Source organism: Burkholderia sp. BCC1208, from assembly GCF_902833095.1.
GTDB lineage: Bacteria > Pseudomonadota > Gammaproteobacteria > Burkholderiales > Burkholderiaceae > Burkholderia.
Genome location: NZ_CADFDY010000006.1, coordinates 1 through 230686, shown reverse-complemented (window position 1 = coordinate 230686; position 230686 = coordinate 1). Strand labels below are relative to the sequence as shown.

At 66.8% G+C, this 230686-nt stretch carries 193 protein-coding genes and 11 tRNA genes (1 of these 204 cut by a window edge); 60 read left to right on the top strand and 144 right to left on the bottom strand.

What is annotated here, in order from left to right; translation table 11 throughout:
• The 12 genes from fabZ to rpsB all read right to left on the bottom strand — a co-directional run.
• On the bottom strand, positions 1-131 hold the 5' end (the start) of the coding sequence (gene fabZ, locus HWX09_RS16085; protein WP_027784763.1) for a 3-hydroxyacyl-ACP dehydratase FabZ. 337 nt of this gene lie to the left of the window's left edge; the window shows 131 of its 468 coding nt (coding positions 1-131); the start codon lies at positions 129-131; the stop codon falls past the left edge of the window.
• 129 nt (positions 132-260) lie between these two features.
• Positions 261-1340 carry a UDP-3-O-(3-hydroxymyristoyl)glucosamine N-acyltransferase gene (lpxD, locus tag HWX09_RS16080; RefSeq protein WP_027784764.1) on the bottom strand — a complete coding sequence of 360 codons (1080 nt, stop codon included), beginning with the start codon at positions 1338-1340 and terminating at the stop codon, positions 261-263.
• 16 nt (positions 1341-1356) lie between these two features.
• Entirely contained in the window at positions 1357-1854 is a 498-nt protein-coding gene (locus HWX09_RS16075) for an OmpH family outer membrane protein (RefSeq protein WP_034185423.1), read from the bottom strand.
• A 64-nt stretch (positions 1855-1918) separates the two neighbouring features.
• On the bottom strand, positions 1919-4228 hold the full coding sequence (gene bamA / locus HWX09_RS16070; protein WP_034185424.1) for an outer membrane protein assembly factor BamA: 2310 nt from the start codon (positions 4226-4228) through the stop codon (positions 1919-1921).
• Positions 4229-4289: 61 nt separating this feature from the next.
• Positions 4290-5663: an RIP metalloprotease RseP gene (gene rseP / locus HWX09_RS16065; protein WP_027784767.1), complete on the bottom strand. Its 1374-nt coding sequence runs from the start codon at positions 5661-5663 to the stop codon at positions 4290-4292.
• 11 nt (positions 5664-5674) lie between these two features.
• The gene (locus HWX09_RS16060) at positions 5675-6871 is read right to left on the bottom strand and encodes a 1-deoxy-D-xylulose-5-phosphate reductoisomerase (RefSeq protein ID WP_027784768.1); all 1197 of its coding nucleotides are present in this window, start codon (positions 6869-6871) and stop codon (positions 5675-5677) included.
• Between the two features lie 14 nt (positions 6872-6885).
• Entirely contained in the window at positions 6886-7707 is an 822-nt protein-coding gene (locus HWX09_RS16055; protein ID WP_027784769.1) for a phosphatidate cytidylyltransferase, read from the bottom strand.
• Complete coding sequence (uppS, locus tag HWX09_RS16050) at positions 7701-8483, bottom strand: polyprenyl diphosphate synthase (protein WP_006478494.1); 783 nt, start codon at positions 8481-8483, stop codon at positions 7701-7703. The genes HWX09_RS16055 and uppS overlap by 7 nt, the downstream gene beginning before the upstream one ends.
• A 49-nt stretch (positions 8484-8532) precedes the next feature.
• Entirely contained in the window at positions 8533-9093 is a 561-nt protein-coding gene (gene frr / locus HWX09_RS16045) for a ribosome recycling factor (RefSeq protein ID WP_027784770.1), read from the bottom strand.
• Between the two features lie 112 nt (positions 9094-9205).
• On the bottom strand, positions 9206-9919 hold the full coding sequence (gene pyrH, locus HWX09_RS16040; protein ID WP_027784771.1) for a UMP kinase: 714 nt from the start codon (positions 9917-9919) through the stop codon (positions 9206-9208).
• A gap of 156 nt (positions 9920-10075) precedes the next feature.
• A complete protein-coding gene (gene tsf / locus HWX09_RS16035) occupies positions 10076-10957 on the bottom strand; it encodes a translation elongation factor Ts (protein ID WP_027784772.1) in 882 nt (293 codons plus the stop codon).
• A gap of 162 nt (positions 10958-11119) precedes the next feature.
• A complete protein-coding gene (rpsB, locus tag HWX09_RS16030; RefSeq protein ID WP_006758564.1) occupies positions 11120-11860 on the bottom strand; it encodes a 30S ribosomal protein S2 in 741 nt (246 codons plus the stop codon).
• A 377-nt stretch (positions 11861-12237) separates the two neighbouring features.
• On the opposite strand from rpsB, the gene map reads away from it, so the two are divergent.
• From map to HWX09_RS16015, 3 genes are read left to right on the top strand one after another with little or no spacing between them, the layout of a single operon-like run.
• Entirely contained in the window at positions 12238-13053 is an 816-nt protein-coding gene (gene map, locus HWX09_RS16025; RefSeq protein WP_012328760.1) for a type I methionyl aminopeptidase, read from the top strand.
• A gap of 46 nt (positions 13054-13099) precedes the next feature.
• Positions 13100-15676: a [protein-PII] uridylyltransferase gene (locus tag HWX09_RS16020; protein WP_027784773.1), complete on the top strand. Its 2577-nt coding sequence runs from the start codon at positions 13100-13102 to the stop codon at positions 15674-15676.
• A gap of 17 nt (positions 15677-15693) precedes the next feature.
• Positions 15694-17763 (top strand): pseudouridine synthase, encoded by a 2070-nt coding sequence (locus HWX09_RS16015; RefSeq protein WP_080681346.1) that lies wholly within the window; start codon positions 15694-15696, stop codon positions 17761-17763.
• Between the two features lie 78 nt (positions 17764-17841).
• Here HWX09_RS16015 and def read toward each other — a convergent pair whose 3' ends face one another.
• The 5 genes from def to HWX09_RS15990 form a co-directional block, all read right to left on the bottom strand.
• Positions 17842-18375: a peptide deformylase gene (def, locus tag HWX09_RS16010; RefSeq protein WP_027784775.1), complete on the bottom strand. Its 534-nt coding sequence runs from the start codon at positions 18373-18375 to the stop codon at positions 17842-17844.
• A complete protein-coding gene (ligA, locus tag HWX09_RS16005) occupies positions 18372-20447 on the bottom strand; it encodes an NAD-dependent DNA ligase LigA (RefSeq protein ID WP_027784776.1) in 2076 nt (691 codons plus the stop codon). The genes def and ligA overlap by 4 nt, the downstream gene beginning before the upstream one ends.
• Before the next feature lie 165 nt (positions 20448-20612).
• Complete coding sequence (locus tag HWX09_RS16000; RefSeq protein WP_027784777.1) at positions 20613-21902, bottom strand: cell division protein ZipA C-terminal FtsZ-binding domain-containing protein; 1290 nt, start codon at positions 21900-21902, stop codon at positions 20613-20615.
• An 85-nt stretch (positions 21903-21987) separates the two neighbouring features.
• The gene (gene smc / locus HWX09_RS15995) at positions 21988-25500 is read right to left on the bottom strand and encodes a chromosome segregation protein SMC (protein ID WP_027784778.1); all 3513 of its coding nucleotides are present in this window, start codon (positions 25498-25500) and stop codon (positions 21988-21990) included.
• A gap of 139 nt (positions 25501-25639) precedes the next feature.
• A complete protein-coding gene (locus HWX09_RS15990) occupies positions 25640-26581 on the bottom strand; it encodes a DMT family transporter (RefSeq protein ID WP_027784779.1) in 942 nt (313 codons plus the stop codon).
• 159 nt (positions 26582-26740) lie between these two features.
• Here HWX09_RS15990 and dapC point away from each other — a divergent pair, with 159 nt between their 5' ends.
• The 6 genes from dapC (at position 26741) to cls (ending at position 32920) form a co-directional block, all read left to right on the top strand.
• Positions 26741-27973, top strand: a complete 1233-nt coding sequence (dapC, locus tag HWX09_RS15985; RefSeq protein WP_027784780.1) for a succinyldiaminopimelate transaminase — start codon at positions 26741-26743, stop codon at positions 27971-27973.
• A 44-nt stretch (positions 27974-28017) separates the two neighbouring features.
• Positions 28018-28845, top strand: a complete 828-nt coding sequence (gene dapD / locus HWX09_RS15980; protein ID WP_006478479.1) for a 2,3,4,5-tetrahydropyridine-2,6-dicarboxylate N-succinyltransferase — start codon at positions 28018-28020, stop codon at positions 28843-28845.
• Complete coding sequence (locus HWX09_RS15975) at positions 28845-29213, top strand: ArsC family reductase (RefSeq protein ID WP_006478478.1); 369 nt, start codon at positions 28845-28847, stop codon at positions 29211-29213. The genes dapD and HWX09_RS15975 overlap by 1 nt, the downstream gene beginning before the upstream one ends.
• Before the next feature lie 87 nt (positions 29214-29300).
• On the top strand, positions 29301-30440 hold the full coding sequence (gene dapE / locus HWX09_RS15970) for a succinyl-diaminopimelate desuccinylase (RefSeq protein ID WP_027784781.1): 1140 nt from the start codon (positions 29301-29303) through the stop codon (positions 30438-30440).
• A gap of 11 nt (positions 30441-30451) precedes the next feature.
• On the top strand, positions 30452-31360 hold the full coding sequence (prmB, locus tag HWX09_RS15965) for a 50S ribosomal protein L3 N(5)-glutamine methyltransferase (protein WP_027784782.1): 909 nt from the start codon (positions 30452-30454) through the stop codon (positions 31358-31360).
• A 120-nt stretch (positions 31361-31480) separates the two neighbouring features.
• On the top strand, positions 31481-32920 hold the full coding sequence (cls, locus tag HWX09_RS15960; RefSeq protein ID WP_027784783.1) for a cardiolipin synthase: 1440 nt from the start codon (positions 31481-31483) through the stop codon (positions 32918-32920).
• A 63-nt stretch (positions 32921-32983) separates the two neighbouring features.
• On the opposite strand, the gene HWX09_RS15955 is transcribed toward cls, so the two are convergent.
• Complete coding sequence (locus HWX09_RS15955) at positions 32984-33463, bottom strand: glutathione peroxidase (RefSeq protein WP_027784784.1); 480 nt, start codon at positions 33461-33463, stop codon at positions 32984-32986.
• Between the two features lie 135 nt (positions 33464-33598).
• On the opposite strand from HWX09_RS15955, the gene HWX09_RS15950 reads away from it, so the two are divergent.
• On the top strand, positions 33599-35530 hold the full coding sequence (locus HWX09_RS15950; RefSeq protein ID WP_027784785.1) for an ATP-binding cassette domain-containing protein: 1932 nt from the start codon (positions 33599-33601) through the stop codon (positions 35528-35530).
• A 184-nt stretch (positions 35531-35714) separates the two neighbouring features.
• Here the strand turns inward: HWX09_RS15950 and HWX09_RS15945 are convergent, their stop codons facing one another.
• From HWX09_RS15945 to alr, 3 genes are all read right to left on the bottom strand, one after another.
• Complete coding sequence (locus tag HWX09_RS15945) at positions 35715-35981, bottom strand: DUF2866 domain-containing protein (protein ID WP_027784786.1); 267 nt, start codon at positions 35979-35981, stop codon at positions 35715-35717.
• Between the two features lie 148 nt (positions 35982-36129).
• Positions 36130-37506 (bottom strand): DNA repair protein RadA, encoded by a 1377-nt coding sequence (radA, locus tag HWX09_RS15940; RefSeq protein ID WP_027784787.1) that lies wholly within the window; start codon positions 37504-37506, stop codon positions 36130-36132.
• Positions 37507-37517: 11 nt separating this feature from the next.
• Positions 37518-38588 (bottom strand): alanine racemase, encoded by a 1071-nt coding sequence (alr, locus tag HWX09_RS15935; protein ID WP_027784788.1) that lies wholly within the window; start codon positions 38586-38588, stop codon positions 37518-37520.
• Positions 38589-38806: 218 nt separating this feature from the next.
• Between alr and lplT the strand changes: the two genes are divergently transcribed.
• Both lplT and thiD read left to right on the top strand, forming a co-directional pair.
• The gene (gene lplT / locus HWX09_RS15930; RefSeq protein ID WP_089500311.1) at positions 38807-40114 is read left to right on the top strand and encodes a lysophospholipid transporter LplT; all 1308 of its coding nucleotides are present in this window, start codon (positions 38807-38809) and stop codon (positions 40112-40114) included.
• Between the two features lie 58 nt (positions 40115-40172).
• Complete coding sequence (gene thiD, locus HWX09_RS15925; protein WP_027784790.1) at positions 40173-40982, top strand: bifunctional hydroxymethylpyrimidine kinase/phosphomethylpyrimidine kinase; 810 nt, start codon at positions 40173-40175, stop codon at positions 40980-40982.
• An 18-nt stretch (positions 40983-41000) separates the two neighbouring features.
• Here the strand turns inward: thiD and HWX09_RS15920 are convergent, their stop codons facing one another.
• The 4 genes from HWX09_RS15920 to tsaB are packed head-to-tail and all read right to left on the bottom strand — an operon-like array spanning position 41001 to position 44245.
• Positions 41001-41966, bottom strand: a complete 966-nt coding sequence (locus tag HWX09_RS15920) for a DUF1853 family protein (RefSeq protein ID WP_027784791.1) — start codon at positions 41964-41966, stop codon at positions 41001-41003.
• Entirely contained in the window at positions 41963-42994 is a 1032-nt protein-coding gene (locus tag HWX09_RS15915; RefSeq protein ID WP_027784792.1) for a uracil-DNA glycosylase, read from the bottom strand. Before HWX09_RS15915 ends, HWX09_RS15920 begins: the two co-directional genes overlap by 4 nt.
• A complete protein-coding gene (gene rimI / locus HWX09_RS15910; protein ID WP_027784793.1) occupies positions 42981-43481 on the bottom strand; it encodes a ribosomal protein S18-alanine N-acetyltransferase in 501 nt (166 codons plus the stop codon). Before rimI ends, HWX09_RS15915 begins: the two co-directional genes overlap by 14 nt.
• Positions 43478-44245, bottom strand: coding sequence for a tRNA (adenosine(37)-N6)-threonylcarbamoyltransferase complex dimerization subunit type 1 TsaB (gene tsaB / locus HWX09_RS15905; RefSeq protein ID WP_027784794.1), 768 nt, complete (start codon positions 44243-44245; stop codon positions 43478-43480). Before tsaB ends, rimI begins: the two co-directional genes overlap by 4 nt.
• A 147-nt stretch (positions 44246-44392) precedes the next feature.
• Between tsaB and HWX09_RS15900 the strand changes: the two genes are divergently transcribed.
• The 3 genes from HWX09_RS15900 to aceA all read left to right on the top strand — a co-directional run bounded on the left by HWX09_RS15900 (position 44393) and on the right by aceA (position 48273).
• Positions 44393-44662 carry an acyl-CoA-binding protein gene (locus HWX09_RS15900; protein WP_011352486.1) on the top strand — a complete coding sequence of 90 codons (270 nt, stop codon included), beginning with the start codon at positions 44393-44395 and terminating at the stop codon, positions 44660-44662.
• 357 nt (positions 44663-45019) lie between these two features.
• Positions 45020-46570: a DEAD/DEAH box helicase gene (locus HWX09_RS15895; protein WP_027784795.1), complete on the top strand. Its 1551-nt coding sequence runs from the start codon at positions 45020-45022 to the stop codon at positions 46568-46570.
• 395 nt (positions 46571-46965) lie between these two features.
• Complete coding sequence (aceA, locus tag HWX09_RS15890) at positions 46966-48273, top strand: isocitrate lyase (protein WP_027784796.1); 1308 nt, start codon at positions 46966-46968, stop codon at positions 48271-48273.
• 209 nt (positions 48274-48482) lie between these two features.
• On the opposite strand, the gene HWX09_RS15885 is transcribed toward aceA, so the two are convergent.
• Together HWX09_RS15885 and HWX09_RS15880 are read right to left on the bottom strand one after the other, a co-directional pair.
• Positions 48483-48917, bottom strand: coding sequence for a universal stress protein (locus HWX09_RS15885; protein WP_011549516.1), 435 nt, complete (start codon positions 48915-48917; stop codon positions 48483-48485).
• 159 nt (positions 48918-49076) lie between these two features.
• Positions 49077-49982, bottom strand: a complete 906-nt coding sequence (locus HWX09_RS15880) for a LysR family transcriptional regulator (protein ID WP_027784797.1) — start codon at positions 49980-49982, stop codon at positions 49077-49079.
• A 156-nt stretch (positions 49983-50138) separates the two neighbouring features.
• Here HWX09_RS15880 and HWX09_RS15875 point away from each other — a divergent pair, with 156 nt between their 5' ends.
• Positions 50139-50900 carry a haloacid dehalogenase type II gene (locus HWX09_RS15875; RefSeq protein ID WP_027784798.1) on the top strand — a complete coding sequence of 254 codons (762 nt, stop codon included), beginning with the start codon at positions 50139-50141 and terminating at the stop codon, positions 50898-50900.
• Between the two features lie 67 nt (positions 50901-50967).
• Positions 50968-52560, top strand: a complete 1593-nt coding sequence (gene aceB, locus HWX09_RS15870) for a malate synthase A (RefSeq protein WP_027784799.1) — start codon at positions 50968-50970, stop codon at positions 52558-52560.
• Between the two features lie 130 nt (positions 52561-52690).
• Here aceB and HWX09_RS15865 read toward each other — a convergent pair whose 3' ends face one another.
• Positions 52691-53104: a gamma-glutamylcyclotransferase family protein gene (locus HWX09_RS15865; RefSeq protein WP_027784800.1), complete on the bottom strand. Its 414-nt coding sequence runs from the start codon at positions 53102-53104 to the stop codon at positions 52691-52693.
• 278 nt (positions 53105-53382) lie between these two features.
• On the opposite strand from HWX09_RS15865, the gene HWX09_RS15860 reads away from it, so the two are divergent.
• Positions 53383-54264 carry a helix-turn-helix transcriptional regulator gene (locus HWX09_RS15860; RefSeq protein ID WP_027784801.1) on the top strand — a complete coding sequence of 294 codons (882 nt, stop codon included), beginning with the start codon at positions 53383-53385 and terminating at the stop codon, positions 54262-54264.
• A gap of 25 nt (positions 54265-54289) precedes the next feature.
• Here the strand turns inward: HWX09_RS15860 and HWX09_RS15855 are convergent, their stop codons facing one another.
• From HWX09_RS15855 to gltX, 9 genes are all read right to left on the bottom strand, one after another.
• On the bottom strand, positions 54290-54754 hold the full coding sequence (locus tag HWX09_RS15855; protein ID WP_027784802.1) for a GNAT family N-acetyltransferase: 465 nt from the start codon (positions 54752-54754) through the stop codon (positions 54290-54292).
• Positions 54755-54975: 221 nt separating this feature from the next.
• Positions 54976-55052 (bottom strand) — tRNA-Asp (locus HWX09_RS15850).
• 73 nt (positions 55053-55125) lie between these two features.
• Positions 55126-55201 (bottom strand) — tRNA-Glu (locus HWX09_RS15845).
• Positions 55202-55265: 64 nt separating this feature from the next.
• A tRNA-Asp gene (locus HWX09_RS15840) sits at positions 55266-55342 on the bottom strand.
• A gap of 80 nt (positions 55343-55422) precedes the next feature.
• A tRNA-Glu gene (locus tag HWX09_RS15835) sits at positions 55423-55498 on the bottom strand.
• A 63-nt stretch (positions 55499-55561) separates the two neighbouring features.
• Positions 55562-55638, bottom strand: a tRNA-Asp gene (locus tag HWX09_RS15830).
• 78 nt (positions 55639-55716) lie between these two features.
• Positions 55717-55792: transfer RNA gene (locus tag HWX09_RS15825), tRNA-Glu, on the bottom strand.
• Positions 55793-55929: 137 nt separating this feature from the next.
• Positions 55930-56005, bottom strand: a tRNA-Ala gene (locus HWX09_RS15820).
• A 129-nt stretch (positions 56006-56134) separates the two neighbouring features.
• Positions 56135-57544, bottom strand: a complete 1410-nt coding sequence (gltX, locus tag HWX09_RS15815; protein ID WP_027784803.1) for a glutamate--tRNA ligase — start codon at positions 57542-57544, stop codon at positions 56135-56137.
• A gap of 279 nt (positions 57545-57823) precedes the next feature.
• Here gltX and HWX09_RS15810 point away from each other — a divergent pair, with 279 nt between their 5' ends.
• Positions 57824-58741 (top strand): patatin-like phospholipase family protein, encoded by a 918-nt coding sequence (locus HWX09_RS15810; protein WP_027784804.1) that lies wholly within the window; start codon positions 57824-57826, stop codon positions 58739-58741.
• Positions 58742-58890: 149 nt separating this feature from the next.
• Here HWX09_RS15810 and HWX09_RS15805 read toward each other — a convergent pair whose 3' ends face one another.
• The 17 genes from HWX09_RS15805 to cysS form a co-directional block, all read right to left on the bottom strand.
• Positions 58891-59565, bottom strand: coding sequence for a C40 family peptidase (locus tag HWX09_RS15805; RefSeq protein WP_027784805.1), 675 nt, complete (start codon positions 59563-59565; stop codon positions 58891-58893).
• Positions 59566-59693: 128 nt separating this feature from the next.
• Positions 59694-61316, bottom strand: coding sequence for a dipeptide ABC transporter ATP-binding protein (locus HWX09_RS15800; RefSeq protein ID WP_027784806.1), 1623 nt, complete (start codon positions 61314-61316; stop codon positions 59694-59696).
• The gene (locus HWX09_RS15795; protein ID WP_027784807.1) at positions 61313-62410 is read right to left on the bottom strand and encodes an ABC transporter permease; all 1098 of its coding nucleotides are present in this window, start codon (positions 62408-62410) and stop codon (positions 61313-61315) included. Before HWX09_RS15795 ends, HWX09_RS15800 begins: the two co-directional genes overlap by 4 nt.
• 48 nt (positions 62411-62458) lie before the next feature.
• On the bottom strand, positions 62459-63502 hold the full coding sequence (locus HWX09_RS15790; protein WP_006481944.1) for an ABC transporter permease subunit: 1044 nt from the start codon (positions 63500-63502) through the stop codon (positions 62459-62461).
• A 52-nt stretch (positions 63503-63554) separates the two neighbouring features.
• Positions 63555-65429 (bottom strand): extracellular solute-binding protein, encoded by a 1875-nt coding sequence (locus HWX09_RS15785; protein WP_027784808.1) that lies wholly within the window; start codon positions 65427-65429, stop codon positions 63555-63557.
• 139 nt (positions 65430-65568) lie between these two features.
• On the bottom strand, positions 65569-65925 hold the full coding sequence (locus HWX09_RS15780) for a hypothetical protein (RefSeq protein WP_027784809.1): 357 nt from the start codon (positions 65923-65925) through the stop codon (positions 65569-65571).
• A gap of 336 nt (positions 65926-66261) precedes the next feature.
• Entirely contained in the window at positions 66262-66594 is a 333-nt protein-coding gene (gene cyoD, locus HWX09_RS15775; protein WP_027784810.1) for a cytochrome o ubiquinol oxidase subunit IV, read from the bottom strand.
• Positions 66595-67203 carry a cytochrome o ubiquinol oxidase subunit III gene (gene cyoC / locus HWX09_RS15770; protein WP_027784811.1) on the bottom strand — a complete coding sequence of 203 codons (609 nt, stop codon included), beginning with the start codon at positions 67201-67203 and terminating at the stop codon, positions 66595-66597.
• Positions 67203-69209 (bottom strand): cytochrome o ubiquinol oxidase subunit I, encoded by a 2007-nt coding sequence (cyoB, locus tag HWX09_RS15765; protein WP_027784812.1) that lies wholly within the window; start codon positions 69207-69209, stop codon positions 67203-67205. Before cyoB ends, cyoC begins: the two co-directional genes overlap by 1 nt.
• A 3-nt stretch (positions 69210-69212) precedes the next feature.
• On the bottom strand, positions 69213-70100 hold the full coding sequence (gene cyoA / locus HWX09_RS15760) for a ubiquinol oxidase subunit II (RefSeq protein WP_027784813.1): 888 nt from the start codon (positions 70098-70100) through the stop codon (positions 69213-69215).
• Between the two features lie 278 nt (positions 70101-70378).
• Positions 70379-71908, bottom strand: a complete 1530-nt coding sequence (locus HWX09_RS15755) for an NADH-quinone oxidoreductase subunit M (protein ID WP_027784814.1) — start codon at positions 71906-71908, stop codon at positions 70379-70381.
• An 843-nt stretch (positions 71909-72751) separates the two neighbouring features.
• A tRNA-Ser gene (locus tag HWX09_RS15750) sits at positions 72752-72845 on the bottom strand.
• 111 nt (positions 72846-72956) lie between these two features.
• Complete coding sequence (locus tag HWX09_RS15745; RefSeq protein WP_027784815.1) at positions 72957-74210, bottom strand: aspartate kinase; 1254 nt, start codon at positions 74208-74210, stop codon at positions 72957-72959.
• Positions 74211-74552: 342 nt separating this feature from the next.
• A complete protein-coding gene (tilS, locus tag HWX09_RS15740; RefSeq protein WP_027784816.1) occupies positions 74553-75974 on the bottom strand; it encodes a tRNA lysidine(34) synthetase TilS in 1422 nt (473 codons plus the stop codon).
• 46 nt (positions 75975-76020) lie between these two features.
• Positions 76021-76992 (bottom strand): acetyl-CoA carboxylase carboxyltransferase subunit alpha, encoded by a 972-nt coding sequence (locus tag HWX09_RS15735; RefSeq protein ID WP_027784817.1) that lies wholly within the window; start codon positions 76990-76992, stop codon positions 76021-76023.
• A gap of 103 nt (positions 76993-77095) precedes the next feature.
• Positions 77096-77923: a DNA-3-methyladenine glycosylase gene (locus HWX09_RS15730; RefSeq protein WP_027784818.1), complete on the bottom strand. Its 828-nt coding sequence runs from the start codon at positions 77921-77923 to the stop codon at positions 77096-77098.
• 43 nt (positions 77924-77966) lie between these two features.
• The gene (cysS, locus tag HWX09_RS15725) at positions 77967-79364 is read right to left on the bottom strand and encodes a cysteine--tRNA ligase (RefSeq protein WP_027784819.1); all 1398 of its coding nucleotides are present in this window, start codon (positions 79362-79364) and stop codon (positions 77967-77969) included.
• A 234-nt stretch (positions 79365-79598) separates the two neighbouring features.
• On the opposite strand from cysS, the gene HWX09_RS15720 reads away from it, so the two are divergent.
• The 4 genes from HWX09_RS15720 (at position 79599) to HWX09_RS15705 (ending at position 82347) form a co-directional block, all read left to right on the top strand.
• Positions 79599-80324: a tetratricopeptide repeat protein gene (locus HWX09_RS15720; RefSeq protein WP_027784820.1), complete on the top strand. Its 726-nt coding sequence runs from the start codon at positions 79599-79601 to the stop codon at positions 80322-80324.
• Positions 80325-80363: 39 nt separating this feature from the next.
• Positions 80364-80939, top strand: a complete 576-nt coding sequence (locus HWX09_RS15715; protein ID WP_027784821.1) for a peptidylprolyl isomerase — start codon at positions 80364-80366, stop codon at positions 80937-80939.
• An 88-nt stretch (positions 80940-81027) separates the two neighbouring features.
• Positions 81028-81519 carry a peptidylprolyl isomerase gene (locus HWX09_RS15710; RefSeq protein WP_027784822.1) on the top strand — a complete coding sequence of 164 codons (492 nt, stop codon included), beginning with the start codon at positions 81028-81030 and terminating at the stop codon, positions 81517-81519.
• A gap of 27 nt (positions 81520-81546) precedes the next feature.
• On the top strand, positions 81547-82347 hold the full coding sequence (locus HWX09_RS15705; RefSeq protein ID WP_027784823.1) for a UDP-2,3-diacylglucosamine diphosphatase: 801 nt from the start codon (positions 81547-81549) through the stop codon (positions 82345-82347).
• A 43-nt stretch (positions 82348-82390) separates the two neighbouring features.
• On the opposite strand, the gene cysE is transcribed toward HWX09_RS15705, so the two are convergent.
• Complete coding sequence (gene cysE / locus HWX09_RS15700; protein WP_027784824.1) at positions 82391-83164, bottom strand: serine O-acetyltransferase; 774 nt, start codon at positions 83162-83164, stop codon at positions 82391-82393.
• A gap of 278 nt (positions 83165-83442) precedes the next feature.
• Positions 83443-84267, bottom strand: coding sequence for an RNA methyltransferase (locus tag HWX09_RS15695; protein WP_027784825.1), 825 nt, complete (start codon positions 84265-84267; stop codon positions 83443-83445).
• Positions 84268-84548: 281 nt separating this feature from the next.
• On the opposite strand from HWX09_RS15695, the gene HWX09_RS15690 reads away from it, so the two are divergent.
• Positions 84549-85352, top strand: a complete 804-nt coding sequence (locus HWX09_RS15690; protein WP_027784826.1) for an inositol monophosphatase family protein — start codon at positions 84549-84551, stop codon at positions 85350-85352.
• Between the two features lie 303 nt (positions 85353-85655).
• Positions 85656-87278, top strand: a complete 1623-nt coding sequence (locus HWX09_RS15685) for an NAD(P)/FAD-dependent oxidoreductase (RefSeq protein ID WP_027784828.1) — start codon at positions 85656-85658, stop codon at positions 87276-87278.
• 117 nt (positions 87279-87395) lie between these two features.
• Here the strand turns inward: HWX09_RS15685 and HWX09_RS15680 are convergent, their stop codons facing one another.
• A complete protein-coding gene (locus HWX09_RS15680; protein ID WP_034185426.1) occupies positions 87396-88091 on the bottom strand; it encodes an isoprenylcysteine carboxylmethyltransferase family protein in 696 nt (231 codons plus the stop codon).
• A gap of 75 nt (positions 88092-88166) precedes the next feature.
• A complete protein-coding gene (locus HWX09_RS15675) occupies positions 88167-88463 on the bottom strand; it encodes a hypothetical protein (RefSeq protein WP_143751619.1) in 297 nt (98 codons plus the stop codon).
• A gap of 9 nt (positions 88464-88472) precedes the next feature.
• On the opposite strand from HWX09_RS15675, the gene mutS reads away from it, so the two are divergent.
• The gene (gene mutS, locus HWX09_RS15670; protein WP_027784830.1) at positions 88473-91130 is read left to right on the top strand and encodes a DNA mismatch repair protein MutS; all 2658 of its coding nucleotides are present in this window, start codon (positions 88473-88475) and stop codon (positions 91128-91130) included.
• Positions 91111-92382 (top strand): hypothetical protein, encoded by a 1272-nt coding sequence (locus HWX09_RS15665; RefSeq protein WP_152777306.1) that lies wholly within the window; start codon positions 91111-91113, stop codon positions 92380-92382. The genes mutS and HWX09_RS15665 overlap by 20 nt, the downstream gene beginning before the upstream one ends.
• On the opposite strand, the gene HWX09_RS15660 is transcribed toward HWX09_RS15665, so the two are convergent.
• Positions 92362-92904, bottom strand: a complete 543-nt coding sequence (locus tag HWX09_RS15660; RefSeq protein WP_027784832.1) for a peptidylprolyl isomerase — start codon at positions 92902-92904, stop codon at positions 92362-92364. The genes HWX09_RS15665 and HWX09_RS15660 overlap by 21 nt on opposite strands.
• Positions 92905-92936: 32 nt before the next feature.
• Between HWX09_RS15660 and HWX09_RS15655 the strand changes: the two genes are divergently transcribed.
• Positions 92937-94157: a cupin domain-containing protein gene (locus tag HWX09_RS15655; protein WP_027784833.1), complete on the top strand. Its 1221-nt coding sequence runs from the start codon at positions 92937-92939 to the stop codon at positions 94155-94157.
• Between the two features lie 302 nt (positions 94158-94459).
• Here the strand turns inward: HWX09_RS15655 and HWX09_RS15650 are convergent, their stop codons facing one another.
• The 11 genes from HWX09_RS15650 to HWX09_RS15600 form a co-directional block, all read right to left on the bottom strand.
• A complete protein-coding gene (locus HWX09_RS15650; RefSeq protein WP_175888588.1) occupies positions 94460-94663 on the bottom strand; it encodes a hypothetical protein in 204 nt (67 codons plus the stop codon).
• Positions 94664-94766: 103 nt separating this feature from the next.
• Positions 94767-95543: an MBL fold metallo-hydrolase gene (locus tag HWX09_RS15645; protein ID WP_027784834.1), complete on the bottom strand. Its 777-nt coding sequence runs from the start codon at positions 95541-95543 to the stop codon at positions 94767-94769.
• Positions 95544-95547: 4 nt separating this feature from the next.
• Entirely contained in the window at positions 95548-96693 is a 1146-nt protein-coding gene (gene bamC, locus HWX09_RS15640) for an outer membrane protein assembly factor BamC (protein WP_027784835.1), read from the bottom strand.
• 111 nt (positions 96694-96804) lie between these two features.
• A complete protein-coding gene (dapA, locus tag HWX09_RS15635) occupies positions 96805-97710 on the bottom strand; it encodes a 4-hydroxy-tetrahydrodipicolinate synthase (protein WP_027784836.1) in 906 nt (301 codons plus the stop codon).
• A 46-nt stretch (positions 97711-97756) separates the two neighbouring features.
• Positions 97757-98359: a class I SAM-dependent methyltransferase gene (locus HWX09_RS15630; protein ID WP_027784837.1), complete on the bottom strand. Its 603-nt coding sequence runs from the start codon at positions 98357-98359 to the stop codon at positions 97757-97759.
• An 8-nt stretch (positions 98360-98367) separates the two neighbouring features.
• Positions 98368-99570 carry a tryptophan--tRNA ligase gene (locus tag HWX09_RS15625; protein ID WP_027784838.1) on the bottom strand — a complete coding sequence of 401 codons (1203 nt, stop codon included), beginning with the start codon at positions 99568-99570 and terminating at the stop codon, positions 98368-98370.
• Between the two features lie 8 nt (positions 99571-99578).
• A complete protein-coding gene (locus HWX09_RS15620; protein ID WP_027784839.1) occupies positions 99579-100241 on the bottom strand; it encodes a site-2 protease family protein in 663 nt (220 codons plus the stop codon).
• Positions 100242-100288: 47 nt separating this feature from the next.
• The gene (locus HWX09_RS15615; RefSeq protein WP_027784840.1) at positions 100289-100921 is read right to left on the bottom strand and encodes an L-threonylcarbamoyladenylate synthase; all 633 of its coding nucleotides are present in this window, start codon (positions 100919-100921) and stop codon (positions 100289-100291) included.
• A 72-nt stretch (positions 100922-100993) separates the two neighbouring features.
• On the bottom strand, positions 100994-101824 hold the full coding sequence (locus tag HWX09_RS15610) for a 3',5'-nucleoside bisphosphate phosphatase (RefSeq protein ID WP_027784841.1): 831 nt from the start codon (positions 101822-101824) through the stop codon (positions 100994-100996).
• A gap of 82 nt (positions 101825-101906) precedes the next feature.
• A complete protein-coding gene (locus HWX09_RS15605) occupies positions 101907-102797 on the bottom strand; it encodes an alpha/beta hydrolase (RefSeq protein ID WP_027784842.1) in 891 nt (296 codons plus the stop codon).
• Between the two features lie 179 nt (positions 102798-102976).
• The gene (locus HWX09_RS15600) at positions 102977-103834 is read right to left on the bottom strand and encodes a ferritin-like domain-containing protein (protein WP_034185427.1); all 858 of its coding nucleotides are present in this window, start codon (positions 103832-103834) and stop codon (positions 102977-102979) included.
• Positions 103835-103977: 143 nt separating this feature from the next.
• Here HWX09_RS15600 and HWX09_RS15595 point away from each other — a divergent pair, with 143 nt between their 5' ends.
• The 3 genes from HWX09_RS15595 (at position 103978) to HWX09_RS15585 (ending at position 105981) form a co-directional block, all read left to right on the top strand.
• On the top strand, positions 103978-104502 hold the full coding sequence (locus HWX09_RS15595) for a gamma carbonic anhydrase family protein (RefSeq protein WP_027784844.1): 525 nt from the start codon (positions 103978-103980) through the stop codon (positions 104500-104502).
• A gap of 25 nt (positions 104503-104527) precedes the next feature.
• The gene (gene hslO / locus HWX09_RS15590; protein WP_027784845.1) at positions 104528-105478 is read left to right on the top strand and encodes an Hsp33 family molecular chaperone HslO; all 951 of its coding nucleotides are present in this window, start codon (positions 104528-104530) and stop codon (positions 105476-105478) included.
• Positions 105479-105615: 137 nt separating this feature from the next.
• Complete coding sequence (locus HWX09_RS15585; protein ID WP_027784846.1) at positions 105616-105981, top strand: hypothetical protein; 366 nt, start codon at positions 105616-105618, stop codon at positions 105979-105981.
• A gap of 89 nt (positions 105982-106070) precedes the next feature.
• Here the strand turns inward: HWX09_RS15585 and ftsB are convergent, their stop codons facing one another.
• The 9 genes from ftsB to HWX09_RS15540 all read right to left on the bottom strand — a co-directional run bounded on the left by ftsB (position 106071) and on the right by HWX09_RS15540 (position 117059).
• On the bottom strand, positions 106071-106496 hold the full coding sequence (gene ftsB / locus HWX09_RS15580; protein ID WP_027784847.1) for a cell division protein FtsB: 426 nt from the start codon (positions 106494-106496) through the stop codon (positions 106071-106073).
• An 81-nt stretch (positions 106497-106577) separates the two neighbouring features.
• On the bottom strand, positions 106578-107861 hold the full coding sequence (gene eno, locus HWX09_RS15575) for a phosphopyruvate hydratase (RefSeq protein ID WP_027784848.1): 1284 nt from the start codon (positions 107859-107861) through the stop codon (positions 106578-106580).
• A 107-nt stretch (positions 107862-107968) separates the two neighbouring features.
• The gene (gene kdsA, locus HWX09_RS15570) at positions 107969-108823 is read right to left on the bottom strand and encodes a 3-deoxy-8-phosphooctulonate synthase (RefSeq protein WP_027784849.1); all 855 of its coding nucleotides are present in this window, start codon (positions 108821-108823) and stop codon (positions 107969-107971) included.
• Entirely contained in the window at positions 108820-110478 is a 1659-nt protein-coding gene (locus HWX09_RS15565) for a CTP synthase (RefSeq protein ID WP_027784850.1), read from the bottom strand. Before HWX09_RS15565 ends, kdsA begins: the two co-directional genes overlap by 4 nt.
• Positions 110479-110668: 190 nt before the next feature.
• The gene (locus HWX09_RS15560; protein ID WP_027784851.1) at positions 110669-111514 is read right to left on the bottom strand and encodes an alpha/beta hydrolase; all 846 of its coding nucleotides are present in this window, start codon (positions 111512-111514) and stop codon (positions 110669-110671) included.
• A gap of 138 nt (positions 111515-111652) precedes the next feature.
• Positions 111653-114142, bottom strand: a complete 2490-nt coding sequence (locus tag HWX09_RS15555) for a DNA internalization-related competence protein ComEC/Rec2 (RefSeq protein WP_027784852.1) — start codon at positions 114140-114142, stop codon at positions 111653-111655.
• A gap of 57 nt (positions 114143-114199) precedes the next feature.
• Complete coding sequence (locus HWX09_RS15550; protein WP_027784853.1) at positions 114200-114988, bottom strand: TatD family hydrolase; 789 nt, start codon at positions 114986-114988, stop codon at positions 114200-114202.
• Between the two features lie 66 nt (positions 114989-115054).
• A complete protein-coding gene (gene lolD / locus HWX09_RS15545) occupies positions 115055-115750 on the bottom strand; it encodes a lipoprotein-releasing ABC transporter ATP-binding protein LolD (protein WP_034185428.1) in 696 nt (231 codons plus the stop codon).
• A 55-nt stretch (positions 115751-115805) separates the two neighbouring features.
• A complete protein-coding gene (locus tag HWX09_RS15540) occupies positions 115806-117059 on the bottom strand; it encodes a lipoprotein-releasing ABC transporter permease subunit (protein WP_027784855.1) in 1254 nt (417 codons plus the stop codon).
• A 147-nt stretch (positions 117060-117206) separates the two neighbouring features.
• Between HWX09_RS15540 and HWX09_RS15535 the strand changes: the two genes are divergently transcribed.
• The 5 genes from HWX09_RS15535 (at position 117207) to HWX09_RS15515 (ending at position 123928) form a co-directional block, all read left to right on the top strand.
• Positions 117207-118283, top strand: coding sequence for a hypothetical protein (locus tag HWX09_RS15535; protein WP_034185429.1), 1077 nt, complete (start codon positions 117207-117209; stop codon positions 118281-118283).
• Positions 118284-118297: 14 nt separating this feature from the next.
• Entirely contained in the window at positions 118298-119995 is a 1698-nt protein-coding gene (gene recJ / locus HWX09_RS15530) for a single-stranded-DNA-specific exonuclease RecJ (RefSeq protein WP_027784857.1), read from the top strand.
• A 152-nt stretch (positions 119996-120147) separates the two neighbouring features.
• Positions 120148-121252, top strand: a protein-coding gene (prfB, locus tag HWX09_RS15525; RefSeq protein ID WP_105132571.1) for a peptide chain release factor 2 whose coding sequence is annotated in 2 segments (ribosomal slippage) — positions 120148-120228 and positions 120230-121252 — 1104 coding nt in all. Because the reading frame shifts where the segments join, the coding sequence is not laid out codon by codon here.
• 73 nt (positions 121253-121325) lie between these two features.
• A complete protein-coding gene (gene lysS / locus HWX09_RS15520) occupies positions 121326-122852 on the top strand; it encodes a lysine--tRNA ligase (RefSeq protein ID WP_027784858.1) in 1527 nt (508 codons plus the stop codon).
• A 347-nt stretch (positions 122853-123199) separates the two neighbouring features.
• On the top strand, positions 123200-123928 hold the full coding sequence (locus tag HWX09_RS15515; protein WP_027784859.1) for a glycine zipper 2TM domain-containing protein: 729 nt from the start codon (positions 123200-123202) through the stop codon (positions 123926-123928).
• 150 nt (positions 123929-124078) lie between these two features.
• Here HWX09_RS15515 and iscX read toward each other — a convergent pair whose 3' ends face one another.
• The 12 genes from iscX to HWX09_RS15455 form a co-directional block, all read right to left on the bottom strand.
• On the bottom strand, positions 124079-124288 hold the full coding sequence (iscX, locus tag HWX09_RS15510; RefSeq protein WP_027784860.1) for a Fe-S cluster assembly protein IscX: 210 nt from the start codon (positions 124286-124288) through the stop codon (positions 124079-124081).
• Between the two features lie 19 nt (positions 124289-124307).
• On the bottom strand, positions 124308-124649 hold the full coding sequence (gene fdx, locus HWX09_RS15505; protein ID WP_006478392.1) for an ISC system 2Fe-2S type ferredoxin: 342 nt from the start codon (positions 124647-124649) through the stop codon (positions 124308-124310).
• 88 nt (positions 124650-124737) lie between these two features.
• Positions 124738-126606: a Fe-S protein assembly chaperone HscA gene (gene hscA / locus HWX09_RS15500; protein WP_027784861.1), complete on the bottom strand. Its 1869-nt coding sequence runs from the start codon at positions 126604-126606 to the stop codon at positions 124738-124740.
• Between the two features lie 54 nt (positions 126607-126660).
• A complete protein-coding gene (gene hscB, locus HWX09_RS15495; RefSeq protein ID WP_027784862.1) occupies positions 126661-127188 on the bottom strand; it encodes a Fe-S protein assembly co-chaperone HscB in 528 nt (175 codons plus the stop codon).
• Positions 127189-127284: 96 nt separating this feature from the next.
• Complete coding sequence (gene iscA, locus HWX09_RS15490) at positions 127285-127608, bottom strand: iron-sulfur cluster assembly protein IscA (protein WP_014896627.1); 324 nt, start codon at positions 127606-127608, stop codon at positions 127285-127287.
• Positions 127609-127674: 66 nt separating this feature from the next.
• Positions 127675-128082, bottom strand: coding sequence for a Fe-S cluster assembly scaffold IscU (iscU, locus tag HWX09_RS15485; RefSeq protein WP_006478389.1), 408 nt, complete (start codon positions 128080-128082; stop codon positions 127675-127677).
• Between the two features lie 66 nt (positions 128083-128148).
• Entirely contained in the window at positions 128149-129372 is a 1224-nt protein-coding gene (locus HWX09_RS15480) for an IscS subfamily cysteine desulfurase (RefSeq protein ID WP_027784863.1), read from the bottom strand.
• A gap of 65 nt (positions 129373-129437) precedes the next feature.
• Positions 129438-129977, bottom strand: coding sequence for a Fe-S cluster assembly transcriptional regulator IscR (iscR, locus tag HWX09_RS15475; RefSeq protein WP_006401955.1), 540 nt, complete (start codon positions 129975-129977; stop codon positions 129438-129440).
• A 114-nt stretch (positions 129978-130091) separates the two neighbouring features.
• Positions 130092-130574: a low molecular weight protein-tyrosine-phosphatase gene (locus HWX09_RS15470; protein ID WP_027784864.1), complete on the bottom strand. Its 483-nt coding sequence runs from the start codon at positions 130572-130574 to the stop codon at positions 130092-130094.
• Between the two features lie 101 nt (positions 130575-130675).
• Positions 130676-130903 (bottom strand): hypothetical protein, encoded by a 228-nt coding sequence (locus tag HWX09_RS15465; RefSeq protein ID WP_027784865.1) that lies wholly within the window; start codon positions 130901-130903, stop codon positions 130676-130678.
• A 128-nt stretch (positions 130904-131031) separates the two neighbouring features.
• Positions 131032-132444 carry a lactate utilization protein B gene (locus HWX09_RS15460; protein WP_027784866.1) on the bottom strand — a complete coding sequence of 471 codons (1413 nt, stop codon included), beginning with the start codon at positions 132442-132444 and terminating at the stop codon, positions 131032-131034.
• 34 nt (positions 132445-132478) lie between these two features.
• Complete coding sequence (locus HWX09_RS15455; RefSeq protein WP_027784867.1) at positions 132479-133201, bottom strand: (Fe-S)-binding protein; 723 nt, start codon at positions 133199-133201, stop codon at positions 132479-132481.
• Positions 133202-133384: 183 nt separating this feature from the next.
• Here HWX09_RS15455 and HWX09_RS15450 point away from each other — a divergent pair, with 183 nt between their 5' ends.
• Positions 133385-134194, top strand: a complete 810-nt coding sequence (locus HWX09_RS15450) for an IclR family transcriptional regulator (protein ID WP_027784868.1) — start codon at positions 133385-133387, stop codon at positions 134192-134194.
• Positions 134195-134305: 111 nt separating this feature from the next.
• Here HWX09_RS15450 and pbpG read toward each other — a convergent pair whose 3' ends face one another.
• A complete protein-coding gene (gene pbpG, locus HWX09_RS15445) occupies positions 134306-135472 on the bottom strand; it encodes a D-alanyl-D-alanine endopeptidase (RefSeq protein ID WP_027784869.1) in 1167 nt (388 codons plus the stop codon).
• Between the two features lie 655 nt (positions 135473-136127).
• Here pbpG and HWX09_RS15440 point away from each other — a divergent pair.
• Entirely contained in the window at positions 136128-136694 is a 567-nt protein-coding gene (locus HWX09_RS15440; RefSeq protein WP_006481973.1) for a phasin family protein, read from the top strand.
• Positions 136695-136888: 194 nt separating this feature from the next.
• On the opposite strand, the gene lpdA is transcribed toward HWX09_RS15440, so the two are convergent.
• The 3 genes from lpdA to aceE form a co-directional block, all read right to left on the bottom strand.
• Positions 136889-138652 carry a dihydrolipoyl dehydrogenase gene (gene lpdA, locus HWX09_RS15435; RefSeq protein WP_027784870.1) on the bottom strand — a complete coding sequence of 588 codons (1764 nt, stop codon included), beginning with the start codon at positions 138650-138652 and terminating at the stop codon, positions 136889-136891.
• A gap of 285 nt (positions 138653-138937) precedes the next feature.
• On the bottom strand, positions 138938-140587 hold the full coding sequence (aceF, locus tag HWX09_RS15430; RefSeq protein WP_027784871.1) for a dihydrolipoyllysine-residue acetyltransferase: 1650 nt from the start codon (positions 140585-140587) through the stop codon (positions 138938-138940).
• 68 nt (positions 140588-140655) lie between these two features.
• Positions 140656-143352: a pyruvate dehydrogenase (acetyl-transferring), homodimeric type gene (aceE, locus tag HWX09_RS15425; protein ID WP_027784872.1), complete on the bottom strand. Its 2697-nt coding sequence runs from the start codon at positions 143350-143352 to the stop codon at positions 140656-140658.
• A 273-nt stretch (positions 143353-143625) separates the two neighbouring features.
• Between aceE and fixL the strand changes: the two genes are divergently transcribed.
• From fixL to HWX09_RS15405, 4 genes are all read left to right on the top strand, one after another.
• On the top strand, positions 143626-146142 hold the full coding sequence (gene fixL, locus HWX09_RS15420) for an oxygen sensor histidine kinase FixL (protein WP_027784873.1): 2517 nt from the start codon (positions 143626-143628) through the stop codon (positions 146140-146142).
• Positions 146139-146777 (top strand): oxygen response regulator transcription factor FixJ, encoded by a 639-nt coding sequence (fixJ, locus tag HWX09_RS15415; RefSeq protein WP_027784874.1) that lies wholly within the window; start codon positions 146139-146141, stop codon positions 146775-146777. Before fixL ends, fixJ begins: the two co-directional genes overlap by 4 nt.
• Before the next feature lie 242 nt (positions 146778-147019).
• Entirely contained in the window at positions 147020-147880 is an 861-nt protein-coding gene (folD, locus tag HWX09_RS15410; protein ID WP_027784875.1) for a bifunctional methylenetetrahydrofolate dehydrogenase/methenyltetrahydrofolate cyclohydrolase FolD, read from the top strand.
• A 246-nt stretch (positions 147881-148126) separates the two neighbouring features.
• Positions 148127-150214, top strand: a complete 2088-nt coding sequence (locus HWX09_RS15405; protein ID WP_027784876.1) for a M3 family metallopeptidase — start codon at positions 148127-148129, stop codon at positions 150212-150214.
• 57 nt (positions 150215-150271) lie between these two features.
• On the opposite strand, the gene dinB is transcribed toward HWX09_RS15405, so the two are convergent.
• The gene (dinB, locus tag HWX09_RS15400) at positions 150272-151435 is read right to left on the bottom strand and encodes a DNA polymerase IV (protein ID WP_027784877.1); all 1164 of its coding nucleotides are present in this window, start codon (positions 151433-151435) and stop codon (positions 150272-150274) included.
• A gap of 183 nt (positions 151436-151618) precedes the next feature.
• Complete coding sequence (locus tag HWX09_RS15395) at positions 151619-152704, bottom strand: branched-chain amino acid ABC transporter substrate-binding protein (RefSeq protein ID WP_230469146.1); 1086 nt, start codon at positions 152702-152704, stop codon at positions 151619-151621.
• Positions 152705-153090: 386 nt separating this feature from the next.
• On the opposite strand from HWX09_RS15395, the gene HWX09_RS15390 reads away from it, so the two are divergent.
• From HWX09_RS15390 to HWX09_RS15380, 3 genes are all read left to right on the top strand, one after another.
• A complete protein-coding gene (locus HWX09_RS15390; protein ID WP_027784879.1) occupies positions 153091-154038 on the top strand; it encodes a LysR family transcriptional regulator in 948 nt (315 codons plus the stop codon).
• Between the two features lie 15 nt (positions 154039-154053).
• Positions 154054-154584: an ureidoglycolate lyase gene (locus HWX09_RS15385; RefSeq protein ID WP_027784880.1), complete on the top strand. Its 531-nt coding sequence runs from the start codon at positions 154054-154056 to the stop codon at positions 154582-154584.
• A gap of 117 nt (positions 154585-154701) precedes the next feature.
• Positions 154702-155394, top strand: coding sequence for an aspartate/glutamate racemase family protein (locus HWX09_RS15380; protein WP_027784881.1), 693 nt, complete (start codon positions 154702-154704; stop codon positions 155392-155394).
• A gap of 95 nt (positions 155395-155489) precedes the next feature.
• Here the strand turns inward: HWX09_RS15380 and HWX09_RS15375 are convergent.
• A tRNA-Met gene (locus tag HWX09_RS15375) sits at positions 155490-155566 on the bottom strand.
• 183 nt (positions 155567-155749) lie between these two features.
• Between HWX09_RS15375 and xth the strand changes: the two genes are divergently transcribed.
• Positions 155750-156526, top strand: a complete 777-nt coding sequence (gene xth, locus HWX09_RS15370) for an exodeoxyribonuclease III (RefSeq protein WP_027784882.1) — start codon at positions 155750-155752, stop codon at positions 156524-156526.
• 22 nt (positions 156527-156548) lie between these two features.
• On the opposite strand, the gene HWX09_RS15365 is transcribed toward xth, so the two are convergent.
• The 4 genes from HWX09_RS15365 to glnA form a co-directional block, all read right to left on the bottom strand.
• Positions 156549-158657: a prolyl oligopeptidase family serine peptidase gene (locus tag HWX09_RS15365; protein ID WP_027784883.1), complete on the bottom strand. Its 2109-nt coding sequence runs from the start codon at positions 158655-158657 to the stop codon at positions 156549-156551.
• 88 nt (positions 158658-158745) lie between these two features.
• The gene (gene ntrC / locus HWX09_RS15360) at positions 158746-160260 is read right to left on the bottom strand and encodes a nitrogen regulation protein NR(I) (RefSeq protein ID WP_027784884.1); all 1515 of its coding nucleotides are present in this window, start codon (positions 160258-160260) and stop codon (positions 158746-158748) included.
• 46 nt (positions 160261-160306) lie between these two features.
• Complete coding sequence (glnL, locus tag HWX09_RS15355) at positions 160307-161449, bottom strand: nitrogen regulation protein NR(II) (RefSeq protein WP_027784885.1); 1143 nt, start codon at positions 161447-161449, stop codon at positions 160307-160309.
• A gap of 160 nt (positions 161450-161609) precedes the next feature.
• The gene (gene glnA, locus HWX09_RS15350) at positions 161610-163025 is read right to left on the bottom strand and encodes a type I glutamate--ammonia ligase (protein WP_027784886.1); all 1416 of its coding nucleotides are present in this window, start codon (positions 163023-163025) and stop codon (positions 161610-161612) included.
• A 406-nt stretch (positions 163026-163431) separates the two neighbouring features.
• Between glnA and HWX09_RS15345 the strand changes: the two genes are divergently transcribed.
• Entirely contained in the window at positions 163432-163896 is a 465-nt protein-coding gene (locus tag HWX09_RS15345) for a rhodanese-like domain-containing protein (protein ID WP_027784887.1), read from the top strand.
• A gap of 116 nt (positions 163897-164012) precedes the next feature.
• Here the strand turns inward: HWX09_RS15345 and HWX09_RS15340 are convergent, their stop codons facing one another.
• The 5 genes from HWX09_RS15340 to hrpA all read right to left on the bottom strand — a co-directional run bounded on the left by HWX09_RS15340 (position 164013) and on the right by hrpA (position 172138).
• Entirely contained in the window at positions 164013-164828 is an 816-nt protein-coding gene (locus HWX09_RS15340) for a molybdopterin-binding protein (protein WP_027784888.1), read from the bottom strand.
• Positions 164825-165652 carry an EI24 domain-containing protein gene (locus tag HWX09_RS15335; protein ID WP_027784889.1) on the bottom strand — a complete coding sequence of 276 codons (828 nt, stop codon included), beginning with the start codon at positions 165650-165652 and terminating at the stop codon, positions 164825-164827. The genes HWX09_RS15340 and HWX09_RS15335 overlap by 4 nt, the downstream gene beginning before the upstream one ends.
• 126 nt (positions 165653-165778) lie before the next feature.
• Positions 165779-166753: a sterol desaturase family protein gene (locus HWX09_RS15330; RefSeq protein ID WP_027784890.1), complete on the bottom strand. Its 975-nt coding sequence runs from the start codon at positions 166751-166753 to the stop codon at positions 165779-165781.
• A 16-nt stretch (positions 166754-166769) separates the two neighbouring features.
• A complete protein-coding gene (locus HWX09_RS15325; RefSeq protein WP_027784891.1) occupies positions 166770-167759 on the bottom strand; it encodes a beta-propeller fold lactonase family protein in 990 nt (329 codons plus the stop codon).
• A 179-nt stretch (positions 167760-167938) separates the two neighbouring features.
• Entirely contained in the window at positions 167939-172138 is a 4200-nt protein-coding gene (gene hrpA / locus HWX09_RS15320) for an ATP-dependent RNA helicase HrpA (RefSeq protein WP_027784892.1), read from the bottom strand.
• A 23-nt stretch (positions 172139-172161) separates the two neighbouring features.
• Between hrpA and argA the strand changes: the two genes are divergently transcribed.
• Positions 172162-173541: an amino-acid N-acetyltransferase gene (argA, locus tag HWX09_RS15315; protein ID WP_027784893.1), complete on the top strand. Its 1380-nt coding sequence runs from the start codon at positions 172162-172164 to the stop codon at positions 173539-173541.
• A 53-nt stretch (positions 173542-173594) separates the two neighbouring features.
• Positions 173595-173870 (top strand): oxidative damage protection protein, encoded by a 276-nt coding sequence (locus HWX09_RS15310; RefSeq protein WP_027784894.1) that lies wholly within the window; start codon positions 173595-173597, stop codon positions 173868-173870.
• A 152-nt stretch (positions 173871-174022) separates the two neighbouring features.
• Here the strand turns inward: HWX09_RS15310 and HWX09_RS15305 are convergent, their stop codons facing one another.
• The 3 genes from HWX09_RS15305 to HWX09_RS15295 all read right to left on the bottom strand — a co-directional run bounded on the left by HWX09_RS15305 (position 174023) and on the right by HWX09_RS15295 (position 178468).
• Positions 174023-175435, bottom strand: coding sequence for an MFS transporter (locus HWX09_RS15305; protein ID WP_027784895.1), 1413 nt, complete (start codon positions 175433-175435; stop codon positions 174023-174025).
• Between the two features lie 88 nt (positions 175436-175523).
• The gene (locus tag HWX09_RS15300; protein WP_027784896.1) at positions 175524-176720 is read right to left on the bottom strand and encodes a CoA transferase; all 1197 of its coding nucleotides are present in this window, start codon (positions 176718-176720) and stop codon (positions 175524-175526) included.
• Complete coding sequence (locus tag HWX09_RS15295) at positions 176717-178468, bottom strand: acyl-CoA dehydrogenase family protein (RefSeq protein WP_027784897.1); 1752 nt, start codon at positions 178466-178468, stop codon at positions 176717-176719. The genes HWX09_RS15300 and HWX09_RS15295 overlap by 4 nt, the downstream gene beginning before the upstream one ends.
• A gap of 172 nt (positions 178469-178640) precedes the next feature.
• Between HWX09_RS15295 and HWX09_RS15290 the strand changes: the two genes are divergently transcribed.
• Positions 178641-179543 carry a LysR family transcriptional regulator gene (locus tag HWX09_RS15290; protein ID WP_027784898.1) on the top strand — a complete coding sequence of 301 codons (903 nt, stop codon included), beginning with the start codon at positions 178641-178643 and terminating at the stop codon, positions 179541-179543.
• Positions 179544-179555: 12 nt separating this feature from the next.
• On the opposite strand, the gene HWX09_RS15285 is transcribed toward HWX09_RS15290, so the two are convergent.
• From HWX09_RS15285 to HWX09_RS15270, 4 genes are all read right to left on the bottom strand, one after another.
• Positions 179556-180974: an amino acid permease gene (locus HWX09_RS15285; protein WP_027784899.1), complete on the bottom strand. Its 1419-nt coding sequence runs from the start codon at positions 180972-180974 to the stop codon at positions 179556-179558.
• A 91-nt stretch (positions 180975-181065) separates the two neighbouring features.
• Positions 181066-182103 carry a porin gene (locus HWX09_RS15280; protein ID WP_027784900.1) on the bottom strand — a complete coding sequence of 346 codons (1038 nt, stop codon included), beginning with the start codon at positions 182101-182103 and terminating at the stop codon, positions 181066-181068.
• A 104-nt stretch (positions 182104-182207) separates the two neighbouring features.
• On the bottom strand, positions 182208-182594 hold the full coding sequence (locus tag HWX09_RS15275) for a RidA family protein (protein WP_027784901.1): 387 nt from the start codon (positions 182592-182594) through the stop codon (positions 182208-182210).
• A gap of 33 nt (positions 182595-182627) precedes the next feature.
• Entirely contained in the window at positions 182628-183842 is a 1215-nt protein-coding gene (locus HWX09_RS15270) for an amino acid aminotransferase (protein WP_027784902.1), read from the bottom strand.
• Between the two features lie 191 nt (positions 183843-184033).
• On the opposite strand from HWX09_RS15270, the gene HWX09_RS15265 reads away from it, so the two are divergent.
• Entirely contained in the window at positions 184034-184516 is a 483-nt protein-coding gene (locus tag HWX09_RS15265; protein WP_027784903.1) for an Lrp/AsnC family transcriptional regulator, read from the top strand.
• Between the two features lie 82 nt (positions 184517-184598).
• A tRNA-Val gene (locus HWX09_RS15260) sits at positions 184599-184673 on the top strand.
• Between the two features lie 116 nt (positions 184674-184789).
• Here HWX09_RS15260 and HWX09_RS15255 read toward each other — a convergent pair.
• From HWX09_RS15255 to hutH, 10 genes are all read right to left on the bottom strand, one after another.
• Positions 184790-186184, bottom strand: coding sequence for an aspartate aminotransferase family protein (locus HWX09_RS15255; RefSeq protein ID WP_027784904.1), 1395 nt, complete (start codon positions 186182-186184; stop codon positions 184790-184792).
• A 28-nt stretch (positions 186185-186212) separates the two neighbouring features.
• Complete coding sequence (locus HWX09_RS15250) at positions 186213-187550, bottom strand: glutamine synthetase family protein (protein ID WP_027784905.1); 1338 nt, start codon at positions 187548-187550, stop codon at positions 186213-186215.
• 12 nt (positions 187551-187562) lie between these two features.
• On the bottom strand, positions 187563-188369 hold the full coding sequence (locus tag HWX09_RS15245) for a gamma-glutamyl-gamma-aminobutyrate hydrolase family protein (protein ID WP_027784906.1): 807 nt from the start codon (positions 188367-188369) through the stop codon (positions 187563-187565).
• A gap of 743 nt (positions 188370-189112) precedes the next feature.
• Positions 189113-189910: an N-formylglutamate deformylase gene (hutG, locus tag HWX09_RS15240; protein ID WP_027784907.1), complete on the bottom strand. Its 798-nt coding sequence runs from the start codon at positions 189908-189910 to the stop codon at positions 189113-189115.
• A 59-nt stretch (positions 189911-189969) separates the two neighbouring features.
• Positions 189970-191346, bottom strand: coding sequence for a formimidoylglutamate deiminase (locus HWX09_RS15235; protein ID WP_027784908.1), 1377 nt, complete (start codon positions 191344-191346; stop codon positions 189970-189972).
• A 197-nt stretch (positions 191347-191543) separates the two neighbouring features.
• The gene (gene hutI / locus HWX09_RS15230; RefSeq protein ID WP_027784909.1) at positions 191544-192767 is read right to left on the bottom strand and encodes an imidazolonepropionase; all 1224 of its coding nucleotides are present in this window, start codon (positions 192765-192767) and stop codon (positions 191544-191546) included.
• A gap of 4 nt (positions 192768-192771) precedes the next feature.
• On the bottom strand, positions 192772-193383 hold the full coding sequence (locus HWX09_RS15225) for a HutD family protein (protein WP_027784910.1): 612 nt from the start codon (positions 193381-193383) through the stop codon (positions 192772-192774).
• A gap of 2 nt (positions 193384-193385) precedes the next feature.
• Positions 193386-195074, bottom strand: a complete 1689-nt coding sequence (gene hutU, locus HWX09_RS15220) for a urocanate hydratase (protein ID WP_027784911.1) — start codon at positions 195072-195074, stop codon at positions 193386-193388.
• Positions 195075-195113: 39 nt separating this feature from the next.
• The gene (gene hutC, locus HWX09_RS15215; RefSeq protein WP_027784912.1) at positions 195114-195809 is read right to left on the bottom strand and encodes a histidine utilization repressor; all 696 of its coding nucleotides are present in this window, start codon (positions 195807-195809) and stop codon (positions 195114-195116) included.
• A gap of 4 nt (positions 195810-195813) precedes the next feature.
• Complete coding sequence (gene hutH / locus HWX09_RS15210; protein WP_027784913.1) at positions 195814-197337, bottom strand: histidine ammonia-lyase; 1524 nt, start codon at positions 197335-197337, stop codon at positions 195814-195816.
• A 212-nt stretch (positions 197338-197549) separates the two neighbouring features.
• On the opposite strand from hutH, the gene HWX09_RS15205 reads away from it, so the two are divergent.
• The gene (locus tag HWX09_RS15205; protein ID WP_027784914.1) at positions 197550-198470 is read left to right on the top strand and encodes a glutamate/aspartate ABC transporter substrate-binding protein; all 921 of its coding nucleotides are present in this window, start codon (positions 197550-197552) and stop codon (positions 198468-198470) included.
• A 21-nt stretch (positions 198471-198491) separates the two neighbouring features.
• On the opposite strand, the gene HWX09_RS15200 is transcribed toward HWX09_RS15205, so the two are convergent.
• The gene (locus HWX09_RS15200) at positions 198492-199247 is read right to left on the bottom strand and encodes a 4'-phosphopantetheinyl transferase superfamily protein (RefSeq protein ID WP_027784915.1); all 756 of its coding nucleotides are present in this window, start codon (positions 199245-199247) and stop codon (positions 198492-198494) included.
• 123 nt (positions 199248-199370) lie between these two features.
• Positions 199371-200411, bottom strand: a complete 1041-nt coding sequence (locus HWX09_RS15195; protein ID WP_027784916.1) for an alpha/beta fold hydrolase — start codon at positions 200409-200411, stop codon at positions 199371-199373.
• 380 nt (positions 200412-200791) lie between these two features.
• Between HWX09_RS15195 and HWX09_RS15190 the strand changes: the two genes are divergently transcribed.
• From HWX09_RS15190 to HWX09_RS33855, 3 genes are all read left to right on the top strand, one after another.
• The gene (locus HWX09_RS15190) at positions 200792-201739 is read left to right on the top strand and encodes a LysR substrate-binding domain-containing protein (RefSeq protein ID WP_027784917.1); all 948 of its coding nucleotides are present in this window, start codon (positions 200792-200794) and stop codon (positions 201737-201739) included.
• A gap of 163 nt (positions 201740-201902) precedes the next feature.
• Entirely contained in the window at positions 201903-203135 is a 1233-nt protein-coding gene (locus HWX09_RS15185) for an MFS transporter (RefSeq protein ID WP_027784918.1), read from the top strand.
• Entirely contained in the window at positions 203126-203248 is a 123-nt protein-coding gene (locus HWX09_RS33855) for a hypothetical protein (protein ID WP_027784919.1), read from the top strand. The genes HWX09_RS15185 and HWX09_RS33855 overlap by 10 nt, the downstream gene beginning before the upstream one ends.
• 22 nt (positions 203249-203270) lie before the next feature.
• Here the strand turns inward: HWX09_RS33855 and HWX09_RS15180 are convergent, their stop codons facing one another.
• Together HWX09_RS15180 and HWX09_RS15175 are read right to left on the bottom strand one after the other, a co-directional pair.
• Positions 203271-204749, bottom strand: a complete 1479-nt coding sequence (locus HWX09_RS15180; RefSeq protein ID WP_027784920.1) for a deoxyribodipyrimidine photo-lyase — start codon at positions 204747-204749, stop codon at positions 203271-203273.
• Positions 204750-205063: 314 nt separating this feature from the next.
• Positions 205064-206044: a hypothetical protein gene (locus tag HWX09_RS15175; protein WP_027784921.1), complete on the bottom strand. Its 981-nt coding sequence runs from the start codon at positions 206042-206044 to the stop codon at positions 205064-205066.
• Between the two features lie 726 nt (positions 206045-206770).
• Here HWX09_RS15175 and HWX09_RS15170 point away from each other — a divergent pair.
• Entirely contained in the window at positions 206771-208138 is a 1368-nt protein-coding gene (locus HWX09_RS15170; protein ID WP_027784922.1) for an MFS transporter, read from the top strand.
• Complete coding sequence (locus HWX09_RS15165; protein WP_027784923.1) at positions 208125-209171, top strand: beta-propeller fold lactonase family protein; 1047 nt, start codon at positions 208125-208127, stop codon at positions 209169-209171. The genes HWX09_RS15170 and HWX09_RS15165 overlap by 14 nt, the downstream gene beginning before the upstream one ends.
• Positions 209172-209249: 78 nt before the next feature.
• Here HWX09_RS15165 and HWX09_RS15160 read toward each other — a convergent pair whose 3' ends face one another.
• Positions 209250-210287: an AraC family transcriptional regulator gene (locus HWX09_RS15160; protein ID WP_027784924.1), complete on the bottom strand. Its 1038-nt coding sequence runs from the start codon at positions 210285-210287 to the stop codon at positions 209250-209252.
• Positions 210288-210514: 227 nt separating this feature from the next.
• Here HWX09_RS15160 and HWX09_RS15155 point away from each other — a divergent pair, with 227 nt between their 5' ends.
• Positions 210515-211624 (top strand): fatty acid desaturase, encoded by a 1110-nt coding sequence (locus tag HWX09_RS15155; protein ID WP_027784925.1) that lies wholly within the window; start codon positions 210515-210517, stop codon positions 211622-211624.
• A gap of 37 nt (positions 211625-211661) precedes the next feature.
• Here the strand turns inward: HWX09_RS15155 and HWX09_RS15150 are convergent, their stop codons facing one another.
• The 12 genes from HWX09_RS15150 to HWX09_RS15095 form a co-directional block, all read right to left on the bottom strand.
• On the bottom strand, positions 211662-212282 hold the full coding sequence (locus tag HWX09_RS15150) for an HAD family hydrolase (protein ID WP_027784926.1): 621 nt from the start codon (positions 212280-212282) through the stop codon (positions 211662-211664).
• 122 nt (positions 212283-212404) lie between these two features.
• Positions 212405-213277, bottom strand: coding sequence for a hypothetical protein (locus tag HWX09_RS15145; RefSeq protein WP_027784927.1), 873 nt, complete (start codon positions 213275-213277; stop codon positions 212405-212407).
• 51 nt (positions 213278-213328) lie between these two features.
• Positions 213329-213985 (bottom strand): TerD family protein, encoded by a 657-nt coding sequence (locus HWX09_RS15140; protein ID WP_027784928.1) that lies wholly within the window; start codon positions 213983-213985, stop codon positions 213329-213331.
• A 97-nt stretch (positions 213986-214082) separates the two neighbouring features.
• Positions 214083-215099, bottom strand: coding sequence for a DUF475 domain-containing protein (locus HWX09_RS15135; protein ID WP_027784929.1), 1017 nt, complete (start codon positions 215097-215099; stop codon positions 214083-214085).
• Positions 215100-215142: 43 nt separating this feature from the next.
• Complete coding sequence (locus tag HWX09_RS15130; protein ID WP_027784930.1) at positions 215143-215883, bottom strand: VWA domain-containing protein; 741 nt, start codon at positions 215881-215883, stop codon at positions 215143-215145.
• A 20-nt stretch (positions 215884-215903) separates the two neighbouring features.
• Entirely contained in the window at positions 215904-217010 is a 1107-nt protein-coding gene (locus HWX09_RS15125; RefSeq protein WP_027784931.1) for a toxic anion resistance protein, read from the bottom strand.
• Positions 217011-217360: 350 nt separating this feature from the next.
• A complete protein-coding gene (locus HWX09_RS15120; protein ID WP_027784932.1) occupies positions 217361-218698 on the bottom strand; it encodes a hypothetical protein in 1338 nt (445 codons plus the stop codon).
• 46 nt (positions 218699-218744) lie between these two features.
• Positions 218745-219008: a PAAR domain-containing protein gene (locus HWX09_RS15115; protein ID WP_027784933.1), complete on the bottom strand. Its 264-nt coding sequence runs from the start codon at positions 219006-219008 to the stop codon at positions 218745-218747.
• A 9-nt stretch (positions 219009-219017) separates the two neighbouring features.
• A complete protein-coding gene (locus HWX09_RS15110) occupies positions 219018-220499 on the bottom strand; it encodes a virulence factor (RefSeq protein WP_175888587.1) in 1482 nt (493 codons plus the stop codon).
• Complete coding sequence (locus HWX09_RS15105) at positions 220496-222757, bottom strand: DUF3274 domain-containing protein (protein ID WP_027784935.1); 2262 nt, start codon at positions 222755-222757, stop codon at positions 220496-220498. Before HWX09_RS15105 ends, HWX09_RS15110 begins: the two co-directional genes overlap by 4 nt.
• A 23-nt stretch (positions 222758-222780) precedes the next feature.
• On the bottom strand, positions 222781-225558 hold the full coding sequence (locus HWX09_RS15100) for a type VI secretion system tip protein VgrG (protein WP_027784936.1): 2778 nt from the start codon (positions 225556-225558) through the stop codon (positions 222781-222783).
• A gap of 420 nt (positions 225559-225978) precedes the next feature.
• Positions 225979-226608: a LysE family translocator gene (locus HWX09_RS15095; RefSeq protein ID WP_027784937.1), complete on the bottom strand. Its 630-nt coding sequence runs from the start codon at positions 226606-226608 to the stop codon at positions 225979-225981.
• Positions 226609-226939: 331 nt separating this feature from the next.
• Between HWX09_RS15095 and HWX09_RS15090 the strand changes: the two genes are divergently transcribed.
• Positions 226940-227029: transfer RNA gene (locus tag HWX09_RS15090), tRNA-Ser, on the top strand.
• Positions 227030-227261: 232 nt separating this feature from the next.
• On the opposite strand, the gene HWX09_RS15085 is transcribed toward HWX09_RS15090, so the two are convergent.
• The 3 genes from HWX09_RS15085 to HWX09_RS15075 all read right to left on the bottom strand — a co-directional run.
• Positions 227262-229277 (bottom strand): sodium:solute symporter family protein, encoded by a 2016-nt coding sequence (locus HWX09_RS15085; protein ID WP_027784938.1) that lies wholly within the window; start codon positions 229275-229277, stop codon positions 227262-227264.
• A complete protein-coding gene (locus HWX09_RS15080) occupies positions 229271-229624 on the bottom strand; it encodes a DUF4212 domain-containing protein (protein ID WP_027784939.1) in 354 nt (117 codons plus the stop codon). The genes HWX09_RS15085 and HWX09_RS15080 overlap by 7 nt, the downstream gene beginning before the upstream one ends.
• A gap of 82 nt (positions 229625-229706) precedes the next feature.
• On the bottom strand, positions 229707-230686 hold a 980-nt coding region (locus HWX09_RS15075; protein WP_175888586.1), incomplete at its 5' end, for an AMP-binding protein.

Here is a 230686-nt window from a genome sequence, read left to right as displayed (position 1 = left end):
ACGTTCTTCAGCGCTTTGATCCCTTTGTGCGGCTCGAGTTCGAGCACGCGATCGACGAGCAGAATCGGGTAGCGATGCGGCAGCAGCGTGAGGATCTTGTGGATGTCGAGATTGATTTTTTCAGTGCTCATGATGGTTCGTCTCACGCAGAGGCTGCGCGGTGGTGATGCAAAGGCTGAAGCGGGCCGCCGCGCGGCCCAGTCTGACAAACCGGGCCGGTTGCGCTGGCCGTGCCCGGTTCGTGGTCTCGCATGATGCGCTCAGGCGTGGGTGCCGCCCTGGGCGGCGAGCGCGGCTTCGAGCGCCTTGATGCGCTCGCGCAGCTTGTCGAGGTTGCGCACGAGCGCGGCGCTCTTGTTCCATTCGCCGTGGTCGACGGCCGGGAACGCGCTGGTATAGATGCCGGCCTTCGGCAGCGACTTCGATACGCCCGACTTCGCGGTGATGATCACATAATCGCCGAGCGTCACGTGGCCGGCGATCCCCGCCGCGCCGCCGATCATGCAATGGCGGCCGATCGTCGTGCTGCCCGCGATGCCGGCGCTGCCGGCGATCACCGTGTACGCGCCGATCCGGCAGTTGTGGCCGATCTGGACCTGGTTGTCGATCTTCACGCATTCCTCGATGACGGTATCCGCCATCGCGCCGCGGTCGATCGTCGTGTTCGCGCCGATTTCGACGTCCGGGCCGATCGTCACGCCGCCGACCTGCGGGATCTTGACCCAGCTGCCGGTGCGCGCGTCGCCGTCGCCGACGAAATCCGGTGCGAAGCCGAAGCCGTCCGAGCCGATCACGGCGCCCGAATGGACGATCGCGCGCGGGCCGATCTTGCAGCCGTGGTACACCGATGCGTTCGGATAGAAATGCGAGCCGGCGCCGATCGTCGTGCCGCGGCCAACGAATACGTTCGCGTCGAGCTGTACGCCGTCTTCGATCACCGCGCCGGCCTCGACCGTCACGTGCGGGCCGATCACCGCGGTCGCGGCGACCTTCGCCGCCGGATCGATCGTCGCGCTCGGATGCACGCCGGCCGCGCGCGGCGGCATGGCGAGATCGATGAACATCTGCGCGACGCGCGCGAAGTACGCGTACGGATTCGGCGTCACGATGAAATTGCGGGCTTTGGCGGCCGCACCCAGCTTTTCGAGATCCTTCGGCGCGATCAGCACCGCGCCGGCGCGGGTCGTCTCGACCTGCGACAGGTACTTCGGGTTCGCAAGAAACGCGAGTTGCTGAGGGCCTGCCTGGTCGAGCGGCGCGAGGCCGCCGACCGTGCACTGTGCATCGCCGGCGATCTCGCCGCCGAACCGCTTTACGAGTTCATCGAGCGTCAATGCCATTCGTCGTCTGCTCCGTTCAGTTCGTCGAGCCGGACGCGAGCGCCTTGAGCACCTTGTCGGTGATGTCGATGCGCGGGCTGACGTACACGGCTTCCTGCACGATCAGGTCGTAGTTCTGCTGCTCGGCGATCTGCTTGATGACCTTGTTCGCCCGCTCCAGCACGGCCGCCAGTTCCTCGTTGCGACGCTGGTTCAGGTCTTCGCGGAACTCGCGCTGCTTGCGCTGGAAGTCGGTGTCGAGCTGAGCGAGATCGCGCTGCTTCTGCGCGCGATCGGCCGCCGACAGCGACGTGCCGCCCTTGTCCAGCGAATCGGACATCGACTTCAGACGCGCCGCCAGATCCTGCAGATCCTTGTCGCGCTTCGCGAACTCGGCTTCGAGCTTCGTCTGCGCCGCTTTCGCGGGCGCCGACTCGCGCAGGATCCGATCCGAATTGACCGCCGCGATGCGGGCGACGTCCTGTGCGTGCACCGTTGCCGCGCCCAGGGCCAGCGCAACGGTCAGCGCGCACATCACTCGTTTCGAAAACTTACCGGTTAGCAAAATTACCCTCTCGTTGCTGTTGTCATGCGTTCGGTCAGAACGCCGTCCCGATCTGGAACTGGAATTTCTGGTACTGGTCGCCTTCGTGCTTCTGCAGCGGGAAGCCGAGACTCAGTTTCAGCGGGCCGATCGGCGAAATCCATGCGAGACCCACACCGTAGCCGTAGCGCAGGCCGTTGGAGCCCGTACTCGTGCCGCCCGGCGCATTGCCCCACACGTTACCGCCGTCGAGGAACGTGAACACGCGCAGCGTGCGGTCGTAACCCGTGCCCGGCAGCGGGAACGTCAGCTCGATGTTGCCGACCAGCATCTTCGAACCGCCGATCGGGTCGTTCGTCTTCGTGTCGCGCGGGCCCAGCGAGCTCGGCTCGTAGCCACGCACGGAGCCGATACCGCCCGCGTAGTAGTTCTTGAAGATCGGGTACGGGTTGCCGATACCGTTACCGTAGCCGCCCTGCAGGTTCAGGCCCAGGATGAAGCCGCGCGAGAACGAATAGTAGTATTGCGCCTGCAGGTCGGCCTTGTAGTACTGGATCTTGCCGACCGGCACGCCGTACTCCATGTTCGCCTGCGTGAAGTAGCCGCGGCTCGGAATCAGCGCGCTGTCGCGCGCATCGCGCGACCACGCCACCGTCAGCGGCACCGTGTTCGACACGCGGCCGAACTCGTTCACGTAATCCTGGTAGCTCTGCGGCGTGTTCGAATCGACGTCGAGGCGGTTCTGCTCGAAGCCCGCGCCGAAGTACACGGTGTCGACTTCCGAGAACGGAATGCCGAATTTCAGGTTGCCGCCCGCGCTGATGATCCGGAAGCTCGAGCTCGTCGAATAGTAGAGCGGCTGGTACGTACGGTAGAAGACGTCCGTGATCCGCTTGATGCCGTCGACCGTGAAGTACGGGTCGACCTGCGTGACGGTCAGCGTACGATAGCTCTTCGCGGTGTTGACGTTCACCGACAGGCTCGTGCCCGAACCGAACACGTTGTCCTGCGACACGCCGGCCGACAGCACGACCTTGTCCGTCGACGAGAAGCCGGCGCCCAGCGTGATCGCGCCGGTCGGCTTTTCGTCGACCTTCACGTTCACGTCGACCTGGTCGTTCGTGCCTTCGACCGGCACCGTCGTCACGTCGACGTTGGTGAAGTAGCCGAGACGGTTCACGCGGTCCTTCGACAGCGCGAGGCGGTTCGAGTCGAACCACGAGCTTTCGAGCTGGCGCATTTCGCGGCGCACCACTTCGTCGCGCGTGCGCGTGTTGCCGACCACATTGATGCGGCGCACGTACACGCGGCGGCTCGGGTCGACGACGAGGTTCAGGTTCACCTTGTGGTTCGCCTGGTCGATGTCCGGCTGCGCGTTGACGGTCGCGAATGCATAGCCGTATTCGCCGAGCTTGTCGACGATCGACTTGGTGGTCTGCTGCAGCTTTTCGGCCGAGAAGCGGTCGCCCGGCTTGATCTTGATCAGCTTGTTGAGTTCGGCCTCGCGATCGAGCAGGTTGCCCGACAGCTTGATGCCCGACACCGTGTACGGCTCGCCTTCGTGCAGCGTGACCGTCAGGTACATGTCCTTCTTGTCCGGCGAGATCGACACCTGGGTCGACTCGATGTTGAACTCGAGGTAGCCGCGGTTCAGGTAGTACGAACGCACGGCCTCGAGGTCGCCCGTGAGCTTTTCCTTCGAGTACAGGTCGTTCTTCGTGTACCAGGAGAACCAGTTCGGCGTCGACAGCTGCATCTCGTCGCGCAGCGTGCTGGTGCTGAACGCCTTGTTGCCGATGAAGTTGATCTGGCGGATCTTCGCGCTCGGGCCTTCGGCGACCGCGAACAGGATCGACACGCGGTTCGCGTCGACCGGCGTGATCGTCGTCTTGACCTCGGCCGCATAGAAGCCGCGCGTCAGGTACTGGCGCTTGAGCTCCTGCTCCGCCTTGTCGACGAGCGCCTTGTCGTAGTAGCGGCCATCGGCGAGGCCGACCGCGCGCAGCGCCTTCGTCAGGTTGTCCTTGTCGAATTCCTTCGTGCCGGTGAAGTCGATCGACGCGATGGCCGGACGCTCCTGCACCTGCACGATCACGACGTTGCCCTGCGTGGCGATGCGAACGTCGTTGAAAAAGCCCGTCGCGTACAACGCGCGGATTGCTTCGGATGCCTTGTCGTCCGTGAAGGTATCGCCCTGCTTGATCGGCAGATAGGCGAACACCGAACCCGCTTCGACGCGCTGCAGCCCCTCGATCTTGATGTCTTGCACCACGAACGGTGCCGCTGCATGCGCCGCGAGGCCGTGCGCGGCGAGCGCGGCCGCTGCAACTGTCTTAGGTACAAAGCGATGAGGTTTGAACAACATGCATCCCCAGTATTTAGCTGCATCAAATCGGGCGGCTGGCCAGCGGCCGCCGCCTGACGCTTCAGAAATGGATTAACCGAGCCAGATCGTTGAACAGCGCGATCGCCGACAATGCGACGATGCAGATCAACCCGGCTCTTTGCAGAATCAGCTGCCAGCGCTCCGAGACGGCTTTCCCGGTCGCGGCTTCAACCGCATAATATAACAGATGCCCCCCGTCCAAAACGGGAATCGGCAACAAGTTCAGGACGCCAAGGCTAATGCTGACAAGGGCGAGGAACGACAGGAACGCCGACGGGCCGAGCCGCGCGCTCTTGCCTGCGTAGTCGGCGATCGTCACCGGGCCGGACAGGTTCTTCAGCGACGCGTTGCCCGTGATCATGCGCCCGAACATCTTCAGCGAATACACGGAAATGTCCCACGTGCGGTGCGCGCCGAGCCGCAGGCTCTCGATCGGCCCGTAGCGCACGTCCACCGACGGCGCGTGCATCGACAGCGCCGCGCCGATCCGGCCGACCTGCTGCCCGGATTCGTCGTCGCGCTGCATCTGCGGCACGATCGACACCGTCCGCACGGCGCCGTTGCGCTCGATCTGCAGGTCGAGCGGCTGCCCCGCATGGTGCTTCACCGTATCGATGAAGCGCGCCGCGCCGCCGATCGGCTTGCCGTCGAGCGCGACCAGCTTGTCGCCGACTGTCAGGCCCGCCCGCTCCGCCGCGCTGCCCGGCTGCACCGACGCGACCGACAACGTGCCGCCGCCAGCCTCGAAGCCCAGATGGGCCATGAAGTCGTCGTCGAGCTGGCTGTCGGGCACGTTACGCAGGTCGACGCGGAAATCGAACGTCGTCGCATTGCCGTCGCGCGCGCCGAGCACGACCTCGCGATGGTCGAATGCGGCCGACAGCAGCTTCCAGCGCAGGTCCGACCACGATCGCACCGGTTCGGACTCGCCACCCTGCGCGTCGCGGATCGACACGACCGTCTCGCTGCCGTCGAAACCCGCGCGCGCCGCCGCGGTGCCGGCGGCCGGCGGCGCGACGATCGCGGTCGGCTCGGTCACGCCGGTGGCGAATACGACGGAGAACAGCGCGATTGCCAGCAGGAAGTTCGCAATCGGCCCGGCCGCGACGATCGCGATACGCTTGTAGACCGACTGGCGATTGAATGCCTGCCCGAGCTCCTCGGGCGGGATGCCGGGGCCCGGATCACGCTCGTCGAGCATCTTCACGTAGCCGCCGAGCGGCAGCACGGACAGCGTCCACTCGGTGCCCGTCCTGCGGCTGACCCAGCGCGCGACGGGCTGGCCGAAACCGATCGAGAAACGCAGCACCTTCACGCCGCACCAGCGCGCGACACGATAATGTCCGTACTCATGCACGACGACCAGTATCCCGATCGCCACCGCAAACGCGACCAGTTCGACCAGCACGTTCATGAGCACCCCATTCAGACCGTACGCTCCACGCGTGGCGCAGGCGCTTTTGCAATGATCGCGGCGGCGAGGCGGCGAGCCTCGGCATCCGCCGCGAGGACGTCGTCGAGCCCGTCGGGCGCGCGGTTCGGCAGCGTGTTGAGCACCGCGTCGACCGTCGCCGCGATCGCCATGAAGCCGATCCGGCGCTCGAGAAATGCTTCGACCGCCACTTCGTTCGCCGCGTTCAATGCGGCGCTCGCGATACCGCCTTCCTCGAGTGCCTTCAGCGCGAGCGCGAGGCACGGGAAGCGCGCGTAATCGGGCTTCTCGAACGACAGCTGGGCGATCTGCGCGAGGTCGAGCTGATCGACGCCCGCGTCGACGCGCTCGGGGAATGCGAGCGCGTGTGCGATCGGCGTACGCATGTCGGGGTTGCCGAGCTGCGCGAGCACCGAGCCGTCGCGGTACGACACGAGCGAATGGATCACGCTCTGCGGATGGATCAGCACGTCGATCCGGTCGCCCGGCAGCCCGAAGATCCAGTGCGCCTCGATAACCTCGAGGCCCTTGTTCATCATCGTCGCGGAATCGACCGAGATCTTGCGGCCCATCACCCAGTTCGGATGCTTGCACGCCTCGTCCGGCGTCACGTCGACGAGCGTGGCCGGCTCGCGCGTGCGGAACGGGCCGCCCGATGCGGTCAGGATGATCTTCGAGATCCCGCCGTGCCCGGCCGCGTCGCGCGGCATGCACTGGAAGATCGCGTTGTGTTCGCTGTCCACCGGCAGCAGGATCGCGCCATGGTCGCGCACGGCGTCCATGAAGATCGCGCCCGACATCACGAGCGCTTCCTTGTTCGCGAGCAGGATCCGCTTGCCGGCGCGTGCGGCCGCCAGGCTCGGCGCGAGGCCGGCCGCGCCGACGATCGCCGCGACCACCGTGTCGCAGCCGTCGCTCCTCGACACGTCGACGAGCGCCTGCGGCCCGTGCAGCACGATCGTCTTGCTGCCCGCCGCGCGCAGTTTCGCATCGACGTGCGCGGCCGTCGCGGCATCGCCGACCACCGCCACTTCAGGCGCGAAGCGCAGACACTGCTCGACGAGCTTGTCGCCGTTGCGGTGCGCGGTCAGCGCGTAGACCGAGAAGCGCTCCGGATGGCGCGCGACCACATCGAGCGTGCTGTCTCCGATCGAGCCCGTGGAACCGAGCAATGTCAGACGTTTTTGCATAACAGAAATAATGGTTAACCAAGCAGCAGCATCGCGAGCGGCAGCACCGGCAGCAGCGCGTCGACACGATCGAGCACGCCGCCGTGGCCCGGCAGCAGTCCGCTCGAATCCTTCACACCCGCCTGCCGCTTCAGCAGCGACTCGAACAGGTCGCCGATCACGCTGTACGCGACCAGCAGCGTCAGCGCGGCCCACGCGCCGGGCATCCCGTAACGAGCGGCAAATGCAGAAAACAGGGTCGGTTCGAATGCATGCGTGGCCATCGCGATACCGGCGACGACCATCACCGCGAACCAGCCGCCGATCGCACCTTCCCAGCTCTTGCCGGGGCTGATGGTGATGGCCAGTTTACGCTTTCCGAAGGCCTTGCCGGCGAAGTATGCGCCGATATCGGCCAACCAGACGACCAGAAGCAGCGACAGCACGAACGGTACGCCCTGCGCGCGGGCTGCGACGAGCGCGTGCCAGCAGGCGGCGAACACGACGAGGCCCGCGACCAGCAGGAACGGCCGCCAGACGCCGCCCGCGAGCGCGGGCTTGCGCCGCAGCGCGAACGGGCCGACCAGCAGCCAGAACACGCCGGCCGCCATGAAAAGGGGCCGGGACGATGCGGCATCGACGCCGAGCGGCGCGGTGACCGCGAGCGCGAGCGCCGCGACGACCGCATAGACGATCGGGCCCGCGCCGCCGAGCTTCAGCAGGCGCGCCCACTCCCACGCGGCGAACACGAGCACGACGCCGATCAGCGCGCCGAACCCATCGAGCGGCGCGAACAGCGTCACCGGCAGCAGCACTGCCAGCATCACGATCGCCGTGATCACACGGGTTTTCAGCATGAAAGGGAGTCGGCGTTCTGCGATTGCGGTTCGAGCTGCGCACTCGTGCGCCCGAAACGGCGCTCGCGCTCGGTATACGACGCCATCGCGTCGGCCAGTGCCGCGCCGTCGAAATCCGGCCAGTACTTGTCGGTGAAATAGAATTCGGCGTACGCGAGCTGCCACAGCAGGAAGTTGCTGACGCGCTGCTCGCCGCCGGTGCGGATGAAGAGATCGGGCTCCGGCGCGTAGGCCATTGCCAGGTGCGGCGCGAACGCGTCCTCGGTCACTTCGACCTCGCGACCTTCGCGCACGGCCTGCTCGACGAGCTTCTTCGTCGCCTGCAGGATGTCCCACCGGCCGCCGTAGTTGGCTGCGATGGTGAGCGTCAGACGGGTATTGCGCGCCGTCTTGGTTTCGGCGCGGCGGATCAGTTCGCGGATGCGCGGCTCGAAACGGTCGAGATCGCCGACGACACGCAGGCGGATCCCGTTCGCATGCAGCTTGCCCACTTCGCGCTCGAGCGCGGTGATGAACAAGCGCATCAGGAACGACACTTCGTCGTTCGGCCGGCGCCAGTTTTCCGAACTGAACGCGAACAGCGTCAGGTATTCGACGCCGGCGCGCGCGCAGCCTTCGACCACCGCCCGTACGGCATCGACGCCGCGGGTATGCCCCGCGACGCGCGGCAAGCGGCGTTCGGTCGCCCAACGGCCGTTGCCGTCCATGATGATCGCGATGTGACGCGGCACGACACCGACGTCAGGCACGCGAACGGTAGAGCTGGTATAGGTCATGGCCGTTGAGACAGTAATGCGGGAAGAAGGCGGCGCGCGAGGACGGTCGTCAGACCGTCATGATCTCGGCTTCCTTGGTCTGCACGAGCTTGTCGATTTCGGCAACGTGCTTGTCGGTCAGCTTCTGCACGTCGTCGCTCGCACGGCGCTCGTCGTCTTCCGAGATTTCCTTGTCCTTCACGAGCTTCTTCAGCGCTTCGTTCGCGTCGCGGCGCAGGTTGCGGACGGCGACCTTGGCCGTTTCGCCTTCGCTCTTCACGACCTTGGTCAGCTCGCGGCGGCGCTCTTCCGTCAGCGCGGGCATCGGCACGCGGATCAGGTCGCCGGACGTCGCCGGATTCAGGCCCAGATCGGCTTCGCGGATGGCCTTCTCGACCTTCGCGACCATGTTCTTTTCCCACGGCTGCACGCCGATCGTGCGCGCGTCGACGAGCGTCAGGTTCGCGACCTGCGAGATCGGCACCATCGAGCCGTAGTAGTCGACCTGCACGTGATCGAGCAGACCGGTGTGTGCACGGCCCGTACGGATCTTGGCCAGATCGTTCTTGAACGCTTCGATCGAGCGCTGCATCTTTTGCTCGACGCCCTTCTTGACATCAGCGACACTCATTTCAACCTCCGAACCTTCAAACCATCAAACCTTCAAAGAACGCGAGCCCCGCCCGACGCATGTCGCGCGCCGCGGCCGGCAACCCGCGCCGGTCGCCCGCATCCGCGGGAGTTTACACGTGGACGAGCGTACCTTCGTCCTCGCCCAGCACGATGCGCTTGAGCGCGCCCGGCTTGTTGATCGAAAACACGCGAATCGGCAGCTTCTGGTCGCGGCACAGCGCAAACGCCGTCGCGTCCATCACCTGCAGGTTGCGGCTGATCGCCTCGTCGAAGCTGATCGTCGCGTAGCGCGTGGCCGACGGATCCTTCTTCGGATCGGCAGAATATACGCCATCGACCTTGGTCGCCTTCAGCACGACCTCGGCGCCCACTTCCGAGCCGCGCAGCGCGGCGGCGGTGTCCGTCGTGAAGAACGGGTTGCCGGTGCCGGCCGCGAAGATCACGACGCGGCCTTCCTCGAGCTGACGGATCGCGCGGGGCCGGATGTACGGCTCGACGACCTGATCCATGCGCAGCGCGGACTGCACGCGCGCCTCGATGCCGGCGTGGCGCATCGCGTCCTGCAGCGCCAGCGCGTTCATCATCGTCGCCAGCATCCCCATGTAGTCGGCCGTCGCGCGGTCCATCCCGGCCGCGCCGCCCGCGACGCCGCGGAAAATATTACCGCCACCGATCACGACCGCGAGCTGCGTCCCGAGACGCACGACTTCCGCGATATCGGCCACCATCCGTTCGATCGTCGCGCGATTGATGCCGAAGGCATCGTCGCCCATCAGCGCTTCGCCGGAGAGTTTGAGGAGGACGCGTTTATAGGCATTGGACATAGGGGCTTCCGAGCGACGAGAGGATGACAACCACGAACTGTAGGGGCGAAATACTGATTCGGGCAAGCGCCGCCGACCGGACCGGGGTTCCCGGCCGGCCGGCGACGCCGCCGGCCACGGCGGAGCGGACGCCCGCCGCGGATACTGCCTGACTGCTTACTGCTGCTTTGCTGCTGCGACTTGCGCGGCCACTTCGGCGGCGAAGTCGTCCTGGCGCTTCTCGATGCCTTCGCCGACGACGAACAGCGCGAACTTCTGCACTGCGGCATTCGCTGCCTTCAGCATCTGCTCGATCGTCTGCTTGTCGTTCTTCACGAACGGCTGGTTCAGCAGCGACACTTCCTTCAGGTACTTCTGGACGCTGCCGTCGACCATCTTCGCGACGATTTCGGCCGGCTTGCCCGATTCGGCAGCCTTCTGCTCGGCCACGCGGCGCTCCGTCTCGATCAGTTCCGCCGGCACGTCGGCCGACGACAGCGCGACCGGCTTCATCGCGGCGATGTGCATCGCGACGTCCTTGCCGACCTGCTCTTCCGCGCCCGTGTACTCGACGATCACGCCGATACGCGCGCCGTGCAGGTACGTGGCGATCTTGTTCGCGGTTTCGAAACGGACGAAACGGCGGATCGACACGTTCTCGCCGATCTTGCCGATCAGCGCGAGACGCACTGCGTCGACGGTCGAGCCTTCGAGCGGCAGCGCCGACAGCGCGCCCACGTCGGCCGGGTTCTGCGTCGCGACGAGTTCCGCGACCGTCTTCGAGAAGGCGAGGAAGTCGTCGTTCTTCGCGACGAAGTCGGTTTCGCAGTTCAGCTCGACCAGCGCGCCGGCGTTGCCGCCGACGAACGATGCGACGACGCCTTCCGCCGTCACGCGCGATGCGGCCTTGCTCGCCTTGTTGCCGAGCTTGACGCGCAGCAGTTCTTCAGCCTTGGCCAGATCGCCGTCGGCTTCCGTCAGCGCCTTCTTGCACTCCATCATCGGTGCGTCGGTCTTTGCGCGCAGTTCTGCCACCATGCTTGCGGTAATTGCCGCCATCATTCGCTCCTTGAGTCTGTGTTCACAACGCCGCCCGCTTGGACGCGAACGGCCGAGATTCGTTTCCGGACCCGCGCCGATTCGGCGCGATCAGGTCCGGCGCACAAGCTTAAAAAAAGGGGGCCTGTTGAGAGCCCCCTTTTTGCGCCGGCTCGGGGCCAGTTACGCGTTTTCCTCGACGTACTCGTCGTCGCCGCGCGCCGCCTGGACCACTTCGTTGACCGCGTTCGCACGGCCTTCGAGGATCGCGTCGGCCACGCCTTCAGCGTACAGCGCGACTGCCTTGCTCGAGTCGTCGTTGCCCGGGATCACGTAGTCCACACCTTCCGGCGAGTGGTTCGTGTCGACCACGGCGATGACCGGCACGCCCAGCTTGTTCGCTTCCGTGACGGCGATCTTGTGGTAGCCGACGTCGATGACGAAGATCGCGTCCGGAATGCCGCCCATGTCCTTCACGCCGCCGATCGACTTCTGCAGCTTGGCGATTTCACGTTCGAACAGCAGCGCTTCCTTCTTGCTCATCTTCTCGGTTTCGCCCGATTCGACAGCCGCTTCCATGTCCTTCAGGCGCTTGATCGATACCTTCAGCGTCTTGAAGTTGGTCATCATGCCGCCGAGCCAGCGTGCGTTGACGTACGGCATGCCCGCACGTTGCGCTTCCTGGGCGATCGTGTCACGCGACTGGCGCTTCGTGCCGACGAACAGGATCGTGCCGCGGTTCGCTGCCAGCTGGCGCACGTACTTCTGTGCGTCCGTGAACATCGGCAGCGTCTTTTCGAGGTTGATGATGTGAATCTTGTTGCGGTGACCGAAAATGAACGGAGCCATCTTCGGGTTCCAGAAGCGCGTCTGGTGACCGAAGTGGACACCCGCTTCCAGCATTTGGCGCATCGTAACTGCCATGTAAATTCTCCACGAGGGTTGGGTCTTAAGCCGGCTGCCGTACCGCCGCGCGAACCCGCCCGAAGGGCGAGCATGCCGCGCGGCCGGCACCCTGGGTGCGCCGGCTTGCGATTCGACACGTGCAAGATGCCCGTGCCGTAAGCCTTTCACCGCGATGCCGCCCCAACATGGGGACAATTCGGCATTTGGATATCGACTTAGCCAAAGAGTATAGCACGCGGATTTGTCCGCTCTCAAGTCGCGCGGCACTTTCGCTTGCCGCGCGGCAGCGGGCCGGACAATCGGCGAAAACCCGCAGCCGCGCGGCCGGCAGGGGCTGCGAGGCCCGCCATAAGGTGCGATAATCCGTCAATTCACCGCATTCCAGGCATACCTCGATGGCTATTACGCTCAAAAACGAACACGATATCGCGGAGATGCGCGTTGCCTGCCGTCTCGCGAGCGAAGTGCTCGACTTCATCACGCCGCACGTCGTCGCGGGCGTCACGACCGCCGAACTCGACCGGCTCTGCCACGAGTTCATGCTCAACGAGCAGGGCACGATCCCCGCGCCGCTGAACTACCAGCCGCCCGGCTATCCGCCGTACCCGAAGGCCACCTGCATTTCGGTCAACGACGTGATCTGCCACGGCATTCCCGGCGAGAAGGTGATCAAGAACGGCGATGCGCTGAACATCGACATCACCGTGATCAAGAACGGCTATTTCGGCGACACCAGCCGGATGTTCATCGTCGGCGAGGGGTCGATCCTCGCGAAGCGCCTCGTGCAGACGACCTACGAATGCATGTGGCTCGGCATCGACCAGGTCAAGCCCGGCGCGCACCTCGGCGACATCGGCTACGCGATCCAGAAGCACGCGGAAGCGCAAGGCTACAGCGTCGTGCGCGAATACTGCGGCCACGGCATCGGCACGGTGTTCCACGAGGATCCGCAGGTCGTCCACTATGGCCGCCCGGGCACCGGCATCGAGCTGAAGGCCGGGATGATCTTCACGATCGAGCCGATGATCAACGCCGGCAAGCGCGACATCCGCACGATGCCCGACCAGTGGACGGTCAAGACGCGCGACCGCAGCCTGTCCGCCCAGTGGGAGCACACGGTGCTCGTCACCGAAACCGGCTACGAAGTGCTGACCGTGTCGGCCGGCACGCCGGCGCGCCCCGTGTTCGCGCAACCGGCCGCCGCCGTCTGAGCGCCGTCGCGCCCGCCCGCCCACTTCCGCACCTGAACGGCCGCCCATGAGCGCTCACGCTGCCCCCTCGCCCGAAGCGCTGTCGCGGCGCGCCGAATTCAAGGCCGCCAAGACGGAGATGCTCGAGCGCTTTCGCCGCGCGGCGAACGTCGCGCCGCTGATGCACGCGCTGTCGAAACTCACCGACGACGCACTGAAGCGCGTGTGGGACGAATGCGGGCTGCCCGCGACGCTCGCACTCGTCGCCGTCGGCGGCTACGGGCGCGGCGAGCTCGCGCCCTATTCCGACGTCGACATCCTCGTGCTGCTGCCCGATGCGCACGACCCGGCGCTCGACGCGCGCATCGAGCGCTTCATCGGAATGGCGTGGGATCTCGGCCTCGAGATCGGCAGCAGCGTGCGGACGGTCGCACAGTGCATCGAGGAGGCGTCGCAGGACGTCACGGTGCAGACCTCGCTGCTGGAAGCGCGCCGCATCGTCGGCAGCACCGCGCTGTTCGAGCGCTTCACCGTGCGCTACCACGAAGCGCTCGACGCACGCGCGTTCTTCACCGCGAAGGTGCTCGAGATGCGCCAGCGCCACGCGAAGTTCCAGGACACGCCGTACAGCCTCGAACCGAACGTGAAGGAGAGCCCCGGCGGGCTGCGCGACCTGCAGACGATCCTGTGGATCGCGCGCGCGGCCGGCTTCGGCAGCAGCTGGCGCGAACTCGACACGCGCGGCCTCATCACCGATCGCGAAGCGCGCGAGCTGCGCCGCAACGAAGGCTTCCTGAAGACGCTGCGCGCGCGGCTGCACGTGATCGCCGGACGCCGTCAGGACATGCTCGTGTTCGACCTGCAGACGCAGGCCGCCGAAAGCTTCGGCTACCAGCCCACGCAGGCCAAGCGCGCGAGCGAGCAGCTGATGCGCCGCTACTACTGGGCAGCGAAAGCCGTCACGCAGCTCGCGACGATCCTGATCCAGAACATCGAGGCGCAGCTCTTCCCCGCGACGAGCGGCATCACGCGCGTGCTGTCGGCCGATCGCTTCGTCGAGAAACAGGGGATGCTCGAGATCGTCGACGACGGCGTGTTCGAACGCCATCCCGACGCGATCCTCGAAGCGTTCCTGCTGTACGAAACGACGCGCGGCGTGAAGGGCCTGTCCGCCCGCACGCTGCGCGCGCTGTACAATTCGCGCGAAATCATGAACAACGCGTGGCGCCGCGATCCGCAGAACCGCGACACGTTCATGCGGATCCTGCAGCAACCCGAAGGGATCACGCACGCGTTCCGGCTGATGAACCAGACGAGCGTGCTCGGCCGCTATCTGCTGAATTTCCGCCGCATCGTCGGGCAGATGCAGCACGACCTGTATCACGTATATACGGTCGACCAGCACATCCTGATGGTGCTGCGCAACATCCGCCGCTTCGCGGTGGCCGAGCATGCGCACGAATACCCGTTCTGCAGCCAGCTGATCGGCAACTTCGAGCGCCCGTGGGTGCTGTATGTCGCGGCGCTGTTCCACGACATCGCGAAGGGCCGCGGCGGCGATCACTCGACGCTCGGAATGGCCGACGCGCGGCGCTTCTGCCGCGAGCACGGCATCGCCGGCGACGACGCGGCGCTGATCGTGTGGCTCGTCCAGCATCACCTGACGATGAGCCAGGTCGCGCAGAAACAGGACACGAGCGACCCCGAAGTCATCAAGCGCTTCGCCGAGGTCGTCGGCAACGAACGGTATCTCACCGCGCTCTACCTGCTGACCGTCGCCGATATCCGCGGCACGAGCCCGAAGGTGTGGAACACGTGGAAGGGCAAGCTGCTCGAGGATCTCTACCGCATCACGCTCGCGGTGCTCGGCGGCGCGAACCCCGACGCGCATTCGGAGCTGAAGTCGCGGCAGGAGCAGGCGCTCGCGCTGCTGCGCCTGGAAACCGTGCCCGACGATGCGCACCGCGCGTTGTGGGATCAGCTCGACGTCGGCTTCTTCCTGCGTCACGACGCGGCCGACATCGCGTGGCAGACGCGCGTGCTGTACCGGCACGTGAACGCCGAAACCGCGATCGTCCGCGCGCGGCCGTCGCCGATCGGCGACGCGCTGCAGGTACTCGTGTACGTGAAGGACCGCCCCGACCTGTTCGCGGGCATCTGCGCGTATTTCGACCGCAACGGGCTGTCGGTGCTCGATGCGCGCGTCAGCACGACGCGGCACGGCTATGCGCTCGACAACTTCATCGTCACGCAGACCGAACGCGACGTGCGCTACCGCGACATCGCGAATCTCGTCGAACAGCAACTCGCGACGCGGCTCGCCGAAACCGCACCGCTGCCGGAGCCGTCGAAGGGCCGCCTGTCGAGGCTGTCCCGGACGTTTCCGATCACGCCGCGCGTCGACCTGCGGGCCGACGAGCGCGGTCAGTACTACATCCTGTCCGTGTCCGCCAACGACCGGCCGGGCCTTCTCTATTCGATCGCGCGCGTACTCGCCGAACATCGGATCGGCGTCCATGCGGCGCGGATCAATACGCTCGGCGAGCGCGTCGAAGACATCTTCCTGCTCGCGGGCGCCGGCCTGTCCGACAACCGCCTGCAGATCCAGCTCGAAACCGAATTGCTGCGTGCGATCGCAGTCTGAATGAATCCCCAGCGTTTATGCGCACCAAATTAACCGTCAAGAATCCGAAGCCGGCGTCGCCGACTCGCGCCCCCGTCCGCTCCGGCAGCCTCGTCGCCCGCAAGGCGGTGCGCCCCGCCGCGCCGCCCGCCGGGGACAAGCCGGCCCGCCCGAAGAAGGCGTCTTCGGCAGCCGCCGGCGACCGCCCGTTCAAGCCGCGCGGTGCCGCAGGCGCCGAGCGCCCGGGTGCGGATCGCGCACCGGCCAAGCGTGCGCCGCGTGACGGCGGTGCCGAACGCGGCCCGCGAGCCCCGTATCGCGACAACGCAGCCGGCGAAGGTGCGAAGCGCAGTTTCGGCGACCGTCGCACGTCGTCCGATCGCCCGCCGCGCCGCAGCGACGACGATACGCGTCCGCGTCGTGCGGCAGGTGGTGACGACAGCAAGCGTCCGTCCTACCGCGACAACACAGCCGGCGAAGGCGCGAAGCGCAGCTTCGGCGATCGTCGTACGCCGTCGGATCGCCCGCCACGACGCAGCGACGACGATGCGCGTCCGCGTCGTGCGGCAGGTGGTGACGACAGCAAGCGTCCGTCCTATCGTGACAAGGCAACCGGCGAAGATGCGAAGCGCAGCTTCGGCGATCGCCGCACGCCGTCGGATCGCCCGCCGCGCCGCAGCGATGACAATGCGCGTCCGCGCCGTGCGGCAGGTGGTGATGACAGCAAGCGTCCGCGCCGTGCGGCAGGTGGTGATGACAGCAAGCGTCCGCCCTATCGTGACAAGGCAGCCGGCGAAGATGCGAAGCGCACCTTCGGCGACCGTCGTACGCCGTCGGATCGCCCGCCGCGCCGCAGCGATGACGATGCGCGTCCGCGCCGTGCGGCAGGTGGTGATGACAGCAAGCGTCCGTCCTACCGCGACAAGGCAACCGGCGAAGGTGCGAAGCGCAGCTTCGGCGACCGCCGCACGCCGTCCGATCGCCCGCCGCGCCGCAGCGATGACGATGCGCGTCCGCGCCCTGCGGCAGGTGGTGACGACAGCAAGCGTCCGTCCTATCGTGACAAGACAGCCGGCGAAGGCGCGAAGCGCAGCTTCGGCGACCGCAGCACGCCGTCCGATCGCCCGCCGCGCCGCAACGACGACGATGCGCGTCCGCGCCGTGCGACAGGCGGTGACGACAGCAAGCGCCCGTCCTACCGCGACAAGGCAACCGGCGAAGGCGCGAAGCGCAGCTTCGGCGACCGCCCGGCCCAGCCCGCGCGCGACGGCGAGCGCCGTTCGTTCGGCGCGGTGAAGACCGCGCAACCCGTCAAGCGCGCGGCGGCCGACGTCGACTACGGCGACGAAACGGGCCTGATGCGCCTGTCGAAACGGATGTCCGAACTCGGCATGTGCTCGCGCCGCGAAGCCGACGAATGGATCGAAAAAGGCTGGGTGCTCGTCGACGGCGAACGCATCGACACGCTCGGCACCAAGGTGCGCGCCGACCAGAAGATCGAGATCGACGAGCGCGCGAGCGCCGCGCAGGCCGCGCAAGTGACGATCCTGCTGCACAAGCCGGTCGGTTACGTGTCGGGCCAGGCGGAAGACGGCTACGAGCCGGCGGCCGTGCTGATCACGCGCGCGAACCGCTGGAGCGGCGATCATTCGCCGGTGCGCTTCTCGCCGCAGCACCTGCATGCGCTCGCACCGGCCGGCCGTCTCGACATCGACTCCACCGGCCTGCTCGTGCTGACGCAGAACGGCGTGATCGCGAAGCAGCTGATCGGCGAGCAGTCGGACATCGACAAGGAGTACCTGGTGCGCGTGCGCTTCGGCGAACGACTGCTCGACATCGATCAGCACTTCCCGGCGGAATCGCTCGCGAAGCTGCGCCACGGCCTCGAGCTCGACGGCGTCGCGCTGAAGCCCGCGCTGGTGAGCTGGCAGAACGGCGAGCAGTTGCGGTTCGTGCTGCGCGAAGGCAAGAAGCGCCAGATCCGCCGCATGTGTGAACTGGTCGGCCTCGACGTGATCGGCCTGAAGCGTGTGCGGATGGGCCGCGTGATGCTCGGCGCGCTGCCGCAGGGCCAATGGCGCTACCTGTCCGCCGACGAGACGTTCTGACCTCGGGCACGTCACGTGCACCCGCCATGAAAAAACCCGCTTGCGCGGGTTTTTTCTTTTCCACGGGAGCGCGGCCGATCAGTCGTCGTCGGCCGGATCGAGGCCCGGGAACAACACCTCGGTGAAGCCGAAGCGCGTGAAGTCGGTAATCCGCATCGGATACAGCTTGCCGATCAGGTGATCGTATTCGTGCTGGACCACCCGCGCGTGGAACCCCTCGGCGACACGATCGATCTTCTCGCCGAACTGGTCGAAGCCGCTGTAGCGCACTTTCGCGTAGCGGCTGACGACGCCACGCATGCCCGGCACCGACAGGCAGCCTTCCCAGCCCTCTTCCATCTCCGGCGGCATGTACTCGATCTTCGGGTTGATCAGCACGGTCTCGGGCACCGGCGGCGCATCCGGGTAGCGGTTGTTGTTGCCGAAGCCGAAGATGATGATCTGCAGCCCGATGCCGATCTGCGGCGCGGCCAGCCCGGCGCCGTTCGCGTGGTGCATCGTCTCGAACATGTCCGCGACGATCTCGTGCAGCTCGGCGGTATCGAACCGCTCGACCGGTTGGGCGACTTCGAGCAGGCGCGGATCGCCCATCTTCAGGATCTCGCGAATCATGGCGTATTGCCCTCCAGGAGTTGGTGCAGACCGTCTTCGTCCAGCACGGGGATGCCGAGTTCCTCGGCCTTCGCGAGCTTGCTGCCGGCTTCGGCGCCCGCGACCACGTAATCCGTCTTCTTCGATACCGAACCCGCCACCTTGGCGCCCGCCGCTTCGAGCATCTCCTTCGCCGCATCGCGCGTGAGATTCGGCAGCGTGCCCGTCAGCACGACGGTCTTGCCCGCGAGCACACCCTGCGGCGCCTTCGGCGCGGGCGGCCCTTCCGGCCACGTGACCTTGCCCGGCGCGCGCAACTGCTCGATCACGGTCCGGTTGTGCTCCTCCGCGAAGAACTGATGGAGCGATTCGGCGACGATCGGCCCGACGTCGTTGACTTCGAGCAGTTCCTCGATCGACGCGTCCATGATCGGCGTCAGCGAGCCGAAATGCTTCGCGAGATCCTTCGCGGTCGATTCGCCGACATGACGGATGCCGAGCCCGTAGATGAAGCGCGCGAGCGTCGTATGCTTCGCCTTCTCGAGCGAATCGAGCAGATTCTGCGCGGACTTCTCGGCGAACCGGTCGAGTTCGGCCAGCGTCGCGAAGCCGAGATTGAACAGGTCGGCCGGCGTACGTACCAGTTTCAGTTCGACGAGCTGGTCGATGATCTTCTCGCCGAGGCCGTCGATGTCGAGCGCGCGGCGCTGCGCGAAATGCCACAGCGCCTGCTTGCGCTGCGCCGGGCAGAACAGCCCGCCCGTGCAGCGCGCGATCGCCTCGTCCGGCAGGCGCTCGATCTTCGAGCCGCACACCGGACATTCGGTCGGCATCACGAATTCGGCCGCATCCGCCGGGCGCCGGTCGAGCAGCGCGCCGACGACTTCCGGAATCACGTCGCCCGCGCGGCGCACGATCACGGTGTCGCCGATCCGGATGTCCTTGCGGCGCACTTCGTCCTCGTTGTGCAGCGTCGCATTGGTCACGGTCGCACCGCCGACGAACACCGGCTCGAGACGCGCGACCGGCGTGATCGCGCCGGTACGGCCGACCTGCACGTCGATCGCGACGAGCTTCGTCAGCGCTTCCTGCGCGGGAAACTTGTGCGCGAGCGCGAAGCGCGGCGCACGCGACACGAAGCCGAGCCGCTCCTGCTCGTCGCGCCGGTTGACCTTGTAGACGACGCCGTCGATGTCGTACGGCAGCGAATCGCGCTTCTCGCCGACCTTGCGGAAGAAATCGAGCAAGCCTTCGGCGCCGTGCACGACCGCGCGCTCGCGGTTCACCGGCAGGCCGAACGCCTCGTACCAGTCGAGCAGCGCGCTGTGCGTGTCGGGCATCGGCATGCCGTCGAGCACGCCGATTCCGTACGAGAAGAACGACAGCGGACGCTGCGCGGTGATCTTCGAGTCGAGCTGGCGCAGGCTGCCGGCCGCCGCGTTGCGCGGGTTCGCGAATTCGCGCTGCTCGGCCGCGCGCTGGCGCTCGTTCAGGCGTGCGAAATCGCGCTTGAACATCAGCACCTCGCCGCGCACGTCGAGCAAGGCCGGCACGTGCTTGCCCTTCAGCTTGAGCGGAATCGAGCGGATCGTGCGCACGTTCTCGGTCACGTCCTCGCCCGTCGTCCCGTCGCCGCGCGTCGATGCCTGCACGAACACGCCGTGCTCGTAGCGCAGCGAAATCGCGAGGCCGTCGAACTTCAGTTCGCACGCGTATTCGACGGGCTCCGTCACCGAGCCGGCGAGATCGGTCGTCTTGGCGAGCGCGTCGGCGACGCGCTTGTCGAACGCGACGACGTCCTCGTCGGCGAAGCCGTTGTTCAGCGACAGCATCGGCGCATCGTGGACGACTGGCGTGAAGCCGCCGGCCGCTTCGCCACCGACGCGCTGCGTCGGCGAATCGGGCGTCACGAGTTCGGGATGGTCGGTTTCGAGTTGCTGCAGCTCACGGAACAGCCGGTCGTATTCCGCGTCGGGCAGATCCGGCTGGTCGAGCACGTAATAGGCGTAGTTCGCCCGCTCGAGTTGGTCGCGCAGCCACGCGGCGCGCGCGTCGGGCTGGCTGGCTGGCGGTTCGGCTTGGGTTCGGGCCATGCTGGCGGCAGATTCGTTCTGAAAAAATCGGATGCCCGATTATCTCAGTTTGACGTCGCGGCGGGGCACGCAATGCGGGCCCGATGACATGCTGCAGCGCACACGAAACGGTGCGCGCCGCAGCGACGAACGACGGCGCCGCCGAGCGCCGTCCGCGCCGTCGCGTTACTGGCTGAAGAGACGGCGCGTGACCGGCGAACCGGCCGGGATGCCGGCTTCCTCGAGCTTCGCATACAGCTTCATCAGCTGCTGCTCGATCGCGAGCAGTGTCGACTCCGGCAGCGGCCGGCGCGAATCGTCGACGACGCGTGCGCCGATCCGCTCGGACAGCGACTTCGCGTAATCGCACATCAGCCGGAACGGCAGGATGTCCTCTTCGGCCACCGGCACGTCGAGCACCAGCGTGATCATGTTGCCGCCCTTGTACGTCAGGTCGTCGCGCAGGAAGTTCGTATCGCCGAACTGCAGCATGAACACCGGGTTCTGCTTCGCGTCGAGCTTCACGAAACGCGTGCCGTCGCGCGACAGCAGCAGCCCGTCCTGGGAAGCGACCGCCTGCACGTAGTTCGCGGACCACGGCGCGCCGTCCGACATCACGTTGATCGACAGCTGTGCGTCGCACTGCGCGGCAAACGCGTCGAGCTCGCGCGCCATCGCGACCGTTTCCATCATGTCCGGGAATTCCGGCGCGCCGTCGATCGCGTCGGCGAACTGCTGGACGCCCGTCACGAATTCGGAGAATTCGAGCTCGTTCAGCGCGCCGCCGCGGTTCGCGAGCTGCGCGGCCGCGCGCAGCTCTTCATAGCGCACGCCGTTCTGCAGCAGCTCCCACTGGCCGCCTTCCGGCTTGCCTTCGATATGCACGGGCTTGCTGCCCGCGCGGCGCAGCCGCTGCGCAAACGGCAGGATCTTGTCGCCCGGCAGCGGCCCGGTGAGGCGGATCGGCACGATGCAGTCGATGCGGCGGTCGACGATCGCGGGCGGCGTCGACGAGATCGTCGTCGCGGCCGGCATCACCGGTTCGGTCGGCTCGGCCGGTTCGGCCGCCGCTTCGCGTGCGGCGGCGGGTACGGCTTCTTCACCGGCCGCCGGTTCAGTCGATTCCGACGACGTGTCGACGCCCGTCGCCTCGGCCTGCAGGTCGGCCGGCGTATCGGCCGGTGCCGCGCCGCCGGCGCCCCCGCCGAACGTCGGCTCGACGCGCGCGGCTTCGGCCGCGGCCGTCGTCGTCGCCGCGACCGGTGCCGCGGGCTCGCGGCGCACCGGCTGACGCACCGGTTCGATGAACGGCAACTCTTCGTCGCGCTCGGGGCGGTTCATCGCCTCGGCCGCTTCCTCCGGCATCGGGCGCGGCATCCTGCGCCGCACTTTCGCGCCCTGCCATGCGTTGTAGACCACGACGCCGCCCACCACGACGGCGCCCGCGCCGATCAAACCGAGTGTCAACTCGTCCATGCACGCTCCATCAGCAATTCTTTTTCGTCGGGACCGCGAACGGGCGCCCATGCGCCGCGCGAACGCGATCCGGTTTCGTCAAACGTCAATTCTGGGCAAAACCCGCGGCGGTTTCCATGTCCACCGCAACGATCCGCGACACGCCCTGCTCCTGCATCGTCACGCCGATCAGCTGCTGCGCCATTTCCATCGCGATCTTGTTGTGCGAGATGAACAGGAACTGCGTCTTGTCGGACATCGCGCGCACGAGATTCGCGAAACGCTCGGTGTTCGCGTCGTCCAGCGGCGCGTCGACCTCGTCGAGCAGACAGAACGGCGCCGGGTTCAGCTGGAACATCGCAAACACCAGCGCGGTCGCGGTCAGCGCCTTCTCGCCGCCCGACAGCAGGTGAATCGTCGCGTTCTTCTTGCCGGGCGGCTGCGCCATCACCTGCACGCCGGCATCGAGAATCTCGTCGCCCGTCATGATCAGCTTCGCCTGGCCGCCGCCGAACAGGCGCGGGAACAGGTCGCTGAAATGACGGTTGACCTCGTCGAAGGTGCCCTGCAGCAGCGTGCGGGTTTCCTGGTCGATCTTGTGGATGGCGTCCTCGAGCGTCGTGATCGCGTCGATCAGGTCGGCCGATTGCGCGTCGAGGAACACCTTGCGCTCGCTCGCGGCCTTCAGTTCGTCGAGCGCGGCCATGTTGACCGGGCCGAGCGCATTGATCGCGTTGTTCAGGCGCGTGACTTCGCCCTGCAGGTACGACGGCTTCAGATCCGGCGTGAGCTTCTCGCTCAGCGCGGCCTCGTCGACCTCGGCCGTCGCGAGCTGCTCGGCGAACTGCTCGACGGCCAGGCGCGCGGCCTGCTCCTTCAGTTGCAGCTCGGTGATGCGGTCGCGCAGCGGCTGCAGCGAACGCTCGGCGACGAGTCGCTGCTCGTCCGACGCGCGCAGCTTCGCGGTCAGGTCGTCGAGCTCGATGCGCGCGGCCTGCAGCGCCTCTTCCTTCACCGCGCGAATCTCGAGCGCGTCCTGCAGGCCGGTGTGCGCGGTCTGCTCGTTGATCGTCTCGAGTTCGGCCCGCGCGTCTTCCAGCGACGCGGCGACGCGCTCGCTCTGCTCGTGCGCCACCTGGATCGTGCGCTTGAGTTCGTCGATCCGCGTCACCGCGTTGCGTGCGGCGAAGCGCGCGTCGTTCGCGCCGCGCTCGAGATCGCGCGCTTCCTGACGCGCCTGCGTCAGCGATTCGTCGAGCGACTCGAAGGCGAGCTGGTTGTCCTCAAAGCGCGCCTGCAGTTCCGCGAGCTCGCCGTCGAAGCGCTCGAAATTCGCTTCCGACTCGGCGCGCAGCGCACGCTGCTCTTCGATCTGCGCGCCGATTTCCTCGAGTTCCTCGCGGATCTGCGTGCTGCGCTGCGTATAGCGTTCGTGTGCCTGCGCGAGCTTCAGCACGTCCATCTGCAGCGCATGCACGCGCTGCGTCGCACGTTCGGCCTGCGCGCGCACGTCGCCGAGCGCCTGCGTGGCCTGCGTGTGCGCGGCTTCGGCACGCACGGCGGCCGTGCGCGCCTCGTCGGCGAGCAGCGCCTGCGCACGCACCTGCCGCGCGAGGTTTTCGATTTCCTGCTGGCGGGCCAGCATCCCGGCCTGCTCCGAATCGGCGGCGTACAGCTGCACGCCGACGCGCGTGACGATATGGCCGGCCTTGACGACGAACGCGCCGCCTGCCGGCAGTTGCGCGCGCGTCGCGAGCGCCTGCGCGACGTCGTCGGCGACGTAGACGTTCCCGAGCCAGTCGTTCAGCACCGCGCGGATGCCCGCGTCGTCGATGCGCACGAGCGACAGCACCGGCCGCAGCCCGGCCACCGCGGCGGGCGGCTCGCCGGCCGCGGGCGGCGCATAGAACGCGAGCTTCGCGGGCGGCGCATCGGTCGCGAATGCCTTCACCCAGTCGAGATTCGATACCTCGAGCGCGGCGAGACGCTCGCGCAGCACGGCCTCGAGCGCCGCTTCCCAGCCGGCCTCGACATGCAGCTTCTTCCACAGACGCGGCAGCGCGCCGAGCTCGTGCTTGTCGAGCCACGGCTGCACCTTGCCTTCGGTCTGCACGTTTTCCTGCAGCTGCTTCAGCGCGGCGAGGCGCGCCTCCAGCTGGTGGATCTGCGCGGCTTCGGCCTGCACGCGCTCCTGCGCGGCGCGGCGTTCGCCGTCGAGACGCGGCACCGTTTCCTGTGCGTCGGCAAGGCGCGCCTGCGCTTCCGCGAGGATCTCTTCCTGCTCGGCCAGCTGCATGCGCAACTCTTCGAGCTGCGTTTCGTCCGGCGCATCGAGCCCGCCCGCCTCGCTCTTCAGGCGCTCGTGGCGCTGCTGAAGCTGCTGGAGCTGCTGGTCGGCGTTGCGCTGGTGCGCGGCTTCGAGCTTCAGCGACTGCTCGGTCTGCGCGATCCGCGCGCGCTCGTCGTTGAGCTGCGCCTGTGCGTCGCGCCACTTCGCTTCGAGCGCCGGCAGCGCATCGTGCTTCGCGGCCGCGTTGTCCTCGGCGAGCGCGGCCTTCTCGTCGGCCATCGCGCGCGCCTCTTCGGCTTCCTCGAGCTCGTCCTGCGACTTCTCGGCCTGCGCGCGCCACTGCTCGCGCTGCGCGTTCAGCGCGGCGATCTGCGCCTGCACGCGATTGCGCGATTCGACGATGAACTTGATCTCGGCTTCGAGACGGCTCACCTCGGCGTTCGCCTCGTAGAGCGCGCCCTGCGCGCCCTGCATCGCGTCGCTGGCCGAGTAGTGCGCGACGCGCAGCGTCTCGAGCTGCGCCTCGACTTCGCGCAGCTTCGCCGTCTGCGCCTCGAGGTCGATCTGCGCCTGTTCGATCGCACGCTGCTGCTTCTGCTGCTCGCCGGCGGCCTCGTTCTTGCGCAGCAGCCACAGCAGGCGCTGCTTCTCCTCGCCGTCGGCGACGAGTTCCTTGTACTTGGTCGCGACCACGGCCTGCGACTCGAGCTTCTCGAGATTCGCGCCGAGTTCGCGCACGATGTCCTCGACGCGCGTCAGGTTCTCGCGCGTGTCGTGCAGGCGGTTCTCGGTCTCGCGGCGGCGTTCCTTGTACTTCGACACGCCGGCGGCTTCCTCGAGGAACACGCGCAGCTCTTCCGGCTTCGCCTCGATGATCCGCGCGATCATGCCCTGCCCGATGATCGCGTACGCACGCGGCCCGAGGCCCGTGCCGAGGAAGATGTCCTGGATGTCGCGGCGGCGCGCCGGCAGGTTGTTGATGTAGTAGCTCGACGTGCCGTCGCGCGTCAGCACGCGCTTGACGGCGATTTCGCCGTACTGGCCCCACTGCCCGGCCGCGCGGCCGTCGGAGTTGTCGAAGATCAGTTCGACGCTGGCCCGGCTGCCGGGCTTGCGGGCGGTCGAACCGTTGAAGATCACGTCCTGCATCGATTCGCCGCGCAACTCGGACGCGCGCGACTCGCCGAGCACCCAGCGCACGGCATCGATGATGTTGGACTTGCCGCATCCGTTCGGGCCGACCACGCCGACAAGCTGGCCCGGAACCTGGAAATGCGTGGGATCGACGAAGGATTTGAAGCCAGCGAGTTTGATCGAGCTCAGACGCACGGCGGTATCGGATGTGAAGAAGGTGTGAAACGGACGGGGCCGCACGGCGCGGGGCCGGAGAGCCCCTGCGCGCCACGCGCCCCGGAATTCAAAAACGGGGCCGCGCGCATCCAGCGTTGGGCCCCGCAAACGGCTTCCATCATACCATCGCGCGTGCGCCGTCCCGACCGTCGCCGGGTTTGTCCGGTGCCGGCGCGGCACGATGGACCCGGCTCGACAGCAGCGTCGCGAGTACGATGCACGCGCCGCCCGCCCACTCGCGCGCGCTCGGCAGCTCGTTCGCGAACACCCACGCCGACAGCGCGGTGATCACGATCTCGAACAGCATGATGATCGACGCGCGGTTCGCCGGCACGCGCGCGAGGCCGTACTGGACGAGTAGGTTGTTCGACGCCATCGTCACGCCGATCGCCGCGATGATCAGCGCGGCCACGCCCAGCTGAGGGCTCGCCGGCGCGGCCGGCAGCCCTTCGAACAGCGACGCGATCGCGCCGAACACGGCCGCGCCGCCGAACAGCGTCGCGGTGCGCATTTCGGCGCGCATGTCGGGCAGCTCGCGGCTCGCCTTGATCACCAGCACGTTGCTCATCGCGAAGCTCAGCCCGGCCGCGAGGCCCGCCCATTCGGCCGGGTTGGCCGGCAGCGGCAAGCCGAGCGTCGGCGACCACAGCATCAGCATCGCGCCGCCGATCGACAGCGCAGCGAGCCCCGCGCCGGCCCAGGTCAGCCGTTCGCGCAGCAGGAAGTGCGCGTAGATCGCGGTCCAGGCCGGCGTCAGGTAGAACAGCAGCATCACGCGCAGCACCTCGCCGTGGATCGTGCCCCATACGAACCCGAGGTTCGTCACGCCGGCCGTCACCGCGATGCCCGGCAGCACCCAGTGCCAGCGCAGCGTCGCGATCGTGCGGTGCCGCGCGACGATCACGAACAGGAACGCGACGAGGCTCGTCAGCGCGCTCGCGAGCGTGCCCGTCACGCCGAGCGACGCGAGGATCCGCAGCGGATACCAGATCAGGCCCCACACCGACGCGCCGATCAGGATGGCCAGCGTCGGCAGGCTGCCGCGTACCGCGTTGTTCATTTGGTTCGATACCCTTTATTCGACCGGCCCGGCCGCCGCTCCGGCAGGCCGTGACCGCATTCCGTCACGCTATAATCGTCCGCTGCGACCCGCGCGCCCGACGCGCCCGTTCGCAGCCGCGCGGCGCGCCCGCCGCTTCTTTCGCTCCAACCGGCCGCGATGGCCGCTTCGCCCGTGAACCCTCGACTCGACTCGCTCCAGCCCTATCCCTTCGAAAAGCTGCGCGCCCTGTTCAAGGACGTGACGCCTTCCGGCGACCTCAAACCGATCAGCTTCGGCATCGGCGAGCCCAAACATGCGACGCCGGCGCTGATCCGCGAGGCCGTGGTGGCCGCGCTCGACGGCCTCGCGTCGTACCCGGCCACGGCCGGCTCGGACGCGCTGCGCACGTCGATCGCGCACTGGATCGAGCGCCGCTACGGGCTGCCGGCGATCGATCCGGCCACCCAGGTGCTGCCGGTGTCGGGCTCGCGCGAGGCGCTGTTCTCGCTCGCGCAGACCGTGATCGATGCACGGCCGTCCGCGCAGGGCGAGAAGGCGATCGTACTCTGTCCGAATCCTTTCTATCAAATTTACGAAGGCGCGGCGCTCCTGGCCGGTGCCGAACCCTATTTCGCGAACAGCGACCCGGCGCGCAACTTCGCGTGCGACTACGCGGCCGTGCCCGATGACGTGTGGGCGCGCACGCAGCTGCTGTACGTATGCTCGCCCGGCAACCCGACGGGCGCCGTGCTGACGCTCGACGACTGGCGCGAGCTGTTCGCGCTGTCGGACCGCCACGGTTTCGTGATCGCGTCCGACGAGTGCTATTCGGAAATCTATTTCGACGAAGCGGCGCCGCCGCTCGGCGGCCTCGAGGCCGCGCATCGCCTCGGCCGCGGCTTCGAGCGGCTCGTGATGCTGTCGAGCCTGTCGAAGCGCTCGAACGTGCCGGGCATGCGCTCGGGCTTCGTCGCCGGCGACGCCGCGCTGCTGAAGAAATTCCTGCTGTACCGCACGTACCACGGCGCCGCGCTGTCGCCGGTCTGGCAGCACGCGAGCATCGCCGCGTGGAACGACGAGGCGCACGTGCGCGAGAATCGCGCGCTGTACCTCCAGAAGTTCAATACGGTCACGCCGATGCTCGCCGACGTGATCGACGTGAAGCTGCCCGACGCCGCGTTCTACCTGTGGGCCAACGTGTCGCGCACCGGCCTGTCGGACACCGAGTTCGCCCGCCGCCTGTACGCCGACTATAATGTGACGGTTCTGCCCGGCTCGTACCTCGCGCGCGATGCGCACGGCACGAACCCGGGCCGCGATTTCATCCGGATCGCGCTCGTCGCGGGCACCCCCGAATGCGTCGAGGGCGCGCAACGCATCGTCGATTTCTGCCGCTCTCTCGCGCGGTAATCGTCCATCCCGATCAATTCCATCCATCTCCTGCGAAAACGAACATGTCGCAACAACTTCAGCAAATCATCGATACCGCCTGGGAAAACCGCGCCGAGCTGTCGCCGAAGGCCGCGCCCGCCGACGTCCGCGAAGCCGTCGCTCACGCGATCGAGCAGCTCGACAAAGGCGCACTGCGCGTCGCCGAGAAAATCGACGGCAACTGGACCGTGCACCAGTGGCTGAAGAAGGCCGTGCTGCTGTCGTTCCGCCTGGAGGACAACGCGCCGATGCCGGCCGGCGGCTACTCGCAGTTCTACGACAAGGTGCCGTCGAAGTTCGCGAACTACACGGCCGAAGATTTCGCCGCGGGCGGCTTCCGCGTCGTCCCGCCGGCCATCGCGCGCCGCGGCTCGTTCATCGCGAAGAACGTCGTGCTGATGCCGTCGTACACCAACATCGGCGCGTACGTCGACGAAGGCACGATGGTCGACACGTGGGCGACGGTCGGTTCGTGCGCGCAGATCGGCAAGAACGTGCACCTGTCGGGCGGCGTCGGTATCGGCGGCGTGCTCGAGCCGCTGCAGGCGAACCCGGTCATCATCGAGGACAACTGCTTCATCGGCGCGCGCTCGGAAGTCGTCGAAGGCGTGATCGTCGAGGAGAACTCGGTGATCTCGATGGGCGTGTACCTCGGCCAGAGCACGAAGATCTACGACCGCGAGACGGGCGAAGTCAGCTACGGCCGCATCCCGGCCGGCTCGGTCGTCGTCGCCGGCAACCTGCCGTCGAAGGACGGCTCGCACAGCCTGTACTGCGCGGTGATCGTGAAGAAGGTCGACGCGAAGACGCGTGCGAAGGTCGGCCTGAACGAACTGCTGCGAGGCGACTGATGGCGAAGCCGCACACCGTGGTCGTCTACGGCATTCCGAACTGCGACACCGTGAAGAAGGCCCGTGTGTGGCTCGACGATCACGGCGTCGAATTCGAGTTCCACGATTTCAAGAAGCTCGGCGTCAGCGCGCCGCTGATCGAAGACTGGCTGAAGGACGTGTCGCTCGACGCGCTCGTGAACAAGCGCGGCACCACGTGGCGCGGCCTGGACGACGCGATGAAGGCGGCCGCCGAAACCAAGACCGGCGCGGTCGCGCTGATGATCCACAAGCCGTCGGTCATCAAGCGCCCCGTGCTCGTCGTCAACGGCCGCGTGAAATCGCTCGGCTTCGTGGCCGATCAATACGCGGCGCTGTTTGCCGCATAGAGCCGCCCCGGCGCCCGCGGGCGCCGCCCGACGCCCTGTCGCTGCCGGCCACCGTGCCGGCATTTTTTATCGAAAGTGGTCCGAACCATGTCCGCCACCCTAGCCCTTACCGAACAACTAATCGCACGCGCGTCCGTGACGCCCGACGACCAGCACTGCCAGCAGATCATGACCGAGCGCCTCGCCGCGCTCGGCTTCGAATGCGAGACCATCGCGTCGCACGGCGTGACCAACCTGTGGGCCGTCAAGCGCGGCGCCGACGGCCGCGAGGGCAAGCTGCTCGCGTTCGCGGGCCACACCGACGTCGTGCCGACCGGCCCGCTCGAACAGTGGACCTCGCCGCCGTTCATCCCCGCCCATCGCGACGGCAAGCTGTACGGCCGCGGCGCGGCCGACATGAAGACGTCGCTCGCGGCGTTCGTCGTCGCGTCCGAGGAATTCGTCGCGGCCCATCCCGGCCACCGCGGCGCGATCGCGTTCCTGATCACGAGCGACGAGGAAGGCCCGGCCACCGACGGCACCGTGAAGGTCGTCGAACTGCTGCAGGAACGCGGCGAGCGGCTCGACTACTGCATCGTCGGCGAGCCGACGTCGAGCGCCGAGCTCGGCGACGTCGTCAAGAACGGCCGCCGCGGATCGATGTCCGGCGAACTCGTCGTCAAGGGCGTGCAAGGCCACATCGCGTATCCGCACCTCGCGAAGAACCCGATCCACCTGCTCGCGCCGGCGCTCGCCGAGCTCGCGGCCGAACAGTGGGACGAAGGCAACGAATACTTCCCGCCGACCACCTGGCAGGTGTCGAACCTGCACGCCGGCACCGGCGCGACCAACGTGATCCCCGGCCACGCCGACCTGCTGTTCAACTTCCGCTTCTCGACCGCGAGCACGGTCGAAGGCCTGCAGGCCCGCGTGCACGCGATCCTCGACAAGCATGGCCTCGAATACACGCTGAAGTGGTCGGTGAGCGGCCTGCCGTTCCTCACGCCGCGCGGCGAACTGTCGGGCGCGCTGGAAAACGCGATCCGCGCCGAGACCGGCATCACGACCGAGCTGTCGACGACGGGCGGCACGTCGGACGGACGCTTCATCGCGCGCATCTGCCCGCAGGTGATCGAGTTCGGCCCGCCGAACGGCAGTATCCACAAGATCGACGAGCACATCGAGGTGCGCTTCGTCGACCCGCTGAAGAACGTGTACCGACGCGTGCTCGAACAACTGATCGCCTGACGGAGCCTCGCATGACGACACCTTTTGCCACAATCCGCGACCTGCTGCGCTATGCGGTCACGCGCTTCTCGAAAGCGAAGCTCGCGTTCGGCCACGGTTCCGACAACGCGTACGACGAAGCGGCCTACCTCGTGCTGCATACGCTCGACCTGCCGCTCGACACGCTCGAGCCGTTCCTCGACGCGCGCCTGCTGCCCGACGAAATCGCGGCCGTGCTCGCGGTGATCGAACGACGCGCGACCGATCGCGTGCCGGCCGCCTACCTCACGCATGAAGCGTGGATGCACGGCCACCGCTTCTACGTCGACGAACGCGTGATCGTGCCGCGCTCGTTCATCGGCGAACTGCTCGACGACGGGCTGCAGCCGTATGTCGCCGATCCCGAGCAGGTCGGCGCGGTGCTCGAACTGTGCACCGGCTCCGGCTGCCTCGCGATCCTCGCGGCGAGCGCGTTCCCGAACGCCGAGATCGACGCGGTCGACCTGTCGGACAAGGCGCTAGAAGTCGCGGAAATCAACGTGCGCGACTACGGCCTCGAAGACCGCATCGGGCTGCACCGCGGCGACCTCTACGCGCCGCTGCCCGCGTTCCGCACCGATCCCGACTCGCGCTACGACGTGATCCTGACGAATCCGCCGTACGTGAACGCCGCGTCGATGGCCGCGCTGCCGCCCGAATACCGGCACGAGCCGGAAATGGCGCTCGCCGGCGGCGACGACGGGATGGACATCGTGCGACGCATCGTCGCCGACGCGCACCGCTGGCTGCATGACGACGGCGTGCTCGTCGTCGAGATCGGCAACGAGCGCGAGCACGTCGAAGCGGCGTTCGGCGGCCTCGAACTCACGTGGCTGCCCACCAGCGCGGGCGACGACGCCGTGTTCCTGATCCAGGCGTCGGACCTGCCGCGCAAGGCCTGAGCGTTTCCGTCTCGCCCGCCGTGCGGCGCACCGTTGCGCCGCACGGTTGGGTAAGATGCGCGTAGGCGGCCGCCCGGCTGCACGACCTCGGGAGTCCCTTCGGGAGTCCTTTACGCGCCCATGACCCTCGACTGGCTACATCTCGGCACCCTGATCCTGACCGTCCACGTGCTCGGAATCGTCGCGGCGTGCCACGCAATCATGAACACGCGCACGTCGCAAGGCGCGATCGCGTGGGCCGTCTCGCTCACGGCCATGCCGTACCTGACGCTCGTTCCGTACCTGTTCCTCGGCCGCAGCAAATTCTCCGGCTACGTCGACGCCCGCCGCCACGAGCTGGAAATGTTGCGCACGCACACACCGCGCTCGCCGTGGCGCACCACCGACGCGACCGACGGGCCGGCCGCCGACGCGCTGGGCCAGGCCGCCGTGCTCGCGCTCACGCGGCTCGGCGGCATGCCGTTCCTCGGCGGCAATTCGGTGCGCACGCTCGTGAACGGCGACGCGACGTTCTCGGCCATCCTGTCGGCGATCGACGCCGCGCGCGACTACGTACTCGTCCAGTTCTTCATCGTGCGCGACGATGCGCTCGGCCGGATGCTGCGCGACGCGCTGCTCGCGCGCGCGGCCGCCGGCGTACGCTGCTGCCTGCTGTATGACAGCATCGGCAGCTTCGACCTGCCGCACGGCTACGTCGACGCATTGCGCCGGGGCGGCGTCGAGGTCCATCCGTTCGCGACCAACCGGAAATTCGTCAACCGCTTCCAGCTGAACTTCCGCAACCATCGCAAGATCGTCGTCGTCGACGGCAATCGCGCGTTCGTCGGCGGCCACAACGTCGGCGTCGAATATCTCGGCGCGAACCCGCGCCTGTCGCCATGGCGCGATACCCACATCGAGATACGCGGCCCCGTGGTGGCGAGCATCCAGTACGTGTTCGCCGAAGACTGGCATTGGGCGACGCAGAAGCTGCCGCCCATCGCGCTGCCGCCGCCCGCGCAACCCGGCGACGGCATGCATTGCCTCGCGGTGCCGATGGGGCCGGCCGACAAGCAGGAAACCGGCTCGCTGTTCTTCGTCGAATCGATCAATGCGGCCCGCGAGCGGGTCTGGATCACCACGCCGTACCTCGTTCCCGACGAAGCCGTGCTCTGCGCGCTGAAGCTCGCCGTGATGCGCGGCGTCGACGTACGCATCCTGATCCCGAGCCGGCGCGACCACTACGTCGTGTTCGAGGCGTCCAAGCTTTACGCGCGCGACCTCATCGATGCGGGCGTGAAGGTGTTCCGCTACCGGCCCGGCTTCCTGCACCAGAAGGTCGTGCTGATCGACCGCGTCGCGGCGGCGATCGGCAGCGCGAATCTCGACAACCGCTCGTTCCGCCTCAATTTCGAGGTGATGGTGCTGACCGTCGACCCGGCGTTCGCCGACGAAGTCGAGACGATGCTCGATGCCGACTTCGCGCAGGCGTACGAGGTCGATGCGGACGAATACCGGCAGTCGCCCGCGTGGCGGCGCATCGCGATGCACGTCGCGCGGCTGTTCGCGCCGATCCTGTAACGGCCCTGACGACCGCCGCGCCCGCGCGATCCGCACCGGCGCGACACACGCCGCGCGGCGCCGTCACAGCAGCTTGTCGATGTCCGCGGCGATTTCCTCAGGCTTGGTGGACGGCGCGTAGCGCTTGACGATGCACCCTTCGCGGTCGATCAGGAATTTCGTGAAATTCCACTTGATCGCCTTGAGGCCGAGAATGCCGGGCGCCTCGTCGGTCAGGTAGCGATACAGCGGATGCGCATGGTCGCCCTTCACGTCGATCTTCGCGAACATCGGGAAGGTGACGCCGTAGTTGCGCTCGCAGAACGCGCCGATCTGCGCGGCGTCGCCCGGCTCCTGCTTGCCGAACTGGTTGCACGGGAAGCCGAGCACGAAGAAGCCGCGCGCCGAGTACTGGTCGTACAGCTTCTGCAGACCCGCGTACTGCGGCGTGAAACCGCACTCGCTCGCGGTATTGACGATCAGCAGCACCTTGCCGCGATACGCATCGAGCGATACCGGCGCACCGGCGAGCGTCTCTGCGCTGAATGAATACAGGGTGGACATCGGGCACTCCTTTACGAAACCGGATCGACGTGGAGTCTAGGCGAAATTGCGCCGTTGCGGCATCCGCCGAACGGCCGATGCCCGGCGCGACCGGCGCGCGGTCTAGAATAGCGGTTTTGGCCAGTCATTTCCGCCGTGATCCGTTTCAATCAGTTCAGCCTTGCGCGCGGCACCAAGCCGCTGTTCGAGTCGACCTCGTTCGTGCTCAATCCCGGCGAGAAAGCCGGCCTGATCGGCGCGAACGGCGCCGGCAAGTCGACGCTGTTTTCCGTCCTGCGCGGCGAGCTGCATTCCGACGGAGGCGATTTCTCGATGCCGCCGTCGTGGCGGATCGCCCACGTGTCGCAGGAAACGCCCGCGGTCGACCGCTCGGCGCTCGACTACACGCTCGACGGCGATGCCGCGCTGCGCGAGATCGAGGCCCGCATCGCCGCCGCGTCGGCCGCGCATGACGGCGCCGCCGAAGCCGACGCGCACGCGGCGTTCGCCGATGCCGACGGCTACACCGCGCCGGCCCGCGCCGAAGCGCTGCTGCTCGGCCTCGGCTTCACGCTCGCGCAAACGCGCGAATCCGTCGCGAGCTTCTCCGGCGGCTGGCGCATGCGGCTGAACCTCGCGCAGGCGCTGATGTGCCGCTCCGACCTGCTGCTGCTCGACGAGCCGACGAACCACCTCGACCTCGATGCGATCGTGTGGCTCGAGGATTGGCTGCACCGCTACCCCGGCACGCTCGTCGTGATCTCGCACGACCGCGAATTCCTCGATTCGATCTGCAACGTCACGCTGCATCTGGAAAACCGCCAGGTGAAGCGCTACGGCGGCAACTACTCGCAGTTCGAAGTGCTGCGCGCGCAGCAACTGGCGCTGCAGCAAAACGCATACGAAAAGCAGCAGAAGACGATCGAGCACCTGCAGAGCTTCGTCGACCGCTTCAAGGCCAAGGCGACCAAGGCCAAGCAGGCGCAAAGCCGGATGAAGGCGCTGGAGAAGATGGAGTTGATCGCGCCCGCGCACATCGCGTCGCCGTTCACGTTCGAATTCCGCACGCCCGATGCCGCACCGAACCCGATGATGGTGATGGAAGACGTCCGTTGCGGCTACCACACCGATGACGGAGCGGACATCCCGATCGTCGAGCGCGTCGCGCTGTCGATCCAGAACGGCCAGCGCATCGGCCTGTTGGGCGCGAACGGCCAGGGCAAGTCGACGCTGATCAAGACGCTGGCCGGCACGCTCGCGCCGCTGTCCGGGCACGTCCGCGACGGCAAGGGCCTGACGATCGGCTATTTCGCGCAGCACCAGCTCGAAACGCTGCGCGAAGACGATTCGCCGCTCGCGCACCTGGCGCGGCTCGCGCCCGATACGCGCGAGCAGGAGTTGCGCGACTTCCTCGGCGGCTTCAATTTCTCGGGCGACATGGCGACCAGTCCGGTCGGGCCGTTCTCGGGCGGCGAAAAAGCGCGCCTCGCACTGGCACTGATCATCTGGCAGAAGCCGAACCTGCTGCTGCTCGACGAACCGACGAACCACCTCGATCTCGAAACGCGCCACGCGCTGACGATGGCGCTCGCGCAGTTCGAGGGCACGCTGATCCTCGTGTCGCACGATCGTCACCTGCTGCGCGCGACGACCGACCAGTTCATGCTGGTCGCGAAGCACCGGCTGCAGCCGTTCGACGGCGATCTCGACGACTACCGCGACTGGCTGCTGCAGCATGCGGCCGAGCAGCGCGCGGCCGCGAAGGCCGACAGCGCGGCAGCCGCGGGCGCCGATGCGGGCGTCAACCGCAAGGATCAGAAACGCCAGGCGGCCGAGGAACGCCAGCGGCTGTCGCAGTTGAAGAAGCCGCTGCAGAACCGCATCACGAAGCTCGAAAGGGAAATGGAAACGCTGCACGCGGAGAAGGCGCGCCTCGACGCGTTCGTCGCCGATCCGGCGAGCTACGAGGCCGCGCGCAAGACGGAACTGACCGACGCGATCCGCAAGCTCGGCGAGGTCAATACCCGGCTCGAGACGGTCGAGGCGGACTGGCTTGCCGTGCAGGAAGAACTCGAGCAGATCGGCTGACCGCGGCCGCCGGGGCCGTCAGCCGATGATCGCGTCAACGGCATCATCGGCGGCGTGTCACGTCGGGGCGTCAACGCCCCACGAACCCGCCCGGCCGCGGAAACGACGAGGCCGAGCACCCAGGCCCGGCCTCATCGTCATTGTTGCGTTCGACAGGGCTGCGTCGGCCCGCCGCGCCATCCGCTCAGCGGCGCGGCAGCGTGTCGCGCGGCATCTGCTCGTCGTCGCCCATCAGGTATCGGCGCCCTTTGGTCGGCCGGCGGATCGCCGCGGCGACTTCCGCTTCCGTCACATCCTCGGACACGACCTTGCGCGCGAGGCGCCCTTCTTCGTCGATCCATTCGACGATCCGGCATCCGCCGCCCCACGGCTGGCGAATCGGCTCCGACACGCGGCAGCCGCGCAAGTTGTAAAGGCGTCCGCCAGGCGCTTCCCCGTACGATTTCAACATAGGTTCCCTTCGCATTACGCGGTTCGACGATCCGGAAAAGGATAGGGAAAAGCGATGTCCGGCGGGTTACAGTCGCCTACATATTCTTTACAGCGAATTACGCGACAGATCGTCCGTCGACGCCCGGCCCGAGCGCGGGCCGGGCCGCTCATTCAAGATCGCGCACGCGGTCGATCGCCTGCTCGAGCCGCTCGACGGCCATCACGTTCAGCCCTTCGATCGGCTGTTTCGGCGCATTCGCCTTCGGAATCAGCGCGGACGTGAAGCCGAGCTTCGCCGCTTCGCGCAGCCGCTCCTGCCCGCGCGGGGACGGCCGGATCTCGCCCGCCAATCCCACCTCGCCGAATACGATGAGCCCTTTCGGCAGCGCCTTGTTGCGCATCGACGAGTGAATCGCGAGCAGCACCGCGAGGTCGGCGGCCGGTTCGGTGATCTTCACGCCGCCCACCGCATTCAGGAACACGTCCTGGTCGAAGCACGCGATGCCCGCGTGCCGGTGCAGCACCGCGAGCAGCATCGCGAGCCGGTTTTGCTCGAGGCCGACCGCGAGCCGGCGCGGGTTCGGCACGTGCGCCGTATCGACGAGCGCCTGGATTTCGACGAGCAGCGGGCGCGTGCCTTCCTGCGTGACGAGCACGCACGAACCGGGCACGACCTGCTCGTGCTGCGACAGGAACAGCGCGGACGGGTTGGCTACGCCGCGCAGCCCGCGCTCGGTCATCGCGAACACGCCGAGTTCGTTGACCGCGCCGAAGCGGTTCTTGAACGCACGCACGAGCCGGAACGACGAATGCGTGTCGCCCTCGAAATACAGCACCGTGTCGACGATGTGCTCGAGCACGCGCGGGCCGGCCAGGTTGCCTTCTTTCGTCACGTGCCCGACCATGATGATCGCGGTGCCCGACTGTTTTGCGATGCGCGTGAGCTGCGCCGCGCATTCGCGCACCTGCGCGACCGAGCCGGGCGCCGACGTGAGCGCGTCCGAGTAGACAGTCTGAATCGAGTCGATGACGGCCACGTCCGGCCGCTCCGCGTCGATCGCGGCCTGGATCTTCTCGAGCTGAATCTCGGCGAGCAGCTTCAGTTCGGCCGCCGGCGCGCCGCCGTCGAGCAGCGCGAGCCGTTGCGCGCGCAACGCGATCTGCGCGGCCGATTCCTCGCCGCTGATATATAGAGCGCGCCGCTCGTTCGCGATATCCGCGAGCGACTGCAGCAGCAACGTCGACTTGCCGATGCCCGGATCGCCGCCGATCAGCACGACGCCGCCGGGAACCAGCCCGCCGCCCAGCACGCGGTCGAATTCGCCGATGCCGGTCGAGAAGCGCGGCACGTCGGCGGCCTCGATGTCGGCGAGACGCTGCACCGGCGCCCGCTTCGCGAGCGACTGGAAACGATGGGCCGCCGGCGACTCGGCGACCGATTCGACGAGGGTGTTCCATGCCTGGCACGACGGGCACTGGCCCTGCCACTTGGGGGTCTGTCCGCCGCACTCGCTGCAGACGTAAATCGTTTTCTGTTTGGCCACGCGCGACGCCCTTATTCCGCTCGCACCGGCACGCGCGCGGCGACCGCGCACATCAGCTCGTAGCCGATCGTGCCGCAATGACGCGCGACGTCGTCGATCGGCAGCGCATTGCCCCACAGCTCGACACGAGCGCCGACGCCGGCCTGCGGACACGGCGTCAGATCGACGGTGATCATGTCCATCGACACGCGACCGACGATCCGCGTGCGGATGCCGTCGACGATCACGGGCGTGCCTTCCGGCGCGACGCGCGGATAGCCGTCCGCGTAGCCGCACGCGACGACGCCGATCCGCATCTGCGCCTGCGCGGAGAACGTCGAGCCATAGCCGATCGCCTGGCCCTTCGCGATCGTCTGCACCGCGATCAGCTCGGACGCGAGCGTCATCGCGGGCTTCAGCCCCGTGTCGGCGATATCGGACGACAGCCCGGACGGCGACGCCCCATACAGCACGATCCCCGGCCGCACCCAGTCGAAGTGCGTGTCCGGATGCCACAGCACGGCCGCCGAATTCGCGAGACTGCGCGCGCCGGCGATGTTTTCCGCGCCACGCTCGAAGGTCGCGAGCTGCTCGGCGACGCCGCGCTCGTTGTCCGCGTCCGAAAAATGGGTCATCAACGTGATCTGACCGATGCCGGGGCACGCGCGGGCGCGCTCCCACGCGGCACGGTACTTCTCCGGCGCGTAACCGAGCCGGTTCATCCCGCTGTTCATCTTGAGCTGCACGTTGACGGGCTTCGACAGCCGCGCCGTTTCCAGCATCCGCATCTGCTCGTCGTTGTGGACGGTCGTCGTCAGGCTGTAGCGGTCGATCACGTCGATGTCGGTCGAGCGGAAGAAGCCTTCGAGCAGCAGGATCGGGCCGGCCCAGCCGAGCTCGCGCAGCTTCACGGCCTCGTCGAGGTCGAGCAGGCCGAAGCCGTCGGTGCCGCGCAGGCCCGGAAACGCGCGGGCGAGACCGTGGCCGTACGCGTTGGCCTTGACGACCGTCCAGACCTTGGACGGGCCGGCAAAGCGGCGGACGACGGAGAGATTGTTCGCGAGAGCGGCGGTATGGATGGTGGCGGAGATCGGGCGCGGCATGGGAAATTTACGTAAAGACGCTTGCGAATCATCAGCTTACCGCGCCTTTTGAGCACCGAAGCCGACAATTTGCGGAACGATCGGGGAATCTTGCTAGTCCGAATTCGCGTATTTTCATGTTATAAAGCCGTGCGCACAACCCATTTCGAACGGAATAAGCCGATCGCATATCAGGCGGCCTACGCGGCCCTGCCGCAGCGACGAAAGCATCGCATCAGATGAAAAAAGGTTTTTACACCATCATGGCCGCGCAGTTTTTCTCGTCGTTGGCCGACAATGCGCTCCTCATCGCCGCCATCGCCCTGCTGAAAGACCTCCACGCCCCCAACTGGATGACACCGCTGCTGAAGCTGTTCTTCGTGTTGTCGTATGTGGTGTTGGCGGCGTATGTCGGTGCCTTCGCGGATTCGCGCCCGAAGGGCCGCGTGATGTTCATCACCAACTCGATCAAGGTGGTCGGCTGCATGGTCATGCTATTCGGCGCCCACCCGCTGATCGCGTACGGGATCGTCGGCTTCGGCGCGGCGGCCTACTCGCCCGCCAAGTACGGGATTCTCACCGAGCTGCTGCCGGCCGACCGGCTGGTCGCCGCGAACGGCTGGATCGAAGGCACGACCGTCAGCTCGATCATCCTCGGCACCGTGCTCGGCGGCGCGCTGATCAGCCCGCACATCGCAGCGCACGTGATCGCGCACACGCCCGCCTGGATCGGCACGCCCGCCGAAGCCGCGATGGCGATCATCATGGCGATCTACGTGGTCGCCGCGCTGTTCAACCTGCGCATTCCCGACACGGGCGCCCGCTATCCGAAGCAGGAACGCGGCCCGGTCAAGCTGCTCACCGATTTCGCCGACTGCTTCATGGTGCTCTGGCGCGACAAGCTCGGCCAGATCTCGCTCGCGGTCACCACGTTGTTCTGGGGGGCGGGCGCGACGCTGCAGTTCATCGTGCTGAAATGGGCCGAGGTGTCGCTCAACATGTCGCTGTCCGAAGGCGCGATCCTGCAGGCCGTGGTCGCGGTCGGCGTCGCGGGCGGCGCGATCGCCGCCGCCGCCCGGATTCCGCTGAAGAAGTCGCTGTCCGTGCTGCCCGTCGGCATCATCATGGGCATCGCGGTGATGCTGATGGCGTTCTACACGCGCGACCTGTTCCCGTCGCACTGGGCCTTGCACTTCGGCCATCTGCGCCTGCCGTTCTACCTGATCGTCGCCTACATCTTCCTGATCGGCGTCGGCGCGCTGTCCGGCTACTTCGTCGTACCGATGAATGCGCTGCTGCAGCATCGCGGCCACGTGCTGCTGTCGGCCGGCCATTCGATCGCGGTGCAGAACTTCAACGAGAACCTGTCGGTGCTTGTGATGCTGTGCCTGTATGCGGTGCTCGTGTGGCTCGACGTGCCGGTCGGCGTCGTGATCGTGCTGTTCGGCACGTTCGTCTGCCTGACGATGTGGCTCGTGATGCGCCGCCACCAGGCGAACCAGCGTCAGTTCGACTCGGTCGCGCTGATCGGCGAATCGCGGCACTGACGCTACACTTTCCGTTTCCGTCCGCCGACGCCGGTCCTCGCACCGGCGCGTTGCCCTCATGACGCACCCGATACCCAACATCCTGACGATCGCCGGCTCCGATTCGGGCGGCGGCGCAGGCATCCAGGCCGACCTGAAGACGTTTTCCGCGCTCGGCGCGTATGGCGCGAGCGTGATCACCGCGCTGACCGCGCAGAACACGCGCGGCGTGACGGGCGTGCATGCGCCGGACGCCGCCTTCGTGACCGCGCAGCTCGACGCGGTGTTCGACGACATCCGCATCGATGCGGTCAAGATCGGGATGCTCGCCAACGCGGCGATCGTGCACGCGGTAGCCGACGCGCTGCGCCGTTACGTGCCGCGCTTCGTCGTGCTCGACACGGTGATGATCTCGAAGAGCGCCCACGCGCTGCTCGCGCCCGATGCCGTCGACGCGTTGCGCGACACGCTGCTGCCGCTCGCGACCGTCGTCACGCCGAACCTGCCCGAAGCGGCCGCACTGCTGAACGATGCGCCCGCCACCACCGAAGACGACATGGTCCGGCAAGGCCAGGCCTTGCTGCGAACGGGCGCGCGCGCCGTGTTGATGAAGGGCGGCCACCTGCCCGACGCGTCCGCGAGCCCGGACTGGCTCGTCGAAGCGACACGCACCGTGCGGCTCGACGGCGCGCGCGTGCCGGTCAGCAATACGCATGGCACCGGCTGCACGCTGTCGTCGGCGATCGCGGCACTGCTGCCGCAGCAACCCGACCTGGAAAGCGCGGTACGCGAGGCAAAGACCTACCTGACCGGCGCGATCGCCGCGAGCGGCCACCTCGACGTCGGCCACGGCGTCGGCCCGGTCCATCACTTTCATCGCTGGTGGTGAACGCCGGCTGACGCGGCGTCAGCGATCCTGCGCCGCAAACGCCTGCGCGCGCGCCGGCCAGTCGTCGGGCACGACGAAACCGCGCGCCGTCTCGCGCCACGTGCCGTCGCCGCCCTGTTCATGGATGCCGATCAGGTCGGGCGTCTGGCGCGTCGCGAGCACGGGCGGCAGTTCCGGTGCGCTCGCCAGCGGCTCGGGCTCGAAACCTGCGCCCCCGGCGGCACGCCGCGGCGCCAGCCATGCCAGCCTCGGCAACACGCTCCATGCCGCGCCGTCGCGCTGCGCGGCCGCCCACGCCGGCCACTGCGCGTGCGTCAGCCAGAAACCGCGCGGGTGATCCGGCGCGATTTCGGCGGACACCGGCGATACCGGCACGCCGTGCGGATGGAACAGCCAACCCTTGATGAACATCTGCGCGTCGGACGGTGCGCCGTAGCCGAGCCGGGCAAAGCCGTCGTGTTCGCCGAGCCGCAACTGGTGGTCGAGCAGCCGGCTGCGCTTGAGGTCGAACCGGTCGACGAGATTGGGGCCGACGAAGTCGGCGAGCGACGCGCCATCGCGGATCGGCGCACACAGATAGCACTTCACCGCGAGTTCCCAGTGCAGGCGCCGGCCGTCCGGCGCATCGACGAGAAAGTCGACTTCGCCGAGCGTGCGGCCGTTGCTGCGCAGCGGCAGATTGGCCGCGACGAGCCGCAGCGACGGCCCGTGCGTCAGAAAGTACTCGAGCAGGCATTCGGCGTAGCGGCCGAGCCGGGTGGGACGAAACCCGGCGAGCGCGCGATGCAGCGGCCCGGGCTGCGCATCGAGCGCGGCGAGCCACGCTTCGACGGCCGCTTGCCCGGCCGCATCCGGCCAAGGGCACGCGAGCGGCGCGCCCGGCACCGCGGTGAGCAGGCTCGGACTGGCCAGCAGCCAGCCCAGGTCTCGCACCGCGACGTCATGCAGCGTATCGACGAATGCGCACGCCGCGCCGGCCGTCATTGCCCGGCCGAACCGTGCGCGTCGGCGCCTTCCGCACGCTTGAACGTGTCGCGCGCGAGGCACAGATCGGCCCACGCCTTCGACTTGTCCTGCAGGCTGCGCAACAGGTAGGCCGGGTGGTAGGTGACGATCACCGGCACGCCCTCGTACGCATGCACGCGGCCGCGCAGCGATGCGATGCTCGCGTCCGTCTTCAGCAGCGTCTGCGCGGCAAAACGGCCGAGCGCGACGATCAGCTTCGGCTTCACGAGCGCGACCTGGCGCTGCAGATAAGGCTCGCAGCTCGCGACCTCGTCCGGCTCCGGGTTGCGGTTGCCGGGTGGGCGGCACTTGATCACGTTCGCGATGTACACGTTGTCGCCGCGCTTGAGCGACAGCGACTGCAACATGTTGTCGAGCAGCTTGCCGGCCTGGCCGACGAACGGCTCACCCTGCTTGTCCTCGTTCTCGCCCGGCGCTTCGCCGATCAGCATCCAGTCCGCTTCGCGGTCGCCAACCCCGAACACGGTGTTGGTCCGCTTCTCGCACAGACGGCACAGCGTGCAGTCCGCCACGCGCGCGGCCAGTGCCTCCCAGTCGAGCGCGGCGACCGGTGTGCCGGCGGGACGCGATTCGGCGGCCGGCACGAAATCGCCCTGCGGCGCCGCGTCGAACCAGGCGAAATCGTCGTCCCCGGCAGGCGGCGCATCATCCTTCGACGGCATCGTATCGGACGATGCGGGCGATGCGGCCGACTCGGCCGATGCCGCCTGCGCGGGCGGCCGATCGCCATCGACGACATCGTGCGCCGGCGCCCGCGACTCGCGAGCCGGCAAGCCGCCGGCAGCGCCGCGCGCGACGCCCGCTGGCGCAGCGTCCTGCACCGGTGCACGCGCTGCGCGCACCGGCCGATCGGCCGCGACGACGGAACCGTCGTCGGCCGCCGCGGTTTGCGCGACGGCTGCCGCGTCGTCGTCCGCGCGCTGCCCACGCCGCACCCAGATCTGCGCGAGGCCCAGTTCCTCGAGCGCCGCTTCAGCCCATGCCATGCGCATCCCCCTCGTCCTTGTTCAGCGTCAGACGCATCACGATCGCGTCCTCCCGGCTGCGATGCTTCGCCGGATAGTAGTTCTTGCGCCGGCCGATCGTCACGAAGCCGAAGCGCTCGTACAGATGGATCGCGCGCGGATTGGACGGCCGCACTTCGAGCAGCATGCCGTCGAGCCGCTCCGCGCGCGAAATGCGCACCGCCTCGCGCAGCAGCGCGAGGCCCGCGCCCGCATGCTGCGCGGCCGGCGCGACGCACAGGTTCAGCAGATGCATCTCGTCGACCACGGGCATCAGCACGCAATAGCCGATGAGCGACCCGGTCACGTGCCGCAGGCATACGCCCAGATAGCCGTTGCGCAACGAATCCTCGAAGTTGCCGCGGCTCCACGGAAATTCGTACGCGACGTGTTCGATCGCGACGACCTCGTCGAGATCGGCGTCCGTCATCGGCGCCAGATAGCGGTCGCTCAGCAGCACACCCGTCATCCCTTCGCTCCGCCCGTCTGCGCGGCCCGTGCCGCGATGCGCTCGGCCGTGGTCTGCGCGACCTTGTCGCGCACGTATTCGGGCGCGGCCTGGTCGGCCGGTACCGCACGCCCCGCGCGGAATGCGCGCAGCGCGGCATGCGCGACCGCCAGCGCATGCGGCAGCGCGTCGCCGTCGATCGCGGCGGCCCGCGCGGCGGCCGGCAATTGCGCGCCGAACGCCGCGGCCGCATTGCCGGCGAGCGTGAACGGCGCGTCGGGTACGCCGACGGCACCCGGTGCATCGAGCGACGCCGGATGCACCACGCGCCAGTCGCCGGCGCCGTCGTCCCACGCGAAATCCGCCCAGTAGGCTTCGTCCATCCGCGCGTCGAGCGCGGCGAGCACGCGGGCCGTGTCGGGCGCGCGCAGTCGCGCGTGCTCGGCGCACGCGAGCAGCGTGCCGATCGGCACGACCGGCAGCCCGCCCCCGAACGCGAGGCCCTGGGTAATGCCCGTCGCGGTACGCAGGCCCGTGAACGAGCCGGGGCCCGCGCCGAACGCGATCGCGTCGCAGTCGGCGAGCGTCAGCCCGGATTCGGCGAAGAGCTCCTGGATCGCCGGCAGCACGCGCGTGCTCGACACGGCGCCCGTCAGCTCGTGACGGATCCAGGTTTGCGGGGTGGAAACGGCGTCATCGGCGTGGGCCGAGCGCAGCAGCGCGACCGAGCAGTATTCGGTCGACGTATCGATGGCGAGGAGCACTGTTTGCGTCATGGCCGACATTGTAATGCGCCGCCCCGCTCCCACGGGCGATCGGGCCCGATCTGTGCACGCGAGCGGCGCCGGCCGCGGTTTGGAAGGATCGCTCGACCCCGCGCGGCGGCCCGCTTGTTAAGATCGGCCGATCTGAAACCCTTACGGAGACACCCGATGAGCGAACTCACCGCCCAATTCGACCAGGCCCAGATCGACGTCAAGCAACTGACGGAACGGCCGGGCAACCTGACCCTGCTGCGCCTGTACGCGCTCTTCAAGCAGGCGACCGACGGCGATGCGCACGGCGACAAGCCCGGCTTCACCGATATCGTCGGCAAATACAAGTACGATGCGTGGGACGCCCTGAAGGGCACGTCGCAGGATGCGGCGAAGCAGCAGTACATCGAACTCGTCGAGTCGCTGAAAAACGGCACGGCGTCCTGACCGGATCGTCCCCGCCGCAATCGGCAATCAAATCAGTGGCGCAGCGCAGCAAATTTCTTTATAATGCGGCCTGCGTCACCTCCCGCGCTCGGCTCGCAAGCCGTTCCGGCCCGACGCCTCGTAGCGTTAAGCTCCAATCCGGTTTAGAACCTGTCCCCTCCTGCTTCGACCTTCGCGGTCGTCAACTAGGCTGGCGGTCCCGCTCCTGAAGCGCGCCGCACCCAAAACAGCTTCTAATGCCTCATCCGCCGACGGTTCGGCGGATTGCTCCCGTTTCCCGATTTGCTCGATGAATCCGACGACTTGGGTATGCGCGATTGGCGCCGACGTTTCACCCACTGTGTTTCAAGGATTGTTATGACTTCGAGCATCAACTCCAGCCCGCTCAACGTGATCGCCGACCAGGCGCTCGGTCTCGACGCCGCCGCCGCACCGGCCGTGGTCGAACCGGCGTCGGACGAGCCGAGCTTCGCGTCGCTCGGGTTGTCGCCGGAGATCGTCTCCGCGCTGGAGGCTGCCGGCTATGTGAAGCCGACGCCGGTCCAGCAGCGCGCGATCCCGGCCGGCATCGCCGGCCGTGACCTGCTGGTGTCGAGCCCGACCGGTTCGGGCAAGACGGCCGCATTCATGCTGCCCGCGATCGAGCGTTTCGCGCAGCTCCAGAAGACGCAGGCGCAGCAGCCCCGCGCCCCGCGTGAACCGAACACCGGCGACCGCCGCGTCCGCCGCCCGCAGCCGGTATCGCGCCCGAGCCTGCTCGTGCTGACGCCGACCCGCGAACTCGCGATGCAGGTCACGACGGCCGCATCGACCTACGGCAAGCACCTGAAGCGCCTGCGCACGGTCAGCATCCTCGGCGGCGTCGCCTACGGCCAGCAGCTGATGCTGCTCGCGAAGAACCCGGAAATCCTGGTTGCCACGCCGGGCCGCCTGCTCGATCACCTCGAGCGCGGCCGCATCGACCTGTCGGAACTGAAGATGCTCGTGCTCGACGAAGCCGACCGCATGCTCGACATGGGCTTCATCGACGACATCGAAACCATCGTCGCGGCCACGCCCGCGTCGCGCCAGACGATGCTGTTCTCGGCCACGCTCGACGGCAAGATCGGTTCGCTGACGGGCCGCCTGCTGAAGGATCCGGAACGCATCGAGATCCAGCAGCGCCTCGAGTCGCGCACGAACATCGCGCAGACCGTGCACTACGTCGACGATCGCGACCACAAGGATCGCCTGCTCGATCACCTGCTGCGCGACGACGCGCTCGACCAGGCGATCATCTTCACGGCGACCAAGATCGACGCCGACCAGCTCGCCGGCCGTCTCGCCGACGCAGGCTTCGAATCGGCCGCGCTGCACGGCGATCTCCCGCAGGGCGCGCGTAACCGCACGATCCGTGCGCTGCGCGAGCGCCGCGTGCGCGTGCTGGTTGCCACCGACGTCGCGGCACGCGGCATCGACATCCCGGGCATCACGCACGTGTTCAACTACGATCTGCCGAAGTTCGCGGAAGACTACGTGCACCGTATCGGCCGTACCGGTCGCGCGGGCCGCTCGGGTATCGCGGTGAGCCTCGTGCATCATGCCGAGCAAGGCGCGCTCAAGCGTATCGAGCGCTTCGTGCGCTCGCCGCTGCCGGTCAACGTGGTCGAAGGTTTCGAACCGCGCAAGTCGCCCCCGCGTAACGGCGGCACCGGCGGCCGCGGCCGTCCGGGCGGCAGCACCGGCGGTCGTCGTTTCGGCGGCAAGCCGGGCGGCGGTTATGCGGGCAACGGCAACGGTGCCGGCCGCAGCCACGGCGGCGGCAATGGCGGCGGCTGGAGCGGCAAGCCGGGCGGCAGCCGTGACGGCGGCCCGCGTCGCGACGGTCAGCGCAGCGGCGCCCCGCGCCGCAGCAATTCGGCATCGTAAGCACACACGGGCGGCCCTCGGCCGCCCGGCGGATCGGGTACCGCCCAATCCAGCCAAACCGGCGCATCCGCGCCGGTTTTTTTTCGCCCGCCGCTCATTTCACGATGCGGAAAATTTTTTTGCGTCGTAAAAAATCATGCTGCAGGGCACAACCTCCGCGATTGCGGGATAGGAAAACGCGTTTCTTATCTCGAAATTTAGACGGCAAGCCGTTGATTCCCAACAACTAAAAAAATCCTCACTTCCCGATGCAGCCCCTGTTTCGGTGCCGCCAATTTGCCTAGACTCTTATACAAGACTTCGCGAAACGGAATGCACCGCTTCCCCGCTTCGCGAACGGCATCACCACGGTCAGATTCGGCCCGTCACGCATACACCGCCTCAAGGAGCTCATCATGTCGCGTCAGCAACAGGCACAGGAACTGCAGCAGCAATGGGAAACCGATCCGCGCTGGAAGGGCATCAAGCGCAGCTACTTGGCCGAGGACGTGGTCCGCCTGCGCGGCTCGATCCCGATCGAGCACACGCTGGCCAAGCGCGGCGCGGAAAAACTGTGGCGCCTCATCAACGACGAGCCGTTCGTCAACGCACTCGGCGCGCTGACCGGCAACCAGGCGATGCAGCAGGTGAAGGCCGGCCTGAAGGCCATCTACCTGTCCGGCTGGCAAGTGGCCGGCGACGCGAACGTCGCGGGCGAAATGTACCCGGACCAGTCGCTGTACCCGGCAAACTCGGTGCCGCTCGTCGTGAAGCGCATCAACAATACGCTGACGCGCGCCGACCAGATCCAGTGGTCGGAAGGCAAGAACCCCGGCGACGAAGGCTACGTCGATTTCTTCGCCCCGATCGTCGCCGATGCGGAAGCCGGTTTCGGCGGCGTGCTCAATGCGTTCGAACTGATGAAGGCGATGATCGAGGCCGGCGCATCGGGCGTCCACTTCGAAGACCAGCTCGCGTCGGTGAAGAAGTGCGGCCACATGGGCGGCAAGGTGCTCGTGCCGACGCGCGAAGCGGTCGCGAAGCTGTCGGCCGCGCGTCTCGCGGCTGACGTGATGGGCACGCCGACCGTGCTGGTTGCGCGCACCGACGCGGAAGCGGCCGACCTGATCACATCCGACGTCGACGACAACGACAAGCCGTTCCTGACGGGCGAGCGTACGGTGGAAGGCTTCTTCCGCACGAAGCCGGGCCTCGAACAGGCCATCTCGCGCGGCCTCGCGTACGCGCCGTACGCGGACCTGATCTGGTGCGAAACCGGCAAGCCCGATCTCGAGTACGCGAAGAAGTTCGCGGAAGCAATCCACAAGCAGTTCCCGGGCAAGCTGCTGTCGTACAACTGCTCGCCGTCGTTCAACTGGAAGAAGAACCTCGACGACGCGACGATCGCGAAGTTTCAGAAGGAGCTCGGCGCGATGGGCTACAAGTTCCAGTTCATCACGCTGGCCGGCTTCCATGCGCTGAACTACTCGATGTTCAATCTCGCGCACGGCTATGCCCGCACGCAGATGAGCGCATTCGTCGAACTGCAGCAGGCGGAGTTCGCGGCAGCCGACAAGGGCTTCACGGCCGTCAAGCACCAGCGCGAGGTCGGCACGGGCTACTTCGACGCGGTGACGCAGACGGTCGAGCGCGAAGCGTCGACGACCGCGCTGCATGGCTCGACCGAGGACGAACAGTTCTTCGACGGCAAGAAGGTCGCGTAACACGCAGTGGCGTGACGCCGATGCCGCCGCGTCTCTTGACGCCGCGGCATCGGCCACCGGACAACAATCAGGGAGGAGACGGCAGGCGCGCGAGTCTCATTGCGCGACCGGCCGCGCGGCCTGCGGGCCGCCAGCAACGATGCGCGCCGGCTTCGTCCGGCGCGCCCTTTTTCCGCGGCGCAGCCCGCCCGGCCACGGCCGGCGCTGCCCTACCGATAGACGATCACCGGAATTTTCGTATGGGTCAGCACGCGCTGCGTCTCGCTGCCGATCAGCAGGCTGCCGAGCCCGCGGCGTCCGTGGGACGCCATGAAGATCACGTCGCACCCGCCGCGCTCGGCCGCCTCGATGATGCCGAGATACGGCGACGGATGCACGCTCGTCCACGTGTCGCACGCGACGCCGGCCGCCTTCGCGGCCGCTTCCACCTCGTCGAGATGCGCACGCGCCTCGCGCTCGCTGCGCGCGCGAAAATCGGCGGGCGGCTCGATGATCACTTCGGAAAACGGCGAGTACGGGTATTGCGGCAGGCACGCGTAGGCCGTCACGCGCGCGCCGACCGCACGAGCCAGGTCGATCGCGCCGTCGATCGCCTTTTGCGACAGTTCGGAACCGTCGGTTGGAACGAGGATGTGCCGGAACATCGCGCCCTCCTTCGTCAATCGCGCGCCGCGCGCCGCGGCTCCAGCGGAGCCGGCCGCGACACGGCGCGCATGCCTCTTACGATTGTAGTGTGCGAAACCGCGCTCACCGCGTCGCCAGCGGGTTCGCCCTCATATCGGAAACGCGCGGGCGCGCGTCGCCTACTCGCCCCAATAGCCGGGTCGCTCGTACGTGTGCTTCAGGTAATCGAGAAACAGGCGCACCCGCAGCGGCAGATGCCGGCGCTGCGGAAACACCGCATGGATGCCGATCGGCGGCGCGGCGAACGCGTCGAGCACGCTGACGAGCCGGCCGGCCGCGATGTCCTCGCCGACTTCCCACCACGAACGCCACGCGAGCCCGTAGCCTTCGAGGCACCACTCGTGCAGCACCGCGCCGTCCGAGCATTCCATCGTGCCGTTCACGCGGATCGACACGACCTTGTCGCCGTCCTGGAACGCCCACCCGCGCTGCTGGTTCGCGTTCGCCGCGAGTGCGAGGCAGTTGTGGCGAGCGAGTTCCGCGAGCGTGGCGGGCGTGCCGCGCCGCGCGAGATACGCGGGGGACGCGACGCACACGCGGCGGTTTTCGCCGAGTTTCAGCGACACCAGCGACGAATCGGGCAGCTCGCCGAGCCGCACCGCGCAATCGAACCCCTCGTTGACGAGGTCGACCATCCGGTCGGACAGGTCGAGCGTGACCGACACGTCGGGGTGCCCGACGCTGAATTCGGGCACGAGCGGCGCGACGTGCCGCCGGCCGAAGCCGGCCGGCGCGGAAATCCGCAGATGGCCGCTCGCCTTGACGCCGCCGGCGGACACGCTTGCCTCCGCGTTCTGCATGTCGTTGATGATGCGCTGGCAATCCTCGAGGAACGCCGAACCCTCGAACGTCAGCGTGAGCTTGCGCGTCGTGCGCACGAGGAGCTTCACGCCGAGCCGCTCCTCGAGCGCGTCGAGGCGGCGGCCGATGATCGCCGGCGCGACGCCTTCCGCGTGCGCAGCCGCCGACAGGCTGCCTTTCGCCGCGACCGCGGCGAATGTTTCGATCTGTTTGAACCGGTCCATGACTCCCGAAAGGACGGCCTCGCCGCCCTTCAAATAGCTTGAGCCGCTCAAGATTAGGTATATGAAAGTAAAAGATCAAGTGATGATTAGCGTCTTTTTTAGCACCTTCGATCACGAATAGAATCGACCCGACCTCTGAAACTGGAGCGCAAGGCTATGTCGGCCACAACGACACTCTCCTCTCCCGACGCTATCCTCTTCGACGCATTCGGCACGTTGTTCGACGTGCGCGCCGTGCTGGCCGCGGCGGAGCAGATGTTTCCCGGTCACGGGGAACGGCTGTCGCAGCTGTGGCGACGCAAGCAGATCGAATACTCGCAGTTGCGCACGCTCGCCGATCCGGCCGGCGCCCGCTATCGCCCGTTCCGGGACATCACGCTCGATGCGCTGCGGTTCGCCGCGCGCCGGCTCGGGCTCGCGCTGAACAGCGCGGCCGAGAAGCGGCTGATGGACGAATACGCGTGCCTGTCCACCTATCCCGATACGGTGCCCGCGCTGCGCAAGCTGCGCGCGCTCGACCCGCGCCCGCCGCTCGCGATCCTGTCGAACGGCACCCCGCAGATGCTCGACATCGCGATCAAGAGCGCCGGCATGTCCGGGCTGTTCGATCGCGTGCTGTCGGCCGACACCGTGCGCGCGTACAAGCCGAGCCCGGCCGCTTACGCACTCGGCACCGCCGCGTTCGGGGCGAATCCGCGCGACATCGTGTTCGTGTCGTCGAACGCGTGGGACGTCGCCGGCGCCACCTGGTTCGGCTACACGACGTTCTGGCTCAACCGCACGGGTGCGCCCGCCGAGGAACTCGGCGCGCCGCCCCACGGCACGGGCACCGGCATGGCCGACCTGCTCGCCTTTCTCGCCACCCCGGCTCCGTCCGGCAGACCCGCGAACCGCACGCGCCCCGGCCCGGGTGCATGACGCTCGCGGCGCTGCCGCCTTCCCCCTTCACCGAAACCGCAACTGACCGACCAAGGAGATGAGACTCATGAGCACCCCGATCACGCTGCCGCAAGGCATGACGATCACCGGCGAAATCAAGCCGGGTTACGAAGCCATCCTGACGCCCGACGCGCTGGCACTCGTCGCGGCGCTGCACCGCACGTTCGAATCGCGCCGCCAAGCGCTGCTGCAGGCGCGCGTCGAGCGCACGAAACGCCTCGACGCGGGCGAGCGCCCCGACTTCCTGGCCGAGACGAAAGCGATTCGCGAAGGCGACTGGAAGGTCGCGCCGCTGCCGGCCGACCTGCAATGCCGGCGGGTCGAGATCACGGGCCCCGTCGAGCGCAAGATGATCATCAACGCGCTGAACTCGGGCGCCGATTCATACATGACGGACTTCGAGGATTCGAACGCACCGAGCTGGACGAACCAGATCGACGGCCAGATCAACCTGAAGGACGCGATTCGCCGCACGATCTCGCTCGAGCAGAACGGCAAGTCGTACAAGCTGAACGACAAGGTCGCGACGCTAATCGTGCGCCCGCGCGGCTGGCACCTCGACGAGAAGCACGTGACGGTCGACGGCCAGCGCGTGTCCGGCGGCATCTTCGATTTCGCGCTGTTCCTGTTCCACAACGCGAAGGAACTGATCGCGCGCGGTTCCGGCCCGTACTTCTACCTGCCGAAGATGGAAAGCCATCTCGAGGCGCGCCTGTGGAACGACATCTTCGTCGCCGCGCAGGAAGCGGTCGGCGTGCCGCGCGGCACGATCCGCGCGACGGTGCTGATCGAGACGATCCTCGCCGCGTTCGAGATGGACGAGATCCTGTACGAACTGCGCGAACACAGCTCGGGCCTGAACGCCGGCCGCTGGGACTACATCTTCTCGGCGATCAAGAAGTTCAAGAACGACCGCGACTTCTGCCTGGCCGACCGTTCGAAGATCACGATGACGGTGCCGTTCATGCGCGCGTACGCGCTGCTGCTGCTGAAGACCTGCCACAAGCGCAACGCGCCGGCGATCGGCGGGATGGCCGCGCTGATCCCGATCAAGAACGATCCGGAGGCGAACGAGAAGGCAATGGGCGGCGTGCGTTCGGACAAGGCCCGCGACGCGACCGACGGCTACGACGGCGGCTGGGTCGCGCACCCGGGCCTCGTGCCGATCGCGATGGAAGAATTCGTCAAGGTGCTCGGCGACAAGCCGAACCAGATCGCGAAGCAGCGCGACGACGTCCAGGTCGAAGGCAGGAACCTGCTCGACTTCCAGCCGGAAGCGCCGATCACCGAAGCCGGCCTGCGCAACAACATCAACGTCGGGATCCACTACCTCGGCGCGTGGCTCGACGGCAACGGCTGCGTGCCGATCCACAACCTGATGGAAGATGCGGCCACGGCCGAGATTTCCCGCTCGCAGGTATGGCAGTGGATCCGCTCGCCGAAGGGCGTGCTCGACGACGGCCGCAAGGTCACGGCCGAACTCGTGCGCGAATTCGCGAAAATCGAGCTCGACAACGTGAAGCGCTCGGTCGGCGGCAACACGCAGCCGTACGAACGCGCCGCGGCGATCTTCGAGCGGATGTCGACGTCGGAAGGCTTCACCGAATTCCTGACGCTGCCGCTGTACGAGGAAATCTGACGACGCCGTCTGCTGCGATCGCCGGCTGGCCACGCCGTGCCGGCGATCGCATGCGATGGCGGCATGAAAAAAGCGCCCCGCGGGGCGCTTTCTCTTTTGCGGCGAATCCGGCCGCCGCCCGCGGGCACGCTCAGGCGGCTTCCTGCTCGCGCCGGTGCTGAACCCAGTCGCCGGACGCGATGCGCGGGCGCCCGGCCGCCGCATGCGCGGCAACCGGATAATACAGGCAGGCGTACTGTCGGCCGCCGAGCTCGACGGTCACCTCTTCCGGCTTGAACAGCGAGTCGACGCCCGGATAGACGCGCTCGATCTCGTCGAGCACCGGGACGAGCTGCTCGTCGACCTCGTAGACGTCGCCCCAGACCAGCGACTTGCCGGCCGGCCCGGCGATCATGCCCGGATACGTGCCGAAATCGTACAGTTCGCCCGGCAGCGCGGCGGCGCCCAGCAGCGTCGGCGCGGCGATTCCGTGGCGAGCGGCCGCATGGCCGATGTCGTTGGCCTGTCCGGCTCTCAAGGTGCCATAGACGAATACGTGGCGCATCGTGGTTCTCCTCTTCGATTCGTGTGTTGCCGTGTTCGCGTGCGATCGGTGCGCGATTGGCATGCAATTGCGCACGCATCGATAGACCGCGATACCGGCCCGATGGTTCGAACCGTCGGCGCGCGCGGCCGCACGCAGCCGCACGCAGCCGCCCCGGATTTGCCGGTGCCCACACAAAGTTCATTTGAACCCGGCATGATGGCCCGAAAAACCGCCGCATGCGCAAGCGCTGCGCCTTCTAAAATAACGGCATCGCCGCCGCGCCGCCCGAACCGTTCATGAATCCGCCCGCCCAAGCCGACGTATCGAACCCGTACGACGTCATCGACATTCCGCCGGAATTCGCGCCGACCGCCGTCCATCCGATGCGCGTGCGCGCGCGGCAGGTCGATGCCGGCCGCCGCATTCCGCTGCACACACATGCGTGGGCGCAACTCGCGTACGCGTCGCGCGGCGTGCTGCGCGTCGCGACGACCGGCACGACCTGGATGGTGCCGCCGTCCCGTGCGATCTGGGTGCCGCCGCACGTCACGCACGAAGTCATGATCGTCGAAGAGGCCTATTTGCGCACGCTGTATATCGACGAGTCGATCGTGCCGGACGGGCTCGATGCCTGCCGCGTCGTCGAGGTGACGGGGCTGCTGCGCGAACTGATCGTCGCACTCGACGCGCGCGACCTGAGCGCCGCGCGCGAGCGCCTGCTGTACGGGCTCGTGCTCGACGAGCTGAGCCATGCCGAACCGTTGCCGCTCGCGGTGCCGATGCCCGACGAGAAACGGCTGCGCCTGCTGTGCGAATCGGTACTCGCGCACCCCGCGCATGCGGAGTCGCTCGAGCACTGGGCAAGCGAGGTCGGCGCGAGCACGCGCACGATATCGCGACTATTCAAGCAGGAACTCGGGGTGAGCTTTTCGCAGTGGCGCCAGCAGGCGCTGCTCGCGCGGGCAATCCCCCTGCTGAACCAGGGGCGCCCGCTGTCGCATATCGCGCGTGAGCTCGGCTACCAGAGCCAGAGCGCGTTCTCGGCCATGTTCCGCCGTGCGTTCGGCGAAAGCCCGCGCGCGTTCATGCTCCGCGGCTACGAGCATCGAGGCCCGGACGGCGGCGTCGCGGACGACGAAACGCCAAACGACGACGGCGCGATCGGCACGGCCCGCTGATCGCTCGCTCCGGCGCGCCGGACCGTCAGACCGGCCGCACCATGTGGCGGATCGAGCCCAGTTGCGCGAGCCGCGGCCCGGTGACCCGGTAGCCCATGCGCAGGTACAGATGCGCGGCAGGATTGTCGACGAACACGCGCAACTGCAGTTCGTGCAGCCCGCGCGCACGCGCCCAGCGATGCGCCATCTCGAGCATATAGGTGCCGGCGCCCTGCCCGCGATGGCCGGCCGCGATCTGCACGTCGCGGATATGCAGCGAATCGCCCTCCTCGGTCACGCGCAGCACGCCGATGCGCTCGCCGTCGGCCTCGAGGATGAAGTTCTCGGATTCGCGCCAGCTCGCATAGAACAGGTCGCTGCGCCACACGAGCCCATGGCGCTTGTAGTAGCCGCCCATGTTGCCGTGCGTCAACGCTTCGGCATACGGAAAATCGCCGGGCTCCGCTGGCCGGAGCTGATACAGGAGTCGCAGGTCGGTCGGATCGAGCATCGCGCAGGAGTCGGAAACGCATCCCGCCACGATAGCGCAGTCGCGTGCGGATGCAATCGCGAATTTCTCGTAGGGGGTGCGGCGTCTGATGCAGCACCCGGCCCGGGTGGCAAGCGCAGCCCTTCGAGTCCCGCCGGAAGCCGCGCAGTCACGTGCCCGCAAGCGGGCGCAACGAGCGACACCAATGAAAAAGCCCGCACAAGGCGGGCTTTTTCATTTTCTGGCGGAGCGGACGGGACTCGAACCCGCGACCCCCGGCGTGACAGGCCGGTATTCTAACCGACTGAACTACCGCTCCAGTCTTGCTGCTTGCCTGGCAGGCGTCGGTTACTTCCTGCCGGCGCGTCGTTTGTTCGAACGACGCCGAAATCTGGCGTCCCCTAGGGGATTCGAACCCCTGTACTCACCGTGAAAGGGTGATGTCCTAGGCCTCTAGACGAAGGGGACAACGTACTGCTTACATCCTTAACGAGAAAGCCCGTTCAAAAACGCTTTTGAACGGGCTTCGTTCTGGCGGAGCGGACGGGGCTCGAACCCGCGACCCCCGGCGTGACAGGCCGGTATTCTAACCAACTGAACTACCGCTCCAGCTTTTCTGCACCACCGCCCGCAGGATCTCGTCACGTTCCTGCATGCGTTGCGACACTTCTACGAAACGCCGCTGAATCTGGCGTCCCCTAGGGGATTCGAACCCCTGTACTCACCGTGAAAGGGTGATGTCCTAGGCCTCTAGACGAAGGGGACAACGTACTGCTTACATCTTTAATACAAAAGCCCGCTCAAAAACGTCTTGAACGGGCTTCGTTCTGGCGGAGCGGACGGGACTCGAACCCGCGACCCCCGGCGTGACAGGCCGGTATTCTAACCGACTGAACTACCGCTCCAGCTTTCTTACCCAACCCGCAGGACGTCGGTTACGTTCCTGCAAGCCTTGCGACACTTCTACGAAACGCCGCTGAATTTGGCGTCCCCTAGGGGATTCGAACCCCTGTACTCACCGTGAAAGGGTGATGTCCTAGGCCTCTAGACGAAGGGGACAAAATCTTTTCAGATTCGTCTGACTTTCGCTATTTACTTCTACTCAACAGCGAAGGCCGGAATTCTAACTGCTTTGAATCATTTTGTGAAGCATTTATTACTACCGCTGCTTCGCAAATCAATCCAGTTTGTTCTGTTGGTGGAGGTAAGCGGGATCGAACCGCTGACCTCTTGCATGCCATGCAAGCGCTCTCCCAGCTGAGCTATACCCCCTTGCAGAACAGAAATGAGATTATATGGACCGATTCTGAACTTGTAAATACCCTTTTTACGATCCGCATGAAATTTTTTGCGAAGCAGCCCGCTCACTCCTGTGCGGACCGCTTCGCACGCGCGCGAACGTCAAGCCAGCGCGGCCTCGATGCGCGACACCACGACGTCGCGACCGAACAGCACGAGCACCGCGTCGATCGACGGCGTGTGCGTCGTGCCCGCCACCAGCAGACGCACCGGCATCGCGAGCTGCGGCATCTTCAGCTTGTGCGTGGCGAGCGTCGCCTTCAACGCGGCGGACACCGCTTCCTTCGTCCAGTCGGCCGCCTTCAGCGCAGCGACGAGATCGGCCAGCGCCGGCCGCACCGCATCGGTCACGTGCTGCGCGAGCGCATCGGCCTCGGGCGCCGGCACGCGGTAGAACATCGTCGCGCCTTCCGCGATCTCCTTGACCGTCGTCGCACGATCCTTCATCAGGCCGACCACCGCGTCGAGCGCGGGGCCCGTCGCGATCGCCGCGTCGTCGATGCCGAGCGCGTCGAGGAACGGCTTCGCGAGTTCGGCGAGGCGCGCGTTGTCGGCTTCCTTGATGTAATGCGCGTTCAGCCAGCTCAGCTTGCTGTGGTCGTACTGCGCGGGCGACTTGCCGAGATGCTCGAGATCGAACCATTCGACGAACTGCTCGCGCGAGAAGATCTCGGCGTCGCCGTGCGACCAGCCGAGCCGCGCGAGATAGTTGACGACGGCCTCCGGCAGGAAGCCCGCGTCGCGGTACGCCATCACGCTCATCGCGCCGTGCCGCTTGCTCATCTTCTCGCCCTGCTCGTTCAGCACGGTCGGCAAGTGTGCGTAGACGGGCGGCTCGCCGCCGAGCGCATTCAGGATGTTGATCTGGCGCGGCGTGTTGTTCACGTGGTCGTCGCCACGGATCACGTGCGTGATGCCCATGTCCATGTCGTCCACCACCACGCAGAAGTTGTAGATCGGCGTGCCGTCCGGGCGCGCGATCACGAGGTCGTCGAGTTCCTCGTTCGAGATCTCGACACGCCCCTTCACCGCGTCGTCCCACACGACCGTGCCCGTCAGCGGATTGCGAAAGCGCAGCACCGGCTTCACGCCGGCCGGCGGCTCCGGCAGCACCTTGCCGGGCTCCGGACGCCACGTGCCGTCGTAGCGCGGCTTCAGGCCGGCTTCGCGCTGGCGTTCGCGCAGCGCGTCGAGTTCCTCGGCCGACATGTAGCACGGGTACGCGAGGCCCTTCTCGAGCATCTGCGCGAGCACTTCGCGATAGCGGTCCATCCGCTGCATCTGGTAGATCGGACCTTCGTCGAAATCCAGCCCGAGCCATTGCATCCCTTCGAGGATCGCATCGACCGCTTCCTGCGACGAGCGCTCGACGTCGGTATCCTCGATGCGCAGCACGAACGTGCCTTTCATCTTGCGGGCGAACGCCCACGGATAGAGTGCGGAGCGGATGTTGCCGAGGTGGATGAAGCCGGTGGGACTCGGCGCGAAGCGGGTACGGACAGGACGGGTCATAAACGGTAACTCGAACGCCTGGGGCGCATGAATGATTCGACGCGGGACGACGACGGCAGCCCCGACAGCAACGGAGCCGGCGACGCCCGGAACGGGAAAGAAGCCGGAATTATACTCGCGCCGGACATCGCGCCAAGCGCACCGCTTGCTTTATGATGTGCGCGCCGCGGCCGCCAGCCGGCGCGGCGCCGGCCGCACGGAACCCGCCGCGCGGCCGCTCGGAACCTATCGCCGCCGCGGGCCGTGTAACCCGCCGCCAAGCCGCCGGAGAACCATTCGATGTCGTCCCCTCGCCTGTCGCGCCGCCACTTCACGATTGCGTGCGCGTCCGCCAGCCTCGCCGCCTGCACCTCCTTCGGCGACAAGTCCCGTCCCGGCACGGCCCTGCCGCAGGAGAAGCCCGTCAAGATCGGCATCGCACTCGGCGGCGGCGCCGCGCGCGGGTTCTCGCACATCGGCGTGCTGAAGGCGCTCGAGGCGCGCGGCATTCCGATCGAAATCGTCGCCGGGACGAGCGCGGGCTCGGTGGTCGGCGCGCTCTACGCGTCCGGCATGAACGGGCTGCAGATCAACAAGATCGCGCTCGACATGGACCAGGCGTCGATCAGCGACTGGGCGCTGCCGTTTCGCTCGCGCGGCCTGCTGCAAGGCGTCGCGCTGCAGAACTTCCTGAACAAGACGCTCAACAACCGGCCGATCGAGAAGATGGCGAAGCCGCTCGGCATCGTCGCGACGGACCTGCAAAGCGGCCAGCCGATCCTGTTCCAGCAAGGCAATACCGGGCTGGCGGTACGCGCATCGTGCAGCGTGCCATCGGTGTTCGAGCCGGTGAAGATCGGCAATCGCGAATATGTGGACGGCGGCCTGGTGAGCCCGGTGCCGGCATCGTTCGCGCGCAAGATGGGAGCGAGCTTCGTGATCGCGGTCGACATCTCGGCGCGGCCGGACGGCGCGGCGACCAACAACCCGATCGAGATGCTGCTGCAGACCTTCACGATCATGGGCCAGACGATCAAGACCTACGAACTCGACAAGTATGCGGACGTCGTGATTCGCCCGAACCTCGCGGCGATGGGCGGCAGCGACTTCAACCAGCGCAACGCGGCGATCCTCGCGGGCGAGGAAGCGGTCGCTCGCATCATGCCGGAACTGCAGCGCAAGCTCGCGGCGGCACGCGGCGTGGCTACCGCCGCGTAAGCCGCGACGGGCGGCTGCGGCACACGGCGCCTCCCGGTGGCCGGCGCAACGCCTTCCGCCTCGTCGTCCGCGCCAGTCCAAAAACAAAAAACCCTGCCGCCTTTCGGTGACAGGGTTTTTTATCGTCCGGCCCGACCGACCGGCAAACGTCAATTGTTGCCGTTCACCGAATCGTCGCCGATCGTCGCACGCACGCGCTGACGCAGGTCTTCTGCCTTCATCGGGAATTCCGATTCGATCCGGCGCGCGCCCGTGAAACGCTTTTCCCAGTAGCCGCTGTCGAGATCGTCGACGCGCACGGTGCTGCCCGTCGACGGCGAATGCACGAACTTGTTGTCGCCGATGTAGATGCCGACGTGCGAGAACGTGCGGCGCATCGTGTTGAAGAACACGAGATCGCCCGGCTTCAGGTTGCTCATGCTCACCTTCTCGCCGACGCGGCTCATTTCTTCCGCGCGACGCGGCAGCGACATGCCGAGCGTGTCCTGGAACACGTAGCGCACGAAGCCGCTGCAGTCGAGGCCCGAATCCGGCGAGTTGCCGCCCCAGCGATACCGCACGCCGATCATGTTCAGCGCGCCGACCACCACGTCGCCTGCCTTGCCCGCCATGCCGGCAAGGAACGACTTCGCGCCGCCGCTCGACGGCTGCGCGCTGGTCTGCTGGAGGGAGGCACCCGACCCGATCTGAGTCGAATTGGTGACATTCTGGTTAAAACTGCTGACTTCGTCGGCGAACGCGCCGGGAGCTGCTGCGAACAGGGCGCCGATGAATAGCCCGGCGATGGTGCGCGCGCATGCCTGGGTCAGGGATCGATGCTGCATTGGTCGATGGAATTTGCTTAAAAATCAGCTGATTGGCGGAAAATTTCGGTCGATACTAGCCAGCGCGTAATCGTTTGTCAAAACAAATTAATAAATACAATCGAGATGGTCCGACCATTGGACGTCTATCACGCTTTCCAGACCGCTTTCAACAGCTTTTGTGTGTAAGGATGTGACGGTCTGGTGAACACGTCGGACACCTCCCCCGACTCCACGACGGCGCCGTCCTGCATCACCGCGATGCGGTGCGCCATCGCACCGATCACCTCCAGGTCGTGGCTGATGAAGACGTAGCCGAGGTTGTATTTCTGTTGCAAATTCGCGAGCAGCTTCAGCACCTGCTGCTGGATCGACACGTCGAGCGCGGAAGTCGGCTCGTCGAGGATCAGGATGCGCGGCTCCAGCACCAGCGCGCGCGCGATCGCGATCCGCTGGCGCTGGCCGCCCGAGAATTCGTGCGGATACCGGTGCAGCACCGTGCGGTCGAGGCCGACTTCGCGCAGCACCGCGAGCGACTTCGCGCGGCGCGCGTCGGGCGTCATGTCGGGGCGGTGCAGCTCGAGCCCCTCGCCGACGATCCGCTCGATCGTGTGACGCGGCGAAAGCGAACTGAACGGATCCTGAAAGACCACCTGCATGTTCGAGCGCAGCGCGGTCTGTTCGCGGCCGCGATAGGTCGACAGCGCGCGCCCCTGGAATTCGATCTCGCCGCCGACCGTCTTCTGCAGCCCGAGCAGCGCCATCGCGAGCGTCGACTTCCCCGATCCCGACTCGCCGACGATGCCGAGCGTTTCGCCCTGCCGCACCGACACCGATACGTCCGCGACGGCCGTCACCGGCACCGTGCCGAACCAGCCCGCGAAGCCCGGCCGCTTGCGCGCGAACTGCACGCTCACGTGGCGCGCGTCGAGCACGACGGGCGCGATCGGCATCACCGGCGTGACCGCGCGTTGCGGCCGGCTGTTCAGCAGCCGCTGCGTATACGGATGCTCGGGCGCCGCGAAGATCCGCTCGACGGGCCCGCTCTCGACGAGCCGGCCGTGCTCCATCACCGCGACGCGCTGCGCGAAGTGCCGCACGAGATTCAAATCGTGCGTGATCAGCAGGATCGACATCCCGCGTTTTTCCGCTTCGTCGCGCTGCAACTCCAGCAGCAGGTCGACGATCTGCGCGCGGATCGTCACGTCGAGCGCGGTGGTCGGCTCGTCGGCCAGCAGCAGGCGCGGCCGGCACGCGAGCGCCATCGCGATCATCGCGCGCTGCCGCTGACCGCCCGACAACTGGTGCGGGTAGCTGTCGACGCGCTTCTCGGGCTCCGCGATGCCGGTGCGCGCGAGCAACGCGATCGTGCGCTTGCGCGCCTCCACGGCCGATACGCCGTCGTGCAGCACGATCGTCTCGCCGATCTGCACGCCGATCGTATACAGCGGGTTGAGCGCCGTCATCGGCTCCTGGAAGATCATCGCGATGTCCGAGCCGCGCAGCCCGCGCATCTCGCGCTCGCTCTTGCTTGCCAGATCCTGCCCCGCGAAGCGGATCGCGCCGCCGACTTCGGCGTCGCGCAGCAACCGCAGGATCGACAACGCGGTCACGCTCTTGCCGGACCCCGACTCGCCGACGAGCGCGACCCGCTCGCCGCGCCCGATCGCGAGCGTCACGTCGTCGACGGCCACCGTGTCGCCGAAGCGCACATGCAGATGCTCGAGCGACAGCAGCGGTTCGTCCGCCTTCGATACGACCGCGTCGCTCATCGCTGGCCTCCCGCGGCGCGCACCGAATCGGCGATGCGCGTGTCGAGCGCGTTGCGCAGCGCATCGCCCATGAAGGTCAGCAGCAGCAGCGTCGCGACCAGCACGCCGAACGTCGACAGCGAGATCCACCATGCGTCGAGGTTGCCCTTGCCCTGCGCGAGCAGTTCGCCGAGGCTCGGCGTCGGCGGCGGCACGCCGAGCCCGAGGAAGTCGAGGCTCGTCAGCGCGAGGATCGAGCCGCTCATCCGGAACGGCAGGAACGTGATCACCGGCGTGAGACTGTTCGGCAGCACGTGGCGCCAGATGATCTGCCCGTTCGTGAGCCCCATCGCACGGGCCGCGCGCACGTAGTCCTGCGTGCGGTTGCGCAGGAATTCCGCGCGCACGTAGTCGGCGAGGCCGATCCAGCCGAACAGCGACAGCAGCACGATCAGCAGCAGGAAGCTCGGCTCGAAGATCGACGCGAAGATGATCAGCAGGTACAGCTCGGGCAGCGAGCTCCAGATCTCGATCAGCCGCTGCCCGACGATGTCGATACGCCCGCCGAAGAAGCCTTGCACGGCGCCCGCGGCGATCCCGAGCAGCGTGCCGATCACGGTCAGGATCAGCCCGAATTCGACCGACACGCGGAACCCGTACACGAGCCGCGCGAGCAGGTCGCGGCCCTGCGCGTCGGTGCCGAGCCAGTTCTCGCGCGACGGCGGCGCCGGGTTCGGCACGTTCGAGAAGTAGTTCAGCGTGTCGTAGTAATAGCGGTTCGGCGGATAGACGACGAAGTTGCCGGGCGCCTCGAGCCGCTTGCGCACATACGGATCGAGATAGTCGGCCGGCGTCGGGAAATCGCCGCCGAAGGTCGTCTCCGGGTACGCCTGGAACATCGGGAAATAGGTCTGGCCGTCGTAGCGCACGACGAGCGGCTTGTCGTTCGACCACAGCGGCGCCGCGAGGCTCGCGGCAAAGGCCACGACGAAGATCACGAAGCTCCAGTAGCCGAGGCGCTGCTGCCTGAAGCGCTGCCACACGCGGCGGGCGGGCGACGGCGACACGCGCGCCCGTGCGGCGTCGATGCGGGAAGAGACGACGGCCCGGTTCATCGCGCGCCTCGCCCGCTGGCGCCGGGCATGCGAATGGCTCGTTTCATGTCAGCGCTCCAGGTTGTCGAATTGAATGCGCGGATCGACCCACACATAGCAAAGATCGGAGATCAGCTTGGTCGCGAGCCCGATCAGCGTGAACAGGTACAGCGTGCCGAGCACGACCGGGTAGTCGCGCCGCACGACCGATTCGTACGACAGCAGCCCGAGGCCGTCGAGCGAAAACAGCGTCTCGATCAGCAGGCTGCCCGTGAAGAACGCGCCGATGAACGCGGCGGGGAAGCCGACGATCAGCGGCAGCATCGCATTGCGGAACACGTGCTTCCACAGCACGCTGCGCTCGGAGAGCCCCTTCGCGCGCGCGGTCAGCACGTATTGCCGGCGGATCTGGTCGAGGAACGCGTTCTTCGTGAGCATCGTGACGACCGCGAAGCTGCCGACGACCGACGCGGTGATCGGCAGCGCGATGTGCCACAGGTAGTCGAGCACCTTGCCGACGAGCGACAGTTGCGCGAAGTTGTCCGACGTGAGGCCGCGCAGCGGAAAGAGCTGCCAGAACGAGCCGCCGCCGAACAGCACGAGCAGCAGCACGCCGAGCACGAAGCCCGGAATCGCATAGCCGACGAGCACGACGAGGCTCGTCGCGACGTCGAACGGCGAACCGTTGCGCACCGCCTTCGCGATGCCGAGCGGCACCGAGATCAGATACGTGAGGAAGAACGTCCACAGCCCGATGCTGATCGACACGGGCAGCTTCTGCACGACCAGCGACCACACGCTCTGGTGGCGAAAATAGCTGTCGCCGAGATCGAAGCGCGCGAAGCGTTTCAGCATCAGCCAGTAGCGTTCGAGCGGCGGCTTGTCGAAACCGTACAGCGCCTTGAGCTGCGCGAGCTGCTGCGCGTCGACGCCGGTGTGCGCGCGCATCCCGAACGGCGTCGCGCCCTGCTCCGTCGCGCCCTTGCGCAATTCCTGCACGGCCTGCTCGACCGGGCCGCCCGGCACGAACTGGATCACCGCGAACGTGAGCGTCAGCACGCCGACGAGCGTCGGGATCATCAGCAGCAGGCGTTTGAGGATGTAGCTCCACATAGGGCGTCGACTCGTGATCGGGTGGCTGGGTTGGACGAAGGGCCGGCGCGGGTCAGTGATCGGGCTGCGCCCACCAGGTCGACACGACCCAGCCCTCGGCCGAATAGTACAGCGGCAGCGTCTGCGGATAGGCCAGCGTGCGCTTGTACGCGATGCGGTGCGTCGTGCTGTACCACTGCGGGACCGCGTAGTAGCCGTGCATCAGCACACGGTCGAGCGCGTGCGTCGCGTCGAGCAATTCCTCGCGCGTCTGCGCGGTGCCGAGCGCATGCAGCAACGCGTCGACGGCCGGCGATTTCAGCCCGATGAAGTTGTCGGAGCCCGGCTCGTCGGCGAACTTGCTCGCGTAACGCGAGTATTGCTCGGTGCCCGGCACCTGCACGCCCGGCAGGCGGATCGTCGTCATGTCGTAGTCGAACGCATCGAGGCGCTTTTGCAGCAGCGCGTAATCCGCCGTGCGAAAGCGCACGTCGATGCCGAGCTTCGCGAGGTTGCGCCGGTAGGCGGTCACGACGCCTTCCATCGCGCCGCCCGCATCGTCGAGGATCTCGAACGCGAACGGCTCGCCCTTCGCATTGCGCAGCGCGCCGTCGCGATAGGTCCAGCCGGCCTGCTCGAGCAGCGCGCGCGCCTTCAGCAGGTTCGCGCGCAGCGAGCCTGGCGGATTCGTGTCCGGCTGCGTGACCATCGGGCCGAACACGGCCGGATCGAGCTGCGCGCGCAGCGGCTCCAGCAGCTTCAGCTCGCCCTCGCCCGGCGTACCGGTCGCCTGCAGGTCGGTGTCGGCGAAATAACTATCGAGGCGCGTGTATGCGCTGTAGAACAGCTGGCGGTTCAGCCATTCGAAGTCGAACGCGAGATCGAGCGCCTGGCGCACGCGCACGTCGCGGAACAGCGGCCGGCGCAGGTTCATGAAGAAGCCCTGCATGCCGGCGCCGTTATGTTGGCGGAATTCGCGCTTGACGAGCTCGCCGCTGTCGAAGCGCTTGCCGACGTCGCGCCGCGTCCAGTTGCGCGCGATGTACTCGACGAGCACGTCATATTCGCCGGCCTTGAACGCCTCGAGCCGCGCGACGCCGTCGCCGTACAGCTTGTAGACGATCCGCTCGAAGTTGTTGGTGCCGATCCGTACCGGCAGATCGGCGCCCCAGTACGCGGGATTGTGCCGGTAGGTGATCGTGCGGCCGTTGTCGTAGCGCTCGATCAGGTACGGGCCGCTGCCGATCGGCTGCTCGAACGCGAGCTGGTCGAACGGGATGCGCGAGCCGTCCGCGCGCACTCCCCACTTGCGCGAGAACACGGGCACGCCGCCGGCGATCAGCGGCAACTCGCGATTCGCGCTGCGGAACTCGAACCGCACGGTGGCCGGATCGACGACCACGGCCTTCGCGATCTCCGCGAAATACGCGCCGAACTGCGGTGCGGCCTGCTTGCTCTTCAGCGTGTCGAACGAAAACTTGACGTCGTCGGCCGTGACGCGATCGCCGTTCGAGAAGCGTGCGCGCGGATTCAGGTGGAACGTGACCGAGCGGCGGTCCGGTGCGACGTCGATGTCGTCGGCCAGCAGCCCGTAGGCGGACGCCGGTTCGTCGGAGCTGCCGGTCGCGAGGCTCTCGAACAGCATGTCGATGCCGGGTGCGGAGTTGCCGCGCAATGTGAACGGATTGAATTTGTCGAACGACGTCATCCGGTTCGGGTTCGCGAGCACGAGCGTGCCGCCCTTCGGCGCGTCGGGGTTCACGTAGTCGAAATGCTTGAAGCCCGGCGGATACTTCGGCTCGCCGTACTGCGCAATGGCGTAGGCCGCGTGCGCGCACGGCGCGGCCAGCGCCGCGTGCAGCATCAGCACCGCGGCCACACGGCCGGCGGCCCGCAGCGCGCCGAGGCAGGCGCGCGCGGCGGCGGCCCGGGGCGAACCCTTCGTCATAGAGGCTCTTCGGTCGAATGAGGGGAGTAACGTGGGCGATTCTACCCATTCAACGTGTCGAGCCAAAAGAAAACCGCCACGCGGGCGGTTTCCTCACGAGCAGCTGTCGCGCACGCGGCACGCATGCGCGACCGGTCGATCAGCGCCAGCCGTTGTGGCGGCCGTGATCCCAGTGGCCGCGATCGTCGCCCCAGCCGCGCCCATGGCGGCGATACCATTCGTCGCGGCCCCAGTAGCGGCGGCCGTCCCAGTAGCGGTCGCCGTGCCAGCCGATCACGATTGCCGGCGCCGGCGCGTACACGGGCGCCGGTGCATAGACAGGCGCCGGCTGATAGACGACCGGCGGAGGCGGCGGCGCATACACGGGCGCGGGCGCGACGTAGACCGGTGCCGGCACGCCGACGTTGATCCCGACATTGACTCCCGCCATTGCTGCGCCCGACACGAGCAAGGCTGTCATACCGGTCAGGAGCGAGGCAACACGCAAAGTCTTCATGGATTCCTCTTCTGGTTGTGTCATGTGTGATTCGACTATAGCGGCAAGCGCCGTCTCCGCATATTTCAAGTTTGTAAGAACTGATGCGCGGCATCGCAACGGGAAGCCCGCGCTAACGTCTTGTAACAATCGGCGACCCGACGGCGGCGCCCGAGACCCTTTGCGCCCTTCCCGGGTTTGCACTCGATTCGGCGATGCGCGCCACGCGCCGAATCATACTGCCTTCGCCTGCGGGCAGGCGCCGCCGGCACCGACGCAAACCCTCCCCCGACGGACGAAAAAAAAGCGGCACTCGCGTGCCGCTTTCCCGGGTGGCGCATCGCGCCACGCTGCCGCTCAACGCGACATCATGTTCATGCTGACGTTGTGCATCACCCACAGCGTGCCGACGATCAGGATCGCCGCGGTCAACACCGTATAGCTGAACGCCATCACGTTCCAGCGCTGGCCCGACGAGCCGTTCATGTGCAGGAAGTACACGAGGTGCACGATGATCTGCACGAACGCGAGCACGGCCAGCCCGATCAGCGACGCATGCGGCGACAGCACGCCGCCCATCACGAGGCCGAACGACGCGGCCGTGAGCAGCACCGACAGGATGAAACCGGCGACGTAGCCGCCGACACTGCCGTGCCCTTCTTCGAGTTGAGACGAATGCGAATGGGCCATTTAGATCACGCTCGCGAGATAGACAAAGGAAAACACGCAGATCCACACGATGTCGAGGAAGTGCCAGAACAGGCTCAGGCACGTCAGGCGTCGCAGGTCGCGATCGGTGAGATCGCCGCCGCGCAACACGATCTGCGCGGCCAGCACGATCATCCACAAGAGGCCGGCCGTCACGTGCAGCCCGTGCGTGCCGACCAGCGTGAAGAACGCCGACAGGAACGCGCTGCGCTGCGGGCCGGCGCCTTCCGCGATCAGGTGCGAGAACTCGCGCAGCTCCATCGCGAGAAACGCCGCGCCGAGCACGAACGTCACCGCGAGCCACGCGAGCAGCGCACCGCGCCGCTGCTTGTACGCCGCAAGCATCGCGAAACCGTACGTGATGCTCGACAGCAGCAGCGCGGCGGTTTCGACCGCGACGCCAGGAATGTCGAACAGCTCTTTCGCGGTCTGCCCGCCCGCGTACTGGTGGCCGAGCACCGCGAACGTCGCGAACAGCGCCGCGAAGATCACGCAGTCGGTCATCAGGTACAGCCAGAAACCGAACACCGAATGCGACGGCGGATGGTCGTCGTGCTCGAGCAGGGTTGCGCTCAAGGTTTTCTGCAACATCAGTTGGCCTCCAGTTCCACGTCGTCGACGCGCGCGGCCGTGCGCTTCGTCGGCTGCTTGTCTTCGGTCTTGCGCACCGTCGACGCAGGGATGTAATAGCCGTCGTTATCGCGCGAGCTGTAGATCACGAGCGTCGCGATGATTCCGACGAGCCCGCCGATCGCCATCCACCAGATGTGCCATACCAGCGCGAAGCCGAGCACCAGGCTGAAGATCGCGATCACGAGGCCCGCACAGGTATTCGATGGCATGTGGATGTCGCGAATCGCCGCCGGGTTCGGCCGGCCCTCGCCGCGCCCCTTCATGTCCGCATACGCGTCCAGCGTGCGCACCTTCGGGATCACCGCGAAGTTGTAGTCGGCCGGCGGCGACGAGGTCGCCCACTCCAGCGTACGGCCGCCCCACGGGTCGCCCGTCGTGTCGCGGTACTCGGGCAGATGGCGGTTGCGGATGCTGACCACCAGTTGCAGCAGCTGGCACGCGATGCCGATCGCGATCAGCACGGCGCCGAACGCGGCGACCAGCAGCCACGGATGCCACGCCGGGTTGTCGTAGTGGTTCAGGCGGCGCGTCATGCCCATGAAGCCGAGCACGTAGAGCGGCACGAACGCGACGTAGAAGCCGACCTGCCAGAACCAGAACGCGGCCTTGCCGAGCTTCTCGTTCAACTTGAAGCCGAACGCCTTCGGGAACCAGTAGTTGAAGCCCGCGAGATAGCCGAACAGCACGCCGCCGATGATCACGTTGTGGAAGTGCGCGATCAGGAACAGGCTGTTGTGCAGCACGAAGTCCGCGCCGGGAATCGCCATCATCACGCCGGTCATGCCGCCGAGCGTGAACGTGACCATGAAGCCGATCGTCCACAGCACGGGCGTCGTGAATTCGATCCGGCCGCGGTACATCGTGAACAGCCAGTTGAACACCTTCACGCCGGTCGGAATCGCGATGATCATCGTCATGATCCCGAAGAACGCATTCACGTTCGCACCCGAGCCCATCGTGAAGAAGTGATGCAGCCACACGAGGAACGACAGCACCATGATCGCGCACGTCGCGTACACCATCGTCTTGTAGCCGAACAGCGGCTTCTTCGCGAACGTCGCGATGACTTCCGAGAAGATCCCGAACGCCGGCAGGATCAGGATGTACACCTCCGGATGGCCCCACGCCCAGATCAGGTTCAGATACAGCATCGCGTTGCCGCCGGCGTCGTTCGTGAAGAAGTGCATGCCGAGGTAACGATCGAGGCCGAGCAGCGCGAGCGTCGCGGTCAGGATCGGGAACGACGCCATGATCAGCACGTTCGTGCAGAGGGCCGTCCACGTGAACACCGGCATCTTCATCAGCGTCATGCCGGGCGCGCGCATCTTGATGATCGTCACGAAGAAGTTCACGCCGGTCAGCAGCGTGCCGACGCCGGAAATCTGCAGCGCCCACAGGTAGTAGTCGACCCCTACCCCCGGACTGAACTGCAGCTCCGACAGCGGCGGATACGCGAGCCAGCCCGTCTGCGCGAATTCGCCGATCACGAGCGACAGGTTGATCAGGATCGCGCTGACCGCCGTCATCCAGAACGACAGCGAGTTGATGAACGGGAACGCGACGTCGCGCGCACCGATCTGCAGCGGCACGACCAGGTTCATCAGGCCGACCATGAACACCATCGCCATGAAGAAGATCATGATCACGCCGTGTGCCGTGAAGATCTGGTCATAGTGGTGCGGCGGCAGGTAGCCGGGCGCGTTGTACGCGAGCGCGAGCTGCATGCGCATCATGATCGCGTCGGCGAAGCCGCGCAGCAGCATGATCAGCGCGACGATGATGTACATCACGCCGAGTCTCTTGTGGTCGACCGTGGTCAGCCATTCCGTCCACAGCCATTTCCAGCGGCCGGTGATCGTCAGCGCGGCGAGAATGCCCAGCACGACCAGCCCCATGAAGGCGCCGGCCCCCATGATGATGGGCTGATCGAACGGGATCGCCGAAAGTGTGAGTTTGCCGAACATGCGTTACCCCTTCGTGCCGCAGGCGGCGTCCTTCAGGTCGAGGACGTGGCCATCGTTGTATTTCGCGATGATGTTGTGGAAGAGCCGCGGATCGACCGACGAGAAGTAGCGCACCGGCGCCTTCTCGCTCGGCTGCGCCACGCCGCCGTACATGGTCGCGTCGAGTCGGTCCGGGGACGCCTTCACCTTCTGCACCCAGGCATCGAACTGCTCGCGCGGCTCGGCGAGCGTGCGGAACTTCATGTCGGAGAAACCGCGGCCGCTGAAGTTGGCGGACGTGCCCGCGTAGTTGCCGGGCTCGTCGGCGATCAGATGCAGGCGCGTCTGCATGCCGGCCATCGCGTAGACCTGGCCGCCGAGCTGCGGGATGAAGAACGAATTCATCACCGAATCCGACGTGATGCGGAAGTTCACCGGCGTACCGACCGGAATCGCGAGCTGGTTCACCGACGCGATGCCGAGTTCCGGATAGATGAACAGCCACTTCCAGTCGAGCGCGACCACCTCGACGTCGATCGGCTTCACCGCCGATTCGAGCGGCTTGTACGGATCGAGCTCGTGCGTGGTCTTCCACGTGAGCACGCCGAGGAACAGGATGATCAGCGTCGGCACCGTCCAGATCACGACCTCGATCGCGGTCGAGTGCGACCAGTTCGGCGCGTAGGTGGCGTTGCGATTGGACGCGCGATAACGCCACGCGAACCACAGCGTGAGCAGGATCACCGGCACGACGACGATCAGCATCGCCCACGTCGAGGTTGCGATCAGCGCCTTTTCGGCGGCGCCGACGCTTCCTTTCGGATTTAGTACATCTAAATTACATCCTGACAGGCTTAAAGCCGCGCCGATTGACATCAGCGCCGCCCAGCCTCTTGAAGCTCTTCTTTTCATCACACCGCCCGAGGGTCATTGAATCCGTTTGCGTATGCCCGATGCGCATTCGATTCACGAAATTGGCCGAATCATACGTCGCGCGAGTGCGATGAAAAACCTGTGCATGCGGCAAATCATCATTGCAAAATCTGCCGTGAGTCACATTGTCGCGGGGCAATTTCACGCAGCCGGAAGCGCGCCCGACACTCCCCGTGCCGGACCTCGATCGATGCGTGCGCAACGATGCTTGCCGCGCGATGCGGCCCGCTCGAGCGGTGCGGCTCGGTGCGCCGCGATCAGTCGTGCGTCGATGCCATGTACGACGGCTGGGCCTGCGCGGGGCCGTCCCCTGCCGGCACTTTCGAACGGCTCGCCTCCTGGATCAGCTTGCCGACGGTCGGATCGATCGCATCGGTGAACGGCTTCGGATCGATGCCGACCGCCAGCACGATCAGCGCGAGCGACGCGAACATCACGATCTCGCGACGATTCAGGTCGGCGAGCTTCGCGACCCGCTGGCTCGAGACCTTGCCGAACACCACGCGCTTGAGCATCCATAGCGTGTACGACGCGCTGAGGATCAGCGTGAGCGCCGCGATCGCGCCGATCCAGAAGTTGAAGCGGATCGCGCCCATGATCACCATGAACTCGCCGACGAACCCCGACGTGCCCGGCAGGCCGACGTTGGCCATCGCGAACAGCAGCGTGAAGGTCGCGAAACGCGGCATCACGCCCGCCACGCCGCCGTACGCGGCGATCTCGCGCTGCCGGGTGCGATCGACGAGCACGTTCACGCACAACAGCATCGCGCCCGCCACGAAGCCGTACGACACGAGCTGCACGATCGCGCCTTCGACGCCGATCCGGTTGAACAGGAACAGCCCGAGCGTGACGATCCCCATGTGCGCGACCGTCGAATACGCGAGCAGCTTGCCGAGATCGGTCTGCGCGAGCGCGATCAGGCTCGCATAGACGATCGCGAACAGCGACAGCGCGATCACGGCCGGCGCGAAGAAGTGGCTCGCATCGGGCGTGATCGGTAGCGCAAAGCGCAGGAACCCGTAACCGCCGAGCTTGAGCATCGCGAGCATCAGCGCGGCGCCGGTCGGGCCGTCCGTGTACACGTCGCTCAGCCACGTGTGGACCGGCCACATCGGCACCTTGACCGCGAATGCGGCGAAGAAGCCGAGGAACACCAGCAACTGCGGCGCGAAGCCGAGCTGCAGCGTGCGCCACACGGCCATGTCGAACGTATGCGACTGCGCGTACAGGTACAGCATCGCCATCAGCAGCAACAGCGAGCCGGTGAACGAGATGAAGAAGAACTTCACGGCCGCATAGACGCGGCGCTCGCGCCCCCACGTGCCGATCAGCAGGTACAGCGGAATCAGCGTCGCCTCGAAGAAGATGAAGAACAGCAGCCCGTCCTGCGCGGCGAACACGCCGACCATCAGCCCCGACAGGATCAGGAACGACGCGTAGTACTGCGCGACGCGCACCGTGACCGATTCCCACGACGCCACCACCACGACGAGCGTCGTGAATGCGGTCAGCACGACCAGCCACAGCGACGCGCCGTCGATGCCGACCCGCCATCCGGCGTTGAATGCCGCCAGCCAGTCGCGTCTTTCGACGAACTGCATCATCGCGGAATGCGCATCGAAGCCGGCAATCAGCGGGACGACGGCCGCCAGCCCGGCAATCGCGCCGACCAGCGCGATCAGTCGTATCCGGCGCGAATGCTGGTCGGAACCGGCGCGCAGCAGCACCGCGCCGAACAGGATCGGAACCCAGATGGCCAGGCTCAGGAAGGGAAAGTCGTGCATGTCAACAAGGCCTTGAGGAGGTCGCGCCTTGCATCGGGGAAAGGCGCAACGAAAGGAACGAAATCAAATCGACAGGTAGATTTCGTGAATCGCCAATGTTGGCAAAATGTAAAGCGGCGTCATCGGAAAACTTGACGCCGCTCAAACGCGATCGGGTTTACCAGCATAAGGCGATTGATTGTTTTCTGCAGCGCAGCAGAACGTTATTTTTCGGTGTCGGCGTAGTTCGCTGATTTTTATGAGTAATTTTTTGTAGTGCTCGATGCGCTGCGTTGCGCAAATCGACGCGGCGCCGCATTTTGATGGCAATCGGTCAGGTCGAAGGGTCGGAACAAGAGAGCTGACAGGCGGCGGTGCAGCGATTGTCTGGTCCTCGTTTCCTTACACAGATACTTTCATTTTTATTTCCGTTGATGTCGCGTGCCTTCGCACCGCCTCTTTCACTCGGCTAGCCGCAAACGCCGATAACCCAAGCGGTTCCCTACGGGTCTCGTCATCGCACGATAGTGATCGTGCCGTACGGGAGCCGTGGACCGTCGCATGCCGATACACGAGCAGGTGTGCGTAACGTGCGTGGCTGTCGACCAACCGGCCGATAGGTCGATGAGGCAGAATGACGGGAACGGAATGCGGGTTTGCCGAGCGCATTGCCTTGAGTCGCATCCGACGATCCGCGATATGTAGCGCATGACGCCGCTCAGGTCGAACTCATCGCTCGATTGAGCGTACCGACGATGCGCGCCCGAGGACGAGATCCGTCGAGCATCGATGCCCGACGCACGACGGGCCGAAAAAGAAAAAGCCCCGCAAGTCCGAGAACTTGCAGGGCTTTGTCACCGCTTTTGGCGGAGACGGAGGGATTCGAACCCTCGATCCAGGTTTTGGCCCAGATGCTCCCTTAGCAGGGGAGTGCCTTCGACCTCTCGGCCACGTCTCCCAAACCTTCGCTCGCACCAGGGAGGCAGTGCGACGAGAACAAGATCATATAGGGTTTGGAGCCGTTGGTCAATTTCCATGATGCATTTTCTTCAATGCATCACGAAAAAATTCACGATGCCTGGTCGAGTTCGAATACCTTGTGCAGCGCGCGGACAGCCAGCTCCATGTATTTCTCGTCGATCAGCACCGAAATCTTGATCTCGGACGTCGAGATCATCTGGATGTTGATGCCCTCTTCCGACAGCGTGCGGAACATCTTGCTCGCGACGCCCACGTGCGAACGCATGCCGACGCCGACGACCGACACCTTCGACACCTTCGGGTCGCCCTGCACGCGCTCCGCGCTCACATGGCCCTGCACCTGGTTGGTGAGGATGTCCATCGCCTTCTGGTAGTCGCCGCGGCCGACCGTGAACGTGAAGTCGGTCTTGCCTTCGACGCTCTGGTTCTGGATGATCATGTCGACGTCGACGTTCGCATCGGCTACCGGGCCGAGGATCTGATATGCGATGCCGGGCTTGTCGGGCACGCCCATCACCGCAATGCGTGCTTCGTCGCGCTGAAACGCGATGCCGGAAATGACTGCCTTTTCCATGGTCTCGTCTTCTTCAAAAGTAATCAGGGTGCCCGAGCGCATTTCTTCGTCGAGCGCAATCAGCGGATCGGTCAGGCTCGACAGCACACGCGTCTTCACCTGGTATTTGCCGGCGAATTCGACCGAGCGGATCTGCAGGACCTTCGAGCCGAGGCTGGCCATTTCCAGCATCTCCTCGAACGTCACGCGATCGAGGCGGCGCGCCTCTTCGACGACACGCGGATCGGTCGTGTAGACACCGTCGACGTCGGTATAGATCAGGCACTCTTCGGCACCCAGCGCAGCCGCCACCGCCACCGCCGACGTGTCCGAGCCGCCCCGGCCCAGCGTCGTGATGTGGCCGTCCGGATCGACGCCCTGGAAACCCGTGATGATCACGACCTTGCCTGCGTTCAGATCGGCCTTCACGCGCTCGTCGTCGATCGAGTGAATGCGCGCTTTCGTGTACGCGTTGTCGGTCTTGATCGGTACCTGCCAGCCTGCATAGCTCACGGCCTCGACGCCGATTTCCTGCAGCGCGATCGACAGCAGGCCGACGCTGACCTGCTCGCCGGTCGACGCGATCATGTCGAGCTCGCGCGGGCTCGGCTGGCTCGAAATCTCTTTCGCAAGACCGAGCAGACGGTTGGTTTCGCCGGACATCGCCGAGGGCACGACCACCATCTGGTGCCCGGCCTGATGCCATTTTGCGACGCGTTTCGCGACGTTCTTGATGCGCTCGACCGAGCCCATCGAAGTGCCGCCGTATTTATGTACGATGAGTGCCATTGTCGTTCTGAACTGGAGGAGAAACCGCACGGGCGCGCTGGGCAGGCCGCATGGCCGTTCGGTCACGCGGCTTGTGGCTGTGGACGGACGACGAGGGGGGCGGCTGGGATGCAACACGCAAGCGTGACGGATTTTGCCCGGAAGGCCGATCAGGCCGCGCAAACCGGGTACGTCACGCGGAAAACCTGCACAAAACGCTCAAAAATCGAGCCGAGCAAACGACCGAGCGTACCCGATAGAAGCCCACTTGACAAGCCGGGCGCCCTGTCGGCGGCCGTTCCGGCGCTGTTTACCAAATGGTGAAAAAGGGCACGCCATCGCGCCGTGGGCAACGCGCCGCCGCTAGGCGATCAGCAGGTCGGGACGCCATTCGATCTGGCGCCATGCGGCGGCGCCGGGCGCCGCGTCGTCAGGCACGTCGATGTCGCGATTGACGCCCAGCCGCGGCACGTAGATCAGCCGCTCGCCCGCGAACAGCAGCGGCACGTCGCGCTGCCAGGCGGGCACGCCGCGCTCCTGGAACAGGTTCTTCAGCGTCCGGCCCGGCCCGCCCGGCGACGTACGCATCCGTTCGCCGCCGGCCCGGGCGCGCGCCGCCAGTCGCGCGCCGCGCAGCAGCCCTTCCGGCACCGCATCGGCGCTGCCCGCGTCGGCCGGCGCGAACACGAACGTGCCGCGCCATCCCGGCAGGCGCCACACTTCCTGTCCGTCCCATGCGAGCGCCGCCTCCGGTCGCGGCGTCCCCGTGCCGTCGTCGGCCGGTTCGCTGCTGTCGCCCGCTTCCCAATAGACGACATCGCGATAGAGCCGCAGACACTGCCCCGCGTGATCGAGGCGCAGCGCATGCGCGTCGTGCGCCGCGCGCAGTTGCCGCATCATGTTGGCAAGCCGGGCAGCCGAGGCGCCCGGCAAACCGAGCCGACGCATCCAGAAGCGCAGCAGGTTCGCGCCTCGCGTGTCGTCGAACGCGACCAGCGCGTCGCGCGACAGCGCCTGACCGTCGTCGCGCACGGCGACGGCGAAATCCAGCTCCGCCAGATCGTCGAGCAGCCGCTGAGCGGCCGCCGCATGCTGGGCCGCGCGACCGAGCGCATCGCGAAAACCCGGGAAATGCACGGCCAGCGCCGGCAGCACGTCGATGCGCAGCGCATTGCGCGCATAGCGCGTATCGCCGTTGGATTCGTCGTCGATCCACGCGAGCGCGCGCTGCTTCGCATAGCGCTCAAGTTGTGCGCGCAACAATCGCAGCAATGGACGCACACGTTCGGTGCTCGTGCCGTCGGGGCGATAACGCGGCGCCATCGCGGCAAGCCCCGCGATCCCGGCACCGCGCAACAGTTGCAGCAGCACGGTCTCGGCCTGGTCGTCCGCATGCTGCGCGACCCACAGCGCCGCCACACCGTGGCGCTCGCCCATCTCGTCGAGCGCCGCGTAGCGACGCTCGCGCGCCGTCGCCTCGATTCCGAGCCCGCTGTCGCGCGGCACGTCGACGTGCATCGATTCGAATACGACACCGAGCCGTGCCGCTTCCGCTTCGGCATGCGCGACCCATGCGTCGGCGTTCGCGCTCAGGCCGTGATGCACGTGCAGCGCGACGCAGCGCGATGCACCCGCGACGCGCACGGCCGCATCGAGCAGCACCGTCGAATCGAGGCCGCCGCTGTAGGCGATTGCGATGCGCGCATCCGGCGGCAGGCCGGAAAGCGCAACGCCGACCGCGTCGAGTACGACGCGGTCGGCGGAGAATTCGGTGGGCGGGATCACGAGCGGGATGCGCGCACGGCGGCGCGCGAATTGAATACGCAGCCGGTCATGCGCCGGGCGTGGTTTCCTTGTACTTGCCGTAGGCCATCAGGCGCTCGAAGCGGCGCTCGCGCAGCGCATCGATGCTCATGCCCTGGAACTGGCGCAGCGAATCGGCCAGCGCACGGCGCAGCAGCGCGGCCATGCCCTTCGGATCGCGATGCGCGCCGCCGAGCGGCTCGTTGATGATCTTGTCGATCAGGCCGAGCGCCTTCAGGCGGTGCGCGGTCAGGCCCAGCGCTTCCGCGGCTTCCGGCGCCTTCGCGGCGCTCTTCCACAGGATCGACGCGCAGCCTTCCGGCGAGATCACCGAGTAAGTCGAGAACTGCAGCATCATCACGGTGTCGGCCACGGCGATCGCGAGCGCGCCGCCCGAACCGCCCTCGCCGATCACCGTCGTGATGATCGGCGTCTTCAGCTCGGCCATCACGTACAGGTTGCGGCCGATCGCCTCCGACTGGCCGCGCTCTTCCGCGCCGATGCCCGGGTACGCGCCCGGCGTGTCGACGAACGTGAAGATCGGCAGCCCGAACTTCTCGGCCAGACGCATCAGGCGTTCGGCCTTGCGATACCCTTCCGGACGCGGCATCCCGAAGTTGCGCGCGGCGCGTTCCTTCGTGTCGCGGCCCTTCTGGTGACCGATCACCATGCAAGGATGGCCGCCGAAGCGTGCGAGACCGCCGACGATCGACAGGTCGTCCGCGAACGCGCGGTCGCCATGCAGTTCGTGAAAATCGGTAAACAGTTCCGCAACGTAGTCGAGCGTGTACGGCCGCTGCGGGTGCCGCGCGATCTGCGAAACCTGCCACGGCGACAGGTTCGCGTAGAGGTCTTTCGTCAGTTGCTGGCTTTTCTTCGACAGCCGCTCGATTTCTTCCGAAATATCGACAGCCGAGTCGTCCTGCACGAATCGCAGCTCTTCGATCTTGGCCTCGAGTTCGGCGATCGGCTGTTCGAAATCCAGAAACGTGGTCTTCATGTGTTCGAATCCTTGGGTCTTACGGCAGCGCGTATTCTACCCGCGCGGGCGACACTCAAAACCGGCTCTCAACTATTGATGTTCAAAACCCGATAGCCGACACTCAGGCGTCGGTGTCGGGCGCATCGAGGCTGCGCCACATGTACCAGGTCGCGACGGTGCGCCACGGCTCCCAGTTGGCCGCGACCTCGCGCGCCTCGCTGCGCGTGACGGGTTCCCCGCTGAAGTAATTGACGCTGATCGCGCGGATGAGGCCCGGGTCGTCGAGCGGCAGCACGTCCGGCCGCGACAGGTTGAAGATCAGGAACATCTCGGCCGTCCAGCGGCTGATGCCGCGGATCTGCGTGAGTTCCGCGATCACGTCCTCGTCGTCCATCGACGTCCATTTGTCGACGTGCAGCGCCCCCGACACGAAATGCTGCGCGAGATCGAGAATGTATTCCGTCTTGCGCTTCGACAATCCGCACGCGATCAGCTTGTCCGCGCCGAGGCGGATCACCGGTTGCGGCGCGAGTTTCGGACAGGCGTCCTCGATGCGCGCCCACAGCGACTGGGCGGACGGCACCGAAATCTGCTGACCGACGACCGAGCGCGCGAGCGTGACGAACGGGTCGCCGCGCTTCACGAGATGCGCGGGGCCGAACTTCGGAATCAGTTTCTTCAGGATCCGGTCGCGCTTGACGAGGTCCGCGCACGCCTTGTCCCAATAGGCAGGACGCACGACGACCTCCTCGCCGTCCGCTTCGGACACACGTGTCTTGCGGGCCGCGTCGGCGGCCGGCAACGCGGCCGCGGGCGGCGCATGACCGTTGAGCGCGCCGTTCGGCGCGGCGCGCGTCGCGTCCGCCTTCGTCGCCGGTACGCGCTTGGCTGCCGGACGCGCGGCGACCGAGGTCGCGCGCCTGACCGGCGCTTTTCTGGCCGTTGCCATCTTGCCTCCTACCTGACGGATCGGTCAGTGGAATGCGCCGCGCTCATACGCGACGCCATTCGGTCGATCCGCCCGGTTTGTCTTCAAGTGCGATGCCGGCTTCGAGCAATTCCGCCCGGATCCGGTCCGCTTCGGCATAGTCCTTCGCTTGCTTCGCCGCGACGCGCGCGGCGATCTTCGCGTCGATCTCGTCGGCAGCGAGCCCGCCCGCCTGCGCGGCGCCCGACGCCTGCTGCAGGAACGCGCGCGGTTCGCGGCCCAGCAGGCCGAGCAGGCCCGCCAGTTGTTTCAGTTGCCGCGCGAGCGACGCATCGCGCGAGCGGTTGACTTCGCCCGCCAGTTCGAACAGCGTCGCCACCGCGACCGGCGTGTTGAAATCGTCGTTCATCGCGGCCGCGAAACGCTGCGCGTGCGGCTCGTTCCAGTCGAGCGCGAGCGTATCGGCGTCGACGTCCTTCAGCGCGGTGTACAGACGCGTGAGCGACGCGCGCGCATCGTCGAGATGCACGTCGCTGTAATTGAGCGGCGAACGGTAGTGCGTGCGCACGATGAAGAAGCGCATGACTTCCGCGTCGTAACGCTCGAGCACTTCGCGGATCGTGAAGAAGTTGCCGAGCGATTTCGACATCTTCTCGTTGTCGACCTGCACGAAGCCGTTGTGCATCCAGTAGTTGACGAACGTCTGGCCGGTCGCGCCTTCGCTCTGCGCGATCTCGTTCTCGTGGTGCGGGAATTGCAGATCCTGCCCGCCGCCGTGGATGTCGAAGTGATTACCGAGCAGCGTGCAGCCCATCGCCGAGCACTCGATGTGCCAGCCCGGGCGACCCATCCCGTACTTCGACGCCCACGACGCGCCTTCCGGATCTTCCGGCTTCGCGCGCTTCCACAGCACGAAGTCGAGCGGATCTTCCTTCGCGTCGTTCGCGGCGACGCGCTCGCCCGCGCGCAGATCGTCGAGCGACTTGCCCGACAGCTTCCCGTAGTTCGCGAACTTGCGCACCGAGTAATTGACGTCGCCGTCGCGCGCCTGGTACGCGTAGCCGTTCGTCTCGAGCGACTCGATCATGCCGAGCATCTGCGGGATGAACTGCGTCGCGCGCGGCTCGATGTCGGGCCGCTGGATGCCGAGCGCGGCTTCATCCTCGTGCATCGCGCCGATGAAGCGGTCGGTCAGCGACTTGATCGTCTCGCCGTTCTCGACCGCACGGCGGATGATCTTGTCCTCGATGTCGGTGATGTTGCGCACATACGTGACCCGATAGCCGATCGCACGCAGCCAGCGCTGGACGAGGTCGAACACGACCAGCATGCGCGCGTGGCCCACGTGACAATAGTCGTAGACGGTGATCCCGCATACGTACATCCGCACTTCGCCGGACTGGCGCGGCACGAAAACTTGCTTGTCACGCGCGAGCGTGTTGTAGATGCGCAGTGATTCCATAGAGATGAACCGTGAGCCGAAGGAAACCGCCCTGGCGAAGCTCGCCCAGCATGTGAAACGGACGGACCGTCTGCCGCGGCGCCAGGCCGCGCGTCCTCGATATCACATGGGGCGGTCAGGCTGCAAGCACAGCGGTGACGGCCACGAGAGGCTAAGAAAGACTGTCTGACGCTCGCCGGAACGCGCAGACGTTTTGTTAGAATGGGTCGGAGTATAACATTCCGATTTACGCCTATGAAACCTCATCACGGCCGCGCGCGAAGCGCTGCGACCCTCGTTGCGACTACCGTGATGGGCGTCGCGCTGACGCTCTTCGCGGCCCCCGCGGCGCATGCGCAGAAAGCCCCGGCCACCGCCGACGGCACCCCCGAAATCGACTCGTCCATCGCCGGCAAGCAGTGGAAGCAGGCGCTCGCGCAGCTCGACGCGCGCATCGCGTCGAATCCGCACGACGTGCAGGCGCAGTTCAAGCGCGGCACCGTGCTGGCCCGCCTGAACCGCGACGACGACGCGATCCAGCAGTTCGTCGCGATCACGCAGGCGTACCCCGAACTGCCCGAGCCGTACAACAATCTCGCGGCGCTCTACGCGAAGCACGGCCGCTATGACGAAGCGCGCACCGCGCTCGTCACCGCGACGCAATCGAATCCGGGCTACTCGCTCGCGTACGAGAACCTCGGCGATCTCTACCTGCGGCTCGCGGCCGAATCGTACAAGCGCGCGCAATCGCTCGGCCGCACGAGCGGCGCGACCGCGCAACGCCTCGCCGATCTCCAGAAGATCGTGTCGCCGTCGAAGGCCGCGCCGAATGCCCGCGCGGTCGCGCCGGCCACGCGCGACTACACCGACCGCGCAGCCGCGAACGTGAGCACCACCACGCTGCCGATGTCGCCGACGTTCCAGTTCAGCGGACCGTCGGGCGCACTGGCGGCGCCGTACGTCGCGCCGCCGTCGCAATAAGCGGCGCGGCCCCTTTTCCCTCCCAACCTGAGGATCGCAATGAAACGTCTGTTGCTGGCGCTTGGCGGCGCCGCCCTTCTCGCGACCGCGCCCGCGTTCGCGCAAACGGCCACCGCGCACCCCGTCGTGCAGCTGAAGACCTCGCAGGGCGACATCCGCGTCGAGCTCTATCCGGAGAAGGCGCCGAAGTCGGTTGCCAACTTCCTCGATTACGTGAAGTCCGGCCAGTACAACGGCACGATCTTCCATCGCGTGATCAAGGGCTTCATGATCCAGGGCGGCGGCTACAAGACCAACTTCGAGGAGAAGCCGACCCGCGCGCCGATCCCGCTGGAGAGCCGCAATGGTCTGAAGAACCTGACGGGCACGATCGCGATGGCGCGCACCAGCGACCCGAATTCGGCCACCGCTCAGTTCTTCATCAACACGGTCGACAACAGCGGCCTCGACTACCCGAACCCGGACGGCAACGGCTATGCGGTGTTCGGCAAGGTCGTGTCGGGTCTCGACGTCGTGAAGAAGATCGAAGGCGTGGCGACGACCTCGCGCGGTCCGATGCAGGACGTGCCGGCCCAGCCGGTCCTGATCGAATCGGCCAGCATCGTCTCGAAGTAAGAACCTGCCGGCACGTCCGGCGCCTCACGCGGCCGCGTCGCACGACCGGCCGCGTGCCATTTAAACCGCCTCATCGAAGGAATTCATCATGGTTGAACTGCATACGAACCACGGCGTGATCAAGCTCGAACTCGACGCCGAGAAGGCACCGAAGACGGTCGAGAACTTCCTGAACTACGTGAAGAAGGGCCATTACGACGGTACCGTGTTCCATCGCGTGATCAACGGCTTCATGATCCAGGGCGGCGGCTTCGAGCCGGGCCTGAAGCAGAAGCCGACCGACGCGCCGATCGACAACGAAGCGAACAACGGCCTGAAGAACGACAACTACACGGTCGCGATGGCGCGCACCAACGATCCGCACTCGGCGACCGCCCAGTTCTTCATCAACGTGAACGACAACGACTTCCTGAACCACTCGTCGCCGACGCCGCAGGGCTGGGGCTACGCGGTGTTCGGCAAGGTCGTCGAAGGCCAGGACGTGGTCGACAAGATCAAGGGCGTCAAGACGGGCAACGCCGGCTTCCATCAGGACGTGCCGGCCGACGACGTCGTGATCGAAAAGGCCGTGGTGGTCTGACCCACCCGCCGTTACGGAGGCACTTCGATGTTGCAGGAGAGTCCGCCGCGAAGCGTCTCCGCGGGCGTGCCGGGCGAGCGCGAGTACGCGCAAGCCGCACGCCCGTTCCTGTTTCTCTCCGATCTGCATCTGAGCGAAGCGATTCCCAAGACGGTCGCCGCGTTCGAGCATTTCGTGAAATACACCGCCGACAGCGCCGATTCGGTGTTCATCCTCGGCGACCTGTTCGAATACTGGATCGGCGACGACATCCTCGACGACGATCCGTTCGCCGCGCGCATGGCCGCGCTGATGCACACGTTCTCGGAACGCGGCATCGCGCTCTACGTGATGCACGGCAATCGCGATTTCCTGCTCGGCCGGCGCTTCATGAAGGCCGCCGGCGCGATGCTGCTGCCCGATCCTTCGCTGATCACGGCGTTCGGCCAACGCATCGTGCTCGCGCACGGCGACGCGCAATGCACAGCCGACCGCGGCTACCAGGTGTTCCGTCGCTTCGCGCGCAACCGCGTCGCGCAATGGCTGTTTCTCGCGTGGCCGCTCCGCTGGCGCCGCGCACTCGCGCAGCGCATGCGCTCGACCAGCGAAGCGGGCCGCATGCGCCCTGCTTCGGCCATCTACGACGTCACGCGCGAAGGCGTGGCCGCGCTGTTCCGGAAAAGCCGCGCGAGCGTGATCATTCACGGCCACACGCACCGCCCCGCGTGTCACGCGGAAGCGGGTGGGATCCGCTGGGTGCTGCCCGATTGGGATCTCGATCACGGCACGCCGCGCGGCGGCTACCTGCGCGTCGATGCGGAAGGCATCCATGCGATGCCGCTCGACTGACGCCGCCGCGCCGACCAGCAGCCGTCGGCGCCCTGCTCGTTCGTTACATCTGGCGTTCGACCGTCTTGCCTTCCAGCACCGCGGACAGCCTGCGCAGGTCGAGGCGCGCCGCGTCGGCGCCCTGCAGCGTTTCCAGATGCGTGCCGAGCCGCTCGAGCGCGGCGACAATTTCATCGACGCGGCGGCTTTCCTTCGCCGCGTGATCGATCAACCCGTGAATCGCGAGCGACATCGGATCGTCGGCATTCGGCGTGATCCCGTACGCGCAGAACGCCGCCCGCTCGGGCTGCGGCTTCGGCTGCGCCGGCATCACGATGCGCGCCGGATTGCCGACCGCCGTGCCGCCCGCCGGCACCGGCTTGACGACCACCGCGTTCGAGCCGATCTTCGCGCCCGCGCCGACCGTGAAACCGCCGAGCACCTTCGCGCCGGCGCCGACGATCACGCCGGCCTCGAGCGTCGGGTGGCGCTTCGCGCCGCGCGTGAGCGACGTGCCGCCCAGCGTCACGCCCTGGTAGATCGTGCAGTCGTCGCCGATGATCGCCGTCTCGCCGATCACGACACCCATGCCGTGATCGATGAACACGCGCCGGCCGATCGTCGCGCCGGGGTGGATCTCGATCCCGGTCAGGAATCGGCCGGCCTGCGACGCGAACCGCGCGAGCCAGTAGCGTTTCGCGCGCCAGCATGCGTGCGCGAAACGGTGCAGCACGAGCGCATGCAGCCCCGGATAACAGGTCAGCACTTCCCATGCACTGCGAGCGGCGGGATCCCGCTCGCGAATCGTTGCAACGTCTTCGCGCAGTCTCGTGAACATGATGTGATCTGGGAAAAGGCCGGCGCGCATCGCCGGCAATGCCGGCCGTTATCGCGCCGGGTCATTTGCTTATGACGTCCGGCGATTGTAGGGCCAGTCGCGCGCGGCCGCACGCGGTCGCATGTTCACCCCGCCGCCGGCGCGGGTATTCGCCGGGACGCATGCTGGGGCGGGGTTTCCGGGGGCGGTCAGACGATAGCCGGACGCGGCGCTTAGGGCTGGTCAACGCGTGACGAGCCGACCAAACGACGCATCCGTCGGGCCGGAGCGCCGACCCCTTACGCGTCGTCGCCCGGCTTGCCCGATTTCAGCAGGATGTGCTTCGCGACGCCGCGCAGGATGTTGACCTCCTCGCGCTCGAGGCCCGTGCGCGCGAACAGGCGCCGCAGCCGCGACATCAGCTTCTTCGGATTGCGTGGATCGAGGAAGTCGAGCGCGATCAGTGCGTTCTCGAGGTGCACGTACATCCCCTCGATCTCGTCGCTCCGCGCGAGCGTGCCGACTTCGGCCTGCGGCTGCGCCGACGGCTCGCTCGCCTGCTCGAGAAACGCGACGCGCAACTCGTACGCGAGCACCTGCACGGCCTGCGCGAGATTCAGCGAACTGTAGGCCGGATTGGCCGGAATGTGCGCGAGCGCGCTGCACTGCTCGACATGCTCGTTCGCGAGACCGGTGCGCTCGTTGCCGAACACGAGTGCGATGTCGCCCGTGCCGACCTGCGCGCTCGCCTGCGCGGCGGCCGCGCGCGGCGCGAGGCGCGGCGGCCCGTATTCGCGCGTGCGCGCGGTCAGCGCGATCGACCAGTGAACGCCGGACAGCGCTTCGCCGAGCGTCGGCACGACGTGCGCGGACGCGAGGACGTCGTCCGCGCCGCTGGCCATCGCGATCGCCTCCGGGTCGCTCTGCACGTGCGGCACGCGCGGCGCGACCAGCACGAGGCGCGAGAAGCCCATCGTCTTCAGCGCGCGGGCGGCCGCCCCGACGTTGCCGGGATGGCTCGGCTCGACGAGCACGAAGCGAGTGGACGTGAAGCCGCCGGACGGCGGCGAGGACGAGGCCGCGCCCGATTCGGACGGCGCGGCGGTGTTCTGCGAGGTTTCCACTACGATACGACTCGGTTCATCAGAATGGCCGTATGGTATCGCCATCGCCCCCGCAAACCCACTCGTCCGGACGGCCAGTGGGGGTTTCCCCGCATGCCGGTCGCCTGAAACCGGCGAAAATCGGGTAAAATCATGCCTTTACGCGTTGCGCACCGCGCAGCGCGGGTCGTACCCCGCTCTTTGTCAATTCGCGTCTCACCTCGCCCCGGCACGCTTGCGCCGTTCCGGGCGGTTGTCCCACTTCGTGGCGGCCCGTGCCGCCGGCTACAGGATCCAGGCTCATGCATCCCATGCTCAACATTGCTGTCAAGGCTGCGCGCCGCGCCGGACAGATCATCAATCGTGCGTCCCTCGATCTCGACCTGATCGAGATCCGCAAGAAGCAGCAGAACGACTTCGTCACCGAAGTGGACAAGGCCGCCGAAGACGCGATCATCGAGACGCTGAAGACCGCCTACCCCGACCACGCGATCCTCGCGGAGGAATCGGGCGCATCGGAGAACGAATCCGAATTCAAGTGGATCATCGATCCGCTCGACGGCACGACCAACTTCATCCACGGCTTCCCGTACTACTGCGTATCGATCGCGCTCGAGCACAAGGGCGTCGTCACGCAGGCCGTCGTCTACGATCCGAACAAGAACGACCTGTTCACGGCCACCCGCGGCCGCGGCGCGTACCTGAACGACCGCCGCATCCGCGTGGGCCGCCGCGACCGTCTGTCGGACGCGCTGGTCGGCACGGGCTTCCCGTTCCGCGAGAAGGACGGCCTCGACGCATACGCGCGCCTCTTCACCGAGATGACGCAGGCCTGCACGGGCCTGCGCCGCCCGGGCGCGGCGGCGCTCGATCTCGCGAACGTCGCGGCCGGCCGCCTCGACGCATTCTTCGAGCAAGGCATCAACGTGTGGGACATGGCGGCGGGCAGCCTGCTGATCACCGAGGCCGGCGGCCTCGTCGGCAACTACACGGGCGACGCCGATTTCCTGCATCGCCACGAGATCGTCGCCGCGAACCCGAAGATCTACGCGCAGATGATCCCGATCCTGAACCGCTACAGCCGCGTGCATCCGGCAGCGGAGTAAGCCCGGGCCGCGCCCGCGTGGCGCGGCTTTCGCGCAAACCGCTCGCGCGGCGTCGTCACGACGGCGCGACGATCGCCCGAAACGCGGGAAAATCTTCCGTGCACACGGGTCGCTTCGTGCGCCTATCCTGAAGTTGCTCGCGTTGCCCGTACGGATCGGCGTGCTGCCGCCCGCACCGCTGGTCCCGCAACGACAGCGCATGGTTTGCGTCCGGCATGCCCGCGCGGCGAACGACGCCGCCGGCATGCCGGCCCGCCTGTATCAACACCGCCACGGCGCCGTGGCAATCGCATCCGAGTCCCCATGTTACGGCTAAGCGAAATTAAACTCCCCCTCGATCACCCCGACAGCGCGCTCGAGGCCGCGATTCGCGCGCGCCTCGCGGAGCTCGGCGTGGCGGAAGACGGGCTGCTCCGTTACTCCGTGTTCCGCCGCGCGCACGACGCGCGCAAGCGCGCCGACATCAAGCTTACGTATATCGTCGACGTCGAAGTCGACGACGAAGCAGCCGCGCTCGAGCGCATCGCCGGCAAGCCGCATTGCGGCGTGACGCCCGACATGACGTACCACTTCGTCACCAAGGCGCCCGAACACGCCGATTTCCTGCGCCCGGTCGTCATCGGCATGGGGCCGTGCGGGCTGTTCGCAGGGCTGATCCTCGCGCAGATGGGGTTCCGTCCCATCATCCTCGAACGCGGCAAGGCCGTGCGCGAGCGCACCAAGGACACCTTCGGCCTGTGGCGCAAGAGCGTGCTCAATCCCGAATCCAACGTGCAGTTCGGCGAAGGCGGCGCGGGGACGTTTTCCGACGGCAAGCTGTACAGCCAGATCAAGGATCCCAACCACTATGGCCGCAAGGTGCTGGACGAATTCGTCAAGGCCGGCGCACCCGAGGACATCCTGTATCTGAGCCGGCCGCACATCGGCACGTTCCGACTCGTCAGCATGGTGGAAAAAATGCGCGCGTCGATCCACGAACTCGGCGGCGAAGTGCGTTTCGAAACCCGCGTCGACGACATCGAAATCGACCAGGGCAAGGTACGCGCGCTCAAGCTGTCGAACGGGGAAACGCTGCGGTGCGACCGCGTGGTACTGGCCGTGGGCCACAGCGCGCGCGACACGTTCCAGATGCTGCACGACCGCGGCGTCTACATCGAAGCCAAGCCGTTCTCGCTGGGTTTTCGCATCGAGCATCCGCAGGGGCTGATCGATCGCAGCCGCTTCGGCAAGTTCGCGGGCCACAAGCAGCTCGGCGCGGCCGACTACAAGGTGGTCCACCACGCAAGCAACGGGCGCGCCGTCTACAGCTTCTGCATGTGCCCGGGCGGCACGGTGGTCGCCGCGACCTCGGAGCCCGGCCGCGTGGTCACCAACGGGATGAGCCAGTATTCCCGCGCCGAGCGCAATGCGAATGCGGGCATCGTCGTCGGCATCACGCCGGACGACTATCCGGGCGGCCCGCTCGCCGGCATCGCGTTCCAGCGCAAATGGGAAGAACGCGCGTTCGAACTCGGCGGCGGCGATTACCGCGCGCCGGGCCAACTGGTCGGCGATTTCATCGCGGGCCGGCCGTCGACGTCGCTGGGCGCCGTGGAGCCGTCGTACAAACCCGGCGTGAATCCGACCGATCTCAGCACCGCGCTGCCGGACTACGTGATTGAAGCGATTCGCGAAGCCCTGCCCGAGATCGACAAGAAAATCGCCGGCTTCGCGATGCACGATGCCGTGCTCACCGGCGTGGAAACGCGCACGTCGTCGCCGATCCGGATTCGGCGCAAGGACGACTACCAGAGCATGAACGTCGAAGGCCTGTATCCGGCCGGCGAAGGCGCCGGGTATGCGGGCGGTATCTATTCGGCGGCGATCGACGGGATCGAGGTCGCGCAGGCGGTGGCGCTCAGTCTGACGTCGACGCACGCGTCCTGATCTGCGATACGGGGCCGGCGCGCGAAGGTCCGTGACCCGAGCGCGCCGGCTTTCGCGTGTCCGCCGCGCCCATGCGCGTCATCGACGCCCAGCCATTGCGCGCTTTCGGCGTTCCCGTCAAAACACGCCTGGAATCAACCGGTACCGGACCTTCGTCTTGTACGCACGATAATCCGCGTCTTCCGACAGCACCCGCTCTTCCATTCTGATTCGCCCGATCTGCAACAGCATCCAGACGCCGATCGTGAGAGCGTTTCGGGTACTGAAGTTCGAGAGCAGAAAACCGATTTCGGACAGCAGGTAACCGACATAGATCGGGTGACGCATGAACCGGTACGCACCCGTCGAGACGACTCCGCGATTGGCTGGCAGCAGGCCGAACGAGCGCCCCAGCGACAGCTTCGCGAATAGTTGCCACGCAATCCCGCAAATTTGCCAGGTGCCTCCGGCCCACTCCGGAATCAGTTGCGTACTGGCGGTCAGTTGGTAGGCGAGGCAATAGAACGACCCGCCAAGAGAAAAGCACACCGCGACGGGGTGCCAGTCGCGTCGCGTCGGCAATTTCGCAAAAGCCGACATGCCGACGGTCAGTACCGCGGAGACCAGCAGCAGGATCAGCGTGATCCGGCTCGGATCCGATCGCCACGACATATAAATCAGATAAGCAAACACGCCCAGCACGGTTACCGACAACACGCGTGCGCCAAGCTCGATCAGATCGATCCGCTCCGATTCATCTGCGCCCCCTCCAGCGGGCAGCGCCGCGGTACTTTGCGAGCATGCGCCCGCCGCTTCTCCTATGGCCTGCTTCATGTTCGTGCCCCGTTATTTATTGCGTTTTTATATATTGCCGTTTCAGGCTAGCACGCGCATTCCATTTAAACGTATTTAAGTTTCGGTTTTGCGGGGTTGATTGGTGTAAGTCCCGAGAGCATCGGCAAATGGTAGAGCCGACCCACGTTCGGACTCGCGACCGACGTGCCGCTCAATCAGTTTGATGGCGCCGGGCGCCCAACGCTGCGAGAGCAGTTCGGCAAAGTCGGGCCCTTTGCGGGTGGGCAATCGGGTGAGTACGTCCGTCAAATCTCGACTGTGCGCCATCGCCAACAACTGGCCGAATGGCGAACTTCGCGCGTACACGTCGAAGCCACTGGTAAACTCGGGCAACCCAAGCAACAACTTCATGCCTGACCTATGACCACGCTGTCGCCCGAGGCCTTTGCCGGCCATACCCCGATGATGCAGCAATACCTGCGCATCAAGGCCGATCATCCGGACACGCTCGTCTTCTACCGGATGGGCGACTTCTACGAGCTGTTCTTCGAGGATGCGGAAAAAGCGGCACGTCTGCTCGACCTGACCCTCACGCAGCGCGGCGCGTCGGCCGGCACGCCGATCAAGATGGCCGGCGTCCCGCATCACGCGGTCGAACAGTATCTGGCGAAGCTCGTGAAAATGGGCGAATCGGTCGCGATCTGCGAGCAGATCGGCGATCCGGCCACGTCGAAGGGCCCGGTCGAGCGCAAGGTCGTGCGCGTCGTCACGCCCGGCACGCTGACCGATGCCGCACTGCTGTCCGACAAGAACGACGTCTACCTGCTCGCGATGTGCACCGGCCACAACAAGCGCGGTGTCGCGGTCAATATCGGCCTCGCGTGGCTGAACCTCGCGAGCGGCGCGTTGCGGCTCGCCGAAATCGAGCCCGAGCAGCTTGCCGCCGCGCTCGAACGCATCCGGCCGGCCGAAATCCTGACGCCGGACGGCGCAACCGATGCCATTCCCGCCGGCGTGGGTGCGAGCAAGCGCGTGCCGGCCTGGCACTTCGACATCGCGTCGGGCACGCAGCGCCTGTGCGACCAGCTGGACGTCGCGAGCCTCGACGGTTTCGGCGCGCATTCGCTGACGAGCGCATGCGGCGCGGCCGGCGCGCTGCTGCTCTACGCGGCGGCCACGCAAGGCCAGCAACTGCGGCACGTGCGCAGCCTGAAGGTCGAGAACGAAACCGAATACATCGGCCTCGATCCGGCTACGCGCCGCAACCTCGAACTGACCGAGACGCTGCGCGGCACCGAGTCGCCCACGCTGTATTCGCTGCTCGACACCTGCTGCACGACGATGGGCAGCCGCCTGCTGCGCCACTGGCTGCATCACCCGCCGCGCGCCTCCGTTGCCGCGCAGTCGCGCCAACAGGCGATCGGCGCGCTGCTGGACGCACCGGCCAACGCGAGCCTCGATGCGTTGCGCAGCGCGCTGCGCCAGATCGCCGACGTCGAACGGATCACCGGACGTCTCGCACTGCTGTCCGCGCGCCCGCGCGACCTGTCGAGCCTGCGCGACACGTTCGCCGCGCTGCCGGCACTGCGCGAGCGCATCGGCGCGATCGTCGCGAACGCGGATGCCCTCGCGCGCGTCGATGCAGCGCTCGCGCCACCCGCCGAATGCCTCGACCTGCTGACGAACGCGATCGCGACCGAGCCGGCCGCGATGGTGCGCGACGGCGGCGTGATCGCGCGCGGCTACGATGCCGAGCTCGACGAGCTGCGCGACATTTCGGAGAACTGCGGGCAGTTCCTGATCGATCTCGAAGCGCGCGAGCGCGCGCGTACCGGCATCGCGAACCTGCGCGTCGAATACAACAAGGTGCACGGCTTCTACATCGAGGTCACGCGCGGCCAGACCGACAAGGTGCCCGACGATTACCGCCGCCGCCAGACGCTGAAGAACGCCGAACGCTACATCACGCCGGAACTGAAGACCTTCGAGGACAAGGCGCTGTCCGCACAGGAGCGCGCGTTGGCGCGCGAGCGCGCGCTGTACGACTCGGTGTTGCAGGCGCTGCTACCGTTCATCCCGGAGTGCCAGCGCGTCGCATCGGCCCTCGCCGAACTCGACCTGCTGGCCGCCTTCGCCGAACGCGCTCGCGCGCTCGACTGGGTCGCGCCGACCTTCACCGACGAGATCGGCATCGAAATCGAGCAGGGTCGTCATCCGGTCGTCGAAGCGCAGGTCGAGCAGTTCATCGCGAACGACTGCCGGTTCGGCACCGAGCGCAAACTGCTGCTGATCACCGGGCCGAACATGGGCGGTAAGTCCACGTTCATGCGGCAGACCGCGCTGATCGCGCTGATGGCGTACGTGGGCAGCTACGTGCCGGCGAAATCGGCGTGCTTCGGCCCGATCGACCGGATCTTCACGCGCATCGGCGCGGCCGACGATCTCGCGGGCGGCCGCTCGACCTTCATGGTCGAGATGACCGAAGCCGCGGCGATCCTCAACGACGCGACGCCGCAAAGCCTCGTGCTGATGGACGAGATCGGCCGCGGCACGTCGACCTTCGACGGCCTCGCGCTCGCCTGGGCCATCGCGCGCCACCTGCTGGCGCACAACGCGTGCTACACGCTGTTCGCGACGCACTACTTCGAGCTGACGCAACTGCCGGCCGAATTCCCGCAGGCGGCCAACGTCCACCTGTCGGCCGTCGAGCACGGCCACGGGATCGTGTTCCTGCACGCGGTCAACGAAGGCCCGGCGAACCAGAGCTATGGCCTTCAGGTCGCGCAGCTCGCAGGCGTCCCGGCGCCCGTGATCCGCGCCGCGCGCAAGCACCTCGCGTACCTCGAACAGCAGTCGGCATCCCAGCACACGCCGCAACTCGACCTCTTCAGCGCGCCGCCGGCGGCCATCGACGATCTCGAATGCGCGGACGCGCCGGCGCTGCCCGACGCGCCGCATCCGGCGCTCGAGAAACTACGCGACATCGATCCCGACGATCTCAAGCCGCGCGAGGCGCTCGACCTGCTGTACGAACTGCGCACGCTGGTCCGGTCGCACGATGCCGACGGGCACGCGTAAGCGCATTGCGCGGGGCCTGCCGGCCCGCGCCGCCGCCGCGCTCGCCGCGACACTGCTTGCGCTGGCGCAGGCCGGTGCGCTGGCCGCGCCGCCCAAGCGCAGTGCCGCGCCCTACTCGTTCGCGGTCGTGTCGGGCGTCATCAATGGGCCGTCTGACGAACCGGCCGCGCAGCGGCTGCTCGATGCGATCGCACGCGAGCGCAACCTCGCGTTCGTCGTCTACGCGGGCGACATCAAAGGTTCGAAGGAAGCATGCCGCGACACGCTGTATTCGCAGCGCGGCGCGATCCTGGATTCGGCGCGCGTGCCGCTCGTGTTCATTCCCGGGCACGACGACTGGATCGCGTGCAACACCGCGGCCGGCGGCGGGTACGATCCGGTCGAGCGGCTCGATTTCCTGCGACAGACACTGCTCGCCGACTCGGCGCTGCCCGACCCCGGTGCACTGCAGATTACGCGGGAGAGCGAAGTCGCACGGTTCCGGCCATATCGCGAGAACGCGCGCTGGATGCGCGACGACATCGTCTACGTCGCACTCAACGCGCCGGCGCCGAACAACCATTATTCGACGGCGGGCGGCCGCAACGGCGAATTCGAGGACCGCATCATCGCGAACGGCTTCTGGATCGACCATACGGCCGAATATGCGAAGCGGCGCGAAGCGCGCGCGATGGTCGTGATTTTCGAGGGCGATCCGCAGTTCGAACGCTACGAACGCTCGGAGCGCTTCGCGTGGCTGCGTTTCAACCGGCCGCGCGTACGCGACGGCTTCCGTGAACTGAAACGAACATTGGTGAAGGCGGCGGCGACGTTCCGCGGCCCGATACTGGTGATGCACGCGAGCGGCGAACCGCTGGCGAACGGCTTTCTGATCGACCGTCCGCTGCATGCCGACGACGGTGAGTTGGTAGGAAACGTGACGCGCGTTGCGATCGGACCGCGCAATCCGGCGAATCAGTGGGTCAAGGTGACCGTCTCGCCGGCGCGGCAGACGATCTTCAACGTGAGCCTGCAGGAGGTGCCGAAGAACCTGCCGGTACCGCCCACGCTGCCGCTCGTGCCGCGCGACGACGTGCCGCTGCCGCAGATGCCGGAAATCCCCGCGCTGCCGGCGCTGCCCGACTCGTCGTCGGTCGCGCCGCCGTTGCAGGGCGACGGCGCCGCACCAGGCGGCGCGTCGTGGCCGGCACCGCCCCCCGCATCAGGGCCGGCGCCGGGCCTGCCGGCAAGCTCAGTGCAGGGTACGCCCTGACGGCGCTTCGCCGTCCTCGTCGTCATCCTCGTCGACGATCTCCAGCCCTTCCGCGCCATGCGCGTGCTCGTGCTCGATTTCGTCTTCGGTGGCTTCGCGCACGTCCTTCACGGTCAGCGCGAAACGCAGCGCCATGCCCGCCAGCGGGTGATTGCCGTCGAGCACGACCTTGTCTTCGGCGATATCGGTGACCGTATAGATCAGCGAGTCGACTTCCTCGTCAGCGTCTTCCGGCGTGCCTTCGAACTGCATGCCCACTTCGAGCGGCTCGGGAAAACGATCGCGCGGCTCGATCTTCACGAGCTCGGGATCGTAGTCGCCGAACGCGTCCTCCGGCTCGAGCTGGATCTGCGCCTGGTAGCCCGCCTCGTGCCCGTCGAGCTGTTCCTCGATCTTGGGGAACGTGCCATCATAGCCGCCGTGCAGATAGACCATCGGCTCGTCGCTTTCCTCGATCAGATTGCCCTGTGTGTCCGACAGCTTGTAAGTGACCGATACGACGGTGTTTTTTGCGATCTTCATCCAATTCTCCCAATTACAAGTCTCATTATACGATGCCCAACCGGTCTCAAGCCGAACCGCGGGATACCGCTGCGGCCACGCTCGGCGCGCCGCCCCCCGATCTTCCCACGCCGCTGCTCGGCGGTCTCACGCCGGCGCAATTCATGCGCGGCTACTGGCAAAAGAAGCCGCTGCTGATCCGCCAGGCGATCCCCGGCGTCGCATCCCCGGTCACGCGCGATGCATTGTTCGAGCTCGCCGCCGACTATGACGCGGAATCGCGATTGATCACCCATTTTCGTAACAAGTGGCAACTGGCGCAGGGTCCGTTCGAGCCGGACTCGCTGCCCGCGGTCACGCGCAAATCCTGGACCTTGCTCGTGCAGGGACTCGACCTGCACGTCGACGCGGCCCGCGCGCTGCTCGACCGCTTCCGCTTCATCCCCGACGCGCGGCTGGACGACCTGATGATCTCGTATGCGACGGACGGCGGCGGCGTCGGCCCGCACTTCGATTCATATGACGTATTCCTGCTGCAAGTCGAAGGCCGGCGCCGCTGGCGGGTCGGCGCGCAGAAAGATCTGTCGCTGCAGCCGGACGTACCGCTGAAGATCCTCGAAAACTTCGAGCCGAGCGACGAATGGGTGCTGGAGCCCGGTGACATGCTGTACCTGCCGCCGCACATCGCGCACGACGGCGTCGCCGAAGGCGAGTGCATGACCTGCTCGATCGGCTTCCGGGCCCCGTCCGCCGGCGAGCTGGGCGCCCAGTTCCTGTACTACCTCGCGGAGCGCGGCGGCCTGCGCGACGCGGGGGGCGACGATCTCTACCGCGATCCGAAGCAGCCGGCCGTCGACGCGCCCGCGCAACTGCCGCCGGCCATGGTCGAACGGGTCGCCGAGATCGTCGACGCGATCCGCTGGCGCAAGCGCGACGTCGCCGAATTTCTCGGCTGCTATCTGAGCGAGCCCAAATCGAACGTCGTTTTCGACGCGCCGGAGCGTCCGCTGTCCGAGGCCGCGTTCGTCACGCAAGCGTCCCGCCGTGGCGTGAGTCTCGACAGAAGGGCCGCATTGATGTATAACGCGCGCTCGTACTTCATTAATGGCGAGGAAGGACCGCTCGAGCAAGCCGATGAATGGCTGCCCGAACTGGCCAATCACCGCCAGATGGAGGCGAAACGGTTTGTAACACTATCCCGGGTTCCCTCGATGACAGCCTTGTTGCACGAGTGGTATCGTGCGGGCTGGATACGGGTCGGAAGCCGGAATTAGTGTGAGTCGCCCCGTATGCCCGTCCAGATCAAATTCTGTATGGGAAAGACAACGTATTGACCCCGCATTTGTCGACGGTCGATAGGAAAGTGCATATAATTTCCGCCCAAGCCGTAGGGAAGATTCACGCTCTAGAAGTGCGTCTCCACCAGCGGCCCAGGTCGGTGTTGGAGCACATTACCGGTATTGTTTCGCGCTGTTGCTTACCTTTAACCATAAAAGGACGTGATCATGAAGAAATCCCTCCTCGTAGCTTCCCTGTTGGCTGCTGTTGCACTGGCTGCTTGCAACAAGAGCGCTGATCAAGCTGCTTCGTCGGCTGCAAGCGACGCTTCGGCTGCTGCTTCGTCGGCTGCTTCGGCAGTTGCTGGTGCTGCGAGCGACGCTTCGGCTGCTGCTTCGTCGGCAACGGCTGCTGCGAGCGACGCTGCTGCTGCAGTGGCGTCGGCTGCTTCGGCAGCGACGGCTGCTCCGGCTTCGGGCGCAAGCCAGTAAGCCTTCAGCATTAGCTGAAAAAAAACCGGCCCGAGGGCCGGTTTTTTTACGTCTGTCGCTTTCGAATCGAGCGGCCGCCAGCCGCCTGGAGCCGCCGCAGCGGCCCTGCCCCGCTCATCCGAGCATCAGCCAGTCGAAGCCCGCGTCCTGCGAGGCCACGATCACGTCTTCCCCGTCCGTCCCGAGTACGCCGCCAAACGCCCGGCGAGCCAGTTCCGGCAGGTTGTTCTGCTGGCTCAGATGAGCCGCGACCAGATGCTGGAGACGGCTGCGTTCGAGCGACGCGAGGATGTCGGCCGCCGCGTCGTTGCTCAGGTGGCCATGGTTGCCGCCGATCCGCGCCTTCAGCGACTGCGGATAGCGGCTGGCGGCGAGCATCGCGGTATCGTGGTTGGATTCGAGCACGAGCGCGTCGCAGCCGCTCAGGACGGCCGTGATGTGCGGCGTGGCCATCCCGACGTCCGTCAGCACGCCGAGCCGGCGGCTTCCGTCCGTGAAGACGAACTGGAGCGGTTCCCGCGCATCGTGGGGGACCGTATAGGGCATCACGGCCAGATCGCGTATCGCGGCCGTCTCGTCGCCCCATAGCACGTGGAGATCGACATCGGCCTCGTCCGCGCCGACCGCGCGCGCGGTGCCCCAGCTCATGTAGAGCGGCAGCGAGGCACGGCGCGCGAGCGTCAGCGCACTGCCGACGTGGTCGCTGTGTTCATGGGTGATGAGAATCGCATCGAGATCGGCGATGCAGAGATTCAGTCGGCCGAGCCGGCGCTCGACCTCCTTGGCGGAAAAGCCGCAGTCGAGCAGCACGCGCGTGGTCGTCGTGCCGCTCGAGGCCTCGACGACGAGCGCGTTGCCTTCGCTGCCGCTTCCGAGGCTGGAGAATCGCACGCGCTCAGTTCAGCTGCGCGTGCAGCAGCGAAATGAGCCGCTGCGCGTCCGACGAGTTGTCGACCTGGCCGTTCGCGCCGACCACCGCGACCTGCGTACCGCCATTGCCCTGCGAACGCACGTTGATCAGATATTCCTTGCCGGGCTTGGCCGCCGACGGGCCGCCGTAGAACAGCTTGCCGAACAGGCCGTCACGCTTGAGCTCTTCCATCGAGTTCGCGTAACGCACGGTGTACACGCCCTTCTCGCGGTCGCGATTGTCGACCGTGAAGTTGGTCCGGTCGAGCGCCAGGCCCACGCGCAGCCACGCGCGGTCGAACGACTCGGCCAGTTGCAGCGTCGCTGCGCCGCCGCTCGTGTCGCCGACCTGCGCCGGCGCCGTCGCGGGGCGCGCATCGGTCAGCAACTGCTTCGCCTGTGCGTCGGTCAGGCCGAACTTCTGCATCAGCTTCGACAGGAACACGGCTTCGAGCACCGGGTTGCGCGGACGCTCTTCCCAGCGCGACGACGTGCCGCCCTGCGGGCCGACCATCATTTCTTCCATCGCGCTGTGCGTGATCGAGATGTCGGTATTGCCGTCCGACGTCCGGTTCACGAGCGTGCGGAAGCGGTCGCGCGTACCCGACGAATAGGCGAAATCGATGACCTTGCCGATCGTGCGGCGGAACCAGTCGTCCGGAATGTTCGCGCGGTTCTCGGCCCAGTCGGTGGCCATGATGCCCGTCGACGGCGCATCGGTCTTCAGCGAGAAGCCGTTCTCCTGCCAGAACTCCTTCAGGATCGGCCACAGCTGCTCGGGCGTTCGGCCGTCGACGACGAGCCAGCGGCGGTCACCGTCGCGCTCGATGTGCATGCCGAGCGGATCCTGCGCGCTCGGGATGCCGTCGGTCGCGTTGCCGGCCTGCGTCGTGGCCCGCGGCGGCAGCGTGCCGAGCCCGGCGTTGGTCGGCGGCGCGACGAACTGCTGCGTCGTCGGCACCGGCTTCAGGTCGCTCGGCACCGCGAGCGGCGGCGCCGAGCCGGTATTCTTGTAGTTGACCCGGTCAGGGGCCAGGTAGTCGTTCAGCGTATCGCAGCCAGCGAGCGCGCCCAGCGCCAGCGCCACCACCGACAACTGGATGGCGCGAGAGGAAATGGCGAAACGTTTCATGAAATCCTTCGTCTTGCTAGAACGCTCGTCAGGAGCGGCGCCGGACGGAGCCGGCCGGTGCGGGTTGATCAGGGGTCGAGCCGGCGGCCGCAGGACGCGGCCGCCTGGGCATCAGGCGAGAACGCCGGCCTCGACGAGGGCCGAACGCACGGCATCGTGACAGCGCTCGTCGAGCGCCGTGAGCGGCAGCCGGATGCCGCCCTGCATCTTGCCCATCGCCTGCAGCGCCCATTTCACCGGGATCGGGTTCGCTTCGATGAACAGGTTCTTGTGCAGCGACAGCAGCTTCATGTGCAGCGTGCGGGCCGTCTGCACGTCGCCGGCCAGCGCCGCGCGGCACAGCTCGCTCATCGCGCGCGGCGCGACGTTCGCGGTCACCGAGATGTTGCCGTGGCCGCCGAGCAGCATCAGCGCGATCGCGGTCGGATCGTCGCCGCTGTAGATCGCGAAATGCTTCGGCGCGGCCTTGATCAGGTGCGCGGCGCGATCGATGTTGCCGGTCGCTTCCTTCACGCCGATGATGCCCGGTACCTGCGCGAGGCGCAGCGTCGTCTCGTGCGCCATGTCCGCGACCGTACGGCCCGGCACGTTGTACAGGATCACCGGCAGGTCGACCGCTTCGGCGATCGTGCGGAAGTGGCGGTACATGCCCTCCTGCGTCGGCTTGTTGTAGTACGGCACGACCTGCAGCGTCGCGTCCGCGCCGACCGCCTTCGCGTGCTTCGTCAGCTCGATCGCCTCGGCGGTCGAGTTGCCGCCCGCGCCCGCGATGATCGGGATGCGTTTGCCCGCATGCTCGACCGCCGTGCGGATCATCAGGATGTGCTCTTCGACGCTGAGCGTTGCCGACTCGCCGCTCGTACCGACGACGACGAGCGCATCGGTGCCTTCCGCGATGTGCCAGTCGATCAGTTTGCGAAACGCCGGCAGATCGAGACTGCCGTCTTCGAGCATCGGGGTGACGATCGCGGGGATGCTGCCGCGGATTTGAATGCCGTCTTGGGTGCCGTTAGCCATGAAACGCGATTGAATGTGTACCGGTAAACATTGAGATTGTAGCGGATTAGCCGGGCAGTTCGTAACGTGGAATTCCCGCCCCCGCCTTCGGGGTCGCGCCCTCGCGCACCGCGCAGAGACGCTGGACGAACGCCTCGCGCGGCGCGACGACGAAACCGTCCTCGTACGCGACCACCCGCAGGTGGCCGCGCACGGCGTCCAGCAACTCGCCGGGGGCGAGCAGGAACGCGGGGTTGGACGGTTTTCCGACCGTTTCGTTTCCTTGCGCGAAGGTTTCGTAGATCAGCACGCCGCCCGGCGCCACGGCATCGAGCAGATAGGGCCAGAGCGGGCGATGCAGATAGTTGGTGACGATCACGGCCGCGAACCGCTCGCCGGCCGGCAGCGGCCACGGCGCGCCTTCGAGATCGGCCGCGCGGGCGGCGACGCCGGGAATCGCGCGCAACGCGGCCAGCGCGGCCGGATCGCGGTCGAGCGCGACGACCGGATGCCCGCGCGAAGCGAACCAGCGCGCATGGCGGCCGCCGCCCGCGGCGACGTCGAGCATCGCACCGCCGGCCGGCACGAGCCGCGCCCATTGCGCAACCCAGCGCGACGGCTCGGCCTGGCCGACGTGGCCGCCCGCGGCGGCGATGACGGACTCGCTCATGCGCCGGATCAGTTGTACGACAGGCCCATCGCGTCGCGCACGTCGCGCATCGTTTCCGTCGCGTACTTGCGCGCCTTGTCGCAACCGTCCGCGACGATCGCGCGCAGCAGCGACGGATCGTCCATGTATTTCTGCGCACGCTCGAGCATCGGCTGCTGTTCGCGCAGGATGCCTTCGACGACCGGCTGCTTGCAGTCGAGGCAGCCGATGCCCGCCGAGCGGCAGCCCTTCTGCACCCATTCGTGCGTCGCTTCGTCCGTATAGACCTGGTGAAGCTGCCACACCGGGCACTTGTCGGGATCGCCCGGATCGGTGCGGCGCACGCGTGCGGGGTCGGTCGGCATCGTGCGGACCTTCTTCGTGATCGTCTCGGCGTCTTCACGCAGGCCGATCGTGTTGCCGTACGACTTGGACATCTTCTGCCCGTCGAGGCCCGGCATCCGCGACGCCTCGGTCAGCAGCGCCTGCGGCTCGACCAGGATGATCTTGCGCGCGCCTTCGAGATAGCCGAACAGGCGCTCGCGGTCGCTCATCGACAGGCTTTGCGATTCCTGCAGCATCGCGCGCGCCTGTTCGAGCGCCTCGTCGTCGCCTTCCTGCTGATACGCGTTGCGCAGCTCGTGATAGAGCTTCGCGCGCTTGCCGCCGAGCTTCTTCGCGGCTTCGAGCGCCTTCTCCTCGAAACCGGGCTCGCGGCCGTACAGATAGTTGAAGCGGCGCGCGATCTCGCGCGTCATCTCGACGTGCGGCACCTGGTCCTCGCCGACCGGCACGAGCGAGCCGCGATACAGCAGGATGTCGGCGGCCATCAGCACGGGGTAGCCGAGGAAGCCGTAGGTGGACAGATCCTTGTCCTTCAGCTTCTCCATCTGCTCCTTGTAGGTCGGCACGCGTTCGAGCCAGCCGAGCGGCGTGCTCATGCCGAGCAGCAGCGCGAGTTCCGCATGTTCGGGTACCTTGCTCTGGATGAACAGCGTCGCCTGCCCCGGATCGATGCCGGACGCGAGCCAGTCGATCAGCACGTCCCACACGTTCTTCTCGATGACCTCGGGCGTCTCGTAGTGCGTCGTCAGCGCGTGCCAGTCGACGACGCAGAAGAAGCACGGGTACTCGGACTGCAGCTTCACCCAGTTTTTCAGCACGCCGTGGTAATGACCGAGGTGCAGCGACCCGGTGGGTCGCATGCCGGAGAAAATACGTTCTGGGAACATGATTGTCGTTAGAAAAGCGAGGCGAAGGGAGACAGGATGGCGTTCAGGACGGCATAGCCGACGTTGACGAGCGGACGCAGCCAGAAGTTCGTCAGCACGCCCGTCGTGACGAGCACGAGGACGATGATGAAACCGTACGGCTCGATGCGCGACAACGCGATCGATTGCCTGGTCGGCAGCAACGCCGCCAGGATGCGGCCGCCGTCGAGCGGCGGCAGCGGAAACAGGTTCAGCACGCCGAGCACGAGGTTCGCGCTGACGCCGGCGAACGCCATCCGCGTGAAGAACGGCTCGTCGATGCCGACGGCCGGCAGCACGAGGGTCAGCAGGCCCCAGACCAGTGCCTGCACGAAGTTGCAGGCCGGGCCCGCGAGCGCGACCCACAGGCTGCCCCAGCGCGGATTGCGCAGGTTGCCGAACGACACCGGCACCGGCTTCGCATAGCCGAACAGGAACGCGCCGCCGGTCAGGAAGTACATCGCGAGCGGAATCGCGATCGTGCCGAGCGGGTCGATGTGGCGCATCGGATTGAACGACACGCGCCCCATCGCGTAGGCGGTGTTGTCGCCGAGCAGGCGCGCGGCGTAACCATGCGCGGCCTCGTGCAGCGTGATCGCGAAGATCACGGGCAGCGCGTAGACGGCGATGGTCTGTATCAGGGAAGCATCCATATCGCGTTATTGTAACAAGCGCACTCGCGCAAAAACGGCACGGCGCGTCATGCGGCCGAGAGTCCGAACGGTTCGAGCGCGCCGCGGCCCGCGCGGACGAGTTCGGGCGCATCGCCGGTCAGGTCGATCACCGTCGACGGTTCGCGCGGACACGCGCCGCCGTCGATCACGAGATCGACCTGTTTCTCCAGCCGCGTGCGGATTTCTTCGGGATCGTTCAGCGGTTCGTCGTCCGGCGGCAGGATCAGCGTCGTGCCGAGCAACGGCTGGCCAAGCGACTCCAGCAGCGCGAGCGTGATCGCGTGATCGGGCACGCGCAGCCCGATCGTCTTGCGCGACGGGTGCGACAACCGGCGCGGCACTTCCTTCGTCGCCTGCAGGATGAACACGTACGGGCCCGGCGTCACCGACTTGATCTGCCGGTACTGGCGGTTGTCGACCATCGCGAAGTTGGCGAGCTCGGACAGGTCGCGCACGAGCAGCGACAGGTGCTGCTTCTCGTCGAGGCCGCGAATCCGGCGCACGCGCTCGACCGCATCCTTGTCGTCGAGATGGCACGCGAGCGCATAGCTCGAATCGGTCGGCATCGCGATCACGCCGCCCTTGCTGACGATCTCCGCCGCCTGCTTGATCAGGCGCGGCTGCGGATTATCCGGATGAATCCTGAAGAACTGGGACATGGGGACACGTAAAGAGGGAGAAGTCGGATGCGCGCCTCGGCGGCAACGCGGGCGGCCCGAAGCCGCCGGGCGTCAGAGCCAGCGCTCCCAGACCGGCGTCAGGTCGGGCGGCAACGGCGGCAGGCCGCCGAGCTCGATGCGGCCCTCGCCCGGCGCGTGGAAATCCGAGCCGCGCGACACTTCGAAGCCGAAGCGGCGCGCAACGTCCGCGTATTCGCGGTACTGGTCGGGCGTGTGACTGCCCGTGATGACCTCGATCGCGCGGCCGCCGAGATCGATGAACTCGCCGAAGAACGCGTCGAATTCGACCGGCGTATAGCGATAGCGGCCCGGATGCGCGACCACCGCTTCGCCGCCTGCCGCGCGGATCCAGCCGACCGCGTCGGACAGGGACGCCCAGCGATGCGGGACGAAGCCGGGCTTGCCGTCGCCGAGCAGGCGGTCGAACACGTCGGACGTCGATTCGGCGTGGCCGTTCTCGACGAGAAAGCGCGCGAAGTGCGTGCGCGAGATCAGATCGGGATTCGATACGTATTTCAGCGCGCCTTCGTACGCGTCGGGAATACCGAGCGTCGCGAGCTGCTCCGCGATCGCCAGCGCGCGCGCCGCGCGGCCGTGGCGCGTGCGGTACAGGCCGTCGACCAGCACCGGATTGGCGGGATCGATGTGCAGACCGACGATGTGCACGGTGCGCGAGGCCCACGTGACGGAAATCTCGACGCCGCTCAGGTAGCGCATGCCGAGCGCTTCCGCCTCGCTGCGCGCCGCCGCCTGGCCGCCGATCTCGTCGTGGTCGGTCAGCGCCCACAGGGTCACGCCGCCCGCATGCGCACGGCGCGCGACGTCGGCGGGCGACAGCAACCCGTCGGAAACATTGGAATGGCAGTGGAGATCGGCGTTCATCGTAGGCATGGCAGGTAAGGCCTCATTCTACTGCAACGCGGCAATTGCGCCGCCCGCCTGCCGCGCCGACGGCGCCACGCGCCTACGCGCAGAACGCCTCGATCAGCGACGCGATCTGCTCGGGCTGGTCGTGATGCACCATGTGGCCGGCATCCTCGACGAGTTTCTCGCGCCAGTCGGGGAATGCGTTGAAGCGCGCCTTGAATTCAGGCAGCGGGATGTCGCCGGCGAGATGCGCGAGCGTCGGCGAATTGACGGCCTCGACGTGCAGCACCTTCGCGCGCACCTGCTTCCAGATGGCCATCACTTCGTCGAGCCGGTACAGCAGCGGGCCCGGCATCTTGTGCGCCGGGTCGGCGAGCAGGTGGTAGAGGCCGTCGTCGCCGCGTTTCGACCAGTGCGCGGCGAGAAACGCGGCGCGGCGCGGGTCGAGCCGCGGATTGGTCTTGATCAGGCGCGCCGCCACGTCGTCGAGGGATGCGTACGGCCGCAGCGCGGGTGGCTCGCGCAGCTCGTCGAGCCAGCCGCGCAGCCGGCGCGGCGCCTGTTCGGCGCGGGCCGGCGCGAGCCCGAACCCTTCGAGGTCGACCACGCGCCGCACCCGTTCCGGCCGTGCGCCGGCATACAGGCACACGACGTTCGCGCCCATGCTGTGCCCGACCAGATTGACCTCGCCGGTCGGCGCATAGCGCTCGACGAGCGCATCGAGATCGCCCAGGTACTCGTGGAACCAGTAGTGGCCGCCGCCCTGCCGCGCGACCGGCCAGTCGGACAGCCCGAAGCCGCGCGCGTCCGGCGCGATCACCTGCCAGTCGCCCGCCAGCGCATCGACGACGAACTGGAACGACGCCGCGACGTCCATCCAGCCGTGCAGCATGAACAGCGTCGGCGCGTCGGGCCGGCCCCAGCGCCGCACATGCAGCCGGACGCCGCGCACCGTGACGAAATCGGAAACAGAACTCGTGGCACTCATTGCAGCCGCCAAAAAAAGAATGATCGTTCGATTATAGCGGCGACGCCTTGGTTCCGGCGATCGGCAATCGAGCTACCGCTCTAGCGGCAAGGTCGTTCCAGGGCCGGCCGGCAGGACACCATCGATCGGGCGCGCGAGTCGGCCGGCGGTCGCCCGGGACGCAGCCGAACGTGATCCGGCTAATGCGCGGGGCGTTCGTCCGCCGCGTCCTGCGCGGCCAGTTCGTCGAGTTCGGCCTGCTCGAAGCCGGCATCGCGCCGCGCATCGAAATTGAACGGGCCGCGCAGCCGCGGCGCGTGGTATCGCTCGGCGAGCTGCCGATAAGTCGGCACGGGATCGCGGCCGGCTGCATCGCACAAATGGCGGAACCAGCGGTTGCCGACCGCGACATGGCCGATTTCGTCGCGCAGGATCACGTCGAGGATCGCGGCCGACGCATCGTCGCCCGCCTGCACGAGCCGCGCGCGGATCGGCGGCGACGCGTCGAGCCCGCGGGCCTCGAGCGTCCGCGGCACGAGCGCCATGCGCGCCAGCACGTCGTCCTTGGTCCGCTCGCACATCTCCCACAGCCCGTTGTGCGCGGGAAAATCGCCGTAGGCGTGCCCGAATGCCGCGAGCCGGTCGGACAGCAGCGTGAAGTGATAGGCCTCCTCGGCCGCGACCTTCAGCCAGTCGGCATAGAACGCGTCCGGCAGGCCCGCGAAGCGCCAGACCGCGTCGAGCGCCAGATTGATCGCATTGAATTCGATATGGGCGAGCGCGTGCAGCAGCACGGCGCGCCCTTGCGGCGAGCGCATGCTGCGCCGCTCGAGCTGACGCGGCTCGACGAGCGGCGGCCGCGCCGGGCGCCCAGGCAGATCGGCCGGTTCGCGCAGTTGAAGCGACGGCGCGATCGCGGCCTGCCCGGCCCGCAGCGCATCGTGCAGCGCGCGTACCTGCGCGGCCTTGGCCGCCGGCTCGGTCACGCGCAGCGCATCGAGCGCCACGCTGCGCACACAGGCCAGCGTCTGGCCGAAAGAAGAAGACGCGATGCTCATAAACGGGGACACCTTGCGTACGCATCGCGGGAGCACAGGCACGCGACGGTTTACAATATGCGTTTGTTCCGCGGCGCCACGCGCCGGGCAAACCGGACGCGCCATTCTACCGGCGCCCATCATCGAAGAGACAAGGAGACTCCGTGACGATCTACAAGCTGGGCGAGACGGCCCCGACGATCCACGAAAGCGTATTCGTCGCCGATACGGCAGCCATCATCGGCAAGGTCGTGCTCGCGGAAAACGCGAGCGTGTGGTTCGGCGCGACGATTCGCGGCGACAACGAGACGATTACGGTGGGCGCCGGCAGCAACGTCCAGGAAGGCGCGGTTCTGCATACCGACCCGGGGTTTCCGCTGACGATTGCCGAAAACGTGACGATCGGGCACCAGGCCATGCTGCACGGCTGCACGATCGGCGAAGGTTCGCTGATCGGGATTCAGGCGGTGGTCTTGAATGGAGCGGTCATCGGCCGCAACTGTCTGGTTGGTGCCGGCGCGGTCGTGACGGAAGGCAAGACGTTCCCGGACAACTCGCTGATTCTCGGCGCACCGGCGAAAGTCGTGCGCGAGCTGTCGGCCGAAGACGTCGCGCGGCTGCGCGCGAACGCGAAGACGTATGTCGAGCGACGCGCGCATTTCAAGGAGCAACTCGTGCGGATCGGGTGATTCGCACGGATTTCAAGGAAGAAGAGTGAGCGACCAGTTACAGAAATTCATGTTCAATGCGGCGCCCGTGCGCGGCGAGATCGTTTCGCTGCGCAACACGTGGCAGGAAGTGCTCGCCCGCCGCGACTACCCTGCCCCCGTGCGCACGGTGCTCGGCGAGATGATGGCCGCGTGCGCGCTGCTGTCCGCGAACCTGAAATTTCACGGCACCCTGATCATGCAGATCTTCGGCGACGGGCCGGTCCAGATGCTGGTCGTCCAGTGCGGGTCCGATCTGTCGATGCGGGCCACCGCGAAGTTCTCGGGCGACGCCGCGCAGACGATCGGCGACGACACGAGTTTCGCGACGCTCGTCAACGCGAGCGGCCACGGCCGCTGCGTGATCACGCTCGACCCGGCCGACAAATTGCCGGGCCAGCAGCCGTACCAGGGCATCGTGCCGCTGAACGGCGTCGACGGCCCGCTCGAATCGGTGTCGCAGGTACTCGAGCACTACATGCATCACTCGGAGCAGCTCGACACGCGGCTGTGGCTCGCGGCCGATCGCGACCGCGCGGTCGGCATGCTGCTGCAGAAGCTGCCGGGCGACGGCGGGATCGTGCCGCGCAACGCCGAAACCGATATCGACACGTGGGAGCGCGTGTGCACGCTCGGCGGCACGCTGTCCGCGAAGGAACTGCTCGAGGTCGAACCGGAAGTCGTGTTCCGCCGGCTGTTCTGGCAGGAAAACGTGCAGCACTTCGAACCGGCCGGCACGCGCTTCCAGTGTTCGTGCTCGCGCGAGAAGGTCGGTGCGATGCTGCGCATGCTCGGTCGCGAAGAAGTCGACAGCGTGATCGTCGAGCGCGGCCACGTCGAGATCCACTGCGAGTTCTGTAACCAGCGCTACGAGTTCGATCCGGTCGACGTCGCGCAACTGTTCGCGGCGCCCGGTGTCGAAACCGGCATCGCACCCGCGACCGGCCAGCGTCACTGAGCCGTGCGCTCGTGCCCGCCACCGGCGCGGCACGGGCGCATAATGACGCACGAGCGCCGCATGCGCGGCTCAGGCGCCGGAGGCCCTGCCTCCCATGCCAGTCGCTTTCCACGGTCGGCGCGCCGCAGGAGAAACACATGAATCGCCGCCCCTTCGGGACCATCCGCACCATCGCCCTGACGAGCATGACCGCCGGCACGCTCGCGCTTGCCGGCTGCGCGATGCCGCCGCCGACCTCCACGATCCTGAGCCGCCTGCCCGAACCGGGCGCGTCGGGCGGCCAGCCGCCCGTGCTGTCGAGCGCCGAACGCAAGCGCTACGACGAGATCGACCAGCAGGTCCTGCGCGAGCAGAACAGCGCGATGGCGGCCGAAGCAGCCGCGCGCGCGTGGGCCTATTACTCGCCGCCGCCCGTGACGGTCTATGGCGGGTACTACAGCGGAGGATGGGGCAATCGCTGGGGCACGGGCGTCGGTTACGGCTATCCGGGCTGGTGGTGGTGAGCAGGGATCGCCCGACCGATTGACGACTGGCAGGAAATAAAAAAGCGCGGCATTTCCCGCGCTTTTTCAATGGATTCGACGTATCGCGCTCAGTGATGCGCCGCCTTGCCCTTGTCGCCGCCATGATGGCGCGACGGCTTCGCGATCGACTGCGGATTCGGCACGACCCGCACGGGCGCCGCGGAGACGGTGCCGCGCGTCGACGTATTCGACGGCGTGTTGTTCAGCGGCCCCGCAGGCGCGTTCGGCGACACGAACTGCACGAATACCTCGCCGTCCTTCACCATGCCCATCTCGTAGCGCGCACGCTCCTCGATCGCCGCGGTGCCGCTCTGCAGATCCTGCACTTCGCCGGCGGTGCGCTCGTTACGCAGCTTCTCGTCCGCGTTCTTCTGAAGCTGGTCGTCGAGCTGCTGACGCAATTCGTGCACCCGCAGCCAGCCGCCGTGTCCCCACCATAGGGGGTACTGAATGAGCGCCAGCAAGGCAATCAGGACGACAGTGACAAGCCGCATGTAAGAGACGCAGATATAAGAAGCGCCGCTCCGCGCACAGGCACAGAGCGGCGTCGAGATGACGAACCCGATAGTAGCGCGTTAGCGCAGGTTATAGAAAGCCGATTTACCCGGGTAGCTCGCGATGTCGCCGAGATCTTCCTCGATACGCAGCAGCTGGTTGTACTTCGAGATGCGGTCGCTGCGCGACAGCGAACCCGTCTTGATCTGACCGGCGTTCAGGCCGACCGCGATGTCCGCGATCGTCGAATCTTCCGTTTCGCCCGAGCGATGCGAAATCACGGCCGTGTAGCCCGCGCGCTTCGCCATTTCGATCGCCGCGAACGTTTCGGTCAGCGTACCAATCTGGTTGATCTTGATGAGGATCGAGTTCGCGATGCCCTTCTCGATGCCTTCCTTCAGGATGCGCGTGTTCGTGACGAACAGATCGTCGCCGACGAGCTGCACCTTCTTGCCGAGGCGCTCGGTCAGCAGCTTCCAGCCGTCCCAGTCGCTTTCGTGCATGCCGTCCTCGATCGACACGATCGGGAACTTGTCGGCGAGCGTCGCGAGGTAGTCGGTGAATTCGGCCGACGACAGTTGCAGGCCTTCGCCCGCGAGCTGGTACTTGCCGTCGTGGTAGAACTCGGATGCCGCACAGTCGAGCGCGAGCAGCACGTCTTCGCCCGCACGGTAGCCTGCCTTCTCGATCGCCTGCAGGATCGTCGACAGGCACTCGTCGTTGCTGCCGAAGTTCGGTGCGAAACCGCCTTCGTCGCCGACGGCCGTGCTCATGCCGCGGTCGCTCAGGATCTTCTTCAGCGCGTGGAACACTTCCGCGCCGCAACGCAGCGCTTCACGGAACGTCGGCTGGCTGACCGGGACGATCATGAATTCCTGGATGTCCAGGCTGTTGTTCGCGTGCGCGCCGCCGTTGACGATGTTCATCATCGGCACCGGCAGTTGCATCGCGCCCGAACCGCCGAAGTAACGGTACAGCGGCAGGCCGGCTTCTTCAGCGGCGGCCTTCGCGACGGCCATCGACACGGCCAGCATCGCGTTCGCGCCGAGGCGCGACTTGTTGTCGGTGCCGTCCAGCTCGAGCAGGGTCTTGTCGAGGAACGCCTGTTCCGACGCGTCGAGGCCCATGATGGCTTCGGAGATTTCGGTGTTGATGTGCTCGACCGCCTTCAGCACGCCCTTGCCGTTGTAGCGGCCGGCTTCGCCGTCGCGCAGTTCGATCGCCTCACGCGAGCCGGTGGACGCGCCCGACGGCACCGCCGCGCGGCCCATCGTGCCCGATTCGAGCAGCACGTCGCATTCGACGGTGGGGTTGCCGCGCGAATCCAGGATCTCGCGGCCGATGATATCTACGATTGCACTCATGGGTTTCCTCTGAGAATGACGATGGATTCTTTCAAACTGCGACGGCGTGCGCGCCGGAACCGCTTTCGCTACAGACGCGCGAAGCCGTCGCAAGGTTCATTCGATCTTTAATTGAAATCGTTTTCCAGGAACGGGTTGCGCTTCACCGCCTGGTCGAGCGTGACGAGCGTCTCCAGCAACGCGCTCATCCGGTTCAGCGGCACCGCGTTCGGGCCGTCCGATTTCGCCTCGGCCGGATTCGGATGCGTTTCCATGAACAGACCCGCGACGCCCGTCGCGACCGCCGCACGTGCGAGCACCGGCACGAATTCGCGCTGGCCGCCCGAGCTCGTGCCCTGTCCACCCGGCAACTGCACCGAGTGGGTCGCGTCGAATACGACCGGCGCGTTCGTCTCGCGCATGATCGCGAGCGAACGCATGTCCGACACGAGATTGTTGTAGCCGAACGAGACGCCGCGCTCGCACGCCATGAAGCGGTCTTCCGACAGCCCCGCGTCGCGTGCGGCGTCGCGCGCCTTGTCGATCACGTTCTTCATGTCGTGCGGCGCGAGGAACTGGCCCTTCTTGATGTTGACGGGCTTGCCCGAGCGCGCGCACGCATGGATGAAATCGGTCTGACGGCACAGGAACGCCGGCGTCTGCAGCACGTCGACGACCGATGCGACCTGCTCGATCTCGTCGATCGAATGCACGTCGGTCAGCACCGGCAGGCCGAGCTGGCGCTTCACCTCGGACAGGATCCGCAGGCCCTCGTCCATTCCGAGGCCGCGAAACGATTTGCCCGAGCTGCGGTTTGCCTTGTCGTAGGACGACTTGTAGATGAACGGAACGTTCAGCTTCTCGCAGATCTCCTTCAGGCGGCCGGCCGTGTCGATCGTCATTTGCTCCGATTCGACGACGCAGGTACCCGCGATCAGGAAGAAAGGCTTGTCGAGACCGACCTCGAAATCGCACAGCTTCATGCTTGCACTCCGCGCGCTTGCTTGTTGGCGAGCGCGGCTTCGACGAACGACTTGAACAGCGGATGACCGTCACGCGGCGTGGACGTGAATTCCGGGTGGAACTGGACGCCGACGAACCACGGGTGCATCGAACGCGGCAGCTCCATCATTTCCGGCAGATCCTCGCTCGGGGTACGGGCGCTGATGATAAGGCCGCCGGCTTCGAGCTGGGGCACGAAGCGGTTATTGACTTCATAACGGTGGCGATGGCGCTCGTTCACGTCCTTGCCGTAGATTTCTTCCGCCATCGTGCCCGGCTTGATCGGGCAGCGCTGCGAACCCAGGCGCATCGTGCCGCCGAGGTCGGATTCCTCGGTACGCGTCTCGACCTTGCCTTCGCGGTCGTACCATTCGGTGATCAGCGCGACCACGCGCTCCGGCGTGTCCGGATCGAATTCCGTGCTGTTCGCCTGCTTCAGGCCGCCGACGTCGCGCGCGAATTCGATCACCGCGAGCTGCATGCCGAGGCAGATGCCGAGATACGGCACCTTCGACTCGCGCGCATAGCGGATCGCCGCGATCTTGCCTTCCGTGCCGCGACGGCCGAAACCGCCCGGCACCAGCACGGCGTCGAGATGCTTCAGGCTGTCGACACCGTTCGCCTCGAGCTCTTCCGAATCGATGTACTCGATGTTGACCTTGGTCGACGTGTGGATCGACGCATGGCGCAGCGCCTCGATCAGCGACTTGTACGACTCGGTCAGGTCGACGTACTTGCCGACCATGCCGATCGTCACTTCGTGCTTCGGATGCTCGAGCTTTTCGACGAGCGCCGACCACATGCTCAGGTCGGCGTCCTTCGGCGACAGCTTCAGCTCCTCGCAGATGATCCGGTCGAGGCCCTGGTCGTGCAGCATCTGCGGAATCTTGTAGATGCTGTCGGCGTCCCACACCGAGATCACGGCGTCTTCGGGCACGTTCGAGAACATCGAGATTTTCTTCGATTCGTCGTCGGGGATGCGGCGATCCGCACGGCACAGCAGCACGTGCGGCAGGATGCCGATCTCGCGCAGCTTCTGCACGCTGTGCTGGGTCGGCTTCGTCTTCAGTTCGCCGGCCGTCGCGACGTACGGCACGAGCGTCAGGTGCACGAAGCACGCGCTGTTGCGACCGAGGCGCAGGCTCATCTGGCGCGCGGCCTCGAGGAATGGCAGCGACTCGATGTCGCCGACCGTGCCGCCGATCTCGACGATCGCGACGTCCGGCTCGCCGCAGGTGGCCGATGCCGCCCCGCGCTCGATGAATGCCTGGATTTCGTTCGTGATGTGCGGAATCACCTGCACGGTCTTGCCGAGATAGTCGCCGCGGCGTTCCTTGCGGATCACCGATTCGTAGATCTGGCCGGTCGTGAAGTTGTTGGCCTTGCGCATCTTCGTGCTGATGAAGCGCTCATAGTGGCCGAGGTCGAGGTCGGTCTCCGCTCCGTCTTCCGTCACGAACACTTCGCCGTGCTGGAACGGGCTCATCGTGCCGGGGTCGACGTTGATGTAGGGATCGAGTTTGAGGAGGGTGACTTTCAGACCGCGCGATTCGAGGATCGCGGCGAGAGAGGCGGCGGCAATACCCTTGCCGAGGGAAGAAACTACGCCGCCGGTGACGAAAACATATTTGGTCATCGCTGGATGCTCGCGGGAAAAACGGATTATACCGTAAAGCCCGCCCTTTTCTCAGCAATTGACGCGATGAGACGTGATGATCGCGCCCTTTCGTGCCGCCCCGCGCCAACCGTGCGCGGCGGTGCGAACCGACCGTCCGGTCGGCGCCGCGCGCGTGCGCCGGCGGGCGTTCCGGCCGCCGGACGAGGCGTCAGGCGCGCCTCGCCATCGGCGCGCCGGCCTGCGAGGCGCCACCCTCTTCCGCCTTCAGCGAATTCAGCATCCGCTGCAATGCGCGGGCGGTCTCGATCGGCCGCTCCATCGGGAACAGGTGGCTCCCCTCGAGCCATTCGATGCGTCCGCGCGTCGCGCGGCGCGTCGCTTCGAGTCCGACCTGCCGGACCTCGCGCGAGCGCGTGCCGGCGAGAAAGCCGAGCGGCACCGGCGCGCCGTGCGCGAGCCGCGGGCCGAGCGTGTGCGGCAGCGTCCGGTAGATCAGGTATTCGACCTGACGGTCGAACGCCAGCGCGCGCTCGCCGTCGGCGCCGGCCTGCGGGATCCCGTGGTCGATATAGTCGGCGAGCATCCGCTCGTCCCAGCGCGCGAACGCGGGCTTCTCGCGGAAGTGCCGCCAGACCTCCTCGCGGCTCATCCAGCGCGTGCGCCGGTTGCGCGTCGCCGCGGCCGGCGACAGCCGCTCGTCGAGCCCCGCCCACTGGCTCGCGCGCAGCGCGCCGGCACGCCAGCCCGCGATGATCGGCGAATCGATCATCACGACGCCGCGCACCCATTGCGGCTTCTTCAGCGCGGCCATCAACGACAGGTAGCCGCCGAGCGAATGGCCGACGAGCCAGACCGGGCGCTCGTAGCGGCTGCCGATGTCGTCGAGCAGTTGCTCGACGAGATGCGGCCAGTCGCGCGTCACCGGGTAGCGGCGGTCGTGGCCGATCCGTTCGATGTAGCGCAGCTCGTAGTCGTCGGCCAGTTCGGCGAAGATCGTCCGGTAGGTCGACGCCGGGAAGCCGTTCGCATGCGAGAAGTGGAGGATGTCCTTCAAACGCCGATGTCTCCTTGGTCGACGGGAGCGGTGCTTCGGCACTTGCTCCCGTCCCGTGCTTCGTATTCTGTCGGAACCGTGCTTCGGCACGCTACGCCGGCCCCGGGCTTTCCCCTGACAAGCCGGCCTTCGCCGCGCTTACCGGTCCATCCAGTACCGGCGCCGTTCGTCGCGATAGCGCGCGAATGCAAACCCGCCGCCGGCCGGCGCGACGTCGAATCGCACGGCGCCGTCGCGATCGGTGCGCGGCAACGGAATCCCGCGCGCCTCGTAGCGGGCGAGCACGGTCCGGTGCGGATGCCCGAAACGATTGCGATAGCCTACAGGAAATACCGCGACGCGCGGTCCGACCGAATCGAGGAAAGGCTCGATCGACGACGTGCGGCTGCCGTGGTGAGGAACGACCAGGATCTGCGCGGCCAGCGCGTCGCGCGCATCGGCCACCAGCCGGCGCTCGGCGGCGGCCTCGATGTCGCCCGTCAGCAGCGCCGACGTGCCGCCCGCATCGATGCGCAGCACACACGATTGGCCGTTCGACGAACCCGTGCCCACCCCGCCCGGCGGCCACAGCATCGTGAACACGACGCCGTCCCACGTCCACCGCTGCCCGGTCGCGCACGGCAGCCGATCGGTCACGCCGGCCGCCTGCGCATCGCGCCACAGCCGATGCCGCGGCGCAATGCCGGCCAGCAGCTGGCGCACGTCGGTGGCCGCATAAACGGCCGGTGCGCCGCCCGCATGATCGGCATCCGCATGACTGAGCACGAGCGAATCGATCGTCGCGATGCCGCGCGCCCGCAACGCCGGCGCGACGATCCGCGTACCGGCGTGGGACGACTCCACGCCCGGCCCCGCATCGAACAGCAAGGTCCGCCGCGCGGTTTCGACCAGCACCGCCGCGCCCTGCCCGACGTCGAGCACGGTCAGCCGGAAGCCGCCCGGCGGCGGCGCATCCGGCGCCGGCGCGACGAGCGGCAGCCACGTCAGCGGCGCCGCCCAGCGCAACGGCCAGCCGCGCGGCATCAGCGCCCACGCGACACCCATGCATGCCAGCGCCAGCACCGGCCAGTCGGGCATGCGCAGCCAGAACACGCCGGCCGGCCAATCGGCCAGGTGCCCGAGCAGCGTCATCATCGGTGCGAGCGCCGCATGCGCAAGCCGAAAGGCCGCCGCATCGAGCGGCGGCGGCAGCGCGATGCCGGCCAGCACGACCGGCGTCACGACCGAGCTGACCCACGGAATCGCGAACGCATTGCCGAACGGCCCCGACAGGGAAACCTGCGCGAACCATGCGGCGGTGAGCGGTGCAAGCCCGATCGTCACCGCGTACTGCACGCGCGTCGCCTCGGCGAAGCGGCGCCGGCAGCGCGTCGCCCACGCACGCAACCGGCTCCGCAAGCCGGCCATGCGGCTTTCCGCGCCCGCTTCGTCGATCCCGTCGGCCTCGCGCACCGCGCGCCAGCCGGCAACGGCCAGCAGGATCACCGCGACCGCACCGAACGACAGCCAGAACCCGGCCGACAGCACGGCCCACGGATCGGCGAGCAGCACGCCGCCGAGCGCCACGCACAGCACCGCCGACGTCGGTACGCTGCGGCCGGCCAGATACGCGATGCCGCCGGCCGCGATCATCCACCACGCGCGCTGCGCCGGCACGTTGAAGCCGGCGAGCGCGGCATAGCCCGCCGCGGCGGCCAGCGCGGCAAGCGCGGCCGCGTAAGGCGCCGGCAGCACGAGCGTCGCGGCTCGCCCGCGCCAGCGCACGCGGCGCCAGACCATCGAGACGAGCCAGCCGGCGATCGCGCCGACCAACCCGACGTGGAGACCGGAAATCGCGACCAGATGGCTCGTGCCCGTGTTGCGCAGTACGCGCCAATCGTCGTCGCCGATGCCCGACTGGTCGCCGATCGCCAGCGCGGCGACGATGCCGCGATGCGCCGCATCGGTACCGAGCACCTCGTCGATGCGTGCCCGCAGGACGTCGCGCACCCGATCGATCGCTGCACGCCATCCCGATGCGCGCCCATCGAGCAGGACCGCCCGACGCGGCGCACTGACATAGCCGATCGCCCGGATGCCCGCGGCGAGCCACGCCGCCTCGCTGTCGCGCACGCCGGGATTGGCCTCGGCATGCGGACGCTTGAGACGCACGACGAAATGCCAGCGCTGGGCCGCACGCAAATCGGGAAGCGCATCGCGTGTCGCGGATGCGCCATACGCGCGCCACGACAACCGGATCAATGGCGGAAAACGGGTGAGCCCCGCATCGTTCGATTCGACCGCGAACAGCAGCCGCGCACTTGTCTCGTCGACGACGGGCAGCCCGCGGATCACGCCCGTGACGACGATGTCGCGCCCTTCCCACTCGACGGGCAGACTGTCGCGCAGCCGCCATTCGGCTCGCGCGGCCGCATAGCCGAACCCCGCGACGCCGGCCGCGACCGCGCACAGCATCCATCCGCATGCAACGACCGCACGCGTGCGCCGACGACGCACGCACCACGCGCCCAGCGCCGCGCAGCCCGCGAGCACGGCTGCTCCGATCGTCCATGCGATCGCCCCCGGCAACGCCGCCTGCCGCTGCAGCACGACGACGCCGAGCGCGAACGCGATCCACCACACGCGCATTCCGCCTCCTCGTCGACCCGGCGCCACCCCTGCGAATGCGGTGCCTTCCGGCAACGATTATGCGGACGAAAGTGCGAGTCGCGGCAGCGCGGCGAGCGCGTTAGCCGAAGTGCATAGGGACAATTCGCCGGCATCGAGCCCGCGCAATTCGGCGAGCACGCCGCCGATGCGCGGCACCTGGTCGGGCGTATTGCGGGATTTGTATGCCCATTCGGGCGCGATGTCGGGCGCGTCAGTCTCGACGACGAGCGCGTCGAGCGGCAATTCGGCGGCGAGCCGGCGGATCTGCCGCGCGCGCGTGAAGGTCACGTTGCCGCCGAAGCCGAGATGCAGCCCCTGCGCAAGATACGCTTCGGCCTGCTGGAAACTGCCGTTGAACGCATGCGCGATGCCGCGCCGCACACCGAAACGGCGCAGCCCGGCCAGCACGCGGTCCTGCGACTTGCGCACGTGGCACAGCACCGGCAAATCGAATTCCCGCGCCAGCCTGAGCTGGCCCTGGTAGAAGAACTGCTGCCGGTCTTCGTCGAGGCCCGGCACGAAATAGTCGAGCCCGATCTCGCCGATCGCGACGAAACGCGGATCGTCGAGGCTCGCCTCGATCTCCATGCGCAGCCGGTCGAGATCCGCGTCGCGCGCCTGCGGCGTGTACATCGGATGGATGCCGAGCGCGTACACCGCGCCCGGCGTGCGCTGCGCGAGTTCGCGCACCGTCGTGAAGTTGTCGCGCCCGATGCTCGGAATCACGATGCGCGACACGCCGGCCGCGCGCGCAGCCTGCGCGACCGCGTCGCGGTCGGCGTCGAATTCGGCGGCATCGAGATGGCAGTGCGTGTCGATCCACATGGCAGCGGTCCTGCGCCGTTGCGCCGTGCCGGATGAGCCGGCGGCCGGCCAAGGGCGCGTTCCTTCTTACACCGGCAGCGCCGGCTCCTCGTGCAGCACCCCGTCGCGCAGCCGCATGATGCGGTCGCAGCGCGCGGCGAGATCGGGATCGTGCGTGACGATCACGAAGCTCGTTTCGAGCGTCTCGGACAGTTCGAGCATCAGGTTGAACACCGTGTCGGCCGTCGTGCCGTCGAGGTTGCCGGTCGGCTCGTCGGCGAGCACGCAGGCCGGCTTCGTGACCAGCGCGCGCGCGATCGCGACACGCTGCCGCTCGCCGCCCGACAGCTCGCCCGGCCGGTGCTTCGCACGCGGACCGAGACCGACGCGTTCGAGCATCGTCTGTGCCTGCTCGCGCGCGTCCTCGGTCGTCATCCGGCGGATGCGCAGCGGCATCGCGACGTTGTCGAGCGCCGTGAACTCGGGCAGCAGGTGGTGGAACTGGTAGACGAAGCCGAGCGCGCGGTTGCGCAGTTCGTTGCGCTCGCGCTCGGCGAGTTGCGTAAACGGCTTGCCGAGCAGCGACACTTCGCCGGCGCTCGGCTCGTCGAGCCCGCCCAGCACGTGCAGCAGCGTGCTCTTGCCGGAGCCCGACGCGCCGACGACCGCGAGCTTCTCGCCACGCCGCACCGTCAGCTCGGTGTTGTTGAGCACCTGCACGTTGAAGCCGCCCTGCACGAACGCCTTCGTGATCCCGCGCGCCTGAAGCACGTATTCCTGCATACCTGCCGAATCCTGTTTGTTGTGTTGTCGTGAATCCGCGAATGCGGTCGCGCGGTCATTCATAGCGGAGCGCCTCCGCCGGTTTCACCTTCGCGCCGCGCCAGCTCGGATAGAGTGTGGCGACGGCCGACAGCGCGAACGCGATCAGCCCGATCCGGATCACGTCGCTCGCGACGAGTTCGGATGGCAGCTCGCTGATGAAATACACCGACGGCGGCAGGAACTGCACGCCGAACAGGTGCTCGATCATCGGAATCAGCCACGGGATGCTCCACGCGATCAGGCAGCCGAGCGCGACGCCGGACGCGGTGCCGACGAAGCCGATCGTCACGCCCTGCACGACGAAGATCTTCATGATCGACCCCGGCTGCGCGCCGAGCGTGCGCAGGATCGCGATATCGGCCTGCTTGTTGGTCACCGTCATCACGAGCGACGACACGAGGTTGAACGCGGCCACCGCGATGATCAGCGTGAGGATGATGAACATCATCCGCTTCTCGATCTGCACGGCCGAGAACCACGTCTTGTTCTGCTGGGTCCAGTCGCGGATGTACAGGCTGCCCGACAGCGTATGCGACAGCTCGACCGCGACCTGCGGCGCCTTCTGCATGTCGGTGAGCCGCAGCCGCACGCCGGTCGGCGCGCTCATCCGGAACAGCGCCTCGGCGTCGCGGATGTTGATCATCGCGAGCGTGCTGTCGTATTCGTAGTGGCCCGATTCGAACACGCCGACGACCGTGAACTGCTTCAGGCGCGGCATCATGCCGGCCGGCGTGATCGAGCCTTCGGGCGCGACGAGCGTGACCTTGTCGCCGACCGTCACGCCGAGGTTGCCGGCGAGCGCGTCGCCGAGCACGATGCCGAACTGGCCCGGCACGAGCGCGCCGAGCTGGCCGCCCTTCATGTCCTTGCCGATGTCGGACACCTGCGGTTCGAGCGTCGGCTCGACGCCGCGCAGCATCACGCCGCTCACCGCGTCCTGGCGCGTGAGCAGCGCCTGCGCGTCGACGTACGGCGCCGCGCCGATCACCGACGGATTGCGGCGCGCTTCCTGCGCGGTCAGTTGCCAGTCGGGCATCGAACCCGTCGGCGAGAACACCTCGACGTGCGCGAGCACCGACAGCATGCGGTCGCGCACTTCCTTCTGGAAGCCGTTCATCACCGACAGCACGACGATCAGCGCCGCGACGCCGAGCGCGATCCCGAGCATCGAGACGAGCGCGATGAAGGAAATGAAGCCGTTGCCGGTCGTGCGTTTGCCGGCGCGCGTGTAGCGCCAGCCGATCTGCCATTCGTACGGAAGTTTCAAGCGAATCCTTTCTGCTGGTTACGGCGGGATGGCGGCCCGCGGCCGGACCGCCATCCGGCGGCGGCCGCCCGGGCGCGATCGAAAAAACGGTCGCGGGACGCGAACGGGCGGTCAGCCGGCCCGATCACGCGCGCAGTTTGCCATACAATGCGCACCATCATGCACGACCGACGCCTCCATTTTCTCGTTCCGTTCGCGCTGCCGTCCGCGGCCGATGCGGCCTCGTCCCTGCACACGCTCGACAGCCCCGCGCTCCAGAAGTTGCTCGCCCGCGCGAGCCTCGTCGAGCGCGTGGCCGGCGAGGACTTCCAGCGCACGCTGCCGCACGAGCGCTGGCTGGCCAGCCGGTTCGGCGCCACGCACGGCAACGCCGCGGACGAGGCGCCGCTCGCGCCCTACATGCTGCTGGCCGACGGCGGCGATCCCGGCGCGCACGCATGGGCGTGCGTCGAGCCCGTGCACGTCGAAATCGCGCACGATCACCTGGTGCTCGTCGACCCGGCCGCCCTCGCGCTCGACGACGGCGACGCGGCCGCGCTGCTCGCGGTCGCGCGGCCGCTGATCGAGGAGCTGGGCGTGCGGCTGGAAGCGCCGAACCCGGCGCGCTGGTATCTGTCGAGCGATCAGCTCGCGCGCCTCGCCGGCGCTGCGCCGCTGCGCGCCAGCGGCCGCAACATCGAGATCTGGCTGCCGCACGAGGCGCATACGGGCGAGCGCTCGCGGATGTGGATGAAACTGCAGAACGAAGTGCAGATGGCGTGGTTCCAGCATCCGGTGAACGAAGCCCGCGAGGCCCGTGGGCTGCCGGCCGTCAATTCGATCTGGTTCCATGCACAGGGCACGCTGAAGCCGGTCGGCAAGCCGTTCGCGCGCGTGCTGTCCGCGTCGCCCGCCGCGCTCGGCCTCGCGCGCGCCGCGCAAACCGAAGCCGGCAGCCCGCCCGCGACGTTCGGCGCGCTGCCGGCCGCCGACGGCGCGACGCTCATCGAGCTGCCGGCGCTGACCACCCCGTTCATCGAGCAGGACTGGGCGCGCTGGCACGACGGACTCGCCACGCTCGAGCGCGACTGGTTCGCGCCGGCGCTCGCCGCGCTGCAGACCGGCGAGCTGGCGGCCGTCGATTTCACGCTGTGCGGCGACACGAGCTCCGTGACGCTGCACGCGACGCGCGGCGACCTGCGCAAGTTCTGGCGCCGCCGCACGCTCGCCTCCCTGTTCGAATAACCAAGCCAACCCGAATGACCCGGATCGTTACCCGCCCCGTCGCGCCCGCCGACGCCGAAGTGCTCGCGCGCCACGGCCTGCACCCCGTTCTCGCGCGCCTGTACGCTTCGCGCGGCGTGCAGTCGCCCGTCGACATCGAGACCGCGCTCGCACGCCTCGTGCCGCCCACCGAGCTGAAAGGCTGCGCCGATGCGGCGGTGCTGCTCGCCGACGCGCTCGCCGACAAGCGGCGCCTGCTGGTCGTCGCCGACTACGACTGCGACGGCGCGACCGCCTGCGCGGTCGCGGTGCGCGGCCTGCGGATGTTCGGGGCGCAGATCGACTACCTGGTGCCGAACCGCTTCGAATACGGTTACGGCCTCACGCCCGAGATCGTCGAGCTCGCGGCCGCGCGCAAGCCCGACCTGCTGATCACCGTCGACAACGGGATCGCGAGCGTCGCCGGCGTCGAAGCCGCGAACGCGCGCGGCATCGACGTGCTCGTGACCGACCACCACCTGCCCGGCGACGCGCTGCCCGCCGCACGCGCGATCGTCAACCCGAACCAGCCCGGCTGCGCGTTCCCGAGCAAGCACCTCGCCGGCGTCGGCGTGATGTTCTACGTGCTGCTCGCGCTGCGCGCCGAGCTGCGCCGCCGCGGCGCGTTCGCGAGCAAGGAAGCCGAGCCGCGCCTCGACGGCCTGCTCGACCTCGTCGCGCTCGGCACCGTCGCCGACGTCGTGCGGCTCGACGGCAACAACCGCGTGCTCGTCGCGCAGGGGCTGCAGCGCATCCGCAACGGCCGCATGCAGCCGGGCATCGCCGCGCTGTTCCGTGCCGCCGCGCGCGAAGCGCGCACCGCGTCGGGCTTCGATCTCGGCTTCGGCCTCGGCCCGCGCCTGAACGCCGCCGGACGGCTGTCCGACATGTCGCTCGGCATCGAATGCCTGATCACCGACGACATCGGCCGCGCGTGGGATCTCGCGCAGCAGCTCGACGTGATGAACCGCGAGCGCCGCGAAATCGAGGCCGGCATGCAGCAGCAGGCGCTCGCCGATCTCGCCGACGTCGATCCGGCCGACGCATGCACGATCACGCTGTTCAATCCCGAGTGGCACCAGGGCGTGATCGGCATCGTCGCCGGCCGTCTCAAGGAAAAATTCCACCGCCCGTCGTTCACGTTCGCGCACGCCGACGACGACGGCAAGCGGGTCAAGGGGTCCGGCCGGTCGATCGCGGGCTTCCACCTGCGCGACGCGCTTGACCTCGTGTCGAAGCGCGAACCGGACCTGATCGTCGCGTTCGGCGGCCACGCGATGGCGGCCGGCCTCACGCTCGACACCGAAAACGTGCCGCGCTTCGCGGCCGCGTTCGAGGCCGTCGCGCGCGAATGGCTGTCCGACGACGCGCTCGCCCGCGTGATCGAAACCGACGGCGAGCTCGAGGACGCGTACTTCACGCCGCAGTTCGTCGGCCTGCTCGACGAGGCCGTCTGGGGGCAAGGGTTTCCGGCCCCGCTTTTCTCGGGCGAATTCGACATCGTGTCGCAGTCGCTCGTGAAGGAAAAGCACCTGAAGCTGCAGCTTGCGCGCGGCCGCCAGCGCTTCAACGCGATCTGGTTCAACCATACCGAGCCGCTGCCGGCGAGCGCGCTGGTCGCGTACCGGCTCGTCGCCGATACGTGGAACGGCGTCACGCGCGTCCAGTTGATCGTCGAACACGCGGCCGGCTGAGCCCGCCACCCGGCCGCGACGCGCCGCCGCACGCGTGCGCGCCGCGCCGGACGGGGCCGTCGACACGCGTGCAGGCACCGTTTGCGTCACCGGGCAACCCTGCCGATCGGCTATAATTCCGCTTTTTTACGAAGCCGGAACAGCGAACGATCATGGAAGCGGAACGTCTCAACGCGATCGAAAGCTCCCTGCTCGACCTGCGCAATCGCGCGGGCGAGCTTCGGGGGTATCTTTGACTACGACGCCAAAGCTGCGCGTCTGACCGAAGTCAACAAGGAACTCGAAGACCCGAACGTCTGGAACGATTCGAAGAACGCCCAGGCGCTCGGCCGCGAGAAGAAGCTGCTCGAAGGCGTCGTCACGACGCTCACGGCGCTCGATAGCGACCTGCGCGATGCACTCGAGCTGTTCGAGATGGCCCGCGAGGAAGGCGACGAGGATACGCTTCTCGCCTCGGAGGACGACGCCGCGAAGCTCGAAGCGCGCGTCGGCGACATCGAGTTCCGCCGGATGTTCTCGAACCCGGCCGATCCGAACAACTGCTTCATCGACATCCAGGCCGGCGCCGGCGGCACCGAGGCATGCGACTGGGCGTCGATGCTGTTGCGCCAGTACCTGCGCTACTGCGAACGCAAGGGCTTCAAGGCCGAAGTGCTCGAGGAGTCCGACGGCGACGTCGCCGGCATCAAGAACGCGACGGTCAAGGTCACGGGCGAATACGCATACGGCTTCCTGCGTACCGAAACGGGCATCCACCGCCTCGTGCGCAAGTCGCCGTTCGACTCGTCGGGCGGCCGCCACACGTCGTTCTCGTCGGTATTCGTCTATCCGGAAATCGACGACTCGATCGAAGTCGAGATCAACCCGGCCGACCTGCGCATCGACACGTACCGCGCATCGGGCGCCGGTGGCCAGCACATCAACAAGACCGACTCCGCGGTGCGGATCACGCACATGCCGACGGGGATCGTCGTGCAGTGCCAGAACGACCGCTCGCAGCACCGCAACCGCGCCGAAGCGATGGCGATGCTGAAGTCGCGCCTGTACGAAGTCGAAATGCGCAAGCGCCAGGCCGAGCAGGACAAGCTCGAATCGAGCAAGACCGATGTGGGCTGGGGCCACCAGATCCGCTCGTACGTGCTCGACCAGAGCCGCGTGAAGGACCTGCGCACGAACGTCGAAATGAGCAACACGCGGGCGGTGCTCGACGGCGACCTCGACGACTTCATCAGCGCGAGCCTCAAACAGGGCGTGTAAGCGCCGCGGCGCGGCCTGCCCGCGCCGCCCTTTCCGTTTGCGTTGCCGCACCCCACTCCGAATTCCGACCATCATGACCGAACCGACCCAAACGCAGCCCGCCGTCACGGCGGACGACAACCAGATCATCGCCGAGCGCCGCGAGAAGCTGCGCGCGTTGCGCGAGCAAGGCGTCGCCTATCCGAACGACTTCCGGCCCGAGCACCACGCAGCCGACCTGCAGGCCAAATTCGCCGATTCGGACAAGGCCGCGCTCGAAGCGAACCCGGTCGAGGTGTCGGTGGCCGGCCGCATGATGCTCAAGCGCGTGATGGGCAAGGCGAGCTTCGCGACGGTGCAGGACGGGTCGGGCCAGATCCAGTTCTTCGTGACGCCGAACGACGTCGGCGCCGACACCTACGACGCGTTCAAGAAGTGGGACCTCGGCGACATCGTCGCCGCGCGCGGCGTGCTGTTCCGCACCAACAAGGGCGAGCTGTCGGTCCAGTGCAAGGAGCTGCGCCTGCTGTCGAAGGCGCTGCGACCGCTGCCGGACAAGTTCCACGGCCTGTCCGACCAGGAAATGCGCTACCGCCAGCGCTACGTCGACCTGATCGTCACGCCGGAAACGCGCGACACGTTCCGCGCCCGCACGAAGACGATCGCGTCGATCCGCAAGTTCATGGACAACGCCGAATTCATGGAAGTCGAGACGCCGATGCTGCACCCGATCCCGGGCGGCGCGGCCGCGAAGCCGTTCGTCACGCATCACAATGCGCTCGACATGCAGATGTTCCTGCGCATCGCGCCGGAGCTGTACCTGAAGCGCCTGATCGTCGGCGGCTTCGAGCGCGTGTTCGAGATCAACCGCAATTTCCGGAATGAAGGCGTGTCGCCGCGTCATAACCCGGAATTCACGATGATGGAGTTCTACGCCGCGTACACCGACTACCGCTGGCTGATGGACTTCACCGAACAACTGATCCGCCAGGCGGCGATCGATGCGCTCGGCACCGCGACGATCCAGTACCAGGGCCGCGAGCTCGACCTCGCGAAGCCGTTCCATCGCCTGACGATCACCCAGGCCATCCAGAAGTACGCACCCGACTACACCGACGGCCAGCTGTCGGACGACGCGTTCCTGCGCACCGAACTGAAGCGCTTCGGCGTCGACGTGTCCCAGCCGGCGTTCCTGAACGCAGGTATCGGCGCGCTGCAACTCGCGCTGTTCGAGGAAACGGCCGAGGCGCAGCTGTGGGAACCGACGTTCATCATCGACTACCCGATCGAGGTGTCGCCGCTCGCGCGCGCATCGGATACGGTGCCGGGCATCACCGAGCGTTTCGAGCTGTTCATGACCGGCCGCGAGATCGCGAACGGCTTCTCGGAGCTGAACGATCCGGAAGACCAGGCCGCGCGCTTCAAGAAGCAGGTCGAGCAAAAGGATGCGGGTGACGAGGAAGCGATGTTCTTCGACGCCGACTACATCCGTGCGCTCGAATACGGGATGCCTCCGACGGGCGGCTGCGGGATCGGCATCGACCGTCTCGTGATGCTGCTGACCGACAGCCCGACGATCCGCGACGTGCTGCTGTTCCCCCATCTGCGCCGCGAAGACTGACGGCCGCCCCCGCGTGTGCGCCGCGCCCCGTGGCGCGCACGCGTCAGCTTTGTAACGACGCGTAAATCCCGTCAGGCGGCGTCTGCCGGCCTTCGATCCCTCCCCGTTTTATTCCCCCGTCGCGACGCCTTTCTCCGGGTTTTCCCGGAAACGGCCGCCGGCGCCCGGCTGCAATTCGTTACACCTTGATACGGCGCGCCGCTTGGCCGTGGACGACACTCCTGTTGCGTCACCACGCATGACCACGGGACCAGAACGAGGCGCCGGAACGCCGAGTCTGCTCGCTCCCGAGCGTGGGATCCTGTTCCGGCGCAGTGCGCCGATCCGGATCGACCTTGGAGAAAAAAATGGACAACCAGACTCAGACCACGCCGCAAAAGCAACGCCTCCACCCGCTCATCGCCACCGCGGCCGGTGCCGTCATCATCGCCAGCCTCGCGGCGACGGCAGCGATCACGGGCGTATTCCCGAAGGCCAGCAGCAGCAATGAACAGAACGGCCAGACCCAGGCCGCGCTGATCGCGTCGCAACCGGCCGTCGATACGGCCGCGGCCGCCAGCGCCGCGCTGGCCGCGCAAGCGCAGCGGCAGGCAGCGGAACAGGCCGCCGCGCAGCAGAAGGCCGCCGTCGCGCAGGCCGAGCCGAAGCCGGCGCCGCACCCGGCTGCGCCGCACCGCCGTCATGCGACCGCCCCGCAGCCGCCGCAATACGCGCAGCAGCCGTCGGCGCCCGCGCAAGCCTACTGCCAGAGCTGCGGCACGGTCGTCGCGATCACGCAGACGCGCACGCCGGGCCAGAGCTCGGGGATCGGCGCCGTGGGCGGCGCAGCAGCCGGCGGCCTGCTCGGCAACCAGTTCGGCAACGGCAACGGCCGCACCGCGATGACGATCATCGGCGCGCTGGGCGGCGGTCTCGCCGGTAACCAGGTCGAGAAGCAGGTCCGCGCGGAAACCGACTATCAGGTGCAAGTGCAGATGGAAAGCGGCGCGACGCGCACGTTCACGTACCACAACCCGCCGCCGGTCGGCCAGGGCCAGCGCGTGCGGATCGAGAACGGCACGCTGGTCGGCGCGTAAGCACCTGATCGCGTAAGCGCCGGCGCCCTTGCCCGCATGTCGTGCGCGGGCATCCCGCCAAAAACGAAAAACGGCTCGCGAGCAAACGCTCGCGAGCCGTTTTTCATGGGCGCGGCGTGCGCCGTGGCGGCGCATGCCCTGACCGGTCGGTCAGTCTTCGTCGTCGAAATCCGCTTCGTCGATCCAGTGTGCCTGGATCGCCTCGAGGATCTTCTCGCCCGAGTGCGTCGGGTCGTCGGCGAAGCCGTCGAGTTCGAGTACCCACTGGCGCAGGTCGACGAAGTTGACCCGCTGCGGGTCGATGTCCGGGTACTTGTCCGCCAGCGCAATGGCTATTTCACGCGAATCGGTCCATTTCATCGCCTGCCTCCGGTTCCTGTCAGTGATTTTCCTTCGCGTGGTTGATCGAGTACTTCGGAATCTCGACCACCAGGTCCGAATCTTCCTTCACGATCGCCTGGCACGACAGGCGCGACGTCGGCTCGAGGCCCCACGCCTTGTCCAGCAGATCGTCCTCGTCCTCCTCGGACGGCGTCAGATCGTTGAAGCCTTCGCGGATCACCACGTGGCACGTCGTGCATGCGCACGACTTCTCGCATGCATGCTCGATCTCGATCCCGTGATCGAGCAGGTTGTCGCAGATACTCTTGCCGGGCGTCGCGTCGATCACCGCGCCATCCGGGCACAGTTCGACGTGAGGCAGCACCACCAGTTGAGGCATGTCCGTTCCGTCAGTCAGGGTGCGGCGCCACGCGCCGCATGGTTCATCGTCGCGCGGGCCGTTGCCGGCCGATGCGCGGTTCGTGGGTTCAGATCTCGTCGAGCCGGCGGCCCGACAGCGCGCGCTTGATGCTCTTGTCCATCCGGCGCGCCGCGAATTCGTCGGTACCGTCGGCCAGCGCCTTGGTCGCCGCTTCGATCGCATTCGTATCGTCGCCCTGCGCGACCGCGCGCAACGCCACGGCCAGCGCGTCGATCTGCTCGCGCTCGGCGGCATCGAGCAGCTCACCGTCGGCCGCCAGCGCGGCCTGCGTCGCCTCGAGCATCCGCTCGGCCTCGACCTGCGCTTCGCGCAGCGCGCGGGCGCGCATGTCGATTTCGGCGGTCTTGAAGCTATCCTCCAGCATTTTCGCGATGTCGTCGTCGGCGAGGCCGTACGACGGCTTCACGACGACCGATGCCTCGACGCCGGACAACTGCTCGCGTGCAAACACCGACAGCAAGCCGTCCGCGTCGACCTGATAGGTCACGCGAATGCGTGCGGCGCCCGCCGTCATCGGCGGAATGCCGCGCAGCTCGAAGCGCGCGAGCGACCGGCAGTCGGCGACGAGCTCGCGCTCGCCCTGCACGACGTGGATCGCCATCGCGGTCTGGCCGTCCTTGAAGGTCGTGAATTCCTGCGCACGCGCGATCGGAATCGTCGAGTTGCGCGGAATGATCTTCTCGACGAGCCCGCCCATCGTCTCGACACCGAGCGACAGCGGGATCACGTCGAGCAACAGCCAGTCGTCGCCGGTGCCGCGATTGCCCGCGAGCAGGTCGGCCTGGATCGCCGCGCCGAGCGCGACGACCTGATCCGGATCGAGGTTCACGAGCGGCGGCTGGCCGAAATACCTGGCGACCGCGTCGCGGATCACCGGCATGCGCGTCGCGCCGCCCACGAGCACGACACCCTTGATGTCGGCCGGCGTGACCTGCGCATCGCGCAGCGCCTTGCGGGTCGGCGTGAGCGTGCGCTGCACGAGCGGCTCGACGAGCGACGCGAACGTGTCGTGCGAAATCGTCTGCACGAGCCGCGCACCACTCGACAGCGTCACGTCGAGCGCCGCCTGCGGCGCGGACGACAGCGCTTCCTTCAGCACCCGCACACGATCGAGCAGCAGGCGCACGTCCTCGGGCGCGAGCGTCTTCGCGTCGATACCGGCCTGCGCGAGCACGTGAGCGAACAGCGCATGGTCGAAATCGTCGCCGCCGAGCGCCGAATCGCCGCCCGCGGCCAGCACTTCGAACACACCCTTCGTCAGCTTCAGGATCGACAGGTCGAACGTGCCGCCGCCGAGGTCGTACACCGCGTAAAGGCCTTCGGCCGCGTTGTCGAGACCATAGGCGATCGCGGCGGCGGTCGGTTCGTTCAGCAGGCGCAGCACGTTGAGGCCCGCGAGACGCGCGGCATCCTTGGTTGCCTGGCGCTGCGCGTCGTCGAAGTACGCGGGCACCGTGATCACCGCGCCGACCAGATCGTCGCCGAGCGAATCCTCGGCGCGATGACGCAGCGTCGCGAGAATTTCGGCCGAGACTTCGACCGGGCTCTTCACGCCGTCGATCGTGCGGATCTGCACCATGCCCGGCGCATCGACGAATTCGTACGGCGCGTTCGCCGCGCCTTCGACTTCGGCCTTGCCGCGGCCCATGAAGCGCTTGACCGACACGATCGTGTTGCGCGGATCGGTCGCGGCCTGCTCCTTCGCTTCGTGGCCGATACGGCGGCCGCCCTTCTCGAGGTAACGGACCACCGACGGCAGCAGCACGCGGCCCGCTTCGTCCGGCAGGACTTCAGGCACGCTGTTGCGCACGGCGGCGACGAGCGAGTTCGTCGTGCCGAGGTCGATCCCGACGGCGAGTCGCCGCTGGTGCGGCGCCGGCGCCATGCCCGGTTCGGAAATTTGCAGTAAAGCCATCTTGGTTCGTTCGGGCGCTCGGCCCGTTTGCTGCGCGTGCCGCAAGGCACGCGGTTAAGTTTCGAGACGCTCGATCTGCGCGCCCACTTCCGACGCGACCCGTTCGATGAACATCAGCTGACGCACGGCTTCCGCAGCGGCCTGATCGGCACCGCTGTCGAGCAGCGTGCCGAGGCGCTCGACGCGCACGCGCTTCTCGTCGCGCAACTCGGTGAGCAATGCATCGAGCGCGTCGACGTTGCGGGCGGCCGCGGCATCCTCGATGCCCTCGCGCCACTCCATCTGCTGCATCAGGAATGCAGGTTCCATCGCGGTGTTGTTTTCCGCGCCGATGTCCACGCCGCGCAGCGACAGCAGGTAGGACGCGCGCTTCAGCGGGTCGCGCAGCGTGCGGTATGCCTCGTTCGCGCGGGTGGCCCATTGCATCGCGATGCGCTTTTGCGCATCGCCGGCCGCCGCGAAGCGGTCCGGGTGCACCTGCGTCTGCACCGTCCGGTAGGCGGCGTCGAGCGCCGTCTCGTCGAGCGCGAATTGCGCCGGCAGGTGAAACAGGTCGAAATGGCTGTCTTTGAGCGAAACCATTGTCGCGTTCAATTCCGGTTCGTCGCGCGGCAAACGCCGCACATTAAAAAGGCGGCCCGTGCCGCCTCTTGCCCGCATCGCGCGGAGGGAGCCGCGTCACACGCGGAACGATTCCCCGCACCCGCACTCGTCCTTCACGTTCGGGTTGTTGAACTTGAACCCTTCGTTCAGGCCTTCGCGGGCGAAGTCGAGCTCGGTGCCGTCGATATAGGCGAGGCTCTTCGGATCGACGATCACCTTCACGCCGTGGCTCTCGAACACCTGATCCTCGGGAGCCAGCTCGTCGACATACTCGAGCTTGTACGCGAGCCCCGAGCACCCGGTCGTGCGAACGCCAAGCCGCAGGCCCACCCCCTTGCCGCGACGGACGAGGTATTTCTGGACGTGCTGTGCTGCTTTTTCGGTCAGTGTAATTGCCATGATGTCCTTGCCGCGGCGTGCCACCGGGGCCCGCCGCGTTTCCTTCCTAGCCGCTCTCGATGCCGCTCAGGCTGCTGCCTGATCGCTTTCCTTGGTGTCGTGGCGCTTCTTGTAGTCGGCCACGGCTGCCTTGATCGCGTCTTCCGCGAGGATCGAGCAGTGAATCTTCACCGGCGGCAACGCGAGTTCCTCGGCGATCTGCGTGTTCTTGATCGACAGTGCCTCGTCGAGCGTCTTGCCCTTCACCCATTCGGTGACGAGCGAGCTCGATGCGATCGCCGAACCGCAACCGTAGGTCTTGAACTTCGCGTCTTCGATCACGCCGTCCGCGCCGACGCGAATCTGCAGCTTCATCACGTCGCCGCAAGCCGGCGCGCCGACCATGCCCGTGCCGACCGTGTCGTCGTCCTTCGCGAACGAACCGACGTTGCGCGGGTTTTCGTAGTGATCCAGAACCTTGTTGCTGTAAGACATGACTCAGACTCCTTGACTCGTTACGCTGCGTGCGTCAATCCGCGCGCGGTTGCATTCAATGCGGTATCAGTGTGCGGCCCATTCGATCGTCGACAGATCGATGCCTTCCTGGTGCATTTCCCAGAGCGGCGACAGTTCGCGCAGCTTCGCGATCTTGCTGTTCAGCAGGTCGATCACGAAATCGACTTCCTGCTCCGTCGTGAAGCGGCCCACCGTGAAGCGGATCGAGCTGTGCGCGAGTTCGTCGTTGCGGCCGAGCGCACGCAGCACGTACGACGGCTCCAGCGACGCCGACGTGCACGCGGAGCCCGACGACACCGCGACGTCCTTGATCGCCATGATCAGCGACTCGCCTTCGACGAAGTTGAAGCTGATGTTCAGGTTGTGCGGGACACGTTGATCCATGTCGCCGTTCACGTAGGTTTCCTCGATCTGCGACAGGCCGCGCAGCAGCTTGTCGCGCAGCATGCGGATGCGCTCGTTCTCGGTCGCCATTTCCTCGCGCGCGATGCGGAACGCTTCGCCCATGCCGACGATCTGGTGCGTCGGCAGCGTGCCCGAACGCATGCCGCGCTCGTGACCGCCGCCGTGCATCTGCGCTTCGATGCGCACGCGCGGCTTGCGACGCACGTACAGCGCGCCGATGCCCTTCGGGCCGTAGGTCTTGTGTGCCGAGAACGACATCAGGTCGACCTTCAGCTTCGCGAGGTCGATCACGACCTTGCCGGTCGACTGCGCGGCATCGACGTGGAACACGATGCCCTTCTCGCGGCAGATCTCGCCGATCGTCTCGATGTCCTGAATCACGCCGATCTCGTTGTTCACATGCATCACCGACACGAGGATCGTGTCCGGGCGCAGCGCGGCCTTGAACACGTCGAGGTCGATCAGGCCGTCATCCTTCACGTCGAGGTAGGTGACGTCGAAACCGTCGCGCTCGAGCTCGCGGCAGGTGTCGAGCACGGCCTTGTGCTCGGTCTTCACCGTGATGATGTGCTTGCCCTTGCCCTTGTAGAAGTTCGCGGCGCCCTTGATCGCGAGGTTGTCCGACTCCGTGGCGCCGGACGTCCAGATGATCTCGCGCGGATCGGCGTTCACGAGTGCGGCCACCTGCTCGCGCGCTTCCTCGACCGCGCGCTCCGCGTCCCAGCCATAGGCATGGCTACGCGACGCCGGGTTGCCGAACTGCTCGCGCAGGTACGGCACCATCTTGTCGACCACGCGCGGATCGACGGGCGTCGTCGCGCTGTAATCCATATAGATGGGCAGGTGGAGAGTCTCTTGGGTCATCTGTCGCTCCGGGTATTCTGTGCAGGGACTATGTGCGTTATGGGGTATGGCGGGCGCCTTCGCGCTCACGAACTCGCGATGTTGAACACCGAATTGGGGCCGAGCGGCATCGTGCGCACGGGCTCGGCCGGTGCGGCGACGGGCTCCGGCGCGCGACGGTCGCGCAGCACCGCCGGGGCGCCCTCGCGTGCGCGCTGCTGATCGACGAGATCCTGCAGCGACACCGAATCGAGGTATTCGACCATCTTCTGGTTCAGCGTCGACCACAGCTCGTGCGTCATGCAATGGCCGTCGGGCTGCTTCGAGCCGTCGCACGTGCCTTTGCCGCCGCACTGCGTGGCGTCAAGCGGTTCATCGACCGCGATGATGATGTCGGCAACGGTGACATCCTGCGCGCGACGCGCGAGGTTGTAGCCGCCGCCCGGGCCGCGCACGGATTCGACGATTTCATGCCTGCGCAGCTTGCCGAACAGCTGTTCGAGATACGAGAGCGAAATCCGCTGGCGCTGGCTGATGCCTGCAAGCGTCACCGGGCCCTGCTCCTGGCGCAGTGCCAAGTCAATCATCGCCGTGACGGCGAAACGGCCTTTGGTGGTGAGTCTCATGGTGTCTAGGGGACTGCAATCTTGACGATTTTGGTCAAGTATAAATATTTGACGTTTTTAGTCAAGTATCCATGTCTTTGAAAGGGTATTCGCAGACCGCTGAATACCGCCCGGTCAGCGCGCCGTGCGTGCGCGCAGCGTCTCCAGCAGCCCCGCGCATGCGCGCTCGACCTGGTCGAGCACCTGCTCGAAGCCCTGCGCGCCGCCGAAATAGGGGTCGGCCACTTCGGTTTCGGTCGCGCCAGGTGCGAATTCCATCAGCAGGCGCACCTTGTCGCGATGCTGCGGCGGACAACGGCGGCGCAGTTCGGCGAGATTCGCTTCGTCCATCGCGAGCAGCAAGTCGAACTGCTCGAAATCCGCCGCGCTCACCTGTCGCGCGCGCAACGCCGACAGATCGTAGCCGCGGCTACGGGCCGCCGCCTGCGCACGCGTATCGGGCGGCTCGCCCACGTGCCAGTCGCCGGTGCCGGCCGAATCGATCGCGATCCGGTCGGCCAGCGCGGCCGCGTCGACCTGGTGGCGCATCACGCCCTCCGCGGTGGGCGAACGGCAGATGTTGCCGAGACAGACGAAACAGATCGCAACGCGGGTCATCGCACTATCGGAAAGCCGCGGCGAGCCGCGTGGGTGAAGAACACGCCATTATACAAAGGGGGCCTAAATCGCGCCGCCGCGCGAAGCGACGGCGCCATGCCTCACAGCGCCTTCGGCGCAGCGAGCACAATGTCGCCGGATGCTGCCGGCAGCGGCTGCGCCGCGTCGCCGACCAGCCCGAACGACACCGCGCGCGCCAGTTCGGCGGACGCCTGGTGAACCTCGAGTGGGCCGCGCGACGGCGCACCGGCCATCGCATGCAGATAGGCAACCGCTGCCAGCGGGACCACGATTGCCAGCGGCCAGTACATCGATATTGTCTTTTTCATGATGCGGACCTCCTTGACCTCGTACCCCGAAACCCAATTCCGGGGACTACAGACGAGATTCTATAGGTCGCATCTATCGAGATAAATATGCAAATAGCGAACGCACTGTTGCTGCCCGCTGAACAGTGTCAGCCGAGATGGCTTTGCGACGCCGCGTACAGCTCGCGGAACGTGCGCCCGGTCGGCGTCGGCATGTCGCGCGTATCCATCCAGCCGCCCATCATCGGCAGGCGCCGCAGCGTGCCGGCGTTGCCGCCCAGCCGCTCGAGGACGCGCACCGCGAGCTTCGTCGTCAGCGCATACAGCATCGGCCGCCGTGCGAAGAAGCCCCACACGGCGAGCCCTGCGCGCTCGCGCCAGGGCCGCAGGTGGCGCTCGACCTGCTTCTCGCGCAGCGTGCGCAGCAGGTGCGACAACGGAATCCCGGCCGGACATACGCTGTCGCATTCGCCGCACAGCGTCGCGGCCTGCGGCAGGTCGAGCGTGCGGTCGAGTCCGACGTAGCTCGGCGTCAGCACCGATCCCATCGGGCCCGGATAGACCCAGCCGTACGCATGACCGCCGACCTTCTGGTACACCGGGCAATGGTTCATGCACGCGCCGCAGCGGATGCAGCGCAGCATCTCCTGGAATTCGCCGCCGATCAGGCCGGTGCGGCCGCCGTCGACGAGCACCACGTAGTTGTGTTCGGGGCCGTCCTCGTCGCCCTGCCCGCGCGGCCCGCTCAGCAGCGAGAAATAGTTCGACGTCTTCTGCCCCGTCGCGGAGCGCGGCAGCAGACGCATCGCGGTCGCGAGATCCTCGAGCGTCGGCAGCACCTTCTCGATGCCCGTCACCGCGACATGCACGCGCGGCATGACCGTGCACATGCCCTCGTTCCCTTCGTTCGTCACGAGCGCGACCGAGCCCGTTTCCGCGATCACGAAGTTGCCGCCCGTCACGCCCATGTCGGCCGACATGAAATGCGGGCGCAGCACCTCGCGCGCCTCGCGCGTCATGTCCGGAATCTCGGTGAGCCGCTCGCGCCGGTGCGTACGCGCGAACAGGTCGGCGATCTCGTCCTTGTCCTTGTGCACGACGGGCGCAATGATGTGGCTGGGCGGCTCGTTGTCGTTGATCTGCAGGATGTATTCGCCGAGGTCCGTCTCGATCGACTGCACGCCCATCTCGGCGAGCACCGCGTTCAGGCGCATTTCCTCCGACACCATCGACTTGGTCTTGATGACCTTCTTCACGCCGTGCCGGCGCGCGATGTCGGCCACGAGCCGCGCGGCGTCCGCGGTCGTTTCGGCGAACAGCACCGTCGTGCCGCGCCGCGTCGCCTCACGCTCGAACGCCTCGAGCCACACGTCGAGATTCTCCAGCGCACGGTTGCGGCGCGCCTTGAGCGCGGCGCGCGTGGCCGGGAAGTCGATCATGGTCATCGCATCGGCGCGCGCGGACACGAACTTCGTCGACAGCTTCTTCAGGTTCTGCTGCAGGCGCTCGTCGGCCAGCTTCTGGCCGGCGCGCGCCTTGAAATGCATCGATTGGACTTGCATCGCGGTATCGGGGAAAAGTGAGCGGAACCGGGCGTCAGACGTCGCCCGCCAGCACCTGCGCGACGTGCAGCACGCGCGTGTCGCGGTCGCCGGTGCGGCGCAACCGCCCTTCGATGTTCAGCATGCAGCCGAGATCGCCGAGCACGACGGCGCCCGCGCCGGACGCGCGCACGTTCGCGCATTTCTCGTCCGCGATGGCCGCCGAGATGTCGCCGTACTTGACCGCGAACGTACCGCCGAAGCCGCAGCAATGCTCGCAGTCCTTCATCTCGGTCACCGCGACGCCGCGCTGCGCGAGCAGCGCGCGCGGCTGCGCCTTCACGCCGAGCTCGCGCAGGCCCGAGCACGCGTCGTGATAGGTGACCGGCCCGGCGAATTCGCCCGGCGCGAGCGACACCTTCGCGACGTTGGCAAGGAAATCGGTCAGCTCGTGGACTTTCTGCTGGAACCGCGTGTAGCGCCCCATCAGCTCGGGATCGTCGCGGAACAGGTCGCCGTAGTGCGTGCGGATCATCCCGCCGCACGAACCCGACGGCGCGACGACGTAATCGAACTGCTCGAACTCGCGCAGCGTCTTTTCAGCGAGGTCGCGCGCGAGCGCGCGGTCGCCCGAGTTGTAGGCCGGCTGGCCGCAGCAGGTCTGCGTGGGCGGCACGATCACCTCGTAGCCGGCGTCGCGAATCAGCTTGAGCGCCGAAAAACCGATTTCGGGGCGCATCAGGTCGACCAGGCAGGTCACGAACAAACCGACTCGCATACGTGCTCCTTCGAGAAAACGGCCCTCATTATCCGACGTTTGGCCAGCAAGACCAACGCCGGCGCGCGCGCAAGCCCCCGGTGCGCGAAGCGAGAACTTCCTCGAACGGCGTTCGCTTTTTTCACAATACGAGATACAATCGGTTCAACACCGCTTGACGCGTCAACCGATTCCTCCCCCGACATGAGCCAACCCAACCCGGATTCAAAAACGTCGATCCAGGTGATCGAACGCATGATGCGGTTGCTGGACGCGCTCGCCGCGCACAGTGACCCGGTCAGCCTGAAGGAACTTGCGCAGCGCACGGAGCTGCACCCGTCGACCGCCCATCGCATCCTCAACGACATGGTGACCTGCCGTCTCGTCGACCGCTCCGACCCCGGTACCTACCGCCTCGGTATGCGGCTGCTCGAGCTCGGCAATCTCGTGAAGGCCCGCCTGTCGGTGCGCGACGCGGCGCTGATGCCGATGCGCGAGTTGCACCGCCTCACCGGGCAGACCGTGAACCTGTCGGTGCGCCAGGGCGACGAGATCGTCTACATCGAGCGTGCGTACTCGGAGCGCTCGGGGATGCAGGTCGTTCGCGCGATCGGCGGCCGCGCCCCGCTGCACCTCACGTCGGTCGGCAAGCTGTTCCTCGCGGCCGACGAAACGTCGCGTGTGCGTGCCTATGCGACGCGCACGGGGCTGTCCGGCCATACCCAGAACAGCATTACCGAGATCTCGAAGCTCGAGCGCGAACTGACCCTCGTCCGCCAGCAATCGTGCGCGCGCGACAACGAGGAACTCGAACTCGGCGTGCGCTGTATCGCCGCCGGCATCTACGACGATTCGGGCAAGCTCGTCGCGGGCCTGTCGCTGTCGGCACCGGCCGACCGCCTGCAGGATGCGTGGCTCGGCCAGTTGAGCCGGACGGCGCTCACCATCTCGGAATCGCTGGGCTACCGGCCGGCGCCCGTGAAGGACGTGGACGGGTTGCAGCGGCAGGCGTAAGCCGCGCCATCGGCCCGGTTCCGACTCCGGTTCCGCCGGACGAAAAAAGCCCCGCGATTGCGGGGCTTTTTCTTTGCGGCGACCGGTACGGCGGCGAACCGCCGCACACGATCAGGTACCGCCGCTCGGCGTGTTGGCCGCCGTCAGGCGCTCGCCGCCGCCGGCATCGAGCCAGTTGCGCAGGCGCGATGCGTCGGCGAAGCGCGAATACTTGCCGAACGAATCGAGCAGCACCATCACCATCGGCCGGCCGTGGATCGTTGCCTGCATCACGAGGCATTCGCCCGCTTCGTTGATGAAGCCCGTCTTCTGCAGGCCGATGTCCCACGAGCCGTTGCCGCGGATCAGCGCGTTGGTGCTGTTGTAGACCAGGTTACGCTTGCCCGTGTACACCTCGTAGGTGCGATCGGTCGAGAACTGGCGGATCATCGGGTACTGGTACGCCGCATTGACCATCTTCACGAGGTCGCGCGCGCTCGACACGTTCGAGCTCGACAGGCCGGTCGAATTCTCAAAGTGCGTATCGGTCATGCCGAGCGACTTCGCCTTCGCGTTCATCGCCGCGATGAACGCCGGACGGCCACCCGGGTAGTAACGCGACAGCGCGGCGGCCGCGCGGTTTTCCGACGCCATCAGCGCGATGTGCAGCATGTCCTCGCGCGACAATACCGAGCCGACCGACAGGCGCGAGCCCGTGCCCTTCTCGTAGTCGCGGTCTTCGTCGGTGACTTCGAGCGGGTCGGTCATCGGCGACTTCGAGTCGAGCACGACCATGGCCGTCATCAGCTTCGAGATCGACGCGATCGGCACGACCGCGTGCGAATTCTTGTCGAACAGCGGCTCGCCGGAATTCTGGTCGACGACGTACGCGACGCTGGAGCGCAGCGCGAGCGCGTCGGGCGTGTCGTGCAGGCCGAATGCCTGGCCGACCGTCGGACGGCGCGGCTGGAACGCGACCTTGCGCACCGCGCCGCGATGGCCGCCATGCACGCCGTTCGCCGCGAGCGTCATGCGCTTTCGCGACGCTTTCGCGCGCGGCGCATCGGCCGCGGCGACCTTCGCGGAGTTGTCGGAGCTCGCCTTGGCCGACTTCTTCTTCGCTGACGAAGCAGGAGCGACGGCTTTTTTCTTGGCGGCTTGGGTCTTCGCAGTGGCGGCGAAGGCGTCAGCAGGCGTGACGGACGCGGTGGTCGCGAGCAACGCGACTGCGACCGACACAGCCGTGCCGAGCGTCATGCTCTGCAACAATCTGCGCGGTGAAAACGATTCGGCTTTCATTGGGGTCTGGACAAAGCGGGCGGGAGGTTTCCGCAAGTGTAGTTAAAGCTGAAAAAAAGAGCAATATTAGGCACTTACCGATCGTCTTTAAACCGGAATGTAAGAGTCGGCCAACCTCCGGCCAATCGACCCTTGCGCACCCATTGAAAAAATCCATGGGATGCCCTGCCCGACAGCGCCCGTCTCCCGATTACACACGGTTAATTGAGATAACGTCACTTCGGAGACGATTTAAAGCGGGGAAAGTACGTATCCGGTGCTCGGCATGCCAAAGGCGCCGGCCTCGACCCGTGGCGGCGGCACGTCGCCACGGCACGCGCATCGAAACGGCGCGTTTTTCGACAGGAACAGAAGGATAACGTTCCATGGGCCTGTCAGGTTTACCTGCGCATGATCATGGTGCGGCGCGCTTGCCCCGCCGCCGTGCGCACCATGTGGGAACGTGCCTGAAACCGATTCCGGACGACCGCGATAACTCGTTGTTTTATCGATAATTTGTCGTGATTGTGCAACGCACAAAAAATACTTGACATCCGTTTTCTCTGCCCTAAAATAGGCCTCATTGCTGCGTTGCACAAAGCACGCGGCGCCGAAGTTCCCCAGTGTAGTGCCCTTTATTTCTGCGATCGACGTGATCGCTTTTCAGGAGCTTGACATGTCCTTGCTGACCCCCGAGCAAATCGCCGCCGCCCAAAAAGCCAACCTCGAAAGCCTGTTCGGTCTGACGACCAAGGCGTTCGAAGGCGTCGAAAAGCTGATCGAACTCAACCTTCAGGTCGTGAAGTCGACGCTGGCCGAGGGCCAGGAAAACGCACAGCGTCTGCTGTCGGTGAAGGACGCGCAGGAACTGATCGCGCTGCAAGCGAGCCTGTCGCAGCCGGTCGCGGAAAAGGTGCTGTCGTACGGCCGTCACCTGTACGAAATCGCATCGTCGACGCAAGCCGAGTTCGCGAAGGTTGCCGAAGCGCAGTTCGAAGAGCAGAACAAGAAGGTCCAGGCACTCGTCGACAACGTCGCGAAGAACGCCCCGGCCGGTTCGGAAACGGCTGTCGCCGCACTGAAGTCGGCACTGAACGCTGCGAACACCACGTACGAAACGGTTCAGAAGGCCACGAAGCAAGCCGTCGAAATCGCCGAAACGAACTTCAACGCTGCTGCTGCCGTCGCAACGAAGGCTGCAACCGCCGCTGCCGCACGTCGTTCGAGCAAGCCGGCCGCGTAAGCGTCCCCTGCTCCTGAAAGAGCCGCGCCCAGCGCGGCTTTTTCGTTTCTGGCGCAAGAACGCGCGCGGGAGCAGCAAACCGCCCGTTCCGATCGATCGCCTGTCGCACGCCGCGCAAAAAAAACGCCGCCGCCCGGTTTGCCCGGGCGGCGGCGTTTTTTTTGGCCGGCACTTGGGGTGCCGGGCCGATCGCGTTACTTCTTGCGCTGCGGCGGCAAGTCGGTACAGACGCCTTCGTACAGCTCGGCGGCCATGCCGACCGATTCGCCGAGCGTCGGGTGCGGATGGATCGTCTTGCCGATGTCTTCCGCGTCCGCGCCCATCTCCACGGCGAGGCACACTTCGCTGATCAGGTCGCCCGCGTTCAGGCCGACGATGGCCCCACCGATCACGCGATGGGTTTCCTCGTCGAAGATCAGCTTCGTGAAGCCTTCGTCGCGGCCGTTCGCGATCGCGCGGCCCGAAGCGGCCCACGGGAACACGGCCTTGCCGTACTTGATGCCCTCGGCCTTGCACTGGTCTTCGGTCTTGCCGGCCCACGCCACTTCCGGATCGGTGTAGGCCACCGACGGGATCTGCAGTGCGTCGAAGTACGCCTTTTCGCCGTGCGCGGCTTCCGCGGCGACGTGGCCTTCATGCACGGCCTTGTGCGCGAGCATCGGCTGGCCGACGATATCGCCGATCGCGAAGATGTGCGGCACGTTCGTGCGCATCTGCTTGTCGACGTCGATGAAGCCGCGATCCGTGACCGCGACGCCGGCCTTGTCGGCACCGATCTTCTTGCCGTTCGGGCTGCGGCCCACCGCGACCAGCACGAGGTCGTAGCGCTGCGCTTCCGCGGGCGCCTTCTCGCCCTCGAACTTCACGTAGATGCCGTCTTCCTTCGCTTCCGCGCCGACCGTCTTGGTCTTCAGCATCACGTTGCCGAAGCGCTTCGCGTTGTACTTTTCCCAGACCTTCACGAGATCGCGGTCGGCGCCCATCATCAGGCCGTCCATCATTTCGACGACGTCGATCTCGGCGCCGAGCGTCGCGTACACCGTCGCCATTTCGAGGCCGATGATGCCGCCGCCGATCACGAGCATGCGTTTGGGCAGCTGGCGCAGTTCGAGCGCGCCCGTCGAATCGACGACACGCGGATCTTCCGGCATGAACGGCAGCTTCACGGCCTGCGAGCCCGCGGCGATGATCGCCTGCTTGAACTTGACGACCTTCTTGCCGTTTTCGCCCTGCACTTCCATGTGATACGGATCGACGAATGCACCGACGCCCGTGACGACTTCAACCTTGCGTGCCTTCGCCATGCCGGCGAGGCCCGTCGTCAGCTTCTTGACGACGCCGCCCTTGAAGTCGCGCAGCTTGTCGAGATCGACCTCCGGCTTGCCGAACGAGATGCCGTGCGACGCGAGCGCCGCGGCTTCGTCGATCACGAGCGCCGTGTGCAGCAGCGCTTTCGACGGGATGCAGCCGACGTTCAGGCACACGCCGCCGAGCGTCGAATAGCGTTCGACGAGCACGGTCTTCATGCCGAGATCGGCTGCGCGGAACGCAGCCGAGTAGCCGCCGGGGCCGGCGCCGAGCACGAGCATGTCGCACTCGATGTCGGCGGCGCCGCCATAGCTGCCGGCTTGCGGCGCGGGTGCCGGAGCGGCCGCGGCCGGAGCCGGCGCAGCCTTCGGCGCTTCGGGCGCTTTCGCGGGTGCGGGTGCGGCTGCGCCTGCCGAGGCTTCGACGATGGCGATGATGGTGCCTTGCGAGACTTTCTCGCCGGCTTTGACCTTGACTTCCTTGACGGTGCCGGCGACGTCGCTGGGCACTTCCATGGAGGCTTTATCGGATTCGAGCGTGATGAGCGTTTGCTCTTTTTCGATCACGTCGCCGGGTTTGACGTTGACTTCGATGACATCGACGCCGCTGAAATCGCCGATATCCGGAACCTTGACTTCGATGAGACTCATGACTGTCCCCTTCTTGATTGACTGCAGACAGAGGGGGAGGAACCCGCGAGAGAACCTGACGACGGCCGGCGAAAGACCGCGAGCTTGGGCAGGACCACCTTTGCCGTCCGCCCAAGGACGCGCCTTTCTTTTGGTTACTTTTCTTTGGAAGACAAAGAAAAGTGACCGCCGCCCCGCGCAGGGGCGACGCTAATAGACCGTTAGCACAACAGGTTCAACGACGACGACGGCGTGGAGAACAACAACAAAAACCAAACCACGCCCCCGCGAGCCCCACCCCGCTCATCAAAGAATGATGCGACGGAAATCCCCGAGCAACGCCCCGAGATACGCATTGAAACGCGCGGCTTCGGCGCCATCGATGACGCGATGGTCATACGACAGCGACAGCGGCAGCATGAGCCGCGGCACGAACTGCTTGCCGTCCCACACCGGCTTCATCTGGCCGCGCGACAACCCGAGGATCGCCACTTCCGGCGCGTTGATGATCGGTGTGAAGTTCGTCCCGCCGATCCCGCCGAGCGACGAAATCGAGAAGCAGCCGCCCTGCATCTGGTCCGGCTTCAGCTTGCCTTCGCGCGCGGCCTTCGACAGGTCGCTCATTTCCTTCGCGATGTCGACGAGGCCCTTCTTGTCCGCATCGCGAATCACCGGCACGACGAGGCCGTTCGGCGTATCGGCCGCGAAACCGACGTGGAAGTACTGCTTGAACACGAGGTTGTCGCCGTCGAGGCTCGCGTTGAAGGTCGGGAATTTCTTCAGCGCGGCGACGACCGCCTTGATCACGAACGCGAGCATCGTGAACTTCACGCCCGCCTTTTCGTGTTCCTTGTTCAACTGGACGCGCAGCGCTTCGAGCTCGGTGATGTCCGCTTCGTCGTTGTTCGTGACGTGCGGGATCATCACCCAGTTGCGATGCAGGTTCGCGCCCGAGATCTTCTTGATGCGCGACAGCGGCTTCGCCTCGAACGGGCCGAACTTCGAGAAGTCGACCTTCGGCCACGGCAGCAGGTTCAGCTCGCCGCCGCCTGCCGGTGCGGCTGCCGCGGCCGGTGCCGCACGCTGGCCCGTCATCACGCCCTTCACGAAGCCCGTGACGTCGTCCTTCGTGATGCGGCCCTTCGGACCCGAGCCCTGCACGCGCGAGACTTCGACGCCGAGTTCACGCGCGAACTTGCGGACCGACGGCGATGCGTGGCTGGCGCGGTATTCGCCGGACGGCGCGGCGGCCGGTGCCGGCGCGGCCTTCGCGGGTGCAGCGGCGGGCGCCGGAGCGGCCGCGGCCGGAGCCGGTGCGCTGGCCTGCGGCGCAGCGGCAGCCGGTGCGCCGGCGGCTTCGAGCAGCACGATCAGCGTGCCTTCCGACACCGAATCGCCCACCTTCACCTTGATGTCCTTCACGACGCCGGCAGCCGGGCTCGGCACGTCCATCGTCGCCTTGTCCGACTCGAGCGTGACGAGCGACTGCTCCTTCTCGACCGTGTCGCCGACCTTCACGCCGATCTCGATCACCGGCACGTCCTTGTAGTCGCCGATGTCGGGCACCTTCACTTCGAGCGTGCCGCCGGACGCTGCCGGTGCGGCAGCGGGCGCCGCGGCGGCCGGTGCCGGCGCTGCTGCCGGTGCCGGAGCGGCGGCCGGAGCCGGAGCCGGAGCCGCGGCCGGTGCAGCCGCGCCGTTCGCCTGGGCGGCCGCGCCGCCTTCGAGCAGGACGATCAGCGAACCTTCCGACACGGAATCGCCGACCTTGACCTTGATTTCCTTCACGACGCCGCCCACCGGGCTCGGCACGTCCATCGTCGCCTTGTCCGACTCGAGCGTGACGAGCGACTGCTCGGGCTCGACCGTATCGCCGACCTTCACGCCGATCTCGATGACCGGCACGTCCTTGTAATCGCCGATATCCGGCACCTTCACTTCGATCGCTTGACTCATCTGTTTCTGTCTCCATGGCTGCGCGCGCTCCTCGCGGGAGCGGCGCGCGGCATCACACGGCGTGTGCGTTAAACGGTCATCGGGTTGGGCTTGGACGGATCGAGGTTGTACTTGGCGATCGCGTCCGCGACCACCTTGCGCTCGATCGTGCCTTCGTCGGCCAGCGCGTTGAGCGCGGCGACGGTGACCCAGTGACGGTCGACCTCGAAGAAGTGACGCAGTTTCTCGCGGGTGTCCGAACGGCCGAAGCCGTCGGTGCCCAGCACGACGAAGCGGCGATCGATCTGGCCGCGGATCTGGTCGACCAGCGCACGGACGTAGTCGGTCGATGCGATGACCGGGCCCTGCGTGTCCTTCAGGCACTTCTGCACGTGCGACAGGCGACGCTCCTCGGTCGGATGGAGCAGGTTCCAGCGCTCGACCTGATGGCCTTCGCGCGCGAGCTCGGTGAAGCTCGGCACGCTCCACAGGTCGGCGGCGACGCCCCAGTCGTTCTTCAGCAGGTCGGCAGCCGCGATCACTTCGTTGAAGATCGTGCCCGCGCCGAGCAGCTGGACGCGCGGCGCCTTCTTGTCGGCGTCGGCCTTCTTGAACGCGTACATGCCCTTGATGATGTCGGCCGCCACGTGCTCGCCCTGCGGAATCGCCGGGTGCTCGTAGTTCTCGTTCATCACCGTGATGTAGTAGTACACGTCTTCCTGGTCCTGCACCATGCGGCGCAGGCCGTCCTGGACGATCACCGCGAGTTCATAGCCGAACGTCGGGTCGTAGCTCACGCAGTTCGGCACCGATGCCGCCCACAGCAGCGAGTGACCGTCTTCGTGTTGCAGGCCTTCGCCGTTCAGCGTCGTACGGCCCGCCGTGCCGCCCAGCAGGAAGCCGCGCGAACGCATGTCGCCCGCGGCCCATGCGAGGTCGCCGATCCGCTGGAAGCCGAACATCGAATAGAAGATGTAGAACGGCACCATGATCTCGCCGTGCGTCGAATACGACGTCGCCGCCGCGATCCAGTCGCACATGCCGCCCGCTTCGTTGATGCCTTCCTGCAGGATCTGGCCCGTCTGCGATTCCTTGTAGAACATCAGCTGGTCGGAATCCTCCGGCACGTACTTCTGGCCTTCCTGGTTCCAGATACCGATCTGGCGGAACAGGCCTTCCATGCCGAACGTACGCGATTCGTCCGGGACGATCGGCACGATGCGCTTGCCGAGCGCCTTGTCCTTCAGGAGGATGTTCAGGATCCGCACGAACGACATCGTCGTCGAGATCTCGCGGCCTTCGCCCGTGCCCTTCAGCAGCGGCTCGAACGCGTCGAGCGCCGGCACCGGCAGCGACGTCGCCTTCTCGCGGCGGTGCGGCAGGTAGCCGCCGAGGTCCATGCGCTTCTGGCGCATGTATTCGAGTTCCTTCGAGCCTTCCTCGAACTTCAGGTACGGCACGTCGGCGATCTGCTCGTCGGTGATCGGCAGGCGGAACTGGTCACGGAACTTCTTCAGTTGCTCGACCGGCAGCTTCTTCTGCTGGTGCGTGATGTTCATCGCCTGGCCCGACTCGCCCATCCCGTAGCCCTTGATGGTCTTCGCGAGGATGACGGTCGGCGCGCCCTTCGTGTTGGTGGCTTCGTGGAACGCCGCGTAGATCTTGTGCGGATCGTGGCCGCCGCGGTTCAGCGCCCAGATGTCGTCGTCCGACCAGTCGGCGACGAGCGCCTTCAGTTCAGGCGTGTTGAAGAAGTGCTCGCGAACGAACGCGCCCGACTCCGACTTGTACGTCTGGTATTCGCCGTCGACGCATTCCATCATCCGGCGCATCAGCGCACCCGTCTTGTCGCGGGCGAACAGCGCATCCCAGCGGCTGCCCCAGATGACCTTGATCACGTTCCAGCCGGCGCCGCGGAATTCCGATTCGAGTTCCTGGATGATCTTGCCGTTGCCGCGCACCGGGCCGTCGAGACGCTGCAGGTTGCAGTTGATCACGAACACGAGGTTGTCGAGCTTCTCGCGGCTCGCCATGCCGATCGCGCCGAGCGATTCCGGCTCGTCCGTCTCGCCGTCGCCGAGGAACGCCCATACCTTGCGGCCTTCCGTCTTCGCGATGCCGCGCGACTCCAGGTACTTCATGAAGCGTGCCTGGTAGATCGCCATGATCGGGCCGAGACCCATCGACACGGTCGGGAACTGCCAGAAGTCCGGCATCAGCCACGGGTGCGGGTACGACGAAATGCCCTTGCCGTCGACTTCCTGGCGGAAGTTGTCGAGCTGCTCTTCCTTCAGGCGGCCGAGCAGGAACGCGCGCGAGTATACGCCCGGCGACGAGTGGCCCTGCACGAACACGAGATCGCCGCCGTGCTGGTCGGACGCCGCGTGCCAGAAGTGGTTGTAGCCGACGTCATAGAGCGTCGCGGCCGACGCGAACGACGCGATGTGGCCGCCGACGTTGGTGTCCTTGCCTGCGCGCAGCACCATCGCCAGCGCGTTCCAGCGCGTGTACGAACGGATGCGGTGCTCGATGTCCTGGTCGCCCGGAATCTTCGCCTGGGCTTCGAGCGGAATCGTGTTGATGTACGGGGTATTGGCGGAGAACGGCAGGTGTTCGCCGTGCATGCGGGCGAATTCGATCTGCTTTTCGATCAGGTAATGCGCACGGCCGGTGCCCACGGAGGAGATCACGCCATCGAGCGACTCGAGCCACTCGACGGTTTCTTGCGGGTCGTCGTCACGTTCGGCGGCGACATATTTCATCACTTCGTTCGGTACAGCGGACATTCTCGTCTCCTGGGTCCTGGAATGTGAGGATCGCTCTCGTGCAGACGTCGCGACGCGGCCGGCTGCGGGCAAGCTCCGACGGATTGTAATGAGCGTGGACGGGCCTGCGCAACAAAATTTTCGAATCGTGAGATCTTTTCTCACCATACGAAATATTGCTGCGCTGCACCTATATTTCAGGGCTCCGCAGCCCGTCTCGTCGGAACAAAACCGTTTCCGTTCAACATATCCGGTATAGGTTTTCCATGTATTGCGCTGCGCTACAATCCTGCCATGTTGACCGATCGGCTTTTCGCACGCTCGGCGCGACCGCCGGGCCCGCCGGCGGAGTCGCAGCCGTCCCGTTGGCACCACGGACCGTGGTGGTCCAACTCCTATTTGCTGACGCCGCTGCTGTCGATCCTGGTGTTCCTCGTCGTGATGAGCCTCATCCTGTGGAGCCTCAACCGGCGCGAACAGCAGCAGCAGGAAGACACCCTCTTTCGCAACGTCGCGTGGGCCCAGCAGCAGATCCGCCTGTCGATGACGGGCGCGCAGGAACAGTTGCAGGCGCTGTCGCGCGACCTCGCATCCGGCCGCCTCGACCAGAACGCGTTCCAGATGGCCGTCGCCGACGTGATGCAGACGCATCCGGAAATCCTCTACCTGAACTGGTACACGGCGCCGGGCGTGCAGCGCTGGCCGGCCGTGCATCCGCCGCTGCTCGGCCAGCGGCTCGCGAAGCCCGGCGACGCGCAGATGCAGGACGCCGTGCGCGGTGCGTACGACGAGGCGCGCAGCACGCGCCGCCAGGCCTATTCGCCGCTGATCTACGACGACTTCGGCAACGGCTTCATCACGTTGCAGACGCCCGTGATGCGCGGCGACCGCGAATATCTCGGCTCGATCGCCGCGGTGTTCTCCGTCGAGGGCATCCTGAAGCACGACATCCCGCAGGAACTGTCGTCGAAGTACAAGATCTCGATCACCGATTCGAACAATCGCGAACTGTCGTCCACGTCGACGCGCCCGCGCCTGCCGCGCGACTCGCACTACGATCTCCCGCTCGACCCGCCCGGCCAGGGGCTGACGGTGCGCGTGTACGCGTTCCCGCAACTCACGAACCTGACCAACAACACGCTCGTGTGGCTGGTCGCCGGCCTGTCCTGCTTCGTGCTGTGGAGCCTCTGGAGCCTGTGGAAGCACACGCGCCAGCGCTTCGAGGCGCAGCAGGCGCTGTATGCGGAAGCGTTCTTCCGCCGCGCGATGGAAAACTCGGTGCTGATCGGCATGCGCGTGCTCGACATGCATGGCCGCATCACGCACGTGAACCCCGCGTTCTGCCGGATGACCGGCTGGGACGAAACCGATCTCGTCGGCAAGGTCGCGCCGTTCCCGTACTGGCCGCGCGACGCATACCCGGAAATGCAGCGCCAGCTCGACATGACGCTGCGCGGCAAGGCGCCGAGCTCGGGCTTCGAGCTGCGCGTGCGGCGCAAGAACGGCACGCTGTTCCATGCGCGCCTGTACGTGTCGCCGCTGATCGACAGTTCGGGCCGCCAGACCGGCTGGATGTCGTCGATGACCGACATCACCGAGCCGAAGCGCGCGCGCGAAGAGCTCGCGGCCGCGCACGAACGCTTCACGACGGTGCTCGAAAGCCTCGACGCCGCGGTGTCGGTGCTCGCCGCCGACGAAGCCGAGCTGCTGTTCGCGAACCGCTACTACCGCCACCTGTTCGGGATTCGCCCGGACGGCCACCTCGAACTGTCCGGCGGCGGCTTCGACCGCGCGCAGGCGTCGTCCGACTCGATCGACATGGTCGACGCGTTCGCGGGCCTGCCGGCCGCCGCGCTGACGAGCAGCACGGCCGATGCGCAGGAAGTGTACGTCGAGAGCATCCAGAAGTGGTTCGAGGTGCGCCGCCAGTACATCCAGTGGGTGGACGGCCATCTCGCGCAGATGCAGATCGCGACCGACATCACGACCCGCAAGAAGGCGCAGGAACTCGCGCACCAGCAGGAAGAAAAGCTGCAGTTCACGAGCCGATTGATGACGATGGGTGAAATGGCGTCGTCGATTGCTCACGAATTGAATCAGCCGCTCGCCGCGATCAACAACTACTGCTCGGGCACGCTCGCGCTCGTGAAGAGCGGCCGCGGCACGCCCGAGACGCTGCAGCCCGCGCTGGAAAAGACCGCGCAGCAGGCGCTGCGCGCCGGGATGATCGTCAAGCGGATCCGCGAATTCGTGAAGCGCAGCGAGCCGAAGCGCCAGCCGGCGCGGGTCGCGGACATCGTCGCCGACGCGGTCGGGCTCGCCGAAATCGAGGCCAGAAAGCGCAGGATACGGATCGTCACGGAAATCCTCGCAAGAATGCCTATTATTTATGTCGACCCCGTGCTGATCGAACAGGTGCTGATGAACCTGATGAAGAACGCAGCCGAGGCGATGGCCGACGTGAAGCCGGCGTCGGTGGACGGCGTGATCCGCGTCGTCGCCGACATCGATGCGGGCTTCGTCGACATCCGTGTGATTGACCAGGGCCCGGGCGTCGACGAAGCGACCGCCGAGCGCCTGTTCGAACCGTTTTACAGCACCAAGTCCGATGGCATGGGCATGGGGCTGAACATCTGCCGTTCGATCATCGAATCGCATCGGGGGCGTCTGTGGGTGGTCAACAACGTCGAGCCGGATGGCCGCATTTCCGGCGCGACGTTCCACTGCAGTCTGCCCATTGGGGAACCCGCTGATCTCGGCCAAGGGGGGCGCGAGGCATCGGCATCACATACCGTTACGGGAGAACTATGAATAGCCCTGTCACCACCACTCAGGAAACCGTCTTTGTCGTCGACGACGACGAGGCCGTACGGGACTCGCTGCGCTGGCTGCTGGAGGCGAACGGCTATCGCGTTCAATGCTTCTCGAGCTCCGAGCAGTTCCTCGATGCGTACCAGCCGGCGCAGCAGGCCGGCCAGATCGCTTGCCTGATCCTCGACGTGCGGATGTCGGGCATGAGCGGCCTCGAATTGCAGGAACGCCTCATCGCCGACAATGCCGCGCTGCCGATCATCTTCGTCACCGGTCACGGCGACGTGCCGATGGCCGTGTCGACGATGAAAAAGGGTGCGATGGACTTTATCGAGAAACCGTTCGACGAAGCCGAGCTGCGCAAGCTCGTCGAGCGGATGCTCGACAAGGCCCGAAGCGAAAGCAAGAGCGTCCAGGAGCAGCGTGCCGCGAGCGAACGGCTGTCGAAGCTGACCGCGCGCGAGCAGCAGGTGCTCGAGCGGATCATCGCGGGCCGCCTGAACAAGCAGATCGCCGACGACCTCGGCATCAGCATCAAGACCGTCGAGGCGCACCGGGCGAACATCATGGAAAAGCTCAACGTCAACACGGTGGCCGATCTGCTGCGCCTCGCGCTGTCGAAGAAACAGGCCTGAGCATGTTCCCCGGCCGCGGCGGCGCTGCCCGCCCGGCCCGCAACCGGTGTTTTCCGCCCCGCGCGATGCGGCCCACTCGCGCGGCGGCAGCCGTTCCTCCCGGCGCACGAGCGCCGCGGCCATGACGCTTCCCGTTGATTCGCTGTCGGACGGCGGCAGGCGAACGGTATAATTACGTGCTTTGCTACGGCGCTTCGGGCGCCGTACGCCCGCATTCCAACTTCCCGGCAGAACCCACCACCATGACAGCCCTCCTCATCGACGGCAACGCCCTTTCGAAGACCTTGCGCGGTCAGGCCGCCGAACGCGCCGCCGCGCTGACCGCACGCGGCCACCAGCCCGGTCTCGCGGTGATCCTCGTCGGCGCCAACCCGGCGAGCGAAGTCTACGTGCGCAACAAGATCAAGGCATGCGAGGACAACGGTTTCTTCTCGCTGAAGGATGCGTACCCGGCCACGCTGTCGGAAGCCGACCTGCTCGCGCGCATCGACGAACTGAACCGCGACCCGAAGATCCACGGCATCCTGGTCCAGCTGCCGCTGCCCGCGCATATCGACAGCCACAAGGTGATCGAGGCGATCGCGCCGGAGAAGGACGTCGACGGCTTTCACGTCGCGAACGCCGGTGCGCTGATGACCGGCAAGCCGCTGTTCCGCCCGTGCACGCCGTACGGCGTGATGAAGATGTTCGAAGCGCACGGCATTGCGCTGCAAGGCGCGAACGCGGTCGTGATCGGCCGCTCGAACATCGTCGGCAAGCCGATGGCGATGATGATGCTCGACGCCGGCGCGACCGTGACGATCTGCCACAGCAAGACGCGCGACCTCGCCGCGCATACGCGTCAGGCCGACATCGTGGTCGCCGCGGTCGGCAAGCGCAACATCCTGACCGCCGACATGGTGAAGCCGGGCGCGACGGTGATCGACGTCGGCATGAACCGCGACGACGCGGGCAAGCTGTGCGGCGACGTCGATTTCACGGGCGTGAAGGAAGTCGCCGGCTACATCACGCCGGTGCCGGGCGGCGTCGGCCCGATGACCATCACGATGCTGCTGATCAACACGATCGAATCCGCCGAACGCGCCGCTGCCGCCGCAGCCTGACGCCCCACCCGCTCAGCCGGCGCGCGGTTCCGTGCGCCGGCGCCTCGCCAGCCGCAATCGCGCAGCCGCATCGCGCCAGCCGGCACGCCCGACACCGCGCATCCGACCCTGCGTCAATCGCACCGTTAGAAACTAACGATTGGAAAGCGCGCGAGGCGCCCCAATAATATTGATATCGGGCGCGTTCGCGCCCCGCCGCCGTTACCCTTTTCATCCCGGTTCATCCGGCAACAGACAGGGAGTCTTATGTCCGCCAGCGCCAATACCAATCCGCTCCTCGACTTCTCCGGCCTGCCCCGTTTCGGCGAGATCCGGCCGGAGCATGTGACGCCCGCGCTCGACACGCTGCTCGCTGCCGCCAGCCGCGCGGTCGAAGCGGCGAGCGCGAGCGAGACGCCGTCGACCTGGGCCACCGTGGTCGAGACGGTCGAGCAGGCCACGGAGCCGCTCGGCCGCGCATGGGGCATCGTCGGCCACCTGAACGCAGTCGCCGACACGCCCGAACTGCGGGCTGCCTACGGTGAAAACCTGCCGCGCGTGACCGAGTTCTGGTCGAGCGTCGGCCAGAACCTCGCGCTGTACGAAAAATACAAGGCGATCGCCGCGAGCGCCGAATACGCGACGCTGTCCGCCGAGCGCAAGAAGATCCTCGACAATGCGCTGCGCGACTTCCGCCTGTCGGGCGCCGAGCTGCCCGAGGACCAGAAGCCGCGCTTCGCGGAACTGCAGGAACAGCAGGCCGCGCTGTCGAAGGCGTTCTCCGATCATGTGCTCGACGCGACCAACGCGTACGCGTACTTCGCCAAGGACGAAGCCGAGCTGGCCGGCCTGCCCGGCGACGCGATTGAAGCCGCCCGCGAAGCTGCCCAGAAGGACGGCAAGGAAGGCTGGAAATTCACGCTGCATTTCCCGTCGTACTTCCCGGTGCTGCAATACGCCGACAACCGCGCGCTGCGCGAGACGCTCTACCGCGCCTATGCGACCCGCGCATCGGAACTCGGGCCGCAGTACGGCGACGGCAAGGCCGAATGGGACAACACGGCGATCGTCGCCGACGCGCTGAAGCTGCGCCGCGAAGAGGCGCAGATGCTCGGCTATCGCAACTTCGCCGAAGTATCGCTCGCGCCGAAGATGGCCGAATCGCCGCAGCAGGTGATCGCGTTCCTCGAGGATCTCGCGACGCGCGCACGCCCGCACGCGGACAAGGACTGGGACGAGCTGCGCACGTTCGCCGCGAAGGAACTCGGCCTCGCCGAACTCGCGCCGTGGGACGTCGCATACGCGGCCGAAAAGCTCCGCCAGCAGCGCTATGCGTTCTCGGAAAACGAGGTCAAGCAGTACTTCCCGGAACCGGCCGCGCTGAAGGGCCTGTTCACCGTCACCGAGACGCTGTTCGGCGTGAAGATCAAGCCGGACGACGCGCCGGTATGGCACAAGGACGTGCGCTTCTTCCGCGTCGAGAATCGCGACGGCTCGCTCGTCGCGCAGTTCTATCTCGACCTGTACGCGCGCGAAGGCAAGCGCGGCGGCGCGTGGATGGACGACGCACGTTCGCGCGCGAAGCGCGGCAGCGACGTGCAGACGCCCGTCGCGTACCTGACCTGCAACTTCTCCGCGCCGGTCGGCGGCAAGCCCGCGTGCTTCACGCACGACGAGGTCATCACGCTGTTCCATGAATTCGGCCACGGGCTGCACCACATGCTCACGCGCGTCGACGAACTCGGCGTGTCGGGCATCAACGGCGTCGAATGGGATGCGGTCGAACTGCCGTCGCAGTTCATGGAAAACTTCTGCTGGGAATGGGACGTGCTGTCGTCGATGTCGTCGCACGTCGATACGGGCGCCGCGCTGCCGCGCGAGCTGTTCGACAAGATGATCGCCGCGAAGAACTTCCAGAGCGGGCTCGGCACGCTGCGCCAGATCGTGTTCTCGATGTTCGACATGCTGCTGCACGTCGACTTCGACCCGGCCGGCGCCACCGGCGTGACCGCATTCGCGCGCGAGATCAACGAGCGCTATCACGTGATCCCGCAGGCGGCGTTCTCGCGCTGGCCGAACACGTTCAGCCATATCTTCGCGGGCGGCTACGCGGCCGGCTACTACAGCTACAAGTGGGCCGAAGTGCTGTCGGCCGATGCGTACGCGGCGTTCGAGGAAGCGGCCGCCGCCAGCGGCAGCGTGCTCGACGCGGCAACCGGCACGCGCTATCGCCGCGAAATCCTCGAGGTCGGCGGCAGCCGTCCGGCGATGGAGTCGTTCAAGGCGTTCCGCGGCCGCGAGCCGCAGATCGACGCGCTGCTGCGCCACAACGGGATGGCCGCGCCCGCGCACTGAGCGCGTCGCCCGGCCGCACCGGCAGCATCGACAGGCACCGCTTCGGCGGTGCTTTTTTCATGGCGCGGACGATTCGTCGTCGAACAGCAGGAATTGCCCGTGGCGCTCGGCCGTGTCCTCGTCGATACGCACGCCGACGCCGAGCAGTCGCACCGGCTGCGCGCGCCGCAACAGCCCCTTCGCAAGCAGCGTGACGGCCGTCTCGGCATTCGTCGCGTCGGCCACGCACTCGACCGTCGTGCGCTGGAAATCGGCGAAGCGAATCTTCACGTACAGCTTGCGGATCGACCGCGCGGCGCCCGCACGATCGATCCGCGCGTCGAGCTGCACGACGAGGCGGCGGATTTCATCCGCGCATTGCTCGAGCGTCGTCAGGTCGGTCACGTAGGTCGTCTCGACGCTGACCGACTTGCGCTCCTGATCGGCCTGCACGGGCCGCTCGTCGATCCCGCGCGACAGTTCGTACAGCCGCCGCCCGAACGCGCCGAATTCGCGGTGCAGGTCGATCAGCGGCCAGTCGCGCAACTGCGCGCAAGTCTGGATGCCGAGCCGGTCGAGCCGCGTGGCCGTCACCTTGCCCACGCCGTGCAGCTTGCGCACCGGCAGCGCCGCGACGAACGCGTCGATCTCGTGCGGCCGCACGACGAACAGCCCGTCGGGCTTGTTCCAGTCGGACGCGATCTTCGCGATGAACTTGTTCGGCGCGACGCCCGCCGACACGGTCACGCCGACCGTGTCGCGCACGCGCTCGCGGATCTCGCGCGCAATCAGCGTCGCGCTGCCCTGGCATCGCTCCGACCCGCTGACGTCGAGGTACGCCTCGTCGAGCGACAGCGGCTCGACGTCGGGCGTGTAGTCGCGATAGATCGCCATGATCTGCCGCGACGCCGCGCGGTACTTGTCCATCGCCGACGGCAGGATCAGCAGGTCCGGACACTTGCGCATCGCCAGTGCCGACGACATCGCCGAATGCACGCCGTAGCGCCGCGCCTCGTAGTTGCAGGTCGCGATCACGCCGCGCTGGTCGGGGCGGCCGCCGACCGCGAGCGGCCGGTTGCGCAGCGACGGATCGTCGCGCATCTCGACCGATGCGTAGAAGCAGTCGCAGTCGCAGTGGATGATCTTGCGCGCGCGCGGCGGCGCGTCGCCGGGCGGCAGCGCGTGCGGATCGGCAGGCGGGATGGTGGTCGGGTTCACGGTGCCGATACTGTACAAAAACACAGTTCCGGTTTCAAGATCGCCGTGCAACCGCGTCGGGCCGCCGCCGGGAATGCAACATTCGCCGGCATTGGCCGCGCCCCGTACCGGCGTTCACTTCCGGGGCAATGGCCTGCCCTCGCGCCTGCCGATCGGCAGGCATCACGCGTTGCGGTGCCGCTGCCCCCCTCAATCGCGACGGCCGGCTTACATACGCACCACGTCTGCCACGGTCTTCTTGCGATCCTTGAACTGATAGATCGAAATCGCGGCATGCTTCAGGTCGCCGTGCGCGTCAAACGAGATCGTCCCCGTCACACCGTCGTACTGCGTCGAAGGCATCGCCGCGAGCACCTTCGCCCGATCGATCGACCCGGCGCGCTGGATTGCGTCGTAAATGACATACACCGCATCGTAAGCGAAGGGCGCGTACGCATCGATCCGCGTTCGATAGCGGGCAACATAGCGGTTGCTGAAATCCTGCCCTTTCGGCATCTTCGAGAGCGGAAGCCCTGCCTCCGAACACACGAGATTGTCGATCGCATCCCCCGCCAGACCGACCATCTTGTCGGTGCATGCGCCGTCTCCGCCGAGCACGCGCGCCCGGATGCCCAGATTCGCGGCCTGCTTCACCAGTGGCCCCGCGGTCGCGTCCGATCCACCGTACATGATCACGTCAGGCTGAAGACCCTTGACCTTCGTCAGAATTGCACGAAAGTCGATCGCCTTGTCGTTCGTCGCCTCGCGCGTGACGATCCGGGCACCCGACGCTTTCGCCGCCTGCTCGAACTCGTTCGCGAGGCCTTGTCCGTAAGCGGTCGAATCGTCGATGACCGCGATGCGCGTCGCGTGAAGCGTGCCGATTGCGTACCGGGCAAGGGCCGGCCCCTGCATCGCGTCGGTTGCCACCAGGCGGAACGCCGTCTTGTACCCCTGCTGCGTAAAGACCGGATTCGTCGACCCCTGCGATATCTGCGTAACATTCGCATCGCGGTAGATGCGGGAAGCCGGGATCGACACGCCTGAGTTGATATCGCCAACGACCGCGACGACGCCGTCGTCGACCAGCTTTTGGGCAATCTGCGTGCCCGTGCGCGGGTCGGCCGCGTCATCCTGCGAATCGAGCTGGAAGCGTACCGGCTTGCCGCCGACGACCGGATGCCGGCTGTTGATTTCGTCGATCGCGAGGCGGGCGGCATTCTCGCTGTCCTTGCCCATGTTCGCCAGTTGCCCGGTGAGCGGCGCAGCATGGCCGACGAGCACCACGGTCTGATTGTCCGCGCGGGCTTGCACACTTGCCGCGACGAGTAGAACGGCGGTGCCGACGAGCGGCAGGCGAGGAAAATTGGGCTTCACGGGGCAACTCCGGTATCGAAGTGATCGAACGGCGCAGTCGCGATGATGTCCGCTCATCCGACCGCATGCAGCCCAGTGTTCAATCGCCGAAATTCCGCGTCCAACAACAAATTGCATTCGTCGCCCACAAATAAAATCTATCGTGTCGCACGGCCATCATCGGAAAATCGTCGAACACTGCAGCCGATCCGGTCTGATTCGTGCAATTGGGGCCGCCCTCACCCGACAAGATTTTCCATGATCGAGCCAACAATTTTTCTCGCCACAACGGCAAACGCATCGCGTTAAACTGCCGCTCAATCCCACAGCGTTGGGCGTGCGACATGAACATGCGTTTTCTCGAGACCTTTGTCTGGCTGGCCCGCCTGCGCAACTTCCGCCTGACTGCCGAACGCATGCATGCGACCCAGGCCGCCATATCGAGCCGCATTTCCGCCCTCGAGCAGGAAATGGGCGTGCGGCTGTTCGACCGGGGACCACGAGAGGTCACGCTGACCCAGGTGGGCACGAAGGCGCTCCCCTTCGCGGAACAGATCCTCAAGCTGAATCAGAACATGCTCGAGAGCGTCGGCGACCGGTCGAAGATTTCAGGACTGCTGAGGCTCGGTGCGGTGGAATCGATCATTCATACGTGGCTGCCCGAATTGCTCAGGCGCGTACGCGACGAATACCCGAATCTCACCATCGAGCTGACCGGCGACACTTCATCTCACCTGGTTGCCCAGCTTGCCAGCGGCCACATCGACGTGGCCCTGCAGACCACACCGGCCACGGGTGCGGAAGCGTCCAGCATCATGCTCGGCAGTCTGCCCATGTGCTGGATCGCGAGTCCGTCGCTCAGCATCTCGGACGAGGCACTTTCAGAAGCGGAACTCGCTGCATTCCCGATCATCGGATTCGCACGCCACTCCCTGCCGCACACGTTCCTGGTCGATCTCTTCGAGTCGGTCGGCGAACCCACCGCCCAGATCAACTGCATGTCGTCGGTCGCGGCGATCATCCACATGGTGGTCGACGGCTTCGGCATCGCCGTATTGCCAAGTGCGTTCGTCATGAAGGAACTGGCAGCCGGTCGACTGCAAATGCTCAAGGTCACGCACCGCGTGCCCGCACTGCCGTTGATCGCCGCGTACCGCCGCAATCCGGATACCCTCCTGCCGGAATCGATCGCTCGACTGGCGCTCGCCGTCATGCTCGACTTTGCGCTTGCGAACGGCCCGCAATTTGCCCTTCTCCCCGACACCGACAACACATCCCCCTCCAACATCTGATCCGGAGCGACGCTCATGGGCATGGCACAGCGCATTTCAATTCAGCAACTCGCTCCCGAGGCGTGCGCACCCTACGGCACGATGCTGGGCAAGCCACCCAGCATCGACAGCAACGTACCCGTGTTCCTGAGCCAGGCATCCGATTTCTGGCGCGAACATCTATTCGACCCGGGCACATCGGACAAGGCGGAAATTCTCTGGGTGCGATACCGCAATGGCGACATGAGCATCAACTCGCTCGAGACACACCGTCTCACCGAGCAGGCCATCGTCCCGCTGACAGGTACGGTCATCCATGTCGTCGCCTGTTCGACCCCGGATGGCACACCGGACATGGCAACGCTACGTGCATTCCGCATTGCTCCGGGAGCAGGCATGGTGATGCGCCCTCACACCTGGCATACGACGCGCGTGACGCAGCCCGAGGTCACCTGCCTGATGTTGACCCGTCCGTCGACGACATGCGATCTCGTCGTCCACTTGCGGACCGGAGCGCCGGCATGCGAAAGCGAAATCCGCGCGATCGCGCCGCACTGCATCGATTGACGCGGCTTGCAGGCGGCCAGCGCCGTACCGGCCCGCTTTGCGCGGATCGTACCGGCCGGGCCTAGGCAGCGGCGCCTATACTCGTCTGCCGCGACACACGAAACGCCAAGGTGATGAATGAAGACGATCGGATTGATCGGCGGGATGAGCTGGGAATCGTCGGCCGAGTACTATCGGCTGATCAACCGCCACTCGAAGGCATTGCACGGCGGCCACCACAATGCAAAGAGCGTGCTGGTCACGGTCGACTTCGCCGAAATCGAAGCGCTCCAGCGCACGCACGACTGGGCAGCGCTCGGCGAACGGATGGCCGATGCCGCACGGCAGCTCGAAGCGGCCGGCGCCGATCTCGTCGTGCTGACGACCAATACGATGCATCGCGTGCACGACGCGATCGAAGCCGCGGTGACGCTGCCGTTCCTGCACATCGCCGATCCGACCGGCAGCGCGCTGCGCGACGCGGGCGTCGAGCGTGTCGCCCTGCTCGGCACGCGCTACACGATGGAGTTGCCGTTCTATGCGGAGCGGCTGCGCGGGAAGTTCGGGATGGAGGTGCTCGTGCCGGATGAAAGCGGGCGCGACGACGTGCACCGCATCATCTACGACGAGCTGTGCCACGGCGTCGTCGACGCGGCGTCGCGCACGACGTACGTGTCGATCATCGAAGGACTGGCGAAGCGCGGCGCCCAGGCCGTGATCCTCGGCTGCACGGAAATCACGCTGCTGATCGGCGCGGACGACTCGCCGCTGCCGGTGTTCGACACGACCGCGCTGCATGCGAAGGCGGCAGTCGAGTGGGCGGCGCGCTGAACGGCGCGCAGAAAACGAAAAACCCGGCACGAAGCCGGGTTTTTTGCCGACGAAGTGCGCATCGGTCAATTGCGCTGCACATCGTCTGGTGTGCTTGGTTGCGGGGACAGGATTTGAACCTGTGACCTTCGGGTTATGAGCCCGACGAGCTGCCAGACTGCTCCACCCCGCGTCAGAGAAATAAATTATAGGGTGAGGAAGTACTCACGTCAACACTTTTGTCACAATTTCTACTTCCACTGCCCAGGCGTCGATGCGCGACACGTGCGCGACGCTGCATGACGCGTGCGTTCGCACCCCATGCTCGCGGTAAGATGGCGGCCTTCGCATTCACGCCGCACACACCCTCCCGTTCATGAAAATCGCCACCTGGAACGTCAACTCGCTCAATGTCCGCAAACAGCATGTGCTCGACTGGCTCGCGCAAAGCCGAGTCGACGTACTGTGCCTGCAGGAACTGAAGCTGCCGGACGAGAAATTCCCGCGCGCCGATCTCGAGGCCGCCGGCTACCGCAGCTGGTTCACGGGCCAGAAGACCTACAACGGCGTCGCGATCCTCGCGCGCGACACGCTCGCCGTCGACGAATCGGACATCGTGCGCAACATCCCGGGCTTCGACGATCCGCAGCAGCGCGTGATCGCCGCGACGGTCGACGGCGTGCGCATCGTGTCCGCCTACTTCCCGAACGGCCAGGCGCTCGACTCCGACAAGTTCGTCTACAAGATGCAGTGGCTCGACGCACTGCAGGCGTGGCTGCGCACCGAGTTGCAGCGTCACCCGAAGCTCGCGCTGCTCGGCGACTACAACATCGCACCGGAAGACCGCGACGTGCACGATCCCGCGAAATGGGAGGGCCAGAACCTCGTGTCGCCGCAGGAGCGCGCGCACTTCGCGCAGTTGATCGAACTCGGCTTCGTCGATGCGTTCCGCCGCTTCGAGCAGCCCGAGAAGACCTTCACGTGGTGGGACTACCGGATGATGGCGTTCCGCCGCAACGCGGGGCTGCGCATCGACCACATCCTGCTGTCGCCGGCGCTCGCGTCGTCCTGCGCGTCGTGCGAGGTCGATCGCGCGCCGCGCACGTGGGAACAGCCGTCCGACCACACGCCCGTCGTCGCGATCGTCGGCTGATCGCGCAAGCGCCCTCGCGCGATCAGCGCCGCGCGGGCGCCGGCCCGAGATGGGTCCACAGGAAGCCGAATTCGGCCGCGTCGGACTCGGCGCGTTCCAGATCGTCGGCGCTGCCGTGGCCGCCGTCCGTGTTCTCCCAGTACCACACCCGTTCGTGACCGAGCGCCCGCATGCGCGCAGCCATCTTGCGTGCATGCGCGGGATGCACGCGGTCGTCACGGGTCGACGTCGTCAGCAACAACGGCGGATACACGACACCATCGCGCACCCGGTGATACGGCGAATACGCGGCCAGCGCCGCGCCTTCGCGCGGATCGTCCGGGTCGCCGTATTCGTCGAGCCATGCGGCGCCTGCGTGCAGCTTCGGATAGCGCTGCATGTCGAGCAGCGGCACACGGCACAGCACCGCGCCGAACAGCTCCGGCCGCTGCATCATGCACGCGGCGACCAGCAGTCCGCCGTTGCTGCCGCCCTCGATCCCAAGTTGCGCGGCGGTCGTCACGCCGGTCGCGGCCAGATCCTCGGCAACCGCGATGAAATCGTCGAACGAACGCTGCCGGTGTTCGCGCTGCGCGTCGACGTGCCAGCGCGGCCCGAATTCGCCGCCGCCGCGGATGTGCGCGAACGCCATCACGCCGCCGCGTTCGAGCCAGCCGATGCCGAACGCATCGCTGTAGCCCGGCAGATTCGGAATCGCAAAGCCGCCATAGCCGGACAGCAGGCACGGCCGCGCGACGCGCGCCCCGCCTTCCGGGGCGTCGAGCGCATCGCGCGGCCCGATCAGCGTGTACGGCACCACCGTGCCGTCGCGCGAGCGCGCGCTCGCGCGGCGTACGACGAGCCCGGCGGCGTCAAACTGCACCGGCGGCCGGTCGAGCAGCACGCGGCGCGCGTGCGCATCGTCCGCGCGATCGGCAAGATCGGCCAGCCAGCATTCGGGCGGATCGAGATACGTGTCGACATCGACGTACACCTCGTCGTTCAGCGTCGATTCGACGGGCTCGATGTCGATCTGTGCATCACCTGGCCAGTCGAACGGCCGCGCGTCCCACGTCCACGCACCGTCGTCGGCCTGCCGCGGTTGCCACAGCATCGTGCGGTTGTGCACGTCGTCGAGCCAGCTCGCGATCAGCGTCGTGCGCGTGTGCGTCCACGTACAGGCGGACGTCGTCGGCCGCGGCGCGAACAGCGTCGTGAATTCGCGCGCGCCGGCGAGAAACGCCTGCTCGCGGATCGCGAGCAGCGAGCCGCCCGCGTGGCGCACGCCGTCGCAATCCCAGTCGAGGCGCGGCTCCAGCACGAGCCAGCCTTCCCAGAACCCGACCTCGACATGCGTCGGCACGTCGTAGCGCGCCCATTCGCCCGCCTCCGTCAGCCGGTACGCATGCGCGTCGAAGAAATCGACGCTGCGCCACGCGACGTGGCGGTTGTCGATCGGATCGAAGCCCGCGCCCGCGCTGATGTCGTCGGGTTCGCCGCGAAATACGACGGGCGCATCGGCAAGCGCCGTGCCGCGCACCCAGCGCCGCGCTTCATACGGATAGCCGGCCGCGGTCGCATGCGCTTCGCCGCGATCCCAGCTCACGTAGACGGTGTCGCGATCGATCCAGCCGACCGTGTGATGGCCCGGCTCGTCGATCGTGAAGCCGCCGTCGACGAAACGGCGCTCGACGAGATCGAATTCGCGCACGACGACCGCGTCGGCGCCGCCCGGCGACAGCGACAGCAGCACGCGATCGCCGTCCGGATACAGGATCGCCTCCTGCTCGAACACCCACGACTCGCCCTCTTCGGCGCCGAGCGCGTCGACGTCGAGCAGCGTTTCCCATGCCGGCTGGCCGGCCCGCCAGTCGGCCCAGCGCGTGCGGCGCCACAGTCCCTTCGGATGGAGATCGTCCTGCCACAGGTCGTACGCCCAGTCGCGCCAGCGGGTCGGAATCACCGGGCGTTCGCGCGGCAGATACGCTTTCGCGAGACGCGCGCTCAGCGCGCGATAGGCATCGTCGTCACGCAGTGCGGCGCGCGTGCGCGCATTCTGCTCGTCGACCCACGTGCGGGCACGCTTGCTGTCGAGCGCTTCGAGGAAACGGAACGGGTCGGCCCCGGCGGGCCAGCGGAAGGAATCGGACATTGGGGATCGGCGCGATGGCAAGCTGCATGCAAACCGCGATTATGTCCGATCGCGGCATGCGCGGGCCCGCGCATGCCGCGAATCGTGCTCAGGGCTCCAGATGGAGTTCCTGGATCTTGCGCGTGATCGTGTTGCGGCCGATGCCGAGCCGCTCCGCGGCCTCGACCTTGCGGCCGCGCGTGAAATCGAGCGCCTCGCGGATCACGGCCGCCTCGAAGCGGCGCGCGAGCTCGTCCATCACGTCGGCCGAGTTCTCGCGCAACAACCGCGCGACTTCGGTGCGAAGCCCGTGTTCCCACAGCGGGTAGCCGGCCGGCGCGCTGCCGTTCGCCGCACTCGCGACCGGCGCGGCGGCGACCGGCGTTGCACCGATCGCGGCAGGCGCCGCCGCGTGGCCGCCGCTGCCGTGTACGTCCGCGCCGTCGCCCGACGCGACGACCGGCGCCCCGGCCGGCACGAGATCGGGCGGCAAGTCCTTGATCTCGACCGTCTGCGCGGGCGCCATCACGGTCAACCAGTTCGCGAGATTCTCGAGCTGCCGCACGTTGCCGGGAAACGGCAGCGACGAGAGATACGCGAGCGCGTCGTCCGACACGCGCTTCGGCTCGACGCCGAGATCGCGTGCGCTCTTCTGCAGGAAGTGGCGCGTGAGCAGCGCGATGTCCTCGCTGCGTTCGCGCAGCGGCGGCAGGCGCAGCCGGATCACGTTGAGCCGGTGGTAAAGGTCCTCGCGGAACAGCCCCTGCCGCACGCGCGACTCGAGATTCTGGTGCGTCGCGGCGATCACGCGCACGTTCGCGCGCAGCGGGTTGTGGCCGCCGACCCGATAGAACTGCCCGTCCGACAGCACGCGCAACAGGCGCGTCTGCAGGTCGAACGGCATGTCGCCGATTTCGTCGAGGAACAGCGTGCCGTTCTCGGCCTGCTCGAAGCGGCCCTGCCGCGTCGTCTGCGCGCCGGTGAACGCGCCGCGCTCGTGGCCGAACAGCTCGGATTCGAGCAGATCCTTCGGAATCGCCGCCGTGTTCAGCGCGATGAACGGCCCGTTGGCGCGCGGGCTGTGACGGTGCAGCGCCCGTGCGACGAGCTCCTTGCCGGTGCCCGACTCGCCGGTGATCAGCACGGTCGCGGCCGAATGCGACAGCCGGCCGATCGCACGGAACATGTCCTGCATCGCGGGCGCCTGCCCGAGCATCTCGGGCGCCTCGGTTACGCGCTCGTCCTGCGGCACGCCGCCGCGCAGGCTTTCTTCCACCGCGCGGCGGATCAGCTCGACCGCCTTGTCGACGTCGAACGGCTTCGCGAGGTATTCGAACGCGCCGCCCTGGAACGCCGCGACGGCGCTGTCGAGATCGGAGAACGCCGTCATGATGATGACGGGCAGGCCCGGCAGCCGCTCGTGCATCGCCTGCAGCAACTCGAGGCCCGAGCCGCCCGGCATCCGGATGTCGGACACGAGTACCTGCGGCGTCTCGTGGTCGAGCGCGGCCAGCGCGTCGCGCACGTTCGCGAAACTCTTCGTCGCGAAGCTGTCCCGGGCGAGTGCCTTTTCAAGCACCCAGCGGATCGATTGGTCGTCGTCTACTATCCAGATCGGCTTCATAGGTCGGTCAGATATGGGGAAATCCGGTGAATCGCACTGTCGCCGCTCAATGGTCGAGCGGCAGCAGAATCTGAAATTCGGTACGTCCGGGCCGGCTTTCGACCTCGATCATCCCGTCGTGTTGCTGCACGAACGTCTGCGCGAGCGTGAGGCCGAGGCCGCTGCCGTCGTCGCGTCCGGACACGAGCGGGTAGAAGATCCGGTCGCGGATCTCTTCCGGAATGCCGGGCCCGTTGTCGATCACGTGCAAGTCCAGTGCCAGCCGGTACAGGCGCTTGGCGATCGTCACCTTGCGCGCGATGCGCGTGCGCAGCTCGATCCTCGCGTCGCCCTGCGCGATCCGTTCGCGCAGCGCCTGCGCGGCATTGCGCACGATGTTCAGCAGCGCCTGGATCAACTGCTCCTTGTCGCCGCGCAGGTCCGGCACGCTCACGTCGTAATCGCGCTCGATCGTGAGCCCGCGCGGGAATTCCGCGAGCATCACCGCGCGTACGCGTTCGCACACTTCGTGAATGTTCACGTCGCCGACGATATGCGGATGCCGGTGCGGCTCCAGCAACCGGTCGACGAGCGTCTGCAGGCGGTCGGACTCCTTGATGATCACCTGCGTGTATTCGCGCAACTCGCCGCGCTCGCGCTCGCCCAGTTCGAATTCGAGCAGCTGGGCCGCGCCGCGAATGCCGCCGAGCGGATTCTTGATCTCGTGCGCGAGGTTGCGGATCAGTTGCTTGTTGACCGCGGTCAGGTCGTGGATGCGCTCTTCCCGATCGGTGCGCGACTGCCGTTCGTTCTCGAACAGCTCGACGAGCACGAAATCGGGCGCGGTCTCGATGAAGCCGACGATCGCGTGCACATGCAGCGGTTCACGGCCGGGCCGGTCGAGCACGGTATCGAGGTGCGTCGCGTGAAAGCGCTCCTCGCCGATCGCGGTGATCGTCGACGCAAGCTCGTTCGCGTTCGGGAAAATCTCGCCCCACGGCCGCTGCGCGAGCTGCCGCCGCGAGATGTCGAGCATCGCTTCCGCGGACGGGTTCGCGAACGCGATCCGCAGCGTCTTGCGGTCGAGCACGATCACGACCGTCGGCAGCGCCTCGAGCCCCGCCAGCAGACCCGAGCGCGAAAGCCGCTCGTCGTCCGTCAGTCGTTCGGGCTGCCCCGTTTTCGCCTTGATCAGATTCTTCAGAACCATCTGCGTGCTTGTCGCGCCTCACCGGGCCAGAAAATGAAAATCGTCGGAACAAAAAAGGGACGGCCGGACGCCGTCCCCTTCAGACTCCGCCGTTCCCGCCGCACGCCGCGCGACGGGAACGAACCGGCATGACGGCGCTGAATCGAAGCGCCATCGCCGATTAGAGCGAGTAGTACATCTCGAACTCGATCGGGTGCGTCGTCATGCGGAACTTCGCCAGCTCCTGCTCCTTCAGCGCGAGATACGCGTCCAGCATGCTGTCCGTGAACACGCCGCCGCGCGTCAGGAACTCGCGATCCTTGTCGAGCGCCTCGAGTGCCTGGTCGAGGCCCGCGCACACGGTCGGGATCTTTGCATCTTCTTCCGGCGGCAGGTCGTACAGGTTCTTGTCCGCTGCTTCGCCCGGATGGATCTTGTTCTGGATCCCGTCGAGGCCGGCCATCATCAGCGCCGTGAAGCACAGGTACGGGTTCGCCATCGGATCCGGGAAGCGCGTTTCGATACGGCGGCCCTTCGGGTTCGACACGTGCGGAATGCGGATCGATGCCGAGCGGTTGCGCGCCGAGTAAGCGAGCTTGACCGGTGCCTCGAAGTGCGGGACCAGACGCTTGTACGAGTTCGTCGTCGGGTTCGTGATCGCGTTCAGTGCACGGGCGTGCTTGATGATGCCGCCGATGTAGAACAGCGCCAGTTCCGACAGGCCGGCGTAGCCGTTGCCCGCGAACAGGTTCTGACCGTCCTTCCAGATCGACTGGTGAACGTGCATGCCCGAACCGTTGTCGCCGACGACCGGCTTCGGCATGAACGTCGCCGTCTTGCCGTACGAGTGCGCGACGTTATGGATGATGTACTTCGACCATTGCGTCCAGTCGGCGCGCTGCACGAGCGTCGAGAACTTCGTGCCGATTTCGTTCTGGCCCTGGCCCGCCACTTCGTGGTGGTGCACTTCGACCGGAATGCCGAGCTGTTCGAGCAGCAGGCACATTTCCGAACGCATGTCCTGGAACGTGTCGACCGGCGCGACCGGGAAGTAGCCGCCCTTCGTGCCCGGACGGTGGCCCGTGTTGCCGCCTTCGAATTCCTTGCCGGCCGACCACGGTGCTTCTTCCGAGTTGATCTTCACGAAGCAGCCCGACATGTCCGTGTTCCACTGGACCGAGTCGAAAATGAAGAATTCCGGTTCCGGACCGAAGAAAGCCGTGTCGCCGATGCCCGTGCTCTTCAGGTACGCTTCGCCGCGCTTCGCGAGCGAACGCGGATCGCGCTCGTAGCCCTTGCCGTCGGCCGGTTCGACCACGTCGCAGGTCAGCACGAGGGTGGACTCTTCATAGAACGGATCGACGAAGGCAGCGCTCGGGTCCGGCATGAGCAGCATGTCCGACGCCTCGATGCCCTTCCAGCCCGCGATCGACGAACCGTCGAATGCATGACCGCTCTCGAACTTGTCTTCGTCAAACGCCGAAACCGGCACCGACACGTGCTGTTCCTTGCCGCGCGTATCCGTGAAGCGGAAATCGACAAACTTGACGTCCTCGTCCTTCACGAGCTGCATGACGTCGGCGACGGTTTTACTCATAACCTCTTCTCCTGATTGAACAATTCCGGCGGACTGGGAACCGCCTCGTTTATCGAGCTGACCGGGGTCTTGCTTTGGCGCAGCGCGCCCCGATTCGACCGAATTCTATTTAGCAGCTTCCGTGCCACCTTGACGCAGGAGCGGCGCGAATCGCGCCGAGGCTCGCCACGACGGGGCTGGGCTGCGCGATTCCGGGGCTTGGCGGCGCACCGGCCGCTCCCCGCAAGCACCGCCATGGTGCAATTCCCACCGCCTATCGCACCCGCCGTTTCACTTTGGTGCATCCGTGTCATTCTGCACCTTTCTGGTGAACGCGTGTACGACGCACGCACCGTGCCGCATGCGGACATCCGTGCCGCGACGCCGCGCTAGAATGATCGTTTGACCGATACGGAGACTCCCTGCCATGAGTACGCTCGACCAGCTTTACGCGAAGGCCGACGAACGCCGCGCACAAGGCGCGCTCAACTACGCCGGCGCGCTGCTGCCGGTCGAGGCATTCGAACTGCTGCAGCTCGACCCGTCGGCGCGCCTCGTCGACGTGCGCACGCGCGCCGAGCTCGACTGGATCGGCCGCCCGCTCGTCGGCGACGGCCAGTACCTGCACCTCGAATGGACACGCTACCCGGGCGGCGTGCCGAACGCCGAATTCGTCAACGAACTGAAGGCGGCCCTCCCGGCCGATACGCCCATCCTGTTCCTGTGCCGCAGCGCCGCACGCTCGAAGCTTGCCGCGGTCGCGTCCGCGCAGGCGGGCTACACGAAGGCGTTCGACCTGCTCGAAGGCTTCGAGGGCGCGAAGGACGCCGAAGGCCACCGCAAGACGGTCGACGGCTGGTGCTTCCGCAAACTGCCGTGGATCGGCGCCTGACGGCGCGCCGGGCCTGCCGGTTGCGACAGCCTCATCGTCGAGCCGGGCGATGACATGCCGATGACGGGCCGCGTTGCACGGCCCGTTGCTTTTGGTGCGGCAGCGTTGCAGGCCGCTCAGGCGCGCGGCGTATCGGGCTCGACGACGTCGCCGCCGAGCAGGTGCACGCCTTCGCGCAGCTTCACGAACGCGGCCGCGACCGCTTCCGGCTCGCCCTTCACGCCGAGATCGATGTGACGGCGCGCGTAGATGCCGCCGCGCTCCGCGTCGCCGACGCTCGGCAGGCTGAACACGCGCACGCCCGGGAAATCACGCTCGATCTTCTCCATCAGCGGCGTGAGCGTCGATTCCGGCAGCTCGAATACGTACAGCGAACGCTCCGCATGCGGCGTCGCGTGATGCAGATGCGCGTACTTCGTATCGAGCACCCATTCGATCATCGGCCACGCCATCACCGGGAAGCCCGGCACGAAATGGAGATGGCCGACCGAGAAGCCGGGAATCCGGTTATAGCCGTTCGGGATGATCGTCGAGCCGGCCGGGAACACGCCCATGTTGAAGCGGTGCTGGTTTTCCGGCGATTCGAAATCGACCGGCGTGGCCGGATCGGCGTGCGTCTCGCGGATCCGCTCCGCGATCAGCGCCTTCGCGTCCGGATGCAGCTCGAGCGGCACGCCGAGCGCGGCGGCCGCGCACTGGCGCGTATGGTCGTCCGGCGTCGCGCCGATCCCGCCCGTCGAGAACACGATGTCGCCCGACGCGATCGCGCGCGCGAGCGTCGCCGTGATGCGCGCCGGATCGTCGCCGACGTATTCGGCCCAGTCGAGCGCGAGGCCGCGCGCGCCGAGCAGCTCGATGACCTTCGCCAGATGCTTGTCCTGCCGGCGACCCGAAAGGATTTCGTCGCCGATGATGACGATGCCGATACTCATGCCTGCCCCATGTCGATTGCGGTGGCGCGCGTACTCGCGCGCAGATCTTCCAGCGCGCGCAGGCAATAGTGCCCGAACCACAGCGCCGAGAAGACGAGGATGAAAGCGTAAACCCAGATCATGGCGGCCGCGACGAACGGGAACAGCACCATCATCCAGACCGACGAGACCCACACGAAGGTCGGCACGGTGCCGAGCAGCCCGGTCGCGACGCCGATGCCGATCAGCGGCCAGCGGTGCCGGCGCACGAGCGCGCGGCGCTCGTCGCGGCTCGCGTGCAGCGCGAGCGCATCGTAGGTCATCACCCGATACGTGAGCCAGCCCCAGATCACCGGCGGCAGCAGCGCGAAGAACGGCGGAATCAGCCACAGCGGGATCGTGACGACGAGCAGCACGACGCCGACGAGCGCGGCGCCGAGCGAATTGAACACGCTGCCGAAGAAGGTGCCGCCCCGCTTCGCCTCGAGCGCCGCGAACTGCCGGTTCGACAGGTGCTTGATCACGACCGGCATCGAGATCGTCGCGATCAGCAGCAGCACGGTCAGCACGATCAGCGGAATGGCGAGCGACACGACCACGAACGGCGCGACGACCGCATGCAGCTGCGACATGCCGATCGCATCGAACGCGCGATACAGCCCGGCCGTCAGCACGAAGCCGTCGAGCGCGCCGCGCGCGAGGTCCAGCAGGGTCTGCCACGAGAACCACAGCACGGCGCCCCACAGCAGCGCCGACACGACGAACGGCATCAGGGTGAGCCACAGCATGCGCGGGTGCAGCGCGCTGGCGAGCGCCCGGACGAAGGAACGCAGCAAGTCGTTCATGCGAGCCTATGGAGTCTTGATTGACGGAGAAAAACGGGGAAAGGATAAACCACACGGCCCGCATGCGCCAAAGCGCATGCGGGCCGTGTGGAAGCGTCGTTCAACGGGAGAATGGACGGATCGGGATCAGGCCGACGCCGCGCCGCGCTTCGCGGGAAACAGGCGCCGGAAGATCCGCACGACCGCCAGGCCGTGCTGCGACCAGAAGCCGTCGCCATAGGACACGCCCTCGACCTGCTCGCGGATGCCGGTCGGCTCGACCGTGCGGTTCCACGACGCGGTGCCGAACATCATGTCCCACCACGGGAACAGCACGCCGAAGTTGCAGCCGTACTTGGTGCCTTCGTGGCCGTAGCCGACCGCATGGTGCCGGCGGTGGAAGATCGGGCTGACGAGCAGGCGCTCGCCGATGCGGCCGTACGACAGCCGCGCATTCGTATGCTGGATGCTCTGCAGGAAGTTGGTGACCGCGGTCAGCACGACGAACTGCGACGGCGTCACGCCGATCACGAGCGCGATCGCCGCGAAGAAGCACGACTGAAGCACGTCGTCGAGCAGGTGGTTGCGGTCGTCGCACCACAGCGACATCTGCCGCTGGCTGTGATGGACCGCGTGCAGCTCCCACCAGACGCCGAACTTGTGCTGCCAGCGGTGATACCAGTAGCCGGCGAAGTCGAGCACGACGAGGTAGATCGCGAATGCGACGATCGGCTGCGAGGTCACGCCCGGCCACAGATAGTCGAGGTTGACGTTCGCGACGCCATGCAGGTGCAGCCAAGCCTGGAAGCTGTCGAACACCGGCTGCAGCGCGAAGAAGAAGAACAGCGTGTAGACGCCGAGCTTCGAGATCGCCGTGTAGATCACGTCGACCCGCACCGCGCGGCGGTTCTTCCAGCGTTCGACCGGCAGCAGCGCCTCGAGCGGGCGCAGCAGCGCGAACATCAGCACCATCTGCAGCGCGCCGATGATCACCCAGTACAGCGCGTCGTAGGTGTCCTCGTCATAGTCCATCAGGTTGAACTTGAAGAGGAGCGGCTGCACGACGTCGACGTACAGCCAGGTCTGGATGTCCGACACGAACGCATCGATCAGGTGCAGCATCGCTCGCCTCCGCCCGTCACGCGCCGTTCGCCGCCTTCCACGGCGCGCGGTCGTAGAAGTAGATGCCGTGCGGCGAGCGGCCGACGGCGATCGTCTGCACCAGCTTGCGCGAGGCCAGATCGATGATCCCGACCTTCTTCGCGAAGCGGAACGTCACCCACAGCGTCTTCTTGTCGGCGGACAGCTCCATGTCGTCGGGGCCCGGCAGCAGGCCGGTGATGTCGCCGACGTTGGTGAGCGTGTTCTCGTCGAGAATGCTGATCGTGTTCGCGACGCGGTTCGTGACCGCGACGTGCGTGCCGTCGGCGAGCGAGCGGAAGTTGTGCGCGCCCTTGCCCGTGTAGATCTGCTTGACGACCTTCTGGTTGCGCCAGTCGACGACCGCGACGTAATCCGCGCCGGTCATCCCGACCAGCAGGAATTTGTCGTCCGGCGTGAGCCACAGGCCGGCCGGCACCTTGCCGACCTTCATCTTCCACTTGACCGTCTGCGTCGGCAGGTCGATCGCCGCGATCTCGCCGGACACCTGCAGCGACACGAGCAGCGTCTTGCTGTCCTTCGTGAACGCGAGGTGGCTCGGCATCACCGCGAGCGGCACGCGCTTCACGAGGCGCAGGTCGCGGCCGTCGTAGCCGTAGATGTCGACGCGGTCGAGCCGCAGGCCGGCCGCCGCGAACCATTTGCGGTCGGGCGAGAAGCCGAGCTGGTAAGGATCGTCGATCCCTTCGACGGTGCGCTGCAGCTTGCCCGTCTTCGGATCGAGGAACATCAGGCTGTTCGAGACCGAATTCGCGACGATCAGCGACCCATTGTCGGGCGTCGCCATCAAATGGTGCGGTTCCTTGCCGGTCGGCATCGTGGAAACGACTTCGCGGGTCTGCTGGTCGATCAGGGAAAGCGTCGCTTCGGCCGAATTGAGGACGATCACGTTATTCGCGTGTGCGGCGGGCGCCAGCACGGCGGCGGCCAGCGCAAGCGTGCGGCCGAAGGAAAGGAAAGTGCGCATGAAGACTCACGTCGTGGAACAGCAGTCATTGTAGAACGTTCGGCGGGCCCCTCCGGTTGACCCATGCCGGTATTGCGCCACTTCGACGCACGCCCTGCCTGCCGGACGAGCTGCCGCGGCAGGCGCCGCGGTGCAGGCCCCGGGCGGGCGCCGGTGCGGGCCGGCAAACCGATGTCGCGCTAGCGCTGCATCGACTCCCAGACCTTGTGCAGACGCTTGACAGAGACCGGCATCGGCGTGCGCAGTTCCTGCGCGAACAGCGAAATCCGCAATTCCTCGAGCAGCCAGCGGAATTCCGCGAGCCGCGCATCGGCGACGCCGCCGCGCTGCGACACCGCGCGCTGGTACTGCTGGGCGAGCGGCAGCAGCTCGGCCGACTGCTTCGCGTCGCGCGCGGGGTCGGCCTTCAGCTTGTCGATCCGCAGCGCGATGCCCTTCAGATAGCGCGGGAAATGCGCAAGCTGCGTGTAAGGCGTGTCGATCACGAAGCGCTTGCCGACCAGCGCGGTCAATTGCTGCTGCAGGTCCGCATGGGCCTGCGCGAACGGCTTCGCCTGCGCGAGCTTCTTCACGAGGCCCGCGTATTCGGCCAGGATCTGCCCGACGAGCCGCGCGATTTCCTGCGCGAGCAGGTTCAGGCGGCTGCGGCCCTCGTCGCGGCGCGCGTGGAAGCTCGCGTCGTCGTCGGGCAGCGGGTCCTGCAGGCACGCGCGGTCGAGCGCCGTGTCGATCAGCTGGTCGCGCAACTCGTCCTGCGTGCCGAGCGACATGTACTGCATCGCCATCTCGCGCAGGCCCGGCAGGTTCTTTTCCAGGAACTTGATCGGCTCCTTCAACTGCAGCGCGAAAAGGCGCCGCAAGCCGGCCCGGTGGATGCGCGCGGCCTCCTCCGGCGAATCGAACACCTCGACGTCGCAATGCGTGCCGCGATCGACGAGCGCCGGATAGCCGTACAGCGTCTGGCCGCGCCGGCGGATTTCGAGCAGCTCGGGCAGCTTGCCGAAATTCCACGTCGTCAGGTTCTCGTACAGCGCCGTCGCGCCGGTTTCCGCCGGGGCGGCCGTCTGCGGCGCCGCGCCCTTGCCGGCCTTCGCGCCGCGGCCGGCGGCACCGGCCGTGGCGGCAGCCGCCGGCGCCTGGCCGCCTGCCTGACCGGCCTCGGCATCGCCGCCGGTCGCGATCGTCGACGCCGCCGCGATCTTCTGGAATTGCTGCTGCGCCTGCGCGCCCAGCTCCTGGCGAAGCTGCGCGAGATTGCGCCCCATCGCGAGCTGACGGCCGTGCTCGTCGATCACCTTGAAATTCATGAACAGGTGCGCGGGCAGCGTCTCGAGCTTGAAGTCGGCCGTCTTCATCGCGACCTGCGTCTCGCCGCGCACGTCGGCGATCAGCGCCTCGACGAGGCCGCCCGCGCCGAAGCGCTCGCGACCCATCCGCTCGACGAAGCCGGCCGCGTACTCGGGCAGCGGCACGCAATGCCGGCGCAGCTTCTGCGGCAGCGACTTCAGCAGCAGTTGCACCTTTTCCTTGAGCATCCCCGGCACGAGCCATTCGCAGCGGCGCGCGTCGACCTGGTTCAGCGCGAAGAGCGGCACCGCGAGCGTCACGCCGTCGCGCGGCGTGCCGGGCTCGAAGTGGTACGTGAGCGCCATCTCGACGCCGGCCATCGTCGCGCGCTTCGGGAACAGCTCGGTCGTCACGCCGGCCGCCTCGTGGCGCATCAGGTCGTCGCGCGACAGGTACAGCAGCCGCTGCTTGTCCTCCGCCTGCCCGCCCTTCCTCACCTCGTCGCGATACCAGCGCTCGAACGCGGCGCCCGTGTGAATGCCTTCCGGAATCGCCTGGTCGTAGTACGCGTAGATCAGCTCGTCGTCGACCAGTACGTCCTGCCGGCGCGACTTGTGCTCGAGCTGCTCGATGTCGGCCAGCAGCTTGCGGTTGTGCGCGAAGAACGCGAGCTTCGTGTCGAACTCGCCTTCGACCAGCGCGCCGCGGATGAACAGCTCGCGCGCGCGCGCCGGGTCCTGCTTGCCGAACGCGACGCGCCGCCGGTGGTAGATCGGCAGCCCGTACAGCGTCGCGCGCTCGAATGCGCTGACCTGCGCCGGACGCTTTTCCCAGTGCGGTTCCGACAGCGATTTCTTCAGCAGATGCGCGCCGATCTTCTCGACCCACTCGGGCTCGATCTTCGCGAGGCAGCGCGCGTACAGCCGGCTCGTCTCGACGAGTTCGGCCGCCATCACCCAGCGGCCGGCCTTCTTCGCGAGCGCGGAGCCCGGCCACAGGTAGAACTTGATGCCGCGCGCGCCGAGGTAATGCGGATCGTCGTCGGCCTTCATCCCGAGGTTGCCCAGCAGCCCCGTCAACAGGGCCAGATGGATCTGCTCGTAGGTGGCCTCGACTTCGTTGAGCCGCCAGCCGTGCTCGCGCACGACCGTCAGCAGCTGCGAATGGACGTCGCGCCATTCGCGCAGCCGCAGATGCGACAGGAAGTTCTGCCGGCACGCGTCGACGAGCTGGCGATTCGACTTCTTGTGCGCGACGGCCTCCTCGAACCACGCCCAGATCTTCAGCCACTGCAGGAATTCGGAGCGCTCGTCGGCGAACCGGCGGTGCGCCTGGTCGGCCTGCTCCTGCGCTTCGATCGGGCGATCACGCGGGTCCTGCACGGACAGCGCGCTCGCGATGATCAGCACCTCGCGCAGCGACTGCTGGTCGCGCGCGGCGAGAATCATCCGGCCGACGCGCGGGTCGAGCGGCAGCCGCGCGAGTTCGCGGCCGAGCGGCGTCAGCGCGTTGTCGTCGTCGACCGCGCCGAGTTCGTTGAGCAGCTGGTAACCGTCCGCGATCGCGCGGCCCGGCGGCGGTTCGAGGAACGGGAACGATTCGATCGCCGTCAGGTGCAGCGACTTCATCCGCAGGATCACCGACGCGAGCGACGAGCGCAGGATTTCCGGGTCGGTGAAACGCGCCCGCGCCTGGTAGTCGCTTTCCTCGTACAAACGGATGCAGATGCCGTCCGCGACGCGGCCGCAGCGGCCCGCGCGCTGGTTCGCGGCCGCCTGCGAGATCGACTCGACCTGCAGCTGCTCGACCTTGTTCCGGTACGAATAGCGCTTCACGCGCGCGAGGCCGGTGTCGACGACGTAGCGGATGCCCGGCACCGTCAGCGAGGTTTCGGCCACGTTGGTCGCGAGCACGATCCGGCGCGCGTTCGACGCCTTGAAGACCTTGTCCTGGTCGGCCGCCGAAAGCCGCGCGAACAGCGGCAGGATCTCGGTGTGCGGCGGATGGTGCTTGCGCAGCGCCTCGGCCGCCTCGCGGATCTCGCGCTCGCCGGGCAGGAACACCAGCACGTCGCCGGGGCCTTCGCGGCACAGCTCGTCGACCGCGTCGACGATCGCGTCCATCAGGTCGCGCTCGGCTTCGCGCGCGGTCTTCACGCGATCGCGGCCGCCCGTGCCCTCGGCGTTCTTCACCGCCGGGCGATCCTCGGCCACCGGGCGGTAGCGCATCTCGACCGGATACAGCCGCCCGCTCACCTCGATCACGGGCGCCGGGCGCGCGTCGGTGCCGAAATGGCGCGCGAAGCGGTCGGCGTCGATCGTCGCGGACGTGACGATCAGCTTCAGGTCCGGCCGCCTCGGCAGGATTTCCTTCAGATAGCCGAGCAGGAAGTCGATGTTCAGGCTGCGCTCGTGCGCCTCGTCGATGATCAGCGTGTCGTACGCCTTCAGCAGCGGATCGGTCTGCGTCTCGGCGAGCAGGATGCCGTCCGTCATCAGCTTGACGGACGCGCCCGGCGCGAGATTGTCGGTAAAGCGCACCTTGTAGCCGACCACCTCGCCGAACGGCGTGCCGAGTTCCTCGGCGATCCGGCGGCCGGTCGACGACGCGGCGAGCCGGCGCGGCTGCGTATGGCCGATCAGGCCCGTGCCGCCGGCGCCGAGGCCGCGGCCGAGATCGAGACAGATCTTCGGCAACTGCGTGGTCTTGCCCGAGCCGGTTTCGCCGCAGACGATGACGACCTGATGACCGGCGATCGCACGCGCGATTTCGTCGCGCTTGCCCGACACGGGCAGGCTTTCCGGGTACGTGATCGGCGGAACGGGATTCGGCGGGACGGCGGCGCGCGGCGCACGCTCGCGGCGCGGGGCCCGCTCGCCCGTCGGCTGCGGCGCACCCTTCGCGGCCGACTGCCGCGCGTCGCCGCGCCGTTCGTCGTTGCGCGGCGCGTGTGCCGGCGTGCCCGCCGGCTTCTCCTGCTGCTGGCGCTGCGGCTGGCCCGGCTGCTCGCGCGCATCGGCCGCACCGTCCGGGTGCTTCGCCGACGGCGTATTGGCCCGCGTCGGCGCGGGACTTTTAGAAACATTCGACATGGGGGCGCATTATAATCCCGCCCATGAATTCCCAAACCGACCTCCCTCCCGCCCAGACCGGCGCCGCGACGCCGCCGGCCGCCGACGATTCGGCCGCCAGCCACGCGCAGTTCGTCGACTGGATGCGCTCCGTCGCGCCCTATATCCACAAGTTCCGCAACAGCACGTTCGTCGTGGGGTTCGGCGGCGAGGTGGTGCAGCAGGGGCTGCTGAATGCGCTCGTGTCCGACATCGCGCTCCTGCAGGCGATGGGCATCCAGATCGTGCTGGTGCACGGCTCGCGCCCGCAGGTCGAGGAGCAGCTGAGCCTGCACGGTGTCGAATCCGAGTTTTCGCACGGCCTGCGCATCACCGATGCGCGCGCGCTCGAATCCGCGAAGGAAGCGGCCGGCGAAGTGCGTCTCGACATCGAGGCCGCGATCAGCCAGGGGCTGCCGAACTCGCCGATGGCGCACGCGCACATCAGCGTCGTGTCGGGCAACTTCGTGACCGCGCGGCCGGTGGGGATTCTCGACGGGGTCGATTTCGCGCACACGGGCATCGTGCGCAAGATCGACGCCGAATCGATCCGTCATTCGCTCGCGAGCCGCAAGCTCGTGCTGCTGTCGCCGCTCGGTTTCTCGCCGACCGGCGAGGCGTTCAACCTGTCGATGGAAGACGTCGCATCGGCGGCCGCGATCGCGCTGCGCGCCGACAAGATCATCTTCCTGACCGACGGGCCCGGCATCGTCGACGACGAAGGCGAGCTGGTGCGCGAAATGTCGCTCGACGCGGCCGCCGAGCTGCTCGATTCCGGCAACATCCAGGGCGACGACGGGTTCTTCCTGAAGCATTCGATCCGCGCCTGCCGCGGCGGCGTGACCCGCGCCCACCTGATCCCGCAGTCGCTCGACGGCAGCATGCTGCTCGAACTGTTCCTGCACGACGGCGTCGGCACGATGATCTCGTACGAGAACCTCGAAAGCCTGCGCGAAGCGACGCCGGACGACGTCGGCGGCATCCTGTCGCTGATCGAGCCGCTCGAGTCGGACGGCACGCTGGTGCGGCGCGGCCGCCACCAGATCGAACGCGACATCGACCACTTCTCGGTGATCGAGCACGATGGCGTGCTGTTCGGCTGCGCGGCGCTGTACCCGTACCAGCAGGAAAAGATCGGCGAAATGGCGTGCCTGACGGTGGCGCCCGAAGCGCAGGGCTCGGGCGACGGCGAACGCCTGCTCAAGCGCATCGAGCAGCGCGCCCGCGCGCGCGGCCTCACGCACATCTTCGTGCTCACGACGCGCACCGAGCACTGGTTCCTCAAGCGCGGCTTCGTCAAGGTCAGCGTCGACGACCTGCCGGAAGACCGTCGCAAACTCTATAACTGGCAGCGCAAGTCGCTCGTGCTGATGAAGCAGCTCTGAGCACCGGCACGACTGCCCCTCCCCCCAGACACCGATTACAGGAGAAGTACACGATGGCTCGAATGATTCAATGCGCGAAGCTCGGCAAGGAAGCCGAAGGCCTCGATTTCCCGCCGCTGCCGGGCGAACTCGGCAAGCGCATTTACGAGAGCATCTCGAAGGAAGCGTGGCAAGGCTGGCTCAAGCAGCAAACGATGCTGATCAACGAAAACCGCCTGAACATGGCCGACCCGCGCGCGCGCCAGTACCTGATGAAGCAGACGGAGAAGTACTTCTTCGGCGACGGCGCGGACCAGGCGTCGGGCTACGTGCCGCCGACGGAAGGCTGAGCGCCGCGAATCGCGAATCGCGCGGGGCCGGTCGCGCGAATCAAGCAAACGGCACCGTGCAATCGCACGGTGCCGTTTGCTTTTGGGGGAGCGCCATCGACGCGGACCCGCCGGTGCGCTCGATGGCGTCCCGACGAGCCGCCGTGCCCGGCTCATCCCGCCGGTTTCAACGTGCCGCGATCGTCCGGCGGCGCACCTGCGCCGGATGGGTGGTCCGCGCCGGCGCCTTCCGTGCCCCATTCCGCCGCATCGCTGCGTTCGGCCGTCGACAGTTCGTCCGCGCGATATCCGGTGCGATTCAGCAGCGCCAGCATGCACGCCAGCGACACGAGCGCATAAAGCCCCGACGCGATCGCGACGCCGACGATGCTGCCCGTCGCGTTCAGGATCGCCTGCGCGAGCACCGGCGTGCCGCCGCCGACCACCAGCGCGCTCAACTGATACGCGAGCGACAGGCCCGTATAGCGGATGTTGGCCGGGAACACGCGCGCGAGCACGCCGCCGACCGCGCCGTAGAACATCGCCGACGGAATCGTCGAAATGCACATGCCCGCGACGGCGACCCAGTATGAACCCGTCGCGAGCGCATGGAACATCACGGGCATCAACACGATTTCCGGGATCAGGATCCAGCACATCGCGCGCCGCATGTCGACCTTCGACACGAACCACGCGCCGACCGGCTGCATCAGAAATTGCACGACGAGCGAGATCGACAGGATGCCGAGGAACGTGCCCTGCGCGTAACCGAGCGTCTTCGTCGCCCACGACAGCGCGAACGTGCTGCGGAAATACGTGACGTTGATCACCGGCAGCGTGCCGGCCGCGAGCAGCACGACCACCCAGTGATCGCGCACGACGTCGCGCAGCGGCAGCTTCACCGTGCGCTTGCGCGCGAGCACGCGCTGCATGTCGACCGACTCCTCGAGCCTCAGCCGGATCACCATGCCGATGATCACGAGCACGGCCGACAGCAGGAACGGAATGCGCCAGCCCCACATCAGGAACGACGGCGTCGGCAGCGCGCTCAGCGCGAAGAACGCGGCCGTGGCCAGCAGGTTGCCGGTGGGCGAGCCCTGCTGCGCGAACGCCGCATACAGGATGCTGCGGTGCTTCGGCGCGTTCTCGCTCGCGATCAGCACCGCGCCGCCCCACTCGCCGCCGACCGCGATGCCCTGCAGCACGCGCAGCACGACGAGGCCCGCCGGCGCCCATACGCCGATCGACGCATAGCCGGGAAGCAGGCCGATGCCGGTCGTCGCCAGCCCCATCATCACCAGCGTGATCACGAGCGCGGTCTTGCGGCCGACGCGATCGCCGAGATGCCCGAATACGATCCCGCCGAGCGGCCGCGCCGCGAAACCGGCCCAGAACGTGACGAATGCGAGCAGTGTCGCGACGCCGGGATCCATCGTGCTCGAAAAGAATACCTTGCCGAACACGAGCGCCGCGGCCGTGCCGTAGATGTAGAAGTCGTACCACTCGATCGTGGTGCCGACGAACGCCGCGAAGGCGGCGCGGCCGGGCCGCGGCTGCGCGGCGGGCGGGGATTGCGGACGGCTCATCGATGTCTCCATGTTGGTGATCGGGGGCGCGACTGTCGCGCGCCTTTCCCGGGTGGCCGGCATTGCGCCGCCGGCCGGTGGCGTCATGTCAGTCGGACGCCGTTTTCAGCAGGCCGGCATCGAGCAGTTGCTGCTGAAGTGCGCGATCGACGCCGAGCCGATCGAGCACCGCCCGCGTGTCGCGACCGAGCGCGGGCGGCGCCGACCGGTAGGTGGCCGGCGTGCGCGACAGCTTCACCGGCGACGCGGTGCCGCGATACGCGCCGATCTCGACAAACAGGTTGCGGTGCAGCGCATGCGGATCGTGCGCGACGTCGGCCACCGTGCGCACCGGCCCGCACGGCACGCCGGCCGCCATCAGGTCGCGCGCGAGCGGCTCGCACGCGTGCGCGGCGAGCCGCGTTTCCAGTTCGGCCTTCAGCTCGGGCCGGTGCGCGCAGCGGCTGCGGTTGTCGACGAAACGCGGATCGCCGGCGAGCGCCGGCGCACCGAGATGCGCGACGAGCCGCGCGAACTGCCGGTCGTTGCCGACCGCGAGAAAGATCGGCACCGTGGCCGTGCGGTAGCTGTCGTACGGCGCGATGTTCGGATGCGCGTTGCCGCTGCGTTCCGGTACGCGGCCCGAACCGAAGAAGTTCGGCAGGTGCGGATGCAGGAGCGACACGCCGCAGTCGTACAGCGCCACGTCGATCGACTGCCCGCGCCCGCTCTTCTCGCGCTCCGCGAGCGCCAGCAGGATGCCGGCCAGCGCGTTGAGCCCCGTGACCATGTCGACGATCGGCAAGCCGATGCGCGTCGCGCCGCCATCGCGTTCGCCGTTCACGCTCATCAGCCCGGCCATCGCCTGGATCACCGCGTCGTAGCCCGGCAGGCCGCCGAGCGGGCCGTCGTCGCCGAAGCCCGTCACCGCGCAGTGGATCAGGCGCGGAAAGCGCGGCTGCAGGTCGCGTGCGTAGTCCATGCCCCAGCGCGCGAGCGTGCCCGGCTTGAAATTCTCGACAAGCACGTCGGCCTCTTCGAGCAGGCGCCACAGGATCGCCCGCCCTTCGTCGTGCGACAGGTCGAGCGCGAGCCCTTCCTTGTTGCGGTTCACGCCCATGAAATACCAGGCCGTGTCGCCGAGGAACGGCGGCCCCCAGCCGCGCGTCTCGTCGCCGCCGGGCGGCTCGATCTTGACCACCGTCGCGCCGTGATCGGCGAGCGCCTGCGTGCAGTACGGGCCGCCGAGCACCCGGCTCAGGTCGACGACCTTCAGGCCGTCCAGTGCGCCACGCGTCGCGCTCATCGCTCGACCTCCGGCAGCAGGTCGAGCGCCGTATCGAGCGCGACCGGCAGGCCGCGCAGCAGCGCGTCGGACGCGGCCGATTCGTCGTCGCGCGATGCCGGCGCGAGCGGATCGACCGGCAGCAGCTTGTGCCGCACGATCAGGTGCGCCAGCGCGAGACGCCTGAAATCCGGCGCGAGCCGTGCGCCCTCGCAGGCCATCAGCACGGCCGCGCTCGCGTAATACAGCGCGGACGCGGCCTGCCGCACGCGCGCGTCGTCGCCCTCCTCGGCGACCCGCGCGAGCGCATCGCAGGCCCGCGCGAGAATGCGCCGCAGCGCCGTGCGGCTCGCGTCGGGCAGCGGCGCCGCGCCCAGACGATCGCCGAGGAACGTGCGCAGCGCGTCGAGCGCATGCTCGCGCTGCGCGGCGCGCGCGACATCGAGCGCGACGATGTTGCTCGTGCCTTCCCAGATCGAACCGAGGTGCGCGTCGCGCACGAGCCGCGCATCGCTCCATTCCTCGATATAGCCGGTGCCGCCGCGCACTTCCATCGCATCGCCCGTCACGCGGCGTGCGTCGCGGCATGCGCGGAACTTGATCAGCGGCGTCAGGATCCGCACGCAGCGCGCGGCCTGCTCGTCGCCCGCATCGGCCTGCGGCAGCAGCAGCGCGATCTGCATGAACATCGCGCGCGCGGCCTCGGCCGGCAGCAGCATCTTCATCAGTTGGCGCTGCATCAGCGGCATCTCGATCAGCTTGCGGCCGAACGCGTCGCGATGCGCGGCGACGTGCAGCGCCTCGTTCAGCGCGCGCCGCATCAGCCCGGCCGCGCGCACGCCGTTCGACAGCCGCGACATGTTGATCATGTCGGCCATCTGGTGAAAGCCGCGCCCGATCTCGCCGATCAGGTAAGCCTGCGCGCCTTCGAGCGCGATCTCGCCGCTCGCCATCGAACGGCTGCCGAGCTTGTCCTTCAGGCGCACGATCCGGTAGCGGTTGCGCGTGCCGTCCGGCAGCGTCTTCGGCAGCAGGAACAGCGCGAGGCCCTTGATGCCGTCCGGCGCGCCGTCGGGCCGCGCCAGCACCATCGCGAGATCGGCGTCGGCATTCGAGCAGAACCACTTGTCGCCGGTCAGGCGCCAGACCGTCTCGCCGTGCGCGTCGGTTTCGCGGGTCGCGCGCGTCGCGATACGGCCGACATCGGAGCCGGCCGCCTGCTCGGTCATGAACATCGCGCCCTGGTACAGCGTGTCGAAGTCGCGCGACGCGAGCCTCGGCAGGTAGCGCGCGACGAGCGCGGGATCGCCGAAGCGGCGCAGCGTGCGCGTCAGCGAATCGGTCATGCTGACCGGGCAGCACAGCCCGAATTCCGCCTGCACGAACAGGAACGTCAGCGCGTACTTGACGAGCGGCGGCACGGTGTCGGATCCATGACTCAGCGACGCGAGCCCGAGCTCCGCATACGCGACCCGTTCGAGCGCGACGTAGGCCGGGTCCTTGTCGATCCGCTGCACGGCCTCGCCGCGCCGGTCGCGGTGCTCGAGCACGGGCGGATGCTTGTCCGCGCGCGACGCCCATTCGTCGAGTTCGTCCGATACGCGCTCGCCCAGCGCGCGTAGCCGCGGCTCGAGTTCGGCATAGTGCGCGTCGCCGAGATGCAGCTTCAGCAACGCGCCAAGATCGGGATCGACGGTGAAGAAATTGATGCCCCGGCTGTCGGGGATATTGGATGCGCCGGTGTCCGGCGTGCGAGCGGTGTCGTTCATTCGTGCGTCTCCTGGATTGCCTGCTCGTCGGCCGCGGCGGACGCCGCAGCGCCCGGATGGCCCGGTGCAAAGCCTTCGCAGAGCGTAGGCGCGCGATCGATAAGCGTCCAATACACGATTTGTCCGGTACGATAGATATCGCTTATCGATGCCGACGCCGGGAGGAGACACCATGGAACTGAGGCAGTTGCGCTACTTCGTGGCGGTTGCCGAGGAGCTGCATTTCGGGCGCGCAGCGAAGCGCCTGTTCATCTCGCAGCCGGCGCTGAGTTTCGACATCCGCAAGTTCGAGGATGCGCTCGGCGTGCTGCTCTTCTCGCGCACCAACAAGACCGTCGCGCTGACCAATGCGGGCGAGGTGCTGCTCGGCGAAGCGCGCCGGCTGCTGCTGCAGGCGGCCGAAGCCGAGCGCCTGACGGTGCGCTCCGCATCGGGGCTCGCCGGGCGCCTGCGGATCGGCTTCGTCCACTCGATGCTGTATCGCGGGCTGCCCGATGCGGTGCGGCGCTTCGAGGCCGACTATCCGGGCGTCGAGGTCGTGCTGAGCGAGATGAACACGCATGCGCAGGTGCAGGCGATCCAGCGCGGCCAGATCGATCTCGGCTATGCGCACTGGGGCCACTTCCCGCCCGAGGTCGAATCGGCGCCGGTCTATGCGGAGCCGTTCGTGTGCTGCCTGCCGGCCGCGCATCCGCTCGCGCGGCGCAGGCAGGTCGCGCTCGCCGCGCTCGCGACAGAACCCTTCATCCTGTTTCCGCGCGAAGCAGCGCCGCACTATCACGACCTGATCATCGCGCAGTGCGTGAACGCGGGATTCAGTCCGCTGATCCGTCACGAGGCGCGGCTGTGGCAGACGATCCTGTCGATGATCGAGTTCGGGATGGGCATCGCGCTGGTGCCGCGCGTGCTGCAGCAGGCGAAAAGCGACCGGCTCGCGTTCCTGCCGCTGAGGGATGCGTCGCTCGAATCGCGCACGCTCGCGCTGAAACGCAGCGGCACCGCCGAACCGGTGGCGCTGCGCTTTGCCGGCTACGTGCGCGCGTCGATCGACGCGCTGCCCGCGCTGCCGGGCTGAGCGGGCGGCTCGCTACTTCGCTTCAGGCTGCAGCGCCGGCTGCGGGCGGCGATACCACACCGCGTACACGACCGAGAGCGCAATCAGGAACGGAATGCCGAAGATCAGCGTCATGTGGAATTCGGCCGTGAAGTAGGTCGTCACCATCACCGCGAGCATCAGGCCCGCGCCGAGCAGCGTCAGCAGCGGAAAACCGCGCATCCGGAATGCGGGCGCAGGCAGGCCGAGCGCCGCGCGGCGGCGCCGGAAGCAGTAATGCGTGACGAAGATCATCATCCACGTAAACAGTGCGCCGAACATCGACACCGCCATCATGATCGTGAACGACGCGTCCGGATACAGCACGCTCAGCACCGTCGCGAGCGCGATGCCGAGCGTCGACAGCATCAGCGCGCCGAACGGCACGCCGCGCGCGCTCACTTCGCCGAGCGCCTTCGGTGCATGCCCCGCGCGCGACAGGCTGAACATCATCCGCGTCGTGATGTAGAGCTGGCTGTTCATCGCGGACAGCGCGGCGACCAGCACGACGAAGTTGATCAGCCCGGCCGCGCCCGGCAGGCGGATCGCCTCCATCACCTTCACGAACGGGCTTTCGTCGCGCCCCGCCGCCGTCCACGGCACGATCGCGAGCATCAGCGCGAGCGTGACGAGGTAGAACAGTACGAGCCGCACGATCGTCGAGCGGAACGCACGCGTGACCGCGCGCTCGGGATCCTCCGCTTCGCCGGCCGCGACCGCGATCATCTCGATGCTCAGGTAGCTGAAGATCGACACGATCACCGCGACCCACGTCCCCCACGGGCCCTTCGGAAAGAAGCCGCCGTGATCCGTGTAGTGGTGGAAGCCCGCGCGCGCCGCGCCGTCGCCGACCAGCCCCGGATTGCCGAACACGACATACGCGCCGAGCACGATGAAGCCGACGATCGCCGCGATCTTCACGACCGAGAAACCGTATTCGACCGCGCCGAACACGTCGACGCTGCGCGCGTTGATGAACACCAGCAGCGCCGAGAAACCGACGATCCACAGCCAGCCGGGCACGCCCGGAAACCAGTACTTCATGTACAGCGCGATCGCGGTGACTTCGGTGCCGACCGCGAGCACGATGCACGCCCAGTACGCGTAGCGCACGAGGAACCCGGCCCATGGGCTCACGTAATGCTCGGCGTATGCGCCGAACGAACCGGATGTCGGGTGCGCGACCGTCATCTCGGCGAGACAGCCCATCAGCAGCAGCGAGATGAACGCACCGATCGCATAGCTGACGAGCACGCTCGGGCCCGCGAAGCCGATCGCGAAGCCGCTGCCGAGAAAGAGACCGGTGCCGATGGCGCCGCCGATCGCGATCATCGCCATCTGCCGTGCGGAAAGCGTGCGGCGCAGACCTTGCTCGCGCGCCGCGATATGCTGGAATTGCCCTTCTGGTTGCATCGAATGACCTCGTTCGAAAGCGATTGTCCGGTCGAAACGTCGGCGGCGCGCGGGCCGGCGCCGGACCGGCCGGCCGCCGCGCGCCGCGGGTTCAGAACAGATGGCGCAGGCCGGCCGCGATGCCCGTCTGGTTGCCGCGCCCGGGCATTTCGGTGAACGCGCCGCCGGTCACGCGGTTGTAGTCGACCGTCGCGTAGACCTGCGTCGCCTTCGACAGTGCGTACTCGGCCTCGAGCACGCCCGTATAGCGCTTGCCGACGTTGCCGGCGACGCCGTTGACGTTGCGGATGTCGTCGTAATACGCGACGCCCGTCACCGACACCGCAGGCGTGACCTTGACGCTCGCGCCCGTGTAGAAGATCGCGTCGCGGCGCGGGTTGTCCGCGAACGACCCGTAGCTCACCTGGCGGCCCGGCGCGTTCAGCAGCGCCTCGTCGAGCACGCCCGAGCGATCGATGCCGCCGAGATAACCCGCGTACAGCGTCGCCGCGCCGAATGCGTAGCGCGCGCCCGCCCCCCACGCCTGCTGCGCGCGCCTCTTCAGGTCGCGCACCTGCTGGTACGTCGCGCCGACCATCAGGCCGCCCTGCGTGTACGACACGCGCGTGCCCCAGTATGCATTCGCGCCGAGGCTGCCCGCGACGCCGCCGAAGCCGTAGCTCGCGCCGACGTTCAGCCCGCCGAACGTGCCGTCGTAACTGACGACGTTGCTCGCGCGGCCTTGCGTGAGGAAGTACGGCCACATGTTGGCCGTGTAGTTGCCGACCGTCAGCGGATCGAGATCGCCGAACAGGTTGAACGCCTCGGTCGCCTGGCGGCCGAGCTTCACGGTACCCCAATCGCTCGCGAGGCCGACATACGCGTAGCGGCCGAACAACGCGCCGTCGAACTGCCCGTTTTGCGGCTCGAAGCCGCTCTCGAGCCGGAAGATCGCCTGCAGCCCGCCGCCGAGCGCTTCGCTGCCCTTCAGCCCCCAGCGGCTGTTCGTGATCGCGCCGTTGGTCATCTGCACGCCCGCGTCGTTCGACGCGTCGGCATGCGTCGTGTAGCGGATGCTCTGGTCGACGATGCCGTACAGCGTCACGCTGCTCTGCGCCGACGCACTGCTCGCGGCGAGCGCGCCCGCCATCATTGGCAGTGCCAATCGATAAATCTTCCTCATGTTCTCCTCCAGTCTTGTTTTCGTTTCCTGTTGATCGTGGTAACTACCCACCGCGCAACGCGGTGTTCCTGCTAGGCGCGCGCCGCCGGCAACGCAACGTACGCGACGAGCTCGACGCGCATCGCCGGATGCGCGAAACCCTGCACGCCGACGCACGTACGGTTCGGATAGGGTTCCCGGAAGTGGCGCCGGTATTCGGCGTCGAATTCGGGCATCGCCTTCACGTCGGACAGGTAGACGAGCACCTGCGCGACATCGTCCATCGTCGCGCCGGCCGCCGCGACGGCCGTCGCGAGATTCTCGAGCGTGACGCGCGCCTGCTCGGCCATCGTGTCGCCGACGATCGCGCCGGACGCAGCGACCGGCCCGTGACCGGTAAACATCAGCCCGCAGGCGCGGGTCGCCCACGAGAACGGTTGCGCGAGCAGCGGCAAGTCGACCGGGATCGTTTCAGCCATCGTACGTTATCCTTATGATCGGGATCGGGACGCTCAGGCGGCCTGGCGCGACGCACCGCCGAGCACGTCGGCGATCGCGTTCGCGACATGGTCGACGTTCGCGTCGTTCAGGCCCGCGATGCACATGCGGCCCGAGCGCAGCAGATAGACGCCGTGCGATGCCCGCAGCCGGTCGACGTCGGCCGCGGCGATGCCCGTATAGCTGAACATCCCGCGCTGCGCGACGAGCGCGTCGAACGCGCGCCCCGGCAGGCCCGCATCGAGGCGCGCCTTCAGTTCGCCGCGCATCCGCTTGATGCGCGTGCGCACCTGCGCGACTTCGTCTTCCCAGCGCGCGCGCAGCGCGTCGTCGTTCAGCACCGTCGACACGAGCTGCGCACCGAACAGCGGCGGGCTCGAATAGGTGCGGCGCACGCCGGCCTGCAATTGGCTCAGCACCGTCGCGGCCTCGCCCGCGTTCGCGCAGACGATCGACAACCCGCCGACGCGCTCGCCGTACAGCGAGAAGTTCTTCGAGAACGAGTTGCCGACGATCGCCGGCAGCCCCGCATCGACGATCGCGCGCACGGCCCATGCATCATCGGCGAGACCGTCGCCGAAACCCTGGTACGCCATGTCGAGGAACGGAATCAGCCCGCGCCGCGCGAGCACGGCGATCACCGCGCGCCATGCATCGCGGTCGAGGTCGAGCCCTGTCGGGTTGTGGCAGCACGGCTGCAGCAGCACGACGCTGCGCGCCGGCAACGCGTCGAGCGTCGCGAGCATCTCTTCGACGCGGATGTCGTTGCGCGCTGCGTCGTGGTACGGATACGTGTGCACCTCGAGGCCGGCCGCCGAGAAGATCACGCGATGGTTGTCCCACGTCGGGTCGCTGATCCAGATCGCGCTGTCGGGGAAATAGCGCTTCACGAATTCCGCGCCGAGCCGGATCGCGCCCGATCCGCCTAGCGTCTGCAGCGTCGCGATGCGCCCTTCCGCGAGCGCCGCGCAATCGTCGCCGAAGACGAGGCGCTGCACGCCCTGCCGGTAGGCGGCGAGCCCTTCCATCGGCAGATACGTATGCGGCGCATCGGCTTCGCGCAAGCGCCCTGCCGCGACGCGCGTGCTGTCGAGCACCGGAATCCGGCCCGTGTCGTCGTAGTAAAGGCCGATGCTCAGGTTGACCTTGTGCGGATGCGCATCCTGCTGGAAGGCCTGGAACAGCGACAGGATCGGATCGCCCGGATAGGCGGGAACGTGTTCGTACATGGCGGAATGACGGTAAAGATTGAAGGCGGCGGCACGACCGGCGGCATCGCGTTGCGTCGGGCCGTGCGGTCGAGGCATGGGGCGCATGTTATCGAGGACGAAATAGAATGAGCTTCACTTTTCGATGACGAATCGCGCCGATTGCAGTAGAGTCTGCGATTCCTATCTAAAAATTCATCGGATTCTGCGAAATGGCTCTGGATCGAACCGACATGCGAATCCTCCGGCACCTCGAACGTGACGGTCGCATCAGCAATCAGGACCTCGCGAACGCGGTCGCGCTGTCGCCGTCGGCATGCCTGCGTCGCGTGAAGCTGCTCGAGGAACGCGGCGCCATTTCGGGGTATCGCTGCACGATCGAGCCGAAGAAGGTCGGCGTCGCGTTCGAGGCGCTCGTGCATGTGTCGATGCGGCCGGACGTGCCCGAGTGGCACGACCGGTTCGTCGAAGCGATCCAGCAGTGGCCGGAAGTCATCGCGGCGCAGATCGTGACGGGCGGATCGAACTACGTGCTGACGGTTCGCGCGCGCGACCTCGATCATTATTCGGACTTCGTTATCAATCGGCTGCACCGCGCGGCGGGCGTGATGTCGATCAATTCGAGCATCGTGCTCGCGACGCTCAAGCGCGACGGTTCGATCCTCGATCTCGTCGAGCCGTCGACGGCCGGCTGACCGATCGTTGCGCCGGCCTGAAAAAAATTTGCGGAAAGGGCTTTACGAACCCAAAAAGCTCTGACATAATTTCAGCTTCTTTGGGCGGTTAGCTCAGCGGTAGAGCACTGCCTTCACACGGCAGGGGTCACTGGTTCGATCCCAGTACCGCCCACCAAAGAATTCAAGGGCCTGCGTCTCACGACGCAGGCCCTTTTCGTTTTGGCGACGCGCGTGCCCTGCGTGATGCGAGCGCCGCACCATTCGACGCCACACCCTCACGCAGCCGCCGGCTTACCGTACCTGCCCCACCCGCTCCGCCGTCGCGTCGAACGCGCGCTTCGCCTTGTCGACGATCTCGTCGACCTCCGCCTCGCGAATCACGAGCGGCGGCGACAGCAGCATCCGGTCGCCGGTCGCGCGCATGATCAGGTTGCCGTTGAAGCAGAAGTCGCGGCAGATCGTGCCGACGTCGACGTCCGCGCCGAAGCGCTCGCGCCGGTGCCGGTCGCGCGCCAGTTGAACGCCGGCGACGAGCCCCGCTCCCGCAATCTCCCCGACGATCGGATGATCGCCCAGCGCGTCGCGCAGGCGGCGCTGGAAATACGGGCCGATATCGGTCTTCACGCGCTCGACGATGCCTTCGTCGCGCAGCAACTTCAGGTTCGCGACCGCGACGGCCGCCGCCACCGGGTGGCCCGAGTACGTGAGGCCGTGATTGAATTCGCCGTTGTCGATGATCGGGCGCGCGATGCGCTCGTGGATGCCCACCGCGCCCATCGGCACATAGCCCGACGTGAGACCCTTCGCCATCGTGATCAGGTCCGGCTCGAAGCCGAAGTGCTGGTGCGCGAACCATTCGCCGGTGCGCCCGAAGCCGCCGATCACTTCGTCGGCGACGAGCAGGATGTCGTACTGGCGGCAGATCCGCTGGATTTCCGGCCAGTACGTCGACGGCGGGAAGATCACGCCGCCCGCGCCCTGGAACGGCTCGCCGATGAACGCCGCGACGTTCTCCGCGCCGAGTTCGAGGATCTTCGCTTCGAGCTGCCGCGCACGCGCGAGACCGAATGCTTCCGGCGTCTCGCCCGGCTGCGCCTCGCCGAAGAAATACGGCTGGTCGATGTGCACGATGTGCTCGACCTTCGACGGCATCTGCTCGTGCATGTAGCCCATCCCGCCGAGCGTGCCGCCTGCGATGGTGGAGCCGTGGTAGCCGTTCCTGCGCGAGATCACGTACTTCTTCTGCGGCTTGCCCTGTACGCGCCAGTATTGATGCACGAGACGCAGCACGGTGTCGTTGCCTTCCGAGCCGCTGTTGCAATAGAAGAAGTGGTTGAAGCCGGCGGGCGTCACTTCCGCGAGCATCGCGGAGAGTTCGATCACCGGCGGATGCGTGGTCTTGAAGAACGTGTTGTAGAACGGCAGTTCCTGCAGCTGGCGATACGCGGCGTCGGCGAGTTCCTTGCGGCCGTAGCCGACGTTCACGCACCAGAGGCCGGCCATCCCGTCGATCACCTTGTTGCCGTCCGAGTCCCACAGGTAGACGCCGTCGGCCTTGACGATCACGCGGCTGCCCGCGCGATTGAGCGCGCCCATGTCCGAGAACGGATGGATGTGGTGCGCGGCGTCGAGCGCGCGAAAATCGGCGGTCGAGTGCGGCGAAAAAGCTTCGTTTCGATCGGTCATGTTTTCTCCGTCAAACAGCGCCGCACGCTCACACGTGCAGCAGCAAATGCCTGCGTTCCCACGAGCTGATCACGCGGAAGAACGCTTCGTATTCGGTCTCCTTCAACGCGAGGTAGGCCTTCACGAACTTGTCGCCGAGAATGCCGGCGAGCGGCTCGCACGCGGCCATCAGCGAGATACCTTCCTCGAGGTTGCGCGGCAGTTGGTACGGCAAGTCGTAGCCGTCGGATGCGATCGGCTCGGTCGGCGCGAGTTGTTGCGTCATGCCGAGATAGCCGGCGGCGAGCGTCGCCGCCAACGCGAGGTACGGGTTGCAGTCGACGCCCGGAATCCGGTTCTCGATGCGCCGCGCGACCGGCGTCGACTGGGGAATCCGGAACCCGACCGTACGGTTGTCGTAGCCCCACTGCACGTTGATCGGCGCGGCCATGAAGCGCGACAGGCGGCGGTACGAATTGATGTACGGCGCGAAGATCGGCATCAGCGCCGGCGTGTACTTCTGCAGCCCCGCCAGATAGCTGTGGAACAGCGGCGACACGGCGCCGTTTTCGTCGGCGAACAGATTGCGCCCGGTGCGCATATCCGCGAGGCTCTGATGAATGTGCATCGCGGAACCCGGCTCGTTTTCCATCGGCTTGGCCATGAACGTCGCATACATGTTGTGGCGCAGCGCGGCCTCCCGCACCGTGCGCTTGAACAGGAACACCTGGTCGGCCAGCGGCAGCGCGTCGCCATGCACGAAGTTGATCTCCATCTGCGCGGCGCCCACTTCATGAATCAGCGTCTCGATATCGAGGCCCTGCATTTCGCAGTATTCGTAGATGTCCTCGAACAGCGGATCGAACTCGTTGACGGCCTCGATCGAATACGACTGGCGGCCGGTTTCCGCCCGCCCCGTTCGACCGACGGGCGGGCGCAACGGCAAGTCGGGATCGGCGTTCATGTCGACCAGATAGAACTCCAGTTCGGGCGCGACCACGGGCTTCCAGCCCTTCGCCTCGTACAGGTCGAGCACGCGGCGCAGCACGTAACGCGGCGAGATCTCGACCGGCGAGCCGTCGAAATGCACGCAATCGTGGATCACCTGCGCGGTCGGATCGACCGCCCACGGGATCAGGCAGATCGTCGACGGATCCGGCACGCACACCATGTCGGGATCGGTCACGCCGGTCAGCGTGCCGTCCTCCGGATAGTCGCCGGTGACGGTCTGCACCATCACGGCCTGCGGCAGGCGCATCGATTCGCCGGACTCGAATTTGTTGCGCGGAATGATCTTGCCGCGCGCGATGCCCGCCATGTCGGGAATGATCGCCTCGACTTCGGTGATGCGGTGCTGTCGCAGGAATTCGCTCAGTTCGGGTTGCATGATCGGCCTCGTTCAGTCGATGTCGGATGCGGCCGGCGACGGCGTCGTGCCGCCGGCCGCATGAATGCGGCGGGTCATGTGCGCGCGGCACGCCGCGCCGAATGCCGCGAAGATGTCGCGCGACAGCGGCTGCTCCGCGTAGCGCCACTCGGGATGCCACTGCACGCCCAGCGCGAATGCACGCGCGCCACGCACGCTGACGGCCTCGACCAGTCCGTCGGGCGCGCTCGCTTCGATCGCGAGCCCCGCGCCCAGGTGCGCGATGCCCTGGTCGTGCAGCGAATTGACGGTCGCCTCGTGCGCGCCGTGCGCGACCCGCTGCAGCAGGCCGCCGGGTGCGAGCTGCACGACGTGCGCGGGACCGTACTGCCGTTCGAGCGGATCGTCCGGTCGTTCGCGATGGTCGTCGAAGCCGGTCGTCGCATGCAGCCGCTGATGCAGCGTGCCGCCATAGGCGACGTTCAGCTCCTGCATGCCGCGGCAGATCGCGAGCACGGGCACGCCCGCGCCGATCGCCGCGCGGATCAGCGGCAACGCGGTCGCATCGCGCGCCGGATCGTGCAGCATGTCGGGCGCGCTCGCGGCGCCGCCGTAATGATGCGGCTCCACGTTCGAATAGCTGCCCGTCAACAGCAGCCCGTCGATGGCCCCGGCGATCGCGTCGGCCGGCTGCCGCACGCCGAGCGCGGGCAGCACGAACGCCAGCGCGCCGGCGCCGTCGACGACGGCGGCGAGGTACTTCTCGCCCGCCGTGTGGTTCGGATGCGCACCGCGCAGGATGCGGTCGGCGGTCACGGCTACGATCGGTCGCGCACGCATCGGCGTCTCTCCGGTGATGGCGCGCGACACGCTTGCGCGCACAACGATGCAGGTTCTCGGGTGCGCTGCACGCGCGCGCCATCGCGCAACGCACGCGCAAACGCCAGCGCATGCGCGAGCCTGCCGCGCGAACGCCGCGGCAACAGGCGGTGCGGTCCGGGACGGAAGCGGAAAGGGGCGCTAGGGCAACAACGATGCGCTGCCGTCGCACTGCACCGCGCTGAACACGTGCGCGGTCACGAGATTGAAGCAGCGCGGGCCGCGATGGGAAATGGCGAAGAAGCGAGGCTCGCGTAACGGGGCGGCGCGCGTGCCGCGATCAGCATGCCGGTTCGGCCCGGCCTGAGGCGGCGCGCCCGCCGACGGACTTCGCGTCCGGCGTATCGAAGGGCTGGCGGCTTTCACGATCGTACTCGACTGACTGATGAAGACAGGACACGTGTCGCAATGCCGCGTGGCGGCACGTGAGCAAGACGTCTCGCGGCGGATTCCGGTGCAGGCCGGCCATCGTCGATGGCCTCGCCGCCGGCACGCGCGTGACGACTTCCTGACATTCAGCTTATATCACTTAAAAATTGCGTCAAATTTTCAGGTGCCGATGACGACATCGATCAGACGAAAAAAACGGCATCGACCCGCGCGGGATCGATGCCGTTTTTGTGCGCTGCACCGGCTTGCCTGCTACGTGTCGACGGGGCGTGACGCGCCGCCGCGCCGCGCTGCCGCATGGCAGCGGCCCGTGCTCAACGATGCGCGAGCGCGGTTTCGACGAGCGCCTGCAGCAGCGGCACGATCCGCGCTGCACGCGCTTCGTCGTACGCGTACGGACGCGTCTCTTCCATGTACGTGATTTGCGACAGTTCAAGCTGCACGGCCTCGACACCAGTGTCGGGCACGCCATAGTGACGCGTGATGTAGCCGCCCTTGAAGCGCCCGTTCGCGACGGCCATATAACCGCCATGCGCGAGCACGCGCGCAGCCAGCGCCTCCGCGAGGCCGGGCGCAGCACTCGCGCCGCTCGACGTGCCGAAGTTGAAATCCGGCAGGCGGCCGTCGAAGAAACGCGGCACGTGCGAGCGGATCGAATGCGCTTCCCACACAAGCACGCGGCCGTGTTCGCCCTTCAGGCGCGCGATCTCGCGTTGCAGCGCGTCGTGATACGGCAGCCAGTAACGGTCGCGGCGACGCATGATCTCGTCGTTGCCGGGCAGCGCGTTCGCCGGATAAAGCGGCGCCTTGTCGAACGTATCGACCGGCACGAGCCCCGTCGTGTCCTGCCCCGGATACAGGTTCTCGTTGTCGGGCGGACGGTTCAGGTCGACGACGTAACGCGCGTGCGACGGCACGAGGATCGATGCGCCGAGATCGGCCGCGAAGCCGTACAGCCGCTCGAGATGCCAGTCGCAATCGTCGACGAAGCGCGCGTCGGGCGTCATCGTCGCGGCGATGTCGTCGGGGATGTGCGTGCCTGCGTGAGGAATCGAGATCAGCAGCGGCAGCGTGCCCTGCTTCAGCGTGAATACAGCCGGTTGTTCAGTCATGTCGCATCACCGTAAGAGTCTGCCGGCGCACGCATGAAGCGTGCGCCGGTCGCCGCGCGTCAGCGCAGCAGTTGCGCCAGCGCGGCGCGGTAATCGGCATACGCGGCGGCTTCGTCGCGATGGCGGCGGCCGCTCACGACGCGCTCGCCGCCCGTGTAGACGTCGAGCACCGGCGTCTCGCCGTGCTCGGCGAACACGATGCCCGACAGCCATGCCGCGCTGCCGTGCTCGGCGATCGCCGGATGATCGGGATCGAGCACGAGCCAGTCGGCGCGGCAGCCTGCGCGCAGCGCGCCGATGCGTCGCCCGCTCGCCTGCGCGCCGCCGGCGAGCGACGCGTCGAACAGGCGATCGGCGACGTGCGCCTGCGACTCGCTCGCCAGCACGTTGCGCGCACGGTGCACGAGCCGCTGCCCGTATTCGAGCAGGCGCAGCTCCGAGCGCCACTCGACCGACGCGTGGCTGTCCGAGCCGATGCCGATCACGCCGCCCTGCGCGAGATAGTCGACGGCCGGAAACACGCCGTCGCCGAGGTTCGCTTCGGTCGTCAAGCACAGGCCCGCGACCGCGCGACGCTTCGCGAGCGCCGCCGTCTCGGCCGCGTCGACGTGCGTCGCGTGCACGAGACACCAGCGCGCATCGACGTCGAAGCGATCGAGCAGCCATTGTACGGGGCGTGCGCCGTAGGCACGAACGCAGTCGTCGACTTCGGCCGTCTGCTCGGCGATGTGGATGTGCACCGGCGCATCGTCGGGCAGCCCTTCGAGCAGCACGCGCAGCCCGTTTTCGGACACCGCGCGCAGCGAGTGCGGCGCGACGCCGTAGCGCAGCCCGCCGTGCTCGGGTGCCGCGCGACGCATCGCGTCGAGCAGTTCGAGCACGCCGTCGGGCGTGTTGATGAAGCGGCGCTGGTCGTCGCGCGGCGGCTTGTTGCCGAAGCCGGCGAACTGGTAGGACACGGGCAGCATCGTGATGCCGATGCCGGCCGCGCGCGCGGCATCGACCACGCGCGTGCCGAGCTCAGCGATCCGGGGATAGCGCGAGCCGTCCTGCGCGTGATGCACGTAGTGGAATTCGCACACCGACGTGTAGCCGCACTTGAGCATCTCGACATACAGCCAGCGTGCAATCGCCGCGAGCGCGTCGGGCGTGATCTTCAGCGCGAAGCGGTACATCAGGTCGCGCCAGCTCCAGAAGCTGTCGGCGGGATTCGCGCGGTATTCGGTGAGTCCCGCCATCGCGCGCTGGAACGCGTGCGAATGCAGGTTCGGCATGCCGGGCAGCACCGGCCCGGCCGCGCGCGCGACACCTGCCGGTGCAGCGGTGTCGGGCGTCACGTCGGTCAGCGTGCCGGTTGCGTCCCAGCGCAGCAGCACGTTGCGGCGCCAGCCATCGGGCAGGTAGGCATGGTCCGCGAACAACAGGGTATCGGTCATGGCGAGTCCTCATCGACCGGATCGAGCGCGTCAGCGTCTCGTCCGGCCCGGTGCCGCGGCCGGCAGGCGCGCGCGTCGCGCCCAGCGCCTGCCTCGCGGCGATCGACCGGACGGCGCGGTCGCGCGCCGGGTCCGGTCCCATGCAAAGCGTCGGCCGGACCGGGGCCGTCACGGCCCGGCCCGATCCGTCGCGAAACTTATCCGTTCATCCGGCGAAACACGGTCGTGCCGCCGCGTACGACCTGCTCGCACAGCGGCCGGCCGATCCAGTACGCCAGCTCGGCCAGCGAGCCAACCGACCAGACGGCGAAATCGGCCTGGCGACCGACCTCGAGCGCGCCGTGGCGATCCGCGCGGCCAAGCGCCGCGGCCGCATGGCGCGTGACGCCCTGCAGCACCTCGGGCACCGTCATGCGGAACAGCGTGCAGCCCATGTTCAGCGTCAGCAGCAGCGATTCGAGCGGCGACGTGCCGGGGTTGTGATCGGTCGCGAGTGCGATCGGCACGCCGTGCTTGCGCAGCAGCTCGATCGGCGGCAGTTGCGTTTCGCGGATGAAGTAGTACGCGCCCGGCAGCAGCACGGCGACCGTGCCGGCCGCCTTCATCGCCTCGATGCCGGCTTCGTCGAGAAATTCGAGATGGTCGGCGGACAGCGCGCGGTAACGCGCGGCGAGCGCCGTCCCGCCCGCATTCGACAGTTGCTCCGCATGCAGCTTCACCGGCAACCCGCGCCGCGTCGCGGCCTCGAACACGCGCTCGGTCTGCGCGAGCGAGAAGCCGATGCGTTCGCAGAACACGTCGACCGCGTCGACGAGCCCTTCATCGGCCAGCGTCGGCAGCATCCGGTCGCATACTTCGTCGATGTACGCGTCGGCGCGCCCCGCATATTCGGGCGGCAGCGCATGCGCGCCGAGGAAGGTCGTATAGACCGTGACCGGGAAGCGCTCGCCGAGCTGACGCGCGACGCGCAGCATCTTGCGCTCGCTCGCGAGGTCGAGCCCGTAGCCCGACTTGATCTCGATCGCGGTCACGCCTTCGGCGAGCAGCGGCTGCAGTCGTGCGGCGGCCTGCACGAACAGCGTCGTCTCGTCGGCCGCGCGCGTCGCGCGCACCGTCGACACGATCCCGCCGCCCTGCCGCGCGATTTCCTCGTAGCTGACGCCGGCGAGGCGCTGCGCGAACTCGTCGGCACGCGTGCCGCCGTACACGAGGTGCGTATGACAATCGACGAGGCCCGGCGTCACCCACGCGCCGTGCAGGTCCTCGCGCCGCCAGTGCGCATAGCCGTGCGGCAGCGCGGACAACGCGCCGAGCCACGCGATCGCGCCGGTTTCGTCGACGGCGATCGCCGCGTCGTCGATCGTCTCGTCGGGATGGCCGTGCGGACACAGCCTCAGGTGATGCCAGACAGTCGGTTTCATGCGTTCAGTCTCGTTCGCCGACGGTGAGCGATACGGCGAGCAGCGCGCCGCTTCCGCTCACGACGACGTCAAACGCACGCCGCGGCCCGTCGAGCCGCAACGTGTCCATTTCCTGCAGTGCATGGTGCGCGCCGTCGATCTCGACATCGACCGCACCCGTTGCACAGAACAGCAGCACGGTGTCGGCGTGCTCGATGCGGTGCGTGCCCCCGTGCCACACGTCGACCGACCCGCGCGCGGCCGAACGGCGCGTCATCAGGTTGAAGTCGCGCGTCGCGCCGTCGTGCAGCGTCGCGTCGATCGCCGTCTCGCCCGCGAAATCCGCACGGGTCAGCGGTGCGTCGAGCACGTGCCGGGTGCCGCCCGCTTCGGCGAGCGTCATGCCCGCGCCGGACAGCAGCACGAGCGTGCGGTCGACGCCGTCGAAACGCGAGAACGGCCCGGCCGTGCCGACGTCCGCAACGCTCACGCGCCAGGAGAACGCGTCGAGCGCGGCCCCCGGCGGAAACGCGCCGATCTCGCGCGTCACGCCGCCGCCGTTCTTCCACGGCGACGCGACGAGATCCGCTGCGCGGATCATCGTCGCGTTCACCGGCGCCTGGTCGAGCGCCGTCATGCTCAGCGGCCGAGCATCGGCAGCTTCAGGCCGGCTTCGCGGGCCGTCTGCTGCGCGAGTTCGTAGCCGGCATCCGCATGGCGCATCACGCCCGTCGCCGGGTCGTTCAGCAGCACGCGACCGAGACGCTCGTGCGCGTCGGCCGTCCCGTCGGCGACGATCACGACGCCCGAGTGCTGCGAGAAGCCCATGCCGACGCCGCCGCCATGGTGCAGCGACACCCACGATGCGCCGCCCGCGGTGTTCAGCAGCGCGTTCAGCAGCGGCCAGTCGCTGACGGCGTCCGAACCGTCCTTCATCGATTCCGTCTCGCGGTTCGGGCTCGCGACCGAACCGGTGTCGAGGTGGTCGCGGCCGATCACGATCGGGGCCTTCAGTTCGCCGTTCTTCACCATCTCGTTGAACGCCTGGCCGAGACGATAGCGATCGTTCACGCCGACCCAGCAGATCCGTGCCGGCAGGCCCTGGAACGCGATGCGCTCACGCGCCATGTCGAGCCAGTTGTGCAGGTGCGGATCGTCGGGGATCAGCTCCTTCACCTTCTGGTCGGTCTTGTAGATGTCTTCCGGATCGCCCGACAGCGCGACCCAGCGGAACGGGCCCTTGCCTTCGCAGAACAGCGGGCGGATGTATGCCGGCACGAAGCCCGGGAAGTCGAACGCGTTCTCGACGCCCATTTCCAGCGCCATCTGGCGGATGTTGTTGCCGTAGTCGAGCGTCGCCGCGCCGCGGTCCTGCAGCGCGAGCATCGCGCGCACCTGAACGGCCATCGATTGCTTCGCGACCTTCACGATGCTCTGCGGATCGACCTTCTGCGCCTCGCGCCATTGCGCGACGGTCCAGCCTTGCGGCAGGTAGCCGTTGATCGGGTCGTGCGCGCTCGTCTGGTCGGTCACGCAGTCCGGCGTGACGCCGCGTTCGACGAGTTCCGTGAACACGTCGGCCGCATTGCCGAGCAGGCCGATCGACACGGGCTTGCCGGTGCGCTTCGCTTCCTCGATCATGCCGAGCGCTTCGTCGAGCGTCGTCGCCTTCTTGTCGACGTAGCGCGTCTTCAGGCGGAAGTCGATACGCGTCTCGTCGCATTCGACCGCGATCATCGAGAAGCCGGCCATCGTCGCGGCCAGCGGCTGCGCGCCGCCCATCCCGCCCAGGCCGCCCGTCAGGATCCAGCGACCCGACGGATCGCCGTTGAAGTGCTGGTTCGCGACCGAGAAGAAGGTTTCGTAGGTGCCCTGCACGATGCCCTGGCTGCCGATGTAGATCCAGCTGCCGGCCGTCATCTGGCCGTACATCATCAGGCCCTTGCGGTCGAGCTCGTGGAAGTGATCCCAGTTCGCCCAGTGCGGCACCAGGTTCGAGTTCGCGAGCAGCACGCGCGGCGCATCCTTGTGCGTGCGGAACACGCCGACCGGCTTGCCCGACTGGATCAGCAGCGTTTCGTTCTCTTCGAGATCCTTCAGCGACGCGAGGATCTGGTCGTAGCATTCCCAGTTGCGCGCCGCGCGGCCGATGCCGCCGTACACGACGAGCGCGTGCGGATGCTCGGCGACTTCCGGGTCGAGGTTGTTCTGGATCATCCGGTAGGCCGCTTCGGCCAGCCAGGTCTTGCAGGTCTTCTCGCTGCCGCGCGGCGCGCGGATCGTGCGCGTCGGATCGAGACGGGGATCGATGTGTTTCGGATGGTTCATGACGACTGCTCCCGAAGGAAAGTGAATATCAATAAGGAATCAGAAATGCCCGGTGAAGCGATAACGGCTGCCGGGATGCCACAGATTCGCCACCGAGGCGACGACGCCCTGCGACCAGGTGCGCCGATGTAAAACCAGACACGGCTCGACGTCGTCCATCCGCAGCTGCTCGCGCCGCTCCGGCGCCGGGGCCGCCGCTTCGATCCGGTACTCGACCCGCTGCAGCGGCGCCGCGCGCATCAGGTACAGGTTCGGCGTCGTGTTCGTGAAATCCTGCTCGGCGTAATCCGGCGCGACCGCCGGATTCACCCATCGTTCTTCGAGCTGCACCGGCTCGTCGTTCTCGAAGTGCAACACCTGCGAATGAAACAGCTTCGCGCGCACGGCCACCTGCATCTCGTCGGCGAGCGCCTCGTCGGCGCGGATCGTCTCGAGGCCGAGCACGCTGGCGCGATACGCATGCCCGCGCGCGTCGACCTCCTCCGAGATGCTGCGGATCGCCACCAGCGTCGACTCGTACTTCGGCCGCGCGACGTAGGTGCCGGCGCCCTTCATGCGCGTGAGCACCTGCTCGGCCGTCAACTCGCGCAGCGCGCGGTTGACGGTCATGCGCGCCACCTTGAACTCGCGCGCCAGCTCGTTCTCGGACGGCACCTGGTCGCCCTCCTCCCACTCGCCTGCGTGGATGCGGGCCAGGATGAAGTCCTTGATCTCCTGGTAGACCGGCGCGCTCATGGGCTTACTGTTCCGATGCGAACGAGAACGGGCTGAGCTTCGCGAACGCACGCTCGCCGACCAGCTTCGCGATCGCCGCGATGTCCGGCGCGAAGTAGTGGTCGAGTTCGTAATGCTCGACCTTGGCGCGGATCGTTTCCATCACGGGCGCCAGCTTCGGGCTCGTGTGGTACGGCGCGCGCAGGTCGACGCCCTGGGCGGCGGCCAGCAGTTCGATCGCGAGGATGTGCTTCGTGTTGTCCGCGATATCGGCGAGCTTGCGCGCGGCGAACGTCGCCATCGACACGTGGTCTTCCTGGTTCGCGGAAGTCGGCAGCGAGTCGACCGACGCCGGGTGCGCGAGCGTCTTGTTTTCCGACGCGAGGGCGGCAGCCGTCACGTGCGCGATCATGAAGCCGGAGTTCACGCCGCCGTCCCGCACGAGGAACGGGGGCAGGCCCGACAGCGTCGCGTCGATCAGCAGCGCGATGCGGCGCTCGGCCAGCGCGCCGATTTCCGCCGCGGCCAGCGCGAGGTTGTCGGCTGCGAACGCGACGGGTTCCGCGTGGAAGTTGCCGCCCGACAGCACTTCGCCGGTATCCGGGAAGATCAGCGGGTTGTCCGACACGGCGTTCGCCTCGATCAGCAGCACGTCGGCCGCATGGCGCATCTGGTCCAGGCACGCGCCCATCACCTGCGGCTGGCAGCGCAGGCTGTACGGGTCCTGCACCTTGTCGCAGTCGCGGTGCGACTGGTTGATCGGCGAGCCTTCGAGCAGCTCGCGGTACGACGCGGCCGCGTCGATCTGGCCTTGATGGCCGCGCAGTTCGTGAATGCGTGCGTCGAACGGCTTTACCGAACCGGCTGCCGCGTCGACCGACAGCGCGCCCGCGACGAGCGCGGTGCGGTACAGGTCTTCGATCGCGAACATGTTGTCGAGCGCCAGCGCGGTCGACGCCTGCGTGCCGTTCAGCAGCGCGAGGCCTTCCTTCGCCTGCAGCGTCAGCGGCGCGAGGCCCGCGACGCGCAGACCGTCGAGCGCGCTCGCGCGCTCGCCACGGATGAACACTTCGCCGACGCCGAGCAGCACGGCCGACATGTGCGCGAGCGGCGCGAGGTCGCCCGAAGCGCCGACCGAGCCCTTCACCGGGATCAGCGGCAGCACGTCGGCGTTGAACAGCGTGATCAGCGCATCCATCACTTCACGGCGGATGCCCGAGTGGCCGCGGCCGAGGCTCGACAGCTTCAGCGCCATCAGCAGACGCACCGACGAACGCTCCATCGGCTGGCCGACGCCGACCGCGTGCGACAGCACCAGATTCTTCTGCAGCAGTTCGAGCTGGTCGTGCGGGATGTGGGTGCTCGCCAGGCGGCCGAAGCCCGTGTTGATGCCGTAGGCCGGCTCACCCTTCGCGGCGATGTCGGCGACGGCCTTCGCGCCCGCGTCGATCTTCGCGAAGCTCGCCGGGTCGAGCTTCAGTTGCACGGATTCGCGAGCGATCTGGCGCAGTTGCGGGAGGGTCAGGTGGCCGGGGGTCAACGTAATCATGTGAGCAATCCTGTCTAGACAAGTTCGGAATGGATTGAAGTGTAGCCACGTCAACTTGTCTAGACAACCCGTTTTTCGCCGATTTCGACTCGGGAGTTTCCCTATGTCCGTCATGGCCCGCCGGACTTGCCCGACAGGCCCGGGTATTAACATATGTTGCAATTATTTTGTATTTGTCAACATACGGATCACCATTCGCCTCGGAGACCGCCATGCCCTTCCCGTCACGATTCGCCGCCCGCGTCGGCCGCCCCCTGCTCGTCGCCGCGTGCGCGCTCGCGTGCGGCGCGCCCTTCGCCGCCGAGCCGTTGTCCGGCACCCTCGAGAAGATCCGGCAGGCCAATCTGATTTCGATCGGCCATCGCGAGACGTCGGTGCCGTTCTCGTACGTCGATGCGAGCGGCAAGGTCATCGGCTTCTCGCAGGACCTGTGCGACCGCGTGATCGCCGCGGTGAAGGCGCGCACCGGCAAGCCCGACCTGCAGGTGCGCTTCATTCCGGTCACGTCGCAGAACCGCATTCCGCTCGTGCAGAACGGCACCGTCGATCTCGAATGCGGCGTGACGACCAATCTCGCCGCGCGCCATGCACAGGTCGCGTTCTCGACCACCTTCTTCGTCGCGACGACGCGCCTGCTCACGCGCACGAGCTCGGGCATCCGCGACTTCCCCGATCTCGCGGGCAAGACGGTCGTGACGAACCAGGGCACGACATCCGAACGCCTGCTGCGCAAGATGAACGAGGAAAAGAAGATGAACATGCAGATCATCAGCGCGAAGGACTACGGCGAAGGACGCCTCACGCTCGAATCGGGCCGCGCGGCCGCGTACATGATGGACGACGTGCTGCTCGCGGGCGTGCGCCAGCTCGCCGCGAAACCGGCCGACTGGCGGATCGTCGGCACGCCGCAATCGTCGGAAGCCTACGGGTTCATGCTGCGCAAGGACGACCCGCAGTTCAAGGCGCTCGTCGACGGCGCGCTCGTGCAGTTGATGAAAAGCGGCGAGATCAACGCGCTGTACGACAAATGGTTCATGAAGCCGGTGCCGCCGAAGGGGCTGGCGTTCGACTTCCCGATGAGCGACGTGATCAAGGCGCGCTATGCGGTGCCGAACGACGCGCCGCTCGAGTAAGCGCCGCGCGTCGACACGGGCCTACGCGCGCGTCCACGCGACGCACGCCGCGTAGCCGGGCGCCGCGTCGAGCCACGCCGCGTCGAACGCCGCGACGCCGGCGGCAGGCGCGGCCGGCTCGACGATCGTCGTCGCGGGCGTCGCCGCGTCGCGCGGCGGCACGACCGCGAACGCGCGCAACCCGCCGATGATGCCGGTGCCGAGCGCCTTGAGCAGCGCCTCCTTCGCGGACCACACCCGCATGAATTCACCCTCGCGGGCGCCGGGCGGCAGACCGTCGAGATACGCGAGCTCGGCGGGTGCGCACACTTCGCGCGTCAGCGCGCGCCAGTCGGTCGCGCGGTTGCAGCCCTCGATATCGACGCCGACGCGGCCCGCCGGCGCCCAGGCGAGCAGCGCATGATCGCCCGCATGCGACACGTTGAAGTCGAGCGACGCGCGATGCGCGCGGTCCAGCGACGGCCGCCCCGATGCGTCGACGACGATCGCGACCGCGTGCGGGGCGATGCCGAGCGCCGCGCCGAGCACGTCGCGCAGCGCGGCGCGCGTCGCCGCGCTGCGGACCGCATCCTCGTGCCGCAGGAAACGCGCGGCGCGTGCGCGCTCGTCATCGCTCAGCGCCGCATACGCGGGCGACGCGAGCGGCACGCGCCAGTCGAAATCGACGCGCGCGATCCGCACGCCGGCACGCGCCGCGGTGGGCGCCACGTCGAGTGCATGCACGCGCCACGCGTGCGGCGTTGCAACGGGAGAAGCGGAATCGGACGGAATGGACATCGACGCGCGGCAGCTGGGCCGTCAAACGAAACGTCCGATGTTAATCGATCGCGCCGGCCTGCGGCCGCTGCCGCTGGATCGGGATGCAAACCGGGATGGCGTGTTGCGTTCGTATACGCCGGGTCATCCGTTCGCGACCATGCCCGGCACGCTGCCCCCCGTCACCCGTCCGCGCGACGCCGGGTGCCGCGCATGCACGGCGCCGGGCGCATCGGCCGGCAGCACGCCGTGTTGCAGCCAGTACAGCGCGACGGGCCACAGCGTGTCGGTGAAGCGGCTGTGGAAAAACGCGAAATGGCCGATCGCATCGACGCCGATGTCGGCCGGCGCGATCCGCAGATGCGTGACGTTGCTGCCCGTGTAATAGCCGACCAGCCGCTCGATCGCATCGACCGTGCCGAACGCGTCGTCGTCGAGGCCGATCGCGAGCATCGGCGCCGACAACCCCGCGAAGCGTGCCGGCAACGCGGCGCGGCTCGCCGCGCCGTCGTCGAGCACGCGGCCGATGTAGCCATCCTCGAAACGCGGCTGCGAACGCGCCCACGACAGCGCGATCCCGCGCGGCGTGTCCTCCATCCAGCCGAGCCGCTTCGCGGGCACGTAGCCGAACACGGCGGCGAGCGCGGGCATCGCGACATGCCATTTCCACCACATGCGGCGCCGCTCGGCCGGCAGGTAATCGCGCCAGTACGCATACTGCGCGCCGACGGTCACCGCATGCCGCACGTGCACGTTCGATGCCGCGAGTCCGAGCACGCAGCCGCCGATGCTGTGCGCGACCACATCGAGCGGCTGGCCTGGAAACGCGTCGCGCGCGTATTGCAGCGCGGCCTCGCAATCGAGCCGCCCCCAGTCGAGCCAGGTCGCGCGCAGCTTCGCGAGCTGCGCCGGGCGCGACCCGCCGATGCCGCGATAGTCGTAGACGAGCACGTCGCGCCCCTGTGCGAACAGCCAGGCCGCGAAACGAAAGTAGTAGTCGCAGCGCACCGACGTCGCGCAGTTGACGACCGTCACGGGCCGCGCGGCGCCGCCGCCGCGATGGCGCCAGACATGGCCGCGCAATGCGTAGCCGTCGGCCGCGCGCAGCGTCACGGGCTCGGGCGGCAATGCGCCCGCCGCGCGACTGCCCTGCGCCGCTCCGCTTTCCTCGTTCGAAATCGTCATCGTGTCTCCTGTCGACCCCAGTTAGCGCTTTAGCGCTTACTGGGGTTCCATGCATAGCTGTCGAACCCAGTTGGCGCTTTAGCGCTTACTGGGGTCCCATGCATCGCTGTCGAACCCGGTTAGCGCTTTAGCGCTTATCGGAATCCCATGCATCGCTGTCGAACCCGGTTAGCGCTTTAGCGCTTATCGGAATCCCATGCATCGCCGTCGCCCCCAGTGGGCGCTCGAGCGCTTACCGAGGTCCCCTGCTTCACGCTCGGTCCGGTGGACGCTTCAGCGCTTACTCGGCCCGCTCCTTCGCGATCAACCCGCCTCCATTGAACTTGACGCGTGCCGCGTTCTCAACCAATCTTGCTGCTCCGTTCGCATGAGTCACACGCATGTCAACGCCACTCGTCCGTCTCCCGTCGCTCGATCTCGTCCGCGGCTTCGTCGCCGTCGGCCGCCGCATGAGCATCACGCTCGCCGCGCAGGACTTATGCGTCACGCAGTCGGCGGTCAGCCGCCAGATCCACGCACTTGAAGCGCATCTCGGCGTGACGTTGCTGCAGCGCGGCTACCGGAAGATCGCGTTCACGCCGGAAGGCGAGCGGCTGTTCCGCGTCGCCGATGCGGCGCTGCACAGCCTGCAGGACACCGTCGCGTCGCTCGCCGCCGGGCGCGAACGCCAGCCCGTGACGATCACCGCCAGCATCGGCGTGACCGCGCTGTGGCTGCTGCCGCGGCTCGGGCGGTTGCAGGCGCGGCTGCCCGGGATCGACCTGCGCGTCGCCGCGAACGACAAGGTACTCGATTTGCGCGCCGAAGGCATCGACCTCGGCATCCGCTACTGCCCGCGCGAGCGTGCGCCGGCCGGTGCGCTGCGACTGTTCGACGAGATCGTCGTGCCGGTCGCGCATCCCGCGCTCGCCATGCGGCCGGTCGCGAGCGCGGCGGCCATCGCCGATCACGTATTGCTCGAATTCGACGGGCCGCCGCAACCGCAACTGCAGTGGCACGCGCACCTGCACGCGGCCGGGCTCGGCGACGCCCGCCCGAAAGGCGTGTTGCGCTTCAACCAGTACGACCAGGTGATCCAGGCAGCGATCGCAGGCCAGGGCATCGCGCTCGGCCGGCTCGCGCTCGTCGCGCCGATGCTCGCCGACGGCCGGCTCGCGGTGCTCGGGCCGCAGACGCAGACGCAGACGCTGTCGGAAACGTACGGCTACTGGCTGTTCCAGCACGATCCGGCCCCGCGCCGCGAAGTCGCCGACGTGCGCGACTGGATGCTCGCCGAAGCGGCCGAATGCGATGCGGCGATGCACGCGCACGATACGACGTCGGCCTGAGCCGGCGGTGCGGATGCACGTGACCGCAGGCAACCGCCGCCCCCTTCGCATTCCCATTACGCATGCCAACCTGACCGAATGATCGCTTGAGCGACGACGGCCGCGCTCGTCTAATCGGATCGAGCGCGGCCGTTTCGCCGCGCGCCTTCATCCGGAGAGACGCATGACCCCGATCGAGCAGGAAGTCCGGCGCCGCTGGCTGCCCGTGCTGGCAGGCGGCCTGATCATGGGCGCCGCGCTCGGCATCCGCCATGTGCAGGGCCTGTTCCTCGCGCCTGTCTCGCTCGACCACGGCTGGTCGCGCGAAGCGTTCGGGCTGGCACTGGCGCTCCAGAACCTGATCTGGGGCATCGCCCAGCCGTTCACCGGGATGGTGGCCGACCGCTTCGGCTCGGTGCGCGTGATCGTCGCCGGCATGCTGCTGTACGCGGCCGGGCTCGTCACGATGGCGCATGCGGCCACGATCGGCCTGTTCACGGTCGGCGCCGGGCTCGTGATCGGCGTCGCGCTGTCGGGCTCGGCGTTCGCGTCGATCTACGGCGCGCTGAGCCGCCTGTTCCCGTCCGAGCGGCGCGGCTGGGCGCTCGGTGTCGCCGGCGCGATCGGCGGGCTCGGCCAGTTCTGCATGGTGCCCGTCGCGCAGGAACTGATCGGCGGCATCGGCTGGCGGCACGCGTTCATCGCGCTGGCGCTCGTCGCCGCACTGCTCGCGCCGCTCGCCGTGCTGCTGCGCGACCGGCCGGCGCAGGCGTCCGGCGCCGCCGCCGGCCCCGATCAGTCGATCGGCGAAGCCGTGCGCGAGGCGTTCGCGCATCGCGGCTTCTGGCTGCTGAACGCGGGCTTCTTCGCGTGCGGCTTCCAGCTCGCGTTCATCGCGACGCATCTGCCCGCATACCTGCTCGACCACGGGCTGCCGGCGCGCCACGCAAGCGTCGCGCTCGCGCTGATCGCGCTGACCAACGTGGCCGGCACCTACGCGTGCGGGCATCTCGGCGGGCTGCTGCGGCGCAAGTACGTGCTGTCGGTGCTGTACCTCGTGCGCGCCTTCGCGATGGCCGCGTTCGTCGCCGTGCCGCTGTCGCCCGCGAGCGTCTATCTGTTCGCGGCCGGGATGGGGTTCACGTGGCTCGGCACGGTGCCGCTGACGAACGGCGTGATCTCGCAGGTGTTCGGCGTGCGCTACATCGCGACGCTGTTCGGCTTCGTGTTCTTCGGGCACCAGCTCGGCAGCTTCTTCGGCGTGTGGCTCGGTGCGATCGTGTACGACGCGACGCATTCGTACCTGCCGCTGTGGATCGGTTCGATCGCGCTCGGCGTGCTCGCCGCGCTGCTGCACCTGCCGATCGACGACGCACGTGTCGCGCGCCCGGCATCGGGCAACGCGGCATGGGCATGATCCGCGCGGTGCTGGCCGCCGGCATGCTCGCGTTCGTCGCGTGGTGCGGCGCGGCCTACTTCGATTCGGGCGTCGCGTACGCGCTGCTCGAGCACGTCGCGTTCTGCAATTGATGCGGCCAACCGGAGCGGTCGGTCAGCGGCGCTTCGGCAACGCGGCCAGTGCATCGAGCGCCCGAGCGCGCGCGGCCGCGTGCTCGACGAGCGGCGCCGGGTAGTCGACGCCCAGCCGTACACCGGCCGCCTCGAGCGCCAGCGGCGACGCTTCCCAGGGCGCATGGATCGACGCATCGTCGAGGCCGGCGAGCTCGGGCACCCAGCGCCGCACGTACGCGCCGTCCGGGTCGAACTTCTGCCCCTGCGCGACCGGATTGAAGATGCGGAAATACGGCGCGGCATCGGCGCCGCAGCCGGCCACCCATTGCCAGCTCGCCGCGTTGTTCGCGGGATCGGCGTCGACCAGCGTGTCGCGGAACCATGCTTCGCCCGCGCGCCAGTCGATCAGCAAATGCTTGATCAGGAACGATGCGACGACCATCCGCACGCGGTTGTGCATCCAGCCGGTCGTCCACAACTCGCGCATACCCGCATCGACGAGCGGGTAGCCGGTCCGCCCGCGCTGCCACGCACGTAACGCGGCAGGATCGTCGCGCCACGGCATCGCATCGAATTGCGCGCGGAAGTTGTCGGTCGCGAGCGCAGGGAAGTGATACAGCAGCATGTAGCTGAATTCGCGCCAGCCGAGCTCGCTCAGGAATTTGTCGGCGTGCGCCGCGTATGCCGCGCCGCCCGCACTCGCGGCGCCTTGCACCGCATGCCACACCTGTCGCGGCGACACGTTGCCGAAGCGCAGGAACGGCGACAACCGGCTCGTCGTCGCGCCGTCGGGCTGGTCGCGCGCTTGCGCATAACCGGCGAGCGATGTCGTCAGGAACGTGTCGAGTTGGACGTGCGCGCCGGCTTCGTCGGGTGCCGGCCACGCATCGCGCAGGCCGCCGGCCCAGTCCGGTGCATGCGGACGCAACGCGAGCGCGTCGAGCGCCAGCGCGCGGTCGCGCACGGCCTTCGGCCATGGATGAAACGCGATCCGCTCGGGTGCCGGCAGCGGCGCGGCGATCGTGCGATCGCGCCGCGCCGCGCGCCAGTATGCGGTGAACACCTGATACGGGCCGCCGCTGCCCGTCAGCACTTCCCACGGCTCGTTCAGCAGGCTGCCGTTGCTGCTCTCCACCGTCACGCCGCGCGCCTTGAGCGACGCCTTCAGCGCCGCGTCGGCGTCACGCTGCGGCTGCGCATAGCGACGGTTCCGGTACACGGCCGCCGCGCCCGTGTCGCCGACGACGCGCTCGATCTCGCGCTGCGCGTCGCCGCGCAACAGGAGCAGGCGCCCGCCATGCCGCGCGAGCGCGGTGTCGAGCCCTGCCAGCGACCCGTGCAGCCACCAGCGCGCCGCACCGCCGAGCGCGGGCCCGGCGTCGGCTCCCGTGTCGTCGACGAAGACGCAGACGAGCGGCCGGCCGGATGCGACCGCGCGCGTCAGCGCGGGCTGATCGGTCACGCGCAGATCGTCGCGGAACCAGACGATTGCGGGGGCAACGGACGGCTGGGCGGGCACGGGCACCTCGATGGCGAAAGCAAAAGAGACGCGTATTGTCGCGGCTGCGCTGCACTGTGTCGACGCTTGCCGTCGCGGCCAGCATGCCACGGCGACACCGCGTGCGGCCCCGCATGATTCGCTTCAATCCAACGGAAGTCGCACTGCCGGACGATGGCACGCACGGGATATTTCTCTGGGTGGGTACGTCGACCGGTTCGTGCCCACGGCGCACCGCCGACGCAACGCCGAACGCGTCGAGTCACGCCGCGGCGGCCCGACGGGCCTACCGTGCGCCGGTGCGACCGGCTGATCCAGTCACACGATGCGTCGCGTCAATCGAGCCGGAACGCGGCCTCGAAGCGCTCGGCAAACGCGTCGAACTCGGCTTCCGGCAGATGGTTGATGCCGCCCGCGCGCTTGCGCCCGCCGCCGGTCGCGAAGCCGCGGCAGAACTCGTCCGCGCCGATCGGCCGGCCGTCGGGCACGCGTACGCTGACGACGAGCCCGCCGCCCGCGCGCGGCGACAGCACCGCGAGCGCCGCATGCGGCGCATTGCGCACCCGCTCGTTCGCGAGCATGCCGGTCGCGCGCCGCGCCCACGGATGATCGGGCATCCGGACCAGCGTCGCGCCCGGCACCTCGCGCACCGGCGCGAGCGCGCATGCGCGCGCCATGTCGTCGCGGTAGCCGTCGCGCAACGCGGCGAACACGGCCGTCTCGCGCACGAAATCGAGCGGATCGATGCACGGCAGCATGGCGTCCGCGAGCGCCGCCGGATCGAAATGCAGATCGCCGACGCACTCGCCGTATGCGTTGTAGTTCAGATAGCGCCCGAGTTCCGCGAGCATGCACTGCTCGGCTTCGTCCACGCCGTGCTCGCGCGCCAGCACATCGCCGAGCGCCGGCAGTTCGTCGCCGAATGCCGCGACGATCGCCCAGCGCACGTACCGGCCGCCGAGATAGCGGTCGACGATCGCGCTCGTGCAGATGTCGGCTGCCGTGTCGATATGCGCGTCGAAGCGCGGGTGATCCGGCAACTCGCCTGCAAAGTGATGGTCGAAATAACGGACCGTCGCGCCGTCGCGCAGCAGCCGCGCGCACGCGTCGCGGTTCTGGTCGTGCGACACGTCGAGTACGGTGACGATGTCGCCTGCGCCCACGTCGATACGCTCGAGCAGCCTGATGTCGCGCTTCACGCCGGTCACGAGCGTACCGTGCACGCGTTCCGCGAGCCGCAGTTGCTGAAGGGCGCACAGGCCGTCCGCGTCGCCGTTGAACGCGAACACATGCCGCGCGTACTGGTTGTCCTGCATGATCCGTTGCTCCATCTTCAAGACATGAAATCGCGGAGGTTCGCGGTTCGCGGTTCGCGGTTCGCGGTTCGCGGTTCGCGGGTCGCGGGTCGCGGTTCGCGGCGAGCGGCGAGCGGCGAGCGGCGAGAGTCGCGCCCGTCGCCGCGTTCGCGTCGTCGCATGCGGGAATCCGCGCCGCCTGCGCGCCATCGTCGTCGGTCGGCAGCTTCGCGAGCGCGATGTTCGACGCGATCGGCGCGATGATCGGTTCCTCCGTCATCCCGTAGTTGGCGGCTGTCTGCCGGACATACGCCTGCGTCGGCACATCCCTGTCGATGCCGTTCCCACGAATGCCGCGCACGCCGGGTTCGCACGCCGGGTATTTTGCCGCAACCGCAAGCACGTCCTTTAATAGAGCGTAGTTGCCCTGCCCTGCAAACGGCTTGCGGGTCACGTGCGTGTCGTTCATCACGATCGCGCCGTGCTTCTGCGGCTTCATATGCGACACGACTTCCGGCGACGCGCACCTCACCGAAGGCCGGCCCATGTCATACGTCATCAGACGTGACAAACAGCACATTCATCTCCCAACCCTTCACCGCTATTCGGGAAATTTCCGGGTAAACCCGCGACGCCATCTACGACGCTCCGGCGTACCATGTCATACGACGACATACTACATAGATCGCCACCCAGACGCCGACGCGGGCCGCCGCCCCGTCCGCCGCCGCCCGACCGGAGACACCCTTGAACCCGCCCTCGTCCGCCCTGCCCGGCCGCGACCCGCTCGCGTCCGCCGTCTCGAAAGTGAAGTGGCACGTGCTGCCGCTCGTGCTGATCATGTTCATCGCGAACTACATCGACCGTGTGAACGTCGGCTTCGTCGATCGCCATCTCGAAGCGTCGATCGGCATCGGCGCGGCCGCGTACGGGCTGGGCGCCGGGCTGTTCTTCGTCGGCTATGCACTGTTCGAAGTGCCGTCGAACCTGCTGATGCAGCGCTACGGCGCGCGCGTATGGCTCGCGCGGATCATGGCGACGTGGGGCATCGTCGCGGCCGCGATGGCGTTCGTGTGGAACGACACGTCGTTCTACGCGCTGCGCTTCCTGCTCGGCGCGGCCGAGGCCGGCTTCTTCCCCGGCGTCGTGCTGTACCTGTCGCAATGGCTGCCGCCGCAGGAGCGCGGCAAGGCGATGGCGATCTTCCTCGGCGGCTCCGCGTTCGCGTCGGTGCTGTCCGGGCCCGTCACCGGCGCATTGCTGTCGATCCGGGGCTTCGGCCTCGAAGGCTGGCAATGGATGTTCCTGATCGAAGGGATGTTCTCGGTCGCACTGTGCGGCGCCAGCTGGCTGCTGCTGAAATCGCATATCCGCGACGCGACGTGGCTCACGCCCGAAGAACGCACGGCCCTCCAGAACGCGCTCGACGACGAGCGCGCGACGCGCGACGTCCGTTCGAACGTGCCGGTGCGCGCCACCACGCTGCTGCGCGATCCGCAGATCATGCTGTTCTGCTTCCTGTACTTCTCGATCCAGCTGACGATCTACGCGGCCACGTTCTGGCTGCCGACCATCATCCGCAAGATGGGCGGCCTCACCGATTTCCAGGTCGGCCTGTACAACACGATTCCGTGGATGATCGCGATCGGCGCGATGTACGGCTTCGCGGTGCTGTCGTCGAAGTGGAAGCATCCGCAGCGCTGGCTCGCGGTCGCGCTCGTGCTCGCCGCGTGCGGGCTGTTCGCGTCGACGTCGCCCAATCCGGTGTGGTCGTTCGCGTCGATCTGCTTCGCCGCGCTCGGCTTCAAGGCGGCGGCGTCGCTGTTCTGGCCGATTCCGCAGGGCTATCTCGACACGCGCGTGGCCGCGGCCGTGATCGCGCTGATCAACTCGGTCGGCAACCTCGGCGGCTTCGTCGCGCCGACGGCCTTCGGCTATCTGAAGCAACATACGGGTTCGATCACGGGCGGACTGTATGCGCTCGCGATCGCTTCGCTCGTCGCCGCGGTCGCCGCGCTGTTCGCGCGCACGCAGCGGCGCAGCGATCCGCCGCGCGGCCGGCCGGCCGACGAATCCCTCACGCACGCCTCGATGCTCCGCCATGCCGAACACTGACCGCCTGACCGTCGTCGTCTCGAATGCCGCCGACGGCGACCTCGCCACGTTCTCCCTCGCCGGCGACGGCACGCTCGCCCCGCTCGCCCGCTATCCCGCAGCCGACGCCGCGATGCCGATCGCCGTGCAGGCCGACCGCACGCGGCTCTACGTCGCGACACGCGGCGAGCAGCCGACGATCGTCGCATTCCGCGTCGTCGCCACGGGCGCGCTCGCACGCATCGGCACGACCGCGATCGACGCGAGCCATGCGTACCTGTCGCTCGACCGCAGCGGCCGCTGGCTGCTCGGCGCATCGTACGGCGCAAGTTCGCTGAGCCTCTACGACGCGGCGCGCGTGCGCGACGGCGACGGCACGCCGCTGCAAGTCGTGGGCGGCATCGCGAACGCGCATGCGGTGATCGTGTCGCCGGACAACCGTTTCGCGTACGTCAGTTCGCTCGGCTCCGACCGCGTGTTCGGCTTCGCGCTCGTCGAGGACGCCGCCGGCCTGCGCGCGGTCGAACACGGCGAAACGCGCGTGCCGGCCGGTTTCGGTCCGCGTCACCTGCGGTTCGCGGATGACGGCCGCACGCTGGTCGTCGTCGGCGAATTCCAGGCCACGCTCGCGACCTTCGCCCGCGACACCGCCACCGGCCGGCTCGGCGATGCGCACGTGAGCGCACGCCACCCGGCCGTCGCCGAACTCGCGCAAGGCCATGCGCGCCCGCCCGCCCCCACCGAGCCGTCCGTGTGGGCCGCCGATCTGCACCTGACGCCCGACATGCGTTTCGCGTACGTCAGCGAGCGCACGTCGAGCCAGTTGCTCGGCTATCGCCGCAACGAAGACGGGTCGTTCGCCCCCACGCACGCGACGGCTACCGAAACGCAGCCGCGCGGGTTCGCGATCGATCCCTCGGGACGCTGGCTCGTCGCCTGCGGCGAACAGTCGGAACACGTGGCGGTGTATGCGATCGCGCCGGACGACGGCACGCTGTCGCTGCACGCGCGCGTGCCGGGCGGACGCGGCGCGAACTGGATCGCGATCGTCTGAAGACCTGAAGGTTCGAAGGAGGTTTGAAGCAGCATCGGTGCCTGCGCGGAAACCGGCACGCCGATGCGGGTGCGGCGTTCAGCGCCGCTCGCTCGGCGCAACGCCGGTCCAGCGCTTGAACGCGCGCGTGAAATTGACGCGGTCGGTATAGCCGACGCGCGCCGCGATCTCGTCGACCGGCAGCCGTGTGCCTTCGAGCAGCCGCAGCGCGTCGCGCAGCCGGATCTCGTCGAGCAGCGCCGAATAGGTCGCGCCGTATTCGGCGAGCTTGCGCTTGAGCGTGCGCGCCGACACGTGCAACTCGCGCGCGACGTCGTCGACGGACGGATAGCCGCGTTCGCCGCAGATCAGCAGGTTGCGCACGCGCTCGACGATGCTCTCCGCATAGCCAAGCCGCGCGAGTTCGGCCTCGCACTGCTGGACGATCATCTGCGCGGTCTGCGCATTCGCGGTGCCGATCGGCTCGTCGAGCAGCGCGGCGTCGCAGCGGATGCGGTTCGCGCTCGCATCGAAATGGCAGCTCGGCAGCCTCGCGCGATAACGCTCGAACCACGGCGGCTCGGGCCATTCGAAATGGAGTTCGGCACGCGACTGCAGCGTGCGCCCCGGCGTCGGATACAGCAGCGAATTGAACAGGATCGCGGTCTCGACCAGGAAGTTTTCCACGGCGAACTGGCGCAGCCGGCCGAGCGGAAACGCTTCGAGCACGTCGATGTCGACGATGCCGTCGAGCTGCGCGAGCCGCACCGAGAAGAACGGCACGCGCGTCGGCAGGTAACGGATGCCGAGCGCGATCGCCTCGCCGAGCGTCGCGCAACTCATCAGCCCGAAGCCGATCAGCCCCGCTTTCGTCAGGCTGCTGCGCAAGCCGATCTCGATCGCGATCGACGGATCGTCGGTCGCGTCGAGCAGGTTGAACACGATCGCCGCCTGCTGCAGCGGCGTGATGCGCGCATCGGGCTGCGCGAGCCGGTCGCGCTCGACGCCGGAGCCGGCGAGAATGCGGCCGCCGTCGATGCCGCGCTCCTCGGCCAGCATCAGCATGAACAACGCATACGCGGACGACACCGTCGCCTTGTTCAACTGGCGCGCGGCATCCGGAACGGACAGGACCATTGCGGCTCACTCCGGGCGGTTTCGGCGGATTGTAGCGTCGCTGGCCCGAAATGACACCGCGGCGGCACTCTAGCCATGCACCGGCGCATCGCACACCGGACTGCCGCCCAATGTGGCCCGAAATGACACCACCATTGGCACCGACGGCCCTCGCATGCGCTCCGGCACACGCCTATGCTTGTCACATCGGCATTGCGCCCTACTCTTTCCCGCACGGACTCCGGTCGATGAGCCAACCCGCACGAACCGTCTTTCGAAACGACGCCGACAAGGTCGCGTATGTCCGCCGCGCAGTCAACGCCGCGAGCGACGCGATCCGCGCGCGCTTTCCGCTGCTCGACAACCAGAACCTCGTCGGCGCGACCGTGATGGCCGTGTCGGTGAGCGCGATGCTCGCGATCGCATGGCTGTATGCGCACGGCGCGATCGCGTGGTACGTCGCGCTGCCGCTCGCCGCGTTCGTCACGTCGCTGATCCACGAACTCGAGCACGATCTGATCCACCTGATGTACTTCAAGAAGACGCCGTGGGCGTATCACCTGATGATGGCGCTGTGCTGGCTCACGCGGCCCGGCACGATCAATCCGTGGACGCGCCGGCGCATGCACCTGCATCACCACAAGGTCTCGGGCGGCGAATCGGATCTCGAGGAATTCGGCATCACCAACGGCGAACGCTGGGGGGTGAAGCGCCTGTTGATGATCGCGGACGGCATGCTCGCCGTCGTGCTCCGGCCGGCCGCGATGCGCCGCAAGGTGAAGCAGTACGTGGCCGCGCAGCCGGTGCAGGATCCGTCCGAGCGCCTGCAGTTGCGCGTCGAGCAGGTGTCGTCCTACATGCCGGTCGGTCACCTGTACTACACGCTGTGGCACGCGTTCGTCGTCTATCACGTCGGCCTGTTCGCGCTGCATGCGTTCGGCTACGCGGTGACGGCGCCCGCCGTCGTCGAACGCGTGATGCGGGCCGTCGATTTCCTGGCCGTGGTGTGGCTCGGGCCGAACTTCGTGCGCAGCTTCTGCATCAACTTCGTCAGCTCGAACATGCACTATTTCGGCGACATCGATTCGCGCAACGTGATCCAGCAAACGCAGGTGCTGAACCCGTGGTGGATGCTGCCGTTTCAGCTGTTCTGCTTCAATTTCGGCAGCACGCACGCGATCCATCACTTCGTGGTGCGCGATCCGTTCTACATCCGCCAACTGACCGCGCGCACCGCGCATGCGGCGCTGCGCGAAGTCGGCGTGCGCTTCAACGATGTCGGCACGTTCGCGCGCGCGAATCGCTGGGGCGGCTATCGTCCGTCCCGCGGCACGCACCCCGCGCAGGCCGACGCGTAACGTCGGCGGCGCGGCACATCGGCGCTTCGGCGCTTCGTCAATCGCCGATCGGCGGCATCGGCCCCTGCCCGCGGATCCACGACCAGTTCGCGATCTCGGCCATTTCCTTGTCGCCGCGGCTGTCGCCATACGCGAACAACTGCTTCGGCGGCCGGTTGCCCCACCATCCGCGTAGCCGCACGACCTTCTGCGGCCCCCAGCAGTTCTCGCCGTCGAGCCGCCCGACGAAGACGCCGCGCTCGAACGCGAGCCGCGTCGCCAGCACGGCGTCGAAGCCGGCCGTCTTCGCCCACTTCTCCAGATACAGCGACGGCGACGCGCTGACCAGCACGACTTCATGCCCGCGCGCGCGATGCTCGCGAATACGGTCGAGCATTTCCGGACGCACGAGGCTCGGCAGATAGGTGTCGACGAACCCGCGCGCCTGCGCATCAAGTGCGTCTTCGCGAATCGGCCCGAACGCGAACGACGCGAACTTCGCCTTCGCGTCGCCGCGCGACAGCAACCCGGCCTTCATCGCGACGATCCATGGCAGCGCGCGCAGCCCGGCCCACGCGAAACGCGGCGTGCCGACCGCGTGGCGGACGAAATGACGAAAGCTGTCGGTAGTCGTGATGGTGCCGTCGAAATCGAAGGCGGCGACGATGCGGTCGGTCATGGAGAATCGGCGGGAAAGCGATGAGATGCCCGGGAAGATAGCAGACTCGCGGCCACGCGCGCGAAACCGTATCGCCCGACACGAGACCGCGCGCCGAAGCGCGTGCGGTCTTATCGGTTCGCTCAGCGCGGAGGCCGCACGGCCAGTGCCGCCGGCAGCACGACGTTCATCAGGTGATCGGCGCGCGACAGCAGGTCGGTCACGCGCTCGTCGAGCCCGCGCAGTTGCGCCGGCTGCATCCGGATCTGCTGGACGGCCTGCCCGACGATGTTGCGGCGATCGAACAGCGTGCGCTCGACGCCCGCATCGTCCGGCGCCCGCACGACGTCCGACACCGCGCTCAGCGCCGCGAGCACGACCACGAGGTTCTCTTCCGCATGACGGACCTTCGCGGCGAGTTCCTCGGTACGGCGCGGGAAAAAGCCGAGCGACTGCTTGAGCGCGCCGAGCGCCGCGCGGTAGTCGACATGGCCGGACGCCGCACCGAACCAGCGTTCGAACATGCCGGCCTTGCGCGTCGCCTGCGCGAGCATTCCGGCCATCATGTCGGCCGCGCCGAGCTCGTTGAATTCGCGCGTCGTCGCCGCGACGGCCTCGACGAGGTTGCCGGCCGTCTCCAGCGCGCCGTCGCCGATCGTCGCGACCGTCGCGAGCTTCAGCGGCACCAGTTGCCGGATATGCCGCTCGATACGCGGCGCGTAGTCAGGATAGAGATTCGGAAAACTGGCCTGTGCGGCGCGGAAGCACGCTTCAAGCTGCGGGTGATTCGATTCGCCGAACAGCGCGCGGCCGAGCGCATCGGCGGGCGCCGTACGCACCTCTGGATCGGACGCGGGCGCCGGCCCGAAGTCGAGCGCCTGAGGGGCGGGCCGCGCCGGCGCACGCGCGACCGGCGCACCGGGCGCGGCCGGCGCGTCGAACGCAAGACGCCCGGGCGTGTGCTCGGGCGTCGTATCGAACTCGAGCCGCTTCGGCTCGTCGGACGGATTCGTCATCGCTGCTTCCTGCCCGGCGCGGCGGGCTTCCGTGCGGCGGGCTGCCGCCAGTCAGACCGCGCCGCCGTACGCCCGGACGAAATCGCCGAGGCCGCGGTTGTAGCCGGCGCCGACCGCCTTGAACATGAAGTGGCCGTCGCGACGATAGAAGCTGCCGACCTGCACCGACGTCTCCATCGAGAAGTCTTCCTCGAGAGCGTACTTCGCGATCACCGTGCCCGACACCTCGTCGGCGATCTGGATGTAGCTGTTACGAACCTGCCCGAAATTCTGGCGGCGCGCTTCGGCTTGGTCGATCGTCACCACCACCGAGATTTCCTCGACGTCGGCCGCGAGCTTCGTCATGTCGATGAAGATCACTTCGTCGTCGCCGTCGCCGCTGCCCGTGCGGTTGTCGCCGCTGTGCACGACGCCCAGGCACTTCGACGAAGGCATTCCGCGCTTCGGGAAATCGTCGCCCGGCTGGATGAAGGTTTCCTTGCGCTCCATCGTGCGCACTTCGCTGTTGTAGAACACGAAATGCTGATCCGAGATCAGTTTCGGATTGCTCTGCGCGTCGTACTTGCACAGGAACACCGACACGTCGAGATCGAAATCCGTCCCCGTGTCGGTCGCGTTCGCGTCCCAACCGAGACCGATGCGGAATTTCTGCGTGCCGGGCGCTTCCTTCGACAGGTTGACGCGACCGCCTTTCGACAAATTGATCATCTGAACCTCTTCTGCTGGAACCGCCGTTGTGCCGGCGGCGATGCCGGGCCGCGCGCGGCGGCCCCTTCGTTGATGGTTGTCGCGCCGTGTGACGCGCTTACTTGCTCGCCACCGCGGCGCGGTTTTCCTTGCGCTGCACGACGATCGACGACCACACGGCCGCGGCGATCATCGCCGCGCCGATCAGGCCCGTGACGACCTCGGGCACCTCGAACTTCACGCCCAGGAACATGATCGTCGCGAGCGCGCCGATCGCCCAGAACGCGCCGTGCTCGAGAAAGCGGTACTGCGCGAGCGTGCCCTTCTTCAGCAGCACGAGCGTCATCTCCCGGATGTAGGCCGCGCCGACGCCAAGGCCGAGCGCGATCAGGAAGATGTTGTTCGACAGCGCGAACGCGCCGATCACGCCGTCGAAGCTGAACGACGAATCGAGCACTTCCAGATACATGAAACCCGCGACGCCTTCGCGCACCACGCGCGTGCCCGTGTCCTCGCCACCCACCAGGTCGCCCACCCCGTGCGCAATCACGAAGCCGATCACGCCGAACGCGCCCGCGAGCAGGAAGCTGACCTGCTCGGTCGCCGGCACGTAGAACGACGCCACGATCACGATCGCGAGCGTCAGCGCCACTTCCAGCGCGGTGATGCGGCCGAGATGACGCATCGGACCTTCGAGGAAGCCGATCCAGTGCTCGTCCTTCTCGGTGTCGAGCATGAACTTGAAGAACACCATCAGCAGAAACGCGCCGCCGAACGCCGACACCTCGTGATGCGCGGACGTCAGCACCGCCGCGTACTTGTCCGGCGATTCGATCGCGAGCGTCAGCGCGTCCCACAGGCCGATGTGGCCGATCACCGCGACGATCAGCAGCGGAAACACCAGCCGCATGCCGAACACCGCGACCGGCAGGCCGAACACCATGAAGCGGTTGCGCCACTTCTCCGACCAGTTCTTGAGCACCGATGCGTTGACGACCGCGTTGTCGAGCGACAGCGAAATTTCGAGCACGCACAGGACCGCGACGATCAGCATGTCCTTCACGCCGCCGAGGAGATAGGCCGCGATCAGCGCGAGCGCCGTGAGCGACAACGGGATCTTGAAGTCTTTCAACATGATGGGGTAATCGAGTTCAGAAAAATGGGCAGGCGGCACGCGCTTACTTCGCGCGTACCCAGTCGCAGAATTCCTGCGTGATCAGCTGTTCGTAGATCTGTTCGTCGCTGAGGTCGAGCGATTCGAGATGCAGGAAGCCGACGTTCGGCATTTCGTCCGCGACTTCCGCGAGGAAGTCGAATTCGCTCGGATCGCCGACGCCGACGAGCGACCAGTACAGCGGGAAATGCTGCGATTCGGTGAGCAACTGGCGCACGCGCTTGCGGTCGTTCTTCGGGTTCTGGCCGTCGGTGACGAACAGCACCCATGCGGGCAGATGGCCGTTCACGGGCGCCGAAGCGGCCGGCGCGGACGTGTCGTCCGCACCGCCGAACAGCCGGCTCAGGAAGCCGCGCTTTTCCTCGCGCTTCGGCTCCGGCGCGCGGAAGAAGAAGTCGACGATGTCGTTCATCACCGGCGCGTACTGCGTGCCGCCCCACTTGTCGATCCGCGCGTTGAGCACATGGTCGGAAATGTACGAGCCGTAGTTGTCCGGCGTCGCGGTCGGCAGGCGGTCGTAGCCTTCGGTGAAGGTCCACGTGTCGACTTCGCCGTTGTCGTCGAACTTCAGTGCGATGCCGAGAATCCGGTCGTGCGTCTCCTGGATCACGCCCGACTGGTACAGCGGCTTCGCGGAGCCCGAGATGTCGAGCGCCGCGCCGACGCGCACGACGGGCGGCTTCAGGATCTGACGTTTTTCGAGGACGATCGCGACCTTCGCCGCGCGTTTCTCAAGCGTAATCATGCGGTGTTCTCTCAGTTCTCTTAGTTGTGCTTCGGAGCGAATCGGGTGATCAGGTCCTGTTCGAGCTGGCGCAGACGCGGCGCGTCCAGCTCGCGCTGGCGGCGGCCGTCGGCGATGATCTGCGTGACGTCGTCGAACGCGCCGAACAGTTGCTGCTGCGCGTATTCGAACGTGTCGGTCGAGATCACCGGACGCTGGCCGAGCTTCGCGACTTCCTGCGCGTTCTGGCGATTCAGGTCGGCCTGCGCGCGGATCGCTTCGTCGGCCGCGTCGTACGTCGCGTTCGCGAGCGCCGCCGCGCGCTTCGTGCTGAGCTGCTCGAGATAGAGCGCGAACGCGTTGGTCCACGCGGGGATCAGCACGGTCTTGATCGTCATGAACTTCGACGTCAGCGTGCGTTTCTGGTCCTGCTCCATCCGGATCTGCGGCGCGAGCTGCTTCGACATCAGCATCGCGCGGTCGAGGTCGTCGAGCTTGCTCTCGAGCGCGTCGACCTTGCGCTTCACGTCGAGCAGGCGCTGCGCGGCGAATGCGTCGTCTGCCGGCTGCTGGCCGGCCGCGAGATGCGCGCGCAGCGTCGCGAGCGCCGTTTCGCCGTGCGCCTTCGACTGCGCGAGCTCCTGGTGCAGCGCGTAGTTGTCGTTGTACATCCGCTCGAGCTCGTCGATGCCGGCCTTCTGGCGCTGCGCATGGTTTTCGAGCTCGACGACGAGCGTGTCCATCCGCTTGCTCACCGACTCGTATTGCGACAGCAGCTTCTCCTTGGTCGAGCGAAACAGCCGCGTGACCTGCGTGAGCAGGCCGCCCTTGTCGGCGCCGCGCGGGTCCAGCCCCTTCGCGGTCGCGATCAGTTCGTTGAGCTTGTCGCCGAACTGGTCGGCGTCCGATGCACGGACGCTCGCGAGAATCTGCTGGGAGAAGGCGGCAATCCGCGTGCCCTGCGTCGCGCCGAGCTGGTCGATCTCATCGACGGTGATCAGGCGCGCGTATTCCGTCGGCTGCGCTGCCGGCACGACGGCGTTGGCGCCGTGGGCGACGGCGGCTGGCACGGCGACGGGCGACAAGGACGGAGTGGAAGGACGAGCGCTGACCGCATCGGATTTGTTGTCGTCGAATAGCGGCTTCATGTGGCTACCACGTTTCCTTTTCTGCTTTTTGCTACGTGTTGTCGTGCGCGCGAGGTGCGCTCGCGCGGTTGCCGTCGTGCTCTCTCACGGGCGGCAGACGGACAATAAAGGGGGACGGGGCGGCGCGTCAAGGGAAGGAATTCTTTCAGTTTCCATACTATTTGTAATATGTACGGCGGGAATTTTGAGACTGTCTTCAGCACGTCCGGACCAGTGCCGTGAATACAGCGCGAATCGGGATTTCCCAGCGTACATCAGCAAAGAGAAACGGAAAGTATTCTGAAAGAATTACCCCCTCGCTATTCCGCTGATTGTTACAGATTGCTTAACGCGAGCCCTTACGTCGCGTCCTACTCCGAATAGCCTTGCGACGCCGGACGCGCGTCGTGATGGCGGCCCCACCACGGTAAGTACGCGTTGTTCTCCCCGCGAGCGCGGAACCAGTCCTTGCTGGGATCGATCGGTGTCAGCTTCGACGGCGCGACCACCACCACGGCCGTCGGATGCTCGGCGTCGGTCGTCCCCGCCACGAGCACGTTTCCGCCGAGATGATTTGCGCGGCCGATCGCGAGCGCCACGTCGGTCAACGCCGCCCCGGCGCCCATGTCACCGAGCAACGCCGACGTGTTGAAGCTCTCGCCTCGGAGGTCGCTTTCCGGCACGGCTTCCGCGAGGCCCTGCGAAAGGGACGCAGCCCTTGCCGACGCAACCGCGCTGCCCTTGCCCGCATCGTGGATAACGTAGTTCAGCGACGAGACCGCGACGCCCGCATTGCCTGCGGCTGCGTCGATCGTCGACTTCCACGTCGGCACCGCGCGGCTCCCGCCCTGCTTCGCGTCGAAATCCTTGACGCTGCCTTGCGCCGCCTTGCCGATCCATGCCAATGGTTCGCGCTCGGTCTTCAGGTCGGGGCCGGCTAGGAACAGCACCACCATGTTCTCGTTGATCTGTTCGTCCTTCGGCGGGAAGCTCGGTGCGTCCCAGTTCATTACCCACACGCTTTTGTCGGGGTGCGACGCAAGATAGTCCAGTGCCGAGTTCAGCGACGTGAAGCCGGCATTCTCCTGTCCCGATGTCACGTGCACGTCCGGCGGTGTATCGTGGCTCCATAAATTTTTAGCGGACGGATTTCCAATCTCATAAGCGTTGGTCATTTCGTCACGCAAAAATGAGCCGGCGAGCACTGGATCCAGCCGCCCCTTCGGAATGGCGAGTTCGACGTGAATACCTGCCAATTCACGCCATTCATTTTTGTTGTCAGACTTTATCGTATAAAAATAATCTGAATTCGTCACGTATCGCGTACGAAAAAGCACCAGCAATTTTCGAACATATTTCTTGTAAAAGCCAACGAACGTCTCACTACCCCACTGCCCGTCAGCTACGATAGAAATCGCCTGCAACGTCGAATATTTCTTCGGATTTGTCCGAACCATATCGTCGTTTCTATTTGGCTTGACCGAGCCGAGCGTCCAAAGCAACTGCCACTCCGTCGGATAGTCACGACGCTGCAGCGGATTGAGCCATTCAAGCCCGACAACTTGCGCAACAAACGGCGCGGCAGACGCACCTTCGACAGATTGCGCCGATGTGGTGCTCGTCTCGGCCCGCAACGGCGGGCCCGACAAGAGTGTCGCCATGACGATCGAGACGCACCCGATGCGTCTCGCAAGTGTGAAGCAGTGCATGAATATTCCTGATCGAACCGGCCCCCCCGAGCGCCGGTCCGGCAATTCATTCCCGTCCGGACGACGCCAGACTCGAAATCAGCGTCGCGCCACACGAGGTCTTGTGACCATCGAACGCGGCGGGTTTTCCGTCGACGATGACCTGCGGATCCCCTTCGGCGATAAAGCAGGCCTGATGGCCCGCGATCGGACAGACGCACGTATCACCGAGCCGCGCCACCGGCCGCCCCATCACTTCGCTGACCGCGCTGCCGGTCACGACCTGACCGCCGTGGCTCGTTGCGTCGCCGACTCGAATGATGCCGCGCATGCGCGCTCCTCATTTTGAATAGCCTTGAGTCGTAGGGCTCGCATCGTGACGACGTCCCCACCAAGGCAGATAGGCGTTGTTTCCACCGCGTGCGCGAAACCAGTTCCTACTTGCATCGATCGGCGTCAGTTTCGAAGGCGCGACCACCATCACCGCTGTCGGGTGCTCGGTTTCGGTCGTTCCGGCTACGAGCACATTTCCACCGAGGTGATTCGCGCGGCCGATCGCCAGCACCACATCGGTCAGTGCCGCGCCGGCGCCCATGTCACCGAGTAGTGCCGATGTATTGAAGGTCTGCGTACGGAAATCGTATTCCGGCAGTACTTCCGTCAGCGTCTGCGACAGTGAGGCAATTCGTGTCGATGCAGCATCGCTGCCCTTGCCCGCGTCGTGCACGATGTAATTCACCGACGACACCGGCACACCCGCATTACTCGCCGCTGTATCGATCGTCGACTTCCATGCCTGCACAGCGCGGCTCGCGCCTTGCTTTGCCTCGAAGTCCTGGATGTTGCTTCGTGCGGCTTTACCGATCCACGCCAGCGGTTCGCGCTCGGTTTTCAGATCCGGGCCGGCAAGGAATAGCACCACCATGTTCTCATTGATCTGTTCGTCGTTCGGCGGAAAGCTCGGCGCGTCCCAGTTCATCACCCATGCGCTCTTGTCCGGATGCGTAGCCAGATAGTCCAGCGCGGCGTTCAGCGATGTGAAGCCGGCATTGCCGTGGCCCGTCGTCACGTGCACATCGGGTGGAATGTCGCGGCTCCATAGATTTTTTGCAGACGGATTGCCGATTTCGAATATATTGACAATGCGGTTACGCAGATATGACGCAGCCGATACAGGTTCAATTCGCCCAGAAGGAATAGCCAACTCTACGTGCACGCCTGCCAACTCACGCCACCTCCTTTTTTCATCCGAGCCCACGGTATAAAAATAATCTTCATTCGTAAAATATGGAACCCGGAAAAGCAACAATAATTTATCGATATACTTTTCATAAAATCCGGCAAAAGATTCACCCCCCCCGTTACCATCGGCGACAATGGAAATTGCCTGCAACGTCGAATATTTCTTCGGGTTCGTTCGAACCATATCATCGTTGACATTTGGCTTGACCAAACCAAGCGTCCACAATATTTGCCACTCGGTAGGATAGTCCCTGCGTTGGAGGGGATTCATCCATCCGAGCCCTACAACCTGGGCAACGAAAGGCTTGGATGAACTGGCCCCAGCTATCGGGACCGCCTTATCGATCGATGAGGCAGCAACTGGGCGTGAGGCTGCAATCACTGTTGCGAACGCAAATACCATGATTGCCACGAGCCCAGGGACCAGCACCAATCGTTTCATCAGATTACCCATACTCAATAACTCTCCCGCCGGCTTGCCAGACGAAATCAATATCAAAAACGATGCCCCTAAAGCAAAAAACAACGCGAGGCTCGCAACTCCGACTCGACGCGGCCAGGTGGCAATGACCGCCCTCATAAAATACCTCCCAGCCTCAGGAAAAATCCGCCGTCTCGCTCGTCATGTATTTTCCTCGGCATCGCGGCATTTCCGTCCCTTTTCACCCAATCAGGCAAAAACAAATCGCCATGCTTGCCGGTATTTATATAATCCATCAGATCAAAATTAGGATCGCCCTTCTTGGAATCACTGGCAAACCTCCAATCAGCTTGAACTCTGAGATACCTGAAATCATCTTCAGTCAGATAGCAAAGCCCAATTGCCACATCATAAGCCAATGCCTTTTCAGCATGATCCTTGTTGGTCATGATGGTCGAATGGTTCGTGGGATTATTCTTGTCCCCACCATTCAGAATCTGAAAAATCTCGTTGTTCCGCCATTCGGTATAGTCAGCACTCGCTGCCTCCGGATTGTCCTCTCCGATCACATTTGCTTCCTTATCGACCCAGCGGCGATTTCCCGATCTCCGCGCTTCCATGCGAAGAATCGAATGATCCTCATACCGCTGCGCAGCCTCAGACGCAGCATCCCCCTGCGCTTTCAGCGCATCACCCTCAGTCTTGAATTTTTCCGACTTCGCGTCGAAGTTGTCATACGGATCGTCATCGCGCTTGTTCTCCTTCTTGGCATCACGCCCAGCCGACGGGGGATCATAGCCTTCGTTGAAGCTCCCCTCCTCGATCGGTTTCCCTTGCGCATCGCAAGCGCCCGATGGTTTGTCGTAGCGAAATGCCTTCGGGAGGAAGCGCGTTTCCTCGTCGAGCATCGGTGCCGTGATCGGGATTTCCCAGTCTTTTGGTGGATCGGCATTGACCTTCATGTCGATCAAATTAAACAGATAGAGGGCCGGGCTGGTGACAAGCGTGATGAATTTCGTGAACAGCCCTTCATTGGAATGCATACCTCGACCAAGACCATACCGCGCGGGCGGTGACGGCGGATACCAAAAACCCTCAGTTTCGTTCTTACCCTTGCGCCAGTCATCTTTCCAATACCGGTACAGCGTATTTTCACCACCGACCTGGAAATTCGATGCAAACACACGTTGCGAAAAAACGCCCCACGCGTTCGTCGCACTGATTTCGTCGACACTCATTCCGCGCCAGCCGATTCCCTGAACGGTCAAGGCCGAAATGACCTGATCATGCGGGCAGCAGTACAGCGTCACTCGCCCGTAGGTGTTTTTCTGAGACAGCCCGTGCGCCTCCCGGTCCTTGGCTGCGCTATACGGTTTGCCCCCGTTCTTCGACGGTCTTGCGTTTTCCATTGCCCGATCGAGATCCTCCGCGGGCATCTCAAGATCGGCCCGAGCACGCAGGATATCGAAATACTCCCTCAGCGTTTCCTTGCGCGCGACATAGGTCTCGCGCCCCACGTGCCCGTTCTTGTCGCGCACCCCGCGCTGGGCCCACGAGTCGGTCATGTTGGCCTCGACGAGACTGTACGGGGGATTGGCGAGAACATAGGTGTCTGCGACGCAGCGCCCTTTCTTGCCCCATTGATCCGTCACCTCTGGCAACCGGTCACCGAGAAACGCTGCGGCGAGACCGATCATGTTTCCCTGGCTGTGGCACACGATCGTAATCGGCGCGTCGGCCTGTCGCTTGCGGATCGATTCGACCAGGCGTGCCAGCCGCAGTGCGCCAAGCACGCCATAAGTGCGTGGTGGGGTGGAGTAGATTTTTCGATTGCCGATGCCGTTCATGTGCTGAACGGTCAGCCACAGAAAAAGCCGATCGTTCAACCCGTCGTTCCACAGATCCGGCAGACTCGTACACCCACCCGCGAACGGGCCACCGCCCCAGTAATTCTTCTCGTTGAGCATGATCTTGTCGCCATACAGCTTCAGCTCCTCCGCGTTCGCGGCATAGCCCCACCGAAAGTGGATGACGGGCGAAAAGGACGGATCGGGCTTGATGTACGTCTTCGACGACATGTCCGGATTCAGGAAACCGTCTGGCGTCAGGCTTTCGATATAGCTGACCGGCGTCATCTGCCCGGCCACCGGCCCCCAATGGAACAGCTGATCGTCATAACGCCCCATGCGCCGGTTCAATCCGGCACACAACCCTTTCTCGGCCTCCTTGAACCATTCCCCTTCCGAATTCACCCCGTGCACGAAAATAACGACGCCCGGCAGCGGCATCTGCATCACGCATTCGAGGTCGTTGCGGTTGAACAGCGTCGTCCCCACTCCACCGCCCACCGAAGTCTGCGACGGGTCGTCCGTCGACGATTGCCCGCCCGGGTTCTGTGCAAAGTTGTAGTTGAACATGTTGTTTTTCTGGAAGACTCAACTCAGGTTCTCGACTTGAAGAAGCGAACCGCCAATTGTTCGAATTGATCGCTGCTGACCGGCGTCAGTTTGCCTTGCGCGTCGGTCTTCCCCTTGATCAATTCGCCCGACGCCTTTCGCACCTCGGCTTCCATGCCCTCGACCGGCTGCCCGTCAGTGGCCCGGACCAGCTTCGGCACCCGCCCCAGCGAGCCTTGGTCGAACTTCGGAAAATCAGTGCTCATGCTCGCCGGCCCAGCCCAGGTATGGGACGCGGACTTGACGGTAAACCTCCCCGGACACCCGAGCTCGATATCCCCGCCCTGCAGCTTCAGGTACGCGCCGCCCGACGTCACGAACACGACCTGCTCGCTGGCCATACCCGCGAGCTTGCCGCCGGCCGCCGTCATCTGGATGTTCTTCGCCGAGTCGATCTGCGTGTCGTCGTTCTGGCTCTGCAGCGCCACCTTCCCCTGGTTGGCGATCGCCGACACGCCCTCGCTGTGGGCGAACATCGCGATACCATGCCCGGCCTGCAGATTGATCCGCTGCCCGCTCGTGTACTGCAGGTGGTTCTGCGCGACGACATCGACGTTGCCGCCCGCATGGGTCGTCACGGTCTTGGGCGTCGCCATGCTAATGCCGGCCGGCGCGGTAATGCCGATCGCGGCCATCGACGCGCCTGACGACTCACCGTCGCCGGACGACTCGCCATTCGGCCAGCTTTTCACCGTGGTCATGAGCGCATCGTGCGGCTGCGTATCCGGCGCAACACCCTGATGCTGGCCCGCATAGTCGCCGAGACTCTTGAACAGTTCGACGCATTCCTGCATCAGTTGCAGATACTCGTCCCGCGCGAGGTGACCGTCGCTCGCGCGAAGCCGCTCCCAGGCCGAAATCAGCATCGCCTTGCCGCTGCGAATCGCCACGTTTGCATCGCTGCGTAACTCGGCACCTTCGCCGCGAGCCGTACCCTGCCCGTTGTCGCGCGGCTGCGTCAGATAGCCGAGGTTCAGTTGACTGTACGCATGCTCGCTCGCCAACTGGCTGCTGATCTGCCCGGGCGTATCGTCGAAGCGGATCTGGTTGTACCGCTGCCCCTTGATTTCCTTCGTCTTCGTGCCCGACAGGTAGCGGTTGCCCGGCAGCGCGCCGGTATGGCTGAAGGTCGCCGGCATGTTCGGCCCGTTGGCCAACACGCCCATCACGACCAGCCGGTCCGGATCGCCACCGATATGACCGATCAGTACCTCCATGCCGACACGCGGCAACGTATTCGCGCCGAAACTCGGCCCGGCGAGCGCGCAGGCGACGCGCACCGGCGCACTATCGGACGGCGTACCGCTCGTGCCGGCTCCCTGCGCGTGCGCATGATCGTCCGCGCTCAACCCCTGGATCCGCACACGGATGCGGCCCATTTCATCGCAGAACACCTCCTCGCCCTGCGGCCCAACGACGACCGCCGTCATCGGATGCACGGGCGGCAGGTCGACGTGAGGATCGTAGGCCGGCGTCAGCGGCACGCCGCGCCGCACACACGAGAACGTGTTCTCGTAACGCCTGTCGCTTTCGTCGCCCGGCTTGCCGCTCACGTCGGCCGGCACCGCATTGAACAGTACGCGGCTTGCAGCGAACAGCGATTGCGCGCGCTCGTTCAGTTCCTTGGGCAGGTTATTCCGCACGCAATGATGGAGCGACGTGACGACAAACTGCCGCTGTTCTGCCGGCAACATGTCGAGTTGCGGATGCTCCGCGAGCGCAAACCAGTGACCGACGGCCAGATCGCGCACATTGCTCACGCCGTCGACGGATTCGGCATGCAGTTCATGCGCCAGCATCCGGTCCTTGCCGATCCGGTCGAGATCGGACGACGAATCCCCGACATGCGGGATATCGATGACGACGTCGGCCAGCAAATGCCCGAGGTCGTTGCCGCCGTCGCCCTGATCGACGATCGTCGCCTGCTCGGTTTGCGACATCCGGCCGCTCTTGTAGTCCCACGTCGGCCGGACGATCTTGCCCGGGATCAATCGGCGGCTCGTCGCCCACAGCGTGATCGAGTCGCGCTCTTCGGTGGCGGCGTCGCGGTGGTAGCGGATGGTGCCCGCGACCGTCTCCGGCAACTTCATCGAGTCATCGGCAAAGACAAGCGTATGAACCGGCGTGTCGTGCGCATTGCCGCTCGCCCGTTCGCCGGCCTTGCCCGCCTTGACGAATACGGTCGCCCCCTCCCGTCGCAACAGCCGCCGGATGAAGTGCGCGTCCGACTCGTTGACCTGCCGCGTGAGTTCACGCGCGGGGTAACGCTCGGCTTGCAGACCGGACAGGTCGAACTCGAATGCGCCCGCGAGCGCCGAGCTGCGCTGGCGCCATTCCTGAAGCAGCACCCCAAGGATGTCGGGCAGACTCTTGGACCGAAACAACCGCGAATTGGTCCGCCGCTCCATCACGGACAAAACGTCGCGAATCGTCAACTGGTAGCAGGTGAGTGAACCGTCCGATTGTCCGGTGCGAACGTCGGTGACAATGCCGTTGATGGTATGGAGACGCCCGCGATCGGTCGTCATCTCGACGGAGACCGGCAGCCCGATGAAGCTGCGGATCGGAAGATCGGTCCGTGCAGACACGCAGGTCAGATGCCCCTCGATACCCGTCATCAACCCTTCGCGGATATCGGCATACTGAAGCGCAAGCACTTGCTCGAGCGTTTTCTGGGCAGGCCCCCAGTTCATGCGCACCGGCCGATTGTTCTGATCGACCACCCCCGACGCAAATGCGCGTAGCAATTCGGCTGGATTCACAGCGTGACTCTCAGGATTTTGTTTGACTTCGTTGTTCGGCGAGCAATCACGCCCGCTGATCCGTCCTGGGAGTGCCGCCCGTCTGGTTTTCGGCGAGCATAGCAAATTTGTCAGGTTGATGACGGCTTTTTGACGGGATTTAGAATCCTTTTTGCAAAGCGCCCAACGGGCTCAACAATTCACATTCTTTCGAAACAGGCCGATCCCCATCCCGTGGCCCCTCGATCGTCGTCCCAGTGTCGTTCCCGTACGTGCCGCGTCCCCAATACCGGCCGGACGAACGGCACCGCTAAGTCACGAATCGTGAAATCCCATCGTCCGTCGATACCGACGAACGTCGCGCTGAAATGCCGATCGCCTGCCCGCGTCATTTCGTCCAGATGGCACGACGCTACGCCGCTTCCCCGCTCCATCACCGCGTCAATGCGCGGCCTTGCGATACAGCGCAACATACCCCGCGAGCATCAGCAGCAGCGCCCCGCTGACCCGGTTCAGCCACTTCTCCCCCGCGGCCCTCCATACGCGAACCGAATGCACGCCGAGCAGCGCGTAACCGGTCATTCCGATGACGTCGATCGCAACGATCGTCGCCGCGAGAATCGCGTACTGCGGCGCGATGGCATGCGACCGATCTACGAACTGCGGCAGCAGCGCGGACATGAACAGGTAGTACTTCGGGTTGCTCATCGCAACGAAGAAGCTCTTCAGAAAGGCGCTCCGACGATCGGGCGTCGCGGGCACGCGTGGCTGCGCAGCCGAGACCCCGCCGCTCGACATCAGCATCCGGATGCCCACGTAGGCGAGCCACGCCGCACCGAGCAGCTTCAGCGTCACGAACGCCGCTTCCGACGCGTCGAGCAACACGCCGAGGCCGAACCCGACCAGCGCGACGAGCACGACGTCGGCGGTGACGGCGCCGAGCATGCCGACCATCGCGTGACGTAATCCGTACCGCGAACCGTTGCTCATTGCGAGCAATACCGTCGGGCCAGGCGTCGCGACACCGACGGACAGGATCAGCGCAAAGGCGAGCAAGGTGGAGAGCGACATGGCGTGGCGTTCCTTTTAAAGATAGCGGCGCGGACGGTCGGCATCGTCATCATGATCGGCCCGGCAGGCCGCAACCGGTACGTACGGTTTGTTACGGCGAATGCGGACTTCACATGATTGTATGTCCGTCCCGACGCCCGCTCGGGGTTGTGCGCTGCCGTCCGTGAACGGTACCCAGTTGTCTCGAGTCGCACCGGACACCACGTGCAATGCGGGCTAGGCGCCGTAGGGCGCCCCGCGCTCGGTGTGACTGTCGATGACGACAGATTTCCCAAGGGCGAGGAAGGGAGTGGCGGGCCGCCGCCAGAGTTTGCTATACTCTCGGTCTTCCGGAGAGATGGATGAGTGGTTTAAGTCGCACGCCTGGAAAGCGTGTATAGGTGTAAGCCTATCGGGGGTTCGAATCCCCCTCTCTCCGCCAGTATTCGATGCCCGCGCCAGCGGGCATTTTCGTTTCCGGAGAAAAGCAAGCCGATGGTTCGGCTTGCGCGGGGGATTCGAAGGGATTCGCTTGCAAGCGTATCCGCGGCCCGCGCTTGTGTGGGCGAATCTCCTCTCTCCGCCAGAATGCACGAAGCCCCTTGATTTCCCGATACATCAAGGGGCTTTTCATTTGGGGCGCCGACCCGTCCCACCTCCGCCCGTCCCCGCACTCACGGATGCCGAATGTAATCCACCAGCGCCCGCGTGTACTCATCCGGCCGCTTGTCGCACAGGCTCACCACGATCGCCACCGCGAACCCCGCCGGCACGCCGAACACGCCTGAGCTGATCGGCTCGATCCCGAACCACGCGCGCCCGGCGAACCCGGTCAGTTGCGTGAAGAACGGATAAGTCGACACGATGTAGTACACACACACGGCCAACCCCGTCACCATCCCGGCAATCGCGCCACGCGTCGTCGTGCGCTTCCAGAACACGCCCAGCACCAGCACCGGAAAGAAGCTCGACGCCGCCAGCGAAAACGCGGCGCCGACGAGAAACAGGATCTTCCCGGTATTGAGCGACGCGACATACGACGCGAACAGCGCCACCCCCAGCAGCAGCACCTTCGAGATCGTCACGCGCCGCTGGCTCGTGGCATCGGGCGCGACCATGCAGTAATAGACGTCGTGCGACAGCGCGTTCGCGATCGTCAGCAGCAGCCCGTCCGCGGTCGACAACGCCGCGGCCAGCGCACCGGCCGCGATCAACCCCGACACCACGTACGGCAGCCCCGCGATCTCCGGCGCGGCCAGCACGACCATGTCCGGCTGCATCTGGATTTCCGACCAGTGGACGATGCCGTCGCGAATCACCTCGACGACGCTGATCAGGTCGGGTTCGAAGTGATGCCATTGCGTGACCCACGCCGGCAATTCGGCGAACGGCCGCCCGACGAGATTCGCGAGGATCTCGTACTTGATCAGCACCGCGAGCACCGGCACGCTCAGGTAGAACAGCGCGATGAAGAACAGCGTCCAGCCGACGGAGCGCCGTGCGGACGCGACCGACGTGGTCGTGTTGTAGCGCGTCAGGATGTGCGGCAGGCTCGCGGTGCCGAGCGACAGGCACAGCAGCAGCGCGAGAAAATTCCGCTCGCGCGGCTTGCGTTCGTCTTCGCTCGCGGCCGGAAACGGCTCGTGCATCGGCACGGGCGGCTCGGCACGCGCGAGCAGCTCGTCACGCGCCTGCGTCCACGCCACCCGCGCCGCCGCCGGATCGCGCGGGAAATCGGCCAGTTCGCGCTCGCGCTGGCTGATCTCGCGCAGCGGCCCGTTGTGACGCCGCAGGTCCGCAAGCTGGTCGACGAGATGCCGGCGCGCGTCCGCATGGGACGCCGGCAACCGGTCGAGCCGCGTCTGGATATCCGCGGCTTGCCGGCGGTACGCATCGCGCACCTGCTGCTCGTCGCGCGCGTCGCGCACCTGTGCCTCGAGCGCCGCGACACGCTCCATCAGCTTGCCGTAATTGAACTGCGGCACGGGGCCGAGTCCATTCTTCATCGCGATCAGCGACACCGGAATCAGGATCGCGCTGATCAGGATGATGTACTGCGCGACCTGCGTCCACGTGACCGCCCGCATCCCGCCGAGAAACGAGCACACGAGAATGCCCGCGAGCCCGCAGAAGATGCCGATCGCGAAATCGACGCCGATGAAGCGCGTCGCGATCAGGCCGATCCCCTGGATCTGCGCGACCAGATAGACGAACGAGCACAGGATCGCCGCGCCGGCGGCGAGCGCGCGCACGGCCGTACTCGAAAAGCGCGTGCCGAGAAAATCGGGAATCGTGTAACGCGCGAGCTTGCGCACGTACGGCGCGAGCAGGAACGCGACGAGGCAGAACCCGCCCGTCCACCCCATCACGTAAGCGAGCGCGTCGTAACCGGTCGCGTAGAGCGAGCCGGCCAGGCCGATGAACGACGCGGCCGACAGCCAGTCGGCCGCGGTCGCCATCCCGTTGAACGCGGACGGCACGCGCCGCCCGGCCACGTAGTACTCGACGAGATCGGACGTGCGCGACAACAACCCGATCACCGCGTACACGGCGATCGGCACGAACAGGAACACGTAGCCGATCCACACGCCCGAGCCCATCGCGCGCTCGATCCGCCACATCAGCAGCACGAATCCGAGGAACCCGAGGGTGTAGAGCGCGTACGCGCGTATCAGTCGATGCGTCAGCATGAATCAGCGCCGCCGTTCGCGTGGCCGGCGCGTGCCGCATGCTCGTCGTACGCGCGGCGCAGCGTGCGGTCCGCGCGCTGCATCAGCCCGATGTAGACGACGATCAGCACGAGGTACACGAGAATCGCGCCCTGCGCGCCGACATAGAACGGCAGGCTGAAGCCGGCGAAGCGAACGCCGGCGAGCGCGGGCCCGAAGAACGGCACGATGAACGACACCGTGAAGCCGATCACCATCAGCACCGCGATCAGCGCGACGTTGAAGCGCCAGTAGCGTGCGTGCGCCCGCGCGAGCGGCTCGGGAACGGGGGGTGGCGCAGCAGGCGCCGAACGGGTCGGAACGGTCATGCCGTTATGTAGCAAAAAGCCCCTGCGCGGGCAATCGGGATTGCCGCGCAGGGGCTCGTGCGCGTGACGCGCAACCGGATGCTCAGCGCACTTCGGTGAGCTGCTCGAGGATGGCCGGATTCTCGAGCGTGGACGTATCCTGCGTGATCGCCTCGCCCTTCGCGAGCGAGCGCAACAGGCGCCGCATGATCTTGCCCGAGCGGGTCTTCGGCAGGTTGTCGCCGAAGCGGATGTCCTTCGGCTTGGCGATCGGCCCGATCTGCTTGCCGACCCAGTCGCGCAACGTCTTCGCGAGCGCCGCGGCTTCGTCGCCTTCCGGGCGCGAACGCTTCAGCACGACGAACGCCACGACCGCCTCGCCCGTCGTGTCGTCCGGACGGCCCACCACCGCCGCCTCGGCTACCAGTTCGTGCGACACCAGCGCCGACTCGATCTCCATCGTGCCCAGCCGGTGGCCCGACACGTTCAGCACGTCGTCGATCCGGCCCATGATCGTGAAGTAGCCGCTCTCCTTGTCGCGCACCGTGCCGTCGCCGGCGAGATATAGCCGCCCGCCGAGTTCCTCCGGGTAATAGCTCTTCTTGAAGCGCTCCGGGTCGCCCCAGATCGTGCGGATCATCGCCGGCCACGGCCGCTTGACGACGAGAATCCCGCCTTGCCCGTTCGGCACGTCCTGGCCCGTCTCGTCGACCACCGCGGCCGTGATGCCCGGCAGCGGCAGCGTGCACGAGCCCGGCACGGTCGGCGTGGCGCCCGGCAGCGGCGTGATCATGTGGCCGCCGGTTTCGGTCTGCCACCACGTGTCGACGATCGGGCAGCGCTCGTGGCCGACGTGCTTGTGGTACCACATCCACGCTTCCGGATTGATCGGCTCGCCGACCGTGCCGATGATGCGCAGGCTCGACAGGTCGTAGCTCTTCGGGTGGACCTTGTCGTCGGCTTCGGCCGCCTTGATCAACGAGCGGATCGCCGTCGGCGCGGTGTAGAACACGGTGACCTTGTGATCGTCGATCATCTTCCAGAAACGGCCAGCGTCCGGATAAGTCGGCACGCCCTCGAACA

What these genes read in the sequence shown, in the direction of transcription:
- lpxD (WP_027784764.1), bottom strand. Translation starts at nt 1,340, where the DNA reads ATGGCATTGACGCTCGATGAACTCGTAAAGCGGTTCGGCGGCGAGATC.
- HWX09_RS16075 (WP_034185423.1), bottom strand. Translation starts at nt 1,854, where the DNA reads ATGTGCGCGCTGACCGTTGCGCTGGCCCTGGGCGCGGCAACGGTGCAC.
- bamA (WP_034185424.1), bottom strand. Translation starts at nt 4,228, where the DNA reads ATGTTGTTCAAACCTCATCGCTTTGTACCTAAGACAGTTGCAGCGGCC.
- rseP (WP_027784767.1), bottom strand. Translation starts at nt 5,663, where the DNA reads ATGAACGTGCTGGTCGAACTGGTCGCGTTTGCGGTGGCGATCGGGATA.
- HWX09_RS16060 (WP_027784768.1), bottom strand. Translation starts at nt 6,871, where the DNA reads ATGCAAAAACGTCTGACATTGCTCGGTTCCACGGGCTCGATCGGAGAC.
- HWX09_RS16055 (WP_027784769.1), bottom strand. Translation starts at nt 7,707, where the DNA reads ATGCTGAAAACCCGTGTGATCACGGCGATCGTGATGCTGGCAGTGCTG.
- uppS (WP_006478494.1), bottom strand. Translation starts at nt 8,483, where the DNA reads ATGACCTATACCAGCTCTACCGTTCGCGTGCCTGACGTCGGTGTCGTG.
- frr (WP_027784770.1), bottom strand. Translation starts at nt 9,093, where the DNA reads ATGAGTGTCGCTGATGTCAAGAAGGGCGTCGAGCAAAAGATGCAGCGC.
- pyrH (WP_027784771.1), bottom strand. Translation starts at nt 9,919, where the DNA reads ATGTCCAATGCCTATAAACGCGTCCTCCTCAAACTCTCCGGCGAAGCG.
- tsf (WP_027784772.1), bottom strand. Translation starts at nt 10,957, where the DNA reads ATGGCGGCAATTACCGCAAGCATGGTGGCAGAACTGCGCGCAAAGACC.
- rpsB (WP_006758564.1), bottom strand. Translation starts at nt 11,860, where the DNA reads ATGGCAGTTACGATGCGCCAAATGCTGGAAGCGGGTGTCCACTTCGGT.
- map (WP_012328760.1), top strand. Translation starts at nt 12,238, where the DNA reads ATGGCTATTACGCTCAAAAACGAACACGATATCGCGGAGATGCGCGTT.
- HWX09_RS16020 (WP_027784773.1), top strand. Translation starts at nt 13,100, where the DNA reads ATGAGCGCTCACGCTGCCCCCTCGCCCGAAGCGCTGTCGCGGCGCGCC.
- HWX09_RS16015 (WP_080681346.1), top strand. Translation starts at nt 15,694, where the DNA reads ATGCGCACCAAATTAACCGTCAAGAATCCGAAGCCGGCGTCGCCGACT.
- def (WP_027784775.1), bottom strand. Translation starts at nt 18,375, where the DNA reads ATGATTCGCGAGATCCTGAAGATGGGCGATCCGCGCCTGCTCGAAGTC.
- ligA (WP_027784776.1), bottom strand. Translation starts at nt 20,447, where the DNA reads ATGGCCCGAACCCAAGCCGAACCGCCAGCCAGCCAGCCCGACGCGCGC.
- HWX09_RS16000 (WP_027784777.1), bottom strand. Translation starts at nt 21,902, where the DNA reads ATGGACGAGTTGACACTCGGTTTGATCGGCGCGGGCGCCGTCGTGGTG.
- HWX09_RS15990 (WP_027784779.1), bottom strand. Translation starts at nt 26,581, where the DNA reads ATGAACAACGCGGTACGCGGCAGCCTGCCGACGCTGGCCATCCTGATC.
- dapC (WP_027784780.1), top strand. Translation starts at nt 26,741, where the DNA reads ATGGCCGCTTCGCCCGTGAACCCTCGACTCGACTCGCTCCAGCCCTAT.
- dapD (WP_006478479.1), top strand. Translation starts at nt 28,018, where the DNA reads ATGTCGCAACAACTTCAGCAAATCATCGATACCGCCTGGGAAAACCGC.
- HWX09_RS15975 (WP_006478478.1), top strand. Translation starts at nt 28,845, where the DNA reads ATGGCGAAGCCGCACACCGTGGTCGTCTACGGCATTCCGAACTGCGAC.
- dapE (WP_027784781.1), top strand. Translation starts at nt 29,301, where the DNA reads ATGTCCGCCACCCTAGCCCTTACCGAACAACTAATCGCACGCGCGTCC.
- prmB (WP_027784782.1), top strand. Translation starts at nt 30,452, where the DNA reads ATGACGACACCTTTTGCCACAATCCGCGACCTGCTGCGCTATGCGGTC.
- cls (WP_027784783.1), top strand. Translation starts at nt 31,481, where the DNA reads ATGACCCTCGACTGGCTACATCTCGGCACCCTGATCCTGACCGTCCAC.
- HWX09_RS15955 (WP_027784784.1), bottom strand. Translation starts at nt 33,463, where the DNA reads ATGTCCACCCTGTATTCATTCAGCGCAGAGACGCTCGCCGGTGCGCCG.
- HWX09_RS15945 (WP_027784786.1), bottom strand. Translation starts at nt 35,981, where the DNA reads ATGTTGAAATCGTACGGGGAAGCGCCTGGCGGACGCCTTTACAACTTG.
- alr (WP_027784788.1), bottom strand. Translation starts at nt 38,588, where the DNA reads ATGCCGCGCCCGATCTCCGCCACCATCCATACCGCCGCTCTCGCGAAC.
- lplT (WP_089500311.1), top strand. Translation starts at nt 38,807, where the DNA reads ATGAAAAAAGGTTTTTACACCATCATGGCCGCGCAGTTTTTCTCGTCG.
- thiD (WP_027784790.1), top strand. Translation starts at nt 40,173, where the DNA reads ATGACGCACCCGATACCCAACATCCTGACGATCGCCGGCTCCGATTCG.
- HWX09_RS15920 (WP_027784791.1), bottom strand. Translation starts at nt 41,966, where the DNA reads ATGACGGCCGGCGCGGCGTGCGCATTCGTCGATACGCTGCATGACGTC.
- HWX09_RS15915 (WP_027784792.1), bottom strand. Translation starts at nt 42,994, where the DNA reads ATGGCATGGGCTGAAGCGGCGCTCGAGGAACTGGGCCTCGCGCAGATC.
- rimI (WP_027784793.1), bottom strand. Translation starts at nt 43,481, where the DNA reads ATGACGGGTGTGCTGCTGAGCGACCGCTATCTGGCGCCGATGACGGAC.
- tsaB (WP_027784794.1), bottom strand. Translation starts at nt 44,245, where the DNA reads ATGTCGGCCATGACGCAAACAGTGCTCCTCGCCATCGATACGTCGACC.
- HWX09_RS15900 (WP_011352486.1), top strand. Translation starts at nt 44,393, where the DNA reads ATGAGCGAACTCACCGCCCAATTCGACCAGGCCCAGATCGACGTCAAG.
- HWX09_RS15895 (WP_027784795.1), top strand. Translation starts at nt 45,020, where the DNA reads ATGACTTCGAGCATCAACTCCAGCCCGCTCAACGTGATCGCCGACCAG.
- aceA (WP_027784796.1), top strand. Translation starts at nt 46,966, where the DNA reads ATGTCGCGTCAGCAACAGGCACAGGAACTGCAGCAGCAATGGGAAACC.
- HWX09_RS15885 (WP_011549516.1), bottom strand. Translation starts at nt 48,917, where the DNA reads ATGTTCCGGCACATCCTCGTTCCAACCGACGGTTCCGAACTGTCGCAA.
- HWX09_RS15880 (WP_027784797.1), bottom strand. Translation starts at nt 49,982, where the DNA reads ATGGACCGGTTCAAACAGATCGAAACATTCGCCGCGGTCGCGGCGAAA.
- HWX09_RS15875 (WP_027784798.1), top strand. Translation starts at nt 50,139, where the DNA reads ATGTCGGCCACAACGACACTCTCCTCTCCCGACGCTATCCTCTTCGAC.
- aceB (WP_027784799.1), top strand. Translation starts at nt 50,968, where the DNA reads ATGAGCACCCCGATCACGCTGCCGCAAGGCATGACGATCACCGGCGAA.
- HWX09_RS15865 (WP_027784800.1), bottom strand. Translation starts at nt 53,104, where the DNA reads ATGCGCCACGTATTCGTCTATGGCACCTTGAGAGCCGGACAGGCCAAC.
- HWX09_RS15860 (WP_027784801.1), top strand. Translation starts at nt 53,383, where the DNA reads ATGAATCCGCCCGCCCAAGCCGACGTATCGAACCCGTACGACGTCATC.
- HWX09_RS15855 (WP_027784802.1), bottom strand. Translation starts at nt 54,754, where the DNA reads ATGCTCGATCCGACCGACCTGCGACTCCTGTATCAGCTCCGGCCAGCG.
- gltX (WP_027784803.1), bottom strand. Translation starts at nt 57,544, where the DNA reads ATGACCCGTCCTGTCCGTACCCGCTTCGCGCCGAGTCCCACCGGCTTC.
- HWX09_RS15810 (WP_027784804.1), top strand. Translation starts at nt 57,824, where the DNA reads ATGTCGTCCCCTCGCCTGTCGCGCCGCCACTTCACGATTGCGTGCGCG.
- HWX09_RS15805 (WP_027784805.1), bottom strand. Translation starts at nt 59,565, where the DNA reads ATGCAGCATCGATCCCTGACCCAGGCATGCGCGCGCACCATCGCCGGG.
- HWX09_RS15800 (WP_027784806.1), bottom strand. Translation starts at nt 61,316, where the DNA reads ATGAGCGACGCGGTCGTATCGAAGGCGGACGAACCGCTGCTGTCGCTC.
- HWX09_RS15795 (WP_027784807.1), bottom strand. Translation starts at nt 62,410, where the DNA reads ATGAACCGGGCCGTCGTCTCTTCCCGCATCGACGCCGCACGGGCGCGC.
- HWX09_RS15790 (WP_006481944.1), bottom strand. Translation starts at nt 63,502, where the DNA reads ATGTGGAGCTACATCCTCAAACGCCTGCTGCTGATGATCCCGACGCTC.
- HWX09_RS15785 (WP_027784808.1), bottom strand. Translation starts at nt 65,429, where the DNA reads ATGACGAAGGGTTCGCCCCGGGCCGCCGCCGCGCGCGCCTGCCTCGGC.
- HWX09_RS15780 (WP_027784809.1), bottom strand. Translation starts at nt 65,925, where the DNA reads ATGAAGACTTTGCGTGTTGCCTCGCTCCTGACCGGTATGACAGCCTTG.
- cyoD (WP_027784810.1), bottom strand. Translation starts at nt 66,594, where the DNA reads ATGGCCCATTCGCATTCGTCTCAACTCGAAGAAGGGCACGGCAGTGTC.
- cyoC (WP_027784811.1), bottom strand. Translation starts at nt 67,203, where the DNA reads ATGTTGCAGAAAACCTTGAGCGCAACCCTGCTCGAGCACGACGACCAT.
- cyoB (WP_027784812.1), bottom strand. Translation starts at nt 69,209, where the DNA reads ATGTTCGGCAAACTCACACTTTCGGCGATCCCGTTCGATCAGCCCATC.
- cyoA (WP_027784813.1), bottom strand. Translation starts at nt 70,100, where the DNA reads ATGAAAAGAAGAGCTTCAAGAGGCTGGGCGGCGCTGATGTCAATCGGC.
- HWX09_RS15755 (WP_027784814.1), bottom strand. Translation starts at nt 71,908, where the DNA reads ATGCACGACTTTCCCTTCCTGAGCCTGGCCATCTGGGTTCCGATCCTG.
- HWX09_RS15745 (WP_027784815.1), bottom strand. Translation starts at nt 74,210, where the DNA reads ATGGCACTCATCGTACATAAATACGGCGGCACTTCGATGGGCTCGGTC.
- HWX09_RS15735 (WP_027784817.1), bottom strand. Translation starts at nt 76,992, where the DNA reads ATGAAGACCACGTTTCTGGATTTCGAACAGCCGATCGCCGAACTCGAG.
- HWX09_RS15730 (WP_027784818.1), bottom strand. Translation starts at nt 77,923, where the DNA reads ATGGCAACGGCCAGAAAAGCGCCGGTCAGGCGCGCGACCTCGGTCGCC.
- cysS (WP_027784819.1), bottom strand. Translation starts at nt 79,364, where the DNA reads ATGGAATCACTGCGCATCTACAACACGCTCGCGCGTGACAAGCAAGTT.
- HWX09_RS15720 (WP_027784820.1), top strand. Translation starts at nt 79,599, where the DNA reads ATGAAACCTCATCACGGCCGCGCGCGAAGCGCTGCGACCCTCGTTGCG.
- HWX09_RS15715 (WP_027784821.1), top strand. Translation starts at nt 80,364, where the DNA reads ATGAAACGTCTGTTGCTGGCGCTTGGCGGCGCCGCCCTTCTCGCGACC.
- HWX09_RS15710 (WP_027784822.1), top strand. Translation starts at nt 81,028, where the DNA reads ATGGTTGAACTGCATACGAACCACGGCGTGATCAAGCTCGAACTCGAC.
- HWX09_RS15705 (WP_027784823.1), top strand. Translation starts at nt 81,547, where the DNA reads ATGTTGCAGGAGAGTCCGCCGCGAAGCGTCTCCGCGGGCGTGCCGGGC.
- cysE (WP_027784824.1), bottom strand. Translation starts at nt 83,164, where the DNA reads ATGTTCACGAGACTGCGCGAAGACGTTGCAACGATTCGCGAGCGGGAT.
- HWX09_RS15690 (WP_027784826.1), top strand. Translation starts at nt 84,549, where the DNA reads ATGCATCCCATGCTCAACATTGCTGTCAAGGCTGCGCGCCGCGCCGGA.
- HWX09_RS15685 (WP_027784828.1), top strand. Translation starts at nt 85,656, where the DNA reads ATGTTACGGCTAAGCGAAATTAAACTCCCCCTCGATCACCCCGACAGC.
- HWX09_RS15680 (WP_034185426.1), bottom strand. Translation starts at nt 88,091, where the DNA reads ATGAAGCAGGCCATAGGAGAAGCGGCGGGCGCATGCTCGCAAAGTACC.
- HWX09_RS15675 (WP_143751619.1), bottom strand. Translation starts at nt 88,463, where the DNA reads ATGAAGTTGTTGCTTGGGTTGCCCGAGTTTACCAGTGGCTTCGACGTG.
- mutS (WP_027784830.1), top strand. Translation starts at nt 88,473, where the DNA reads ATGACCACGCTGTCGCCCGAGGCCTTTGCCGGCCATACCCCGATGATG.
- HWX09_RS15665 (WP_152777306.1), top strand. Translation starts at nt 91,111, where the DNA reads ATGCCGACGGGCACGCGTAAGCGCATTGCGCGGGGCCTGCCGGCCCGC.
- HWX09_RS15660 (WP_027784832.1), bottom strand. Translation starts at nt 92,904, where the DNA reads ATGAAGATCGCAAAAAACACCGTCGTATCGGTCACTTACAAGCTGTCG.
- HWX09_RS15655 (WP_027784833.1), top strand. Translation starts at nt 92,937, where the DNA reads ATGCCCAACCGGTCTCAAGCCGAACCGCGGGATACCGCTGCGGCCACG.
- HWX09_RS15650 (WP_175888588.1), bottom strand. Translation starts at nt 94,663, where the DNA reads ATGCTGAAGGCTTACTGGCTTGCGCCCGAAGCCGGAGCAGCCGTCGCT.
- bamC (WP_027784835.1), bottom strand. Translation starts at nt 96,693, where the DNA reads ATGAAACGTTTCGCCATTTCCTCTCGCGCCATCCAGTTGTCGGTGGTG.
- dapA (WP_027784836.1), bottom strand. Translation starts at nt 97,710, where the DNA reads ATGGCTAACGGCACCCAAGACGGCATTCAAATCCGCGGCAGCATCCCC.
- HWX09_RS15630 (WP_027784837.1), bottom strand. Translation starts at nt 98,359, where the DNA reads ATGAGCGAGTCCGTCATCGCCGCCGCGGGCGGCCACGTCGGCCAGGCC.
- HWX09_RS15625 (WP_027784838.1), bottom strand. Translation starts at nt 99,570, where the DNA reads ATGTTCCCAGAACGTATTTTCTCCGGCATGCGACCCACCGGGTCGCTG.
- HWX09_RS15620 (WP_027784839.1), bottom strand. Translation starts at nt 100,241, where the DNA reads ATGGATGCTTCCCTGATACAGACCATCGCCGTCTACGCGCTGCCCGTG.
- HWX09_RS15615 (WP_027784840.1), bottom strand. Translation starts at nt 100,921, where the DNA reads ATGTCCCAGTTCTTCAGGATTCATCCGGATAATCCGCAGCCGCGCCTG.
- HWX09_RS15610 (WP_027784841.1), bottom strand. Translation starts at nt 101,824, where the DNA reads ATGAACGCCGATCTCCACTGCCATTCCAATGTTTCCGACGGGTTGCTG.
- HWX09_RS15605 (WP_027784842.1), bottom strand. Translation starts at nt 102,797, where the DNA reads ATGAGTGCCACGAGTTCTGTTTCCGATTTCGTCACGGTGCGCGGCGTC.
- HWX09_RS15600 (WP_034185427.1), bottom strand. Translation starts at nt 103,834, where the DNA reads ATGAGCATCGCGTCTTCTTCTTTCGGCCAGACGCTGGCCTGTGTGCGC.
- HWX09_RS15585 (WP_027784846.1), top strand. Translation starts at nt 105,616, where the DNA reads ATGAATCGCCGCCCCTTCGGGACCATCCGCACCATCGCCCTGACGAGC.
- ftsB (WP_027784847.1), bottom strand. Translation starts at nt 106,496, where the DNA reads ATGCGGCTTGTCACTGTCGTCCTGATTGCCTTGCTGGCGCTCATTCAG.
- eno (WP_027784848.1), bottom strand. Translation starts at nt 107,861, where the DNA reads ATGAGTGCAATCGTAGATATCATCGGCCGCGAGATCCTGGATTCGCGC.
- kdsA (WP_027784849.1), bottom strand. Translation starts at nt 108,823, where the DNA reads ATGAAGCTGTGCGATTTCGAGGTCGGTCTCGACAAGCCTTTCTTCCTG.
- HWX09_RS15565 (WP_027784850.1), bottom strand. Translation starts at nt 110,478, where the DNA reads ATGACCAAATATGTTTTCGTCACCGGCGGCGTAGTTTCTTCCCTCGGC.
- HWX09_RS15555 (WP_027784852.1), bottom strand. Translation starts at nt 114,142, where the DNA reads ATGCGCGTGTGGTGGATCGCGTTCGCGCTCGGCGTCGTCGTGCTGCAG.
- HWX09_RS15550 (WP_027784853.1), bottom strand. Translation starts at nt 114,988, where the DNA reads ATGTGGATCGACACGCACTGCCATCTCGATGCCGCCGAATTCGACGCC.
- lolD (WP_034185428.1), bottom strand. Translation starts at nt 115,750, where the DNA reads ATGCAGGAATACGTGCTTCAGGCGCGCGGGATCACGAAGGCGTTCGTG.
- HWX09_RS15535 (WP_034185429.1), top strand. Translation starts at nt 117,207, where the DNA reads ATGCGCACCATCATGCACGACCGACGCCTCCATTTTCTCGTTCCGTTC.
- recJ (WP_027784857.1), top strand. Translation starts at nt 118,298, where the DNA reads ATGACCCGGATCGTTACCCGCCCCGTCGCGCCCGCCGACGCCGAAGTG.
- lysS (WP_027784858.1), top strand. Translation starts at nt 121,326, where the DNA reads ATGACCGAACCGACCCAAACGCAGCCCGCCGTCACGGCGGACGACAAC.
- HWX09_RS15515 (WP_027784859.1), top strand. Translation starts at nt 123,200, where the DNA reads ATGGACAACCAGACTCAGACCACGCCGCAAAAGCAACGCCTCCACCCG.
- iscX (WP_027784860.1), bottom strand. Translation starts at nt 124,288, where the DNA reads ATGAAATGGACCGATTCGCGTGAAATAGCCATTGCGCTGGCGGACAAG.
- fdx (WP_006478392.1), bottom strand. Translation starts at nt 124,649, where the DNA reads ATGCCTCAACTGGTGGTGCTGCCTCACGTCGAACTGTGCCCGGATGGC.
- hscA (WP_027784861.1), bottom strand. Translation starts at nt 126,606, where the DNA reads ATGGCTTTACTGCAAATTTCCGAACCGGGCATGGCGCCGGCGCCGCAC.
- hscB (WP_027784862.1), bottom strand. Translation starts at nt 127,188, where the DNA reads ATGGTTTCGCTCAAAGACAGCCATTTCGACCTGTTTCACCTGCCGGCG.
- iscA (WP_014896627.1), bottom strand. Translation starts at nt 127,608, where the DNA reads ATGGCAATTACACTGACCGAAAAAGCAGCACAGCACGTCCAGAAATAC.
- iscU (WP_006478389.1), bottom strand. Translation starts at nt 128,082, where the DNA reads ATGTCTTACAGCAACAAGGTTCTGGATCACTACGAAAACCCGCGCAAC.
- HWX09_RS15480 (WP_027784863.1), bottom strand. Translation starts at nt 129,372, where the DNA reads ATGACCCAAGAGACTCTCCACCTGCCCATCTATATGGATTACAGCGCG.
- iscR (WP_006401955.1), bottom strand. Translation starts at nt 129,977, where the DNA reads ATGAGACTCACCACCAAAGGCCGTTTCGCCGTCACGGCGATGATTGAC.
- HWX09_RS15470 (WP_027784864.1), bottom strand. Translation starts at nt 130,574, where the DNA reads ATGACCCGCGTTGCGATCTGTTTCGTCTGTCTCGGCAACATCTGCCGT.
- HWX09_RS15465 (WP_027784865.1), bottom strand. Translation starts at nt 130,903, where the DNA reads ATGAAAAAGACAATATCGATGTACTGGCCGCTGGCAATCGTGGTCCCG.
- HWX09_RS15460 (WP_027784866.1), bottom strand. Translation starts at nt 132,444, where the DNA reads ATGCAAGTCCAATCGATGCATTTCAAGGCGCGCGCCGGCCAGAAGCTG.
- HWX09_RS15455 (WP_027784867.1), bottom strand. Translation starts at nt 133,201, where the DNA reads ATGCGAGTCGGTTTGTTCGTGACCTGCCTGGTCGACCTGATGCGCCCC.
- HWX09_RS15450 (WP_027784868.1), top strand. Translation starts at nt 133,385, where the DNA reads ATGAGCCAACCCAACCCGGATTCAAAAACGTCGATCCAGGTGATCGAA.
- pbpG (WP_027784869.1), bottom strand. Translation starts at nt 135,472, where the DNA reads ATGAAAGCCGAATCGTTTTCACCGCGCAGATTGTTGCAGAGCATGACG.
- HWX09_RS15440 (WP_006481973.1), top strand. Translation starts at nt 136,128, where the DNA reads ATGTCCTTGCTGACCCCCGAGCAAATCGCCGCCGCCCAAAAAGCCAAC.
- lpdA (WP_027784870.1), bottom strand. Translation starts at nt 138,652, where the DNA reads ATGAGTCTCATCGAAGTCAAGGTTCCGGATATCGGCGATTTCAGCGGC.
- aceF (WP_027784871.1), bottom strand. Translation starts at nt 140,587, where the DNA reads ATGAGTCAAGCGATCGAAGTGAAGGTGCCGGATATCGGCGATTACAAG.
- aceE (WP_027784872.1), bottom strand. Translation starts at nt 143,352, where the DNA reads ATGTCCGCTGTACCGAACGAAGTGATGAAATATGTCGCCGCCGAACGT.
- fixL (WP_027784873.1), top strand. Translation starts at nt 143,626, where the DNA reads ATGTTGACCGATCGGCTTTTCGCACGCTCGGCGCGACCGCCGGGCCCG.
- fixJ (WP_027784874.1), top strand. Translation starts at nt 146,139, where the DNA reads ATGAATAGCCCTGTCACCACCACTCAGGAAACCGTCTTTGTCGTCGAC.
- folD (WP_027784875.1), top strand. Translation starts at nt 147,020, where the DNA reads ATGACAGCCCTCCTCATCGACGGCAACGCCCTTTCGAAGACCTTGCGC.
- HWX09_RS15405 (WP_027784876.1), top strand. Translation starts at nt 148,127, where the DNA reads ATGTCCGCCAGCGCCAATACCAATCCGCTCCTCGACTTCTCCGGCCTG.
- HWX09_RS15390 (WP_027784879.1), top strand. Translation starts at nt 153,091, where the DNA reads ATGAACATGCGTTTTCTCGAGACCTTTGTCTGGCTGGCCCGCCTGCGC.
- HWX09_RS15385 (WP_027784880.1), top strand. Translation starts at nt 154,054, where the DNA reads ATGGGCATGGCACAGCGCATTTCAATTCAGCAACTCGCTCCCGAGGCG.
- HWX09_RS15380 (WP_027784881.1), top strand. Translation starts at nt 154,702, where the DNA reads ATGAAGACGATCGGATTGATCGGCGGGATGAGCTGGGAATCGTCGGCC.
- xth (WP_027784882.1), top strand. Translation starts at nt 155,750, where the DNA reads ATGAAAATCGCCACCTGGAACGTCAACTCGCTCAATGTCCGCAAACAG.
- HWX09_RS15365 (WP_027784883.1), bottom strand. Translation starts at nt 158,657, where the DNA reads ATGTCCGATTCCTTCCGCTGGCCCGCCGGGGCCGACCCGTTCCGTTTC.
- ntrC (WP_027784884.1), bottom strand. Translation starts at nt 160,260, where the DNA reads ATGAAGCCGATCTGGATAGTAGACGACGACCAATCGATCCGCTGGGTG.
- glnL (WP_027784885.1), bottom strand. Translation starts at nt 161,449, where the DNA reads ATGGTTCTGAAGAATCTGATCAAGGCGAAAACGGGGCAGCCCGAACGA.
- glnA (WP_027784886.1), bottom strand. Translation starts at nt 163,025, where the DNA reads ATGAGTAAAACCGTCGCCGACGTCATGCAGCTCGTGAAGGACGAGGAC.
- HWX09_RS15345 (WP_027784887.1), top strand. Translation starts at nt 163,432, where the DNA reads ATGAGTACGCTCGACCAGCTTTACGCGAAGGCCGACGAACGCCGCGCA.
- HWX09_RS15340 (WP_027784888.1), bottom strand. Translation starts at nt 164,828, where the DNA reads ATGAGTATCGGCATCGTCATCATCGGCGACGAAATCCTTTCGGGTCGC.
- HWX09_RS15335 (WP_027784889.1), bottom strand. Translation starts at nt 165,652, where the DNA reads ATGAACGACTTGCTGCGTTCCTTCGTCCGGGCGCTCGCCAGCGCGCTG.
- HWX09_RS15330 (WP_027784890.1), bottom strand. Translation starts at nt 166,753, where the DNA reads ATGCTGCACCTGATCGATGCGTTCGTGTCGGACATCCAGACCTGGCTG.
- HWX09_RS15325 (WP_027784891.1), bottom strand. Translation starts at nt 167,759, where the DNA reads ATGCGCACTTTCCTTTCCTTCGGCCGCACGCTTGCGCTGGCCGCCGCC.
- hrpA (WP_027784892.1), bottom strand. Translation starts at nt 172,138, where the DNA reads ATGTCGAATGTTTCTAAAAGTCCCGCGCCGACGCGGGCCAATACGCCG.
- argA (WP_027784893.1), top strand. Translation starts at nt 172,162, where the DNA reads ATGAATTCCCAAACCGACCTCCCTCCCGCCCAGACCGGCGCCGCGACG.
- HWX09_RS15310 (WP_027784894.1), top strand. Translation starts at nt 173,595, where the DNA reads ATGGCTCGAATGATTCAATGCGCGAAGCTCGGCAAGGAAGCCGAAGGC.
- HWX09_RS15305 (WP_027784895.1), bottom strand. Translation starts at nt 175,435, where the DNA reads ATGAGCCGTCCGCAATCCCCGCCCGCCGCGCAGCCGCGGCCCGGCCGC.
- HWX09_RS15300 (WP_027784896.1), bottom strand. Translation starts at nt 176,720, where the DNA reads ATGAGCGCGACGCGTGGCGCACTGGACGGCCTGAAGGTCGTCGACCTG.
- HWX09_RS15295 (WP_027784897.1), bottom strand. Translation starts at nt 178,468, where the DNA reads ATGAACGACACCGCTCGCACGCCGGACACCGGCGCATCCAATATCCCC.
- HWX09_RS15290 (WP_027784898.1), top strand. Translation starts at nt 178,641, where the DNA reads ATGGAACTGAGGCAGTTGCGCTACTTCGTGGCGGTTGCCGAGGAGCTG.
- HWX09_RS15285 (WP_027784899.1), bottom strand. Translation starts at nt 180,974, where the DNA reads ATGCAACCAGAAGGGCAATTCCAGCATATCGCGGCGCGCGAGCAAGGT.
- HWX09_RS15280 (WP_027784900.1), bottom strand. Translation starts at nt 182,103, where the DNA reads ATGGCGGGCGCGCTCGCCGCGAGCAGTGCGTCGGCGCAGAGCAGCGTG.
- HWX09_RS15275 (WP_027784901.1), bottom strand. Translation starts at nt 182,594, where the DNA reads ATGGCTGAAACGATCCCGGTCGACTTGCCGCTGCTCGCGCAACCGTTC.
- HWX09_RS15270 (WP_027784902.1), bottom strand. Translation starts at nt 183,842, where the DNA reads ATGTACGAACACGTTCCCGCCTATCCGGGCGATCCGATCCTGTCGCTG.
- HWX09_RS15265 (WP_027784903.1), top strand. Translation starts at nt 184,034, where the DNA reads ATGGCTCTGGATCGAACCGACATGCGAATCCTCCGGCACCTCGAACGT.
- HWX09_RS15255 (WP_027784904.1), bottom strand. Translation starts at nt 186,184, where the DNA reads ATGACCGATCGAAACGAAGCTTTTTCGCCGCACTCGACCGCCGATTTT.
- HWX09_RS15250 (WP_027784905.1), bottom strand. Translation starts at nt 187,550, where the DNA reads ATGCAACCCGAACTGAGCGAATTCCTGCGACAGCACCGCATCACCGAA.
- HWX09_RS15245 (WP_027784906.1), bottom strand. Translation starts at nt 188,369, where the DNA reads ATGCGTGCGCGACCGATCGTAGCCGTGACCGCCGACCGCATCCTGCGC.
- hutG (WP_027784907.1), bottom strand. Translation starts at nt 189,910, where the DNA reads ATGACTGAACAACCGGCTGTATTCACGCTGAAGCAGGGCACGCTGCCG.
- HWX09_RS15235 (WP_027784908.1), bottom strand. Translation starts at nt 191,346, where the DNA reads ATGACCGATACCCTGTTGTTCGCGGACCATGCCTACCTGCCCGATGGC.
- hutI (WP_027784909.1), bottom strand. Translation starts at nt 192,767, where the DNA reads ATGAAACCGACTGTCTGGCATCACCTGAGGCTGTGTCCGCACGGCCAT.
- HWX09_RS15225 (WP_027784910.1), bottom strand. Translation starts at nt 193,383, where the DNA reads ATGACGGCGCTCGACCAGGCGCCGGTGAACGCGACGATGATCCGCGCA.
- hutU (WP_027784911.1), bottom strand. Translation starts at nt 195,074, where the DNA reads ATGAACCATCCGAAACACATCGATCCCCGTCTCGATCCGACGCGCACG.
- hutC (WP_027784912.1), bottom strand. Translation starts at nt 195,809, where the DNA reads ATGAGCGCGCCGGTCTACCAGGAGATCAAGGACTTCATCCTGGCCCGC.
- hutH (WP_027784913.1), bottom strand. Translation starts at nt 197,337, where the DNA reads ATGATTACGTTGACCCCCGGCCACCTGACCCTCCCGCAACTGCGCCAG.
- HWX09_RS15205 (WP_027784914.1), top strand. Translation starts at nt 197,550, where the DNA reads ATGCCCTTCCCGTCACGATTCGCCGCCCGCGTCGGCCGCCCCCTGCTC.
- HWX09_RS15200 (WP_027784915.1), bottom strand. Translation starts at nt 199,247, where the DNA reads ATGTCCATTCCGTCCGATTCCGCTTCTCCCGTTGCAACGCCGCACGCG.
- HWX09_RS15195 (WP_027784916.1), bottom strand. Translation starts at nt 200,411, where the DNA reads ATGACGATTTCGAACGAGGAAAGCGGAGCGGCGCAGGGCAGTCGCGCG.
- HWX09_RS15190 (WP_027784917.1), top strand. Translation starts at nt 200,792, where the DNA reads ATGTCAACGCCACTCGTCCGTCTCCCGTCGCTCGATCTCGTCCGCGGC.
- HWX09_RS15185 (WP_027784918.1), top strand. Translation starts at nt 201,903, where the DNA reads ATGACCCCGATCGAGCAGGAAGTCCGGCGCCGCTGGCTGCCCGTGCTG.
- HWX09_RS33855 (WP_027784919.1), top strand. Translation starts at nt 203,126, where the DNA reads ATGGGCATGATCCGCGCGGTGCTGGCCGCCGGCATGCTCGCGTTCGTC.
- HWX09_RS15175 (WP_027784921.1), bottom strand. Translation starts at nt 206,044, where the DNA reads ATGCAGGACAACCAGTACGCGCGGCATGTGTTCGCGTTCAACGGCGAC.
- HWX09_RS15165 (WP_027784923.1), top strand. Translation starts at nt 208,125, where the DNA reads ATGCCGAACACTGACCGCCTGACCGTCGTCGTCTCGAATGCCGCCGAC.
- HWX09_RS15160 (WP_027784924.1), bottom strand. Translation starts at nt 210,287, where the DNA reads ATGGTCCTGTCCGTTCCGGATGCCGCGCGCCAGTTGAACAAGGCGACG.
- HWX09_RS15155 (WP_027784925.1), top strand. Translation starts at nt 210,515, where the DNA reads ATGAGCCAACCCGCACGAACCGTCTTTCGAAACGACGCCGACAAGGTC.
- HWX09_RS15150 (WP_027784926.1), bottom strand. Translation starts at nt 212,282, where the DNA reads ATGACCGACCGCATCGTCGCCGCCTTCGATTTCGACGGCACCATCACG.
- HWX09_RS15145 (WP_027784927.1), bottom strand. Translation starts at nt 213,277, where the DNA reads ATGACGAATCCGTCCGACGAGCCGAAGCGGCTCGAGTTCGATACGACG.
- HWX09_RS15140 (WP_027784928.1), bottom strand. Translation starts at nt 213,985, where the DNA reads ATGATCAATTTGTCGAAAGGCGGTCGCGTCAACCTGTCGAAGGAAGCG.
- HWX09_RS15135 (WP_027784929.1), bottom strand. Translation starts at nt 215,099, where the DNA reads ATGTTGAAAGACTTCAAGATCCCGTTGTCGCTCACGGCGCTCGCGCTG.
- HWX09_RS15130 (WP_027784930.1), bottom strand. Translation starts at nt 215,883, where the DNA reads ATGATTACGCTTGAGAAACGCGCGGCGAAGGTCGCGATCGTCCTCGAA.
- HWX09_RS15125 (WP_027784931.1), bottom strand. Translation starts at nt 217,010, where the DNA reads ATGAAGCCGCTATTCGACGACAACAAATCCGATGCGGTCAGCGCTCGT.
- HWX09_RS15120 (WP_027784932.1), bottom strand. Translation starts at nt 218,698, where the DNA reads ATGCACTGCTTCACACTTGCGAGACGCATCGGGTGCGTCTCGATCGTC.
- HWX09_RS15115 (WP_027784933.1), bottom strand. Translation starts at nt 219,008, where the DNA reads ATGCGCGGCATCATTCGAGTCGGCGACGCAACGAGCCACGGCGGTCAG.
- HWX09_RS15110 (WP_175888587.1), bottom strand. Translation starts at nt 220,499, where the DNA reads ATGAGGGCGGTCATTGCCACCTGGCCGCGTCGAGTCGGAGTTGCGAGC.
- HWX09_RS15105 (WP_027784935.1), bottom strand. Translation starts at nt 222,757, where the DNA reads ATGTTCAACTACAACTTTGCACAGAACCCGGGCGGGCAATCGTCGACG.
- HWX09_RS15095 (WP_027784937.1), bottom strand. Translation starts at nt 226,608, where the DNA reads ATGTCGCTCTCCACCTTGCTCGCCTTTGCGCTGATCCTGTCCGTCGGT.
- HWX09_RS15085 (WP_027784938.1), bottom strand. Translation starts at nt 229,277, where the DNA reads ATGCTGACGCATCGACTGATACGCGCGTACGCGCTCTACACCCTCGGG.
- HWX09_RS15080 (WP_027784939.1), bottom strand. Translation starts at nt 229,624, where the DNA reads ATGACCGTTCCGACCCGTTCGGCGCCTGCTGCGCCACCCCCCGTTCCC.